Here is a 230,686-nt window from a genome sequence, read left to right as displayed (position 1 = left end):
CCCGAGCTGCTCGCGGCCAACCACGCGGCGTTGCTCCCGTTCGAGAGCGCCGAGTTCCAGCTTCCCGCGTGGGTACCGTCGCCGCGCAACCGCCGGTTCTTCCGTGTCCACCGCCGCACGGTCGAGGCGTTGACCCGGTTGGTCTCCGCCAGACGCGCCGAGCCCGCCCGGCGACGGCATCGGGACCTGCTCGACGTCCTGCTCGGGGTCCCGCACGGCTCTCATCCGGCAACCACCGAGGACCCGACTACCACCGAGAACTCGGCAATGGGCGACAAGTCGGTGGTGACCACCCTGTGGAGCATCCTGGTCGGTGGGCACGGCGTGCCCGCTGCGGCGTTGACCTCCATAGTCCGTGAGCTCGCGATCCGCCCACGTCTGGCCGCCGCCCTCGCGGAGGAGGCAGGCGCGTCGGTGGGGGCCGGATGCCCGTGTGCTCGTCTTCCGCTGGCCGAGGCGGTGGTCAAAGAGACTCTTCGGCTGACTCCCCCTGCCTGGATGATGACCCGGGTCGCGCGCACCGCCGTCACGTTCGGCGAGTGGCGGTTGCGGCCGGGAGATGAGGTGCTGACCACCCCGTACCTGATCCATCGCGACCCTCGCTGGTGGTCTCACCCGGACGAGTTCGATCCGTCTCGATGGGACACCGCCCGCCCGGCGCCCGGGACCTACATACCGTTCGGCGCCGGGCCTCGCTACTGTCTCGGCTCGGCCGCGGCGATGCGTCAGCTCACCCTCGCCACGTCCCGTATCGCCCAGCGTTTTCACGTACACGCGCCGAACGCGGAGGCCGCGGAACCCGAGTTCTGCGGGCGCCTCGCACCGGCGGGCCTGCGCGCCGCGTTCCTCCCGGCCGACCTGCGCGCCGAATTCCGCCCGAACCGGCCTTAAGCCTTCCGACCGGCTTTGAGCTTTCCGACCGGCTTTGTACCTTGACGAGTCAGGTGTCTATGGGGCGCGCGAGGCCGCGTTCTTCGCGGCGGAGCGTTCGAAGGAGGACCCTGGCGGAGCCAGCTCGGGCGTGGCGGAGTCCGTCACGGCCGGTTGCTCTTCGGTCTGCCGCTCCGGCGAACCGGTGGTGTCCACGGCTGTCTGCTGTTCGACCTGCCGCGCCGGCGAGCTGGCGGTGTCCACGGTCGGCTCGCTTCTCGCGGAGCGCTCAAAGAAGCGCAGCAGCTCCACGGGTAGCGGCATGACCAGCGTGGAGGTCTTCTCGGCCGCCACCTCCACCACGGTCTGCAGCAGCCGCAGCTGAAGCGCGCCAGGCGCCTCGGTCATGATGGCCGCGGCGTCGGAGAGTTTCCGCGCGGCCTGGAACTCCCCGTCCGCGGTGATCACCCGGGCCCTGCGTTCCCGCTCGGCCTCGGCCTGGCGGGCGATGGATCGCTTCATGCCCTCGGGCAGATGGACATCCTTGATCTCCACGCGGTCGATGTGGATGCCCCAGCCGAGCGCCGGGCTGTCGATCATCAGCGCCAAGCCCTTGTTCAGCTGCTCGCGGTTGGACAGCAGGTCGTCCAGATCGCTCTTGCCGATGATCGAGCGCAGTGAGGTCTGCGCCACCTGCTCGATCGCGAACAGATAGTCCTGTACCGCGATGGCCGCCCGCAGCGGCTCCACGACGCGGAAATAGGCGACGGCGTCGACCTGAACGGAGACGTTGTCACGGGTGATGCCCTCCTGTGTGGGCACCGGCATCGTGACAATCTGTACGTTCACCTTCTTCATCCGATCCACGGCCGGAATGAGGAACGTGATTCCTGGCGGGCGGACCTCCCGCTGAGCCCTGCCGAGGCGGAAGACCACACCGCGCTCCACCTGGTTGACGACCCTGATGGCGCTGACGGCTACCCAGACCGTCAACAGGACGATCAGCCCGAGCACGATATTGATGATCATGGCGTGCCCCTTCCAGCTCAAGGCTAGATCCGGGGACGCACCTGTCAGGCAAGGAAGGCGTCAAGTCCTGGTCAACGGCACGAACAAAGCTCAGAGCCGGCTCGCCCGCGCGTCGTGGTGGAGCAGGTCGGCCAGGCGGCGGATGTCGGCACGGATCGCCCGCCTCAGCAGCCACCCCAGCACCGGCTCCAGCAGCCTCTCAGAGGCGGCGCGCGGGGCGACGCGTACGTGGAAGGCGAAGCGGCACCGGTCCTTGCCGAGTGACAGGACGCTCCTGCCCCCTTCGGCGTCGATCCCCGAGGTGGTGCGCCAGTCGAACGAGCGCCCTGGCTCGACCCCGGTGACCTCCCCTCCGTTGCGGTAGGTCCGGCCCGCGAACCGCATCACCTCCGCGGTGGTCGTGCCCACCCGGACGATCCCGCCGGGGCGCGGAGCCATCGTCTCGACGCCCTTGCGCCAGCGCGGGTCCTGCCCGTAGTCGGCGACGACCGCCCACACGGCCGCGGCCGGGCGGGAGATCTCGCCGTGCTCTCGCACTTCGATCACCCGGTGATGATACGGCGGCGGCGGAGCCCGAGGAGGGTGACGGCGCGCAGTCGTCGCTCTCCTCGGGCGTCACCTATGGCTCAGTTCGTCCGGCTCAGTTCGGCGGGATCATTCCGTTCTTGGAGACCGGTACGGCCAGCTGCACGGCGCCGGTCAGCATGGCGTTCTCGGCCGGCAGGTTCGCCAGCACCGGATTGAGGTGTTTCAGGGTCAGCGACACCGGCGTGATGGTCGAGGCGGTGATGTCGAACTTCTCCAGGTCGACCCACCGCACGATGTTCATCACGTCCGCCGGAATGTCGTCACCGGACTTCTGCACCGGCACGCAGAGCTGGCGGGCGGCGGTGACCCGGGCGTCCGAAGGCGGGATCTGGTTGGTCAGGACAGGGTTGAGCTGGGTGAGGACAAGGCCGACGTTCATGGCCGGGTTCGGGGTGTGGGCGTAGCACAGCAGGTCGATGTGGGAGATGAGCCGTACGACGTCCGGGGCGGGCACCACGCCGTTCTTGGAGACCGGGACGCACAGATGCTGGGGCACGTTCAGGACGACCCCGATGCCCGGTACGTTCTGCAGCACCGGGTTGAGGTGGCGCAGCGCCAGGTTCAGGTTGAGCGAGGGGCCGGTGACCCGGTAGCACGACAGGTCGACGAACCTGATGAAATCGAGGACGCCCGGCGGCGGGATCACGTTGTTCTTGGCCACCGGGACGCACAGTTGCTCGCGCTGTCCGAGCGTGACCTGGAGGTTCGGCTGATTGGCGAGTACGGGGTTGAGGTGCCGCAGCTTCAGGGTGGTGGCGGGCGGTTGGTACGGGGTGGTTTTGAAGCATTCCAGGTCGAGGTTCGTCACGAATGCATTCGGCGTCGGCAGGGCCAGGGCCTGCGCGGGCGGCGCGACGAGGAAGGCCACGACGAACAGGGCGAGGCCGGCGGCCAAGAGACGTCGTACGAGGTTTTTCGCGCGGCGTTGTGGTGCGACCGTTCCGTCCATAAATAGCGCTCCATTCCGGTAGACGGTGCCTCGACTGTGCGCCCGCGCGACCGGCCCAACAAGGCTCGTGACCGCTTTTTGCCATAATGGTGAAACGACCGGGGAAGATGAAAAGACCGGCCCATTTTCGGCCAGAAATATCCGGCCTATTCTTCGCGTATTCAATAGCACCCGCGAATCAGCTAAGCGGCCGACCGACCTTGCGGAGCACCACGCCGAGCAAGCGGTCCGTCGTCAGATATCCGGAGCGGCGGGAGTCGTACGAACGGTCCGCGTTGTCCCCCAGCACGACCAGGTGCCCGGCTGGCACGTGAGTACCCGGCGCGGTCCGCAGCGCGGGCACCGTGTCCCTCGGTATCGGGTCACCCGGGACGGCCGCGACGCGCTTGACGATCCAGCCCGTGCCCGCCTCGTCCGCTAGCGACCCTCCCACCGCGCCGGCGCGCGGCCCTCTCGCCGCTCCAGCGCGCGACCCTTTCACCACTCCCGCGAGCACAACGACCTGCCCGGTACGCAGTGAACGGGGTGATGTCCGCCGGACGACCAGGCGCTCGCCCGGCCGATACGTCGGCAGCATGCTCTCCCCATGAACGGTCACCACCACATACCGCCTGCGCAGCCACAGGATGATGACGAGCATCACCACGGCGACGCCGGCGAGCGCGCCGATCAACGCCCCACTCCCGTCGGATGAACCTCGTCCCTGGAAACCGGGCTGACCTCGTCCCGGTAACCGGTGGCCTGCCGGGTGAACAGCCGCGCGTACGTCCCCCCGTCCGCCAGCAGGGCCGCGTGCGTGCCCTCCTCGGTGACCACGCCGTCGGCCAGCACCACGATCAGGTCGGCGTCGCGGACCGCGCCGAGGCGATGGGAGATCACCACGCTGGTGCGCCCGGCCCGCAGGCTGGCGAGCTGGCTGTGCACCTCGTACTCGGCCTCGGGATCCAGCCCGGCGCTGGGCTCGTCGAGGATCATCAGATCGCGGTCGCGGCGCAGGAACGCCCGCGCCAGCGCCACCCGCTGCCACTGCCCGCCCGACAGCAGCACACCCGCCCCCTCCTCGCCTTCCTCCTCCGGGGTGAATTGGCGGCTCAGGAGCGTGCCATAGCCGTGCGGCAGCGCCGCGACGGTGTCGTGGACGCCGGCGTCGCATGCCGCGCGTTCGACGCGCGTCCGGTCCTCGGTGGCGGCCGGGTCGCCCAGCGCGATGTTGTCGGTCGCCGTCATCTCGTAGGCCACGAAGTCCTGGAAGACCGCGCCGATCCGGGCGCGCAGCGCCTCCGGCGCCACGTCGCGGAGGTCCACGCCGTCCCACAGGATCGCGCCGCGCATCGGGTCGTAGAAGCGGCACAGCAACTTCACCAGCGTGCTCTTGCCACCGCCGTTGCGGCCGACCAGCGCGACCGTCCGGCCGTGCGGGATGAACAGGTTGACGCCGCGCAGCACCCACGGATGGTCATCGCTGTACCTGAACCAGACGTCCCGCAGTTCGATGCCCCGGCGCAGCGGCGCGAGCGGCCTGGGCTCGCCCGGCGCCGGCAGGTCGGGGCCCGCGGTCACGATCGTGACGTGATGGTGGAACGTCAACAGCTGTTCGTAGGCCATCACGCCGGCCGACACCATGACGTTCAGCGCGGCCTGCACACCGGCGACGGCCGCCACGAACATCGACACGTCGCCCACGCTGAGCTGCCCACGGCCCGCCGCGAGGATCGTCCAGACGAGTCCCACGCCGGCCACGGCCGCCGACGTGCCCGACAGGCTCGCCTGTACGAGGAACTCCCGCCGATCCATCCGCCGGCGAGCCACGTTGGCGGTCCGCAGCTCGGCCAGCATGCGCAGGCGCAGGAACGCGCCGAGGTCGAACAGGCGGATCTCCTTTGCGGCGTCCGCGGTCGACATCAGGTGCGCGTAGAACAGCTCCCGCCGCTCGGCCGGCCCGATCCGCCACATCATCGCGACCCGCTGCCGCGACAGCCGCAGCTCGATCAGCAGCGCTGGTACGGCCGACAGCAGGACCAGGACGGTGAACGCGGGACTGATCAACGCCAGGGAGCCGACGAACCCGACCACGGTCACCGTGCTGCGCGCGGCGGAGCACGCGGTGTCCACCAGCCTGCCCGGGTTGCTCGCGCTCTGCTGGGCCAGGCGCAGCCGGTCGAGGAAGGCGGGGCTCTCGAACGGGGCCAGTCCCGTGAAGCGGGTCACCGCCGCGAACAGCTCGTCCTTGGCGCGCTGTGCCGCCCGGCGGTCCACCTCGGCTCGCAGATAGTGCGCGGCGTGCGTCGCCGCCACGGCGGCCGTCGTCACGACGGCGATCGTCACCGCCAGGCCGAGCAGCACAGTGGTCCGGCGGTCCGCCAGGCCGTCCAGCACGGCCTTCGTCAGCCAGGCCAGGGCGATCGGGGCGACCGCGCCCACGAGCGTGACCGCCAGATATCCGAGGACATGGGCCGGCGCCGAGCGCCACACCATCCCGGCGGCCCGCAGCCCGCATCCCGCCAGGACCCGGGGCGCCGGCGCCGTCCCCGGCCGGCGACTGCTCACGCCGGCTGCTCTTCGGCCTGCCGCTCCGACGAACCGACGGTGTCCACGGCCGAGGAACCGACGGTATCCACGGCCGGCGAAACGGCGGTGGACACGGTCGGCGAAACGGCCGGCAGCCGAGAGATCCGGGGTGCCCTGGCAAGCAGCTTGCCGCCCTCGGCCACCTGGAAGAAGGTCGGGAACGACTGGACCCGGAACGCGTTGGCGACCCCCGAAGGCGCCTCCTCCACGACCACCTGGGCGACGGGCGACAGCTTGGTGACCAAGGACGCGGGATCACCCGAGCGTCCGTCGACCACCGCGAGCACCCGCGACCGGTCCTGCCCCGCCGCCCAGGAGACCACCTCGGGAAGCTGCTCGTGGCAGCCTTGGCAGTCCGGCGACATGAACGCGACGACCGTCCCCTCGGGCAACAGGTTGCGCGTGACGCGGGTGCCGTCCACGGTCGTCGCGTCGAAGTCACCGACGACCTCTCCGACGGACAGACCGTCGCCCGCTCCGGCCAGGACGCCCGTGCCGACGGCTTCGTACAGCGCGTCGATCAGCTTCGTCTGCTCCCGGAGCCGCCGGATGACGCCGAGGGTCAGCAGCAGGTCCAGCAGACACAGGGCGCCGACGAGGACCACGATGGCGATCAGGTAAGGCACTAGACATCTCCGTGTCGAAAGCTCATGAGGGTGTGCCCGGCCGCGGCCGACCACCGCCGGGCACCGGTCATCGCGGCGTACTCGTCACCGTGAAGGCCCGCGCGCTACCTGAGCGGGCTCGGGAACGAGTGGTTACGAGCAGAAGACGACGCTCTTGCAACCGCCGCACGACACGTGACCGTTCGGGTAGTAGCAGCAGTACTTCGCGGTGAATGCGGGGAACTTGCAGCACTCATAGGCGCAGTCGGCAGCCCGGGCCACGGTGTGGGGCGCGACCAGCTCAAGGAGCCGGTCGGCCATTCTGGTCACGACGCGCATCGAACCTCCATATCGGCGGCGGTCCCGGCGGGCCATCGCCCGGCCGGCACGGCGGAGCACGGCCGGCCCACGCCGACCGTCCCGCCGCGCCTCGCAGCCTGCACCCGGGCTCTGAGCGATTTCTCAACGAATTCTTAACGGCCCACCGAGAACGGGCTCACCCCTCCTGGTCGTGGGCCGCGATGCGGGCGCGTACCTTGTCGGCCTGCGCGTCGCCGAGGGCGTCGTAGCATTCCGCCGCCCGCTTCCAGGCGTCGAGCGCGGCGGCGGTGTCGTCGGCCCGCAGGTGCGTCTCGCCCAGCCGGACCAGCGTCTCGGCGGCCGGGTGGAGGTCGTCGCAGCCGCGCAGCAACTCCACCGCCCGCTCGTAGGACGCCACGGCCTGCGCGAAGTCGCCCTTGGCCGCCAGTACGACGGCGATGCTGTCCCAGGTGTGGCCCTCGCCCTGGGCGTACCCGAACTCGGCCAGGATGCGCTGGGCCCGGCGGCAGTCGGCCAGCGCCTGGTCGTACTCGCCGACCTGGGCCCGCAACCAGCCCGCGTTGTTCAACGCCCGCGCCTCGCCGATGGCATCGCCGGCCTGCCGGAACAGCTCCCGCGCGCGCAGCGTGTGGCCCAGTTGTCCGGCGGGTCGCACCCGGTTCAGCGAGACCGTCAGGCCCAGGTGGAGGTGCGCCTCCAGGACCGGCTCGTCGAGGTCGCGATGCAGCTCGATCGCCTGTTGGAAGTGCTCGATGGCCGCCAGGTCGCGGCCGAGCCTGACGTGGGCGCGCGCGACGCAGTTGTGGCACCGGGCCTGGGCCAGCCGGTCGCCGAGCCGCTCGGCCGCGTCCAACGCCACCGCCTGAACGCCCAGCACCTGCTCCCATGGGCCGCGGCGCTGCATGAACTCCGAGAACGCCCACGCCAGCTGCCATACGTGCCGGTCCAGCCCGGCCTCGGTCGCCTCCGTCAGCAACGCGGGCAGTGCCACGGACTCGTCGGCGTACCAGCGCAGGGCCTCCGCCTGATCGGCGAACCGCTCCGTCACGACACCGCGCGCCCGTGGTTCCAGCTGGAGTTTCTCGCGGTGCGGGTAGCAGACCTCGCTGGCCGCGCACGCCGAATGCAGGTAGTGGTCCAGCAGCCGCCTCGTCGTCCCCCGCCGTACCGTCCGGCTGTCGGCGGCCCGCTCCTGCTCCGACGCGTACACGCGCAGCAGGTCGTGCAGGTGCAGGCGGCCGGGCGCGCCGAGGTCGACCAGGTTGGCGCGGTCGAGCCGCGCGGCCAGCTCCCGGGTGCGGTCCACCGGCAGGGCGGCCAGGCTCGCCGCCGCGGCGAGCGACACGTGCGGCCCGGGGTGGCGACCGAGGCGCCGGAACAGCCGGATCGCGGGCTCGGGCAGGTCCCGGTACGAGCGCCCGAACACTCCGCGCAGGTCGATCGCCGGGTCGCTGTGGGCGAACGGCTCCAGGTCGGCGCCGGGCCGCGCGAGGTCCGCGGCGACCTCGGCCAGCGGCAGGTCGGTGTGCCGCGCCAGCTGCGCCGCGACGATCGCCAGGGCCAGCGGCAGCCGGCCGCACCGGCGAATGATCAGCGCGGTGGCCTCGGGCTCCGCCGCCAGCCTGGGCTCGCCCAGCCGCGCCGCCAGCAGGCGGTAGGCGTCGTCGTCCGGCAGGACGTCCAGGCGTACCAGGGAGGCGCCCGAGGTGACCGCCAGGCCGGTCAGCTCGGCCCGGCTGGTGATCAGCGTCAGGCACCCCGGCGCGCCGGCCAGCAGCGGGCGTACCTGCTCGGCGCCGCGGGCGTCGTCGAGCACGACGAGGACCCGCCGGGAGGCCAGCAGGCTGCGGTAAAGCCCGATCCGGGCCTCGACGTCCGACGGGATCTGGGCTTCCGGGATCGCGAGCGCGCCGAGGAAGCGGGGCAGCACCACGGCCGCGTCGGCCGGGTCGACCGTGCTGAGGTCGGCGTACAGCTGCCCGTCCGGGAAGCGGTCGCGATTGAGGTGCGCCCAGCGCAGCGCGAGCGACGACTTGCCCACTCCGGGCGGTCCCGAGATCGCGCAGACCGCCGCGCTCGCCGGCCGGTCGCCGGTCGCTGCCTCGGCCAGCCGGTCCAGCTCCGCCGCCCGCCCGACGAAGCCCCTCAGGTCGACCGGCAGCTGGGCCGGGACCACGTGCGTGGTCTCGGCCACGTCGCCGGAGCGCAGCAGCATCCGGTGGACGCGCCGTAATGCCGTACCCGGCTCGACGCCCAGCTCGTCGGCGAGCGTCCGGCGTACCCGGGCGAAGTGCGCCAGCGCCTCGGCGGTCCGCCCCCACGTGTGCAGCGCCTCGATCAGCGCGGCCGCCAGGAGTTCGTCCAGCGGGTGTTCGTCGGCCAGCGGCGTCAGCGCCGCCACGGCGGCCGCGGCGTCGCGGCCGGTCACCGTACGCGCCCACCGCAGCATGGTCGCCTTGCGCTCGTCGCGCAGCCGGTGACGGGCGCGCTCGGCCCATTCACCGGGCAGCCCGGTCAGCGGGTCGCCGCGCCACAGCGCAAGAGCCTCGCCCAGCAGCGGCGCCGGGTCCGGCTCGGCCATCGCCTGATAGGCGAGGCTCCGGCAGCGCGACACGTCCACCGCGGACTCGTCCACGTCGAGCAGGTAGCCGCCGGTCCGCTGGACGACGGCGCCGTCACCGGCCAGTACGTCGCGGCGGATGCGAGTGATGATGGTGTACAGGGTGCGCCGCGCGCCGGGCGGAACCTGCTCGCCCCAGACCCGGGCGAGGAGCGTCTCGACGGACACGACCCGGCCGACCTCCCACGCGAGCGCGGCCAAGGCGAGCGCGACCTGCGGCGGCCGTACGGGGTTGGTCTGGCCCGAACGCTCCACCTCGACGGGTCCGAGCAACCGAATCAGCACGACGGTCTACTTCCTGCTCGTGGATCTTCGAGCGTAACGAGGCCCCTCTTGCTGGATCCGCTCGCCCGTGGCTACCTTGTGATCATGCAGTACGTCGACGTGGCGAGCAGACTGCTGCTGCTCACGATGTTCACGCTCGCGCTGGTGGGCAAGGTCTCCAGCCGCCGGGCCTGGGACGAGTTCGTCGTGTCGGTCGGCGCGATGGGGCTGGTCGGCGGCGTGAAGGTCCCGGCGGCGGTCGCCACGGTGGTGGCGGAGGGCGGGGTCATCGTGCTGGCCGCGGTTCCCCTTCGCTGGGCCGGATCGGCGTCGTTCGTCCTCGCGGCCGGGCTGCTCGGGTGTCTGGCCGTCGCCGTCGCGCTGGTCGTCCGGAGGGGCAACAAGGTGGCCTGCCGCTGCTTCGGCCCCACCCAGACGCCGTTGGGCGTAGAACACGTGGTGCGCAACGTCGTGCTCGTCGTGATCGCCCTGCTCGGGCTGGCGGGGTCGCTGGTGAGCGGTTCCTTCGACCCGGCGCTCAGCGTGGTGGTCGGCGTCTTCGGCGCTGTTCTGGGGCTGCTGTTCGCCCGATGGGACGATCTCGTCTCGTTGCTGGCGCCGTCGTGATCAGTGCGGGTGATTGATCGCCGGGGTCCGTCGCTACTCTGAGCGAGATGGACATCCAGCAGCTCCGTTACTTCGTGGCCGTGGCCGGGGAGCTCCACTTCGGGCGCGCCGCCGAACGGCTGCACGTGACGTCGTCCCCGCTCAGCCGCCGCATCCGGGAGCTGGAGAAGGAGCTCGGCAAGGATCTGTTCGACCGGGGCTACCACCAGGTCGAGCTGACCGCCTTCGGGCGGGCGTTCCTGGAGCCGGCCCGCGACGTGCTGGCCCGCTTCGACGCGCTGGCGGACCTCGCGGCCGGGCCCGCCGTCGTCGCCCCGGCCGTGCGGGTGGGGGCCACGCCGCTCGCCCCCACCCAGGTCCTGGATCTGGTGCTGGAGACGTTCGCGCGGGTGAGTCCCGGGATCGAGCTGCCGGTGAGCCTGGAGCCGTCGGCGGGGCTGCTCGCCCTGCTGGCGGCGCACCGGCTGGACATCGCTGTCGTCCACCTGCCTGTGGACGCCCCCGGCCTCGACAGCCTGGCCCTCGCCGAATACAGCTTCGCCATCGCCATGCGGGCCGACGACCCGCTGGCCGGCCGGGCCCGGCTCACGCTCCGCGACCTGGCCGACCGGCAGATGCTGCTCACCTCGTTCAAGGTGCACCCGCTGGTGATGAAGGGGTTGCGCGACCATCTGCGCGAGGGCGGGGTCACCCGGATCCGGGAGATGCCGCACAGTGACGTCGTACAGATCGCCGCGCACATCACCCACTCGCGCGCTCTGTCCCTGATAACGCCCAACACGATCGCGGGCCGCGTCCTGACCGAGTCCGGGCTCGTCCTCGTGCCGCTGGACGACCCGGACCTGCACTTCCGGCTCGGCGTGGTCTGGCCCGCGGGCGCGACGGATCGCGGCGGCCCGCTCGCGAGCGTCATCACCGCCCTGCGCGAACGCGCCGCCGACCCGCTCACCATCCTCTGACCGGACCTCGGCCGGGCCGGTGCCCGGTCAGAGCGGCAGCGGGATGCGATCGACGAACCAGTACAGGCTGACCGCCACGATGGGGACCGACAGCGCGACCACCCCCCAGCGGGCGGCGGGCGTGCGGCGCAGCAGCACCAGCAGCGGAAAGAGCACCGCGATGATCGCGAGCTGCGCGGCCTCGATGCCGAGGTTGAAGCTCAGCAGCGACAGGAGCAACTCCCACGATCCGCTCTGGTCGATGTCCAGCGCGCCCGCGAAGCCGAGCCCGTGCACCAGCCCGAAGGCGAACACGATGGGCAGCCGCCATCTGCCCAGCCGGTCCTCGCCCCGGCCCAGGAGGTTGGCGAGGGCCACGACGATGATCGAGCCCGCGATGATCGGCTCGACGATCTGGCCGGGAACGTCCACGACCCCCATCGCCGCCAGCAGGAACGTGATGCTGTGGGCGGCGGTGAAGGCGGAGGCCGTGATGACGACGTCCCGCAGGCGGCGCGCGCCGATGAGCAGCGCGAGCAGGAAGAGGACGTGGTCCAGGCCGAACAGCAGGTGCTCGGCGCCGAGCAGGAAGAACTCGCCGATCTGGTTCGGCGCCGGATGCTCGCCGACCCGCAGCGTCGGGTTCTGCGCGGCCAGGACGGCCGAGCCCTTCTCGCCGTCGACGTCGTAGCGGACGATGGTCTTCGTACTGTGGACGAAGCTCTCGGCGTCGGGGAACAGCGCGCTGGAGATCGCGTGCGCTCCCCCGCCGTCGCCCTGGCAGGCGTAGGCGTAGGTCAGCACGGCGAAGGCCACTTTGTCGCGCAGGCGTATGTCCGCCGCGCCCACCTGCGTGGGCGCGCATGGTTTGTCGTCGTACGCCACGTCGAAGCGGCGCGTGACGTACGTGGTCACGGCGTCGCGGTTGATCGTGAGCTGGCGGAGCTGCTCGGCCCGTTCCTTCGCCTCGTACGCCTCCGCGTAGAGCCAGGCCGACTTCATGAGCAGGTCGTACTCGAGGTCGAGCACGACTTTGACGTTCGTCCCCGTGCCGGTCACCTCGGCCTGGGCGGTCGTCGTGACGTCGTGCGCCGCCGCCGGGGCGGGACGCGCCAGGCCGGCCAGCACGCCACCGAGGACGACGGCGAGGACGAGCGTGGCCAACCGCCGCATATGGGGCATGTCTCGTGTCTCCAAGAGGGGGATGCCGCCCCGGACCAGGTCCGGGGCGGCGGCTGGATCAGCGGTTGAACCAGTGGTACAGGGGCGAGTCAGGTCCCCACTTGCCCGGACGGCCGTCCTTGTCCTTCGTGACGAAGACGCTCGGCTCGGAGGCGGTCACACCGCCGCCTGCCGAACGTGCCGTTACGAACCAGGCGTAGGCCGTGTCGTCCTTGAGCCGGTCCCAGGTGACCGAGGCCACCTCGCCCGACGTCACCGTGCTCTTGCCGATGATCCGACTGGGCTTGTAGAGCGCCAGGGAGTCGGTCTGGAAGCTCGTCGTACGGGAGGTGAGATCGACTGGCAGCACCATGTTGTCCTCCTTGCCGTTGTAGCGGCGCAGCGGATCGAACTCGGTGGCGCCGAAGTCGTTGAGCAGCGGCGAGTAGGTGTCCACGCTCAGCTCCGCCCGCTTGACGTTGAACGACAGCAGCCGGAAGAAGCTCGCGCCGAACTGGAGCTGGTCGTCCGGCTTGTACCCGCCGATCTCGGTGAGCCCGAGACGGTCGGCCGAGACCGTGTAGAACTGGTAGTCCGCCAGCAGCTCGACGACGCCGTTGCCGACCTGGCCCACCTTCGGCTTCACGTTGGTGCCCACGCCGTGCTCGTGACCGGCGAGGATCAGGAAGACGTTCGGGTTCTTCTCGACCACGGTCTTGTACAGCATCGAGCCGTCGGGCGCGGAGAATCCGGCGCCGCGCCCGTCGGGGTTGGTGCTCGGCACGAGGTAGTCGTGGGAGAGCAGGATGCCGTTGCGGCCCGGGAACTTCTTGAAGATGGAGTCGGCCCATTCGGCCTCGTCCCTCGTCACGCCGTACGACAGGCCGACCACGACGAAGTCCAGCCCACCGGCGGAGAACAGGTCGTAGTGGTTCTGGTTGTCGCCCTCCTTCCACGGCCCGCCGTACTTGGCGTGCTGCCAGCCCTGGGAGGCGTCCTGGTACCGGTTGGGGCCGTAGTACTTGTTGTAGATGGCCTCCGGTCCCTCCTCGGTGCCGGACTGGTTGTCGTGGTTGCCGGCGATCACGCCGTTGGGGATGTTCGCCTCGTCCAGCACGCGCTGCTGCTTCGACGACACCTCGAACTCGCCCACGACCTGCTTCTGCGTGGCCTCGTCGGCGGGCTTGCGGATGTTGTTCTCGATGATGTCGCCGGTGTGCGCGACGTACGAGATCTTGCGCTGGTCCTTGTTCGCCTTGATCCAGTCGACGATGCCGGAGTAGGCGCGCTCCCACACCGCGCGCTCCTCGGGCGTCTCCTGTTCGACCGCGCCCTCGGAGATGTACTGGGTGTCGGTGAAGTGGACCATCGAGAAGTCGTAGGTGGCGGGGTCGGCGAAGCCGTTGGGGTCGCCGGGCTCGATGTCGTCGGCGAACGGGTCCTCACCGGTCACCATGACGTGGACCTGCCGCTTGTCGATGTACTTGGTGTCGACCACGGCCGTGAGTGCGGTCTTGCCCGTGGCGGCGCCGCGGGCGCTCGTCAGCAGGTCCCACGCCTTGTCCTTGGTGTTCCACACCCGCAGCGCGACCAGGCGCTCGGGGTCGATGACGCCCTCCCACCGCAGGACCGGCGAGTCCACGTGCCCCTCGACCTGGACGTCGAACCGCTGATACGTGACGTCCTGGCCGGTGGGCGCGTCCAGTGTCTTGCCGTCGGCCGGGTCGAGCCCGTCCGTCCTGACGCGCTTCTCACCCGGAACCTGCAGGGTCGTGGGAAGGGTCTGGGTCGTGCCCTGGTACGCCTGGTCCGGCGCCAGGATCTTGGCCTCCGAGAACGTAGCCGTCAACCGGCCGCCATCGGGCTCGGCGACCTTCGCCGAGAGCTTGACCGGATCCGACACGTCGACACTTCCCAGCGCCGGGGTCAGCTCGGCGGGGACGTCCGGGATGCCCGCGGACTCGAAGACGACCTCGCGGACCGCGGTGTTGCCGAGGCCGTCGGCGCCGGTCACGGCCAGCGTGTGCTTGCCGGCTCGAAGACCGGGCCCCACCTTGGCGCCCAGTTCGATCGGCCGGCCGTCGAGCTTGACGTCCGGCCCGGACACGACGGCCGAGGCGTCCTCGAGCTTGACGTCCAGGATCACCGAGGCGGTGATCTTCTCGTTCGCGGCCGGGACGCTCTTGGCGACCTTCGGCGCCGAGTTGTCCGTGACCAGCAGGCGCGTGGCGGCCTTGCCCGCGGCCGAGGTGGCCTCCAGCGTGTGCTTGCCGTCCTTGATGGCCTTGGTGTCGAGGTCGGCGCGCAGGCCGCGGGCCTGGGCGTCCACGAGGAACTCCAGGTCGATCTCGGTCAGCGGGTTCACGTTGTCGCCGCAGTTGCCGTCGCCCATGCCGTACGAGGTCTTGACCATCTGGCCGGTCGCCGTGCCGCCCACCGGGGTGAGGGCGATGTTCGAGATCGCGAAGTCGTCGCGGTTGCTGCCGCACGAGGTCGGGAAGGTGCCGGCCACGAAGTCGATGGTGTTCCAGCCGGGCACCAGGAACTCGTTCGGGATCGTGAAATCGACGCGGCGGCTGACGAAGTCGCCGTCGAGCACGACCTTCTGACCGTTGACGAGCAGGTAGTTCTGGTAGCGCGCCTCGATCGAGTTGGTGCCCACGTTGAAGCTGAGCGTCGCGTCGCCCGAGCCGAGCGTCTCGATGACGTGCACCGCCGGGGCGTCGATCGTGTAGCACAGCTCGGCCTCGCGCAGGGCGCTCTGGTTGCTGCCGCAGGTGCCGTCACCCATCTCGTACGACGACTTGATGTCCTGGCCCTTCACGGTGGCGCCGTCCAGGGCGAGGTCCAGGTTGGTGATCGTGAAGTCGTCGCGGCCGTTGCCGCAGGTCTCCTTGTAGTCCCCGGTGACGAGCTTGATCGTGTTGTCGCCCGGGACCAGGAACCTGGCCGGGACCGCGACGGTCACCCGCTGGTTCACCCAGGAGCCGCCCAGGTCGACGCGCTTGCCGTTGACGAGCAGGAAGTTGTCGTACTTGTCGTCGATCGAGTCCGCGCCCACGTCGAAACTGAGCTTCGCGGCGCCGTTGCCGAGCGTGGCCTTCGTGACGGGCTCGGCGCCGTCGACGGTGAGCGACTTGACGCCGCCCTCGCCGGTGGCCGGGACGTTCGCGAAGACCGGCTTGGTGCCCGCCACGAGCGTGCCGTCCGTGGGCATCAGCCGCGGCGCGCCGGCCGGGGCGTTGTTCACGGTCACCGTGTTCTTGACGCTCGCCCCGGCCGCGGTCGTGGCGGTGATGGCGTGCTCGCCGTTGGCCAGCGTCGTCGTGTCCACCTCCGCCGCGAGACCGGTGGTGCCCTGCGGGTCGGCCTGGACGAAGAACTTGAGCGTGGCCCGCTTCAGCAGCGAGGTGTTCGTGCCGCAGCTGCCGTCGCCGAAGGACAGGGTGTACGGGTTGTCCTCGCCGTCCGCGACCTCGCCGAGCAGTTCGAGGCCCACGTCGGACAGCACGAAGTCGTCGTAGTTGGTGCCGCAGGAGGACTGGACGGTGCCGACGACGATCTCAACGGTGTTCTCGCCCTTGACGAGCTGCTCGTTGGGGATGTCGATGGTGGCTCGTTCGTTCACGTAGTCGCCGATGTCGCTGCGGTGCGCGCCGTTGACGAGGATGTAGCTGTGGTACTGCGCCTCCGTGGAGTTGGAGCCCACGTCGAAGCGGAGTTTGGAGACGCCCACGGTCTTGGTGGCGTTGACGGCGGCGCCGTCGATGGCGAGTTTCGTGACGCTGTCTCCGGCCGCGACCGGGGTCGCGGCGACCTTCACCTTGCCCTCGAGGTAGGACCCGCTGATGGGAGTGAGCGTCGGAGGGCTCTGGGAAGTGGTCGGCGTCGGGGTGGGCCGTCCTCGGTCCGTTTCCGCCGGGCCCGGGTCGGCGTACGCCGCTGTCACGAGGCTGCTCACGAGTAGCGCCACGGCCGTGCCGACGGCGGCCAGGCGCCCCCGGCTCCGTACGCCGTCGAATAAATGTCTTGCTGCTGGCCGCATCAGGCGCAGTCCCTTCACTTGCATGCACGCACGGGCAACCGGCCAAGCCGGTTGCCCTCGAGCGGACACGTTGGAGGGCACGTGTGAACGTTGTGCATAGAGAGGCTGACGGGAAGAAGAACTGTGCGTGCTCGCTGCCGCCGCCATCGGCCATGACCTGGTCGATCAACCGCTTCTCAAAGGCTCACGCGCCGTGCTCGGACGGCGCGTGAGCCTTGCCTTGTAGAGGCGGGGCGGCTTACCAGTCGCCCTTGTAGAGCTGGCCGCGTACCGCGCCGCCCGGGAACGCGGCGGTGTGCAGGTTCGCGTACCAGTTCTTGGGCTTCTTCCAGATGCGGCGGGCCACCGCTGTAGAGGTGGTCGTGCTGCCGGCGATGCCGTTGACGCTGGCGGGCAGGCCCTTCTCGGCGGCGAAGAAGGGCACGACCACCGGCCCGTTCTTGCCCTTCGGGGCGCGGTGGATGTGCGCACCGACCGGTGGCCCGACCCCCGCCCACGCGGCGGCGAACCACACCCGGTTGCCCTCCGGCTGGACCAGCCAACCGGCGCGCCCGTCGCGGTCGCCGACCTTCATGCCGGGTGCCGGTATCTCCTGGCGCCCGTCGGCCCGTGTGGTGAGCGTGGCGCCGAACCCGTGCGACAGCACCGACTCCAGCTCCACCGGGCGGATCCGGTACAGCTGGGCCCGTACGGCGCCGCCGCCGAACTCGGCGTTGTGCAGGTTGGCGTACCACTTGCCGGGATGGCTGACGATGCGGCTGAGCAGAGCGCCGTCCTGCACCTGGACCGTGCCCTTGACGGCGTGGAACGTGTTGGGCAGCGCCTCGACGAAGAACGGGACCCTGACGTCGCCGTTCTCACCCGCCTCGCCGCGGTGGATGTGGAACCCGCTGGGCGCGTCTACTTTGCTCCACCGGACGGCGTAGTCGACCCGGTTGCCATGGATGCGGAACACGGCGAGCGCGCTTCCGTCCGCGTCACCTACCTTCATGCCCTGGGCGGGCACTTCGTTCGCGCCTTTGAGCGACGCGGCCAGGTAAACGGGGGTGGTCGCTTGTGCGGAAATCGGGTTGAGCGAAGTGGCGATCAGTACGAGGGAGGCAGCAAGGCCGGGGACAATGAGGGTGCGCATGTTCATGATTACCCTTTCCGTTCTCTCTCGGCCTGGTACGGCTGCCTCCCTTGTGGGGTTCAACTGCGGATAAATGCGCATTCTCGGTGATATGCGGAAAAGGTGGCATCGCAGTGGTGCTGACCTGAGGAAACATGGCGCCGAGCCGCGCCCGCCTGGACGACCGGCTCCGCCCCCGCCCGGACGGCCGGCTCAGTCCTGGCCCGCCACGTAGACGTCGCCGTCGGCCACGGTGACCTCGCGGGCGCTCGACGCTCCGGTGGCCAGGATCCTGGCCGGGTCACGGAAGCGGGTGATGAGCTCGATCCGCTGGACCGGCTTGGGAGTGGGGATCACGGTCTCGGGCGTCCACCGCCGGCCGTGCTCCAGCCGATGGGTCGCGATGCCGGACTGCCCGTCTACCGTCGTGTAGACCCGCCACGTGTCCGGCCCGATCTGCTCCATCTCCCTCGTTCGCAGCCCGGTGGCCACCTCGCTGGTCTGCCAGCCGCGTGGCGTCCACACCGAGGCGAAGTCGTGGAATCCGAGGGCGTCGTCCCTGGTGAACCAGACCACGAACGGCCGGCCGTTCCGCAGCCAGCCGACCAGCTGGATGTAGTCGGGCGAGACGACGTCGGCCGGGCGCTCAAGTGGCGTCACCGCCACCTTGCAGGGCCCCTCCATCTCGTCGTTGGTCAGCTGCGGCCCGAGGTCGGTGCCGTCGGCGGCGTGGAAGGTCAGCGCGTTGGGGTCGAACCAGGCGTAGTGGATGTCCTTGTGGTAGTAGTCGTGCCGGTGCTGGTCCGGACCGCCACCGGCCAGCGTCCACACCAGGTGCACGCGCTCGGGCCACCGCTGGTACCTCAGCTGCCCGACGTAGATCTCGTTGAGGTTGTCCGCCCTGTCGGTCGAGCCGAGCACGTACGGCAGGCCAGTGAGCTGCTTGGAGCTCTGCCAGGTGACCCCGTGGTCGGTGGACCTCATGAACAGCATCGGCCGGTTGTCCGTCGGCGCGCTCGGATCCACGGTCCGGGTGGTCTCCCGGAAGAACACGAACAGGTGCCCGTTGGCCGCCTTGAACGGCATCGGATAGCTGGCCGCCGCGCCCTCCGCGACGACCCGGGAGCTCCACTCGCCGTCGATGGTGTGCGGCTGCGGGGACCTGGCGACCACGGTCTCGCCGTTGTGCATCCCGACGACCACCACGAGATGCCCATCGTCGGCCTGCACCATGGTCGGGTAGTTGTGGGAGTCGCCCCGCCCGTCGATGATCTTCAGCGGCGCCGACCAGCGGCCGTGGCGGAACGCCTGGACGTAGCTGTCCTCGTTCGTCCCGCCCCAGGAGACGAACGTCGTCCCCGCCTTCGGATCGTGGACTCCCCCCGCGACGGGCCGCCGGTCGGTCCTCGCCGCCACGCCGGTCGCGGCCGTCATGACCCGGAAAGTCACCGCCCGTGCCGCCGACGCCGGTCCGGGTAAGCCGCCGGCCAGCAGTGCGCTCCCGGCCAGGACGCCCCCGGCCTTCAGCAGGTCTCGCCGATCCATAGGGTGCCCCTCATCGTGAATAGATCGGAGGTGTTAGGCACCAATGACGGTATTTCTGGCGTGGAGTACGGTCAAGGCCCTGTAAAGATCCGAGTTTCTGGCGTCTGCAACCGCTTGCCGGGTTGCTGAAGCCGGGTTCATGGTCGGCCAGGGACGCGAGCTTGGGCGCCCGCGTCCCTGGCCGCTGTTTCCCCAACGGGCACATCGGCCGGGGTGCCCGTGCTGTTCCTCAGCCTCAGCGGGCGCAGGTCGTCAAGCCGGGGCGCCAGCGGCAGGCGATGGCGGCGAACCCGCCCTCCGCCTTGACCTCCACCGGCAGTGTGCCGCCCTGCACCACGTGCGTCTCACGGACGAGCCCGTCGGCACCGTCGCCGGTCACCTCGACCAGCCACCGGCCCCGCAGGAAGCCCGTCGGCACCTGCAGCGTCCGGGCCGCCCCGGAGACTCCGGCGCCGATGAACCAGCGGTCGCCGCTACGCCGGGCCATCACCGTGTGGTCGGCCGGCTTGCCGGACAGCAGCCGCGTCTCGTCCCACACCGTGGGCACCTGGTCGAGGAAGCGCTCCGCCTCGGGCCGCGCCCGGTACGCCTCCAGCGACCCGGCCAGATTCTCCAGCCCCGACTCGAACACCACCGACAGCGCCAGCTCATGCGCGTCGGAAGTGGGCCGGCTGGGGCGCTGGAAGGCCATCGGCGTGTAGTCCATCGAGCCGATCTCGTTCCTCGTGTACGGCAGGGCCGCCAGGTGGCTGGTGGTCAGGTTCGACGACTTCTCCGCGCCATGCACGCCTTCCATGCTCATGACCTGGGGCCACGTGCGGTTGATCCCCTTGGGCACGGTCGAGCCGTGGAAGTTGACCATGAGCTGGTTGTCGGCCAGATCGCGCAGCGTCCCGTCGTACCACTGCAGCCGCTCCTGCGCCTCGGAGTCGATGAAGTCCAGCTTGACACCCTTGACGCCCCATTGACGCAGCAATCCGAAGCGCTGAACGCGCTTGTCGTGGGTGTCGAAGTCGGAGAATCGCAGCCAGGTCATGATGCCGACGCCGCGCGCCTTTCCGTACTCGACGAGCTCGGGTATCCAGGTGAATTCGGCCGTCCGATCCGTCCAGGCCCGCTCGCCGGTGACCGGATCGTCGTACCAGCCGGCGTCCACCAGCACGTACGGCCAGCGGTGTTGCGCGGCGTAGTCGACGAACTCCTTCTGCTGCTCAAGGCTCTGCTGCACGCTCCGGCCACCGGCCAGCCAGCTCCACAGCACCTTGCCCGGCTTGATCCACGAGGTGTCGGCGACCTGGGATCCGGGCGCGAGATCGTCGACGAGGGTGGACTCGGTGACGGTCGCGAGGTCGCCCGTGACCATGACCCGCCAGGGCGTGGTCAGGCCGTGTTCGTAGGGGACCCGCGCGTCCCAGAGGGCGATCTTGTAGGTGCCCTGGTCGCTTACCAGGCGGGGACCCGTGTAGGAGCCGTTCAGCGCCGACTCGGCCAGCAGGAGGTAGTTCTGGCCCACTCCGAACAGGGCGGGCATCTGGTATTCGGCCGGGGGGACGTCGGCGTACTGGATGAACGGGTTCTCGTAGTCGCGGCGGTGACCGGCCAGCCAGGCGGTGGACCCGGCGGGGACGGCGAACGCCGACGCCTCGCTGAGGACGGCGCCCGCGCCGGGCAGTTCGTAGCGGTAGGCGACGCCGTCGCGGGCGGCCCTGACGACCAGGTCGAGCTTGGCATCTCCACGCGTGAAGCGGAAGCGGGTCTCGTTCATCACGGACAGGCGATTGAGGCGCTTGCCGGCCGTGGTGGTGTACTTCTCGACGACCACGCGGCCGGAACGGCCGGTCAGACTCAGGCCGGTGGTGAGGTCGGCCTGTTCCGTGGTGACGCCGAGCGGGCTGGGTTCGAGTACGGTCGCGCCGTCTCGCGACACGGCTACGGACGGGCGGCCCTGCGTGTCGAGGTGGACGGTGGCGACGGGCCCGCCTGTGGGGGCCTTGACGGTCCAGGTGTCGGTGGGGGTGGTGGGAACGGTGAGCAATCCGGCCAGCAGTGTGCCGGTGATGACCCAGTGCAACTGGTGCCTCCCGAGAGGGCTGGGGTGTGCAACCGATTGTACTGGTAATTAACTTCCTCAAGAATTGAATTGTCCAGCGGTGACGTCGCTGCGCCTTTGAGGGCTGTGGGTCAGCACATGGTCCACGAGGTCGACTTGGTGCGCTGTGTCGGCGAGGTGAGCCGGAAGACGACCGTGTGCTTGGTACCGAGCTCGGGGGTGATCTGCTTCTTCGACCCGAAATAGTCGCTTCGGCCGTAGGACGGGATCCGCCTGGAGCCGCTCTCGATCACCTGACCGTCGACGAGCCACTGGTAGGAGAACGGGGCGCCCATCTCGGAGGAGTCAATGCCGATGCCGAAGCCCAACGAGCCCCTGTAGCAGGTGATCCCCTCATCGTTGATCTTCGACGAGCCGGCGACCCGCACGTAGGCGAGGCTGAAGGAGGCGGCCTTGGTCTTCTTGGTCGCGGTCGGCGACGGTCGGGTTGTCGTCGGTTTCTTCGTCGCCCTGTTCGTGGGTGTGTTCGTAGGCCTCGGCGTGTTCTTGGGCGTGTTCTTGGGGGTAGAGCGGACGGGGGTGCGCTCCTGCGACGGCTCGGGGGTGGAGGGCGAGTGCGTGGGCTTGGGGGTGGAGCGCGAGTGCGTGGGCTTGGGAGTGATCGGCGAGGTCTGCGTCTTCTTGGGCGCGGCGGTCTTTTTGTGCTTGGTCGTGGTGGCAGAGGGGGACGGCTCGCTGGAGTTCGCGGCCAGAGCCGATAGAGCGGCGCCCCCGTTCAGCGGGCCTTTCCAGACGACGACGCCGGCCGCCAGACACACGGCTACCACTCCGGAGACGCCCGCGACCAGCGGAAAGCGACGACGCGGCCGCGCGGGACGCTGACCGCCAACTGCCGGAACGTGCCCCGGAGCGGGTGGGGCGTACCCAGGGCCTGGCGGGGCGTACCCCGGACCGGGCGGAATGTGCCCAGGGCCAGGCGGGGCGTGCTGAGGCGCTGGCGGCAGGTGCTGGTTCCCCGCGCTGTTGGCACCGCCGAGCAGGCGTAGCAGGACGTCCTGCATCTGTGGGCGGGCGGCCGGATCCTTGGCCAGGCAGGTGTACACGACCGAACGCAGCGGCTCCGGCAGGTCGCCCAGGAAGGGCTCCTGGCTCAGGATGCGGTTGATGACCGCGGGCAGCGAATCCTCGCCGAACGGCGGCGTGCCCGTCGCCGCGTACACCATGACCGAAGCCCAGGCGAAGACGTCCGCCGCCGGGCCGACGTACGCGCCCGCCAACTGCTCGGGGGCCATGTACGCGGGCGTCCCGACGACGCTGCTGGTGACGGTGACGGCGGAGTCGGCGACGCGGGCGAGGCCGAAGTCGACGACGCGTGGCCCGTCGCGGCCGAGCAGCACGTTGGCGGGCTTGAAGTCGCGGTGCACGATGCCTGCCTGGTGGATGGCGACCAGCGCGGTGGCCGTGCTGACCGCCAGGCGCTGCAGGTCGCCGCCGCTATGGCGGCCCGCCTGTTGCAGGGAGGGACCTTCGACGTACTCGCTGACGATGTACGGACGGCCGCCCATCGACGCGTCGAGCACCTGGGCGATGCAGAACGGCTCCACGCGCCGGGCCGCGGCGATCTCCTTGGCGAAGCGGTCGTCGCCGCCGACCGACTGCCGCAGCACCTTGACGGCCACCGGCCGCCCGTCCGGGGCCTGACCCAGGTAGACGATGCCCTGGCCGCCCTCACCGAGACGCCCGACGATCCGGTAGGCCGCGATCACCTCGGGGTCGCCGGGGCGCAGCGGTTCGGCATTCGGCATGAGTGGAGTGACTCCTGTGACGGCCGGAACGGACCCCATGCACCTTAACGGGATAGATCCCGATTTTCAGGCACGTTACGCGATCTCCACCAGCGGCTCATGAAGGCGGTAGACGCGGGTGGCCGTCGCGGCGAACACGTCCCGGATCTCCTCGGCGGATCGCTCCGAGAGCACGTCCTGCCAGGTAGAGAGCAGGGTGGGCAGGTCGGTCCAGAGCTTCTCGATCGGGAAGTTGCTGCCCCACATGCACCGCCCGGAGCCGAACAGCTCCAGGCACGTGGCCGCCACCCGCTCGATCAGCGACCGGTCCACCCGGTGCACGAAGGTGCCCTGGCCGGTGAGCTTCACCACGACATTGGGCCGCTCGGCCAGCAGCCTCAGACCACGGGTCCACTCCGCGACGGCCGGCGGCTCGGCGCTCACCGGCATACCGGCGTGGACCAGCACGAACGTCACGTCCGGGAAGTCAGACACGAGGGCCGCGGCATCGGCCATCTGGGCGGGGAACACCTGCAGCTCGAACAGCCAGCCCAGGTCGGCGAGCACGCCGATGTTGCGCCGGAAGACGGGATCCTTCATGCGGTCGGGGGCGGCGGCGAAGCGGAACTCCGGCCGTTCGTGCCAGTGCAGTTGCAGCCGAGTGCCGCGCACGAGCGAGGTCACGGCGGCCTGACGGCGCAGCACGTCGGCCGCGCCCTCGTCGAACAGGTCTGCCGAACCCACCACGGCGGTGGGCCAGCCGGTCTCGGCGTGTACGTCACGCAGCCACCGCACCTCGTCCACAGAACGGCCGAGCGCCCAGTTGGCCTGGACGTAGACCGCCGAGGTGATGCCGCAGGCGGTGGCCTCCCCGACGTACTCGGAAGCGGGGTAGTCGCGGCGAATCGGCTCGTACGGGCCGAAGATGCGCGGCACCATCTCCCCCTGGAGCCAGGGCAGGTCGGCGGCCCGCCAGATGTGGTGGTGCGCGTCCACGATTCCGGCCAAAACTAATCCGTCCAAAACTTACGCTCCCATGGGTCGTGGGGTGGACCAGCGCCGCGCCGCAGTGTGGCGGGGGCCGGACAGGACGGCGGGGAGGTGGCGTACCTCCTCCAATGCGGTGGGCAGATCGCGTACGCCGCCGAGGTGGTCCAGACTCGGGAGCTGGGCGGCCATGGCGCGCGTGGCGGGGCGGTAGGTCGGCGAGCAGGCCAGCGGGGACCACCAGACGAGCCGGTGGCCGAGCCGCGACAGACGGGCCGTGGCGCGCACCATGGGGACGCAGTCGCCGCGTTCGAGCCCGTCGGACAGCACGATCACGAGCGCGCCCCGGGCCAGCGCCGCGAAGCGCGGGTTGCCCAGGAAACGCGCCAGCGCCGCGCCGATCGCCGTACCGCCGTCCGCGTCCGTGACCAGCCCCGACACGGCCCGCAGCGCCTGATCGGCGTGCGGGTGCGACAGCGCGGCGGTGATCCGGGTGAGCCGGGTGCCGAAGGTGAACACCTCCGTACGGGCCGGCGCCGCGCGCAGCGCGGTGTGCGCGACGCGGAGCAGGTCCGGGGTGTGCAGCCGCAGTGAGCCGGAGACGTCCACCAGGATCAGCAGGCGGCGCGGACGCGGCGGGCGGGCCAGGCGGCGCAGCTCGATGATCTCCCCGTCGTGGCGATGGGCGCGCCGCCACGCGTGCCGCACGTCCAGCCGGTCCCCCGACCGGGCCGGGCGGCGCCGCCGTGACGGCGTGGCGGGCAGTACGGCGGGCCAGGCGGCTTCGAGCGTGCGCATGAGCGCGTACCGCTGTTCGCCGGTCCGGCCGAACTCGCGCGTGCCGTAGGTGCTCAGGGTGCTGGCCTCGATGCCGTCGCCCGGCCGTACCTCACGTGGCGGGTCGTCCTCGCCGGGTCCACCGGGGGACGGCGCCTCGCCGTCGTCGCCTTCGGGCGGCGGGCCTTGCTCGCCGGGTTCGCCCTGCCGGAACCAGGCGTCGAAGACCCGGTCGAAGGCGGGCAGGTCGCCCACGTCCTGGAGCAGGGTGATCCGGGCGTACCAGTAGAGCGTGGTCAGGTCGGGCGGCGGGGACTCGGCGATCGACCGCAGCAGGTCCGCGCGCTTGGTCGGCGCGGCGGGCACGCCCGCGCCGCGCAACGCGGTGAGAAACCCCCAGAGATGGTCTGCGGCGGGGGTCAGGTCAGGCATCGTCGAACACCTCCTCCGCGTGCGCGAAGAGCAGCCGCGTGTCCTCCTCGTCCTTGATCAGCAGGCCGAGTGCCCGGCGCAGCGCCACGGGCCACGGGCTGCCGCCGTCGGCCAGCGCCAGGGCGCCTCGTGCCCACTCCACCGACTCGGCGATGCCGGGCCGCTTGAGCAGCGGCAGCCGGCGTACGCGCTGCACCGCCCGTACGAGCCCTTCCGCCGCCCGCTCCTCGAGCCCGGGGACGGACGCGCGCAGGATCGCCCGCTCGCGGTCCGGCTCGGGGAAGGCGATCCAGTGGTAGAGGCAGCGCCGCTTGAGCGCGTCGTGCAGCTCGCGCGTGCGGTTGGAGGTCAGCACCACGATCGGCGGCGTGCGCGCCCGTACCGTGCCCAGCTCCGGGATCGTGATCTGGAAGTCGCCCAGGAACTCCAGCAGGAACGCCTCGAACTCGCTGTCGGCCCGGTCGATCTCGTCGATCAGCAGCACCGCGCCCCGCTCGGCCTGTACGGCGCGCAGCAGCGGCCGGCGCAGCAGGAACTCCTCTCTGTACAGGTCGCCGACGTCCTGGCCACGGCTCTCGGCCACCCGGACCTGGAGGAGTTGCTTGGGGTAGTCCCACTCGTACAGCGCCTGGCCGGAGTCCAGCCCCTCGAAGCACTGCAGGCGGATCAGGTCCAGGCCGGTGACGCGAGAGAGCACCGCGGCGACCTCGGTCTTGCCGACGCCCGGCTCGCCCTCCAGCAGGAGCGGCCGGCCCAGCCGCAACGCCAGGTGGATGGCCGTGCACAGCCCCTCGTCGGCGAAGTAGCCCGCCCCCTCCAGCGCGGCGGCCAGCTCGGGCTCGCGCCAGAGCCCGGCGGCGGTCACAACTGGGCGTGCTCGGTGGTCAACAGGTGGACGCGCTGGGAGGTGTGCGCGGCGGCGTCGGCCGCGGCCGCCTTGCCGTTCTCGGAGCCGAACGCGGCGGCGCGGGCGTCCTCGTCGTCGAAGTACAGCTCGTTCACCGAGTCGTACGCCCCGCCGTCTCCGGTGGTGACGCTGACCGTGTACTTGCGCAGGCCGGGCAGCCTCTTGGCGAACTCGACGTGGTCCTCCACCACCCACTTGGCGAACTCCTCATGGGACAGGCCCTCGGCCCGCTTGAGCAGGGAGACTACTTTCAGCATGATTCCTCCACTTTCAGGCGCAGGGCGTCGAGCCCGCGCAGGACGCGTTCGGGGGTGAACGGCATCGACTCCAGGCGCACTCCGGAGGCGTCGAAGATCGCGTTGGCGATGGCCGGGATCGGGGCGTTCGCCGTCATCTCGCCGATCCCCTTCGCGCCGTACGGGCCGTTTCCGGCCGGGCGCTCGAGGAACAGGCTGTGCTGTACGGGAATGTCGGCGGGGCCGGGCATCAGGTACCCGGCGAAGTCGCGCGGCCCGTGGTCGCGCGACGGGTAATAGGGCTCGGTGGTCTCGAACAGGGCGTGTGACACGCCCATCCAGGCCCCGCCCTCCACCTGCTGCGTCGCCATGGCCGGGTTGAGCGCCCGGCCGATCTCGTACGCGTTGTACAGCTCCAGCACCTCGACCACCCCGGTCTCGTCGTCGACCTCGACGACGGCGGCCGTACACGCGTGCGCCTGGCAGGAGTCGGGATCCATCTCCCCCGTCTCGGGCACCGGCGTGCTCGGTTCCTTGAGGTAGATGCCGCGGCCGGAGATCGTCCGCCCGTGCTTGAAGTGCGCGGCCAGCGCCAGGTCGGTGATGTGGATGCGCTTCTCCTCCGCGCCCTTGAGCCGGATGAAGCCGGTGCCGTCGGTCTCCAGGTCGGCGGCGTCGACCTCCAGTTCCTCGGCGGCGACCTCCAGCATCACGCCGCGCGCCTCGGCGGCGGCCATGATGACGGCGTTGCCGACGCGGTGGGTGCCGCGGCTGGCGAAGGTACCCATGCAGTGCGGGCCGGTGTCGGTGTCGGCGGTGTCGACGAGGACGTTCTCGATCGGCAGGCCGAGCGTCTCGGCGGCGCACTGGGCGGCGATCGTCTTGATGCCCTGGCCCAGGTCCACCGAGGACAGCGAGATCACGAACGTGCCCGTGGTCGTGGCATGGATCAGCGCCTGCGAGGGGTCACCGCCCAGGTTCATACCGGTCGGGTAGTTGACCGACGCGTACCCGCGCCCGCGCAGCTTCGCCATCGCTACAGCCCCTCTCGGGTCGTGTCTCGGGTCGTGTCTCGGGTCGTGGAGGACATGCGGCGGTACGCCTCGGGCAGCTCGTGCCCGGCCATCTCCGCCGCCTTCTGGATCACCTCGACCAGGGCCGTACCCTCGGCGACCTTGCGGTGGGCCTTGATGTCCCCGTCGCGGTAGGCGTTGAGCAGGCGCAGCCGCAGCGGGTCCAGGTCCAGCGCGCGGGCGATCCGGTCCATCTGCGACTCCAGCGCGAAGTCGGCGATGGTCACGCCGAACCCGCGCATGGCGCTGGAGGGCGTGCGGTTGGTGAAGACGCAATGGCAGTCGGCCCACACGTTCGGGATCGAGTAGGGGCCGGGCAGGTGGGCGGCAGCCTTGGTGGTGCCGTACGGGGTGTGGCGGGCGTACGCGCCGGCGTCGACGTACAGCGTGACCTTGCGGCCGATGATCCGGCCGTCGGCCATCACCGCGTCCTTGATGTAGATGCGCTCGGCCGCGCGCGGCGAGGAGACCTGCATCTCCTCGGCCCGGTCGTACACGAACTTGACCGGCCGGTCGGCCGCCATCGCGGCCACGCACGCGACCGGCTCGACCACCACGTCCACCTTGCCGCCGAAGCCGCCGCCGACCGTACCGCCGACGATGCGTAACTTGTTGAACGGCGTCTCCAGGATCAGCGCGGTGTTGTCCAGGGTGAAGAAGCACGCCTGGGTGTCGGAGTGGATGCGCAGCCGCCCGTCGGCCTGCGGGACCACGACGCACCCGGTGGTCTCGGTGGGAGCCTGCTCGATCGGCGCGGACTGGTAGCGCCACTCGAAGACGTGATCGGCCCGCGCGAACGCCGCCTCCACGTCACCGAACCGGATCCGCCGGCAGTGGTGGCCCTCGTAAATGAAGTGGTTCTGCCCGTGGTACTCGTTGACCAGCGGCGCGCCCTCCTTCAACGCCTCCTCGACGTCGAAGACCGGCGGCAGGTCCTCGTAGGCGACCCTGATCCTGGCCGCACCCTCCAGCGCGGCCGCCTCGGTCTCGGCGACCACGGCACAGATGGGCTCGCCGAGGTAGCGCACCTTGTCCACGGCCAGGATGGGCTCGTCATCGGGTCCGACGCCGATCAGTTTGAGCGGGGTGTAGAGGTTGTTCGGGATGTCGGCGTGGGTGAGGATCCGCAGGACACCGGGCACGGCCAGGGCCTCGGTCAGGTCCACGTCCAGGATCCTGGCGTGATGCCGGTCGGAGCGGTGCATCTTGAGGTGGGCGAGCCGCGCCGGGGCCACGTCCTCGAAGAACTCGGTACGGCCGGTGACATGGCCGCGCGCGTCGGACCGCTGGACCACCGAGCCGATCACGGTGAAATCGCCGCCACCGTCCACCTCGGTGCGCGCGGCGGCCCGCTCGTCGGCGAACGTGCTGGTGTCAATGGGAGCGAGCCGGTACGCGGGGGCAAGCCGGTCTGTGGGGGCGAGCCGGTCCGTCATCGCGCCGCCGCCTCCTCCGTGCTCGTCTCGGTAGGGGCGGGCCGATAGGTCATCGCGCCACCACCTCCTCCTTTTGCTGGGGCTGGGCGCGCCGACGCCTGGCCGCCTCCAGGATGGCGATCACGATGGGCCGGTATCCGGTGCACCGGCAGACGTTGCCCGAGATCGCCTCCACGACGTCCTCCTCGCTCGGGTCGGGATCCCGTTCGAGCAGCGCCTCGGCGACCATGATCATGCCGGCCGTACAGAAGCCGCACTGAGTGGCGAAGCAGTCGACGAAGGCGCTCTGCACCTCGTCCAGCTCACCACCGGTGGCAACCCCCTCCAGCGTGCGGACCTCGCGGCCGGCGACGGTCTCCACCGCGACCAGGCAGGCCACCTCGGGCTGACCGTCGACCAGGACGGTGCAGGTACCGCAGGCGCCCTGCGAACAGCCGCGCTTGGCCGCGGTGAGGCCCAGCGACTCACGCAGACTCGCGAGCAGCGTGGCCCCTGGCGCGGCGATGAACTCCCGCTGCTCACCGTTGACGACGAGCGAGACGATCTGTGACGGCACGGTCCACCTCTTTCTGTCGTGTCACGAACCACCCGGGAACCATCGCGGTCACCGCACCACGGGAGGGATGAACGCGCGCCGCAGATGCACGGGCAGCACCCGCCTCCGGTACCACGCACTGGCGTAAGCGTCATCGAAGGGGTCGATGTCACCACGGGCGGCCGCCTCACCCGCCTCGGTGAGGACCTCGTGGGTCAGCGGACGCCCCCGCAGCAGCCGCTCGGCCGACACCGCGCGCACCGGACGCGGGGCGACACCGCCAAGCGCGATCGTGGCGGAGGTGACCACGCGATCGGAGGTGACCACAGCGTCGGAGGCGACCAGGCCGTCGGAGGTCACCACGCCATCGCCGGTGACCGCGCCGTCGGCGGTACGGGTCACAGAGGCGACGGTCACGATCGCCGCCGAGTTGAGGCGGCGGCGCATGGCCTTGTGGTAGTACCAGGTGCCCGGTTCGGGCACCGTGGCCCGTACCGCCACGACGACCTCACCCGAGCCGACCCCGGAGCCCAGCACGTCGGCCACCGGCACGTCGCGCCGGCCGTCCGGCCCGGCGATCTCGCAGGTCGCGTCGAGGGCGAGCAGGCACACGGCCAGGTCGCCGTACGGCTGCGCGACGAACAGGTTGCCACCCACGGTGGCCTGGTTGCGGATGGTCGGAGAGGCGATCGTCCGCAGCGCGGGGCGCAGGAAGGCGAGCCCGGGATGCTCGCCGACGGCGGCGAGGGTGGCCGCCGCCCCGATCCTGGCCACCCCGTCGCGTACCTCGACGCCGTCCAGCCCCGCCCGGCGCAGGCTGACCAGCTCGGTCGCGGGCGCGGCCCCGCTGTTGACCAGCGGCATCACGACGGTACCGCCACCCATGATCCAGCCACCCCGTGCCGAGCAGGCGACCACGGCCTCGGCGGACTCCGGCATATGCACCGCCTGGATCACCATGTCGCGGCCCTCCCAGCCCTCGGCGTGTAATTATCGATAATTGATTATCGAGGTATCCTCAGTCAAGACGGCTATCGATAATCGGTAGGATCACTCCATGGCTGATGAGCCCTCCAAGCTGCCGCGTCTCACGCTGGCCCGGCAGATCCGTGACTCGCTGGTCGGCAGGATCGTGTCCGGCCAGTTCAGGCCCGGCGAGCGGCTGGTGGAGACCCGGCTCGCGGCGACCTACGGCACCAGTCAGGCGCCCGTACGCGAGGCGCTGCGCGAGCTTGAGGTGATGCGACTGGTGGAGACCCAGCCGCGCCGCGGCACCTTCGTCCGGCCCTTCGTCCAGGAGACGCTACGCGAGAGCTACGTCGTACGGGCGGCGCTGGAGGAGACGGCCACCCGGCTCGCCCTGCTGGCCGGGACCATGCCGGTGGAGGCGCTGCGTAAGGACGTGGCGGCGATGCGGGCCGCCGCCGAGAGCGGTGACGGCGAGGCGTCGGCGCGGGCCAGCGTGTCCTTCCACCGGCGCATCGTCGAGGCCGCGCACAACGAGCTGCTCAAACTCTCATGGGAAGGCCTGCAGATCGAGGCACGCACCTCGGTCACGATGGTCGCCACCGAGGTCGACCTGCACGACATCGTCCGCGACCACGCCGACCTGCTGGCCACGATCGAGGACGGCGACCTGGAGACCGCGTGCCGGCACGCCCGCGACCACCAGTGGCACTACGCCGACCTCCCGCACGATGCCCACGGCCGCACCCGCGACTCCGCCGCAGGCTGACCACCGACCTCCCGCGCTTACGCCCTGGTCAGCTGCCGCCAAGTTCATGGTCGGTGGCACGCCCGGCGGAAGCCACCTCCTGAGCCGGCAAATGGATAAACCTCCGGCACGACTCTCATTCCCCGACGAAGACTTGGACGACCCGTAGCTGGCAGTCCAAGGCGTGCTCCAGATCGCCGCCCGATGCTGGGGCGCGGGTGCGCAGATATGCGAAGATCGGCGGCACGTTCCGCGCTGATTTCGTGCTCAACCGCAAGCACACCATCGAATAGTGGGCGCAAAACTGGAGGCCCTAAACCCAGCGGTCCGCCCTTCAAAACGGGGCCGGCTCGTCTTCGATCGTGATCGTTCCGGCAGACCCCCTCAGGTCGCCAGGGGTCAGAACATCACGGCGTGCCGGGCGATCACGAGCCACAGCGCGAGCGTCGGGCCGAGCACCGCCATCACCACGTACAGGTTGAAGCGTTCCTCATTGTCGTCGTTGACGGCCTTTTCGCGGTGCCACGCGTACGCGGTGAACCCGGTCGAAGAACTGGTGATCAGGAGCGCCACGACCGTGAACCAGAGGCTGACGGACAGCCGCACGCGCCCCATGGGGGTCGTGTAATCCCCGGCCAGGTCGTCATATGCGAAGATCCAGCCGGCGGCGGAGAAGCCCAAGAAGCCCCCGATCCACAGGGATGCCGGCGCGATGTAGGCCAGCAGGCCAGGGACGATACCGTACACGGCATCCTCGGACGGGGTGTTCGGTGGCGGAGGGGTGGGGCGAGATTCCGCTACCTGCGGATCCAGGCGCGAGTGGGGCTGCGGATCGAGGCTGCGATGGGCCTCTTGATCGTGGCGCTGATGGGTCTCTGCGAGCGACGGCTCGGTGGGGGCGTCGTGGGGTGGCTGTGCGGAGTCGGGGGAAGCCGCCGGCTCTGTGCGCGTGGCAGCCGCAGGCGACGTTGGACGCGGCGCGTTCTCGGCCCGGCGTGTCCGCCGGGGTGCCGCCTGATTCCGGGAAAGGCGCACCTGCTGCCATGCGAGGTAGATCTGTGGAACGCCGATCGCGATCGAGACGACCAGACTGATGATGCCTAAATCCACCGCTCCAGCTTGCCGCCAATGCTCATGGACTCGCAAGCGCGGGCGGTTCGACCACTCAGCCGGCGGAGAAGCGAGTCACCGGCTATGGGATTGGATGGGCAGAGGACTTCGAGTCCAGCGCGGGTCGACGGCGTAGTCCTCGATCGTTGACATAGCCACCAGGAATCGGTTCTTGCGCCGGACCTCGCGCCAATCGGCGAGCCACGGCTTCCCCTCGACGACCCAGTGATAGGGGTCGTCGATGCCGGAGTCGGGATCCATGATGATGGCGCCTGGCTTCAGCGTTTCCAGGTCCCGCTGCGGTGTCGCGGAGGTGGCGAATTCGATCTCCACGGCGCCGCACTCCAAACCCGGCAGGTCGCCGGCGTCATAGGTACGCGCGGGATCTCCCGGGGCCGGTTTCCCGCGCAGCTTTCGCCAGTCGTCCCTGTTCATAGGGGTGTAGTCGCACTTGGGAAACCGGTCGAGGAAGCCGTTCACCTCTCCATCCCAGACATACGCCCGTTGCTGGATGAGGCTGCAGATCGACAGGAAGTCCTCGGTGTTCATCGCGTCGTCGTTACCTCGCCTGCATCGGTCGATGGTCAGACGGCTGATCTCCTTGGTCACGCCGGCGGTGCGTCTGGCCTGGTCGAGCCGGGCCGCGACAGTACGCCGGGCGGCATCCCTGCGCTTGGCCACGTTCCCATCGGACGGATCGATAGTGCGCGACGGTGAGTAGCCGCAGGCCGAGAGTCCCTCGATGGCCAATGCCGCCGTCACGAGCGCTATCACGAGACGCCTGGACCTTCGAGACAGGAGCCGGGCCATCGAGGTTCCCTTCGGCCGGAGGTTTCTCCCGCCACATCGCCAATGACTGGATGCAGTCCGGAGCCAGCCTGTTGACCTCTCCAGCTGCCCCGCCACGGCGCTGATCATTTCAAATGGTGATCAACATGACAAGAAAGGCCGTTAGGCTACTCCGGCCCCTACTCAGAGCGCGGAAAGCCCCCGATGCGCGTATTGAAGTTCTTCTGGTCGGCAGCGGTGGCGCTGTCGCTGTGGAAACTGCTGGTCGTGCCGCTGCTCACTGAAACGGTGATGGTCACCTGCGGCAGTGCCGGGCCGATGGACTGGCCCCAGCCCGTTCCGGCGGCCCAGGTGGCCGGTGTCCTCGGTGACTGGGTCGTCTGGCTCCAGCCCGTACTGCTGGCGCTGACCGCGTGCTGGGCAATCCGGTCGCGGCCACGGCGCGGTCCCGACGCGAGCCGGGGCAGTTCCTTGCTCCCCGTCACGCTGGGACTGGTGGTCGCTCTGCTCCCCGCCGCGCTGGACGAGGCCGAAGACCGGTTGTCTCCCGACCTGCCCTTCGCCTGGCAGGAGTGCCTGCACGCGCAGGTGCCGCCGTCGTCCTTCGTGGCGGCGCGCCTGATCCTGGCCTGGCTGCTCTCCCCCGCCGCCATGGTGCTGCTGGCCGGGATCGCGGGCATTCGGCCGCGTCTGACCGAGTTGCGCGCCGCCGGGCTGGCGGTGGCGGCCGTCGTACTGGCCGCGTTCCTGCCCGCCGTGCTGATCGGGCTGCCGGTCAACGCCGACGGCACTCCGCGGTACGCGCTGGCCGGCGTGGGCCGGCCGTACGTGCTCGATCTGGAGTCCGGTGAGCCGGTGAGCCTGCTGCCCCAGGCGACGCCCACCTACGGTCAGTACGATCTCATCGTCCGCGACACCGAACCCGGCCACTACGTGGCGGCGCTCACCAGCCCGTCCGGCCGCTACTCTCGCCTCTACCGGCTGTCCATGGGCGACGACAGCCGGATCACGGTCGGCGAGCGGCTCACCCCCACTCTCGAAGGCATGGTCAACGGTCTGGCCGTCTCCGCCGAGGGCCGCATCGCCTACGGGCGGATGACCGACAAAGCCAGCTTCGCGGGCACCCTGGAACGCGAATGGCCGGTCAGCGGCTATGGCCTCCAGTGGCTGGACGCCCGGATCCTCGTGCTCCCCGGCCACAGCGTCCCGGCCGGCGCCGTGGCCACGATCGACGTGGGCACGGGCGCGATCGGGGAGGTCGCCGCGCCGGCCGAGCACGAGTACACCCGTCCGCTCCTTCCCCTGCCAGGCGGGCGGCAACTGCGCGCGCTCGGCTGGCCGACTCGCACGCTCGTCCTGCATGAGGGGACGCGGTTGGTCAGGAAGGTCCTGGACTTGGACTGCGGCCACATCCAATCGCTGGCGCTCGACCCGACCGGCCACAACGTGCTGGTCGGCGTCGACCGGGAGGCAGCGGAGATGGACCGGTCGCCGCTGGCCGGACTGCCTCCGTGCGGCGGCGCCCGCTCGCAACTGCTGCGCCTCGACCTCGAAACCGGTCACACCCAGGTGGTGCCCGGCGAGCAGGACCCCTTCGTCCAGGCATGGTGACAAAGATGCCCCAGAACCCGTTGCGGGCGCCGCTCTAGTGGCTGGTGTCGTCGTAGGTGAAGGAGACGAATCCGAGGGAGTCAAGGCGTCCCTGGTGCTCCGTCGAGAGCCCGGCCAGGGCCATGGTCGCGCCCGGAGCGGCGGCGACGTGCTCCTGTGAGGTGACGAGGGCGGTGATGCCGGTGGAATCCCAGAACGTCATGCCGCTCAGGTCCAGGACCAGCCGGAGGGGCTTGGTCGTCGAGATCAGGTCCTCGACGGTGGCGATGACGTCCGGAGCCGTCCGCTGGTCGAGGTCGCCCACCAGGCTCAGTGTGGTGCGGCCGTTCTGGGATTGGCGGGTCAGCTTGAAGGCCGGGCGGAGCGGACTGGGCAGCGCGAAACCCACGGTGACGACGGTGCCGCCGGGGCCATGCCTCACGGTGTGGAAGTCGCTGAGGAAGCGGGCCATCCACAGCCCGTGCCCGAACTGGTACGGCCATCCAGGAGTCCCCTGCTCCGGGTGAGCGGCGCCGCTGTCGACGACCTCACAGCGCAGCATGCCGTCCGCGACCTCCAAGCGTACCCATCCGCTCCCGGAGCCGTGCAGGATGACATTGCTGGCCAGCTCGTGCCCGATGAGGACCACGTCCGAGGTTCGGCCCTCGGGCAGCCCCGCCTGGCTCGCGTGCGCCTCCAATGTCGCCCGCAGCGCATAGAGCGAATCGCGGTCGAAGGGCTGGTCCAGGAGTACGGCCGACTCGACCGGCCCCTCCCCATCTCGCTGACTCTCCAGACGACGCCGGCCCTCCACCTCGCCGGAGGGCGACGCCCGACGGTCAGGTGGCCGGTTACCCGTCATGAGTGGCCACCAAGCTGAGTCCGGGCACCGCGGAAGCGCCGAGCAGGGCGAATCGCGGGTGGATGGCAGGGCTGCAGCGCAGTGTCGCTTTGCGAGGCGTGGGCAGGCTGCGGACGGCGTCAATGATCATACGAGCGCTGGACAGGTCGATGAAGGAGAGCTCGGCCATATTAACCGTGATGTCGTCATCGACCCGGATCGTTTCGCTCAAGGCCAGCCTGAGCGCGTCTTCGGCCGACCGGTCGAGCTGCCCGGCCAGCCGTATGCCCGGCGGGGCGTACTGGCGGCAGATACGCAGCAGCGCGTCGTGATGATAGGTGGCCGCGGCGACCGTATGGGTGTGATAGCCCGAGACCGAGGCGAGGGTGATCGGGTCGAAGCGTTCACGGTCATACTGGCACAGGACCGCCGCGCCGCCGCGCGCCAGCGTCGCCGCGATCTCCTCCTCGAAGGCCGGCAACTGCTCGATGCCGCTCACCGGCGTTAAGGCCCAGCTCATGTCGAGCGCCACACGCAGTCCGGGGTAACCCTCGCGCGCCGTGCGTACCATCTGATCGCGCAGCCACCGCGTGGCGTGCTCCGCGGTGAACGCCTGCCCGTCCAGCAGCCCGTCTTTGCAGGTCATGACCATCATTCGCCCAGCCGTCGTTGCCTCCCGCGCGACCACTCCCCGCCGGCCCAGCTCCGCCAGGCTGCGCTCCGGCTCCTCTGCCAGCCAGACGACGCGCTGCCCCTCGGCCAGTCCGTCCCGTACGAAGGCGGTGGTGAGGTCGAGCAACTCCTCATGCTCCCCGAACGTCAGGCAGGCATGATCGTTGATGGTCAGATCCGTGATCTGCGTTTCAGCACCGACCGTCACCCATGCCACCTTCCCGATCGCGGCCACCTCCCGGAGCACGCACCGTTGCGAAACTTAGAGTAGTGACCAGCAGACCGTAAGGCATTCGGGGTGCCGCCCGTAACTCTTCCCCGCCCCATCTGCCCGATGAGCGCCCTCGTAATCCGTGGATCGCGGATTCAGGTGCCACCCGTACCACTCTGACGTGCTGGTTCTCGGCTCAGGCCGCCGTCCGGCAGCGAGTCTATGACTCCCTGTTGTGGGGGCGGCAGAGCGGCCACCCGCTGTGGGGACGGTCGAGCGGCCGCCCGCTGTGGGGGCAGCCGAGCGGCCGCTCGCAGCGGGTACGGCAGGGTGGCCGCCACTATGGGGCACCGGCCGGCAGCGGCGGGACCGCGTTCCGTGCCCGCTCAAGGGCCTGGTCGGGCCACCACTGGCCGGCGGCCGGGGTGACGATGCCGTACGCCGGATCCGCGGGTCCCGAGGTGCCCCGCGTGCACTGGCCGTTGGAGAATCCCGGGCTGTTCAGCCACAGCGACGCGTCGGCCAGTGGGGTGCCGGTGTCGGCGGTCGGCCGGGCTCCCGCGCCCCTGCCCGGAGGGTTGCACCATTCGTCCGGCACCGGGAACCGGCCGGCCGGCGGTTGCCACTCGCCCCTACCGTTCCGGCTCGTGTCGATGACGAAGTGCGGCAGGCCGGGCCTGTCGTCTGGCACGGCGGCCAGGGCCGCGTCGGCGCACGAGGCCGTCCGCGACGCCGCCCTCAGGTAGACACATCTGGACAGCTGCGCGGCGTACGCGAGCGAGCGGGCGGTCGGGCGGTAACCGACCGCGTTGACGTAGAAGCCGTCGGCGCGGACCGCCCCCGCGTTGACCAGCCGGTCGGCGATCTGCGTGAACGCCGGCCACCCCGCCAGCCCGCCGTCGAGGTAGACGGCGGTGTCGGCCAGGCCGGTGAGGGTCTCCACGGCGTAGGAGAGGTCGGCGTACCGCTGGACGGCGGCGGTCTCCCCGCCCTGCGGGCACTCCGTGCTGCCGGGCAGCCGGGCCAGGGCGCTGGGCTCCAGGGCGACGACGGCGGGCCGGTTTCCGATGCCCTCGGCCACGGCGTCGATCCAGGTGCGGTAGGTGCCGGTGTTCGGGGCGCCGCCGTTCCAGCAGTCACGTCCCGGGATGTTGTTGGTGACGAACACCGGCACCGTCCCCTGCCGGTCCGCCTGGGTGACCGTTTCGCGGACCGTACGGGAGATGTCGGCGGGCGAGCCGCCGCTGAGCCAGATGGCCTGGGGGACCTCCGACAGGGCCCGCATCAGCGCGGCGTCGGCTGTTCTGCCCTGTGCCGACCAGGTCCGCGCCTGTCGGGCCGCGTCGGTGTCCGGCTGCACGTAGAAGCGGACGCCGGCGTCGCGCAGGGGGTTCTGGCCGGGGAGTTTCCGCCACCGCGTGCCCGCGTCCTGCGCCACGGCGGGGTTTCCGGCGGGCCGCGCGGACAGACCGGGAGGCAACGGGTCTCGGGGGGTGATCGCCAGGGAGGTGAAGACGGCTCCCGCCGTCACCAGGGCGAGGGCGGCGGCGCCCCACACCCACCGTCGTCTCGACACCCGCCGTCGCGATGTGGCCCTGCGGCGTCGTCGCTGGTCCTTGCCCGCCCTGGCACCTACGCCGCCGCCTGGCTCAGGGGTGGTCGGGTGGCTCCTAGAATCGCCGTCCGGCGGCTCGGCCTCTGCTCCGGATGGCGTGCTCGGAGGCTCGGGGTCGGGCGCGCCGATCGGGGCCTCACGCACGGGCGCAGGTGGTCGTGCGGCGCCGAGGCGGGGCTCGGTCGCGAGCGTGTCGGCCGGGGTCGGAGCCGGGACGGCGGTGGGCGGGACGGCGGTGGGCGGGAGGCGTCTCGTCGGGCCTTCGGCGAACGCGTCCACGAGCTCCGCCGCCGTGGGCCGCGCCGCCGGGTCCTTGCTCAGCGCCCTCGGCACCAGTTCCCCGAGAACCCCCTCCAGCTTGGGCAGTACGGGATCGTCGTGAACCACCCGGTAGAGCACCTCGTGCCCCGCCCCGTAGCCGAACGGCGGCTGCCCGCAGGCCGCGAAGACCACGACCCCGCCCCAGGCGAAGACGTCGGAGGCCATGGCGAGCGGCAGCCCCCGTACTTGCTCCGGAGACATGTACGCCGGCGTGCCCATCCTGGTGACGGAGAGGGTGGTGGAGTCGGCCGCGAAGGCGAGGCCGAAGTCGATGACCTTCGGGCCCGCAGGGGACAGCAGCACGTTGGACGGTTTGAGGTCCCGGTGAACGACGCCCGCCGCGTGGATCGCCCCCAGCGCGACCGCCATGCTCATGGCGAGCCCTTCGAGCTCCGAGCCCACCATCGGGCCCCACTCCTTCACCGCGCTGTACAGCGTCGGCCCCGGCACGTACTCGGTCACCACATAGGCCAGGTCGCCGTCCAGATCGGCCTCGAGCACGGGAGCCGTGGAGAAGCGGGCGACCCGCTGCGCGGTGGCGACCTCGCGGCGGAAGCGCCGGCGGAACTCCGGGTCGCCGGCGAGGTGCCGGTGAATGACCTTGATCGCCACCAGTGTCCGCGCCCCGCCCTCGGCGAGGTAGACCACGCCCATCCCGCCCGCGCCGAGCCGGCGGATGATGCGATGGCCGCCGACCAGCCGGGGATCACCGCCGATCGTCCCGTCCACCGTGTCGCCGCGCTTGGTGCCGTGTGCCATCGCCTGCCCATCTAGAAGACGCCAGGTCCTGTCCAGAAAGGCGCCAGGTCCTGCTGACGCCTGCAGGCAACAGGGCTTTCCGCTCCAGACAGTCGTCAGAAGGTACGGCTCCCACGGCACCCGGGTTCAGGCACGCCGCGGACCGCCGAAATACGGCAACCCGTGAATCGGGCATTAACCTGCCCCGATGATCCGTTACGTATCGTGAGATCCACTCTGACGACGAGGCGGGGAGTTGTGATGCCCGATACGACGATTGATGTCGCGGCGCTGAAGCGGCGCATGGGCCGAGTAGGGGTCTGGAACAGCACACTGGGCGGCGAATCGGCCTCATTCGAGCGCGACGCGGCTGCCGAGATCGAGAGCCTGGGCTACGGGACCCTGTGGGTGGGTGAGGGGCCGAAGGCCAAGGAGGCGCTGGTCCATTCGGCGATCCTGTTGAGCGGGACGCGGCAGATTATGATCGCCACCGGCATCGCCAACATCTGGGCCCGGGACGCCACCGCCATTGCGACCGGGGCCAACGCCCTCGCGGAGGCGTACGACGGCCGGTTCGTGCTCGGCCTCGGCGTGAGCCACGCGCCCTTGGTGTCGGCGCGAGGCCACGACTACAGCAAGCCGGTGTCCGCGATGCGCGCGTACCTCGATGCCATGGACGCGTCGGAGTACGGCGGCCCCCTGCCGGAGCCGGCGCCGCGGCTGCTGGCCGCGCTACGACCCAAGATGCTGGATCTGGCCGCGAAGCGCGCCCAGGGCGCGCACCCCTATTTCGTCACCCCTGAGCACACCGCGCGCGCCCGCGCGGTCCTCGGCCCCGATCCGGTGCTGGCGCCGGAGCAGACGGTCCTGCTCGACACCGACCCGGAGCGGGCCCGGCGGACCGCCCGCGGTTTCACGAAGCACTACCTCGCGCTGCCCAACTACGCCAACAACCTGCGCGAGCTGGGCTGGGACGACAAGGACTTCGCCGACGGCGGCAGCGACGCCCTGGTCGACGCCATCGTGGCCTGGGGCGACCCGGAGACGATCATCGAGCGGGTACGGGCCCACCTCGACGCCGGCGCGGACCACGTCTGCATCCAGCCGCTCGCCGAGACCAGCGGCGAACTGCTGGAACACCTGCGCATCCTGGCCCAGAGCGACGTGGTCTCAAGCTGATACCTGCCCAAAGCGACGTGGTCTCGAGCTGACGCCTCGCGCCGCGGGCTCGCCGCCGCCCAGGACGCCTCACGCCGCGGGCTCCCCCTCCCCCAGGACGCATCGGACGCGGTGCTCCTCGCCGTAGGTGGGGATCTGGCCGGCGCACGCGTCGGCGGCGTACGGGCAGCGGTTGCGGAACAGGCACCCATCGGCGACGGGCGGGCCGCTCCTGCGCTCCTGCCGGGCGGGCCGCCCGTCCTCGTGCGCCGCCCAGGGGTCGGGGGCGGCCTCGGCCAGCAGCCGGGTGTACGGGTGCCGCGGCGCGAGGATGACGTCGTCGGCCGGGCCGCGCTCGACGATCTGCCCCCGGTACATGACCATGATGTCGCGGGCGAAGTAGCGCGCGGTTGCCAGGTCGTGCGTGACATAGAGGACGGCCAGCTCCTCCTCCCGCTTGAGCCGGTCGATCAGGTTGAGGATCTCCAGCCTGATCGACACGTCCAGCATCGAGACCGGCTCGTCGGCCAGCAGTACCTTGGGGCGCGGTGCCAGCGCGCGGGCGATGGCCACCCGCTGCCGCTGGCCGCCGGACAGCTCGTGCGGATACCTGCGGGCGTAGGCGGCGGGCAGGTTGACCCGCTCCAGCAGTTCCTCGGCCGTACCCGGCGTCTTGTGGATCTCCAGGGGCCGGCGGAGGTGGTAGCCGATCGTGTGGGCCGGGTTGAGCGAGGCGAACGGGTCCTGGAAGACCATCTGTACGTCTTTGCGGTAGTTCGAGGTCTCCAACCGGATCTCGCCCGAGGTGGGCTTGGCGAGCCTGGCCAGCATGCGGGCGATCGTGGACTTACCGCTGCCGCTCTCCCCCACCAGCGCGGTGGTCTCGCCGGAGCGCAGCTCGAAGGAGACGTCGTCGACCGCCCGGAGGTGCTCCTTCCTGGACAGCCTGAAGGTCTTGCTCAGGTGGCTGACCGTCATCGAGGTCATGAGATCACCTCATGGTCGGCGTGGTCGAAGCGGCGTTCCCGCAGGCGCCGGTCGGGGCGGGCGGGGTGCAGCCTGCGGTCGTACTGGAGGCAGGCCACCAGGGAGTCCTGGATCGAGTCCAGCTCGGGCTCGTGGGTGTGGCAGCCCTCGAACGCGTACGGGCAGCGGGGCGCGAACGAGCAGCCCGCCAGCTCCTTCGACAGGTCAGGCGGGCTGCCGGGGATGCCGTGCAGCGCCTGGCGTTCGCCGCGCAGGCTGGGGAAGGAGTTGAGCAGGCCGACCGTGTACGGGTGGCGGGGCTGGATGAGGGTGTCCTTGCTGGTGCCGTACTCGACGATGCGGCCGCCGTACATGATCGCGAGATGATCGCTGATCTCCAGCAGCAGCGACAGATCGTGGGTGATGAAGACGACGGCGAAGCCGAACATCTCCCGCAGCCGGTCGATCTCCTCCAGGATGTCGCGCTGCACCACCACGTCCAGCGCCGTCGTGGGCTCGTCCAGGACGACCACGTCGGGGTTGAGCGCCATCGCCATCGCGATCAGCACCCGCTGGCGCATGCCGCCCGACAGTTCATGCGGGTAGGCGCCGATGCGTCCCGGATCGATGCCGACCAGTTCCAGGAGCTCACGGGAGCGCTCTTCCCGCTCGCGCCTGGACATCGACGGCTCGTGGGTGGTGAACACGTCGTGGAGCTGGCGCCGGACGCTGAGCACGGGATTGAGCGCGTTCATGGCGCTTTGGAAGACCATGGCCACCCGCCGCCACCGGAAGCGCCGCAGCTCCTCGCCCTCCAGGGCCAGCACGTCGATGGGGTCGCCGTCCTTGGGGTGGAAGACGACCTCGCCGGAGGTGGTCCGGCCGGGTGGCTGCAGCAGCCGGTTGATCGCGTACGCCAGGGTCGACTTGCCGCAGCCGCTCTCGCCCGCGATGCCGAGCACCTGGCCGCGGCCCAGCTCGAAGCTCACGCCGCGGACCGCGCGGGTCTGCCCATAAGCCACGCTCAGGTCACGTACGGACAGGACGGTGTCGTTCATGTCGCGGTCGTTCATGTCGCGTACCGACGGGACGGTGTCGTTCATGCGGCCGCCTTTCGCAGTCGCGGGTTCATCAGCTCGTCGATGCTGAAGTTGATCAGCGAGAGCCCGGTGCCGAGCGCGGCGATGAACACCCCCGGCGGGACGAACCACCACCAGGCGCCCATGGAGAGCGCGGAGCCGTTCTGGGCGAAGTAGAGCATCCCGCCCCAGGAGGTGACCGCGCCGCCGCCCAGGCCGAGCGCGGACAGTCCCGACTCGGTGAGGATGGCGCCGATGATCGCCCAGACGAAGCCGGAGGCGATGACGGGGACGAGGTTCGGCAGGATCTGGAAGACCATGATCCGCCAGCCGGGCTCGCCGCTCACCCTGGCCGCGTCCACGTAGTCGCGGTTGCGCAGCGACATGACCTGGGAGCGGATGACCCGCGCGGGGCCCGCCCAGCTGATCATCGAGATGATCAGGGCGTAGGTGAACGGGCCGCTGTCCTCGACGTAGTCGGCGACCAGGATCAGCAGCGGCAGCGTGGGGATGACCAGGGCGACGTTGCTGAGCAGGGAGAACGCCTCGTCCACCCAGCCGCCGAAATAGCCGCCGACGACGCCGATGAGCAGCGAGCCCACCGTGCCCAGCACCCCGGCGATCACGCCGATCAGCATCGACCCGCGCGTGGCGTGCATCAGCTGGGCCAGCACACTCTGCCCGGTGTCGGTCGAGCCGAGCCAGTGCTCCGCCGACGGCGGTTCGAGCCGCCCGGCCACCAGGGCCTCGGGGTCTCCGGCCAGGATGGGACCGGCGATGGCGAGCAGGGCGAAGAAGCCGACGATCACCAGTCCGGCGACGAGCTTGCCCGATCTGGGCAGGCCGAGCACTCGGTCCCGGGGAGCGGCCAGGGTCACAACAGCGGTCACTGCCTCAGCCCGCCTTCCGCACTCGGGGGTCGATCAGCCCGTACAGCAGGTCGACCAGGAGGTTGGCGGCCAGCACGGCCACCGAGATGATCAGGAAGAGGCCCTGCATGAGCGGGTAGTCGGCGCTGCCGACGGCCTGCAGCAGCGCGAACCCCACGCCCGGGTAGGAGAAGACGACCTCGGTGGCGACCTGGCCGCCGACGAAGAAGCCGAGCGTGATCGCGAACCCGGTCACGCTGGGCAGGACGGCGTTGCGGGCCGCGTACGCGACCATCACCCGGCGCGGCCGTAACCCCTTGGCCTGCGCCATGACCACGTAGTCCTCGGCCATGGTCGAGACCATCATGTTGCGCATGCCGAGCAGCCAGCCCGCGATGCCGGAGATCACCAGCGTGAGCGCGGGCAACGCGCCGTGATAGAGCACGCTGCCGATGAAGTCGCCGGTGAAGCCCATGCGTACGTGGGCGTAGTCGTAGGCGCCGTTCAGCGGGAACCAGCCGAGCCCGGCCCCGAGGAAGAACAGCAGCAGCAGGGCCAGCCAGAAGTACGGAATCGCGGCCAGGAACGTCGTGGTCGGGATCAGCCCGTCCAGCCAGCTCCCCCGCCGCCACCCGGCCACCATGCCCAGGCCGACGCCGAGCCCGACCGTGATCAGCAGCGCTATCGACACCAGCCCGAGCGTCCACGGCATCGCCTGGCCGATCACGGTGCCCACCGGGGCGGGGTAGTAGGTGACGGAGGTGCCGAGGTTCCCGGCGGCCAGCTGGCGGAGGTAGGCGAAGTACTGGACCCAGAGCGGGTCGTCGCTCACCCCGAACATGACCTCCAGGGTCTTGCGGAACTCCGGCGGCGGGGGCTGCCTGCTCTGGAAGCGCGACAGGATGATGTCGACCGGGTTGCCCCTGATCAGGCGCGGGATGAGGAAGTTGATCGTGAGCGCGGCCCACAGCGCCACCGCGTAGAAGCCGAGCTTGCGCCAAAGGTATGCCATGTGATTCTCCCCGGGCGACCGGGGCGCGCGGCCCCGGTCGCGTCCTCGTCGTTGCTACTGCACCGGCTGGAGGTTCTTGGCCACGATGCCGTTGTCGGGGTGGGAGAAGGGCAGGCCGAGCGCGTACGGGTTCTGCTCGCTGGGCCACCCGGTGACGTTGGTGGTCCGGAACTCGGCCAGGGCGCTGGACTGCTGCAGCGGGATGTAGGGCAGGTCGGCCACGACGGCGTCCTGGATGGCGTAGATCGCCTGCTTGATCGTGTCCGTCTGCTCCGGCGGGGTGTCGGCGATGACCTTCAGCGCGGCGTCCACGGCCGGGTTCTTGTAGCGGGCCATGTTCTGGTTGGCCGGAGGGATGCTCTTGCTGTTGAGGATGTTGTCGTACATGTAGTACGGGTGCGGGCCGCCATAGGCGTTCCACATCATCAGCTCGAAGTCGCCCTTCTGCTGCATGTCGACGAAGGCGTTGAAGGAGACCTCCTTCGATTTGAACTCGATGCCGACCTCCTTGAGCTGCTGCTTGATGACCTGGGCGGCCGAGACGTAGTCGGTCCAGCCGCTCACCAGATGGCAGGTCACCGACAGGCGCTTGCCGCCCTTGGCGTAGAAGCCGTCGCCGTCCTTGGCGTATCCGGCCGCCTCCAGGGTCTGGCGGGCCTTGTCCTGGTTGAACTCCAGCTTCGCGGTGGCGTACTTGGGCGAGAGGTAGTCCTGGAAGAGCGGCAGCACTATGCCCGCCGGGCTGGCCGGCTTGCCGAGCCCGGCGAACGCCAATTCGATGATCTTGTCGCGGTCGAGCCCGAGGTTGATGGCCTGCCGCACGGCCAGGTCGTTCATGGGGGCCTTGGTCAGGTTCGGCACCAGGTTGGTGACGTACAACTGGGACTCGTTCTTGTAGGCGTTGTGCTCGGGGTCCTTGGCCACGAACTGCTTGTCGGGGTCGGCCATGAACATGCCGCCCCAGTCGAGCTGCCCGGTGACCATCGCCTGGAGGGAGGCGTCGTTGTTGTTGTACGACCAGAACCGCATTCCGGCGATCTTGGGCTTGCCGGTGTCCCAGTGGTTCGGGTTCTTGACCATCGTGTAGCTCTGCGGCGTGAACTCGCCCATCATGAACGGCCCGGTGCCGACCGGCTTGGTGTTCGTCTCTTTGGTGGGCTTGTCGATCTTCTCCCAGATGTGCTTGGGCACCATGTACTGGTGACCGGCCACGTCCCACAATTTGGTGTACATCTTCTCGGTGAAGCTGATCTTCACTGAGGTGGGGCTGAGGACCTGGGCGTCCTTGACGTTGCTGCCGCCCGCGTTCAGGTCCTTCTTGTCGCGGCGGTAGAGGAAGTTGAACGCCACGTCCTCGGCGGTGAACGGCTTGCCGTCGCTCCACTTCACGCCGTCGCGGAGGGTGAAGGTGATCGACTTGCCCTCGTCGCCGAACTCGTACTTGGTGGCCAGCAGGGGCTGGACGTCACCCGACTTCGACTGGTTGAAGAACATGAGCGTCTCGTAGATCAGCCCCCAGGTGCCCATGAGGTTGGGCGCGCCCTGGACCAGGGGGTTGAGGTTCTCGTTGAACTGGCCGGTGCCGGCGATGACGTTCACGATGGTGTCTTTGGCGGCGCCTCCGGAGGCCGAGGCCGGGCCTGAGGAGGGAGCGGCGCTGCCGGCGGTCAGTGGCACCCCGCCGCCCGAGCAGGCGGTGAGGAGGGCAAGCGTGGCCGCTGCCACGATCATCGAGGTTCTTCTCATGCATTTCTCCCAGGGGGGTTGGGTAGGAGGGCGGAGCGGTCGTTCACCCACCTCATGGGCACATCAGCCCCGATTTCCCGATTTATCGTGAAGCGATGGCTTTCGCCGGGCAGGAGGGTGATGAGCTGGTCGTCCACCTCGGCGTCGGGGTGTACCTGGTCAGGGAAGATCGCCAGATCCCGTACCAGCGTGTGCGCGCTGACGATCACGTCACGCCCCTCGACCGTCACCGTGCACCGCCCCTCGGGCAGGTCGAGGTCCTTGTCCGGCAGGAAGAACCACAGCGCCCTGCGCTCCCCCGCGCGCACCGCGATCAGCTCTCTGGCCGGGTCGGCCGGCTCACCCACGCCAAGGGGCACCGTCACCACGCCACGTGGCGGCACTTCGAGGTCGAAGCTCTCGGTCCGCAGTTCCCTGCCGTCCACGCCGAGCCGCGCGGCCACCGCGCCGCTCGCCCACGGCTCGTCGGTGTCATTGACCGCCACGAGCGCCAGGCCGCCGTCGCGCGGCTGCACGGTCAGCAGCCGGTCGGCGTACGCCCGGCGCAGCGCGTGGAACAGCGGCTTCCTGCGCCCGTCACCGTCGATCGCGGACCACGAGGTGACGGGCCAGCAGTCGTTGAGCTGCCACACGATCGCGCCCGCGCAGTGCGGCCACAGGGACCTGAAGTGCTCGACGCCGAGCTGGATCGCCCTGGCCTGGTTGACCTGCGTCAGGTAGTGCCAGTCGGCGAAGCCGGTGGGCGGCGCGAAGTGCGGCTTGAGCCCGGCGGCCAGCTTGAGGTCACCGTCGATCGCCTTCTGGTGGAGGCGCATGCCGGGCGAGTCGGGCGTGAGCGGGTCGTCGCCGATGGCCCGCTTGATGGTCGCGTACGTCGCGGGCCCCTGGAAGCCGAACTCCGAGACGAACCGGGGCCGGTATTCGCGGTAGGCCGTGTAGTCGCGTTCGTTCCAGACGTCCCAGATGTGGATGTTGTGGTGGTCGGGGTCATTGGGATGGACGTCCATCGACCCCGAGTACGGGCTGCCCGGCCAGTACGCCCGGCCCGGATCGAGCTCGGCCACGATGCCGGGCAGCAGGTCGAGGTAGTAGCCCTCGCCCCAGGTACGTCCGGCCAGCCGCTCGCGCCAGTGCCAGTCGAAAAAGCCCCAGATGTTCTCGTTGTTGCCGCACCACAGGGCCAGGCTCGGGTGCGGCATGAGGCGGGTGACGTTCTGGCGGGCCTCGGCCTCGACCTCCGAGCGCAGCGGCTCCTCCTCCGGATAGGCGGCGCAGGCGAACGGGAAGTCCTGCCAGACCAGCAGGCCCAGCTCGTCGCACAGGTCGTAGAAGTCGTCGCTCTCGTACAGCCCGCCGCCCCAGACGCGCATCAGGTTGACGCCTGCCTCACACGCCTGCGCGAGACGCTCGGCGTAACGGGCGCGGTCGATCCTGACCGGGAAGCAGTCGTCGGGGATCCAGTTGACGCCCTTGGCGAAGATCGGGCGGCCATTGACCACGATCGTGAAGGCGCCGTCGGCCGTGTCCAGCTCGACCGTCCGGAAGCCGATCTTCCCCTGCCAGCTGTCGAGGTCGTCGCCGAGTGTCACGGTCAGCTCGTGCAGCGGCTGCTCGCCGTACCCGCGTGGCCACCAGAGCTCGGGCTGGGGAATGTCGACCTCAAGTACCGCCGTGTCCGATGGGAGCGCTCCCACAACAGACCTGCCGCAGACTGTGGCGGTGATCTGCAGTTCCTCCTGTACGGCCCGTTCGACCTCGACATGCACGGCGACCCGGGCGACGCCGTCGGTGACGGTCACCACCGGCCGCACGGCGGCCAGCCGGGCACCGCTCCACTCGTGCAGCCCGATCGACCGCCAGATGCCCGCCGTGACCAGGGCCGGGCCCCAGTCCCAGCCGAAGTTGCAGGCCATCTTCCTGATGAAGTTGTAGGGCTCGGTGTAGGCGCCCGGCCGGTCGCCGAGCTCTTCCTTCAGCCGCTCGGCGTACTCCCCCGCCGGCCGGAAGGTCACCGCCAGCCGGTTGCTCCCGATGCGCAGCGCGGGGCGGACGTCGAACCGGTAGGAGCGATGCATGTTCGCGGTCTCGCCCACGCGCACGCCGTTGAGCTCGATCTCGGCCACGGTGTCGAGCCCTTCGCAGACCAGATCGGTGCGCTCGTGCTCGGTGCCGTCCCACGAGAACTCCGTCTCGTAACGCCACTCCGTACGCCCCACCCAGGCCAGGCGGGTCTCATTGTCGTCGAGGTAGGGATCCGGGATCAGACCGGCGGCGAGCAGGTCGGTGTGCACGCAACCGGGCACGGTGGCCGGAGCACGCACGTCGCCGCTCGCCGAGCGGACGGTCCAGGAATCGGTCAAGGGGCGGAGCGGGGTCATCAACCCTCCGGAGTTGAGCAGCGGAGATTAGCCGTCATGCCATCACTAAACCCGTTTAGTTTCAATGTCTGGTCGCGGACATTTCCACTCGATTACTGAACCGATTCAGGACAGGGGGGCCGTGCTCCCCCTGCTCACCAGGCGCGGCTCGGCCTGCTGCGAGTCGGCCACCTCCCGGCCCTGAACCAAGCTGAGCAGCGACCGGGCGGCTTTGGCGCCGAACGCGGCGATGTCCCTGCTCACCGCTGTCAGATGCGGCCGGGTCAGCAGACACAGAGCGGAGTCGTCCCAGGCCACGACGGACAGATCGGCAGGCACCGAGAAACCCGCCTCGCGAGCGGCGGCGGTGCCGGCCACGGCCATCACGTCGTTGTCGTACACGATGGCGGTCGGCCGGTCGGGGCCGCGCAGCAGGTCGAGGGTGGCCCGCTCGCCACTCTCGCCGCTGTAGTCGGCGTACACGGTGACGGCCGTAACGCCCAGCCTGGCCGCCGCCTCCCGCATCGCGGCGGTTCTCACGCGGGTGTGCCTGAGCTCCTCCTGCCCCGCGACCCTGGCGATCCTGCGGTGCCCCAGCCCGGCCAGGTGCGCCATCACGACGCCGATCGCGCCGGCGTCGTCGCTCCAGACAGCGGGCAGCCGCCCGGTCCCCTCCGGTCCGCCGATGACCACGGCGGGCAGCTTCAGCTCCTCCAGCACGGCGACCCTGGAGTCCTCGGCCCGCAGGTCGACGACGAACACTCCGGCGACCCGATGCTGCGCCCACCATTTCCGATAAATCGCGATCTCGGTTTCGGGGTCCTCGGTCATCTGCAGCAGCAGCCCCACGGACTCCGCCGACAGCGTGGCCTCGATGCCGGAGATCAACTGCATGAAGAACGGCTCCAGCCCGAGCGTGCGCGCCGGCCGGTCCACGACGAGGCCCAGCACGTCGGGCCGCCCGTCGAACAGGGCCCGCGCCAGGCTGTTCGGCTGCCAGCCCAGCTCGGCGGCGATGGCCTGGATACGGCGGCGGGTCTCGCTGGAGACACCGGGACGGCCGTTCAACGCGAACGACACCGCGCCCTTCGAGACGCCGGCCCGGCGGGCGATGTCGTCGATCGTGGGTCGCTTCATTCGGCTGTCCCTGGGTTTACCGGTTCATCCAGGACACCATGCTTGCGCAGCGTCGCGACGTCCTGGGCCGACAGTCCGAGCTCGGCCCGCAGGACCTCGACGGTGTGCTGGCCCACCTGCGGCGCCGCCGCGGGCGGCGACTGCTCCCCGTCCATCACCACGGGCGAGCCGGGCGCCCAATGCCCGCCGACTCCTGGCTGCTCGACCGCTCCCATCAGCGGGTTCTCCCCCAGCAGCGCGGCCAGCTCGGTGAAGCTGCGATATCTCGACCACAGCACCCGGGCGGCACGCAGCGCCGACTCGGCCTCGGCGAGCGTACGGCTCTCGAACCAGCCCGCGAGCAGCTCGCCGAGCACCTTGCGATGCCGGTAGCGGGCCGGCTCGTCGGCGAAGTCCACCCCGAGCGCGGTGGCCAGCGCGCTGACCACGTCGGTCAGGCCGGTCGCGGCCAGCAGCCCGCTCCAGTGCCGGGCGGTCAGCGCCACGACCATCAGCCGCCCGCCGTCGGCCGTGATGAAGTCGCGGCCGAAGGTGCCGTAGACGTAGTTGCCGCCGCGTTCCCTCGGGGTGCCGCTCAGCTGCGCCTCGGCGAGGTAGCCGAGGTTCCCGGCGGTGGCCAGGGCAACGTCCTCCAGCGCGACCCGTACCTGCTGACCCTCCCCCGTCAGCAGGCGGTGCCGCTCCGCGGCCAGCAGCCCGACCGCCAGATAGAGCCCCGCGGTCACGTCCCAGGCGGGCACCAGGCTGTTCACCGGCTCCGCCACGTCCTCCGGGCCGGTCAGCAGGGGGAACCCGGTCGCCGCCTGCACCGTGTAGTCCACCGCGGCCCCGCCGTCCCGGCGGCCGGTGAGCAGCACGTGGATCACGTCGGGGCGGCGCGCGCGCAGCGCCTCGAAGGACAGCTCCGGGTAGCGCTCGGAGTTGCTGATCACGATCCCGCCACGCGGTCCGCCGCTGACGATCAGCTCGCCGACGAGCGCGCGGCCCTCCTCGGCGGACAGGTCCACCTCGATGGCGCGTTTGCCCTTGTTCAGTCCCGACCAGTACAGGCTCGTCCCGCTCTCGGCCAGCGGCCAGCGCGTACGGTCGACCGCGCCGCCGATCGGCTCGACCCGGATCACGTCGGCGCCCAGCTGGGCCAGCGTCATCCCGCTCAGCGGGGTCGCCACATAGCTGGAGATCTCGACGATCCGCAGGCCGCGCAACGGCTGCGAGCGCCGGGTGTCCGTCACCGGGCCGCCCCCTTCAGCACGACGACATCAGCAGTGAGACGATAGCCGCCCTTTCCGCGCTTCAGGGGATCAGGGCAGCCGTGAGACCTGATAGTGGTCGATGAGCCAGTCGTCGCCGGCCCGCCGCGCCAGCACGCACAGGTTGACCGTCACGACCGGCCGGTCGGTGAAGGTGAAGTCGACGTGCAGGTAGCCGAGGACGAGGTCGTCGGCCATCCGCCGGGTCTCCAGGATGTCGTACGCGGCGGTCATGCCGATCGGCTGTGAGTCGTAGTACTCGGCGACGCTCTCGGGACCGATGCCGTACGGGTGCAGACCTTGGAAGATGGCGTCGTCGGTGAAGTACGACGCCACGCGCTTGGGGTCGTGCGCGTCGACGGCGCTCTTCCATCGGTCCAGGACGGTGTGGAGGATCTCGGCCTCGGCGGTACTGGTCATGGCGCTCTCCTGTCAGCGGTCGGATATCAGTGATCGGATATCAGTGATCGGATATCAGCGGTCGGATGGATGGATCGTGATGTGCGTCGGTTGGGCGGTGTCGACCCGTCGGGGCAGTGGGCCGAGGTGATGCGGGAAGCGGTGACGCAGCGCGGCGGTCGCGACCGCGGCCAGCGCGACGAGGGCGGCGCCGACGAGCAGCGCCTGGTTGTAGCCCTGGTGCAGGAGCGGGGTGACGACCAAGGGGCCGAGGATCTGCCCGACGCTGTAGCCGGTGGTGAGGATCGCGACCGCCCGAGGGATCCGCAGGTGGGCGCCGACGGCCAGGGTGAGGGAGGCGATGCCGAGGAACGTGGCGCCGAACAACACCGCCGAGACCAGGGCCACCGCGACCCCGCTGACCAGGACCGGTAGCGCGATGCCGACGGCCTGCACGACGAGCGCGACGAGGAGGAGCGTCGGCCGCGACCACGTACGGCTGAGCCAGGCCCACAGGGCCGACGACGGCAGGGCGCCCAGCCCGACGAGGATCCAGGCGGAGCTGCCGACCCAGCCGGGCGCGGTCTGGTCGATCGCGGCGACCAGGAAGGTGCCGGCGATGATGTACCCAGTCCCTTCGAGGGTGTAGCCGACCAGCAACGCGCCGAACCAGCGCAGCCCGACCGCGTCACCGCGCCGGGGCGGGACCGGCGCCGCGTGGGGCGACGTCGGACTGGCGTGCAGCGGCAAGGCAATGACCGTGAAGACGGCGGTCAGTGCGGCCGTGGTCCACCACGCCTGCTGCCATGTACCAGCGGTGCGGAGGATCAGCACGACGACGCCGGACAGGGCGATCCCGGCGCCGATGCCGCCAAAGGCCCAGCCGGTGAGGTGGTGGGCGTGGCCGCGTAGCCCGGTGAGCATGGCGTTGACCGCGACGACGAAGATCAGCGAGCTCGCGATCCCGGCGACCAGCCGGAGCAGCCACCAGAGCGCGCCGACGTGCGTGAGCGGCATCAGGGCCAGCGTGGCTATCAGGATCACCAGCGACAGGCGCAGCGTCGTCCGGGAGGCGGCCATCGCGGGGGCGATGATCGCGGCGACCGCGCCGAGGAGGTAGCCGATGTAGTTCGCGGTGGCCAGGCTCGCGCCGAGCTGCGGCGAGAGCCCGGCATGCGCGAGCATCAGGGGCAGGATCGCGGTGTAGGCGAAGCGGCCGATGCCCATGCCCGCCGCCAGCGCCGCCGCGCCCTGCCCGACGACCCGCCAGGGCCGCTCCAGCGAGGTCGCCTCGATCGTCTGCTCCGGTACGGCTGTCAACATGCGCCTTTCTCTCGGCTCTTTCGGCAGGTGAGGCTGATGGCGGGTGAGGCTGATGGCAGGTGAGGCGGGCGGCGGCTCTTTCGGCAGGTTGGGGGCGGGCGGCGCCTGGGGTTACCGACCGCCCTCGCCCCGCCCCCGGCCCAGTGACCAGCTCAGTGACCGGCGCTCTGGCCGCCGTCGACGTGCAGAATCTCGCCGGTGACGAACGGAGCGTGCTCGAGATAGATGATCGCGTCGACGATGTCGCTGATGTCGCCCATCCGGCCCACAGGGTGCAGCTCGGCCAGGGCTTCGTGGGTCTCGACCGGGTGCATCGGGGTGCGGATGACGCCGGGCGCGACCGCGTTGACCCGGATGCCCCGGGTGGCGTACTCGGTGGCCAGTGATTTGGTGACCGCGTTGAGGCCGCCCTTGGTCAGCGACGCCAGCGCGGACGGCACCTTGCTGTTGGCGTGATCGACGAGGCTGGTCGTGATGTTGACCACGTGTCCGCCGCCGCCCTGGCTGAGCATCGCCTCGATGGCCCGCTGGGAGATCTCGAAGAACCCGCGCAGATTCACTCCCGTGACCAGGTCGTAGTCCTCGTCGGTGTAGTCCGTGAATGGCTTGGACACGAAGAGACCGGCGTTGTTGACCAACGTGTCGATGCGGCCGAACGCCTTCAGCCCCTGCTCGATGACGTGCGCCCCGACGGCCGGGGCGGCGATGTCGCCGGCGACGGCCCGCACCATGGGGTCGTCGGAATCCGCGATCGACCGGGAGTTGGCGACGACCGCGTAGCCGAGCTTGCGGTAGGCGGTCACCAGCGCCGCGCCTATGCCCTGGGACGCGCCGGTGATCACGGCGACTTTTGGCGTACTCATTGCTTCCCCCTTGTAAGTGACTGTGGACGTGTGGCACCCGCACCGCTCCTGGGCGGTGCCGGCGTGGGGGGAATGGCTCAGACAGCGGGCGGCCGGGTCCCGACCTGCCCTGGGGCCATGCATTCCATCGTGCACCCAGCGGTCGCCGTCGCGCCACGACGGGCTTGCTCTCTGCTGGTAGGCACAGCCTCCTACCGCTCTACGATGGGCGGGTGGAGCTACGCCAGCTGCGCTATTTCGTGGCTGTGGCCGAGGAGCTGAACTTCGGCCGCGCCGCGGCCCGGCTGCGCATCGCCGGCCCGTCGCTCTCCCAGCAGATCAAGGCGCTGGAGCGGGACCTGGGGGTGCGGCTGTTCGACCGGGACCGCCGCTCGGTCGCGCTGACTCAGGCCGGGGAGGCGTTGCTGGCCCCGACCCGGGCGCTGCTCGGACAGGCCGACGAGTTGCGCGCGTCCGCGGCCCGTATGTCCGCCCCTGAACCGGTCCGGCTCGGGTACGTCAACTGGCGACCCCCCGACCTGGCCGCCCGCCTGTCCGGCATAGCGCAGCTGCACGTCGACGCGTGGGTCATGCCGTCACACACCCAGGCCGGCCGGGTGGCCGACGGCAGCATCGATCTGGCCATCTGCTGGGTTCAGACCGATGACCTGGCCGTCTACGATCTCGAGGCTCGGCTGATCGGCGCGGATCGGCTCCACGCGATCTCCGCGGGCTCCGAAACGTCGGCGGTCCGGGCCAGGGACACGCTGGTGTTGCTGGACACCGACACCGTCACCTGGGACTCCTGGAACCGCTATGCCAAAGAGTTCGCCCGCGACACCGGATCCCAGACCGTGCACATCGACGATGGTGGCATCACCGACGCGGCGTTCTTCGACCACGTACGCCGGCTACGCCGCCCCGTCATCAACTCACCGAAGGGTCAGACCACTCCCCTGCCGCCCGATCTCGTCCGGCGACCGGTGATCGATCCGTCGCCGTACTGGACCTGGGCCCTGGTGTGCCGCCACGGCGAGAAGCGCGGCGCCGTACGGGCCGCCGTCGAAGCCCTGACCCGTGACGTCGGCAGGCTCGGTCTGGACGCCGATGCGGCCTGGCTGCCCGTCGGCGACCCGTTCCGCCCGCCTGCACCGGGCGCGGCATTCCCGCACTGGGCGAGGGGCACAGGGCCGACCGACGATTAGGGCCGCGCCACAGAGCTCAGCAGGAGATCGAGCGAACCTCATCATTTCCTTCGTCAAGAATTGAATTCCGCCTGGGCCGCATTTACGCTCCAGAGATCCGATGTCTCCGCATCCCCCGGTGGTGACCATGCCATCCAGACGATCTCTATTGAAGGCCGGCGGCGCTCTAGCCGCCGCCACACTCGTCCCCGGAACCGCGTCGGCGCAGGCCGAGGCCCGATCAGCGGATCCCTGGCACCAAGTGCCGGACATCCTGCGTAGGATCCGGCCCCCTCGCTTCCCCAACCGAAGGTGGGATGTCACCGCGTTCGGCGCCGTGGGTGACGGCACGACCGACTGCACGGCCGCGTTCAAGGCGGCGATCGCCGAGTGCCATCGCAGAGGCGGCGGCCGAGTCGTGGTCCCACCGGGACGCTTCCTCACCGGCGCCGTCCACCTGCTCAGCAACGTCGAGCTGCACGTGTCCGAGGGCGGCGTGATCGCCTTCAGCACCGATCCGAACGCCTACCTGCCGGTCGTCTTCACCCGGTGGGAGGGCACGGAGTGCTACAACTACAGTCCCTTCATCTACGCCCACGGCCAGCGGAACATCGCGGTCACCGGCAAGGGCACACTCGACGGCCAAGCCAGACAGGGCCCCTGGGAGAGCTGGTACGCCAACAGCGGCCCGCAGGGCGCCGACCAGCGGGCGCTGCGCAAGATGGGCGACGACGGCGTGCCGGTCGAGCAGCGCGTGTTCGGCGCGGGTCACTATCTGCGCCCCGCCATGGTCCAGTTCGTGAAATGTCAGAACATCCTGGTCAGCGACCTCACGATCCTCGAGCCGGCCATGTGGACCGTGAACCCGGTCCTGTCCACGAACGTCACCGTGCGCGGCATCACCGTCGTCAGCACGCTGTACAACACCGACGGCTGCGACCCCGAGGCGTCGTCGTACGTGCACATCCACGGCTGCCGCTTCAACACCAACGACGACTGCGTGGCGGTCAAGTCGGGACGCGACGCCGACGGCCGCCGGGTGGGCGTGCCCAGCGAGAACATCGTCGTCCAGGACTGCGCCTTCTCCGGCCGCTGGGGCGGCATCACGGTCGGCAGCGAGATGTCCGGCGGCGTCCGCAATGTCTTCGCCGAGCGGTGCGTGATCAACTCGCCGGACTTCCCCGGCAACTACCCGGTGAAGTACCCCGTCTACATCAAGGCCAGCAAGAAGCGCGGCGCCTACATCGAGGGCGTCTACGTACGCGGCTTCACCGGCCAGAACGTGGACCGCGAGGTGATGTTCGTCAACATGGCCTACAACAGCAACGAAGGAGGCACCGAGCCGGTGTCGGTCCGCGACATCCGGATGGAGCGGACCAGGCTCGACGGCGCCGACGCCGTACTCAACCTCGTCGGCCTGGAAACCGACCACCTGACCGGAGTGCGCCTGGAGAAGTGCGCGTTCACGAACATCACCGGCGCGAACACGATCACGTTCACCGACGACCTGACCCTGCGCAAGGTGTTCGTGAACGGGGTGGAACAGCATTGATGTCCCTCATCGCCCGTCGCCCTGAGGCGGGCCATCCTTCGTCTTACGGTTTCCGTGGATTTAGCGGATACTGCGGGGATGCGGTTGCTGGAGCGGGAGCCGTCGCTGGCGGCGCTGGCTGAGTACGCGGCCGAGGCCAGGCAGGGTGCCGGGCGGCTGGTTCTGGTCTCGGGTGAGGCGGGCGTCGGGAAGTCGGCGCTGGTGGAGCGCTTCCAGGAAGAGCTGCCGGATGCCCGTTGGTCGTGGGGGATGTGCGACGGGCTGTTCACTCCGCGCCCGCTCGGGCCGCTCTTCGACGTGGCGGATCAGCGTCGTGGCGCGCTGCTGGAGCTGTGTCGCGCGGGGGCCGGGCGGGAGGAGTTGTTCCGCGGGCTGCTGCACGAGGTCAGTGAGCCCGGGACGCTGAACGTGGTCGCGGTCGAGGACGTTCACTGGGCCGACGAGGCCACCCTGGACATGCTGCGGTTCCTCAGCCGGCGGCTGTGGAGCGCTCCGGTGCTGGTCATCGCCACCTACCGGGACGAGGGTCTGGCGGCGGACGATCTGTTCCGGGTCGCCCTGGGCGATCTGGCTTCGCAGCGGTCGACGCGGCGGATCGCGCTGGCGCCGCTGTCCGCCGACGCGGTGGGGCTGCTGGCCCGTGGGAGCGGGTGGGAGGCGTCCGCGCTGCACCGGCTGACCGGCGGGAACCCGTTCTACGTGACCGAGGTCGTACAGGCCGGCGTGACAGAGGTGCCCCCATCTGCGCGGGACGCGGTGCTGGCGCGCGCGACGCGCCTGGACGGCGGGTCCCGTCAGGTGCTGGACGTGGCGGCGCTGACCGGGACCAGGGTCGAGTCGCGATTACTGGCGTCGGTGACCGGCTGCCCGCCGTCCGCCCTGGACGAGCTGCTCGGGTGCGGGCTGGTGATCGAGGACGGCCCGTGGCTGAGGTTCCGTCATGAGATCGCGCGGCTGGCGGTGGCGGGGGCGGTCTCGGCGCATCGCGGCCGGGCCATTCACGGCCTCGTACTGACCGCGCTGGCCGACCTGGGGTGCGACGACGAGGCCCGGATGGCCTTCCACGCCGAGGCGGCCGGCGATGCCGAGGCGGTTCTGCGGCACGCGCCCGCCGCCGCCCGCCGTGCGGCGTGGCTGGCCTCGCACCGTGAGGCGGCGGCGCAGTTCCGGCGGGCCCTGCGGTTCGCGGACGGGGCGGACGCCTCGACGATCGCCCGGCTGTACGAGGGGCTGGCCGACGAGGCGGCGCTGCTCGACCAGTGGGAGGACGCGGCCGATGCCTGCGAGCACGCGCTGGCGCAGTGGCGCGAGGCGGGCGATCGGCTGCGGGAGGGCGACACGCTGCGGCGGCTGTCACGCACTCTGTGGAACCTTGTCCGCGCGGATCAGGCGGTCGCCGCCGTCGAAGCCGCCGTGTCGGTTCTGGAACCGCTCGGGCCGAGCGTCGAGCTGGCCTGGGCGTACGCCATCTTCGCCAACCGGCGCATGCTGCAGGCCCAGCACGACGCGGCGATCGACCTGGCACGGCGGGCGCAGACGATCGCCGAGCGTCTGGGCGCCACCGACGTGCTCAGCGATGTGCTCAACACCATGGCGGCGTCGTCCGCGGCCAAGGGCGAGGACTGGGTGGGGGGCATGCGCCGGGCGTTGGATCTCGGTCTGTCCGGGCGCCACCAAGATCAGGCGGGCCGGGCGTTCGCGAACTTCTGCGCCACGTACGTGAGCGAGCGGCAGTTCGCCGAAGCCGAGCCGCTGCTGGTCGAGGGCCTCGCCTATTGCGATGAGCGGGATCTCACCACGTACGCGATGCACCTGCGCAGCGAGCAGGCCGCCATGATGGAGCGGACGGGACGCTGGGACGAGGCGGTGACGCTCTGCGCCGAGATCCTCGCCGTCACGCCGCTCTCCTCGTGCAGCCGGTTGTGCATCGTACGCAAGCTCGGCGCGATCCACGCCCGCCGTGGCGAGCCCGGCGTCTGGGCGTATCTCGACGAGGCGGCCGAGATCGCCGACCGTACCCGCGAGCCGCAGCAGATCGTGCCCGTCCGGCTCACCCGCGCCGAGGCGTACTGGCTGGAGGGGAAGCCGGACCACGCCCGCCGCGAGGCCGAACTGGCCGCGGACACCGCCGAGGGTTGCGACGCCTGGGATCTCGGCGCGGTCGCCGTCTGGCTGCGGCGGACCGGCTCTCGCCGGCGGGCGCATGGCGCGCACGCCGAGCCGTACCGGCTGGAGCTCGGCGGTGATGCGACGAAGGCCGCGCATGCCTGGACTGAGCTGGGGTGCCCGTACGACGCCGCGCTGGCCCTGGCACACGCCCCACGGGAGCCGGAGCTCCGTCAGGCCCTGAAGATCCTCACCGGTCTCGGCGCCTTCCCCGCCACTCGCATCGTCAGGCGCAAGCTCCGCGAACTCGGCGCCCGGTCACTCCCTGCCGGTCCGCGTGCGGCGACCCGAGGGCATCCGTTCGGGCTGACCCGGCGCGAACACGAAGTGCTCGCCCTGCTCTGCGCCCGATGCACCAATGCCGAGATCGCCGCGAAGTTATTCATCTCCACCAAGACCGTCGGTCACCACGTCTCGTCCATCCTCGCCAAACTGGGCGCCCCGAGCCGCAACGCCGCCGCCGACCAGGCCATCAGGCTCGGCCTGGCCGAGCGGGAACCCAGGGCGGAAAGTTAGGCATCGCCCGCCGCAATATAGGGATCGGCCACCGATCCCCACCGCCGCCCTGTCCCCGTACGGTCGAGCCACTCACCACGGCACGGGGACTCATTACGGCGATAAGGGGGACGGCATGGCGCGGTGTACCAGCCCGTCTGTCATGGACATGCGGCCGATTGTCATGGACATGGACATGGACATGCGGCCGATCACCAGCGACGGTCGCGCCGACCTGCTCATGGAGCTGCTGCGGCGCATCATCGACCTGTTCCAGCCCACGGACTCGCGCGCCGAGCAGTGCCTGCTGGAACTGGGCACCCTGCTGGCCCGGCCGATCGAAGATGCCGGCCGATCGGCCGTGTCCTGCCGGCGCTGGGGACGGCAATGGCGGATCGAGCTGGCCGGCCGGACCGTGTACGTCGAGCACAGCGTGGGGATGAACCACCTGGCGCTCCTGCTGGCCAACCCGTACCAGGAGATCTCCGCCCTCGAACTGGCCGCCGGCTCCACCCTCCCCGGCCAGTCGACAGGCCGGGACGGCGAAAGCGCCCAGCCGGTGCTCGACGACCTGGCCAAACGCCGCTACATGCAGCGGCTGTCGCACCTGCAGGCCGAGATCGACGAGCTCGAGTCGATGAACGACGCGGAACGGGTCGCCGGGGTACGCGCCGAGCGCGACTGGCTGCTCGACGAGCTGGCCGCGGCCACCGGCCTCGGCGAGCGGACCCGCCACTTCACCGGCAGCGCCGAGCGCGCCAGGGTCGCGGTGGGCAAGGCCATCAGACGTACGGTGAACCGCATCGCGGAGGCCGATCCGGTTATCGGGGATGAACTGCGCGCCACCGTACAGACGGGCATGCGCTGCTGCTACCAGCCCAGTTGGCCACGGGCCTACCAGGACAGGTGAAGCTAGTGGTCCGGCGGGACGCGGTAGACGGACACATGGGGCTCGGCGAGGCGGTCCACGGTCGGGCCCAAGACCTCGGGCGCGCACATGCCGGTGCCCGGCGTGTCATAGCATCCCAGATCTCCTCCTGTTGCATGCCGCCGACGATGGTCATGGGTGTACGCGTTGTCCAACGATTTTGCGGTCATCCAGGGCGGGCGATCTCAAGACGCCGTGCGGACCATGAACACGTCCACCGGATCCTCGGTCTCCAGCGTGAACCCGTGCCGCTCGTACAGCCGCCGGGCAGGGCTTCCCTGCAGCACGTTCAGCCGGACAGGGACACCGTCACGGTCACACTGATCCAGCAGCTCGCGCAGGACGCCCGAACCGATGCCGGAGCCCTGCAGGTGCGGGGCCAGGAAGAAGTGCTCCAGCCAGCGGGCGTCCTCGGCCTCCCGTAGCGCCACGCAGCCGGCGAACTCGCCGCCGACCTCGATCACCCAGGTGTGCGACGGGTCGTAGGCGTCCCGCATTCGCTGCCGTACCCGGTGCTCGTCGTACCGGCCGAGCCGCTCCAGATCCGCCCGCATCACCACGGCGCGTAGCTCGACCATCGCCTCGATGTCCGCCGCCAAAGCCCGCCGAATACCCCAATCCACCATGATGTGGCACTTTACGGCACACGTGCGACCCCTCGTAGCCGGGGATGCGGTGTCTGGGGAGGCACCGGTTGATGTGGTGCTTATGTGGCGCGCTTGGTCTCTGGGCCGCTCGCCGAGCCCATGGCCTGTCTGGTGATCGATACAGCGAGGGCGTTGAGTGCCGCGTACCGCAGGGAGTCGCCGGTGATCTCCTGGGCGAGCTGCTCGGCGCGGTGGGCGTCGGTTACCGCGAACGCCGCAACCGCGATGTACCGCAGATGATCCCGGCCGGGACCGCGGTACTCCCGCAGGAGCTGCTCGACGACATGTGGGTTCGGTACGGCGGTCTCGATGATCGACAGATACGCGGTCGATCCTGCGGCCAGGGCGACCTCCAGCAGGTGGCGCAGGATGGGACCGGTACGTTCGGGCCTGGAGTCGGCCCATGCTGTCGCCGCCACGGCCATCAGGGTCGTGGCGACGCGCTCCAGATCATTCTTGTCGAGCCGTGCCTTGCCGGGCTGTTGTGCTCGGGTCTCAGCGAGGTCGATGAGGCGCATGGCCAGCTCCGGATCGACGGCGACGACATCTCGGGCGACCACTGTCAGCTGCTGCGCGCTCAGGTCCGTGGCGTCGGCGCGACTCGTGATGTACTGGGCAGCCTGCTGCGCGGTTTCGGCGGCGACGGCGCGCCCGGCCGCTGCGATCCTGCCCATCATGGGGAGAACCCATGTTCCCTCGGCTTCGAGGGCGGTCTGGTACGCGGTGTTGAGCCACCACCGTGCCTGCAGAGGGTTGGTCTCGGCGAGCGCGCCCGCCATGTCGACGAAGGCCTCGATCCGATATTCGACATCACTGATCCGCGAGGCGATGGTTTCGGCCCGCGACGGGTCGCACCATGCCGCGCCGGTGGCGATGTATTTCAGATGCCACGGACCGACGTTCCTCTGGCCGGCGCCGACCTTGGGCTGGGCTCCCCAGCGGGCCCACCAGGAAGCGGGCTTCACCGAGACCGGTTTCTGGGCCGCAGGTGCCGCGACGCTCTGTTCGGCCGCGTCGAGCAGCGGCCGGTGATCCTGCCGGGTAGAGCCCGCTGCCTTGAGGATGTCGCCCCAGGCACATGAGCGAACGACGGACTCTCTGATCTTGCTGATGATCTGTTCCGCCCGGGCGAGGTCGACCCGCGCGACCTCCACAGCGGTCTCCTTGAGTGCGAAGTTCCGCTGGCTGGCTTCGCCCGGGACGTCGAGCGCGGCGGCTTCGGCGAGGTCGATCAGCTGCTCGGCGTGTCGCCGATCGGCGGCATAACCGATCTTGGCGATTTCCGCCAGGGTTTGGGGCTGGAGGAACGTGTAGTCGGAGTGGGGTGGGAGCATGCGGGCCACTTCTACTGCCCGGGCCATCAGCTCGGTGGCGTGGTCAGGGGCGTTGACGGCCATCTTGTCGGCCGTGGCCGCCAGCGCCTTGGCTCGCAGCTCGCAATCGTCGAAGTCCACGACCCGCCGCTCAACGCTGTCGAGCACCGTGAGCGCCCGCTGAGGATCCACCGCGATCAGCTGGTCGACCAGATAAACGAACACCTTGTGTTCCACGGCGTTCGGACCGTCGTCGAGGTGCTGGGCGAAGAGCTGTTCGGCGTGGCCGACCAGCCGCAGGGCGCGGTTCCTGTCGGGCAGTTCGTCGGCGAGGGCCAGTAGAGCCACTGCTCGGCATACCTCCGAGGGGATGCGCCGCAGATACTGCTCCGCGTGGTCGGGATCGGCCTCGACGATCGCGTAAGCGACTCCGTACAGCGCCTCTTCTCGCTCGTCGGGATCGGCGATGGAACCGGCGATCCGTAGGGCGTGGTCGATCGCCGGTCGGTCCGTCGAATCGGCGGCCCGCCCAGGGATAGGGGCGGCCTGCCCAGGGATCGTAGCGCCGCCAGAAGGTTCGGAGAGGTCCTCTTCGAGCTGGGTGATCAGCGCGGTGACCGTGGGCGGGAGCCATGGCGTGGTGCTTTCGGCCGATGCGGCGAGCCGGTCGAGGAGATCGGCGGGGCTGGGCCGGTGCTCAGGAGTCTTGGCCAGGCAGGCGTCCACCAGGTCGACCAGGTCCTTCGGCAGGCCGGTCAGGTCGGGGTCGTCATGGCGGATGCGGTGCATGACCGCGTGGCCCTGACCGGTACCGAACGGGCCGCAGCCGGTGGCGGCGAACACCAGCACCGCCCCCAGCGAGAACACATCGCTGGCCGGGCCCACCTCGCCGCCTCGGCTCTGTTCGGGGGACATGAACGCCGGAGTGCCGATCACGGCCCCCGAGACGCTGTGGGAGGCGGCCTCCAAAGCGCGGGCGATGCCGAAGTCGATGACCCGGGGACCGTCGCCGGCGAGGATCACGTTGCCGGGTTTGAGGTCGCGGTGCGCCAGTATCTCTTCGTGGATGGCGATCAGGCCCTCGGCCAGGCCCGCCCCCAGCACACCGATCGCCGCAGGCGGCAGCGGTCCGTGCGTGGCGACGGCCTGGTGCAGGGTCGGGCCGGGGATGTAAGCGGTGGCCATCCACGGCGAATCGGCGTCAGTGTCCGCGTCCACCACCTGCGCGGTGTAGAACCCGCCGACCCTCCGGGCCATACTCACCTCGATCGCGAACCGGCGTCGGAACTCCGCATCGCCGGCCAGGTCCGAGCGCACCACCTTCACCGCGACCGGCCGGCCGCCCCGGGTACGGCCCAAGTACACCTGCCCCATGCCGCCACCGCCCAGCCGGCCCCTCAGCCGAATTGGCCCCACTTGGCGTGGATCATCGGCCCATAGCGGCTCCATATGCCACCCTTTCCGCTGAACAACCCGGCACGCACGGCAAACACACTCTTTCAAGAAACGGGTTGTCCGGGGCACTTGGTTCCATGCGCACGACTGATCAGCGGCTCGCGATGTCACCGGGGCGGGCCCGAGAAGACATGACGCGGGCCAATTTTCGGCCATCGCCGGGAAGGCAGTCCAGGGCATTTACCGGACAATTCGGGAGGGCATTTTGTCCGGTGATTATTCCGGTTCTCCCGCTTATGCTCGGCTCCCATGGAGAACATGGAGACCACGGAGAAAGAGACGGTTCTCGGCCTTCAGCGGCAGTTCGACGCGGCGGAGCTGGCCGCCGACGCCGGACGCCTGCGCGAGTTACTGGCCGACGACTTCCAGTCGATCGGGCCCAAGGGGTACGTGCTCGACAAGGAGCAGTGGATCGGTCGCCACGCCCAATTCCAGTACCACGCCCTGGACACCAGCCAGATCGACATCCGGATGTACGGCGACGCCGCGATCGTGCGCAATGTGCAGAGCAACCAGGCGACCTCTCACGGCCGGGCGGTGGCGCTGCGGGTGCGGGTGTCCCAGACGTGGGTCAGGCAGGAGGGCTCGTGGCGGCTGGCGGGCATCCAGTTCAGCCCGATGGCCGACGACGCGTAGCCCGTCCTCGTCCCCGTCCTCGGACATGCCGCCCGATGTCCGGTAAATGTCCTGGCCCAATGTCCGGTAAATGTCCGGTTGCTGTCCTGGCCCGATGATCCGCTGGGATAGAGGATGGAGACCACTGCGCGACCCCCAAGGCGGTAAGCACGATGACGACACAGACGATCCCTCCGCTCGGCCGGGTGCTGCGGCACTGGCCGGTTCTGGTCGGGGTCGGGACCGCCGTGCTCATGATCCTGGACATGGCCACGGGCCTCGAGCTGGCGAAGGTGCTGGCCGCCTCGGCGGTGGTGTACCTGGGTGCGGCCGCGTTCGGGAAACCCGCCTCGACCTGGCCCGTGTTCTTCCTGACCTTCGTCGTCATCCTGGCCGCGGACCTCATCGATGACGACTTCGAGGCGACCTGGGCGGTGCTGGGCCTGGGCGTCCTGCTGGGCGGCTACGGTCTGCTGCGCGGCTACGGTCCCCGGCGCGGTATCCGCCCTGAGCCCGGAGGGCTGCCGTTACAGCTGGTCGCCATGCTCGGTTTCGGCGCCGCGGCCACGATCGCGCTGTTCGTCAACCCGACGGTCGGCAGCTACCTGGTGGCGCTGGGCCTGCTCGGCCACGCCGCATGGGACGTCTACCACTACCGGGCGAACCGAGTGGTGACCCGGTCGCTCGCCGAGTTCTGTCTCGTGCTCGACACCGCTCTGGCCGTGGCGATCATCGTCCTGACGGCGACGGCGTGACCCCGGAGGAATGATGAGCCATCTCAAGGACCGGGTCGCCCTGGTCACCGGCAGCTCCCGAGGGATCGGGGCGGCCATCGCGACCGCGTTCGCGCAGGCCGGCGCCCGAGTCGTGCTGCACGGCCGCGACGAGGCCGCGCTCGCCGCGGTCCGGGCGCGCGTCGACGACCTCGGCGGCGAGGCCATCAGCGTGACCGGAGACGTCACCGTCGCCGCCGACCTCGACCGGATCCGCGAGCAGATCCTCGAGCGCTACGGCCGCGTCGACGTGCTGGTCGCCAACGCCGGTAGCTCGGACAGCCGCCCCGTACCCATCGAGGACATCACGGAGGAGAGCTGGCGGGCCGACATCGACCGGAACCTGACCGGCACCTTCCTGACCGTCAAGTGCTTCCTGCCCGGTATGAAGGAGCGCCGGAGCGGCAACATCATCACCCTGTCCTCGGCGGCCGGGCGCAAGCCGAGCGAACGGACGATCGTCGCGTACGCCGCGGCGAAGGCCGGTGTGCAGCTGTTCACCCAGGATCTGGCCGCACAGGTGGGCCCGTTCGGCATCCGGGCCAACTGCCTCGCCCCGGAGACGATCCTCACCGACACGAATCAGCAGTGGATACCGGCCGACGTCCAGCGCTCGCTGGCCGAGTCACACCCGCTGCGGCGGCTCGGCACGTCCGAGGACGTCGCCCGGGCCGCGCTCTTCCTCGCCTCCGACGACTCGAGCTGGATCACCGGCGTCATCGTCGACATCGCCGGTGGCGCGGTATTGGTGTGACTCCTCAGCCCGACCCTGCGGCCGGGCGGAAGATGGGGACCGCTTCGCCGCCCTCGGGGTGCTCGAAGGCGACGCGGACCGGCAGGCCGGCGTACACCTCCTCGGGCGCGGCACCGGTGATCTGGAGCTGCAGCCACGGCTCCTCCTCCAGCTCGACGATCGCGACCACGGTCGGCGGCGCGCCCTTGGTGTGCACCACCGACCAGCTCACCACCGACCCCGCGCCGGAGGCGGCCGTCCAGGACAGCTCGGGTGAGCCGCACCGCGGGCACGTACGCGCCTGCGGAGCGGAGAAGCCGCCGCACTGATCGCAGTGCCGGATCAACAGTTCGCCGCGCGCGGTGCCGTCGAAGAACTCGGCGGTGGCCGCGTCGCGGTGGACGATTCCCACGGGCATCGGCATGCTCCTATCGCGCGTGCGGGCTGAGGATGAGGGTGGAGTGGTGGTCGAGTACGCCGCCGTTGCCGCTGACCAGCACCATGTCGTTGCGCGGGGCCTGCCGGTCGCCGCCCTGGCCGCGGGCCTGGATGACGGCCTCCGACAGCGGGGTCATCCCCCACATGTAATAGGAGGAGAGCTGGCCGCCGCCGGTATTGACGGCCAGCGTCCCCTCCGGTCCCAGTACGCCGCTGGCGACGAAGGGGCCACCCTCGCCCTTGGCGCAGAAGCCGTAGTCCTCCAGGGAGATGAGCGCGGTGTAGGTGTAGCAGTCGTACAGCTCGGCGACGTCGATGTCGTCGATCGACACCCCGGCCATCTTCAGCGCCGTCGGCCCTGACAGAGCGGCGCCGCTGACCAGGCCGAACTCGCTGTCCCTGCCCATGACGTACCCCGGATGCGCCTGTCCCCAGCCGCGGATGTGCACGGCGGGCTGGGGGAGGTCGGCGGCCCGGTCGGCGGAGGTGACGATGACCGCGACGCCGCCGTTGCTGACCAGGCAGCAGTCGAGGAGGTGGAACGGCTCGGCGATCCACCGGGAGCTCTGGTGGTCCTCGATGGTGATCGGAGCCCGCATCTGGGCCAGGGGGTTCCTGGCCGCCCAGGCGCGCTGCGCGACGGCTATGTGCCCCAGTTGCTCGCTGGTCGTGCCGTACTTCTGCATGTGCCTGCGTGCGGCCAGCGCGTACATGGTGTTGGCGCTGTAGATCCCGGAGGCCGCAGTCAGGCCCTGCCAGCCGGCCAGTCTGCGGCCCGCGCCGGCGTAGGCCGCGCCGCCCCCGGACGCCTTGTCCTTGAGCGGTGCGTCGGCGAAGACGCAGGCCACCACGTCGGCCATGCCGGAGGCGACGGCCATGGCGGCGTACTGGACCATGGCGCCGGCCGACGAGCCGTACGCCTGCACCTCCGACAGCAGGCGCAGCTCGCGCAGCCCCAGGTCCCGCTGGAGGCTCAGGCCGACGTCGGCGGTGAGACCGGTGTTGGTCAGCAGGCCGTCCACCTGGCGCAGGTCGAGACCGGCATCGGCGGCGGCGAGCCGTACGGCGTCGGCGGCGAACTCCGGCGCGCTCCGGCCATAGACCTTGCCCATCTCGGTGATGCCGAGACCGGCGATGACCGACGTGTGGTTCATCGTCCCTCCCAAACCGGGGCGCGCTTCTCGGCGAAGGCGCGTGGCCCCTCCTTGGCGTCCGCCGACCGCATGAGCGCGGCGCTCTCGGCGGCGGTCCGCTCCCAGGCGGCCTGCTCGGACGGGATGGTGCCGTCGGAGATGCCGCGCGCGATCCGCTTGCTGGCCTGCACGGACAGCGGGGCGTTCGCGCTGACCGTCTCGGCCAGGGCGAACGCGGCGGTCAGCAGCTCGGCCCGCGGTACGACCCGATTGATCAGGCCGAGCCGCAGGGCCTCGGCGGCGGTGACGGGCTCACCGGTCAGCAGGATCTCCATGGCGACCTTCGTGGGCAGCTGCGCGGCCAGCCGGAACGCGCCGCCCGCGCCCGCGAGGATCCCGCGCTTGACCTCCGGCAGCCCGAACGCGGCGGTCTCGGCGGCCACCACCAGGTCGGCCCACAGGGCGATCTCGGTGCCGCCGCCGAGCGCGAACCCGTTGACGGCGGCGATGACCGGCTTGGCGATGGGATGCGTGACACATCCGGCGAAGCCCCAGTGCGGCTTGAGCCCTTCGGTGGAGAACTCCCCGCGGGCCACCGCCTTCAGGTCGGCACCGGCGCAGAACGCCTTGTCCCCCGCCCCGGTCAGCACCACGGCCCGGACCGACGCGTCCGCGTCGGCCTCGTCGAGAGCCTCACCGACGGCGCGGGTCAGCTCCGCGTTCACGGCGTTGCGGACCTCGGGCCGGTTCAATGTGATCAACACGATGTGGTCGCGGCGCTCGACGAGCGCGGCGGGCTCACCCATGGTCGACTCCTTCATTTACTCTGTACGGTTGCTTCTTCCAGCACGCCCTCGTCGATGAGCGCCTGGATCTCGGACTCGGCCAGGCCGAGCAGCTTGGCGGCCACCAGCCGCGTGTGCTCTCCCGCCAGCGGCGCGGGGCGCAGCTCGGGGTCGGCGACCCCACGGAAGGTGGCCGGGGCGTTCTCGGTACGCAGGGCGTGCTCGATGTACGGATGGCGCATCTCCCGCAGGAACCCACGGGCGGTGAGCTGGGGGTCGTCCAGATACTCGATGACCCGCCGCATCATCCCGGCGGGCACCCCGGCCTCCTGCAGCCGCTCCATGGCCACTCCCGGCGGGGTGGCGGCCGTCCACTCGGTCACGGCCGCGTCCACGAGGTCGCGGTGCGCGCGGCGACCCGCGGCGGTGGCCAGCCGCGCGTCAGTGCTCAGGTCGGCGCGGCCGATCACCTCGCACAGGCGCCGCCACTGCTCGTCGCCGTCCACGCTCACCACGCACCACTCGTCGTCGCCCGCGCACGGGTAGACCCCCTGGGGCGCGTCCCACTCGCCGCTGTTGCCGTGGGCGGTGAACGAGCCGGGTTCCAGTGATTCGCGCAGGAAGCCGGTGGACAGCTGAGTGAGGATCGTCTCGGCCTGGGCGACGCTGACCGTGCCGCCCTTCCCGGTACGCCGCCGCTCGATGAGCGCGGCGAGCACGGCGACGGCGCCGACCCGCGCGGCGATGTGGTCGGGATAGATGGTGATGCCGTCGCAGAACCCGGCCTCGACCTCGGTGTCCCGCCAGAGCCCGGTCAGCCCGGCGGAGGCGCGGACGAGCGGGCCGTAGCCCATGCGCCTGCTCCACGGCCCGGTCGGGCCCAGAGCGCTGCTGTCGGCCATGATGATCTTGGGGTTCAGCTCGCTGATGACGTCGTAGCCGACACCCAGCGACTCCAGCGTGCCCGGCTTGAAGTTGGACAGGATGACGTCGGAGTCGGCGGCGAGCCGCTTGAAGAGGTCCAGGCCCTCGGGCGAGCGGAGGTTGATCCCGGCGCTGAGCTTGTTGCGGTGGCCCCAGGCGAAGCCGACACTGATGACCTCGTCGCCGAGCGACTGGCGGCTGCCGTCGGGGTAGGCGCGGCTCTCGATCTTGATGACCTCGGCGCCCTGGTCGGCGAGCAGCCGGCCCAGCTCCGCACCGACCACGATGACACCCAGGTCCAGCACCCGAAGCCCGTCGAGGGGCCGCCGCGTCACGCCCTCGGCCGAGTCGGTGGTGACCGGCCTATCGAGGGCCGTGCCGGAAGTGACCGGCTTGCCGGGCGTCACCGCGGCGAAGATCTCGTCGTCGTGCTCCCCCGGCTCGGGGGCCCGGTGCCGGAACCCGGCCCGTACCCCGTTCACCTCCACGTACCCGGACGGCACGCGGCCGGTCAGCCCCGGGGCGACCTCGGCGTCGAGCAGACTGCCCCGCGAGCGGAAGTGCGGGCTGTCGAGCACCTCGCCGGGGTCGAGCAGTGCCGCGATCGGCACGCCGCGCTCCTGGCCCTGGGCCACGAGCTCGTCCCTGGTCCGGTCCCTGAACAGCTCTCCCATGAGGACGCGCAGCCGCTCAGCGGCTCCGAATCGGGCGCCCATGCTGTCGTACTTGGGGTCGGCGAACTCCTCAGGCTCCCCCAGCCAGCCGAACATCCCGCGCCACTGCCGTTTGGCCAGCACGCAGATCCGGACGTATCCATCGGCGCACGGGAAGATCGGGTACAGGTCGCCCGCCTGCGGACGGCCGCGCGGCAGCCGGGTGGCCGGGACCCCGCCGGTGGCCGAGCCGCCCATGCCGAAGCCCGGGTCCAGGACCTGGGCGGTCACCTCGTACACCGAGCAGTCGACGTGGTCGCCGCGACCGGTGTCGAGCCGGTTCAGGTACGCCAGCAGGCCCGCCCACGCGGCCTGGACGGCCGCCGACTCGTACGCCAGCGGGCCGGGCGGCATGACCGGCTCGCGGCCCGGGATGCCGGAGCGCGACAGCACCCCGCCGAGCGCCATGTGCGTCCAGTCGGTGCCGACCCAGTCCCGGTACGGGCCGGTCTGCCCGAAGTCGGTGATCGAGACGACGACCAGTGCCGGGTTGCGGGCGAGCAGCGCGTCCGCGCCGAGACCGAGGCCGTCGAGGGTGCCGGGACGTTCGGTCTCGATGAGGAAGTCCGCCCCGGCGGCCAGGTCGAGCAGCCGGTCACGGCCGGCGGAGTCGCGCAGGTTCAGGGTGACGCCGCGCTTGTTGGCGTTGTGCGTGGCGAAGTAGAGGCTCACGCCGTCGTGGACCGGTTCGCGGTGACGGGTCGGCGCGCCGCCGGGCGGCTCGACACGGATGACGTCGGCGCCGAGGTCGGCGAGGAAGCGGCCGCACATCTCGGCCTTGCCATCGGCCAGGTCGATGACCCGAAGACCGGCGAGGGGAAGGCCCCTGGCTGCGGGCATGGTGAATCACCCCACGGTGTGAATGATGCGCGAGTACGGCGGACAGGACCTGTCGCGGCGGAGGGATCCCGGCCCGCGAGCAGCGATTTATGGCCGCTCGCCAGGATTGTTGCGAACAGGTTTCCTACAACCGTGAGGATGCCACCCAGTTTTCGGTCTGAAAACGTCCGAATCGGCAACGTGCTACGCGTCCCGATCGGCAACATGGCCCCTTCCGGTGGCCGACCGCCGGTTCCGCCTGGACGCCCCCCTTGTCCATCACAGCGATTCCAGGCCCTGTATGGCGATGTCCACGGCCCGCCGGGTCGACGCCAGATAGTCCTGCTCCGACTCGCCGTACGTCTCCAGGCTGGCCAGCCCAGCCGCCTGCACCGCGCCCATGAACGCGCCGGTCGCCGACGCGGCGCTGATGGGGTCCAGCCGGTCGGGGAATGCCGCCAGCAACGCGCCGGCGATCCGGCGCTGCGCGTCGAACGTCATGAGCAAGGCCTTGGCCTGCACGGCGGGAACGGTCGCGAGCACCCTCTGGTAAACCTCCGCCAGCTCTGGGTCCTCGATCCCCGGCCCTTGGCGGAGGTAGTTGGCGATGACCTGGTCATAGGTCCTGCGCAGCACCTGCGGCACCGTGTCGTCCGGCGCGCGGTCGGCGATCACCTCCAGCGCCAGCCCGTAGTACTGCTCGACCTCGGCGAACAGCACGTCCTCCTTGCTGGGGAAGTAGTTGAAGAACGTCTTGGTGGACACGTCCGCCGCCGCGGCGATCTGCGCGCCGGTGGTCTCCTCGTAGCCCTGCTCGGCGAACAGCCGGACGGCCGCGCGGATGAGCAGTTGCCTGGTCTGCCGCTTCTTGCGTTCACGCCGTGTCTCCTCCATAAGGTGTGATCTTACATCAGAATATTTTTACACTGTTGTAAATTTGCACCAATTGATGGTATCCAGGAGTCATGACCCAAGGAGCCTTACTACCTCGCCTGGCACCCGCCGTCTGGCTGCTCTTCCTGGCACCGCTGACGGGCGAATACCTGATGGGCAACATGTCGATCACCGACGTGGGCAACCTGCTCGCCCTGATCCCCCTGTACGGCTGCGGCGCCCTCCTCATCCGCGAGTTCGCCCGCCGCACCGGACGCGGCTGGCCCACCATGATGATCTTCGCGCTGGCCTACGGCATGATCGAGGAGGCCTTCGTCACCCAGACACTCTGGAACCCGAACTGGTCCGGCTTCCGCATCCTCGACTACGGCTTCATCCCCGCGCTCGGCCTGGCCGGGCCGTGGACGATGTTCATGGTGGGCGTACACACGGTGTTCAGCATCAGCGTCCCGATCGCGGTCGCGGAGACCCTCGCCGGCTCGCGGCGCACCACACCGTGGCTGGGCAAGATCGGCCTCACGGTCACGAGCGTGCTATACGGGGTCGTCGTCCTGGGCGGCGCCATCGCCGCCATCGCCCTCACCGACTTCGCCTCCCCGCCCCAGCTCATCGGCGCCGGAGTCGCCATCGCCGCGATCATCGTCGTCGGCCTGCGCCTCCCCAGGCACAGCACCGATGCCACTCCCCTGCCCGGCCGCGCCCCCAGCCCGTGGGTCGCCGGCACCTTCGCCCTGATCGCCGGAACCGTCTTCGTCCTGCTGTACGCGGTCGACCCCACCGGCCTGTCGCCCTGGCTGGCAGAGGCGATCCCCCTCCCCGCGTGGCTCAGCATGCTCCTCTATCTGGCGCTGTTCGTGACCGCGGTCACCGTGCTGGTCCGCTGGTCACGCCGCGCGGGCTGGTCGCAGGCCCACCGGCTGGCACTCGCCGGCGGGGCCATGCTGACCTACGCCTGGCACTCCTTCCCGTGGAGAGTCATCCCGCTCCCTGGAAACCCACCGCCCGGCCTTCCGGTGGACCTGGCCAGCAACGCCCTCTTCACCGTAGGCGCGATGGTCCTGCTGGTCGTCGCGGCGCGGCGGCTGAGCCAACCCTCGGCCGACACCACGGCGGCTATTCGGCAGAGCCGGCAGGCCGATAAATCGTGATGATCGTCTGATTACCTCCCGCATTCACGGCATCGAAGGCTCGGGGCACCTCGGGCGAGCCGGCCCACTGCGGGAACTTCATCCAGAGCAGCGGGTTCGCGGTGGCGATGAACGTCACTCAGGACGGGAACGGGCGGCTGTTCGGGACCGCCTCCTGGCCTGGCGGCGTCGGGACGATCGAGGAGGGGGCGGTGGACGGCACGCACATCTTCTTCACCATCGGCTGGTCGAACGGACCCAGAGGCCGATACGAGGGCTCGCTCGGCCCGGACAGGCGCCTGTCCGGCACCACGTTCGACCTGAACAACCCGTCGCATCAGGCCACCTGGGCCACCACCACCACCAGGTTCTAGAACCGCACCTTCCGCAGGTAGCGATATCCGACCTCGGCGGTACGCCGGGGAGTCACATCGGGAGTGTCGTTCTCCACGATGTACTCCAACACGCGGTGCTTGTCGAAGATGCGCCGGAAGTCGATGGTCCCGGTGCCGAGGTCGGCCATGTCGCCGTCGGGCGCTCGATCCTTGACGTGGAACTGCAGCACCCGCTGCGGCGCCCTGCGGATGACGTCGAGCGCGAAGCGCACCGGATCGGGGGCCCCGCGCCCGACGCCGCCGGTGACCGCCCAATAGAGGTCGATCTCCAGATGGACCAGATGCGGATCGAGCTCGGCGGTGAGCACGTCCCAGGGCGTCTTACCGCCGCCGAGGTCGGTGGTGAACTCGTGGGCGTGGTTGTGGTAGCCGTAGCGCAGCCCGGCCGAGCGGGCGGCCCGCGCCTCGACGTTCATGCGCTCGGCCCACGCCTTCCACTCGTCCTCGCTGGTGGAGTTCAGGTAGGGCACGACCATGAAGGACTGGCCGAGGGTCAGCGCGTTGGAGATCTTCGTGTCCAGACCGGCCTGGTCGGTGGTGAGGCCGTCGTGGCTGGAGCTGGCCCGGATGCCGATCCCGTCGAGGAACTGGCGCAGCTGCTGGGCGGTACGACCGAAGTAGCCGAGCGCCAGCTCGACCTTCGGGTAGCCGGTCTCGGCCAGATAGGTGAGCGTGGCATCGTAGTTCTGGGCGAGGTCGTCGCGTACCGTCCAGAGCTGGATGCTGATCTGGTTCGGCGGGATGCGCTCCCCGCCGGAGTGGTGCGGCGGCGTCGCCGCGGCGGCGGGCGAAGCGGCGGCCAGCGCGGCCGCCCCGAGTCCGAGGCCCGCGGCGAGCAGGGAGCGCCTGCTGGGACCGTAGCCGTAGCACATGGGAGAACTCCTAACGTGTGGGCTGGAGGACGACCTGGTCGCTGCCGGTCAGCGGGGGCAGGTCGGTGCCGCCGGGGTCGGTGTAGCCGGCGACGAAGACGCCGGTGAGATGGTCGGTCTCCGGATCGTGTCCGCTCGGCAAGGTGGTCTGGATGGAGCCCGTGCAGCCGCGGGCCGTGGTCTGCGGGTGGCCGTGGTCGTCGTGGCCGAGGATGTAGTCCACGGTCACCTTGGCGCAGTCCACCGGCTGGTCGTCGGTGACCCGCACCTCGAACTCGACGACGTCGCCGAAGTGGAACGCCTGCCCTTCGGCGGGCCGGATCAGCTCCACGACCGGCGCGGCGTTGCCGACCACGATCCGTACCGATGTCGCCGCGGACATGCCGGCGGTGTCGGTGACCTTGAGCGTGGCGTTGTAGAGGCCGTTCTTCTGGTAGGTGTACGACGCCTCGGGGCTGCGGGAGTCGACCTTGCCGTCGGCGTCGAAGTCCCAGGCGTAGCGGAGCCTGTCGCCGTCGGGGTCGGTCGTACCCGCGCTGGTGAAGCGGACGGTCAGGGGCGCGTGGCCGTCGGTCGGCGAGCCGGCGGCGGCCGGGACGGGAGTGTGGTTGCCGGTGTTGCCGATGTAGTCGTAGCGCGCGAGCTGGGCGTCCGGGTTCTCCTGGAAGTAGCCGTCGCCGTACTCCAGCACGTAGAGCGCGCCATCAGGGCCGAACTCCATGTCCATCGGGTTGTCGAAGACGAACGAGGGCAGCACGTCCTCGATCCGCCCGTCACGGTGGAACGCCTTGACGTAGTCGCGGGTCCACTCGTAGAAGAGCGGAACGCCGTCGAAGTACTTCGGCCACCCCACGGCAGTCCGGCCGCGCGTGTTACGCGGGTCGAAGTGGTACGCCGGACCGGCCATCGGCCCGATGCCGCCGGTGCCCAGCTGCGGGAACTCCGCTGAAGCCCCGTAGGAGTACCACACGTTCGGCTGCGTCACCGGTGGCAGCGCGCGCAGGCCGGTGTTGTGCGGCGACTCGTTGACCGGCGCGGCGCAGTTGAACGCCGCGCCTGACGTACCGGTCGCGAAGTCGTAGTCGACGTACGGGAGCCGCGCCGTCGCACAGTACGGCCAGCCGTAGTTACCGGCCTTGCGGATCACCGTCCACTTGCCGGTCCCCGACGGGCCGCGCTGGGGATCGGCCTCCCGCGCGTCGGGCGAGTAGTCGGCGACGTAGAGCTCGCCCGTGGACCGGTTGAGCTCGATGCGGAAGGGATTGCGCAGGCCCATCGCGTAGATCTCCGGCCGGGTGCGCGCCATGCCGGGCGGGAACAGGTTGCCGCGCGGAATCGTGTAGGACCCGTCGGCGCGGACCTTGATGCGAAGGACCTTGCCGCGCAGGTCGTTGGTGTTGCCGGCGCTGCGCTGGGCGTCGAAGGCGGGGTTGTGGTCGGGCCGCTCGTCGATGGGGTTGTAGCCGTCGGAGGAGAACGGGTTCGTGTCGTCGCCGGTGGACAGGTAGAGGTTGCCGTCGGCGTCGAAGACGATGTCCCCGCCGACGTGGCAGCAGATGCCGCGGTTCACCGGCACGTCGAGGATGCGCTGCTCGGTACGGAGGTCGATCGTGGTGCCGGTGAAGCGGAAGCGGGACAGCCTGATCAGCCCGTTGAACGGCGCGAAGTCCGCCGGTGTGCCGGTGACCGGGGCGTCGCCCTCGTTGAAGTCCGGCGTCGCCGGGTCGTCGATGGGAGTGTTGAGCGGCGGGGAGTAGTAGAGGTAGACCCAGTCGTCGGCTTTGGAGCCCTTGCCGAAGCCGGGGCTGAGGGCGATGCTCTGCAGTCCCTCCTCGTCGTGCCGATAGACGTTTAGCCGGGCGGCCTCCGTGTTGAGACCGGTCTTCGGATCGTGCAACCAGACCACACCGGGCCGGGTGGTGTGCAGGACCCTCGAATCTGGTAACACCGCCAGGTCCATGGGCTCACCCGGATTGTCGTTCAGCGTCACCTTCTGGAACTGGCTGTCGGGCGGCGGAGCCGCGATGCCCACGGTCTCAGTGACAGTGACGGTCCCGGTGGCGTTGGCGGCGGCGGCCGGCATGAGGATCGCCGCAGCGGTCAGGGCGGCGAGCGCGGTTCTCGTTCTCATGCCTCTCCCTTCGTTCTGCTCAGGGGGATAAGAGAGGGCAAATTAACGTGAATGTAACCCGGCTTACGCCGATCGAGGAGGGCCTAATTACGCACGATCAAACAGCTTTCGCCTCAGATCGGACTAAGTACCGCACGTCACTGGACCGTTCAGGTGCGGTGAGCCTTGCCTGAACGGTCCAGCGGTTACGAGCGGGGCGTGACCGGAGCCAGCCAGAGACCGACGATCGCGTCGATCAGCCCGGTCGCGGCGTCGTGCCAGCTGGACCGGGGTGTGGAGGTGCCTTCGGCGAGCGCGCGCTCGCGCTCGGCGATCATGTGCACCATCAGCTGACGCGCCATGTCACCGCGTTCGAGGCGTACCTCCAGCGGCAGGTCGGGAAGACACCGGTTGAGCCCGTCGATCGCCTGGCGCAGGGACGGCGAGCTGATCGTCTCCTCGATCATGATCTCGCGCAGCGCGGGATCGGTCATCACCTGGGCGCTGAACCGGGCGAACCAGGTGGGGTTTCCCAAAGCGCCCAGGTGCTCGGTGATCGGGCGCAACAGGCAGCCCACCCAGTCCCGCGCGTCCGTGGAGCCGGCCGTCTCGGCCAGCATCCGCAGGCGCAGCCGCTCCATCGGCTCGGTGTGCTTGCGCACGATGGCGCGTACGAGATCCGCCTTGGTGCCGAAGTGGTAACCGACCGCCGCCGTGTTGCCCTGGCCGGCGGCCTCGCTGACCTGGCGGTTGGACACGGCGAAGACCCCGTGCTCGGCGAACAGCCGCTCCGCCGCCGTCAGGATCTGCTCTCGCGTCGCGCTCACGCGCTCGGCCCGGGCGGTTCTCTCCATCAGGTCACCACCGTACTGGAAGCTCGCTCAGTCCGCCGACGACGAGCCCTTCGACCCGGCGCAGTTCCTCGGCCGTGACGGCGAGCTCCAGGGAGGGCAGCTTGCGCAGCAGCACGTCGAGCACCGCCTGCAGCTCGGTACGGGCCAGCGGCTGGCCGAGGCACGAATGAGCCCCGGCGCCGAAGGCCAGGTGTGGGTTCGGGCTGCGGCTGAGGTCCATCTCGCCGGCCCCGTCGAACGCGCTCTCGTCCCGGTTGGCCGCGGCCATGTCGCACAGCACCGTGGTGCCGCGCGGCAGGAGGGTGCCGCCGACCTCGACCTCCTCGCCGATGTAGCGCGGCATCCCGAACCCGAGGTTGGCGTCGAAGCGCAGGGCCTCCTCCACCGTGGTGCGGACCAGCGACCGATCGGCCAGCAGCCGCTCCCAGCGGCTCCGGTCGGTCAGCAGCATGGCCATCATCTTCGCGATCATGTTCGCGGTGGTCTCGTGCCCGGCGACCAGCAGGCCCATGCCGGTGGCCACCAGCGCCGCGTCGGACATCTTGCCGCCCTCGGCGTCGGTGCCCGTGATGAGCTCGCTGAGCAGGTCGTCGCCCGGCTCCTCGCGCTTGGCGGCGATGTGGCCGGCCATGTACGCCACGAACTCGGCCTGCGCCGCCTCGGTCTCCGCCTGCGTGTAGCGGGTCAGGTTGAGCAGCGAGTCGGACCAGTAGGAGAACCTGTCGCGGTCCGAGTCGGGGACCCCGAGCATGTCGCAGATCACCCAGACCGGCAGCGGGAAGCCCAGGCTCGCCTTGAGATCGGCCGGTTGACCCTGCCGCACCATGTCGTCGATGAGCTGCTCGGCCATCGCCTCGATCCCCGGCCGCAGCGCGTTCATCCGCTTGGCCGTGAACCACTTGGTGATCATCCGCCGCCACAGCAGATGGCCCTCGCCGCTCTGCGGGAGCGCCGTCGCCATCTCGCTGTTGAACACGCCGCCCGACTCGCTGTCGGAGATCCGGGCCGCGTCGTCGGCGCTCAGCTGCCGGGTGAAGCGCGGGTCGGACAGCACCTGCTTGACATCCGCGTAGCGCGTGAGCAGCGACGCCTCGTCCCCGCTGGGCAGCGTCACCCGCGCGACCGGGCACTCCTGCCGCAGCCGCGCCCACTCCGCCGGCGGCTCCAGCGCCCCTTCTCTGGAAAGCGGGTAGCTCAACGCCTGCTGGTCCTGGCTCTGGCTCACCGTACGTCCTCCTCGAATTCGGCCCTCGGTACGCGCCCAGTCAACCGGCCCTGCTAATTTAAGTCAAACAGTTGATTTAAGTTGTGACCGGATCGCTGATATCCGGCCGCTCGGACGGAGACCTTTCCATGCGCCATGCACAAGCTCAGCCCTTCGAGGCCGAGCCGCCCGGCCCGCCGCGGACCAATGCCGTCGTGGTGGTGCTGGCCTTCGCCGGGATCGTGGTCGCGCTGATGCAGACCCTCGTGATCCCGCTGATCCCCCAGCTCCCCCGGCTCCTGAGCGCCTCGCCCTCCGACGCCACCTGGGCGATCACCGCGACGCTGCTCGCCGGCGCCGTCGCCACCCCGGTCATGGGACGACTGGGCGACATGTACGGCAAGCGGCTCATGCTGCTCATCAGCCTGACCCTGCTGGTGGCCGGCTCCACCGTCGCCGCCCTCAGCGACTCCCTGGCGCCGATGGTCGTCGGACGGGTCCTGCAGGGGCTGGCGGCCGGCGTCATCCCCCTGGGCATCAGCATCATGCGCGACGAACTGCCGGCCGAACGCCTCGGCTCGGCCACCGCGCTGATGAGCGCCTCACTCGGCGTGGGCGGCGCGCTCGGCCTGCCCGCGGCCGCCTTCCTGGCCGAGCGCACCGACTGGCACGTGCTGTTCTGGACTGCGGCGGGATTCGGCGCCGTGGCCGCCGTGCTCGTGCTCACGCTCGTACCCGAGTCCAGTGTCCGCAGCGGGGGACGCTTCGACCTGGTGGGCGCGGCCGGACTGTCGGCCGCGCTGGTGTGCCTGCTGCTGGCCATCTCCCAGGGCGCCGGCTGGGGCTGGACCAGCGGCCGGACCATCGGGCTGTTCGCGGTCTCGGTCGTCGTCCTGCTGCTGTGGGGCTGGTGGGAGCTGCGTACCAGGCAGCCGCTGGTGGACCTGCGCGCCACCGCGCGCCGTCAGGTGCTGCTCACGAACCTCGCCTCCGCCGTGTTCGGGTTCGCGATGTTCGCGATGTCCCTGGTACTCCCCCAGCTGCTGCAGCTGCCCGAGGCCACCGGCTACGGGCTGGGCCAGTCGATGCTGGTCGCGGGCCTGGTGATGGGTCCGTCGGGCCTGGTGATGATGGCCACAGCACCGCTGTCCGCGCGCATCTCCAGGGCCAGGGGTCCCAAGACGACGCTGATGGTCGGCGCCGTCGTGGTCGCCGCCGGCTACGGCCTGGGCACTGTGCTGATGTCCGCGATCTGGCAGCTCGTGCTCGTCTCCGCGGTCATCGGGGCCGGCATCGGCCTGGCGTACGGGGCCATGCCCGCGCTCATCATGGCCGCCGTACCCCTGTCCGAGACGGCCGCCGCCAACAGCCTCAACACGCTGATGCGCTCGATCGGCACCTCGATCTCCAGCGCCGTCTCGGGCGCCATCCTGGCCCAGCTGACCATGTCCCTCGGCCCCGTGATCGTCCCCTCCCAGAACGGTTTCCGCGTCGTCCTGGCCCTCGGCGCCGTCATGGCCCTCATCGCTCTGGTGATCATGTCGTTCATCCCCGGCCGACGGCCGGCCGCCGCCACCGGGACGACGCACACCGCCGTCCCCGCGCCCGCGAAGGAGCCTTCCCGCTGATTCCCTCCGGCGGCCCTGCCCTGGCCCTGGCCCTGCGGAAAGGTCGCCCCGCAAGTTGAGTAGAGGCCTACTCATGACCCGGCCGAGCTGCGCGCCTAGCGTCAAAGCCCTGAGCCGGGGAGGTGGCGATGCGCCGGTACGGCCTGATGGCCTACGTACTTGCCGCGAGCGTGATGGTGCTGATGGCCGCGTGCGTGATCGGGCTGAGCCCGGCAACGGCCGGGGCAGCGGGGGCGGCGGAGCCGACGGCCGGGGCAACGGAGGTGGTGGGGCCGACGGCCGAACCGTCCTGCCCGACGCTGTCCGAATGGAACAGCGAGACGCATGACGGCACCCGCCCCGGGCCGGTGCCGAACGTCATGGGGATGACCCGGGACAGCGCGGTCGCCGCGCTGGCCCAGGGTGGCTTCGACACGGAGTCCACACCTTCCGACGCGGCGGCCGACTGGACGGTCACCGACCAGACCCCCACCAGCGAGGAGCTCGCGAACTGCGGCTCCACCGTCACCATCGACCTGCAGGCGCCGACCGTGGCGGTCCCGGACGTCGTGGGCGACCAGCGGGACACGGCGGAGAAGAAGATCCGCGACAAGGGGCTCGTCCCGTCGGTGACCGAGGGAGACGGGACGGGCGTGGTGGACGCCCAGGATCCCGCCGCCGGCACGCAGGTGCCCAGCGGCAGCACCGTGACACTGACCCTGCGTCCCCCCACACCGACGTCCCCAACGCCGGACGACCGCGTCGAGGTCCCCGACCTGAACGGGCTCAGCGCGAACGTGGCGCGGCGGCAGCTTCAGAGCCTGGGGCTCACGCTCGTCGTCGGCAGCGGGGACTCGGGCCGCGTGAGCGAGCAGGATCCGGCCGCCGGCACCATCGTCGACCGCGGCAGCTCCGTCACCGTCACCCTGACAGCGGGGCCCACGCCAACCGACCCCGCGAGCCCGGACGTCACCCCCTCCGGCACCGACGAGTCGCCGCGGGTCAGCGACATCGACTCGCGGGAAACCGACTCATCGAGCACGCCGCTGCCCGGCTTGCTGGTGGGCGCGCTCGTGGCGGTGGGCGTAGTGGTCTGGGCGCTGCGCCGCGCCCGCCGCGGCCGGCGGACCTCCACGACGCCCTCCGTGGTCTGCGTCCCGTACGCCGACCTCTCGCCGAGCTTGCAGATCCGTGAGTTCGCGCCCTCGCTCAACCTCGACTTCGTCTGCCACCACGACCCGGGCCGGCAGGAGATCAGGGAGATCGTACGGTGACCGTTACCTTAATCACCCACCCCAGCACCGCCGACCTGCTGCTCTACGCCGACCCGAGACAGGCGGCCCAGGAGCTCGCGCGGGCCGTGGACGCCCGCCGGGTGCTCGACGAGATCAACCGGCAGGTCCAGACGCCGCCCGGCGAGCTGGCGCGCCGGGCCGCGGAGGCGGGCGCCGACCTGCTCGGCGGCATCGACGTGGGGTCGGTGCTGCTGGGCGGCTGGGCGAAGTACCGCAGCCTGCGCGCCGCTGCCCGCAGCACCTTGGACAACCCGGGCATGGGAAAGGTCGTGCCGCTGGCCGAGCACGAGGTCGTCTCCCACCACGAGCCCTATGTCGAGGTACAGGTCAACGGCCGGCCGGTTGGCCGGCTGACCTTCGGCGTGGACCTCATCCTGCATCTCACGATGGTGCAGGCCAGGGTCCGCGGCGGCCGGCTGATGGGCCTGACCGGGGGCGACTGCACAGCCGCCATCGCCTGCAAGATCCAGGGCGTCGAGGTGGCCAGGAAGGAGTTGGTGGTGGTCACGTTGCCGATCAACCGCGACTTCGGGGCGGGCTTCGCCCTGCTGCCAGAGGCACGTACGGCTAGCTGACCTGCCGGCGCGGATGACGCGCGGACACCCGGCGCGGACGGCGAGCGGATGTGCCCGCGCGCCCTAACGGCCCTGGTAGCCCTCGCGGGCGGTCACGACGTCGGGCATGCGGTCCTCCAGCCAGGTGATGAGGGGGATCAGCCGCTCGGCGGCCTCGCGACCCAGCGAGGTGAGGCTGTATTCGACCCGGGGCGGAATCGTGTGCTCGGCCACCCGCAGCACCATGCCATCGCGTTCCAGGGTCTGGAGGGTCTGGGACAGCATCTTCTCGCTCACCCCGTCGACGCGGCGGCGCAGCGCGTTGAAGCGGTAGGGCCCCTCGTAGAGGGCCACCAGCGCCAGGATCGCCCAGCGGCCGGTGATCGTCTCCAGCACCGAGCGAGAGGTGCACTTGCGCGAGAAGACGTCGGCCACCAGGTTCTCGAACTCCTCCATGCGTGCTAGCTTACAGTGCTTTCTGATAGAAAGTACTAACCGCTAGTTCGTACTGAGAGGGAGTAATCATGATCGTGGTAACCGGAGCCAGCGGACACCTCGGCCGGCTGGTGGTCGAGGAGCTCAAGAAGCGGGTTCCCGCCGGGCAGATCGTCGCGGCGGCGCGTACCCCGGAGAAGGCCGCGGATCTCGGCGTCGAGGTCCGCGAAGCGTCCTATGACCGGCCCGAGACGCTCAAGAGCGCGTTCGAGGGCGCCGGCAAGGTGCTGCTCATCTCCGGCACCGAGGGCAACCGGCTCCAGCAGCACTCGGCGGTCGTCGACGCGGCCAAGGCGGCCGGCGCCACGCTCACCTACACCAGCGCGCCCAAGGCCGACGTCACCGAGGCCGGCCTCGCCGCCGACCACAAGGCGACCGAGGACTACATCAAGGCGTCCGGCGTGACGTACACGATCTTGCGCAACAACTGGTACCACGAGAACTACGAGCAGTCGATCGCGGGCGCTCCCCAGCTCGGCGCGGTTTACGGCGCCGCCGGCGACGGCCGGATCGCCTCCGCCTCGCGCGCGGACTACGCCGCCGCCACGGCCGCCGTGCTGGCCGGAGAGGGCCACGACGGCAAGATCTACGAGCTGGGCGGCGACACCGCCTGGACGCTCGCCGACCTGGCCGCCGAGATCTCCAAGGTCACCGGCAAGGAGGTCGCCTACCAGAACCTGCCGAAGGACGACTTCGCGGGTGTTCTGGCCGGCGCCGGTCTTCCGGCTCCGTTCGCGGCGCTCATGGCCGACGTGGACGTCAACATCTCCCGTGGCTGGCTCGCCGACACTCCCGGCACGCTGAGCGAGCTCATCGGCCGGCCGACCCAGCCGATCGGCGAGTATGTCCGCTCCCTGCTCGGCTAGTCACAGCAGCATGTACCCCGCCCAGGGCCGGGGTGGTCGCCCCGGCCCTGGTCTACCAACAGGAGTCGCACCGATAGAAGCGGTCAGAGCGCGTCCCACAGGTCGCAGTTGTGCTCGGTGGCCATCTCGGTGGCCGGGACCATCACCGAGCGTCCGCCCGCGCGCAGTGACATGACGCGCGAGGTGCGGTTGTAGTCCGGCCACGGTGACGCGTACGGCGCCTGCGGCCGGGCGAGCCGGGTGAACGAGCCCCAGTAGTGCACCATGTCCGCCGCCAGCCGGCGCTCGGCCGCGTCGAAGGTGGGCGCGATCGGTGTGCCGTTGTCGAAGCTCGGCCACAGGTAGGCCAGCTCGGCGGCGTGCCCGGCGCCCCACTCGTACCCGACCGGCTCGGGGGTGAGGCCGGGCCCCGTACGGTGGTCGAACCGGTAGGCGAACACGCGGGTGTAGGCGGACAGGTCCTTGATGAACTTGAGCGTCGGGCAGCCGCCCAGACCGGCGATGAACCCCGAGTCGGTGAAGATCGCCGCCGCCAGGTACGCGCCGGTGAACCGGTCCGGCGTCGCCGGCCAGGGATACCGGCGCAGGATGGCGTCGGCGTTGCCGCCGTACAGGGATCGGACGAAGTTCTCGTACTGCGTTTGGGTCCAGTCCAGGTTGCCCTGCGCGAACGTACGGCCCTCGTCGCGGGTGGAGCCCACGATCAGGGGGACGCGCTGGAAGTGACCCGCACGGACGGCGTCACCGGCAGCCTCAGGAAACACCGGGCCGCCGTGCACGAACGAGCTGAACTGCGGCCCGTCGACGAGCCGCGCCGGGGACAGCGCGCGCAGGCAGGCGACGGCGGTCGCGTCGTCGGCGCAGCCGAGCTGGCCGGCGATGGAGGTGCCGGACTGCTCCCCCTGGCTGACGGGCTGGCTGACGCAGGCGCCGCTCTGGATGATGGCGCGGTTGAAGAGCCCGCTCGATCCGGGGGCGGTGAGGTGGCCGCAGACGGAGAACCCGCCGGCCGACTCGCCGTCGATGGTGACCTGGCGGGGGTCGCCGCCGAAGGCGCCGATGTTGCGCCGCACCCAGCGCAGCGCCGCCTGCTGGTCGAGGAAGCCGTAGTTGCCGGACTGACCGGCCTCCCGGGTGAGCGCCGGGTGGGCCAGGAAGCCGAACACGCCCAGGCGGTAGTTGATGCTCACCACCACGACGTTCTCGAGCCGGGCGATCAGGCTGCCGTCGTGCTGGTTGCCTGAGCCGTTGACCAGGCCGCCGCCGTGGATCCAGAACAGCACGGGCAGCCGCTGCCCGGCCTTGGTGCCGGCGGGCCTGAACACGTTGAGGTACAGGCAGTCCTCGGTCTCGGAGCGCGGTCCGTTGGTGCTGGCCGCGGCGGGACAGCGGTTGCCCCACTCGGCGGCGTCGCGGACGCCTGTCCACGCGCGGGCCGGGCGGGGTGCGCTCCAGCGCAGGTCGCCGACCGGCGGCTGCGCGTACGGTACGGCCAGGAACCGGTCCACGCGATCGGCCACGGCGCCCTTGAGCAGACCGGCCTCCACCCGCACCACCGGGCGGGCCGCGCCGGCGAGAGCGGGGGTCGCGGGGAGTCCTAAGAGAAGGGCGGCGACGGCGGTCAGCAGCGCGACGACGCGACGGCTCGTTCTCCTTTTCGGCGTAGGAACGAGGGTTTCAGGCATGTACGCAACTCCTTCGGGACGGGCCGGAGGGAATCAGGCGCCTGAAACATAGCTCTGGTCCGATCTCTCGGATAGCGCTCTCCCGGTGGATGGAAGGCTTTTACGCCAAACCCCCGAGCCCGTCGGCGATCCGGGCCGCGGCGGCATCCACGCTCGTCACTGTGCGTCAGCCGCAAACCGTCACGATCACGAACCGTGCACTGACAAAGAGTCAACCCGCCATTGTGCACGAATCTTCACATCTGGAGCTTGAAGTACATCTGCCCCATCGGCATAGTGGACGCACCACAGGCGTATCAGTCGTGGCGGGCATCCTGGGGGGCCGCTACCAGTTCACGACTGCCTAGCGGCGCACCACTACGCGCGGAATTGGACACGATGGATGAGCTCGCCTCCGCCGATCCGCACCAAACTGCTGAGGATCCTGCTGCTTCCGCTGGTCTCGATGATCGCCTTATGGGGGTTCATCGCCTACTCCAGTGTGGATGAGATCGCCGCGGTCTCCCAGAGGCAGGACCGGTGGGACGCCATCGGGTCGCCGGTCCTGGAGCTGATCATCGAGCTGCAGCAGGAGCGGCAGCTTTCGGCGGCGGCGCCGCGCAGCACCGGTGCTTACCCGCTGCTGGCCGAGCAGCGGCCGATCACCGACGGCAAGGTCGCGCGGCTGCGCGAGGCCATCGGATCCATCGGCACCGGTGGCGAAGGGTCGGAGGACGACACCCCGGCCGAGGTGCGGGAGCTGGTACGGGCCCTCGACGGCCTCCAGTCGCTGCGCGAGCGCGCGGACGAGGGCGCGCTGTCCCCGCCGCTGAAGATCATCGACGCGTACAGCAACCTGATCAGCATCGCCAACCGGCAATTCACCGACTACGACGCGTTGAGCAGCCTCTCGTCCTACCGCGCGGTGCGCGGCATGGCGGCCTACAGCTCCGCGGCGGAATACCTGGGCCAGGAGCACGCCGTGCTCACCAGCACGATCGTGCGCCGCAAGATGTCCCCCACGGACCGTGCCTCGTTCGTCGCCGCCATGACCAGCCGCCGGCTCGTCTGGGCCAACGCCGAACGTGACGCGGGCCCCGAACTGCGGGAGAACTACGACAAGCTGGTCGCCAGCGCCCCGTACAAGCGGCTGCTGACGGTGGAAGACCGGCTGTTCAACTGGGACACCAACGGATCGCCGCCGGTGGACCCCGACGAGTGGAAGGCCGACGCCGAGACCCTCCTCAGCGCGATCAACCTCGACACGCACGCCGAGCTGGGCCGCACCTCGGTGGAGGCCGAGGATCAGAAGACCGGGGCGTACTGGCGGATCTGGCTGGTCCTGATCCTGGGCCTGGCCGCGGTGGTCGCGTCGGTGGCGCTGTCGTACCGGTTCGGCCAGTCGCTGATCAGCGAGCTCAGACGGCTTCAGGCGTCCGCGGTCGAACTCGCCGAACAACGACTGCCCCGGCTGGTCGAGCGGCTGCGCCGCGGCGACGACGTCGACCCGGCCACAGAGGCCCCCGGCCTCGACCCGGCCCACACCGCCGAGGTCGATCGCGTGGTGAACGCGTTCTCCGCCGTACGCCGCACCGCGGTCGAGGCCGCGGTGGGCCAGGCGACGCTGCGCAAGGGCGTCGCCCAGGTCTTCCTCAACCTGGCCTGGCGCAACCAGGCGCTGCTGCATCGCCAGCTCGCGCTGCTCGACACCATGGAGCGCCGGGTCGACGATCCGGAGGTCCTGGAAGACCTCTTCAAGCTCGACCACCTGACCACCCGCATGCGGCGGCACGCGGAGAACCTCATCATCCTGTCCGACTCCGCCCCCGCCCGCCGCTGGCGCGACCCCGTGCCGCTGTTCGACGTCGTACGGGCGGCGGTGCTGGAGGTCGAGGACTACACCCGCGTCACCGTCGCGCCGATGCCGGACTCCCCGTTGCTGGTCGGCGCCGCGGTCACCGACGTGATCCACCTGATCGCCGAACTGGTGGAGAACGCCGCCGTCTTCTCCCCGCCCGACACGACCGTGCACGTCCGCAGCATGACGGCGGCCAACGGCTTCGCGCTGGAGGTGGAGGACCGGGGCCTGGGGATGAACCAGGACACCCTCGACGAGCTCAACGCCCGGCTGGTCAACCCGCCGGAGTTCGACCTGGCCGACAGCGACCGGCTCGGCCTGTTCGTGGTGTCCAGGCTCGCGGCCCGGCACAACATCAAGATCATGCTGCGCCGCTCGCCGTACGACGGGACCACCGCGATCCTGCTGCTCCCCACGGCGCTGCTCGCCAACGCCGAGGCCCTGGCCGTCGCCGCGGCGCACCCGGTGGGCCACGGCGGTCGCGCGCCCAGGCCCATGCGCGCGATCGGCACCGCGCCCGCCGAGGCCCGGCCCCGCGTGGTCTCCCTGTCCCCGGAGCCGTTCTCTCCGGAGCCCTTCTCCCCGGTCGCCTCGGATGCCTTCTCCGCCTCGGATGCCTTCCCCGCTCGCGGGGCGGAGGCCGTGAACGGCCGAGAGGTCCCCGGCGACCCCGGCGGCCACGGGGTCTCGGCAGACCCGGACGGCTCGCCGGACGCGCCCGTCCCCGCTCCGGAGCCCGAGCGCGCGACCTGGTTCGAGGCCGGCCCCGTGCCGAGGCCGGCACCCGGCCCGGCTAGCGATGGGCTAGGGAACAATGGGCTGGGGAACGGACCGGCGACCTGGCCGGGGAGCGAGGCCGTCGCCGAGCCGAGTACCGGACCGATTTCCAGGCGAGGGGGCGGCTCAGCCGGATCCCCCGGCCCATCCGTAGAGTGGAGCCGCACGGTGCCCGCCCAGGAGGCCGACGAGGACCTCGACGGGTTGCCCATGCGCGTACCTCAAGCCAACATGGCTCCTCAGCTGCGCGCCGCGCGGCGCACGGACCGCAGCGCGGTCTCGGTGCGCTCGCCGGAGGAGCTTGCACAGATCATGTCGTCCATGCAACGTGGCTGGCAGCAGGGTCGCGGCCAGACGGAGCAGGAGCACGACGTGTGGAATCGAAAGGACGACCAACCCGATGCCTGACGCCAGAAGTGAACTGAGCTGGCTCCTCGACGACCTCACCCAGCGGGTCCCCGGCATCCGGCACGCCATCGTGCTGTCCGCCGACGGGCTGGCCATGGGCGGGTCCCGGGAGCTGACGCGGGAGGACTCCGAGCACCTGTCCGCCATCTCCGCCGGCAGCCACAGCCTCGCCATGGGCGCGGGACGGCACTTCGGCCTGGGTGGCGTACGGCAGACCATCATCGAGTTGGAGGGTGGCTTCCTGTTCGTCACCGCGGCGGGCCAGGGCGCCCGGCTGGCCGTGCTCGCCTCGGGTGACGCCGAGCTGGGCATGGTCACCTACGAGATGGCGCTCATGGTCAAGCGGGTCGGGGAGCACCTCTCCTCTCAGCCGAGGGGAGCGGCACCGGCACCCGCCTGGAACGGCGCAAGACCGTGACCGGGGAGGATCCCGGGCCGCTGATCCGGCTCTTCGGGCTGACCGGAGGCAGGGCGCGACCGCGTGGCGAGACGTTCGACCTGGTGGCCATCGTCACCACGGTCGGCGGTTCCCACGAGATCGCGGACCTGATCCCGGAGCATCGCACCGTGCTGTCGGTGTGCCGCAGGCCCACACCGGTGGCGGATGTCGCGGCCCACCTCAAGCTGCCGCTCAACATCACGCGGGTGATCCTGGGCGACCTGCGACGCGAGGGTCTTGTCACCATCGAGCGCCCGCGCCCCGCGGCGCAGACGATCGACGAACGCATCTACAGGGAAGTGCTGCATGGGCTACGCAGCCTCTGAGCCGGGGGCGACCGCGGTCGCCTCGGCCTTGGCCATCAAGATCCTCATCGCGGGCGGCTTCGGCGTCGGCAAGACCACCATGGTCGGTACCATCAGCGAGATCCGGCCGCTGCACACCGAGGAGCTCCTGAGCGAGCGGGGCATCGGGGTGGACGACACCTCCGGCGTGGACTCCAAGGTCACCACCACTGTGGCGCTGGACTTCGGCCGCATCACCATCCGCGACGGCTTGTGGCTGTACCTGTTCGGCACCCCCGGGCAGGACCGGTTCTGGTTCATGTGGGACGAGCTGTCGGTCGGCGCGCTCGGCGCCGTCGTGCTCACCGACACCCGCCGCCTGCAGGACTGCTTCCCGGCGGTGGACTACTTCGAGCAGCGCGGCATCCCGTTCCTGGTCGCCGTGAACTGCTTCGACGGGGCCAAGCGCTACGACCCGGCCAAGGTACGGCGGGCGCTCGGCCTGGCCGAGACCACTCCGGTGGTGCTGTGCGACGTACGCGAACGCGAGTCGGTCAAGGAAGTGCTCACGACGCTGGTCACGTACGCGGTGGAAGGGGCCTGACCCCCATCGGAGGAAGCTCCATAGAATCAGCTGTTGGCTGTCTATAGTTACACCGTGTTCACGCTTCAAGCCCTGGTGGATCGCGCCTCACTCGAACTGCGGGTGCTGGTGCCGGGCCGGCCGGGCGCGCTGGACGAGCCGGTCGCCTGGGTGCACAACACCGAGCTGGCCGACCCTTCGCACTACGTACGCGAAGGCGAGCTCGTACTGACGAACGGCCTGTGGATCGACCAAGTGCCGCCGGAGCAGTTCGTACGCAACGTCATGAAGGCCAAGGCCGGCGGCATCGTGTTCGGCCTGCGGGCCGAGACGCCCGCCACTCCCCCGGAGCTCGTCGACGCCTGCCGCGAAGGGGAGCTGCCGCTGCTGGAGATCTCCATCGCGGTGCCGTTCACGGCGGTTTCACAGGCCGTGGCCGACATGCTGACCGACGAACGCAAGCAGTCGCTGGTCGGCATGGTGCGCCGGGGAGACGCCCTGGCCACGGCGATCTCCCGGGGAGCCGGCGCCTCCGGCGTGCTCGACGTCCTGCGGCGCGACCACGACCTGCCGCTCGCGGTGGTCGACAGGATGGCGCGGTCGCTCGCGATGGCCGGCGCCGATCTCGACACGGACCAGCTGCACGCCGTGGCCACGGGATTGGCCAAGAGACCTCCGGCCCTGGAGGTGGATCTGGGGGACGCGGGACGCGCGGCGCTGTTCCCGGTGGGTGCCGTCGGCGACATCGACGCGGCTCTCATCTGTCTGCGCCCCTTGCGCGAGCTCGCGGCGGACGAGCGGGCGGCACTGGAGCAGACGGCCCGCTTCCTCAGCCTGGAGGTCGCGAAGCAGCAGGCGGTCCAGGCGATCGAGATGCGCTTCGCCAGTGAGCTCCTGGAGATGATCCTGTCAGGGGGGCGGCGCTCCGCCGAGGTCCCTGGCCGGCTGCGCGCCTTCGGCGTCGATCCGGGCGGTCCGCTGGCCGTCTGCGCCGTGGCGTTCGCGCTCGGCGAGACCGCGACGATGCACGGGCTCGCCGAGGTGATCGGGGAGTTCTTCGCGGCCGAGGGGGTGCCGGTCGTCGTGGCCGATGGCACGCAGGACGTCGTCGCCGTACTGCCCTGGCGCCATCCCGAGCGTGAGCTGCCGCTGCTCGCCCAGCGCCTGGTACGCGACGTCGAACGGCGCTTCCCCGGCCGCCGCCCGGTCGCGGGCCTGGGCGGACTCGCCGCCCACTCGGCCGAGCTGCGACCCGGGCTGCTGCAGTCCAGGGAGACCTGCCGCGTGCTGCGGCGGACCCGCACGGGGCCTTCCGTACGGGCCTTCGCCGACTTGGGTACGCACCGGCTGCTCCTCGGCTCGCTCGATGTGGAGACCTTGCACCAGTTCTCCGGCGAGCTCCTCGGGCCGATGAAGGACCATGACGCGCGGCGCGGCGGTGAGCTCGAGCTGACGCTGCGGACGTACCTCGATCACGATGGGCAGTGGGCGGCGACGGCCGGAGCGTTGCACGTCCATGTCAACACCCTCCGCAACCGGCTGGCCAAGATCACCGAGCTCACCGGCAGGGACGTGGGACGCACCGAGGATCGGGTGGATCTGTTCCTGGCGCTGACCATCGACGCGATGGACTGAGCATCGACGTGCTGGACCGAGCTCAGACCGTCTGCCGCCACAGGCGGGCGTTGCTCAGCGTCGCCATCGGCTGGAGCATCTGGTGATCGAAGGCCGCCATGGGCAGCCCCTGGGCCAGGCGCCGCGGGAAGTCAGGGTTGGCCAGCGCGCCCCGGCCGAGGGTCAGCACGTCCGCGTGGCCGTCCTCCAGCAGCATGGCCGCCTGGTCGAGGTCGTGCATGCCGCCGTTGGCCAGCACGGGCAGTCCCGTCACCTTCCGGGCGAGGCCGGTGATCGTCATCCCTCCGTCCAGGGTCGCCGTCTCCACCCAGTCCCGTCCTTCGCTGGCGATGTGCAGGTAGGTCGCGCCCGCCTCGGCGAGCGCGGCGAAGATGGTCTCCGCGTCCCTGGAGCCGCCTGCCCATCGGTGCGTGAAGTCGTTGACCTTGCCCTGGGACAGCCGGATCCCCACGCAGAAGTCCGGCCCGAGCTCCGCACGGATGGCGGAGACGATGTCGGCCGCCAGCCGTACCCGACGGGCGACCGGGCCGCCGTAGCGATCGTCGCGCTCATTGGTGTAGTCCGTCAGGAACTGGTCCACCAGGTAGCCGTTGGCGCCGTGCACCTCGACCCCGTCGAAACCCGCCCGCCGGGCGCGGACGGCCGAGGCCACGAAACCGGCCACCGCGCGGTCGATGTCCTCCTGGCTCATCGCGCGAGGTGTCGGCCATGAGCCGTGCCCGCCGTACTCGGGCATCTTCTCCCCGCGTGGCGGGACGGCCGACGGCGCCACCGTCTCGTCGCGGTAGCGGTTGCCCTGCGACAGCGCGCCCGCGTGCATGAGCTGGAGGATCATCGACGCGCCGGCGTCGTGCACCTGCCCGACGATCTCCCGCCAGGCGGCCTCGTGGCCGTCGGTGACGATGCCCGGCTGGTTGGCGTACCCCTGGCTGTGCCAGGTGTCGGTGTAGGTTCCCTCGGTCACGACGAGGGAGAAGCCGCCCTGGGCGTACGCCCGGTAGTAGTCGGCCATCTCGGCTGTCGGCGTGCCGTCGGCGGCAGCGGACACCCTGGTCATGGGCGAGACCGCCAGCCGGTTGGCGAGGCTGAGCCCGCCGACGCGTTCCGGTCGTAGGGCGGGGTGCTGGACATCGTTCATTGTTCGCTCTCTCCTTGTGTGATCAGGTCGATCGCCAGCGGCGTCGGCCGGTGCCCGTTGATCCCGACCAGGTCCTGCGGGCACGCCGAGAGCACGAACACGCAGTCCATCGCCGCCTCGAACGTGATCGCGTCACCGGGGCGGCTGACCGAGCTCAGCCAGCTCAGCCGGCCGTCGTCCGCCACGGGAATCCGCATGAACACGTTGACAGGCTGCGGAGTGCTCGGGCAGGCCAGGCCGAGCCGGGACAGGCTCTCGCCCAGGTTGTCCGCGCAGGAGGCATGGAACCCGGGCACGCCCAGAGCGCGATAGCGCGCCGGGTCGCAGGCCGCGATGAGCATGTCATGCCGGCCCGGCGAGGTGTCCGCCACCAGTGTGAGGACGGGCCTGCGCCGGTCGGTGACGAACTGCTCGCCGACCACCGGGAACAGGCGGCTGATGGCGGCCCGCGTGTGCGACGCGCTGAGGTGCTCGCTCACGTCGTCAGCGGCGAACGCGAACACGTCACCGACCTGACCTCCGTCAAGATCGGTGACGCGCACGCGCTGACCGGTACTGACCTTTACCGCCCGCCCTTCGCCGGCGGGCACGATGACTCGCATGCCGACAGCCAAGCAGCCGGGAGAGGCGCCTGACCATGGAGATTGCTACCGCATTCAACCCCTAGGGTGGATGAATCTCCATGCTAGGAGCGCTCGTCCACGACCTGGAGGACCTTCCCCGTACGGGGATGCAGCACCAGCTCCGAAGGCCGTACCCATTCGACCGTCAGCGGGTGGACGCCCCCCTCCTCCACCGTCTGGGGGTACAGCGGCCTGGCCGCGTACACGGCGTCGATGAGCCGCTGCGTCAGCTCGGGCGGCGGCTCCTCGGTGCAGGCCAGCCGCAGCGTCAGCCCGTCCTTGCCGTTCCAGCGGCGCTGCACCATCTGCATCCCCGACATGGCCCGGTCCGGGTCCGCCGCGATGAGGACCGCGCGGATGGCCTCCGTCGACATCGACACCGTCTCCACCCTGGCGCCCTCGGCCGACCTGCCGAGCAGCCGGAATGCGCGGCAGTCCGGGTCTGTCCATTCCGCCACGTCGCCGGCCGGATAGCGGATGATCGGCATCAGCGTCCTGAACAGATTGGTGACGATCACCCGGCCGGGTACGCCGGGCACGGTGATCGGCTCGCCGGTCGAGTCGTCGATCAGCTCCACCAGGGTGCGGTTGGCGAAGGCCTCGTGCACGCGCACGTCGTCGCCCGGCACCGGGCCGCCGACCAGCCCGGCGTCCACGGAGGCGTATCCGAGCGAGGCGATCCTGGCCCCGGGAAACGCCTTGGCCAGCTGGGGACGCAGGTCGTCGAAGAGGAAGTCGCCGGCGAACAGCAGCAACTCCACCGTGTCGGCCACCTGCCCACGGGCGGCCACCGCGTCGGCCACGGTGGCGAGCTTCATCGGCGGGCCCGCCAGCACGTCGACGCCGAAGTACGCGATCAGGTCGGCGACGGAGTCGTCGGAGGCGTGGCAGGCGATGGGCAGCCGGACGTTCTCCACCGGGGCGTTGTGCAGCGAGTGCTCGATGTAGAGGAAGCCGCCGTACATCTCGCCGGCCGAGAACAGGTTCGCCACCCGGTGCCCCGGCTTCAGCCCCGCCCGGACCATGCCCGCGCCGAACGCGGTCACCGAGTCGGCGTGCTCCGTGCGGGTCCAGGGGGAGAACTTCGGCGCGCCGGTGGTGCCGCCGGAGGTGTACACGCCGGCGTCGGTCAGCGGGCCGGTCAGCAGCCGGTTGTCCGGGTAGACGTTCGCGGCCCAGAAGGCCGTCTGGTCGATGATCGGCAGCTGGCTGAGGTCGGAGGCGCCTTCGGGCACGTCGCGGTACGCCTCGGCGTAGAAGGGCGAGTGGCGGCGGGCGAAGTCGACCAGGTCACGCAGGGATTTGGCGGGCATGTGCCTCTCCTAGATCCGGCGGGTCAGATCCGGCTGTGGGCCAGGCTGGGGATTCGGGTCAGCAGCACCCGGCGGCGGTAGAACCACCAGTTCGTCGCCAGGAACACGGCGTAACCGGCGACGAACACGTACAGCGCCAGGTCGATGGATCCGGTCTGGCCGATGGAGATGGCGAAACCGCGCGGGATGAGGAACCCGCCGAACGCGCCGATCGACGAGGCGATGCCGATGGCCGCCGCGGCCTCCCGCCTGGCGCGCAGCCGCGCGTCCGGCTCGCCGTGCGCCGCCTGGATGGTAAAGATCGCCGGAATCATCCGGTACGTGGACCCGTTGCCGATCCCCGACGCGGTGAACAGCAGCAGGAACGCGCTCAGGAAGAGCGGGAACCCGTGCTGCCCGAGCCCGGCGAGCGCGCCGACGACCCCCACCGCCATGGCCATGAAGGACCACGCGGTGACCCTGGCCCCGCCGTACCTGTCGGCCAGCCACCCGCCGACCGGCCGCGACAACGAGCCGACCAGAGGGCCAAGGAAGGCGAAGTACGGCGACGCGGACTCGGCGAACGTCGCGTTGACGACCAGCGGGAACGCCGCCGAATAGCCGATGAAGGAGCCGAAGGTGCCGATGTAGAGGAAGGACATCACCCAGGTGTGCTTGCGCAGGAACGCCCGCCCCTGGGTGCCGAAGTCGGTCTTGGCCACGGCCAGGTTGTCCATGAAGAAGTACGCGCACATCGCGGCGGCCACGATCGGCACGACCCACACCAGGCCGGCGTACACCAGGCCCGCGCTCGCCACGAGCGGGATCAGCAACTGCACGACGGCCACCCCCAGGTTGCCGCCGGCGGCGTTCACGCCCAGCGCGAACCCCTTGTGCCGCTCGGGATAGAAGTAGGAGACGTTGGCCATGGAGGAGGCGAAGTTCCCGCCGCCGAACCCGGCCACCGCCGCGGCGATCAGGAACATCCAGTACGGGGTCGCCGCATCCGTGACCATCCAGGCGAGCAGCCCTACCGGAAGCAGGAGCAGCAGCGCGCTGGCCACGTTCCAGTTGCGGCCGCCGAAGGCCGAGACCGCGAAGGTGTAGGGCAGCCGCAGCGTGGCCCCGACCAGGTTCGGCACCGCCACCAGCCAGAAGAGCTGGTCGACGGTGAAGGGAAAGCCCGCCTTGGGGAGGAGGACGACGATCGCGCTCCACAGCAGCCATATCGCGAAGCCGAGATGCTCCACGAAGATGGAGAAGACCAGGTTCCTGGTGGCGACGCGGCGCCCGGTGGCCGCCCAGAACCCCGGGTCCTCCGGTTCCCAGTGATCGATCCAGCGCCCGGTCCGCCGGGGCGCCGTCCGCTGCTCGCTCATGAATGCTTCCCTTCGCTGGTGGACCCATCGGGCCGGCCGGAGACCGTCACGCTCTGGCCGCGGAACTCCGCGACGATCTCGCCGGCCGGGCGGCGTACGGTCACGTCGTAGACGCCGTTCCTGCCGTACCTGACGCGCTCCGTGGCCTCGGCGACCAGCTCGTCACCGGCCGCGACCGGGCGCAGGAACGTCACCTGCGCGCTGTGCGCCAGCGTGACGCGGCCGTAGGAATTGCAGGCGTACGCGAACGCGGCGTCGGCGAGCAGGAACAGGTAGCCACCGTGGGCGATGCCGTGGCCGTTCACCATCTCGCCGGTGATCCGCATCCGCAGCCGTGCCCGGCCGGCGGCCACCTCCTCCAGCGCGATGCCGAGCGAGCGGCAGGCCGGGTCCTCGGTGGTCATACCGTTCATACCGTGGCTCATACCGCGGCCCCGATCCACGTCCTGGCCTGCGTCTGGACGGCCGACCCGTCCGGATCGGCGAGCTTCCGCGCCAGGTACGCCGCCACCCACTCGCTGGTGGGCACCCGGAACGGCGGCTCGTCCTCGCTCAGCGCGCGCACCACCACCTCGGCCACCTCCCACTTGGACTGGCCGGCGCCCTCCCAGCCCGCGCCGCGCACCCAGTCGAGGTAGCCGTCGAACGTCCGCGCGTACGGCCCCGAGGCCGCCCGGATGGTCCCCCGGTTGATGTCCGGAAAAATCCCGAACTCGGTGTCTGGTACGAAGCCGGGCACGACCACGCTGACCCGCACCCCGTGCGCCGCCGCGACCGGAGCCAGGCTCTCCATGAACCCTTCGACCGCGCACTTCGCCGCCGCGTACGCCTCGTTGAACGGCTGGCCCACGACCCCGTGCACGCTGCCGATCGTCAGCAGCCGGCCACGGGCGGCACGCAGCAGCGGCATCGCGACCCGGCTCACGGCGATGACGCCGAAGAAGTTCACCTCCAGGTTGGCCCGCAGGGCCTCCATGGTGGACATCTCCATCGTCGGGTCGAAGTTGGAGACGCCGGCGTTGTTGACCACCGCGTCCAGCCGCCCGTACTCCTCCCGCACGCCCTGCAGGCACGAGTCGATGGACGCGGCGTCGGTGACGTCCAGGCGGCGGATGTCCAGCGTGACCCCGGCCTGGTCGGCCACCTCGCGCAGCGCGCCGTCCTTGCCCGGGTCGCGCATCGTCGCCACCACGGTGAACCCGGCCCTGGCGGCGGTGACCGCGGTGGCCAGGCCGATGCCGGAGGACGTACCGGTGATCAGCACGGTCATGCCGGGCTCTCCTCAAGGTTCTTGGCGCGGTTCATCAGCGGCTGGATCCCCACCGCGGGCAGGAAGGAGAACGCGGCCAGCAGCGTGCCGGCGACCATGACCACCTTGGCCGCGTCGAGCACGCCCAGGCTGCCGGTCAGCAGGGTGACCGCCGTGCCGCCGACGAGGGCGGCCAGCGGGATCACTCCCCAGGTCACGGTGCGGAAGGCCGCGTGCATCACGCCCTGGTTCTCGGCCGTCATCCGTGACTGGCGGATCGGGGCGCTGCAGACGTTGATGCACGACATGAAGAAGCCGTAGCAGCCGAACGTCACGGCGATCACGGGCGCGGCGGGCAGCGCGGGCGCGGCGAGGATGCCCAGGCCGACCAGGCAGTGCAGCAGCAGTCCCCAGGCCATGGTCCGGCCGAGGCCCAGCCGGTCGCTGATCTTGGGCGCGACGAGGGCGCCGATGACCGCGCCGCCCGCCCCGGCCGACATCGCCGCCCCGAACACGCCCACCGAGATGCCCAGGCCCTGGTAGGCCAGTACCGGCAGGACCGTGACGAAGATCGGGCCGCCCGAGTTCAGGGTCACGGCCGCGATGACCACCCGGCGCAGCACCGGATCGGCCCAGTTCAGCCGGAACCCCAGCACCAGCCGCGACCACACGGAACCCTGCTGGACGGCCTTGACCCCCCAGGGCCGCATGGCGCGGAAGCACGCCGCCGAGACCAGGTAGCTGGCCGCGTCGACGAGCAGCGCGGCCACCCCGAGCACGTGGTACAGGCCCGCCGCGATCGACGGCCCGGCCACCTCGGACACCGTGCTGCTGCCCTCAAGGCGCGAGTACGCCCGCACCAGCTTGTCCTCCGGCACCGTGGTGGGCACGGCGACGAGGTAGCCGACGTTGAAGAAGATCGTCGCGCCGCTGATCAGCGCCACGCAGACGAACAGCAACGGCGTCGACAGCACACCGAACCAGTAGGCCACGGGGATCGCCGTCACCGCCACCAGCCGTACGATGTCGCACAGCAGCATGGTCAGGCGCTTGTCCCACCGGTCGACCAGCACCCCGGCGACCGGCCCCAGCACGGGGATGCCGAGGTACTGGGCCATGGCCACGACGCCCACCTCGAATGCGGAGGCGTGCAGCACGAAGATCATCAGGGTCGGGACCACGAACACCGTGACGCGGTCGCCGACGAGGCTCACCGTCTGACCGCCCCAGTACAGGTTGAACTGCCTGCCCAGGGACTCCGGTAACCTCACGGCTCCTCCCGTACGACGAAGCCGGCGGTCTTGCCGGTGCGCTCGTTGCTGATCAGCGCGTCGACGGCCGTGACCCGGAAGGCGTGCGGGTCGTGCTGGAAGGCCGTGCTGATCGTGAACGTCGCGGACATGAGCTCCGCCCGCAGCCGTTCGGGCAGGTCCGGCGGCGCGTCCGCGTCGGTCAGCAGCAGCACGTCCACCGCGGACACCCGGCCGCGCTGCTCGGTGATGAGGATCTGCGCCCGGGAGACGCCCGGCTCGCGCTCCGCCTGGGCGAGGATGTCGTCCACGTGCAGCCCCAGTCCGCGTACCTGGACCACCGAGTCGCGGCGGCCCAGCACCCGCAGCGCCCGGTCCTCCCGGCCGCACTCGCAGGTGACGAAGCGGCCGGCGTCGCCGGTGCGGTAGCGCAGCACCGGGTTGAGCATGTCCGGGTCGAGCGTGGTGAAGTCCAGCAGCTCGTCGGCGTCGGTGTGCACGAGCTGCGCGGGCAGCGGGTGGAAGACGTCGGCCGGGCACTGCGGGGTGTTGGTGCCGATCACCCAGGTTTCCGTGCTGCCGAACATGCCCCAGCGGCGCGCGTCCGGCGCCACCACGGCCATGTCCTCGTCGAGCTGGGGGTGCCACGCCTCCCCCAGCCAGAGCACCTTGCGCAGCGCGGGCAGGCGAACGCCGGTGGCCCGCGCGTGCGCGAACCACAGCCGCAGCACGCTGGGGGTGCCGCCGAACGCGGTCACGCCCTGGGCGGCGAAGAACGACAGCCAGTCGCCGTACTCCTCCTTCGTCACCGAGCCCAGCGCGATGACCCGGCAGCCGGACAGGTCGGCGAAGGCCCCGGCCAGGAAGTGGGCGCCCCACATGCGGCCGGCACCCCAGCCGTTGACGAAGACGTCGTCCGGGTCCAGCGGCCGCCACTGCTCGTACACGCCGGCCATGTAGAACCCGGTGGGGGCGTAGCCGACCTTGGGCGCGCCGGTGCTGCCGCCGCTCTGGAACAGCCAGGTGGCACCCTGCTCGGCCTTGGGCGTCAGGTGCGCCAGCGCCACGTTCAGGTCGTCCTTAGCCAGCGGGGGAAGCGCGGCGACGTCCTCCAGCGTGAGCAGCTTGTCGCAGCCGGCGTAGCGTGGCGCCAGCGCGGGCACGGTCTTGAGCCGCTCCAGGGCTCGGCGCGGGACGCGCAGATGCGGCTCGGCCGCCTCGGGCGACAGCGAGAACGATTCGGTCATTTCTTCACCTGACTTTCGGTCAGCCAGCGGGTGTGGGCGTCGCGGTAGGCCGTCCAGCGAGCCCGGGTGACCTCGCGCTGGAGCGTGCGGTGCGGGTCGCCGTAGTCCGGGGCGATCACACCGTCGGGTTCGAGCTCGGAGAACCAGTACCGTTCGCCGTCGAACAGGAAGTCGACGCAGAAGAAGGGGATGGGCAGCTTGTCGTAGAAGTACGCCGTCGCCTCGGCCAGCTCGGGCGGGACCGGCGGGAACTCCATCGCGCCGCCCCGGCTGGCGTTGGCGACCGGCGAGCCGGGCTCGGGGATCCGCTTCATCACGGCGTACGGCTCGCCGTCGACGACGTAGACCCGGTAGTCGACCGTGCCGTCGCCCAGGTAGGGCTGGATCACGAGCGTGGTGTCGCCGCCCTGCGCGAGGCTGGCCAGGCCGCGGATCTCTTCGGCGTCGCGGGCCAGGTTCACCCCGCCGCCGCCGCACCAGCCGGACGGCTTGACGATGGCCGGGTAGGTCAGGTTCGCCAGCGCCACCTCGTACAGGTGCTTGCTGGTGTCCCGCCCGGTTCCGATGCGGAGGGTGGGCACCGGCGGGATGGGCGAATCGTGCAGGTAGAGGACCGTGGCCAGCTTGTCGTTGGCGATGGGCGACAGGCTGGGCGGGAACGACAGGTAGAAGCCGGCCTGTTCCAGCACGGCGTACAGCGCGTACTGGTTGAAGACGTCCATGGACTGGTAGGGCAGCGAGTACAACGCGGTGATGAAGAGCGTGTCCTCCGGGGTGACGAGTTCGTCGTCCACGTAGACACGCGGTTTGCCGGTCTCCAGGCCGTCGACCGTCACCGCGTCCGGGGCATGCCGGCACCAGCTCAGGCCGAGCTCGGCGGCCACCTCGGCGTAGAGGTCCCAGAAGAAGGGGTGCCACATCGCGGTGCCCCGGGTGGACTCGCGGTCGGGAAAGATCCAGCACATGCGGCGCAGCGTGCTCGGGGTCATGGTCGTCCCTCTCCGTCGGCCCACCAGCGGCGGCCCGGCTCGGGCAAGGTGTCGATCGGGTCGTAGAAGGGGAACATGCGGTCCTCGACCGGCTGGAGCCCGATTCCGTGGTTCTGGCTCCAGTACGAGATGCCGCGTTCCCGGTCGTACTCCACCACCTGATGCACCCAGCGCTTGCCGACGTAGGGCACGTCGCACACGAGCCGCGGCGTCGCGTAGCCGGGGAGGTAGCCCATGATGGCTTCCTGCAGCCGCTGGGCCTGGTGGACCGGGATCCGCCAGTGTTCCGCGTTGGGGATCAGGTCGCAGAGGTAGAAGTAGTAGGGCAGGATTCCGGCCTCGCCGTGGAGCGCGAAACAGAGGTCCAGCAGGTCTTCCGTGGTCGTGTTCACGCCGCGCAGGAGCACGCCCTGGTTGCGCACGTCCCGTACGCCCGCCTCGAACATGACCCGGGCCGCCTCGGCGACCAGCGGCGTCACCGACCGGGCGTGGTTGGCGTGGGTGTGGATGGCCAGGTTCACGCCGCGGGCGCGGGCGATGGCGGCCACCCGGCCCATCCCTTCGACCACGCGGGGCTGGAGCCAGTGCTGGGGCAGGCCGATCAGCGCCTTGCTGGCCAGGCGGACGTCCCGGACGGACTCCAGTTCGAGCAGCCGCAGCAGGAACGCCTCCAGCCGCGGCCACGGCAGGTTGGCCACGTCGCCGCCGGAGACCACCACGTCGCGTACGCCGGGCGTGCGCTTGAGGTAGTCCAGCATCAGCTCCTGCCGATCGACGGGCTTGAGCGCGAGCCGGGCCTTGACGACCTGCGGCGTCGAGGTGCCGACCAAGTCCATCCGGGTGCAGTGCCCGCAGTACTGCGGGCAGGTGGACAGCAGTTCGGCCAGCACCTTCGTCGGGTAGCGGTGGGTCAGCCCCTCCACCACCCACATCTCGGCCTCGTGCAGCGAGTCGCGGCGGGCGCGCGGATGGCTGGGCCAGACCGGATGCCGGTCGGAGCGGACCGGCAGCAGGTAGCGGCGGACCGGGTCCGCCAGGAAGGCCCGGGTGAACGCGGCCGGATCGCTCACGGGCTCCGGCGTCATCACGTTGAGCAACTGCGGCGTGATGAGCATGGACATGGTCGCGAACCGGGCCACGTCGGCCGCCAGGTCGGCGTAGAAGGACCCCTGGAGCAGGTCGCCCACCACCGCGCGCAGCTGCCCGGCGTTCTTCACGCAGTGGGCGCGCTGCCACTGGGCATCGCGCCACTGCGCGTCGGTGACGCCGCGCCAGCCCGGCAGCCGTCGCCAGTCCGGCTCGACGAGCGGACGGCGCACATAGGTGTACGGGCCGCGGGCGGCGTCGGCGTTCATCTGATGGCTCATCCGGTGAACAGCACCGCGTGGCGGGTACGGAGCTCGCGCTTGAGCACCTTGCCCGTGGGGCCGAGCGGATAGTCCTCGTCGGTCCGCGCGATGATCACGGTGGCGAGCGTGGCCAGACCGGCGTCGGCGAGGGCCTTGTTCGCCTTGTCCATGACCTCGTCGGCGGTGGCGTCGGCGGCGCCGGCCTGCAACCGCACCACGGCGATCGGGCGCTGCCCCTCCCCCGCCTTGCCGGGCACGCCCACGACCGAGCAGTCCTGGACGAGGTCGGCGCAGTCGGCGATGAGGATCTCCTCGATGGGCAGGCTGTAGACCGGCCCCGTCGCGGTGTCGATGACATCCACGGTGCGGTCGAGGTGGTAGAAATTGCCCTCGCTGTCCCGGCGCGCCACGTCCCCGGTCAGCCAGTAGCCGTTGAGCTCGAAGCTGCTGGTCAGCCGCGGGTCGTTCCAGTAGCCCGGCGTACGCGAGGGGGTGATCACGGCCAGCAGGCCGACGGTGCCGTCGGGCACCTCCTCGCCGTTCTCGTCCAGCACCGCGGCCTTGATCACCGCGTCCTGCGCCTTGCCCACGCACCGGTCGTCGCGCGGGGTCTCCGGCGCGGTCACCTGGCCGAAGAGCGCCATCCCCATCTCCGAGGAGCCGAGCCCGTCGACGAACTGGGAGCCGGGCAGCGGCTCGCCGGCGTCGCCCTGCGGAAGCAGCCACGACTTGATCAGGCCGGCGGGCCGCTCGCCGAGCTCGACCAGCCGCCTGATGTGCCCGTAATGGGCGCTGTCTCCGGTGTTGAACCAGGAGTGGACCTTCGCCGCCCCCTTGACCGGCAGCTCGCCGGTGGCCAGCTCCACGAACGTCCGGGGGAAGGAGGCCACCATGGTCGGCTGGAACGCCTCCATCACCGGCTCCACGACCGTGCGCCGCCAGTCCGCCATGACCACGGTCGGCAGTCCGAGCAGCACCGCCGTGAGGAAGTAGCTGAGCCCGCCGGCGTGGGTGTGCGGCATGAGCGACATCAGCTTGTCGTACGGCTCGGCGGGGAAGCGCAGCATCCGCGGCTGCTTGCCGTCCCAGAAGCTGCGATGCCCGAGCGTCGTCGACTTCGGGGTGCCGGTGGTGCCGGAGGAGTGGATCAACGCCACGATGTCGTCGGGAGCGTGCTGGTAGGGGTACTCCTCCGGTAAGCGGCCGGAGTCGGCGTCGTAGGCCCGTACCTCGGCGGCCAGGGCGATGAACCTGGGCCTGGTCTGCGGGGCATTGCGGTAGGCCATCTGCAGCCTGGTCGTGTCGTCGGCGACGATGCCGACGACGCCCACGTGGTCGAGGTAGCGGACCATGACGTCGGCCCGCATCGCGTCGTTGATCATCGTCGGGATGGCGCCGAGCGCCGTGAGCGCCAGGAAGTGGAGCAGCGGTTCGAGCCCTTCGGCCACCACGATGCCCACCGGCTCGCCGGGCCGCACCCCGTTGGCCCAGTACCACTTGGCGTACCGGTCGCGCAGCGCCGCGAGGTCGACCAGGCTGTGGCCGCGCAGCACCACCCGGCCTCGGTGGTCGTTGTGGTGGCTGTAGACGAACGGCACCGCCCGGTTCGGGTTGGCCGCCAGGGCGTGGTCGAGGAAGTTGCCCGCGCCCAGGCCGGGCTCGGTCATGAATCCCTGCCGGACGGCCAGGGGAGCGATGGACGTGCTGTCAGTCATGGATGTCCCTCCATCGGTACGTCGCGCTTATCTCCGCGGCCACCCGGTGCCCCGATCGGATGGCTCCTTCCATCAGTCCGAAGAACTCCGTGCTCGTCTCGGTGCCGGCCCAGTGCACCCGCCGGTGGGGGGCCGTCAGCCGCGGGCCGAGCCGCGGCCAGTCGCCCGGCCCGAACAGCGCCGCGTAACAGCCCCGGCTGTAGCGCTCGTGGACCCAGTCGGTGATGTGGCAGCCGATCGGCTCCGGCAGCCCGGGGAACAGCCGCGCCGCCTGGGCGACCGCCTGCTCGCGCTGCTCGGCGGCGGGCAGCGCGGCGTACCTGTGCGCCTCCCCGCCGGTCACGAACCCGGTCAGCACACCCACTCCGCCGTCCACCGGCGAGTCGTCCACGGTGGACAGCAAGGGGCCGCGCGCGTTGACCGACCAGCCGGACAACCCCTGCTCCCGCCAGGCCGGCGTCGGGTACACCAGGTGGACCTTCACCGCGCAGCCGGGCGCCGTACGCTCGCCGGAGCGGGTCTCGGGCAGGCCGGGCCAGTGGTCGATCGCGTCGGCGAGCGACGGCGGCACCGCGACGACCACGGCCTTGGCCCGTACCGATCCGGTCGCGGCGACGACGGTCACGCCGTCGCCGTCCTGGTGGATCGCGCGCACCGGCTCGCCCAGCCGCACCCGGTCGCCCAGTCCGGCGGCCAGCCGCCGGCACACCTGGTGCGCGCCGCCATCGATCCGGTCCTCCTGCGCGCCGCCCGCGAAGGCGTTCAGGTAGCGGATCCCGCCGCCCGAGCGCAGGTAGAAGGCCATGTGCAGGACGGACACGTCCGCCGGGTCGGCGGCCATCATCTCGCCGAGGAACAGCGGGAAGAACATCCGCGCGTCCGGATGACGCAGGTGCTCGCGCGCCCACTCGGCCGCGGTCAGCGCGTCCAGCCGGGCGGCGCCCGCCGACAGCCAGGGGGCGTCCGCGCGCACCCCGCGGTCCAGCTCGTCCAGCGCGTCGAACAGCTCGCCGAGCGCGACCGCCGACAGCGGCGGGAACCGGCCGGCCCGGGTCTGGCCCTGCCCCTCGCCGCCGAGCGCGAACCGGCTCGCGCCGGTCATGGTGGTCGGGGTGGTCTTCAGGTCCAGCTCGGCCAGCAGGGCGGTCAGGGCTGTGTGCCGGTCTCCCAGGTACGCGGCGCCCGCGTCCACCCAGACGCCCGGGGCGACCTCGATGCCGTGCGTACGGCCGCCGACCCGCTCGCGTGCCTCGAGGACGGTGACCTCGACGCCGCTCGCCACCAGGTCCGTGGCGGCGGTGAGCCCGGCCAGGCCGGCTCCCACGACGACGACGCTCATGCCGGGCTCGCGCTCTGCTCGGCGCTCGCGATCTTCTTGGCCAGGGCGCTCGGGGTCGGCGCGTCGAGGAAGTCGTCGAAATCCAGTTCAACGCCGCTGGTACGGGCGATCGCGCTCAGTACACGGGTGGCGAGCAGCGAATCCCCGCCCATGACGAAAAAGTCTGAGTCCGCGCTGACTTCCGGATTCTCCAGGACACGCTGAAATACCGCCGAGACGGCGTTGACATTCACGGAATGGTCTCCTCAAACGGTGGCGGACGCGTATCGCCGATGCGAACCGGCCCGGTCGACTTTTCCGCTCGCCGTGTAGACGAGTTCGGGGACGACGGTGATCCGGCTGGGCACGAGATGACAGGGGACGCGGTCGCGCAGGTAATCCCGGACATCGGCGGCCAGCGTCGTGCCGCCGTCGGCGGGTCGGCCGGGGACGATGTAGGCCGCGAGCGTCGTGTGGTCGGCGACGGTGACGCCCGCCACCGCCACGGCGCGCACTCGCGGATGACCGGAGATCTGCGCCTCTACCTCGCCCGGATCGACCCGGATGCCGCGGATCTTGAGCTCGTGGTCGAGCCGGCCTTCGTGCGTGAGCGTGCCGTCGGCGGCCACGCCGACCCGATCGCCGGTACGGAAGTACCGCTCGGAGCCGAGCTCGACGAACCGCTCCGCCGTCGCCTCCGGCAGGCCCCGGTAGCCCAGCGCTAGTGACGGACCGCCGACCCGCAGCTCGCCATCCTCGCTGACGTGCTGCCCGACGTGCGGCAGCGGCCGCCCGATCGGCACCCGCTCCCCCGCTCCCCCTGCTGCCAGCGGGCCGTGCAGGTCTATGGCGTGGGTGATGAGCGTCGTCTCCGTACACCCGTAGGTGTTGACCAGGCGGATCCCGTCGGTGTCGAGCGCGCGCCAGTCGGCCAGCCGCGCCGCGCTCACGGCCTCCCCGCCGATGACGACCAGCCGGACGCAGGCGGGCAGCGTGGCCCCCTCGTCCACCAGGTGGCGCACCAGCTCGTGCCAGAACGCCGACGGGAGGTCCAGCACGGTGATCCGCTCGGCGGCGATCATGCGCAGCATGCGATGGAACGATCCCGAGTGTGCGTGGTCGTGGAAGACCAGCGTCGCGCCGGTGGTGAGGGTGGGCAGGATCTCCTCTAAGCAGGTGTCCCAGTTCAGGGACGCGAACTGCAGGACGCGGTCTTCGGGGGTGAGGCCGAACAGCTCCCGCAGCGCGCCGGTCACGACGGCGATGGCCCGCCTCGGGGTCACCACGGGCTTGGGCGCGCCGGTGGATCCGGACGTGAACAGGATGTAGGCCGGATCGTCCCCGGCGACGACGACCTCCGTGTCCGGTGTACGGGCGGCCTGGCCCGCTTCGGCGCGGGAGGGGAGATCGGGAAGATCCACCAGGCGCACGCCGGGCTCACTGGGGTCGGCGGGATCATTGGGACTGCTGGTGGGCTTGGTGGGCTTGGTGGAATTGGTGGTGGGGATCAGCGTCGTGCACCCGCTCGCCGACATCAGCGCCCGCCGCCTCGGCAACGGGAATCCCGGATCGATCGGTACGTACGTTCCGCCCGCCACCAGGATGCCGAGCAGGGCGGCCACCGTCTCCGGCGACCGGGACGCCAGCACCCCGACCACCCCGGGACGCGGGCCCAGCCGCCGGCCGGTCGCGCACATCCACGCGTGGAGTTGGGCGTAGGTGAGGGTCTGGCCGTTGTACGCGATGGCCGGGCGGTCGGGATGGCGGCCGGCCGCGCCGGCGAAGTCCTTGATCAGGTCGTACGGATAAAACAAGGTTGCCTCTTTCCGAGCTGACCCCGGGGAGCACCGCGTATTTTCATCCCACGGTCATTCGACGTCGAATGCACCCCGGAGAACGCGTTCAGAGTGCCGCACGGCGCTGCAGGGGGGCTTGATTCCGGAAGGATTTCTACTGGACTGCGTCTCGTGTCTTTCGTATGGCGGCCTGTAACCACGACGTGCCAGACGGGGAGCGATATGCCAGACGGATTAGAACTGCAGGGCCTCGGCCAAGCGCTGAAGATCGGACTGCTGGGAGCGGTGCGAGCGTGGCACGGACATCAGGAGGTCTTACTCGGACCACCCCGGCAGCGGGCGGTGCTGGCCTTGCTGGCGCTGGAGGCGGGCCGGACCGTGTCGGTCGAACGATTGATCGAAGGGCTGTGGGGAGAGCGGGCCCCCACGGGCGCCCGGGGCATGGTGCAGGGGTACGTCTCGCGGCTGCGGCCCGCCCTGGCCAGAGCCAACGTCACGATCGCGTACTACTCGCAGGGTTACCTGCTCAGGCTCGCCGCTGAGCAGGTGGACGTACACGAGTTCAGGAACGCGGTCGCCCGCGCGCGGACGATGGAGTCCGCCGAGGCACGGGCCGCCGGGCTCAGACGCGCGCTGGCGCTGTGGCGGGGCGAGCCCTTGAGCGGCGTCTCCGGCGGAGGGCTGCTGGACCTGCTGCGCGACGCCCTCGTCGAGGAACGGCTCGCGGTCACCGAGGAATGCCTGAACGCCGAGACGCGGGCGGGCCGGCACGCCGGGCTGGTCCCCGAGCTGATCGCGCTCGTCGCGGAGAACCCGTTCCGGGAGGGCCTGGTCGGCTTGCTCATGCTGGCGCTGTACCGGGCGGGCCGGCGGGTGGACGCGCTGGAGCGCTACGAACGCACCCGCCGCCGCCTCATCGAGGAGCTGGGTCTGGACCCCAGTCCCGAGCTGCGGCAACTGCGCCAGCGGATCCTCCGGGGGAAGGTCTCCACCATCAGGTCACCCGACCTTTCGGCTCTCAACGGGGTCGCTCTCAACGAGGGCGAGACGTGGGACGCGTCGGCGATGCCGGCGCAACTGCCGCCGGAGCCGGGGCAGTTCACCGGGCGGGCGGCCGAGCTCCGTCTCCTGGACTCGGCCGCGACCGGCGGCGACACGGCGGCGATCTCCATGGTCACGGGCACGGGCGGGGTGGGGAAGACGGCGCTGGCCGTCCACTGGGGGCACCGGATGCGCTCGCTGTTCCCGGACGGCCAGCTCTACGTCAACCTGCGCGGCCACTCGCCGGAGCGTCCGCTGCGCCCGATCGAGGCGCTCGGGCAGTTCCTGCGCGGGCTCGGCGTGCCCGCCGAACGGGTGCCGCACGCGGAGGAGGAGGCCAGCGCCGCCTATCGCAGCCTGCTCGCCGACAGGAGGGTCCTGGTGATCCTGGACGACGCGGGCAGCGAGGAGCAGGTCCGTCCGCTCCTGCCCGGCGGCCGGCGCTGCGCCACCGTGATCACCAGCCGGGACCGGCTGACCGGCCTCGTCGCCCGGGACGGCGTGATCCCCGTTCCGCTCGGCATGCTGGCCCCGGACGAGGCGGGCACCCTGGTCGGCCGGCTCCTCGGCGACGAGCGCCTGGCGGCCGAGCGGGACGCCGCCCGTGAGCTGGCCAGTGCCTGCGGCTACCTGCCACTGGCGCTGCGCGTCGCGGCGGCCGGCGTCCTCGGCCGACCCGCCGGGGGCATCGCCGGCCAGGTGCGCCGCCTCGCCGGGACCCGGCTGTCCTCGCTGGCGGTCAACGGGGATCCGCACGCGGCGGTGCGTGGGGCGTTCGACCTGTCCTATCGTCGTCTGGACCCGCCGTCACGGCGGCTGTTCCGGCTGCTCGGCCTCATCCCCGGGCCGACGTTCACCGCCGAGACCGCCGCCGCGCTCTCCGGTGCGCCCCCGGACGAGACCGACCTCCTGCTGTGCCGGCTCGCCGCCGCGCACCTCATCGAGGAGAGTGAGCCGGGCCGTTACACCTTCCACGACCTGATGCGGGAGTACGCCCGCGAGCGTGCCCGAGCCGAGGAGAGCGAGCTCGACCGTACCCTCGCCGAAGCCCTGACACGCCTCGCGCGCCCCCGGCGGGAGCCGGAGGCGCGCGATTCACTCCAGGATCAGGGCTTCTTCCAGGGCTCGAAGTAGGCCACCGTCGCGAAGTCGATCTCCAGCGCGTCGGGCGGGCTCCCGCCTGTCGCGCTCGATCCGGTCACGAAGATCCGGACCCCGGCACCGCCGGCCGCGTCCACGGCGAGCGCGTGCGCGTTGTCCGAGGCGCCGGCCGGGCCGTCGTAGTGGCCCGTCCAGGTCTGCCCGCCGGTCGCGGCGTCGTAGGCGATCGTCACGTAGTCGCCGCCCCTGGCCACGTCGTCCGTGCTCTGACCGGTGACGACGACCTTGCCGCCGTCCGGCGTCACGGCGAGGTCCCAGGCGACGTCGTCGCCCTTCGCCTGGCCGTCGTAGCGCTGGACCCAGGACCGCTTACCCGTGGCGGGATCGTAGGCGATCGTGGTGTAGTCCGACCGCGTCCCTTCGCCCTCGGTGTTGCCGGTGACGTACAGCTTGCCGCCGCCGGGCGCCAGGGTGATGTCGTGCGGGTTGTCGCTGCCGTGCGCGGCGCCGTCGTAGCGGTCCGCCCAGATCTCCTTTCCTGAGGTGGTGTCGTAGGCGATCGTGGTCATGTCCGTCTGCGTGCCGGGGGCTTGGCTGGCTCCGGTGATGAAGACCGACTTACCGTCCTGGGCGACCGACATGCCGACGGGGATGTCGATGCTGTTCGACGGGCCGTTGTGCCGGGCCGTCCAGAGTTGCTCGCCGGTGCGGGCGTCGTAGGCGACCGTGCCCCAGTCGGACAGGCCGGTGCCGGGCTCGCCCTGGCTCTGGCCGGTGACGACGAGCTTGGACCCGTCCGGCGTCACCTTGATCGCCCTGGCGTCGTCGGTGGCCGCTCCGGGCCCGTCGTAGTACGCGAGCCATGTACGCTCACCGCTGTCGGCGTTGTAGGCGACCGTGAAGAAGTCGTCCTTGCCGCCCTCGGCCAGCGTGGACATCCCGGTGACGTAGACGCTCTTCCCGTCGGGCCCGATCGTCAGCGCGTTGGCGAAGTCCGACAGACCCGCCGGCCCGGTGTGCCGGGCGATCCAGCGCTCCTGGCCGGTGGCGGTGTCGTACGCGATCGTGACCGCGTCGTTGCCGGTCTCCTTCCCGGCGCTCGTGCCGGTGACGAAGAGCTTGCTCCCGTCGGGGCTCACCTCGAGCGCGTGCGGTTCGTCATAGTTCCCCGCGGGGCCCGTGTAGCCCTTGCTCCACAGCTCGGCGCCGGTCGCCGCGTCGTAGGCGACGGTCTCGATCCGCGGGCTGAGCATGCCGGGCGAGGACCCGAAGCTCGCGCCGGTCACGTAGACCCGCTTGCCCTTGGGGTCCAGGGCGATGAACTCGGCGGAGTCCTGCCCGCCCGTGACTCCGTGGGTGGCCGCCCATGTCTCGGGCACCGGACGCAGGATGACGGGGACGCGTACGGTGTGGCGGCTGTCCTTCCAGATGAGCCGCCCGCCCTGGTAGCTGTTCATCGGGGCGGTAGTGCGGGTGAAGGAGACCGCGAACGACTTCGTCTGCCCCGCCCGCAGCGTGATCCGGCTCGGTGTGACCTTGGCCGTGATCCCGGTCAGGCCGGCGGTGGAGGCGGTGTACGTGGCGGTCGAGCGGCCGACGTTGGTGACCTTGCGGGTCACCGTCTGGGTGCCGGCCATCCGCCCGAGCGAGATCGAGGGCACGTTCAGCTCACGCGCCTGGAGCGAATAGCCCTTCTTGGCCAGCGCGTCGCAGACCTGGTCCGACACGCCCTTGGTCGTGGCGCACAGGAACGCGATCCAGTCCTTGATGCCGCTGTCGTAGACCAGGCCGGGGTCGGCGGCGCTGTTCGGGGTGACGTGGCCGGCACCCTGGCTGAAGATCACCGACGGGTCGGTGCCGGGCCCGTCGAGGATGTCGGAGCCGCTCGTCATCAGCGCCGACTTGATCGCCATCGGCGACCAGTCCGGGTGCAGGTCCTTCAGCAGCGCGGCGAGCCCGGCGACGTGCGGGGCCGCCATCGAGGTGCCGCTGGAGATGTTGAACTCGGCCCCGTTGGCGCCCGGCGGCGCGAACGCCGCGAGGATGTCCTGCCCCGGAGCGATCACATCCGGCTTCAGCAGGTCGCCGCCCGCGGCGTACAGCGGGCCGCGCGAGGAGAACTCCGCGACGTACGGAGCCGGCGTGTTGTTGTTGATCTTGGCCTGGTCGATCGTCGCCGTCGCGCCGTCGGCGGCGGCGTAGTCCTTGACGGCCTGCCTGTCCTTGACTGCGAGGTGCACCGTGGGCAGGGAGTGGAGGTCGGCGTTGAGCGAGTTCTCGTCGGTGTTGGTGAGGATCATGCCGACGCCGCCCGCCTCGGCGACGGCCACGCTCTTGTTGACGCGGGGCGTCTCGCCGCGGTCGCAGACGACGATCTTGCCTTTCACCTTGGCCGGGTCGAGCACCGCCTTGCCGTCGTTGTCCCTGGCGGCGTAGCACTGCGCCAGCCGTGTCGGATCGGCGCCGGGCAGCCCCGCCGCCGTGGCGTCCACGAGCGGCGCGGGCCCGACCTTGGTGGCGGCCAGCGAGGCGCCGCTGTAAGTGGTGCCGTTGCCGAGCGTCGCCGACCCCTGCGTGCCGCGGTTGTGCGTACCGGCCGCGACCGTGGTCACCCAGGGAGACGGGTGCGCCACGGTGGCGGCGGCCGGGCCGCTGTTGCCGCCCGCGGCGGCGACGAAGACGCCCGCCTCCGCGGCGGACAGGAACGCCATCTCCGCCGGGTCGAGGAAGTCCGACTGCGTACCCGAGACCGAGTAGTTGATGACGTCGACACCGTCCGCCACCGCCTGGTCGATGGCGGCGACCAGGTCCGAGTAGTAGCCGTTGGCCGTCGAGGCGTCCTGCGTCGACCAGAGCGCCTTGTAGGCGGCGATCCGGGCCCGCGGCGCGATGCCGCTGATCTTGCCGAACGCCGCGGCCGCCCCGGTCGCCGGCACGCCGTAGTTGCCGCCCGAGGTGGAGGAGGTGTGCGTGCCGTGCCCGTTGTAGTCGCGCGGCGACAGGAACTCCCACGGGAGCTGCTCCTTGATTCCCGCGTCACCGCCCCACCCGGCGTCGAAGTGCTTGGCGGCGATCAGCTTGCCGTTGCACATCCCGCTGTTCCAGGAGTCGTCCGGGCTCCCCGTCGTACACGTGCCGTGGAATCCGCGAACCGGGCCGTACGGCTTCCCGTCCGCGTCGCGGCCGTCGAAGCTCTTGCTGGCCGGCCAGATGCCGCTGTCGATCACGCCGATGACCAGGCCCTCGCCGGCGCCCTTGCCCGGGCGCTTGCCGGTGGGCCCGCCCAGCTGGTCCCAGAGTCCGCCGCGCGCGTCCAGCCCGAGGAAGGACGGCGTCGAGGACGTCTGCACCGAGACCTTCTTGTCCTCGACCACGGTCACGACGTCGGACATCGCGCGCAGCTGCGACGCCTGGGACGCGGTCAGGCGGGCGGCGAAACCGCCGTAGGAGTAGGCGTACTCGTAGACCTTCTCACCGCCGACCTTCTTGAGCGCGGCGTCGTGCCGGCCGCGCAGGTGGTCGACGTACCTGGTCACCTCGGTGGAGCGGGGATCGATCTTCTCGCCCCGCTGCGGCTTGGTCTCGGACAGCCCGGCCACGTCGCCCTCGTACGTCACGACGGGGTCGGCGGCCATCTGCACGATGTAGGTCTTCTGCTGTTCCGGTTCGGCTTCCGCGGTCACCGGACCGGGCCAGGCCGCTCCGGTCAGCGTCAATCCGGCTAATGCCATGGCCGCCACCAGCCGGCGGCGCCTGCTGGTAGTGCGTCCAGGAGATGTGGACAGATCCATCGTCGCCCCTCAGTGCATCGCCGCGGATCACGCGGACGATCGCCGAGGCTATTGAGAGCCGGCCGGAAGGAGCATCCGTACCGTATACGGATTTTTGGCCGCCACTTACCGCGGGTTTAAGATCCGGTAGCCTGCTCATGCTGATACCAGCAGGTAGGGGGTTCGCCACATGCCCTTGGGACCGGCCCGCATCGCCCCCTCGGGCTCCCTGTCCGACGTGCTCGTCGGCCGTCAGGCGGAGCTCGCGATCCTGCGCACGGTCATCACCGCTCCGCCCTCCCTCGCCCTGATCGAAGGCGAGGCGGGCATCGGCAAGAGCCGGCTGGTGAGCGAGCTGCTGGCCACACCCGGCCTGGCCGGGATCCGCCGGCTCGTGGGCCAGTGCGAGCAGCTTCAGGAACCCCTTCCGCTGTCCCCCCTGCTCGACGCCTTCCGCCTGGCCGGGGCCGAGCTCGCCCGGTCCCGCCCGGTCAACCCCGTCATCGGGGCGCTCGCGCCGCTGCTCCCCGAGATCGCCGAGCACCTGCCACCGCCCCTGCCGCCGCTGCCCGACCAGCGGGCGGAGCGGCACCGGGTGTTCCGGGCGGCCGTGGCCCTGCTCGACCATCTGAGCCCGCTGGTGCTGATCCTGGAGGACGTGCACTGGGCCGACAGCGGCACCCACGACTTCCTCGCCTTCCTCGCCGCCCACCAGCCGAGGCACCTGTCGGTGATCCTCACGGTCCGTACGGAGGCGGGGCTGCTCCCGATCCGGGAGGCCTTCGCCCGCGCGCCGTCGGGGCCGGCGCGGTCGGTCAGCCTCACCCCGCTGAGCAGGCCCGAGGTGGCCGAGCTGGCGCGGAGCATCCTGATGGCCGAGCTGCCGCCCACCTTCGCCGCCCTTTTGTACGAGAAGACGGGCGGCATCCCGTTCGTGGTGGAGGAGGTGCTCCGTACACTCCTGGAGCGCCTGCCCGCGAGCGAGATCCCCGGCCGGTCGGACGTCCTGGCCGAGCTCGCCGTTCCGACGGTGTTGCGCGACGTGGTGCTGCGACGGCTGTCCTCGCTCGACGACGCGGCGCAGGAGATCCTCGGCGCCGCCGCGGTCATCGGCATGACGCCCGATGACCGGGTGCTCGCGGAAGTCACGGAGCGCGGCCCGGCGCAGATCGCCCGTGCTCTCGGGCAGGCGCAGGCGGTCGGACTCCTGCACGAGGAGGACGGCCGGTGCCGGTTCCGGCACGCCCTGGCGCGGCAGATCGTGTACGAGTCCGTAGCCGTGTCCGGCCGGCGGTGGCTGCATCTCAGGACCGCGCGGGCCCTGGAGTCGGTGGCCGGTCCCCGACCGGTGGCCAGGCTCGCCCACCATTTCCGGCTCGCGGGCCGGACGACGGAGTTCGTCGGCAACGCCGAGGCCGCCGCCGACACCGCCCTGTCCCACGGCAACGACGCCACGGCGGCGCGGTTCCTGCTCCAGGCGCTGGAGATCGGCGAGCTACCCCGTGAGCTGCGCGTGCGGTTGGCCGTCAAGCTCGGCCGGGTGGCGGTCGACGGGCTGGCGCACACCCAGGCCGTACCGATACTCGAACGCCTGCTGGCCACCGAGCCGCTCCCCGCTCCGCTGCGTGGCGAGCTGCGCTTCGCCCTCGGCCGCCTGCTGCGTCAGCAGGGTGAGGCGCGGGCGGGCTACCTGCAGATCGAGGGCGCGATCGACGACCTCGCGGAGCGGCCCGCGCTCCTCGGCCGCGCGCTCGCCGTGCTCGCCGTACCGGAGACCGTGGTGAACCGGCACGTCAGCGAGCACACCGCGCGCTGCGAGCAGGCCGAGGAGGCCTCGCGTCGCAGCGGCGACCGGGACGTCGACATCGCGGTACGCATCGCGCGGGCGTCGCTTCTTCTGGAACAGGGCGACCCGGGAAGCTGGCGGCTGATCGATGACCTGCTGCGCGACGACGGTCTGCGGTCGGCGCCCAAAGAGCACGCCCGCGCCTGCCTCAACTGGGCGCAGGGCGCCCTGCACATCGGCCGGCTCGAACGCGCGCAGGGCCTGCTGGCCGAGGGCCGTCAGGCCGCCGACCAGGCCGAATATCTCCGGGTGGCGGACGTCGTCGAACTGGTGACGGCCGCCGTCGACCGAGCCGCCGGACGGTGGGAGGGGCTGGAACACCGCCTGCGTCCGCTGGAGGGCGCGTCGGCCACGTTCGCCGCCGGGTCCCTGGACTCGCGGCTGATGCGGGGCGCGCTGCTGGCGGCGAGGGGCCCGGCCGAGGAGGCCGTGACGGGCCTGGGCGAGGTGATCGCGATCGCCGAACGGGTCGGCGCCGTCTGGCCGCTCATCTCCGCCCGCATGACGCTGTCCCGGCTCCTGCTGACCCTCGACGACGCCGTGGGCGCCGTCGAGCAGGCCACCGCCGGGCTCGACCAGGTGCGGGCCAAGGGGAACTGGGTCTGGGGCGCCGAGACCGTACTGTGCCTCGTGGACGCCCTGGACACCCTCGGGAAGGCCGGCGAGGCCGCCGCGCTGGTCGACGAGCTGAGCGCCGCGATCGACGGCGCCGACGCGCCGATCGCGCAGGCCGCCGCGCTGAGCGCCCGGGCCGTCATCGCCCGCTTCCGGGCGGATCAGCTGACGGCCGAGCGGCTGATCGACGCGGCGCGCACCACGCTGCGGGAGGCCGGGCTCCGCTACGAGGAGGCACTGGCCGGCGAGCGCCTGGGCAGGTGGCGCTGCGAACGTGGCGCGGCCGACGGTGGCGACCTGCTCGAAAGCGCGCTGCGACGGTACGGGGCGATGGGCGCGGACCGGGACATCGCCCGCATCTGCCGGATCATGCGGCAGAACGGGGTGCCCATCCCCTATCCGTGGCGCGGCGGGCGGCCCTCTCATGGGCAGACGCTGTCGTCACGGGAGCGGGAGGTGGCGCTGCTGGCGGCGGCGGGGAAGACCAACCAGGAGATCGCAACCGAGCTGTTCCTGTCCAGGCGGACCGTGGAGAGCCACGTCTCCAGCTCGCTGCGCAAGCTCGGCCTGCTGTCGCGCAAGGAGCTCCGGGGCCTCACGGCGTTCCCGGCCGACCCGTCGGACTCGCCTGTCTGAGCCGAGCCCGGCGGCTCTTCCAGGTCCGTCGGACGCGCCTATCTGACCAGGCCGCGCGGGTGGCGGACCCGCAGGTGGCCGTAGGCGAGCTCCCCGGCGATCTGGACATGGAGCCGTCCCGGACGGGGACGACCGGGCGCCTTGCAGATCACCCGCCCCCACTCGGTCCGCGCCTGGTCGACGTTCGCCGTCGCGCCGGCCGGCAGGATGATCACCGCGGAGCCGTACGCGAGCCGGAGCTCGATCCCGATCTCGGGATGGTCGATGACGGCCCCCGACAGATCGAGGTGCACACCGCCGTACTCGGACTCGACCCGCAGCACGCGCGGGACCTGCCAGTCGCCCGACCGTCTGACGCGCCCGCCGGTGGACCTCAGCAGGATCACCTCCTCCTCGGGAGGGTCGGGCAGGTCCGCGACAGCCCGCGCCAGATCGCCCTGGGTCACGGCGGTGAGAGCCCGTTCGACCCGCTCCTCCATCTCGGCGAAGCCGAGGCGGCCGTCGGCGTACGCCTGCTGGACGCGCTGAACGATCCGGTCGCGCTCGAAGTCGTCGTACCGTCCCGCGGGGAGGTTCATTGGGAGACCGCTCTCTTGTACAGGCGCGTGGCCAGCGGGACGAACACCGCCAGGATCAGCACGCACCAGCCCACCGACACCGCCACCGCGTGCTGGAGCGGCCACGCGTCGGGCACCGGCCTGAGGGCGGTGGTGTTGCCGAACAGTTCGCGCGCCGCCTGGACGAACGTGGAGACCGGGTTCCATTCGGCGACGGGCTTGAGCGGGCCGGGCAGCCGGGAGCTGTCGACGAAGACGTTGGACAGGAAGACCAGCGGGAACGACACGAGGGTGGCGATGTTGTTGAACACCTCCGGCGTACGCAGGGCCAGCGCGATCGTCGCCGTCACCCACGAGAAGGCGTAGGCGAAGAACAGCAGCAGCAGGAACCCCGCGAGAGCCTCGAGCGGCGAGGAGTGCACGCGCCAGCCGACCAGAAGTCCCACCAGCGCCATCGTGGCGATGCTCGTGATGTTCATGAGCATGTCGCAGAGCGTCTGCCCGACCAGCACCGCCGACGGCGCCATCGGCAGCGTGCGGAACCGGTCGAAGATGCCCTTCTGCAGGTCCTGGGTGAGCGTGTAGCCGGTGATCTGCGCGCTGGTGACGATCGTCTGGACGAAGATCCCCGGGAGCAGATACTCCGGGTACGAGATGCCGGGCAGGTCGATCATGCTGCCGAACACGTACACGAACAGCAGCACGAACACGACCGGGAGGATGATCACGCCGCCCAGCAGGTCGGGAGCTCGTCTGATCTTGAGCGCGTTGCGCTTGCTGATCGTCATGCCGTCGGCGACCGCCATCTGAAGGGGGCTCATCGGACCGTCTCCTTGGTGTCGTCGATGGCGGCCTGGTGGCCGGTGAGGCTGAGGAAGACCTCGTCCAGGGTCGGCCGCCGCAGCCCGGCGTCGCGTACGGTGACGCGCTCGGCGGCCAGGTGCCCCAGGGCGGTGGTGAGAGAGGCGGCGCCGCCCGCCACGGGGATGGTGATGCTCAGGGAGGTGGGGTCGGTCCGGACGTCGGCGACGGCCAGCGGCGTCAGGACCCGGCGCACGGTCTCCAAATCGGCGGCGTGGCTCACCGTCAGCTCGATCCGGTCGCCGCCGACCTGGTCCTTCAGCTGGTCGGCGGTGCCGAGCGCGATCACCCGCCCGTGGTCGACCACCGCGATCCGGTCGGCGAGCCGGTCGGCCTCCTCCAGGTATTGGGTGGTGAGCAGTACGGTCGTGCCGCCCGCGACCAGCTCGGAGATGACCTCCCACAGGCCCACTCTGGCGCGGGGGTCCAGGCCGGTCGTGGGCTCGTCCAGGAACAGCACCGGCGGATCGGCCACCAGCGCGCCGGCCAGGTCGAGCCGGCGCCGCATGCCGCCGGAGTAGCCCTGCACCGGGCGGTCGCCGGCGTCGGTCAGGTCGAAGCGCTCCAGCAGTTCGCGGGCGCGTTGCTTGCTGCGCTTGGTGCCCAGGTGGTAGAGGCGGCCGACCATCTCCAGGTTCTCGGCGCCGGTGAGGTGCTCGTCGACCGCCGCGTACTGGCCGGACGCCCCGATGCGGGAGCGCAGGCGCTGGGCGTCGGCGACGACGTCGAGACCGGCTACGGTGGCGTGTCCGGCGTCCGGCCGCAGCAGGGTGGTCAGGATCCGCACGGTCGTCGTCTTGCCGGCGCCGTTGGGGCCGAGTAATCCGAAGACCGTGCCTTCTGGAACCGACAGGTCGATGCCGTCCAGGGCGGTGACGGTGCCGTATTTCTTGACCAGACCCTCGGCCACGATCGCGGGGGGCATGAGATCTCCTTCGGTGTTTTGTGGCATGAACTTTTTGTGTCATGAACGACGGATCGCGATGTCGCCGTAGGCGGTGTGGGCGCGTACCTCGACGATCTTGTCGGCCTGTGCCGGGCCGTCGCAGGCGTCCAGGTCGACGTCGACGGTGCCGTACTGGGAGCTCACATCCAGCCAGGCGGCGCTGCCCTCCCGGATGCCGAGTTCGAGCCGGCCGCCGGCGGTCTCCAGGACGACCGCGCCGGACACCACCTCGCCGATCCGGACATTGCCGTAGGCGGTCTTGGCGGCGACGCCGGCCAGGGCGTGGTCGACGATGATGTCGCCGTAGGCGGTGTTCAGGCGCAGCTCGCCGGTCACCGCGCCGAGGACGAGGTCACCGTTGGAGGTCTTGACCACCGCCGTGCCGTCGATCTCGCCGACCCGGATGGTGCCGTTGGCGCTGGAGATGTCGGCGTGCCCGACCGACCGGGTCACCGAGATGTCGCCGGAGCCGGTCTTCAGCTGCAGCCGGCCCGCCCGCTCCAGCCTGATGTCGCCGTAGGAGGCGGTGAACTTCACGTCGCCGAGTCGGCCTCTGCAGCGGAAGTCCGCCGTCCCGTTCGCGTCGACGCGCGAGCCGGCCGGCAGGTCGATCGTCACGTCGACGGAACCGTCCCATCCGAGCAGCGAACGGGCCCAGTTCTTGGGCGACTCGACCAGCATGTCGATCGAGCCGCTCCACCCGGACAGCGACGCGGCCCGGGGCTTACCCACTTTCACCAGGAGCCTGCCGCCGGCGTACTCGATCTGGGCCTGCTCGGCGGCCTGCCGGTCGGCGTCGTTGGACGCGTCCCTCGGGCGCACGTCGACGACGGTGTCGGTGCGATCGCTCGCGTTGATCCGGACGTTGGCGGTCGCCAGATCGATGATGGCCACGATGGGCTCGGGGGTGTCGAACGTTGGCATGGCGTTTCCCTCATGGATTCAGCGGTGTTCCGCTAGCGGAACCCGTGGTCGTGGGCCCGGCTAGCGCACCCAGCCGGTGTGGCTCCGAACGGTCTGGGCGCCCCGGTGCCGGCTCCCGTCGCGTTCGAGCGCGGCGGAGACCGCGCGGACCAGCCAGGTGTTGACCGAGAGGCCGTCTCCGGCGGCCGCCTCCTCGATGCGCGGCTTGAGGTGGTCGGGGACGCGGAGCGAGATCCGCGAGGTCCCGCCCTCGTCCGCTCGGACACCTGGATCGGCCGCCCTGACCGGCCCGGTCTCGCCCGCCTCCCCGAACGACTGGCCGACGGGCGGTGACGTCACGATGAAGCCGGGCTCGCGGCCACGCAGGCGGACCTCCACCGAGCCCGGCGCGAGATCGCGGGTGATCTCGTCCGCGGCGGCGGAGAGCGCCTCCAGCAGGGCGAGCCGAGTGGCCGGCTCAAGCGCCGCGGCGAGACGCTCGGCGGTCGCGCGGGCGTCGTCGTCGCCCGCTTGGGCGGTGGCCGCGAGTTCGCGGCGGAGGTGATCTACGTACGGCGCGAGGTCCATGACGCAACTATGACGTCACAATGGCGTCATTGCAAGTGCCTTGCTTGGCCTGCTGTGATGTCATGGAGGCGTCAAAACGCCGAGCGCCGACCGGACGGGCTCTGCGGCCGTCCGCTCGGCGCTCGGTGACCAGCGGCTTTTTTGGGGGGGTGTCAGGTCGCCTTCATCGTCTGAAGGGGATGTTGAGCCAGGGGCTGTTCGGGTCGGTCGTCAGGATTCGGTGGGCGTTGAGCATTTCCCCGTACCAGTCGCCGAACTCCTCCTCGTCGAAGTGGAGGCAGCGGCCCAGGATGTAGGCGGCGGAGAACTCTTCCCAGGAGCGGTAGTTGATCCGGCTGACCGCGCCCGCGCGCAGGACCGCCGTTTCGGCCTCCGCCAGGTCGCAGTAGCGGGCGCCGAGCCCCCAGCGGGCCATCTTCGACGCCCGCCCGTAGTCCCACGCCTCCACGGTGCGTACGAACCCGCCCTCGGGAAGCAGCCCGTCCGCCCGGAATCGCGCCTCGTAGCGGATGATCCGTCCGATGAGCCGCTGCGCTCCGGCGACCTCGGCCTCCGTCTCGGAGTCAGGGGTGGTCGCGTTCTCCGCGGCGCGGTGCCGGATGACCCGTGACGTCACCTGACGCCAGTGATCCACCTCGACCGCGCCACCGAAGTCACGGGCGAGGGTGCCGCGTATCCCCAGCACGAATCCCCAGACCGAGCTGCTCATCCGGCCCTTGAGCAGCTCCTCCTGGGCATGCTGCCACCCTTCCCGGCTGGTGATCTCCCACCACTCCTCCAGGCGCCTCCGCTCACGGACGTAGCCGGTGCCGTGCCAGCCCATCGCGTTCCAGAGCGAGGCGTTGTTCACGCAGAGCAGCGCCCCGCAGGCCAGGCCGTGAGCGACGTTGCCGTGCAGCGGGCCCCCGACCCACAGTGTGCGCAGTTGATTGCGGCGCGTGCTGGATATCCGGTCGGCATGCCAGCGCCACGTCTGCCGATGGGCGGCCGTCGCGGGGAAGAACGCCTCACACGGGGTGCCCGGATTGATGGCCAGCCACTCGTCGTCCTGGGGCCAGTCCCGGACCAGCTGTCCCAGGTCGACCTCGAAGAAGACCGGGTCGGGCGCGGGCGCCGGAAGCATCCCCTCGGTGACGAACGCGAGACTCAGGGGGCTTCCCGGCTGAGGGCCCCAGTATGCGGCGTTGTAGTGAAGCCAGCCCGGCTTGGCGTCGGCCTGAGCGCGCGACATCGCGTGATAGAGGTCCGTGCCCGCGAGAACGTCGAAGTACGCCGCCCAGTCGCCGCGCGTCTTGGCCGCGTACAGGTCACGTTCGACGTCGGTGGGCGCCAGCCATACGGCCTCGGGGGCGGCGGGATTCATGGCATCACATTGTGAAGCACGGCGTCAGGAGGGCTTGATCCGGCTCCTTCGCGGCCTGCCCGAAATAACCCGCAGTATCGCCGCACAATCGCCCCGTAATGCTGCCATACCCGAATGCGCATGACTTGAGGAAGATGGCGGCTGCCATACGTACCTCCTGACGGCAGATTCCGGTTTCGGGAGGTACGTATGCACCGCAGAGTCGCCCTGCTCTCCGCCGTCGCGCTCACCGTGGCAGGCGCCCTGGTCCCAGCGGGCGCCGCCCAGGCCACGAGCGGGACCGGCCTCGACCCCAGGCCCGTCAGGTGGTCCGCCACGGACTCCTCGGCGGAACGCAGGAACGTCCTGCAGTACTGGACGCAGCAGCGCACACTGGCGGCGCGGCCACTGGATACGCCCACGCCGCGACGTGGTAACCGGTCGAGCGGGCCGACCCAGGGAACCCCGTGGGCGACCCGCGGCGCCTCGGCCACCATCACCCAGCGCCCGTGGACCAGCGGCGGCGCGACGCGCGTCCAGACCGCCTCGGCCTCCACCGCCCAGCAGGGAGCCCGGGTGCCCAACAGCCCCGGCCTCCGGTGGACGGACGGCGGCGCCGTCGTACGTACGACCGGACGCGTCTTCTTCACCACCGCCGAAGGCGGCAACGCCTCCTGCTCCGGTACGGCGGTGACCAGCGCCAACGAGAGCGTCGTGATGACCGCCGGGCACTGCGTGAAGATCGACGGTGCGGCCCACCGCAACTGGGTGTTCATCCCGGGCTTCGACAACGGACGGCGGCCGTTCGGCACGTGGGTGGCCACCAGGATGCTGACCACGCAGCAGTGGAACGCCAACGAGGACATCAACTTCGACATCGCGGCGGTCGTGGTCGCGCCACTGCAGGGACGGACGTTGACCGACGTCGTGGGCGGGCAGGGGGTGGCGTTCAACCAGCCGAGGCAGCGGCAGATGTTCTCCTTCGGCTACCCGGCGGCGCCGCCGTTCGACGGCTCCAGGCTCATCTACTGCAGTGGGCGCGCGTTCAACGACACCGTCATGACCCGGGACCAGGGGCTGCGCTGCAACATGACCGGCGGGGCGAGCGGCGGCCCGTGGTTCCAGGGGTTCAACGAGTCCACCGGGCTCGGCTGGCTGAACTCCGTCAACAGCTTCAAGTACAACTTCGCCCCGGACTTCATGTTCGGCCCCTTCTTCGGGAACGAGGCGATGGCCGTCTACCAGGCCGCGCAGAACACCAACGCGACCTGACGCCCCAGCCCTGCCGTCGTCTGTACATCACCAGACGGCGGGGCGGCGGGGTCGGCATGCGGTCCGGGCCCGTGCGCGGGCCGCGTCGTCGTCAGTCTGTCCGTAGTACCGCCCGCAGCAGGTTGTTGACGGCCCGCTCCCTGGACAGCGGGGCCTGGCACTGCCCGTCCCTCGTCACGGCCAGGTAGGCGTCGGCCGTGGAGAGGATCCGGTCCGTGTACGACTCGGCGTCGTCGAGGTCGCGAGGGCCAGCGTGGGAAGGGGCCGCGGCGGGCAGACCGCAGCCCCTTCCAGAGCGACCGATCGACCGACCGCCCGCTCACTCACTCGCTACAGGTCAGTGGCGATGATCTTCTCGATGTTCCGTTCCGCGAGCGCCGTGATGGTGACGAACGGGTTGACGCTGGTGTTGCCGGGGATCAGCGAGCCGTCGATGACGTACAGGCCCGGATACCCGGCCAGTCGTCCGTAGTTGTCGGTGGCCTTGTTCAGGACCGCGCCCCCGAGCGGGTGGTACGTGAGGTGGTCGCCCCACACCTTGTAGACGCCGAAGAGGTCGGTCCGGTAGATCGTCCCCTCCTTGTTGTTGATCTTGTCGAAGATCGACTTGGCCATGTCGATGGCCGGCTGCTTCCAGGCGGTCTGCCAGTTCAGATCGACCTGGCCGGTCGCGGCGTTCCAGGAGAAGCGGGCGCGGTTCGGGTTCTTGGTGATCGACAGGTAGAACGAGGCGAAGGTCTCGATTCCGGTGGGCAGCGGCGCGACCTCGGCGAACGCGCCACCGGCCGCCCAGTTGTCGATGCCGGCGCAGGGGATGGTCGACTGGGAGGCGCCGGTCGGGTCCCACAGGTGGTTGGCGCGGCCGCACATGACGTTGCCGTTGTCGCCCCAGCCGTTGCCGACCTCGCTGTTGAGGTTGGGCAGCGCGCCAGTGGCCTTCAGCTTGACCAGCAGCTTGCTGGTGCCGACGCTGCCGGCGGCGAAGAACACCCGGTCCGCGGTCACGGTCTTGGTGGCCGTGGTGTCACCGGTGGTGTTGATCTGCTGGATGACGACCGTGTAGCCGCCACCGGCCGCCGGGGCGACCGAGGTGACCTTGTGCAGCGGCGAGATGGTGACCCGGCCGGTGGCCTTGGCCTGGGCGAGATAGGTCTTCTGGAGTGACTTCTTGCCGTAGTTGTTGCCATAGAGGATTTCGCCGGCCAGGGCGGACTTGGTGGCGGTTCCGGCTGCTTCCTGCTCCATGTAGTTCCAGTCGTACACGTCGGGTACGAAGACGAACGGGAAGCCGGACCGCTGGGCGTGCTTACGGCCGACGCGGGCGAACTGGTACCAGTCGGTGGAGTCGAACCAGGCGGAACGGATGGTGCCCACCCCGAGACCGGCGTTGGCCCGCGGGTAGTAGGTGTTGTACATCTCGTCGGCGTTGACCGACGGGAGGATGGCGGCGAAGTTCTCCCGCTTGGGGGTGACCGCCATGCCGCCGTTGACCAGCGAGCCGCCGCCGACGCCGCGACCCTGGTAGACGGTGATGCCGCTGAAGTCCTCGGCGTCCAGGACCCCGGTGTAGCGGGAGATGTCCCGGTCGATCGGGAAGCCGAGGAAGTAGTTGAGTGGCGCCTTGGTCCTGGTACGTAACCAGTAGGAGCGGTTGTCCGGAGCGAGAGTGCTGCAGAAGATCTTGCCGTCGGAGCCGGGGGTGTCCCAGGCCATACCCATCTCGATCATGTGTACGTCGACACCCGCCTGGGCGAGACGCAGTGCCGCCACGGAGCCGCCATACCCGGTGCCGATCACCAGGGCCTGGACATGGGCCCCGTTGCCGATCGGACCGGCCGCCGCCGGAGCCGCGGCCTGGGCCGCGGTGGGGTGGGCCGCGAGGGCCAGGGCGCCCACGCTTCCGGCGATGAATCCACGACGCGAGACACCTCTGGAACCGGCCTCGCCCGGGGTGTTGTCACTCATCCGATGGTCCTTACTCTCGGTGGGATGAGAACAGGTTCTTGCTGCAGCTCGCGCCTGGAGAAAGCCTGGAGAAGATCTAGCGTGTCCGCCGGGAAGCGGGTGAACGGCCGCTGGGCAGCCGGCACACGGTGTCGAGGCCCAGTACGTGGTTGAGCCGCCCGAAGGCCAGCCAGGATCCGATGCTCATGCTCAGCTCGACGATCTCGAGCTGGCTGTAGTGCGCGGTCATCCGGGTCCAGAACTCGTCGTCGAGGCCGTGGTGGTCAAGGGCGTAGCGTTCGGCGTATTCGGCGGCGAGCCGGGTGCGGTCGTCGAAGGCGTCGGTGGTGCGCCACTGGGTCACCGCGTCGGCGAACTCCTCCTCGACCTTCTGCCCGTCCCGCTCGGTACGCCAGTCCAGGCAGAAGGCGCACCCGTTGATCTGCGCGATCCGCAGCCGTGCCGCCTCGAACTCGCGGAGCCCGAGGGTCGTGTGGGCGTACACCGACAGGGAGAAGTGCGAGGCGGCGGTCCCGATGCCGGGCACCATCTCACCCCAGACGTACTCGATCGCGTCCTTTCCCTCGGGGATGTCGAGGTTCATGGCTGTTTCCTCCCGAGTTTGCCGATCGCGGGGCGCAGTGGGACGTCGAGCGCGTCGTAGAGCCCGGGTTCGGCCGCCACGAGCCAGTCGATGGCGCTCACCAGCCGGCCGACCGCGGTGGCGTTCCCGCCCGCTGCCCGGTTGCCGCCCTCGTCGGTGGCCTCGATCGTGACCTCGATGCGCGGGCGGCCCTCGATGATCACCCGGTGCGCCGCGTGGCCGTCGGGCGGCGTCGGCCAGTCCGGCGCGCAGGACGGATGGATGCGGGTGACGTGCTCGATGACGATGCGGGGCTCGCCCTCGACGATGCCCTGCACCTCGAAGCGCACCGCGCCCTGGGTGCCGGCGTCGAACTCGCCCATCGTCTCCGTACGTACCGTGGCGTCGAGCGGGCGCCGGTCGCGGCTCTCGCGGATCTCGTCGAGTTCGACGCCGAGGGCTCTGGCCATCAGCCGTACCTGGCCGCCCCACACCATGGTCGGGACCGTCTGCGCGATCATCGGCGGCTCGTAGTCCATCGGCTGGCCCATGCCGACCAAGTACCGGACCGAGTCGGGCTGGTCGTAGGTGGAGTAGTCGAAGATCTCTTGGCAGCGGATCACGTCCACGGTGCCGCCGAGTCCGCTGATCAACAGGGGCAGCACGTCGTTGCCCCAGCCCGGGTCGATGCCGGAGACGAACAGCGAGCCGCCGCCGTCCGCGATGGCCGCCAGCACCGGCTCCCGCAGCTCCGGCGGGGCGTTGCGCTGGTCATAGAGCGCGTACAACGAGGGGGTGACGACCACGGCACCGGCCCGGATCGCCCTGATGATGTCGGCCAGCGCCTCGTCGGGGCGGATGTCGCCGGACGCCGCGTAGACGACGGCGTGGGGACAGGCGGCCAGCACCGCGTCGACGTCGTCGGTCGCCGCGACCCCCAGATCATGGTCGAGCCGGGCGAGCGCGCCCGCGTCGCGGCCGACCTTGCCGGGATCGTGGACGAGTACGGCCGCGAGTGTCAGTGCCGGATGAGCCTCGACGGCACGGATGGCCGCACGGCCGACATTGCCCGTGCCCCAGACGATCGTGGACAGCATGAGCGGAGCGTAGCAAGCGCTTGGTTAGGTGCATAGAGCCATCGCGACGCCGACCGCGCCCGGCGCCGCCCGGACCCCCTACATAGAAATAAAGCTGTCATCGGCCGGAATTCGCATGGTCCGGACCGGCGAGGGATCCACCGATAACACGTGGGATAGCGCCAGAGCGCTGTTCAGCGACTGCCCTGAAGAGATATCCCGCTGAACGATTTAAAGGGCACATACCCAGGCAGAACGCGTCACCGCGTCAGCTCGAAGGAGAATGCGAATTTGCCGCCGCGTTTCCCATGACGACGTGACGAGGTGGATCGTCATCGCCATTTCTTGCCGCGACTCTCGTGCCGCTCACGCCACCTATGACCCCAACTGCCGCGCTCCTGTACGTGAACGCCGACGACGGCACAGCCTTCGCCATCAAGCCCGAATCGCCGCTCTGACCTGCGACTTCTCCATCCGGGTGAACCATGCCGCCGATGCCCCCGTATCTGATGAAAAGCGGGCTTTCCCGCCCACGTCATCAATCCGGGAGGAGTTCCCGTATGGCGAATGCCTCGGGGAGCAAGCCATTCAGGCCATGGCTGGGAGTCGTTTCCCTAGTCGGAGGTGTCGCCCTCGTTCTGGCGGGTGGCCCGTTATCCGGGCAGTCGCGGAACATGGTGAACCTGTCCGCCAGCGCGGACACGATCACCTGCCCGAACGTCGCCGACAAACTGCCGGACATTCCCGCCCAGGCCCAAGCCGAAGTGGACCGCAACCTCAAACTCCTGCAAACCCAGATCAACGAAGCCAACAACCGACTCATCACCTCAGCAGGGGAAGGCGGCCCCAACTTCGTACAGAACGCCATCCTCGGCCCCCTGGCCGACAAACGAACAGCCACCATCAACCGCATCGCCACAGCCATCGGACGAGTCGCCGACCGCCCCACCGGGCTGGACGGCCTGGCCACCTGCAAACTCGGCAACGGCGGCGGCGCGACCGCCCCCGCCACCCAGGACCCTGACGCCTCAGAGCCCCCCACGTCGCCGCCGTCCGACGACGCGACCACACCGCCGTCCGACAATGCGACCACACCCCCCGCCACCGGCGGGAACAAGATCACCTGCCCGGACGTAGCGGGCAAACTTCCCGAGATTCCCGCCCAGGCCCAAGCCGAAGTGGACCGCAACCTCAAACTCCTGCAAACCCAGATCAACGAAGCCAACAACCGACTCATCACCTCAGCAGGGGAAGGCGGCCCCAACTTCGTACAGAACGCCATCCTCGGCCCCCTGGCCGACAAACGAACAGCCACCATCAACCGCATCGCCACAGCCATCGGACGAGTCGCCGACCGCCCCACCGGGCTGGACGGCCTGGCCAAGTGCACGCTCGGCAACGGCGGCGCAGCGACCTCGAAGCCGAGCGCGAGCGCGAAGGCGGCGTCCGGGCCGACGGCCGACGACTTCGTCGACATCCAGTCGGTCGACCCCGTGCAGCAGCTGCAGAGGACCGCTTCCAGCGGCACCTTCGTCTCCAGGTGTGGCACGCCCCAGGAGGGTCACGCCAACAGCGACAACGTCATCACCGCTCCAGGTGTGGCCAAGGGTGGCCAGCAGCAGAACGACTACGTGGGCAATGTGTCCACGGACGCCTTCTCCACGAACGAGAGCCTGGCCGCTTCGGACACCACCTGCCGCATCCGCGCCGACAGGTCGACGTACTTCTGGCCGGTCCTGCGGGTAGGCGGCGCGGACGGCAACGCCGTGCGGCCGTCGCTGGTGCAGTTGCAGTTCCGTGGCAACGCCATGTCGAAGGTCACGGCCGCGCCTCAGTTCCTCAGGCTGATCACCGGCGACGCGCAGGCGGTGAGCGGCGGCAGGCCCAGTGACACGGCCAGTGACGCGCCCAGCGACACTGCCAGTGACGTGCCCACCGACCTGCCCACCGATGTGCCCACCGACCTGCCCAGCGACACGGCCAGTGACGTGCCGAGCGACCCGCCCACTGACACGGCCAGTGCCAAGGCCAGTGACACCGCCACTGACGCACCCAGTGACGCGCCTAGTGACGCGGCCAATGCCAGGCCCACGTGGAGCTGCACCGGCTTCGCCAACAGGCTGACCGACAAGTATCCGATCTGCCCGTCCGGCAGCAACCTCATGCGTGTCTTCGACATGCCCAGCTGCTGGGACGGCCAGAACCTCGACAGCGCGGACCACCGTACCCACGTCGTCTTCCCCGACGAGAACGGAGCCTGCCCGGCCGACACCCAGGCGGTGCCGCAGTTGCGCGTCACGCTCGTCTACGACGACGTGCCCAACACCCAGCCCGACGGTACGAACGTCCCCTTCATGGTGGACAGCGCCCCCAGCGAAGGGAACAGCCCGAACACCGACCACGCGGGTGCCATCGCGGTGATGTCGAAGCAGCTCATGAACAACGTCGTCCGATGCATCAACAGCGGCAGGAGGTGCTGACAACCGGAAGGAACCGCTGACAGCCGGAAGGAGGAACGCGCGAAAGGGCCACCCGAGAACCCCCTCGGGTGGCCCTTTCGCGATCAGCGGCCGCTGCTGACCGCGTGGTACTGCAGGTCCTGCACCACGGGGGCGGCCACCACGGTCCAGGGGGAGGTGACGGTGGCCGTCGTCGCCCCGGAACGGACCACGGAGACCTTGTTGGTGCCGTTGGCCAGCGGATAGAGCTGGGCCTGCACACCCGCCTTGCCCTGGTAGGTCTTGGCCGTGCCGCCGACGGTGGCGTTCACGGTCGCGGCGCCAGTGAGGAACGACAGGATCTCGACGCTGTCCCTGGGCGTGCTGGTGCCTGAGCGGGGCGCCATCAGCTTCGTCTGGCCGCCCGTGGGCTTGGCGGCGGCGAGCTGGGTGCGGTGTGTCAGGTACACCGTGTCCCTGACGATCGCGGGGGCCGTACCGGTCTTCAGCCAGGTCAGGTAGTACGACGAGATGTCCAGATAGGACGAGTCGTTGTGCGGGGACGGGGTGAACTGGGTGCCTTCGGAGAAGTCGTTCCAGGTGGTGAGCTGGACCCAGTCCGCGCCGTTGCCAATGGAGCCCTCCCACGTGGTCCGGAGGTTCTGGGTGTTCAGAGCCTCGTCGTAGATGCTCTGGTTCGGGCGCTCGTCCTGGACGGAGACCGGCTGCATCCAGATCTTGCCGAGGTCGTGCGCCTTCTTGATGTTGCTCGCGATGCCCGACTGCCCGGCGGGGCTGCGGTTGCCCCAGTTGGAGAAGCCGTAGCTGATGGGGGCGAAGGCCGCGGCATTGGCGGAGAAGTTCAGGAACGTCGGTACGAGGGCGATCTTGATGCCGTACTTGGTGTTCATGATGTCGATGAGATCCGCCCACCAGGCCGCGGTCTTGGCCTCGGCCTTGAACGGCGACACGACGACGCGGCCGTCCGCCAGGCGATAGATCGACTTCGACGCGGCCAGTTCGGCGAGGGAGGCGGCGAGCGTCGCGGCGTCGGCCGACAACGACGTCATGTCGGGCATCGGGACGATCGTGAAGCCGGTGTCGACCGCCTCGGCCGCCTTCACGAGCAGCTTGAGCCGGGTCCAGTTGGCGCTGGACAGCGAGAGCATGTCGACGGTGAAGCCGTCGATGCCCGCCGCGGCGGCTGTCTTGACCTCGCTCTCCATGTCCTGGAGCTGGTAGTCGCCGGAGCGCACGGCGCGCGGCCGCGGGCGGTCGCGCAGCAGCCCGCCGTAGGCCGCGTGCTTGCCGCTCTCGCCGGCCGGGTTGAGGTAGTTCTTGGTGTAGTAGTCGACGCTGCTCTCCTTGTTGTCCAAGGAGACGGGGTACGGCGTGAAGTAGTGCGCGAACACCTTCTTGGCGGAGGCCCGCAGCCTGGCCTTCGCCGGCAGATCGAACGGCAGGGGTCCGGTGGCCGCGGACGTGCCGGTCTCAGTGGCAGCGCCGGTCACGGCCCTGGCTGCGGTCGTCCCGGTCACGGCCCCTGCGGTGGCGGGCGTCATGGCCCTGGCGGCGGTGGCACCCGACATGGCCAGGAGCAGGACGCCGACCGATAAGGCGACTCCTCTTCCCAACCTGACCTGCGAAATCATGCTCGTTACCCTCGACTGTCTCTCGGCTGTTCCACGAAGGATGAACTGCTTGGACCAAGCGGTCGAAGGTCATCCTGGCAGGCGGGAGCACAAAGAAAGCACAAGCTCAGAAGCGGGCCGACGTGGAGGGGGCGACGTGGGGCATGACCGACGCCGCCTGCCTACCCCTCGACGCGCGACTGGTCAGCACATGACCAACCATAAATACATTTAAGAGCGACACATGGCTGCTTTTGATCAACAAAAACGCGCTGACCCGCGTGCGCAAAGCGGGCACAGCGCGATGAAGCACACATCCTTCGCGTTCAACGGAGCACGGTGTCCATCAAAAGATTGCCGGTGTTCTGATCGAAGTTTCCGTCTAGACTAAGCGAGCAGTTGCATAATTTAGGGCTTCCCCTCATGCCGGGAGGCGAGCGTGACGACGCCCGTAACATTGATCGAGGCCCTGGCGGCGAGCACTGCACCGATACGACTGCTCCTGGTCACGCCGTCGCCTATCAACGACCCTGGGCGGCTTCACCCGGAAACCGAGCTTGCGCACGTCACTGCCGCCGTGGAGGAAGCGGGGGCGGAAGTGGACATCCTCCGCCTAATGCCGCCGACCATCGGCCGCCTTAGGCGCGCGCTGGCCAGCGATAAGTTCGACATTGTTCACGTGGCCGCTCATAGTGGCGGCGGAATCGAGTTCGAAGACGATGACGGCACGGCGATCTTGGTGGGCGAAGACGAGTTCGCCGACGCGTTTCCCAACCGTCAGCAGTGTCTGCTCGTCCTGAACGGCTGCTCGACCGAGAGCCTCGCCGACCGGCTCGCGCTGGCCAATCGCAACCTGACCACCATCTCCGTGGCCGGCAGCATCAGCAGGCGTGACGCCCTGCGCGCCATCGAGGAAATCTACGGACTCCTTTTCACCAGGACTCCGCTCAGCCAGGTGGTCAACAGCGCCTCGCAAGCCGTGCTTCGCCGCATTCCGCTGAGAAATACGGCGGATCCCATTCGAGTCCGCGGGCCACGGGAAAGCGCTCCCGCTTTCGACGCCATGCCGACCAGCGGACGTCCCACCTATTTCGCCTGCAATCCGCCGGCGAACGTGCCGACGCAGCACCGCGCGGTCGTCGATCGAGCCGACGAACTGCTCGCCCTCTATCACCGGCTCTTCGACGAAGACAGAGGAAGCCCTTACATCGGCCTTGTCGGAATCACCGGAAACGGAAAGACGACCATAGTACAGACAATGGCCAATCGCTATGGCTGGCGATTTCGTGGCGGCATCGGTTACTTCTCGCTACGGGGCAGCTTCGCGGCATCCGATCTCGCCGAGGTATTGGGCTGGCCGAAAGGGGAAGGCACCATGCGGCCCGAAGAAGTCGCCATGCGACTCTCGCGCGGCCGCTTCCTCCTCATCTTCGATGACATCGATGAGGCGCCCGAATCCGTCCTCGCCGAGGTCATAGCGCTGCTGAGCTCATGGGACACCAGCCTCGGCGGACGTGCCGTGCTCATTTCCTACTCCTATCGCGCCGAGCTGCAGAGCATCATCGGTGCGAATTGGATCACCGTGACCGGATTGCCGCAGGACGCGTCCCGCGAACTCATGGTCGCCTGTCTGGGCGGAACCGAGAGGGCGAGGAGGCTGGTGGGCGCGGATGAGCACGTTGCCGAAGCCTCTCGGCTGTGTTTCGGGCATCCGAAGACCATCGAGTACACAGCGTCTCTCCTGCAGCTCGGACAACGCTGGACGGAGATGCGGGGCGATCTCCTGAGGCTGAGCGGCGGCGGGCCGCTCGCGGTCAACAGCGAGATGCTCGGCAGGGTGATCACTCTTCTGGAGGAGCGCACTCCCGCGGTGCGCGACCTCCTCGACGCTTGGGCCGTCTTCGAGGACGGAGCCGAAGAATCAGCATGGCGGCATGTGGCGATGGGCGGCCGTGAGCTCACCCCCACCACGAGATCCCGGCTCGACGCGGCGCTCAACGAGCTTCATGGCGCCGCGTTGATCGACCGCCACGACCAGCCGGGCGGCGGCACGCGCTGCGTCATGCATTCGCTCCTCGTCGCCCATCTGCGACGCCGGCACGCGGGGCTTTCCCAAGAGAAGATGAGTGACCTCATAAGATCGCAACTCGCCCAACAGCTGGAATTGGCGAACGAGGGCAACTATCCCGCCGACGAGTCGGGCAACATCCGCAGAGCGCTGCGCGTCGCCGAAGATCTGGGGCTCTGGCAAGACATCCTGAGCTACTGCGAAACGGTGGTGGGCCACCGGGACCTCCCGTTGATCCGCAGAGGGCCTTGGCCCTTGGCTCTCGACCTGCTTGACGCCGCCATCCGGTCCGCGTCCCGGTTCGGTGATCACATGCGTCAGGCGGCCTTCCTCATCGTCCGTGGGCTGGTGGAATATCGGCTTGCCGCTTTCACGAACGCGGAAGACGCGTACACGCAGGCCGCGTTGCTGGCGAAGGAGGCGGACGCCCACGGTCTCAGGCTGCAGGCACTTCGCGGGGTAGGCCAAGTGCATTATCGGATGGGCGATTTCGATCAGGCGGAGACCGTCTATCGGGATGCGCGCCGGCTGGCCGACGACGAAGAGGCGATCTCTGACATCGATCACCAAATCGCCAAGATCCTTTATCGCAAAGACCGGCTGGATGAGGCGCGGGAGCTGTTCACCCGCGTATACGAAAACCGACTCCGCGCCGGTCATGACGGAGCCCTGGCCAAAACCATCCATGAGCGGGCGCGAATAGAACACGCCGCGCACCGGACCGACTCCGCCCGGACTCTGTACGAGGAGGCGCTGCACTTGGAGCAGTTGGCCGGAGATCCGGTGATGGAGCAGGCGACGCTGTTCCAAATGGCCAAACTCGCTCTCGAGACCGGCCGGACGGCCGACGCGGAAAGGCTGTTCACCGAGAGCCGGCAGATCTCCGAGACACTCGGTGATCAGGTGTGGCTGGTACACGCTCAGTTCGGCCAAGCGCTCCTCGACTGGGCCAACAGCGCTCGTGAAAGCGCCCGACACAAAGCGCGGGGCGCTCTGACGGAGAGCCGTGTCCTGCGGATCGGACTTACCACGGAGATCCAGAATTGGCTGGAAACCCATGAAGAAACGGAAAACAATGCCTGATATGACAGCGGCGGTCGCCGCCAAGTGGCAGAAGGCGGAGCGTTACGCCCGGGAGCAGGACAGGTTCTGCCTTGACTCGCTACAGGTCACCATGCGATCCGAACACGATGAGCGGCATATCAGCTTCGAGGCCGGCTCCTGGTCGTGCACGTGCGACTTCTTCGCAGTGCACGCCACCTGCAGCCATGTCATGGCCCTGAGTTTGATATTGCGGAAACAGGCCGGTCTACAACTGCCCGACAATCTGGAGTAGCGGCATGCCAAGAGCGATCGTCAGACTCGCTGAGCGCCCGCTGGCGACCAAATTCGGCAGCTGGCGGGAGATTCTCTACTACGACGGGGTCGCGGAGAGCGTCGCCCTGGTCCACGGCGAGGTGAGCGGCCAGGAGGAAGTGCCGTGCCGGGTCCACTCGGCCTGCATTTCCGCCCACGTGTTCAACAGCATCGAATGCGACTGCCGCGAGCAGATGGCCACCTCGCAGGCGACGATCCAGGAGCACGGGAAGGGGGTCGTGATCTGGCTCGATCAGGAGGGACGAGCCAATGGGCATTTCGCGCTGATGCTGGCCACTCAACTGTCCGCCGAGGAGGGCATCCCGCAAACCGAGGCGTACCGGAGGTTGGGCTACGGCGACGATCAGCGGCACTACGAGCAGGCGACCGCCATTCTGTACGACCTGCGGGTGACGTCCATTCGCCTGCTGACCAATAGTCCGGCCAAAGCCGGTGCCATTGCTGGAGACGGGATAAAAGTAGCGAATCTGCTGCCGGTGGCGGTCGACCTGGCACGCCATCCACAGCTACGTGATTACTACCGGGACAAGCTCAATCACGGCCACATCCTCGACATGCCCACGGGAACAGAGCGGTGAACGACCCGCCTCGGGTGCTCGTCATGGGCGACCTGTGTCTGGATACCGTCGTGGAGACCTGGCTGCCGAAAACCTGGTCCCGCGTCGCCGCCTCTGGCGAACTGTTGGCGCGTGGCCCCATAGCCGACCAGGTAGGTGGCACGGCTTACCAATTCGCCAGACGGGCCGTACAGTTCGGGCTCTCACCTACGGTCGTCGGCTCAGTAGGCGAGGATGCCGCCGGCGAGATCATCGGCGATGCGCTGGCCGCGGCGCCGTTCGAGTGCCGGGTCCAGCGCAGTACCACGGCTCCCACGGCTCGTACCCTCGTCGCCTACGACGCGTCCGGTGCGCGCCACATGTTCACGTCCTCGGTAAGTGCCAATGACGCCTTGTCGAGCGACTTCGTGCGCGCCGGCGAATCCGGGCCATGGGATCTCATCTGGATCTCGGGGCTTTGTCTTCGGTCCCGCTCCGTACCACGGTTCGCGGCGGTCGTCGGGGCTGTCGCCGAGGCCAGGCGAAGTGGCGCCCTCGTGGTGCTCGATGTGGTGCCGCACGACTTCTATCGGCTCTTCGACGCGCTGACCGAGGTCGCGGAGATTCTGGGCGGCCTGGACGGAGTGGTCACCGAAGCCAACACCGCGCGACGCATGCTGGGGCTGGGGCATCAGGGCGAGAATCAGTCAGTGACGATGCTGTCCGACACGGCCGACGCGCTGCTGAAAGTGACGTCCTTGGCTGTCGTTCGCCTCCGTGACGGCTCGAAGTATCACCAGCTGGCGGTCTCCCGCTCCAAGCTCCACGCTGCTTACTCATATCCCGTCCCCGATGGGGCTGCGCTCCTGGGCTACGGCGACTTGCTGGCAGCAGAGGCTCTGCGTGACTACCTCGAACACCGCTCGGCAGGGGGTCACGAATGACCCGGCTTCATGCGGTGCTCATCGGCGTGAACAAGTATGCCGATATAACGATCCCCGACCTGTCATACGCACGAGCGGATGCGCTCGCCTTTGCCGAATTGTTCGGGCAGGCGTTATACGCGTCCAGCGTGCAGGTGCATCCACTCGTGGACGGTCAGGCAACCCGATCGGGCATCATCGACCTTATCGGGGTACGACTGGCACAGATCGTCGACCGCCGTGACGCGGTGCTGATCTTCTTCGCCGGGCATGGCTCCCCCGAAATTCATCCCGGGGTCGATAAAGTGTCACGCTTCTTGGTCTGCCATGACACCCAGCGGCATGCGTTGCTTTCGAGCGCCATCGAGGTGCATACAGATCTGGCCCGGTTGGCCAGCCGGCTCAATGCGCGCCTCGTGGTCTTCATCCTCGATGCCTGTTTTTCCGGCTACTCCGATGGGCGTGGGATAACCGGGCCGCTGCTGGCGGAGCAGCGCCGAACTCACAGACCGCGGATCCGGCTGGAAAACCTACCGCTCGGTTCAGGCACGATCTTCCTGTCGGCCTGTGCCGACGACGAAGTCGCGCGGGAAGACGGCACCCTCGGGCACGGCGTGTTCTCCTACTACCTGCTCGAACAGCTACGCAGTCCGGGGGCGACGAACGTCATCGGTCTGGCCAGTCTGTACGACCTGGTTTTCCATCAAGTGCGTGACTATAGCAATGGCCGCCAGAACCCGGTTCTCTGGGGCGACCTCAAGGGCGCCGGTTTGCCGCGGCTACTCATTCCGGGGAGCGATCATGGGTAGGGCACTGCTCTTTACTGGCGTCAAAAAGGTCGGCAAGACGACGGCCCTGAGAAACGTCGTGACCAGACTGGCCCCCAAGAGCGTCGTCGGATTCTTCGCCACCGAGCGGCGAATAGACGGTAAGCGCGTGGGCTTCGAGATCGAGATGCTGGACGGCCGGTCAGGCCGGCTCGCGTCCATTGATTCGGACAGTGATATGCGCGTGGGGCGACTGCTCAGCCATGGACGGCTCAAGTATGGCGTGGACCTCGAATTCCTGGACGGTGTCGCCGTGCCCGCCCTGCGTGCCTCCCTGTCGAACAATCCAGGGGGAATCGTGCTGGTGGACGAGATCGGCCCCATGCAACTGTACTCGGCGGCGTTTCGGCAGGTCGTACTCGATATGCTCGAAAGCCCGTGCCTCATCCTGGGCACGGTGATGTCCCCCGCAGAGCCGTGGGTCGATGTCCTGAAGGAACATGAAGCGGTGGAGACATTCCACCTCACGCCGCAGAACAGAGACACCGTGACAGAGATGATGTGTCTCTATCTGGAGAAGCGGGTCCTGACCATGAGCGCTTCGTACGGCATGCCCCCACCACCGTCGGCGGCCTGACCGCGCGTCGAGCTGCTCTGACCTGCATATTTTCCCCGAATCGTGGCAGGGAACAGATATGACGGCTGGACCAGGCGGCTACCCCGAGGACTCGCGGTACCTGCCGATCGGAGAGCACGGGTTGATCGGCGACCTGCGCACGGTCGCGCTCGTGGGCACCAACGGCACGATCGACTGGTACTGCTGCCCCAGCTTCGACGCCCCGAGCGTGTTCGCCTCGATCCTGGACGCCGACAAGGGTGGGTCGTTCGAGCTGTACGCCGACACTCTGGCGAAGACCAAGCAGTTCTACTTCCCCGACACCAATGTCCTGATCACCCGCTTCTTCGCCGTCGACGGGGTGGGCGAGATCCAGGACTTCATGCCGGTCGAGGATGACTCCGACGATGTGGACCGGCACCGGGTGATCCGCCGGGTGGCCTGCGTCCGTGGAGCCCTCCCGTTCCGCGCCCGGGTGGCCCCCCGGTTCGACTACGCCAGGCAACCCCACACGGTCCACCAGCACGGGTCCCGGACGACGTTCGAGTCGGAGTCCCTGTCCCTCGCGCTGTCCGCCAGCGTGCCCATCGAAACCGACGGACGGGACGCCTGGGCGAGCTTCGAGCTCAAGGAGGGCGAGCACGCGGTGTTCGCCCTCGACCGGATCGGCGACGGGATCACCCCACGACCCTGCCCGATCGCGGAGGCGGAGGAGCAGTTCGCCGCCACGGTGCGGTATTGGCGGAAGTGGCTGTCCGCCTCCCGCTACCGGGGCAGGTGGCGTGAGGTCGTCCACCGTTCGGCCCTCACGCTGAAGCTGCTCACTTACGCGCCGACCGGCGGGATCGTCGCCGCGCCCACGACCAGCCTGCCCGAGCAGGTCAAGGGCGGACGTAACTGGGACTACCGCTACGTATGGGTACGCGACGCCGCGTTCTGCGTGTACGCGCTGCTCAGGCTCGGCTTCACCGAGGAGGCCGAAGCCTTCATGGGCTTCCTGTCCACGCACGTCCCGCTCACCGGTGCCGGCAGTACCGGCCCGCTGCAGATCATGTACGGCATCGACGGACGCAGCGAACTGCCCGAATCCGAGCTGAACCACCTGGAGGGCTACCGGGGATCCGCGCCGGTACGCGTGGGCAACGCCGCCGTCAACCAACTCCAGCTGGACATCTATGGAGCGCTCCTCGACTCCATTTACCTCTACAACAAATGGGGCAACCCCATCTCCAGCGACCGCTGGGAGCAGGTCTGCACGCTAATTGACTGGGTCTGCGAGAACTGGGACCAACCCGACGAAGGCATCTGGGAGACCCGCGGCGGGCGCAAGGACTTCGTCTACTCACGGCTGATGTGCTGGGTGGCCATCGAACGCGCCATGCGCATGGCCGCCCATCGAGGGCTCCCCGCCGACATACCGCGCTGGCGGCGGGCCCGCGACACGATCTACCACCAGATCATGAAGCATGGCTGGTCGACCTCGCTGCAGGCGTTCGTCCAGCACTTCGACGACGACGTCCTGGACGCGTCCATCCTGATGATGCCGCTGGCCAAGTTCGTCTCCCCCACCGATCCCAAGTGGCTGTCCACCCTCGACGCCCTCGGCAGCGGGCTGGTCTCCGACTCGCTGGTGTACCGCTACGACCCCGAAGCCAGCCCGGACGGTCTGGAGGGGCCGGAAGGCACGTTCTCGATCTGCTCGTTCTGGTACGTCGAGGCCCTGGCCCGCGCCGGCCGCGTCGACGAAGCCCGCCTGGCCTTCGAGAAGATGCTCACCTACGCCAACCACCTGGGGCTGTACGCGGAAGAGATCGGCCACACCGGCGAGCAACTCGGCAACTTCCCGCAGGCGATCACCCACCTGGCCCTCATCAGCGCCGCCTTCAACCTCGACCACGCCCTCGGCTAGCTCCATGAGGTCCACGCCGGGTCTTCCGCTCCCCGAAGGGGGTATCCCCCGCTAGGAACCCCGGCCAGCACGGAGGGGGGAGGAAGAAACCGGTCCACCTCCGACCGGCCAGAACGCGTGGTTAACCGTCGATGAACTCTGATGATCATTGACCGAGAGCACCGAGGCCGCCTCCTAGGATCTTGGCTGCGCCACCAGAGGCGCTGACCACACCGCGCTGCTTGGAGACCCCCCAGATGAACGACGAGTCCTCGGACTTCCTTGACCGGTTCGCCGCCCTGCGGGAGACCGGCGTGGCGGCGAACGGCCTCGTCAAGGCGGAGGTCGACGGCACCAGCGACCTGGTCGGGCTCGTGATCGACCCGAGGGCGATGCGGCTGTCATCGTACGAGCTGGCCGCCGCGATCAGGGTGGCGTTCAGCCAGGGGCGAGCCGCCGCCCAGGAACGCGCGGCGGCGGCCATCCCCGACGCCCTGAAGCAGGAGACGCCCGAGCTGAACGCCCTGCTTCAGGACATCAAGGCCGACGCCCACGGCAACATGAACGAGATCCTCAGCGTCGCCAACGAGCTGACCATGAGGCTGGACCGGCTGATGCGGCCGACCTGATGAGCGCACGCGTACGACCGGATCCCTGGCGGAGCGGGTGACACGAGTTACTAGCGGAGCGATGGTGACACGAGTGGAAGACAGGAACGGCGAGCTGCGGGTCGTCTTCGGCAGCCGGCTCGTCTCGGCGAGCCGGTTCGCGGACACCGCCGACCAGTTGGAGCAGTCCATGTGGGGCTCGCTCCACGGCGCCGGGCGAGCGGCGGCCACCGACGGCCCCGACCGGCCCGGCGCCCAGTTCGACGCCGAGTTCTCGGGGCTGGTCGACCTGGTGCGCGGCGCGTTCGGCGGCACCGCCGAGCGCCTGCGTGGCATCGCGTCCAAGCACGCCCTGTCGGAGGCGAACCTCACCCAGGCCGAGCAGGCCAGCACGGCGGCCGCGGGCCGGACGACTCCCCCGATCGAGGCGCTGTGACCTGGGAGTTGCCGCCCGCCCTGCGTGCGGTGCACGGTTTCGTCGCGGCCGACGCTCCCTGGCCGAAATCCGATGACATGTCGCGCCTCCAGGGGGCCGGCTCCTGGCTGGATCTCGCCTCCGCCGCCAAGGACGGCAAGGCGCAGGCGGATCCCGCCGCCGCGCACGTGCGGGCGGCCGGCAACTACAGCGGCGACATCAACGTCTTCGAGAACGAGTACAGCCTCGAGTCGAGGCGGATGGACGACGGTTCGGTGGCCACCGCGCTGGTCGGCGCCGGGACCACCGCCCTCGTGGTGTTCAAGACCGCGTGGAAATACCTGCTCGTCATCACTCTCCTGGTGCTCCTGATCTCGCTCATCCGCGGCTTCCAGCTCGGTCCGGTGCTGGGGGCGCTGTTCGGCAGGCGGCGGATCATGGAGACGCGCAAGGCCCTCGCCCTGGCTCTCGGCCAGGTGGAGCGCAACATCGCCAGGGGCGCGGTCACGTCTCTCCAGCTGGCGAGACACATGCTGGCTCGTCTCATGATCATCCCGGGCGCGCAGACGGCCCTGGCCGGAGTCAACACGCTGACGCTCAAGCCGTGGGACAACAACTCGCAGGCGCAGGAGGACACCGAGCGGGTCCTGAATGAGACCCCCGCAGGGCGGGAGGCGCTGGCCTACGCCAGGGAGCACGGCATCACCACGCTGTACCAGAGCGGCCAGAACATCCAGTGGTCCGACTACAACCGGCAGCTCAACGTCATCCGCATCGGCGGAGCCGAAACGGCCAGCTCCGAGGCGCTCGCCGGGGAGTTCGTGCGCCAGGTTCACATGGCCAAGGACCGGTGGGGCAACAGTCCGGTCGGCACGAACTTCGCCGAGTACAGCGCCGCCAGGGACAAGGAGGAGCAGGCGGCCAACCAGGAGGCGTACCGGATGGGGAGTCAGCTGGGCCACGAGCAGGCGGCCCGCGAGACCTACCTCGACGGCGGATACGGCTCCAGTTACCAGCGCCACCTGCGCGAACACGACGATGGGTGGAAGCAGGCGATCATGGGTGGACCGTTCAAGCTCTTCAACGACGGGCCCCTCGACTTCACCTGAGAGCCCCCTGACGACGGTGGGGCGGGCGGTTCGGCCCGCCCCTCTTCGTCAGCGGGCGTGCAGGCGGAACGGCAGGCGGACAGTGATGAACTCGTCGTTGTCCGGCTGCCCGGCCGTCCGTCCGGACGAGAACGGGAAGTTGTTGTCGTTGAGGATGCCGAGCGTGCGGTCATCGAGGATCACGACATCCTCGATGGTCTGGAACGGGAAGCGGAAGGTCTCGCCGAACCCGCCCAGGCCCTTCGGGTTGGCCAGGTCCAGGAGGTCGGCGGCGAGCGTCTTGTCCAGCGCGCCGTCGTGGTCACGGTCGCGGGTGTCGGCCAGGTAGACGCGCTTGAGCTTGGCCGCGTCGCCCTGCTCGTTGTCCCGCTCGATGATGAGGAAGCGGTGCTCGTCCACCGCGATGGCGTCGCCGATCGCGTTGGTCGGGCTGTCCAGCTTGTACGTCCAGCGCTTGCCGGTGTACGCCCGCTTCCGGACGTCGAACTCGTTCAGCCGCAGCGTGCCCGCCGGGTCTCCGCTGACCGTGCCCTCCAGCAGCGGGTAGAGCCACCGGCCGTCGGCGGAACGGGCCATGCCCTCGAAGCCCTTGCTGCCGGCCAGGTTCGGCGTCGCGCCGTTGAGGGTCGGGTTCTCCGGCGCCTTGACGCCGGGCAGCTCGATCGGCGCCTCCAGCAGCGTGCCGGTGGCCGAGAAGTGCAGCAGGAACGGGCCGAACTCGTCGCCGATCCAGTACGTGCCGTCCGCCGCCCGGACGATCGACTCCACGTCGAAGTCGGCGCCGGTGAGCACCCGGTCCGCCCTGGTCAGCGGCCACGAGACCCGGCCGCGCGGGTCTGACAGGTTGAACCCGCCCAGCACCCGTACGGTGCCCGCTTTGAAGTCCGGCCTGACCCGGTGCACGCGCAGCAGGAAGTCGGCGCTGTTGTTCTTGCCGCCGTACCCGTTGTCGGACAGCACGTCGAAGCTGCCGTCGCCGCGCCGGACGATGCCGCTGAACCCCTGGACCGGCTGGCCGGCGAAGGGCGGCGTGACGCCGTTGATCGGGGTGGTGCCGATCTGGGAGCCGGAGGGCTCGCTGCCGGGTACGAAGGTCTGCGCCGGGAGCGCGGCGAACCCGGTCAGCGTGGCGCGGCCCGTGTTGTCCCGCGCGCCGTCCTGTGCGGCGGCGTAGGACGCGGGACCGGTCGTGGGGGCGAGGCTCACGGCCAGCAGGGCCGCGCCCACCGCGAGGGAGATGTGTTTCATGACCGGCACGCTAGGAGTGTCACATGACGTGGTTCCAAACACAGTGCGTACGAATCATTCACTTTCGGGCGATCAAGATGATCGATCCAGGTGCCGGTTCTTCCTCGAACGTTCACCATAAGGACGGAGTGCGGGGTGCCGCCCGTTCCCGCGACGCAATTGGGTCGGCTCCTGCAGACGTCAACGTTGGAGGCGATGTCCCATGTCCGCACCTGTCTCTCGCCGTTCCTTCCTCGGCCGCAGCGCCGCCGGTGGCCTCGGCATAGTGTTCGCCGGCAGCATCGAGGCGATCGCCGGGCCCGCCGCGTTCGCGGCCACGCGGCCCCCGCTCGGCTACGGCCCGCTGGTCGCCGATCCGGCCGGGGTGCTGGCCCTGCCCGCCGGGTTCTCGTACCGGATCGTCGCGGAGGCGGGGGTGACGCTGCTGGAGAGCGGCGAGCCGACGCCGAGCGACGCGGACGGGACGGCGAGCTTCACCCGTGGCAAGGGCATCGGGGTTGACGGCGACGAAGCGGACGCAGAGCTCGGCCGTGGCAAGGGCGGCGCCACGCTGGTCAACAACCACGAGATCGGCGGCAGCGAGCCGTACCGGGTGCCCGCGTTGCCTGGCCTCACCTATGATCCGGGCGCGGGCGGTGGCACCACCAACATCGACGTGGACGCGCACGGCGTACGGATCCGCGAATACGTCAGCCTGGCCGGCACGCACAACAACTGCGCGGGCGGCAAGACCCCCTGGAACACCTGGCTGACCTGCGAGGAGACCGAGCAGCGGGCCGGTGGCGCCTTCCAGAAGGACCACGGGTACGCGTTCGAGGTCGACCCGTTCGACCGGAAGGCCAACCAGGACCCGGTGCCGCTGAAGTTCCTCGGCCGTTACTCGCACGAGGCCGTCGCCGTCGACCCGAAGACGTCGGCGATCTACCTGACCGAGGACGCGTCCGGCCCGAACGGGCTGTACTACCGCTGGACGCCGCCGAAGCGGTTCCACGGCGGCAAGGGCGCGCTGCGGGAGCTGGCCCTCTCCGACGGCGGCGCGACCGCGGGCAAGCTGGAGGCGCTGAGCTGCTATCGCGACGGCACGCACGTCGCCGACCTGTCGGAGGCCACCTCCCCCGGCACCCGCTACCAGGTCCGGTGGGTGGAGGTGCCCGAACGCGACGCGCTCGTCCAGTCCGTACGCACCCAGCTCCCCAACGACCAGATCACCCGCAGCCGCAAGCTGGAGGGCGCCTGGTGGGCGGATGGCGGCGCCTATTTCGTCGCGAGCTACGCCCGCCACACCGACGGCAGCGTCAACGAGCACGACGGCCAGGTGTGGTTCTACGACCCGCACCACCAGACGGTCACGCTGAAGACCATCTTCGGCGTCAACCCCGACCCCACCCAGGACACGAACTACGACGGCCCGGACAACATCACCGTCTCGCCGTACGGAGGAGTGATCCTCGCCGAGGACGGAGAGGGCATCCAGCACCTGGTGGGCGTCACCGCGCAGGGCAAGGCGTACCCGATGGCGCGCAACGAACTCAACGACAGCGAGTTCACCGGCCCCAACTTCAGCGCGGACGGCCGGATCCTGTTCGCCAACATCCAGAGCCCCGGCCACGTCCTGGCGATCACCGGCCCGTGGCGCCGTCCCTCCAACGCCGACTGACCCAGTCCGACGCCGGCTGGACCGGCTCGGCCGTGGCGCGGAGACCGGAGTTCGTTATCCGGTCTCCGCTGGGAATTCACGGCCGGTTCACCACGTGCGCCTAACGTCCGGGTTACGGCGAGACGATGGGGACAACGACATGGAGCACGTGACGTTCCTGGTCGTCGTGGTGATCATCACGGCGCTGGCCTTCGACTTCACCAACGGTTTCCACGACACGGCCAACGCGATGGCCACCTCCATCGCGACCGGCGCGCTACGGCCCAAGGTGGCGGTGGCGATCTCGGGCGTACTGAACATCGTGGGCGCCTTCCTGTCAGTGGAAGTCGCCAAGACGATCTCTGGCGGGATCGTGGACGACAAGCTGGTGACACCGCCGATGGTGTTCGCCGGGCTGATCGGCGCGATCCTGTGGAACCTGCTCACCTGGCTGTTCGGGCTGCCGTCCAGCTCCTCGCACGCGCTGTTCGGGGGCCTGATCGGCGCGGTCTGGGTCGGGGCCGGGATGCGCGGCGTCCATTTCGACACGGTGCTGCAGAAGATCCTCATCCCGGCGCTGGCCTCGCCGCTGATCGCCGGGTTCGTGGCCATGACCGCCACCTACCTGGCGTACACGATCACCGCCCGCGCCCGGCACGAGTCGGTGACCAGCACCTTCCGCTTCGGTCAGATCGCCTCCGCGTCGCTGGTGTCGCTGGCTCACGGCACCAACGACGCGCAGAAGACCATGGGCGTCATCACCCTGACGCTGATCTCGACCGGCGCGCTCGCCTCCGGCTCCGGCCCGCCCGTCTGGGTGATCGCCGCCGCCGGGCTGACCATCGGCCTGGGCACCTATCTGGGTGGCTGGCGCATCATCCGTACCATGGGCAAGGGCCTCACCGAGATCGAGTCCCCGCAGGGCTTCGCCGCCGAGGCGAGCGCGACCACGGTCATCCTGGCCTCCTCCCACCTGGGCTTCGCGCTGTCCACCACGCAGGTGGTCTCCGGCGCCATCCTCGGCACCGGCCTGGGCCGGCGCCTGGCCCAGGTGCGCTGGGGCCTGGCCGGCCGGATGGCACTGGCCTGGCTGCTCACCCTGCCCGCGGCGGCCGCGGTGGGCGGAGTGGCCGCCGCCGTGGCCACCACCGGCACGCTCGGCGTCACCATCGCCGCGGTGGTCGCGATCGCCGTCTCAGCCGGCCTGTACGCGGCCAGCCGCCGCGAGCCCGTACACGCGGGCAACGTCAACGAACTGCCCGCCCAGCCAGAGCGGGTCGCCGCCTGAACCAGCTGCCCTGCCACAGCGGGTGCCGCCCGAAACCAGCTCCCCGCCCAACCGCAGCGGGTCGCCGCCTGAGGGGATCGTGATGGACATCAAATGGGCCGCTCTCGGCCAAGTCCTCGTCGTCAGTCTGGCCGTCAGCGTCGTCGTCGTGGTCGTCTTCTCCCTCGGTGTGCTGGCGATATCGGCCCGCCAGGTAGCCGAGGAGCGGCAGGCCACGGGCACCGGCCCGCTGACCGCCGCCGTCCTGTGCTTCGCCGCTTGTGCGGCGGTGGTCGGCTACGGCATCTACCTGATCGTCCCGCAGTTCCACTGACCTCGCGTGAATCCGGCGCAGGTCCACGAGGTCCTTCTGTACGGCGTCCCTGAGGACGCGGCGCAGCTCGCCGTGCTCGGCCCAGCCGGCGGCGAGATCCACGATCGTCCGGCCGGGGGTCGTCACCGGGATCCCCTCGACCACGCTCACCTCGTCCGGCTTCAGCGACGCGACATGCATCTTCGTCGCCCGGGGCCCCTCGAACTCCTCCGGCACGGTGAACGTCACCAATGGGCTCGGCTCGGCGCCCAGCCCGTGCAGGCCGCAGGCCGACTCGTGCGACAGGACGGCGTCCTCATGCAGCGACTGCGACCGCTCGCCTATCCGATGGCCGCCTGGCTGGCGATCATGCCGGAGAGTTTCCGCTGGGAGCGTAACGCGGCCCCGTGGCCGACCACGCGAGCTGGTAGACCGCCCAATCCAGCTCGACCAGCAACGCGGACTCGGCGAAATGGAGCAGCGCTGGCTTGTCGATCTCCAGCCGGCCGGCCTGCGCCTCCGTGATCAGCCCGCTCTGGCGCGCGGCGACGGCCGAAAGCGTGGCGAACTGCTCTTCCCACATCATTCCTCCACCAAAGATCCGCGTGACAAGGACAACCTAGCCGCCCAGGCCTCCGCGGCTGGCGCTCACGGGCATACACGCAGGTCAGGAGTTTGAAGCCGGTGGAGCTGGCCATGCTGAGCGTAGGGCCGAAGGGGGACTCATGGCGGTGACGACGCTCACGCAGGAGACGGTGACGAGCCTGTCGGAGCAGGTGGCGGTCCCCTCCTACGACCGGTCGCGGCTCACGACCGGCATCGTGCACTTCGGGGTCGGCGGATTCCATCGCGCGCATCAGGCGATGTACCTCGACCGGCTGATGAACGAGGGCAAGGCGTTCGACTGGGCGATCTGCGGGGTCGGGGTCCTGCCCGGCGACGCCCGGATGCGGGACGCGTTGACCGCGCAGGACGGCCTCTACACGCTCGTGCTGAAGCACCCTGACGGTACTCGCGAAGCCCGCGTCATCGGGTCGATCATCGAGTATCTCTTCGCCCCCGACGATCCGGAGGCGGTCATCGAGAGGCTGGCCGACCCGGCCGTACGCGTCGTGTCCCTCACCGTCACCGAAGGCGGCTACAACATCCATCCCGTCACCGGTGAGTTCGACCCGGAGTCCCCGGCCATCCGCGCGGACCTGGCACCCGGTGCGGTCCCGGCCACGGTGTTCGGCCTGGTCACCGAGGCGCTGCGGCGGCGGCGTGCTCGGGGCGTGACGCCGTTCACGGTCATGTCGTGCGACAACATCCAGGGAAACGGCGACGTGGCCCGCCGTACCTTCACCGCCTTCGCCCGGCTCGCCGACCCCGAGCTCGCCGCCTGGATGGAGCGCGAGGTCGCCTTCCCCAACTCCATGGTCGACCGCATCACCCCGGCCACCACCGACGAGGATCGCGAGGACGTGGCCCGGCGGTTCGGGGTGCGGGACGAGTGGCCGGTCATCTGCGAGCCGTTCACGCAGTGGGTGCTGGAGGAGCGTTTTCCCGGTGGCCGGCCGCCGTTCGAGGAGGTGGGGGTGCAGGTCGTCGCGGATGTCGAGCCGTACGAGCTGATGAAGCTGCGCCTGCTCAACGCCGGGCACCAGGCGCTGGCCTACTTCGGCTTCCTCAGCGGCCACCACTACGTCCACGAGGCGGCGACCGATCCGGCGATCGCGACGTTCCTGCTCGACTACATGGACATCGAGGCCACGCCCACGCTGCGGCCGGTGCCGGGCGTCGATCTGGACGTCTACAAGCGGACCTTGATCGAGCGTTTCTCCAACTCCGAAGTACGGGACACGCTCGCCCGACTGTGCGCCGAGTCGTCGGACCGGATCCCGAAGTGGCTGCTTCCCGTCGTACGCGAGCAGCTGGCCAAGGGCGGTTCGGTGACCCGGGCGGCCGCCGTGGTGGCCAGCTGGGCGCGTTACGCCGAGGGCGTCGACGAATCGGGGGCACCCATCGCGATCGTCGACCGGCTGAAGGATCGGCTGACGGCCATCGCGCGGACGCAGCGCCAGGACCCTACGGCGTTCATCGCGAATCGGGAGCTCTTCGGTGATCTCGTCGATGACGAGCGGTTCGTGCGGCCGTATCTGCTCGCGCTGGAGTCGCTGCGCGCCAAAGGCGCCCACGCCACGGTTCGGGAGCTCGCGGAGCACCGCACCTGACAATTTTACTTAACTCACGAAAGCCAAAATATCCCCTTCTTTCTACGAAAATCTCACATATGAGTTTTCAAACAATGTCGATAAGGGATAAACCTGGTCTCATCGCCCTTTTCTTATGCGGTATCGGGGGGTGAAGAGGCGGTGAACTATCCACCTCAACCGAGCAGGCGCGACATTCTTCGTGGAGCCATGGCCGCCGGCGCAGCGGTGACTCTCGGCGGCGGGCTGAGCGCTTGTGGATCTCGCGGCGATGTGGCGCGAGCCGGCACGACCGACCAGTGGCGCCAGTTCCAGGGCGCCACCCTGAACTTCATCTCGGAGAACACCGCCCCCACCGCCGCCATCGCCGCCAACACCAAGCCGTTCACCGATCTGACCGGGATCAACGTCAACATCGTCACGCTGGAGCTGACCGCCCTGGTCCAGCGGGTCGCCCTGGACCTGGCCTCGGGCCGGGCCCAGTACCAGGTGATCTACGCAGACCCCTACCAGGTGCTCGCCCCGTACCAGCGCGGGCTGGTGGACCTGCGGACGCTGGAGGCGGACCCGAACCTGCCCCGCCTGCCCGGCGGCATCGGTGACTTCATCCCCGTCCAGATGGACGCCGCCGGCCGGTTCGTCGATCCCGCGGCCTACTACGCCCTTCCCTATGACGCGCCGACGATGATCTGGCAGTACCGGCAGGACCTGTTCGCCAAGTACCACGACCGCATGGCCCACGACCTCGGGTTCGACCCCACTCCGGGCGGAGACCGGACCTGGGAGGAGTACTTCCGGATCGCCCAGTGGTTCAACAAGAACGCCACCTCGGACGTCAAGTACGGCACCGGCCACCAGGCCAGGCAGCACGACTCCCTCATGAACGACTTCAGCAACGTCCTGTGGTCCTACGGCGGCGCCTACTTCGACCACGGCAAGGAAGTGGGCCGTCTGGGCTCACGGGACCCGGGACCGTGCAGGCTCGACTCCGAGGCCGCCATCGCGGGCGCGGAGTTCTACAACCGGCTGCTGTCCATCGCCGACCCGGCCTCGAAGACGTGGGACTGGGACGGCGTCGGCGCCGCCTTCCGCGCGGGCCGCCTGGCGATGTGCCCGAACTGGCATGAGTTCGCGGCCAGCAACGAGCAGGTGCTGCCCGGCAAGGTCGGCTACGCGGTGCTGCCCAAGGGGCCGGTCGCCACGGCCAACATGTACGGCGGCACCGGGGTCGGGATCAGCGCGAACACGATGCCCAACGAGCGCGGCGCCGCCTGGCTGTTCCTCGTCTGGGCCACCTCCCCCGAGACGCAGCTGGCCAACCTCAAGAGCAAGGCCGGTGGCGGCACTCCCACGCGTACATCCGTCTATGAGATGCCGGAAGTGCGCGCGGCCGAGAAGCGGCCGTCGTCGATGCCCAACATGCTCACGGCCGCCGCGGTACAGCAGGCCTGGACGCCCGAGCGGATCGGCCTGCGACCCAAGATCCCCATGTGGAACGAGTGCAACACCGCGATCTTCACCCAGCTGTCCACGATGCTCAGCGGGGCGGAGTCACCGGCGAACGCGATGCGTTCGATCAAATCCCGGGTGGACCGGATCGTGGCACGAGGGTGGGTGGCCTAGATGGCGCACGCGGCGGAGACCTCAGCGGCGGTACCTGGCTCGGCCCAGCCGAAGAGCGCAGGCCGCAAGGAGCCGCGGGTCGGCTTCGAAGGCTGGATGATGGCCCCCGGCCTGCTGCTGCTGGCCGCGCTGTCGATCGTGCCGTTCATCGCCCTGATCGCGATGAGCTTCTCCCACGTCCGGCTGCTGGGCGGGGTGAAGCTCGACCTGGTGGGGCTCAACAACTGGGCGCGCTTCTTCACCGACGCGGACATGTGGCTGTCCTGGCTGCGGACGATCATCTTCTTCGTGCTCACCGTGGGGCTGGAGATGGGCCTGGGGATCGGCATCGCCCTGTGCCTGTTCCGCGTGCTGCGCGGCCGTAACATCCTGCTCGGCCTGCTGTTGCTGCCGATGTTCGCCGCGCCGTCGATCGTCGGCCTGCTGGGGCGCTACCTCACCGACTCCACCTTCGGGCTCTACGCGTGGGTGCTGCGCGGGCTCGGGTACACCGGTGACATCCTCGGCGCCCCGGTCAGCGCCTTCGCCGCCGTCGTGCTCATGGACGTGTGGGAGTGGACCCCGCTGATCGCCCTGATCACCCTGGCCGGGCTGTCCAGCGTGCCGCAGTCGGTACGGGAGGCCGCCGCCGTCGACGGCGCCCGGGGCTGGATGACGCTGCGCTACATCCTCTTCCCGGCGATCTCCAATGTGCTGCTCGTCGCGCTGCTGATCCGCTCCATGGACGCCATCCGCTTCTTCGACATCATCTGGGTCACCACCAACGGCGGCCCAGCCGACGCGACCAAGATCGTGCCGGTCCGGCTGTACGAGACCGCGTTCCGCTTCTTCGACCTGGGCTACGCCGCCGCCATCGGCCTGGCGATGCTGGCCTTCTCGATCTTCATCGCGCGTACCTTCGTCCGGCTGCTGGACGTGAGGGGGTTGACCCGATGAGCACCTCGATGACACCGCCGGCGGCGCCCATACCTCCGGAGACCCTTCCCGGCGAGGCCACCCGGCCACCGGTCACCGCCGCCCCGCGCGGCGAGGCCCAGTCGCCGCTGGAGGAGAGCAGCCGGCGTACGCGGTGGCTGGTGACGCTGCTCATCGTGCTGGCGCTGCTCTGGACGCTGGTCCCCCTGATCTGGATGCTGATGTCGTCGTTCAAGAACGCCGAGGCCGTGACGGCGGCCACGCCGCAGTTCTTCTTCTCGCCGACCTTGGACAACTATCGCCACCTGTTCACCGGTGCCAACAACCTCGGGCCGTACATCGTGCACAGCGTGCTGGCCGCCGGGATCTCCGCGCTGCTCGCGGTCGGCCTGGGCGCGCTGGCCGGGTACGGCCTGGCGCGCACCCACATGCGCGGAAAGAAACACCTGGCCTTCTGGATCATCTCCACCCGTATGGCGCCTATCGCGGCGGTCGTGGTGCCGCTGTTCCTCATCTTCCGCGGACTCGGCCTGATCGACTCGATTCCCGGGCTGATCCTGGCCTACCTGACCTTCAACCTGCCCTTCGCCATCTGGCTGATGAGCGCGTTCTTCGCCGAGGTGCCCTCGTCGCTGGAGGAGTCGGCGCTGGTCGCGGGCTGCTCCCGCTGGCAGGCCTTCTGGATGGTCATCCTGCCGCTGACCAAGTCGGGGCTGGTCACCACGTTCATCCTGTGCCTGGTCTTCGCCTGGAACGACTACGCCTTCGCCGTGGTCTTCTCCGGGCCGAACTCCCAGACGCTGCCCATCGCCGCCTCCCAGCTGGTCACGCAGACGGGCATCGACTGGGGGCAGCTCACCGCGATCGGCACGATCGTGGTCGTGCCGATGATGCTCGCCGGGCTCGCCGTGCGCCGCTGGCTGGTCACCGGACTCACCCTCGGCGCCATCACCGGGGAGTAGGTGAGGCTATGCGCGCGGCCGTACTGCACGGCATCGGCAAGATCCTGCTGGAGGAGCGCCCCCGGCCCGAGCCCGGTCCCCGGGAGGTGCTGGTACGGGTCGCGTCGGTCGGCACATGCGGCTCGGACGTGCACTACTACGAGCACGGCCGCATCGGCGACTTCGTGGTGGAATCGCCGCTGGTCCTGGGTCACGAGCCGTCCGGCACCGTGGTCGTCAGCGGGCCGGGCGTCGGCCGCGAGCTGGTGGGGCGGCGCGTCTCGGTGGAGCCGGGCATGCCGGACTTCACCTGCCGGCAATGCCGGGCCGGCCGGTACAACCTCTGCCCGCGGATGCGGTTCTTCGGCACCCCGCCGATCGACGGCGCCTTCTGTGAGTACGTCGTCGTGCGCGAGGAGTTCGCCTACCCCGTCCCCGACAGCCTGTCCGATGACGCCGCCGCGCTGATCGAGCCGCTGTCGGTGGGCGTGTGGGCCTGCCGCAAGGCCCGGGTCCAGCCGGGCGCCCGCGTGCTGGTCACCGGCGCCGGCCCGGTCGGGCTGCTGTGCATGCAGACCGCCCTGGCCTTCGGCGCCACCGACGTCCTGGTCACCGACGTGAACCCCGTACGGCTCAGGGTGGCCCGCGACCTGGGCGCGAGCGAGATCCTCGACGTGCGCGAGAACCCGCTGTCCGACGCCGGGTTCGAGCCCGACGTGCTGCTCGAATGCTCGGGTCAGCCGGCCGCGATAGGGCCGGCCATCCGCGCCGTCGGACGGGCCGGGCGGGTCGTCCTCGTCGGCATGGGCGGGGACGAGATCCCGCTGCCGCTGGCCCACGTACAGACCCGCGAGCTGGAAGTGACGGGCACGTTCCGCTACGCCGGCACCTGGCCGGCGGCCATCGCGTTGGCCGCCGCCGGCCGGGTCCAGCTGGACGCGCTGGTGACCGGCCATTACGGCTTGGCCGAGGTCGAGCAGGCGCTCACGGCCGGCGCCCGTGACCCCGAGCTGGTCAAAGCCGTCGTCCGGCCGCAGGAGTGAGTTTTAGGGGAGATCATGTCCAGAGTTCTTTACGACGAGGCGACCAGGGTCTATCCCGGAACCGAGCGGCCCGCGGTCGACGCGCTCGACCTCGACATCCATGACGGTGAGTTCCTGGTCCTGGTCGGTCCGTCGGGGTGCGGGAAGTCAACGTCGCTGCGCATGCTCGCCGGGCTGGAACGGGTCGACGGCGGGCGCATCTCCATCGGCGACCGGGACGTCACCCACCTGGCGCCGCGTGACCGGGACATCGCCATGGTGTTCCAGAATTACGCGCTTTATCCGCACATGTCGGTGGCCGACAACATGGGCTTCGCTCTGCGGGTGATGAAGGCGCCCAAGGAGGAGATCGACCGCCGGGTCAAGGAGGCCGCAGGCCTGCTGGACCTGACCGAGTTCCTCGACCGCAAGCCCAAGGCGCTCTCCGGCGGGCAGCGGCAACGCGTGGCGATGGGCCGGGCGATCGTCCGCGAGCCGAAGGTGTTCCTCATGGACGAGCCGCTGTCCAACCTGGACGCCAAGCTCCGGGTGCAGACGCGCACCCAGATCGCCGCCCTGCAGCGCAGGCTCGGCGTGACGACCGTCTACGTGACCCACGACCAGGTCGAGGCCATGACGATGGGCGACCGGGTCGCCGTACTCAAGGACGGCGTGCTCCAGCAGGTCGACACGCCGTTGCGGCTGTATCAGCACCCGGCCAACGTCTTCGTGGCCGGCTTCATCGGCTCGCCGTCGATGAACCTCGCCGAGTACCCGGTCGAGGGCGACGAGGCGATCCTGGACGACACGCGGGTGCGGCTGAGCCGCGAGACGATCCAGGCGCTCAAGGAGGAGGGCGGCGACCGCGTCATCCTGGGCTTCCGGCCGGAGGGCGTCGAGGTGGTGGGCGAGGGCACGCCGGGCAGCTTCCCGGTCACCGTCACCGTCGTGGAGGAACTCGGCTCGGACGCCTTCCTCTACGGCCAGTACGCCGACACGACCGACCCGATCCGCCTCGGACAGACCGTCATCGCCCGCGTCGACCCCAACATGCCCCCGGCCAAGGGCGAACGGGTCCGGCTGCGCATCCTGCCGGGCAAGGAACGCCTCTTCTCCCCGGCCACCGGCCGGCGGCTGCCCGCCTGACCGGAGGCTCGCCCGAGGTCGCCGGGCGGTCAGCCGACCGTCGAGCCGGACTTCTGGTCGGTCGCGCCCGGCACCGGGGCGGACGGGTCGGATCCGAGGTCGACGATCCGGTTGCGCCCGTCGACGTGGACGACGGACGGGACGTACGACTTGACCTCGCTCTCGTCCACCTGCCGATAGCTCATGATGATGACGAGGTCATCCGGGGACACGAGGTGGGCGGCCGCGCCGTTGATACCGATCACCCCCGAACCCGCCGGCCCTTCGATGACGTAGGTCGTCAGCCGGGAGCCATTGGTGATGTCGACGACGTGGACCTGCTCGCCCTCGACGAGGTCGGCCGCGTCCATGAGGACTCTGTCGATCGTGATCGAGCCGACGTAGTGCAGGTCGGCCTGGGTCACGGTGGCCCTGTGGATCTTTCCGCCGAGCAGGGTGCGCTGCATGTCCATGCCCTCCGAAGAGTCGGTAAAAGTTAGGTAATGCTATCCTAAGTACACCCATCGACTCCCGCCTGTGCAACCCCCCGGCCAGCGGTGACCGAGGCGCCGGAGGGCACAGAGACAAGGAACTCAGATGACTCCTCCCGGCACCATCCGTCCCTGGCGAGCCGCGGCGATCGCCGTGGCGTGCGTCCTCATGGTGAGTTCGCTGATCTCGTGTTCGAGCCCCGCGCCGGCCCCGAAGGCCATGGCGGCGGCCGATCCGGCCTTCCCTGTGTCCATCGACCACAAGTTCGGGTCCACCACGATCAAGTCGCGGCCCACCCGGGTGGTCACCGTCGGGTGGAACGACCAGGACTACGCCCTCGCCCTCGGCGTCGTGCCGGTGAGCACGCGGGAGTGGTTCGAGGAATACCTCACCTATCCCTGGGTCAAGGCGGCGCTGGGCGGCAAGCCGTTGCCCACGTTCTCGGCGGAGATCAACTTCGAGGCCATCATCAAGCAGCGGCCCGACCTGATCATCGCGATCTACGAGACGATCAACAAGCAGACGTACGACAAGCTCTCGCAGATCGCCCCGACGGTGGTTCAGTCCAGCGCGTATCCGGACGAGCAGACGCCGTGGGACGTCCAGACGCTCACCACGGGCAAGGCACTGGGCAAGTCCGCGCAGGCGCAGGCGCTCGTCGACAAGGTCAACGGCAAGATCGCCGCGGCGAAGCAGGCGCATCCCGAGTTCGCCGGGAAGGTTCTGGTGGTGGACTACGGGCCCGAGAACGGGCAGCACTACCTGATCCCGGGCCGCGACCCGCGGCGGGCGCTGTTCGACGCGCTCGGCTTCGCCGCCCAGAGCCAGAGCGGCGACATCAGCGAGGAGCGGCTGGACCTGCTCGACAAGGACGTGCTGTTCGTCAACGGCTCGACCAAGGCGAAGATGACCTCCTCGCCGGTCTTCTCCCGGCTGAACGTGGTCAAGACCGATCGGACCATTTATACGGACTTCTCCACTCCGCTCGGGGGCGCGTTGTCGTACAGCGGGCCGGACGCGCTGCTCTACGCGCTCGACGTGCTCGTGCCCCAGCTGGCGAACGCGGCCGACATGAAGCCGTCGACCGCGATCACCGACCTGTCCAACGTCACCTGACCGGTCCTCACCCTGCTCCCACCTGAGCTCCCACCCGGCCTCACCGGGAGAGGTGGCGGGCGATCAGCGGGCCCAAGGTCTCCAGAGTGCGGGTGTCCAGCAGTTCGGAATGCCCGCACTCGACGGCGAACGTCCGTAGCTCTCCCCCGACGTACCCGCTCCACTGCTCGGAGGCCGTCCCCGCGAACCCCTGCTCCGGTACGGTCGCGTCGACGAAGACCACGTCTCCGGGGAAGACGCCGTACACGGCCCGCTCCATCAGGCGGTCGCTGGCCAGGTAGTTCTCCACCACCCGAGCGATCTGGGCGTCCTCCAGCGCGGCCACGCCGCCGCCCAGATCCCGGACGAACCCGACCGCGTCGGCGATCGACAGCGTGGCCCGCCGCCCTTCCGGCACCTGGCAGCCCATCTCGGTCAGCAGGTCGGCGATCGCCGACGACCGGTCCCCTGCGCCTTCGGGCCTCTCGGCGAAGTCCTTCCGCGTGTCGAGCATGCCGAGGAACGCGACCTCGCGCCCACCGGCCGCCAAGCGCACCCCCATCTGGTGGGCCACCGCACCGCCGAACGACCAGCCGAGCAGGCTGACGGGCCCCTCGGGTGCGGTCCGGTCGATCAGCCCGGCGTACTCCTTGACCAGCTCGAGCATCGTCGCGGGCAGGTGGGTGGTACGGCTCAGGAGGGGCGACTGCAGCCCATAGAGGGGTACGTCTTCGGGCAGGTAGCGCTTGAGCCCGGCGAACTGCCAGCTCAGGCCGCTGGCGGGCGGCAGGCAGAACAGCGGTGGCCGGGTGCCGCCAGCCCGCAGGACCAGCAGCGGGGCCATCGCGTCGCTGGCGGTCGGGGCGTCGGAGGGGGACGCGTCGGCGATGCGCTGGGCGAGGGTGGCGGCCGTGGGTGTCGTGAACAGCTCCGCTATCGGGAGGTCGGTGCCGAGTTCCCGGCGCAGGGCCGCGGCCAGCCGTACCAGCAGCAGGGAGTGGCCGCCGAGGACGAAGAAGTCGTCGTCCACGCCGACCGAGTCGAGCCCCAGCACCTCCGCGATGACGGCGCAGACGGCCGCCTCGGTACGCGAGCGCGGCGCGGCGGGGGTGGTCAGCCGGGCGAAGTCGACGTCCGGCAGGGCCGCGCGGTCCACCTTGCCGTTCGGGGTGAGCGGCAGCTCGTCGAGCACCGTCACGACCGAGGGGACCATGTACGACGGCAGGCGCCGGGCGAGGTACTCCCGCAACGGTGGCGTCGATGAGGCGTCGCTGATGGCGGGGTACTCCCGCAGCGGCGGTGCCGATGAGCCGTCGCCGGTGGTGACGTACGCGAGGATGCGGGTTTCGCCCTGCGCGTCCTGGCGGACGGCCACCGCGACCTGCCGGACGGCGGGATGATCGGCCGCGACCGACTCGATCTCGCCCGGCTCGATGCGGAAGCCGCGCACCTTGACCTGCTGGTCCGAGCGGCCGAGGAACTCCAGCGAGCCGTCACCGGTCCAGCGGGCGAGGTCGCCGGTGCGGTAGAGGCGGGCGCCGTGCGCGTACGGATCGGCGACGAACCGGGACGCGGTGAGACCGTGGCGGCCCAGGTATCCCCTGGTGATCTGGGCCCCACCGAGATACAGCTCACCGACGGCGCCGGGAGGCACCGGGCACAGGGCCGCGTCCAGGAGGTGGACCGTGGTGCCCGGCAGGGGGCGGCCGATCGTGGGGCGGTCGCACCAGTCGGTATCCACAGCGGCGAATGTCGCCCAGACGGTCGCTTCCGTGGGTCCGTACAGGTTCGTCACGCTCCGGGCTCTGGCCGCCAGCTCCCGGGCCAGCGGGGGCGGGAGCGCCTCGCCGCCGACCAGCGCCCGCACACCGCCGAGGTCGGCGCCCGGCGACTGTGTCAGCGCCGACCACAGGGACGGGGTCGCCTGCATGACCGTGACCTGTTCGGCCTCGGCCAGTGCGGCGAGCAGTCGCGGGTCGCGTACCTGCTCCTCCGTGGCCATCACCACGCACCCGCCGGCGCGTAGGGGCGCCATCAGCTCGAGTACGGAGATGTCGAAGGACAGGGTGGTGACGGCGAGCAGGCGATCGGAGTCGCCGATCGGGACGGCGGCGGCCACGGCGGCGAGGAAGGTCTCCAGGTCGCGATGGGTGACGACCACGCCCTTGGGCCTGCCGGTGGATCCCGAGGTGTAGATGACGTACGCGGCGGCGTCCGGATCGGGCGAGACGGGGTGAACGGGACGCATGGGCGAGATGGGTTGGAAGGGGCTCGCGGACGGGAGGTCGATAAGAGACGTACCGTCAGGCAGGACGGGGAACAGCTCACGCGAACACTCGTCGATGACCACGACGGCGGGCCGGGCGTCATCGATCATGAATCGCAGGCGGTCGGCCGGGAACGCGGGGTCGAGCGGCAGGTACGCGGCCCCCGCCTTGGCGACACCCAGCACGGCCGCCAGCAGGTCGGCCGAGCGCGGCAGGGCCAGCCCGACCAGGCTCTCCGGGCCGACGCCAAGGTCGGCGAGCCTGGCGGCGAACGCGTTCGAGGCCGCGTCGAGCTCGGCGTAGCTCATCGTCCGACCGCCCGACACGCAGGCATCCGCGTCGGGCACCGCCTTCGCGCGTGCGGAGAACCGCGCGTACCAGGACAGATCACCCCGTTCCACCGGCCCGCCTGACCGCCACCTGGCGAGGTCGTCGAGGTCGCTCGCGGCGAGGATCGGGGCCGTGTCGACCGGCTGGTCCGGCCGGGCCGCGAGTCCGTCGAGCAGCACCATGAGGCGGTCGAGCAGGCGCCGGGCGGTGTGGTCGTGGAAGCGTCCGGCGTCGTACTCCAGGGTGAGTTCGACCGGCTGTCGTGGTCCGGCGTCGACGAAGGTGAAGTTCAGCTCGACCTTCGGATCAGCGAAGGAGGAGGGCACCTCGCCGGTGGGCAGGCCCAGGACGGTGTCCTGGCCGCCCGGCCGATGCAGGAAGCCGATCATCACCTGGAACAGCGGGTTGCGACCCTGCTCGCGTACCGGATTGACCACCTCGACGACCTGCTGGAAGGGCACGTTGGCGTGCTCGAACGCGGCCAGGTCCGTCTCGCGCACCCGGCGCAACAGCTCGGTGAAGGACGGCGAGCCGGAAAGGTCGGCGCGCAGTACGACGGTGTTGACGAAGAACCCGACCAGGTCGTTCAGCACCGCGTCGGCGCGGCCCGAGGTCGGGCTGCCGATCGGGACGTCGGTACCGGCGCCGAGGCGGTGCAGCAAGGTAGCGAGTGCGGCGTGCAGCACCATGAACAGGCTCGCCGACTCGGTCCTGCCGAGCTCCCGCAGCGGGTCGATCAGCCCCGGCGAGAGAGGCGCGGACACTCGACCGGCCCGGCGGGCGGCGCGGGCCTGCCGGGGCCGGTCGGCGGGGAGGGGGATCTCGTCCGGTAGGCCGCGCAGGCGTTCCTGCCAGTAGGTCCGCTCGGCGGCGTGCCTGCCGGCCGGGTTCCCGGGGTCGCCGAGCAGTTCGCGCTGCCACAGGGTGTAGTCCGCGTACTGCACCGGCAGCGGCTCCCACTGCGGGGCATGACCGGCCCGCCGTGCGGCATAGGCGGTGTCGAGGTCGCGCAGCAGCGGCCGGTCGGACCACTCGTCCATGGCGATGTGGTGCAGGATCAGGGCCAGCACGCTGTCCCCGGTGTCCTGCTCTTGAATCAGGGTGACCCGCAACGGCGGGTCCGCGGCCAGGTCGAAGGGTCGGGCCACCGCCGCCGACACCACGCTCCCGGTCTCGGCGGCCGGGCGGTCCATGACCGCGACTTCGATCGGGGACGGATCGAGTACGTCCTGGAACGGCTGGTCGTCCATGACCGTGACCAGCGTCCGCAGCACCTCGTGCCGCGTCACGACGTCTCCGAGCGCGGCCCGGAGGGCGTCGTGGTCAACGGATCCGCGGAGGCGGACGAGCAGCGGGTAGTTGTACGCCGTCGAGGTGGGGTCCAGTTGCTGGAGCAGCCAGAGCCGTTCCTGGGCCGCCGACAGCGGTGGGCGCCCCTGCCGCGGGCGGGAGGTGAGCTCGGGGGGTGCGGTCCCGGCTCGGTCGGCGAGACGGGCGGCCAGGCGCGCGGGCGTTCGCGTGTCGAACAGGTCACGCAACGACAGTTCGACGCCCAAAGCCGCACGCACCAGCCCGAACAGCTGGATGGCGAGCAGGGAGTGCCCACCCCGGTCGAAGAAGTCGTCCTCAGCGCCGAACCCGCCGAGATCACCGAGGACCTCGCCGAACAGTTCGCACAGCCGCCGTTCCAGCTCACCCGCCGGCGCCCTCGAACTCGACGGCAGCGACCGCGGTGCGGGCAGCGCGGCGGTGTCCAGCTTGCCGTTGATCGTCAACGGCAGCGCCTCCACGACCGCGAAGGCCGACGGCACCATGTACCCGGGCAGCACCGACTTCAGCTCACGATGGACGGCCACGAGCAGCGAGTCCTCGTCACCGGGCTCCTCGGGAACGACATAGGCCACCAACCGCTTGCCACCCGACGGGCCGGGAACCGCGAGCACCGCGCTCTGGTGCACGCCCGGCCGTGCCGTCACGGCGGCCTCGACCTCCGCCGGTTCCACCCGATAACCGCGGATCTTGACCTGATCGTCAGTACGGCCCAGGAAATCGAGGTTCCCGTCGGCACGGGCACGTACCAGGTCGCCCGTACGGTACATCCGCCCGCCACGCCTATGCGGATCCGCCACGAATCGCGAGGCGGTCAGCCCGGCGCGGTCGAGATATCCACGCGCCAGCCCCGCCCCGCTGATGTACAGCTCGCCGGGCACGTCCACGGGCACCGGCCGTAGAGCGGCGTCCAGCACGTAGCCGCGGGTGTTCCAGATGGGCCGGCCGACCGTGGTGCCCGCGCTGTCCTCGGTGCCCGCGCCGAGGGTGTTGATCGTGTACTCGGTCGGACCGTACAGGTTGTAACCCGCCACCCCCTCGGCCTCGCTCAGCGCGTTCCACAACGTCTGCGGCACCGCCTCGCCACCGAGCAGCACCAGAGCCGGACGGTACGAACCGGGCGGCCCCCCATACCGCGCGCCGTCGAGCAGCCCCTGGTCGAGCAGGTGCTGGGCGTAGGTCGGGGTCACGTTGACGACGTCGACGCGGTGCCGGTCGCAGTACGCGACGAGCGCGCGGGCGTCTCGGCGCAGCTTCTCGTCGCAGATGTGCACGTGATGGCCCTCGACCAGCCACAACAGCTCCTCCCACGACATGTCGAACGAGAACGAGACCGTGTGCGCGATCGTGAGGATCCGGTTCCCGGCGGCGGCGACCGTGGGGGCGAAGATGGCCTCGCGGTGGTTGAGCTGCATGTTCGTCAGCCCCCGGTACGGGGTGACCACGCCCTTGGGCCGTCCGGTGGAGCCGGAGGTGTAGATGACGTACGCCGGGTGGTCGAGCCGTCCCGGACTGCCGGGCGCGAAGTCACCCAGCTCGTGGTCCTCAATCGGGTCCGCCGATCCGGTACGCCCGTCAGCGCCGTCCAGGCACAGCACCGGCACGGGGTGGGCGGCGAGCCGGGGCGCCACCTCTTCGGTGGTGACCAGCAGGACCGGCCCGGCATCGGCCAGCATCGCCAGCAGACGGTCGTCGGGATGGTCCAGTTCGAGGGGAAGGTAGGCGGCCCCGGTGCGGAGGACCGCGAACAACGCCGCCACCATGTCGATGGACCGGGGCACGGCCAGCGCGATGATCCGCTCGGGGCCCGCTCCCCGGTCGAGCAGCAGGCGCGCGAGCTGGTTCACCCGCGCGTCGAGCTCGGCGTAGGTCAGCGTCCGCGCGCCTGAGGTGAGCGCGGCGGCGTCCGGTGTCCGCCGGGCCTGGGCTTCCATCAGCTCCGCGATGGTCTCGGCGCCGATGGGATGGGTGACGGCGTCCCATCCGGCCTCCAGCGCCGCACGCTCGTACGGGAGGATGACGGGCACGTCGGCCACGGTCGTGGCGGGATGCTCGGAGAGGTGGAGCAGTACCTGCTCCAGCCGGGACAGCAGGGCCCGCGCCTGCTCGGGCGCGACCACATCGGCGCGGTACTCCAGCCGCACCGCCAGCCGCGCCCCCGGCGTGGCCACCCAGGTGAGCGGGTAGTGCGTGGCGTCCACACTCCGCACGCCGACGATGCCGTGCTCCTGCTCCAGGTCGGTGAAGGTGTCGTCGTCGAGGAAGTTCTGCAGGACGTACAGGCTGTCGAAGAGCTGGTCACGGCCGGCCGCGCGCTGGATGTCGCCCAGGCCGAGGTACTCGTGCGGCATCATCTCCACGCGGTCGGCCTGCACCCGCCGCATGACCTCCAGCGCGGGCTCGCCCGGAGCCAGCCGGACATGGACCGGAACGGTGTTGAGGAAGACCCCGATCACCGAGTCGATGCCGTCCAGCTCGGTCGGCCGTCCGGCGACGGTCGTCCCGAACACGGCCTCCTGGCGGCCGGAGGCATGACTGAGCACCATGGCCAGCGCCGTACTGAGCAGCGCGTTGAGCGTCACCCCGCCCCGGCGCGCCCGGTCGGTGACGCGCCCGGTCTGCTCCCGGGTCAACCGGAACGACAGGCTGGTGGCCGGCACCGGCGCGGTCCCTGCGGCCGCCGGGAACAGGATGGTCGGCTCCTCGACCCCGGCCAGCGCCCGCGCCCACGCCCGCGCGGACGCGTCCGTGTCCTGCCGCCCCAGCCAGGCAAGGTAGTCGATGAACGTCGCCGTCTGTTCGGTTGGCGGCAGGGCGGGGTGGTCGGTGGACATCGCCGTCTCCCCTCCCTGTCGCGGGGCGGGGTAGTCGATGGACGTCGCCGTCTGCTCGGCGGTCTCCGGGGTCGGGCGGTTGTCGCGGGCGAGGGCGTACTGGCCGAACAGCTCGCGCAGCACCAGCTCCCGCGACCATCCATCCCACAGCAGCAGGTGGTACGTGAGCAGCAGCCGGTCGCGCCCGCCGGGCAGCCGGACCACGGTCAGGCGACACAGCGGCGGCCGGGCCAGGTCGAACGGCCGCCGACGATCCTCCTCCATCAGCGCCCGGAGCCGGCCATCGCCGACCGCTCCCGAGCCGTTGTCGACTGCTCCCAAGTCGTCGTGGGCCGCTCCCGAGTCGCCGTAAACGACGTCCGAGTCGCCGTCGGCCACGTCCGGGTCGCCGTCGGCCACGTCCGACAGGTCAACCACGCCGACCGAGCTGTCCAGCCCGGTCCCGACCAGGGCGACGGGCCGGGTCGTGCCTTCGGCGGTGAAGCCGAGCCGCATGGCCGCGTGCCGGTCGAGCACAGTGGCGTAGGCGCGGCGGAGGGCCGCGACGTCGAGCCGCCCGGCGAAGTCGAACGCGTTCTGCGCCACGTACACGTCGGCGTCACCCGCGTAGCCCGCCTGGAAGTACAGGCCCTCTTGGAGCGGCGACAGGGGCCAGATGTCCTGTACGTCGACCGGGGCTGCGGCGACCACCCGATCGATCTCATCGGGGGTGAGGGTGGGGTGGGTGACCAGGGTGGGCCGGGCGGTCCCACCGGGCTCGGACGACCCAGGGCCGGAGGACGCGGAGCCAGGTGGGGCCGAACCGGGGGAGGCGGAACCGGAGGATGCGGCGGCCAGCTCGCGGGCGGCCGTCACCCAGCCGTCGGCGAGCGTGTCCACGTCGGCCGCGGCGAGCCCGCCGTCCGCGTAGGTGAACACGGCATGCAGCTCTGGCCCTGCCGCCGTGTCGTGGCAGGCGACGTTGATCTCCAGCAGGTACGGGGTGCCCAGGTCGGGGTCCGGGTGTACGCGCAGCGCCGTCGCCTCGGGTGCGGAGTCCCAGTCGCCGGATCCCCCGGTGGGGAATCGGCCGAGGTAGTTGAAGAGCAGTTGGGGTGTTCCCAGCCGGGCGAGCGCGGGCGCGGTGCGCGCGTTGCAGTAACGCAACTGCCCGTACCCCAGGCCCCGGTCCGGAGCGGCTCGCAGCGCGTGGCCCACGTCGCCGAGTACGTCTCGGGGGCCACCGGTAACGGCGGGCAGGCGTACAGGGGCGATGGCGGTGAACCACCCCACGGTCCTGGACAGGTCGTCTTCGTCGGAGATCTGCTCACGCCCGTGCCGCTCCAGGTCGATCACCAGCGGCGCCCCGGGCTCGCCGCCACACGTCACACGCCAGCGCGACACGGCGAGATGCAGCGCGGCAACGAGCACAGCGGTCACATCGGCGACGGGGGCGGCCGACGCGGTGGCCAGCAGTGGTGTGGCCACCTCGGCCTCGGGAGCGGACGACATGGTGGCCAGCAGCGGTGCGGTCACCTCGGGGGGCAGGCGCACGACGTGGTCTCGGGTTTGGCCCGCTGTCAGGCCGATGGCCGGGGTTGACGGGTCGAGTTCGCCCCCCGGTGCCAGGGTCGTCGTCCAGTGCTCGAACTCGGCGAGCCGGGCCGCCTGGGTGGCGTTCTCGGTAATGGACCGCGCGAAGGCTCGCAGGGACGTGCCGACCGGTTCGAGCCGGACGCGGCGCCCGGTGCTCACGGCGTCCCAGCCCTGTCGCAGGTCGTCGGTCAGGATCCGCCACGAGACCCCGTCGACCACCAGGTGGTGCGCGACGAGCAGCAGCCTGCCCTGGTGCTCGGGCCCCCGATCGAACCACACCGCCCGCAGTACGTGACCGCCGTCGGGGTCCAGCCGATCGGCGGCGGCGTCGGACTGGGCGGCGACCAGGGCGCGCAGGGCGTCGTCGTCGAGACCCACCGCGTCGACCGAGGTCACGGCCGGGTCGGAGGCATCGGCAGGTTCCGAGGCACCAGTGAGATCGGAGCCACTGGCCGAACCGGAAACACCAACCGGACCGGAGACACCAGCGAGGCCGGAGACACCAGCGGGACCGGGAATGTCGGCGGCGCCGGGGATGTCGGTGGCCGGGCGGACCTCCAGGGACCACAGCAGTGGAGACGGCCGATGCAGCCGCAGCCGGAGCGCGTCGTGGCGCCTGACGAGCGCGTGGATCAGCGCGACGATCTGCTCGTGGGTCGCGCCCGGTGGGGTGAACAGCAGCTCGGACTGGTTCAGCCGGGAGATCCGCCCGCCCAACTCGGCCAGCCGATGCACGATCGGCATCAGCATGACCTCGCCCACCCCATCGGACACGACCTCGTCCGGCTCCCAGCCAGCGCCGGACGCGAGCCCGTCCGGCGCCCGGCCGGGGCCGGTGTCCGCGCCACCGTGGCCGACCGCCCCAGCAAGCGCGCCCCGCATACCATGGCCGACCGCACCACGCTCACCGTGGCCGATCCCCCCGGCAACCACACCCTGAGCACCATGGCCGATCGCCTCAGCGAGCGCGGCCGGAGTGCGGTGGACGAACACGTCACGGGGGGACAGCCGCAATGACCGGCGCCGAGCCAGGTTGACCAGCTGGATGGCGATGATGCTGTCACCCCCGAGCACGAAGAAGTCGTCGTCGGGGCCCACACCGTCCAGCCGCAGAACCTCCGCGTACAGCGCCCGCAACACCGCCACAGGCGACCCCCCAGCGTCGCCAACGACGGCGGCTTGGGCGGGCGAAGGGGCGGGCAGGGCCGTGCGGTCGAGCTTTCCGTTCACCGTGAGTGGCAGCGCGTCGAGTGGGACGAACGCCGACGGGATCATGTAGCCGGGCAACCTCTCAGCCAGGTGGGCGTGGGCCTCGGCGGCACCGAGACGCGCCCCGTTCCGCACGACCAGGTACGCCACCAGCCGCCGCCGTCCCGGCTCGTCCTCCCGCACGGTGACGGCGGCGTTCACGACTCCGTCCAGCGTGCGCAGCGCGGACTCGATCTCGCCGGGTTCGATGCGGTATCCCCGTACCTTGACCTGCTGGTCGGAGCGGCCCACGTAGACCAGATCGCCGTCGGGAGTCCACCGCGCGAGGTCGCCGCTGCGGTAGAGGCGGGTGCCGCCAGTGTGCGCCACGAAGCGCTCGGCGGTCAGGCCGGGGCGATCGAGGTAGCCGCGAGCGAGCTGATCGCCCGCGACATAGATCTCGCCGGTGACCCCCGGCGGGACCGGCTGGAGACGGTCGTCGAGCAGGTGTACGCCGAGACCGGGCAGCGGCCCGCCGACGACGCTGTCACCGCTCGCGTCTTCAGCGTCGGCCGAGGTCAGCGCACGGAACGACACGTGCACACAGGTCTCGGTGATCCCGTACATGTTCACCAGGCGCGGCGCTCCGTCCGGGTGACCCTGATACCAGGGCGCCAGACGCGCGAGGTCCAGCGCCTCGCCGCCGAACACCACGTACCGCAGCGCGAGCTCGCCCGGCCGCTCCCGTTCGGCCTCCATCAGCGGGTAGAACGCGGACGGCGTCTGGTTCAGTACGGTCACGTGCTCGCGTTCCAGCAGCGCCAGGAAGCGGCGCGGGTCGCGGGCCACGTCGCGGTCGACGACGACCAGGCGACCGCCGTGCAGCAGCGCGCCCCAGAGCTCCCACACCGAGAAGTCGAACGCGTACGAGTGGAACATGGTCCACACGTCAGAGGGACCGAAGTCGAACAGCTCCCCAGCCGCCGCGAACAGCGACAGCACGTTGCGATGGGTCACCGCCACACCCTTGGGCAAGCCCGTCGAACCCGAGGTGTAGATGACGTACGCCGCGTTGTCAGCCGCCGCCGACGGGACCAGGGGCGGCGGGGCGGAGGAGTGGTCCGCGAGGAGGCGCGGATCGTCCAGCAGCATGACCGGCACCGTGACGGGGGGCAGCGAGTCCAGCGTCGCGGTGTCGGTCAGCAGGCATACGGGGGCCGAGTCGGCGAGGATGTGGCTCAGTCGTCCGGCCGGGGCGCTGATGTCCAGCGGTACGTAGCAGCCGCCCGCCTTCACGACCGCGAGCAGGGCGACGACGAGGTCCGCCGAGCGGGGCAGCGCGACGGCGACCCGCGACTCCGGCCGTACGCCCCCGGCGGCCAGCGCGCGGGCCAGCCGGTTGGCGGCCGCGTCCAGCTCGGTGTGCGTGAGCATTGTGTCGCCCGAGGTGACGGCTATGGAGCCCGGCCGGACGGGTGCGGCGGCGTACGCGTCGGCGAGCGTCAAGCCGCCCGCCACCAGCACGTCCAGCCGCGAGACCGGCGTGCTCGGCGCGGTGGCCAGCTGATCGAGGACACGTCCCACCTGGTCGAGCAGCCGACGGGCCGCCCGTTCCCCGACCAGCTCGACGTCGTACTTGATCTCCAGCGTCAGCCGCTCCCCGGGGAAGGCCACCAGCGAGACCGGATAGTGCGGCGCATCAGTGCCGGTGAACCCCAGCACGCTCAGCCCATCCCCCGCACCGGCCCGCACGGCGGGGAAGTTCTCCACCACCACCATCGTGTCGAAGAACTCCCGGACCCCCGCCACGGCGGCGAGCTCCCCGAGCCCCACCTGCTGAACGTCCAGCAGATCCGTCTGCTGCTCCTGCAGCCGGGCGAGCACCTGCCGCAGCGTGTCACCGGGACTCCAGGACATCGGCACCGGAACGGTGTTGATCAGGAGGCCGACGATCGACTCGACGCCGGGCAGCTCTCCGCCCCGCCCCGACACCGTGGAGCCGAACACCACCCGCTCCCGCCCGAGCAGCCTGCCGAGCAGCAGACCCCAGGCGCCATGCACGAACGTACTGAGGGTCACCCCCTGCTCGCGGGCGGCCTCGACGAGGGCGCCCGTGCGCTCGGCGGGCAGCGCGACATGGACGCTGTCGTGCCGCGACACCTTCTGTCCCTGGACGGCCTGCCCCTGGACGGCCTCCCCCTGCGCGGCCTCCCCCTGCGCGGCGCCGACCAGGCGGGTGGCGGAGTCGATGCCGGACAGCGCGCGGGCCCACACCTCGCGGGCCCGTACGCGGTCCAGGGCGGCCATCGCCTCGACATGGTCGCGGAACGTCACCGCCGGGGCGGGCAGGTCGTACCCGCTTCCGGACCGGCCGCGCTCGTAGGACTCCAGCAGGTCGCCGAACACCAGCGGGTACGACCAGCCATCGGCGAGGATGTGGTGCATGGTCTCCACGAGCCGATGTTCGGTGGGACCGAGCGAGACCAGCGCGTAGCGGAGCAGGGGCGCGGCCGACAGGTCGAAGGGCTCGGCCAGCTCGGCGGCCGTGACCTCGGCCAGCCGCTCGCTCGCCGCCGCCGCGTCCAGACCGGTCAGGTCCACCTCGCGCCACGGCACCTCCACGGCACCGGCGATCACCTGGACCACCCGGCCGTCGGCCATCTCCTGGAAGCAGGCGCGCAGGGCGTCGTGCCGCTGGACCACCGCTTCCACGGCGCGGCGCAACGCCGCCCGGTCGACCGGGCCGGACAGCTCGGCCACCTGCTGCACGATGTACGTGTCGGTCTGGTCCTCGGCGAAGGACGCGTGGAAGTACATGCCCTCCTGCAACGGCAGCAGCGGCAGAATGTCCCGCACGCCGTCCGGCGCGAGCCGGTCCACGTCGCCCTGGGTCAGCTCGACCAGCGGGAAGTCGGAGGGAGTACGCCCGGCGAGCTCGGCGCACCGGGTCAGGGCGGTCAGCGCGGCCATCCACAGCTCCGCCAGCTCGCCCACCTCAGCGGCCGTCATGACGCCGGACGGCCAGGACAGCGTGGCCGAGAACACCGTGCCCGCCCATCCGTCCTGAGCCAGCGCGTTGATCTCCAGTCCCATCGCGGGATTGCTCGGGTGGACACCTTCGCGCAGCGCGCCGGCCGCCGCCCAGTCCCCGCCCTCGTCGGCGGCGAACCGTCCCAGGTAGTTGAACAGGATCTGCGGTGGCTCGCCCCGAAGGTCCACCTCGCCGTCCAGATAGCGCAGGATCCCGTAGCCCAGGCCCTGCCGGGGTACGGCGCGGAGCTGCTCCTTGACCCGCTTCGCCGCCGCCGCCAGGGCGGGCCCCGCCTCAGTGACCTCCGCCCAGCTCAGCGGTCCCGGGTCGAGGCGTACGGGGTAGATGGCGGTGAACCAGCCGACCGTACGGGACAGGTCCACGCCGTCGAGGGCGTCGCGGCCGTGGCTCTCCAAGCTGAGGACCACGGCGCTCTCACCACCCCGCCACTCGGCGAGTGCGGCGGCGAAGCCGGTCAGCAGGACGTCGTTGACGCCGCCGTGCATCGCGGCGGGCACGGCCGACAGCAGGGCGGCGCTCACCTCGCCGGGCAGCGAGACCGTCAGCGACTCCACGGTGGCGGCCGTGTCGGTCGCGGGGTCGAGCGGGCGCGTACCCAGCCGGGGGTCCTCGGTGGCGAGGACGGCCCGCCAGTGGTCGAGCTCGTCGCGGAACGTACCCCGCGCGCTCGCCTCCTCGACCAGCTTCGACCAGGTACGGAAGGAGGTCGGCACCTCGTCGGGCACGGGCTCGCGGCCCGCCCGTACCTCCGCCCAGGCCCGCGCGAGGTCGTCGGCGAGCACCCGCCAGGAGACACCGTCGATCACCAGGTGATGGATGACCAGCAGCAGGCGACCCGGCTCCGACTCCGGCTCGGAGGCGAACCAGACTGCCCGCAACATGATCCCGCGATCCGGGTCGAGCAGGTCGGCGGCCTGCCGGGTGGCCTCCTCCACGTCCCCGAGGACGGACAGGGTGAGCGCGTCCGCCGCACTGAATGCCTCCGGTGGCGGCACCGACAGCACCCATTCGGCGTCGCCGTGGCGGTCGAGCCGGGCCCGCAGCAGATCGTGGCGTTCGCCGACGGCTTGGAGCACGCGTTCCAGCTGCGCGCGGGTCATCTCCGACGGGGTGCGGAAGACCATCGACTGGTAGAAGTGCTCCAGCGGCGTCTGCGCCCGCATGGTCTCGACGAGCATCGGGGTGAGCGCGACCGTACCTTCGCCGTTGTCCCGTGGCCCGACGCCCGGAGCGGCCTGGGGCGCAACCGCGGCGAGCGCCCGTACGGTGCGGCGGCGGAAGACGTCGCGCGGAGTGAGGTGCACGCCCGCCTTGCGCGCGCGGCCGGTCACGGCGATCGAGGAGATGCTGTCGCCGCCGAGGGCGAAGAAGTCGTCGTCTATGCCGACCTCCGGCAGGCCGAGCACCTCGGCGTAGATGCCGCACAGGGTTCGCTCGCGGTCGTCGCGTGGCCGGTCGCCGCCGCTGACGGGCGCTATGGGCTCGGGCAGGGCGGCGACGTCGAGCTTGCCGTTGACGGTCAGCGGCAGCTCACCGACGACGCCGTACAGCGCGGGGACCATATAGCCGGGCAGCCGCTCGGCCAACGCGGCCCGCAAGTCCGCGACTAAGGCGGCCCCCTCGGACCCCTCCGCCGGCACCACATACGCGACCAGCTTCTTCAGGCCGGTCACCGCCGAGTCGGTACGGGCGATGACCGCGGCCTGCCGGACCTGGGGCAGCGCGGCCAGCGCCGACTCCACCTCGCCGAGCTCGACCCGGTAACCGCGGATCTTCACCTGGTCGTCGACCCGGCCGAGGAAGTCGAGGTTGCCGTCCGGACGCTGCCGTACGAGATCCCCGGTCCGGTACATGCGCCCGCCCGGCACGAACGGATCCGCCACGAACCGCGCGGCGGTCAGACCCGGCGCGTGCAGGTAGCCGTGCGCGAGCCCGGCGCCCGTCACGTAGAGCTCGCCGAGCACCCCGGGGTGGACCGGGCGCAGCCAGGCGTCCAGCACGTACGCGCGGGTGTTCCAGATGGGCCGGCCCACGGTCGGGGTGGCGCTGTCGCGGGTGCCCGCGCCCAGGGTGTTGATCGTGTACTCGGTCGGGCCGTACAGGTTGTAGCCTTCGGCGCCGTCCGGCTCGCTCAACCTGTCCCAGACGGCCTCGCTGACCGCCTCGCCGCCCAGCAGCACCAGGCGGGGCGGGTGCCCGTCCCGGTCGAGCAGCCCCTCCTCGAACAGGTGGTGGGCGTACGTGGGGGTCACGTTGATCACGTCGATGCGGTTCGCGCGGCAGTAGGCGGTCAGCGCGGCGGCGTCCCGGCGCAGCTCTTCGTCGCAGATGTGCACCTCGTGGCCCTCGACGAGCCACAGCAGTTCCTCCCACGACATGTCGAAGGAGAACGACACCGTGTGCGCGATGCGCAGCCGCTCCCGCCCGGCGCTCCGCGCGCGGGCGACGGCCGGGTCGAAGATCTCGGCCCGGTGGTTGAGCTGCATGTTGGTCAGGCCCCGGTACGGAGTGACCACGCCCTTGGGCCGGCCGGTGGAGCCGGAGGTGTAGATGACGTACGCCGGATGCTCCAGCCTGCCCGGAACCGTACCGGCGAACGCCCCCAGTTCGGCGTCGCTCAGCGGGGGTGCGGGCAGTGTGGCCGGTTCGCCATCGAGCACCAGGCAGTCCCCGCCCAGCCGCCGCTGCCGCTCGGCCAGCGGTGTGCTCGCGTCGGCGCACACCAGCAGCACCGGCCGCGCGTCGTCGAGCATCTCGGCGAGCCGGTTCACCGGGTGATCGAGGTCGAGCGGGAGATAGGCGGCGCCCGTACGCAGGACGGCGAACAGCGCGACCACCATCTCGACGCCGCGCGGCAGCCCCAGCGCCACGATCCGGCCCGGTCCGGCGCCCTTGGCCAGCAGCAGCCGGGCGCAGCGGTTGATCCGGCCGTCCAGCTCGGCGTAGGTCAGCGACAGCTCCCCGAACACCAGGGCGACATCATCCGGGCAACTCGCGGCCCGCTCGGCGAGCAGGTCGGCGATGGTCGCCTCGCCGATCGGATGCTCCGTGGCCGCCCACTGCCCGGCCAGCTCGGCGCGCTCCTCGTCGAGCAGCGGGTCCAGCGCGCCCGCCTGGACCGACAGGCCGTCGGCGAGCGACTCCAGCAGCCGCCTGAAGCGCCGGACCAGCCGCCGCGCGTCCGCCTCCGTCACCGCGTCGGGCCGGTATTCGAGCTTGATCCGCAGGTTGGCGCCGGGGGTCAGCACCCAGGTGTAGGGGTAGTGGGTGGTGTCGACGTACTCCACTCCGACGATGCCCTGCTCGCGTTCCAGGTCGGTGAAGGTGGTGTCGGACAGGAAGTTCTGCAGGACGTACAGGGTGTCGAAGAGCTGTTCCTGACCGGCGGCGCGCTGGATGTCGCCGAGCCCGAGGTATTCGTGCGGCGCCAGCCGGATGCGGTCCTCCTGGGCCCGGCGCGCCAGCTCGATCACCGTCAGGTCGGGCGAGGCCGTCACCCGGGCCGGGACGGTGTTGAGGAACAGGCCGATCACGTTCTCGATCCCGGCCAGCCCCGCGGGGCGTCCCGCGACCGTCGTGCCGAACACGACGTCGGTGCGCCCGGTCTCGTACCCGAGGAGGAGGCCGAGCGCGGCGGTCAGCAGCGAGTTGAGCGTGACGCCACCGCGCCGGGCCTGCTCCCCCAGCCGGGTCGTCACCTCGGCCGGGAGCGCGGCCAGGACGCGTTCGGACGGGATCGGCTCCCGGCCGACCGCCTCCGGGACCAGGATGGTCGGCCCGGAGACGTCGGCGAGCGCGGCGGCCCAGGCGGCGGTGGAGGCGTCGCGGTCACGGGCGGCGATCCAGGCGAGGTGGTCGGTGAACGCCGCCTGGGCGGGCGGCAACGCGCCGCGCTCGCCTCGGGACTCGTACAGCGCGAACAGCTCACGCAGCACCAGCTCGCGCGACCAGCCGTCCCAGAGCAGGAAGTGGGCGGTCAGCAGCAACCGGTCGCGGCCGCCGGGAAGGCGGATGACGGTCAGCCGGACCAGGGGCGGCCGACTGAGGTCGAACGGCTCCTCCCGGTCGGACCGCAGCAGCTCGGCGAGGGCGTCCGCCCGGTCCGTCGTGGAGTCGGTCGACGGGCCCGTCCCGGAACCAGGCGGCATGTCCGTCCCGGAGGCGGCAGACGGATCCGTTCTGGAACCGGTCGCCAGGTCCACGACCGCGACCTCGGCTGGGACCTCGGCGCCGATGTACTGCACGACACCGGGCACGCCGTCGCCGGTGAACCCGGCCCGCAGCGTGGGATGGCGCCGCAGCAGCGCCGCGAACGCCGTGGTCATGGCCTCGATGTCGAGCCGGTGGTCGAAGTCGAACACGTTCTGCGCGATGTAGGTGCCGGCGCCCTCGGAGTAGGCCGCCTGGTAGTAGACGCCCTCCTGAAGGGGCGAGACCGCCCAGATGTCGGCCACCGGAACGGGGCTGTTCGCCACGACGTGGTCGATCTCGGCCCGCGTCAGCGACACGGTCGTCAGCTCGGCCGGGTCCAGTTGAGCCCGGACCGGTTGGGCCGCCGGTTCGCCACCTGTCAGGTGCGCCTCAATGGCGGAGGGGGTGCGCAGGCGGAAGACGTCTTCTGCGGTCAGCTCGATCCCGTCGTTGGCGAGCAGGCTGACGACGCGGATGGCGAGGATGCTGTCTCCCCCGGCGGCGAAGAAGTCGTCGTGGACACCGATGCCGTCGAGGCCGAGCACCGTACCGAAGTGCCGGCAGACCAGCGCCTCCCTGGCGGTGCGCGGCAGTCCGCCTCTGGCGATGGGCTCGGGGTCCGGCAGTGCCCGGCGGTCCCGCTTGCCGTTGGGCAGGGTCGGCAGGCGGTCCAGAACGGTCACGGTCGCGGGGACCAGGTAGGCGGGCAGCTCGGCACGCAGGGTCGCGCGAAGGGCGTTGGGGTCGAGCTCCTCGCCCGGGGCGGCCACCACGTACGCGTGCAGGGAACGCGTGCTTACGCCGGTGGTGCGTACGGCGACCACGGCGTCGGCCACGCCTGGGCGGCGCATCAGGGCGGCCTCGAGTTCACCTGGTTCGACCCGATATCCGGTGATCTTCACCTGGTCGTCGGCCCGGCCGAGGAACTCGACCCGGCCGTCAGCCGTCCACCGGCCGAGGTCGCCGGTGCGGTAGAGCCGGGCGCCGTCGGTGTACGGGTCGGCCACGAAGCGGGTGGCCGTCACGCCGCCCTGACCCAGGTACCCGAGAGCGAGCTGAACCCCGCCGACATAGATCTCCCCCACCGCACCGGGCGGAACGAGGTCGAGAGCGGCATCCAGCAGGTAGACCCGCGCCCCGGGCACGGGCCTGCCCAGCGTCACCGGCCCCGCCGGTTCGACCTCGCCCTGAAGTACGTCACCCGCCACCTCCGAAGACCCATAGGAGTTGACGATCCGGGCGTCGGGGGACGCCTGCCGGAGCGCGTTCACGCAGGCCCGATCGAGGGGTTCCCCGCTGCAGATCCAGCGGCTGAGCGCGCTGAGCCGCACCGGTTCGGTGTCCGCCAGCGCACCGGCCAGGCTGGGCACGGCGAGCAGCTGGGTCGCCCCGGACCGCTCGACGAGCCTGGCCAGCGCGGCGCCGTCGGTGGTCTCGGTGGCGTCAGCGATGACCGTCGTGGCCCCGGCGACCAGGCCGCCCAGCAGTTCCGTGGTGCCGTCGATGAAGCTCAGCGAGCTCTTCGCCACCCGGACGCCGGACCCCCACTCCTGAGCGGCCCAAAGCAGCCGGTTGGCGAGCGCCTCCTGCGTCCCGACGACCGCTTTCGGCCGACCCGTCGAGCCGGAGGTGTACACGACAGAAACGGCATCCCCCGGGCCGGCCGCCACGTCGGCGATGGGGTGCACGTCGGCGCTGGCGTCGGCGGCGGCTCGTACGGTGAGCGTCGGCAGGTCGTGCGGCGGCAGCGACCTGGCACTCGCCTCGTCGGTGAGCACGCACACCGGACGCGCGTCCCCGAGCATGAACTCGATCCGGGCCGCCGGATAGCCGGGATCGACCGGAAGGTAGGCGGCCCCGGCGCACATGACGGCAAGAAGAGCCACGGCCATGTCCGCCGAGCGGCTCGTCGCCACCGCGACGACGTCGCCGCGCCGCACCCCCGCCCGGGTCAGCGTCCGGCCGACTCTCCGGGCGCGATCGTCCAGCTCGGCGTAGGTGAGCACGCGCTCCCCGCAGACGATGGCCGTACGCTCCGGGTGCTCGGCCACCTGCCGCGCGAACAGCCCCACCACCGTGCTGCCCACCCGAGCCGGGGCACCGGAGCCAACGGCCGTCAGCCGCTCACGCTCCTCCTCGGTCACCAGGTCCAGTCGCTCGCAGGCCCGCTCGGGGTCGTCGGCGAGGGCGGTCAGCACCATCTCGTACTGGCGGGCCAGCCGGGCCGCGGCATCCGCCCCGACCACCCGCCGGTCGTGGGTCAGGGTGACGGCGATCCGCGCACCCGGCCTGGCCATCAGGGTCACCGGGTAGTGCGGCGCCTCGACGGTGTGCACCGCCGAGATCTGTACCTCGCCCGCCGGGGTGGGCTCGGCCGGGTAGTTCTCGATGACCACCAGCGTGTCGAACAGCTCCGGCACGCCCAGCCGCCGCTGCAGCCGGGCCAGCGAGACGTGCTCGTGCTCCACCACCTCACGCCGGTCGCGGGCGAAGCGCCGTACCACGGTGGCGAGGGAGTCCCCGGGCACCCACCGTACCCGCGCCGGAACGGTGTTGATCAGCAGCCCGACCATGGAGTCGATGCCCGCGACGTCGGCCGCCCCGCGGCCGGACACGGTCGAGCCGAACGTCACGTCGGACCGACCGGCCAACCGCCCGACGAGGATCCCCCAAGCGGCGGCGATGACGGCGCCGACCGTCAGCCCGTGCTCTCGCGCCCAGTCACGCACCCGGTCGCCGACGTCCGCGGGCAACTCCCACTCGACCCGGCCGAACCCCCCGCCACCCTCGTCGGCGAGTCCGGTTTCTTGGGGAGCGCCCAGCACGTCGATGAGCCCTGCGGCTTGAGGCGTGCTCAGCGCGTCGGCGAGCCCTCCGGCTTGAGGGGTGCTCAGCGCGTCGGCGAGTCTGGTCGGCTCCCGCACGTCAGCCAGAACGTCCGCCCATGCCTCGGTCGCCACGTCAGGGTCCTGCGCGGCCAGCATCCGCAGGAATTCCCGGTACTGCGCGGGCGCGGGCAACGCCTCGGACCGTCCCTCGGCCTCGTAGAGCGCCAGCAGGTCGCGCAGGATCAGCGGCACCGACCAGCCGTCGGCCAGGATGTGGTGCACGGTGTGGATCAGCACGTGCCGCCGTTCGCCGAGCCTGAGCAGCGCGTACCTCATGGACGGAGGCCGGCCCAGATCGAACGGCGTGGACCGCTCCGCCTCCGCGATGGCGGCCACCCGCGCTGCGACGTCCTCGGCACCAAGGCCCGCGAAGCCGTCCGCCCCTAAGGCTGCGACATCCGTGCCGGTGAGATCCTCCACCCGCCACGGCACCCGCGGACGGCCCGCGATCACGGACACGACCCGTCCATCCCCGACAGTGCGGAAGGCCACGCCCAGGTTGGGATACCGGTCGATCAGCCGGTCCGCCGCCAGCCGCAACCGGTCGCCGTCGAGCGGGCCGGTCAGCTCGATGGTCTGCTGGACGACGTACGGGTCGGCGGCGCGGGAGAAGGTGGCGTGGAAGTAGAGGCCGAGCTGCAGCGGAGACAGGGGAAGCACTTCCCGCAGTTCCGGTGCCGCGGCCTCGATGGCGGCCACGTCACCGGGTTCCAGGGTGAGGAGGGGAAAGTCCGAGGGGGTGTGCCCGGCGACCGTCTCACTCGTGGCGATGCCGGTGAGCACTTCGCTCCACAGGTCGGCCAGCGCCCGTACCCGTCCGTCGTCGAGCACACCGCCGGGCCAGCTGAACCGCGTCTCCAGCACCGGCCCGTCGGCCGTGTCCACGGCGACCGAGTTGATCTCCAGTACGCGCGGCAGCGGCATGCGCGGGTCGCGCCGCTCGACCACGATCTCGGTGTCACCGACGGCCGTCCACGCCTCGGTGGACCCGGCCGCGAACCGCCCGAGGTAGTGGAACAGCACCTGCGGCGCCACCGCCAGGTCGGGACGGGGATCGTCGCCGAGATAACGCAGAGCGCCGTAACTCAGCCCGCGCCCAGGGACCGCGCGGAGCTGCTCCTTGACCGCCTTCACCGCGTCGCCGTAAGCGGCGTCGGCCGGGCCCGGATCGAGTACGGCCGGGAAGAGCGTGGTGAACCAGCCGAAGGTACGGGAGAGATCGACGTCCCCCACGGCGTCTTCCTCGCGCCCGTGCCCCTCCAGCTCCAGCAGCACCTCGGAACCGGCGTCCGGGCAGTGTCCGGCCCGCCACCGGCCCAGGGCGATCGCCGCCGCCGCGACCAGCACGTCGTGCACGCCACCGTGAACGGCCGCGGGCACCGCGCCGAGCAGCCGGGCGGCCACGGGTGAGGGGACCGTGACCGTCAGCGACTCCTCGGCGGCCACCACGTCACGGCGCGGGTCCAGGGGCCGCTCCCCCAGCGTCGGGTCCGGCGTGGCCGCGGCCCGCAGCCAGTACGCCTCGTCGGCGGCGAACGCGCCCGCGCGGGTACGTTCGCGCAGCAGGGTCGCCCACTGCCTGAATGAGGTGGGTACGCCGGGCAGCGACACCGCCTGCCCGTCACGTACCGCCGCCCAGGCGTGGCCGAGGTCCTCCAGGAGCACGCGGAGCGACACCCCGTCCACGATCACGTGATGGATCACCACCACGAGCCGGCCCTGCGCGTGCGGCCCGGCATCCAGCCACACCAGATCGACCATCCGGCCGCCGACCGGATCCAACCGCCGCGCCGCCGCCGTGATCTCGCTGTCCAAAACGGCCGCCACCTGCGCCGCGTTGCTGTCGGTCACGTCCACGCGGGTGATCAGTTGTCCCGCCCGGGGTGAGCCCACCGGCTGGACCGCCAGGGTCCAGGGGGAGGCGCCGTCGGTCCGTGCCCGCAGCAGGTCGTGGGCCGCGAGTACGGCGTCGACGACGCGTTCGAGCTGTTCGGCCGTCATGCCGGCGGGTGTGCGGACCGTCATCGACTGGATGAACCCGTCCATCGATGGGCCGGTGGCCTGGAGCCACTCGGTGATCGGGGTCGCGGGCACCTCCCCGACGGCACCGGTAGTGGGCCCTGAGGTCGAGGCGACCTCGGTCACCGTGACCGCCAGCGCGGCGGGAGTGGGATGGGCGAACAGGTCGCGCGCCCGCACCACGAGTCCGGCGCGCCGCGCCTGCCGGACGACGCCGATGGCGACGATGCTGTCACCGCCCAGCGCGAAGAAGTCCTCCTCGGCCCCCACCTCCTCGAGGCCGAGGACCCGCGCGAAGATCTCGCAGAGAACACGTTCCCGCTCAATCCGAGACTCGCCCACGTCGCGGCCCTGTCCGCCGGACTCTGGCAGAGCACGGCGACCCACCTCGGGCTCCGGATCCGGCAGAGCTCGGCGATCCACCTTGCCGTTGGCGGTGACCGGGAAGTGGTCCAGGACGACGAAGGCGCTCGGCACCATGTACTCGGGCAGCCGGTCGGCGCACCAGCGCCGTAGTTCCGCCGCCGGAAGGTCGTCGTGGGAGGTCACGTACCCGATGAGATGCCGTACGCCCGCCGCGTTCGTACCCACGGTGACGGCCGCCTGCCGGACCCCCGGGTAGGTGGCGAGCACGGCCTCCACTTCCTCCGGCTCCAGTCGCATGCCGCGGATCTTCACCTGGTTGTCCGCCCGCCCGACGAACTCCAGCGAGCCGTCGGCGTTCCAGCGCGCCAGGTCCCCGGTGCGGTACATCCGGGAACCGCCGTCGCCGAACGGGTTGGCGACGAACCGGGAGCCGGTCAGCGCGGGGGCGTTGATGTAGCCGCGCCCGAGCAGGAACCCCGCCGCGTACAACTCCCCGACCGCACCCACGGGCAGCGGCTCCAGCCGGTCGTCGAGCACGTAGAGCTGCGTGTGCGGGTTGGGGCGGCCGATCGAGGTCGCGATGCGCTCGGCGGTGTCCCGGTAGATGACGTGCGAGACGCCGATGGTCGCCTCGGCCGGACCGTAGCCGTGGTACAGGGTGGTGGACAGCCGGCTCCGGAACCGGTCGAACAGCTCCGGCGTGAGCACCTCGCCGCCGCACCAGACGTGCTTGAGCCCGGACAGCAGCGAGGTCCCGTCGGCCATCTCCAGCAGGGTGTCGAGCATCGACGACACCAGATAGACGAACGTCACCCGCTCCCCCGCGATCAGATCCAGCAGGTATTGGGGGTCGCGTTCGCCGCCGGGCTCGGCGACGACCACATAACCGCCGGAGACGAGCGGCAGCAGGATCTCGTTGACCGAGATGTCGAACGACAGCGGCGCCTTGAACAGCGACGCGTCCCCTGGCCCGAACCCGAGGATCTCCTCGACCTGCCACAGCAGCCGGGTGCTGATCGCCTCGTGCCGGATCATCGCCCCCTTGGGGGTGCCCGTGGAGCCGGAGGTGAACATCACGTACGCGAGCCGTCCCCCGCTGATGGGCGGCAGCGGCGGCGGCTCGACGGGTTCGCCGCCGTAGCGCCAGGTGCCGAGGTCCACCTCTATGACGGAGTCACCGGTCTCCACGCCGGGGGCGGCGATGACCAGGACCGCCCCGGCCTCGGCGCGTACCTTGGCTCGGCGTTCCGCGGGCCAGGACGGCTCGACCGGTACGAAAGCGCCGCCCGCGACCATGACCGCCAGCACGGCGACGACCAGCTCCGCGGAGCGGGGCGTGGACACCGCCACGACGTCCTCCGCCCCCAGGCCGCGACCGCGCAGGTGGTGCGCGAGCTGGAAGACGTGGGCACCCAGCTCGGCGTACGTCAGGCGGGCGCCGGGCGCCACCACCGCGAGGGCGTGGGGAGTGCGGTGTACCTGTGCGGTGAACAGGTCGGCGACCGTGGTGATCGTCTCTGGAGTGGTCGCGTTGTTCCACCTGCGCAGTGCCTCAAGTCGCTCGCCTATGCCGTCCGGACGCCCTGGGTTCACGGTATTCGCCACGCAACTTAGGTTAGCCTAGCCTTACTTGATGAGGAAGTGGGTGTACGCGTCTCCCAGGCCCGCCACAGTTCGGCGTACCGGCCGCCGGCGGCGACCAGTTCGTGGTGCGGGCCCTCCTCGACGACCTTGCCGTGTTCGAGGACGACCACCCGGTCGGCCGACGCCGCCTGGGTGAGACGGTGGGCGACGATCAGGGTGGTACGTCCCCGGGTCGCCGCGGCGGCGGACGCCTCGATGTCGCGGGCGCCCAGGCTGCCCGCCTCCGCCGTGGCCTCGTCCAGGACGGCGATCGCGGGGGCCGCGAGTACCAGCCGCGCCAGAGCGAGTTGCTGGGCCTGGGCCGCCGTCAGCTCGTGCCCGCCCTCACCGACCACCGTGTCCAGGCCCTCCGGAAGGCTCCGCGCCCAGTCCAGCGCGCCTACGGTGTCCAGTGCCGCGGCGGCCTCGTCCGGCGAAACCCCCGGCCGGGCCAGGCGCAGGTCCTCGATCAGCGGCCCGGCGAAGACATGGGTCTCCTGGGTGACGATCGCCACCCGCTCCCGCAGTTCCGCCGGAGCCAGCTCCGCCAGCGGCACGCCGCCGACACGCGCCTCGCCGTGCCCGGCCCGCAGGATCCCGGCCGCGATGGCCGCGAGGGTGGACTTGCCCGCCCCCGTCGACCCCACCAGCGCCACCCGCGCACCCGCCGCGACCCGCACGCTCACGTCGTGGAGCACATCGACCTGGCCGTCATAGCTGAAGCGCACGCCGGACAACTCAAGCGAGCCGTCCGCGGGTAGGCGTGGCGCCCGATCCGAATGTTGGGGCGCCGGAGAGAGTTCGACCACGCCGACGAGCCGGGCCAGGCTCGCGCCCGCCGCCTGTACCTCGTCGAAGGTGAACAGCAGCATCGCGATCGGGTTGAACAGCCGATGGAAGAGGACCGCCGCGGCGGCACTCTCGCCGACCGTCACCGACCCCCCGCGCACCAGCAGGAACCCCGCCACCAGGATCGCGGCCAACCCGAAGAACTCCGCCCGGTTGACCCGACCGACGAAGCGCGTGAACAGCGTGAAGACCGAGACCGAGATGTCGCGGGCCCGCCCGGAGGCGATCCCGATGTCGTGCAGCCGCGCCTGCTCCAGACGGTAGGCGTGCACCGTGCGTACACCCTGCATGTTCTCGACCAGCAGCTGCGACGAGTCCGCCACCGCCTGCCGCTCCCGGGCGTACTGGGGCGCCGCACGCGGCAGGTACCACCGCAGCGCCACCGCGTACAACGGCACCGCCACCGCGCCGGCCAGCCCGAGCCGCCAGTCGATCCCGGCCATCGCGGCGACGCTCAGGACGCCCAGCAGGAACGCCGAGATCATCGTGGGAATCACGTCGGAGGCCGCCTTGCCGATCGCGGCCGCGTCGCTGCCCACCCGCGAGAGCAGATCGCCCTTCCCGGTCCGTTCGAGCGTCGTGGCCGGCAGAGTCAGCGCCCTGGCCACGGTCGCCTCCCGCAGCACCGCGAGAATCTGCCCGCACAACCGGCCGATCAGGTACGTCGCCAGGCCGGTGGCCAGCCCGCCGACCACGGCCGCGACGGTGATCACGATCGTGATGGGCACGATCGCGGAGGCTGGGGCGTGCTCCCGCACCCGGTCCACGAGAGCGCCCAGCGCGTACGCCGGCACCACGGAGGCGACCGCCCCCAGCAGGCCCACCAGCAGCGCGAAGGTGAGACTCGGCCACCTGGCGCGCAGTTCGCGCCACAGCCACGCCCAGGTGAGGCGCGCGCCGGCGACCGGGAGCAGCTCGCGATCTCGTCCGGCGTCCGTCCCGTCGCCGCCTGATCCAGTCACGTCAGCACCGGCCTCGTCTGCTCGGGTCATCTCAATACCGCCCGGTTGTAGTCGCTGTCGGTCGCGGCCAGCTCGGCGTGGCTCCCCTCGGCGACCACCCGGCCGCCGTCGATGACGACGACCCGGTCCGTCGCGGCCAGCATCGCGGGACTGCTCGTGACCACGACGGTGGTGAACGGCCCTGCCTCGCCGCGCGGGTGCCACGGAGCCTGTACGCCCTGTTCGGGGGCCTGCCCTGGGTCCTGCGCGTGCCGCAGCGCTCGTACGCCCTGGGCGATCGCGTGTTCGGTGACGGCGTCCACGGCCGTCGTCGGGTCGTGCAGCACGAGGATCGGCGGGCGGGCCAGCAGCGCCCGGGCGAGCGCGACCCGCTGCCGCTGCCCACCCGACAGACTGGCACCCCGCTCGGTGACCAGGTGCTCCAGACCGTCGGGATGGGCGGAGAGCACCTGCTCGGCAGCCGAGGCAGCCAGGACCTCAGCCAACAGAGCCGGACCGGCCGAGCCCGCCGCCAGTGCGCCGACGGTGAGGTTGTCGCGGATTGTGCCGGTGAACAGGTCCGTCTGATGGGGTTCCACCAGCATCGTCCGGCGGGCGTGCGCCAGCCGTATCCGGGCCAGTTCCCGACCGCCGACCAGGACCCGGCCGTCGTACTCGTCCGGCGCCACCCGCCCCGAGAGGACCTTGACCAGCGCCTCCCCGTCGGCGGAGCGGTGTGCCGCAACACCCACGAACTCGCCGGGACGCACGAGCAGGTCCACCCCGTCGAGGGTGCCGTATCTGAGAGCGCGCACCTCCAGACCGGGCGCTCCGTCGCCAGGCTCTCCGTCGGAGAGTGCCCCTTCCGTGAGTGCCCCGTTACCGAGCGCCCCGTCGACGGACGCCCCGTTGTCGAGTGGCTCGGTGCCGTCGGGTACCAGTGGGGCCGCGTTCAGGATGACGGCCACGCGCTCGGCCGACGCTCGCGCCTCCGCCACCCAGCTCGGGACGATGGCGAGCAGCCCGATCGGTTCCATCAGGAACTGGGCGAGCCCGATCACGGTGATCAGCTCCCCGGCGCTGATCCGCCCGGTCAGCGCGAACCACCCGGCCAGGATCGCGATGCCGCAGGCCAGCAGCGCGCCGCAGGTCGTCGAGGCGGCCACGTACACGCCCTGCGTGCGGGCCGCCCGCACGACGGCTCGCAGGGAACGCCCGCTGACCTCCCGATAGCGCTGGGCGGCCGCGGCCTCGGCGCCGAGGCCGCGCAGCGGACGCAGTCCGCTGACCAGGTCGGTCGCCAGTGATGTGGCCTCCGCCGCGCGTTCCTGCTGCTCGGTCACCCGCTTGGTGATCAGCGGCGTGCCCGCCTGCAGCGCGAGGAGCACCACGGGCGTCCCGACGAGGACGGCCAGCCCGAGCCGCCAGTCGATCACGAGCAGCGCGACGGCGCTCACCACCGTCGCCGTCACCGCGCCGGCGACGCGTGGCACGTAGTCCAGCAGGTACGAGGTGTTGTCGGTGTCGGTGGTCGAGACGGTGAGCAGGTCGCCGGCGCGCCGGTCGGTACGGATGCCACGCGGATGCATGATCTTCTCCGCCACCTCGACCCGGAGGGTGTGGGCCTCCACCGCGATGGCGAGCATGAGCTGCCGGGCGCCGAACCGGTACACCGTCGTCAGCACGACGAACAGCACCGCCAGGGCCGCCACCCAGAGCACGAGGGCGCCACCGTCGCCGGGGCCGATGGCCCGGTCGACGATGACCCCGATGAAAATCGGTACGAGTGACTCGCACACCTGGTGGAGGCTGATGAGAGCGGTTCCCAGGCCCAGCCGCCGCCGGTTGCGGGTCACCGTACGCAGGAGAACGCGCCACCCCGTCCGGGGCCGCGCCGTGGCTGACGCGTTCAGCTGTCGTTCACCTGGGCCGACGCGCGGGCCATGCTCTCACGCAGGCTCTTGGGACGCAGGTCCGTCCAGTTCGCGTCGACGTAGTCGAGGCACGCCTGCCGCTTGCTCTGGCCGCCTTCGCCGAAGACGATTCGCCAGCCGCCGGGCACCTCCTTGAAGGTGGGCCACAGGGAGTGCTGTTCCTCGTCGTTCACCAGCACGTAGAAGGTGCCGTTCTCGTCGTCGAAGGGGTTGTCGGACACTGTGCCTCCTCGGCATCGGGGTGGATGGATGGGAGCGCGGGATGACCAGCGGCGTGTGCGTCTACGGGTCGCCCCGCGCCACGGCGACGATGGCTCTCCTCATCGGCTGCGCGCCTGCCTGGCCAGCAGCCAGGCGAAGTAGACGCCGCCCAGCGACACCGTGACGATGCCGACCGGCAGCTGGGTGGGGGCGAAGGCCCGCTGGGCGAGCCAGTCGCTCGTGGCCAGCAGCAGCGCGCCCGTGACCGCGGACGGCATCAGCGCGATGCCGGCCGTACGCGTCAACAGGCGGGCCAGCTGCGGGACGGCGAGCGCGACGAACGAGATCGGCCCGGCGGCGGCCGTCGCCACCGCCGTCAGCGCGACCCCGATGACGAGGTACGCCAGGCGCGACCGCTCCGTCCGTACGCCGAGTGCCGCGGCGGCGTCGTCCCCCATGGCCAGCAGGGACAGGCGCGGCCCGAGGGCCACCAGGAGCGCGGTCGGCAGCGCGACCGAGACGGCCACGGGCAGGACCTGGTCCCAGGTCAGGGTGTTCAGGCTGCCCTGTCCCCAGATCGCGGCAGCGACGGCGGTCTGGAGGTTCACCTTGATGACGAACCACTGGTTGGCCGCGCCGAGGATCGCGCTGACCGCGATCCCCACGATGATCAGCCGGAACCCTTGGACGCCCTTCCGGTAGGCCAGCAGGTAGACCACGGCGGCGGCGAGCAGGCCACCGACGAGCGCGCCCGCGGCCGTCTGGTAGTAGTCGCGGCCGACGAACATCATCGTGACCAGCACTCCGGTGTAGGCGCCGGTGTTGAAGCCGATCACGTCGGGGCTGCCCAGGGGATTGCGCATCAACGACTGGAACACGGCACCGCTCAGCCCCAGGGCCATCCCGATGAGCAGGGACAGCAGTACTCGTGGCAGCCGCCATTCCATGATCACCAGCCGGGCGGGACCTGGCTCGCCGCCGAGCAGGACGCGGACCACCTCCCCGACGGGCACCTCGAACTCGCCGGTGCCGAGGGCTAACACGCCCACCGCGAGGGCCGCCAGACCCAGCACGCCGCAGATGACCGCCGTCCGCACCCCGAACCGCAGCGACACCGACGCCCCACGCACGACCACGACCCGCCGGCCGACCGCTGGGCCGGTCACTGGCCGCTCACCGTTCTGCGGCGGATCAGCCAGATCAGCACCGGCGCGCCCACGAACGCCGTCACGATCCCCACCTGCAGCTCCGCCGGCCGGATGACCACCCGGCCGACGACGTCGGCGGCGAGCATGAGAACCGGCGCGCACACCATCGTGTACGCGAAGATCCACCGCTGGTCCGGGCCGACGATCCAGCGGACGGCGTGCGGCACCATCAGGCCCACGAACCCGATCGGGCCCACGGCCGCGGTGGCCGCGCCGGCCAGCAGGGTCACCGCGACCATGGACAGCGCCCGCGCCCGCGCGATGTTCGTGCCCAGGGACCGGGCGAGATCGTCCCCGAGCGCGATGGCGTTGAGGGAACGCGCGACGGCCAGTGCCAGGACCAGCCCCGCCGCGACGAACGGCGCCACGGCCCCCGCGATCGACAGCGGCCTGCCCGCCAGCGTGCCTACGTCCCAGAACCGCAGGTAGTCGAACGCCCGCGGCTTCAGCAGCCGGATCCCGCCCGAGACGCCCTCCATGACCGCGCCCAGCGCCACACCGGCGAGCGTCAGCTGGATCGGCGTCGCGCCCCTGCTGCCCGCCGAGCCCAGCGCGTACACCAGGACCATCGCGACGGCGCTGCCGAGGAAGGCGAACCACACGTACGACCAGATCCCGGTGAGCCCCAGCACCCCGATCGCGAAGACCACGAACAGGCCCGCGCCCGCGTTGACGCCGAGGATCTGGGTGTCGGCCAGCGGGTTGCGGGTCACGGCCTGGAGGAGCGCGCCCGCGATGCCCAGCGCCGCGCCGACGAGCAGGCCCAGCGCGGTTCGGGGGACGCGCAGCTCGCGTACGAGCACCTGGTCGTCGGTGTTGGTGAAGTGGGCGAAGGCGTTCCAGACCGTGTCCGGGGCGATGTTCTTGGTGCCGATGACGATGCTCAGGACGCAGGCGACGGCCAGCAGCACCACGCACATCGCCAGCCAGGCGCCGCGGCCCGCGTTCGTCGCGGCGACGCCGCCGGTCGGCTGCCGCTCCGTCTGCTTTGGCGAAGCCGGCGAGTGTGGGCGCAGGGATACCACTAGCTCGTGGCTCGCGCGCGGTTGGCGAGCAGCGAGTCGCGGATCTCCCCGGCGCGTACGGCCGTGGTGGACAGCAGAGTTGAGGTGATGCCGTGCGTGTGCTCGCTGGCCCCCTGTACGTAGATGCCGGCCGACACGTGCCAGGGCACCTCGACGCGGTAGTCGCGGCCGATCCGAACCTCGTCCTCCTCGTCGCGCAGGCAGAGCTTGGCCGTCTCACCGAGCACGGCGCCGATGTCCTGGGGGCGATAGCCGGTGGCGTGCACGAGGATGTCCGTGGCCAGCACCTCCCGCTCGCCGGTGGGCAGGAACTCCACCGTGACGTCCAGGCGGTCGCCGTTGACGCTGACGTCCCTGATGCGGGAGACCTTGAGGATGCGCAGGCGTTCGTTGCCCTGGACCTTCTCGCGGTACATGGTCGCGTACAGGGACTCGATGAGGTCCATGTCGACCACCGAGTAGTTGGTGCCCCGGTGATAGTCGTGGAGCGCCTGCTTGACCGAGGGCGGAGCCTGGAAGAAGGTGTCGACGGCTTCGGGGTCGAAGATCCGGTTCGCGAAGGGGCTGTCGTCGGCCGGGGTGTAGCCGTACTTCGCGAACACCGCGCACACCTCGGCGCCGGTGAAGGTCCGGTGGAGATAGTCGGCCGTCTCCGCCGCGCTCTGCCCGGCTCCGAGCACCATAATCCGGCGCACCTGGACGCCGGCCTCGGTGAGGGCGGCCACGCGCGGGATCAGCTCGCTGTTGTGCCACACGCGGTCGGACAGGGCGGCGTCCGGCGGCAGGTGGGGTTCCAGGCCGGTGGCGACGCAGATGTTGCGGGTCCGGCGGACGATGACGCGGTCCGGGTCGCCGGGGTCGCGGCTGGTCACGTCGAACAGGGGGACCTCGCCGTCCTCCGTGACGACCGGCTCGATGGACAGGACCTCGGCGGAGTACTCGACCATCTCCCGCATCCGGTCCGCGGCCCACTCGAAGTAGCCGTGGAAGTCGATCCGTAACGGGAACAGCGTCTTGTGGTTGAGGAAGTCCACCAGCCTGCCGCGCTCCTTCAGGTAGCACAGGAAGCTGAAGTCGCTCGCCGGGTCCCGCATGGTGACCAGGTCCTTCAGGAACGACACCTGCATGGTGGCGTCGTCGAGCAGCATGCCCCGATGCCAGCCGAAGGCGGCCTGCTTCTCCAGGAACCCGGCGCGCAGCCGGTCCGCTTCCGGGACCCGCGCGTTGTGCTCGTCGACGGCTATGGCCAGCGCCAGGTTGGATGGCCCGAATCCGACTCCCAGGATGTCGTAGATCGTGTCCGGACCACTCGGCAGGGTCTCCACCGCGGCATCGCCTCCCTTATCGGGGCAATAGTAGATAAGGTAAGGCTAACCTTTCAAGAATCATGGCAGAGAGGATCGATCATGCGAGTGGTCATGTTCGGGTACCAGACGTGGGGCCATCGGACCTTACGCGCCCTGCTCGACTCCGGCCACGACGTGGTCCTCGCCGTCACCCATCCCAAGAGCGAGCACGCCTACGAGAAGATCTGGGACGACTCGGTCGCGGAGCTCGCGGAGCGGCATGACGTGCCGGTGCTGCTGCGCAACCGGCCCGACGACGCCGGCCTCCTCCAGGCGCTCCGGGACGCCGCGCCGGACATCATCGTCGCCAACAACTGGCGGACCTGGCTGCCGCCGGAGATCTTCGACCTGCCGCCGCACGGCACGCTCAACATCCATGATTCGCTGCTTCCGGCGTACGCGGGCTTTTCCCCGCTGATCTGGGCCCTGATCAACGGCGAGCGGGAGGTCGGCGTCACCGCGCACCGCATGAACGCCGAACTGGACGCGGGCGACATCCTGCTGCAACGGGCCGTACCCGTGAAGGACGACGACACCACGACCGACCTCTTCCACCGGACGGTGGACCTGATCGAGCCGCTCGTGCGGGAGTCGCTGGACCTGATCGCCTCCGGCCGGGCGCGCTGGGTCCCCCAGGACCGTACCCAGGCCAGCTTCTTCCACAAGCGGTCGGTCGAGGACGGCCGGATCGACTGGTCCTGGCCGGCGGAGGACCTGGAGCGGCTGGTCCGTGCCCAGTCCGATCCGTACCCGAACGCGTTCACCCACCATCGCGGGGAGCGGATCCAGATCGTCTCGGCCGCGGTGTCGCAGGCCCGCTACGGAGGCACCCCCGGACGGATCTTCATCCGGGAGGGGGACGGCGTGGTCATCGTCGCCGGCGCGGACGCGCGGACGGGGCAGCGGCGCGGGCTGGTGGTCAAACGGCTGCGGACACCGGACGGCGCCGAGCACGCGGCCACCGACTACTTCCGCACCATGGGCGGCTACCTCGGATAAAGCAACAGGCGCGGCCACCTCGGACAGCGCCACGACATGCCTGGCTGCCGGAGGGTGTCCGGTTTTCGCGGGGGCGGCTCCTAGAATGGGGTGATCATCTGACTGGCGGTCGCCAGGTTCTTCCCGGCTGATGGTGTCCGGATCGCACTACACCCACCGCCAGTTAGAGGAGCCCTATGCGTACCGTCATGCGCGGGGGTGTCTACCGCGCCCTCACCGTGGTCGCGGCACTCACCCTCGCCCCCGTCGCCGCCCACGCCGACGCCGCCCCCGGCCCTGCCGAGGGGAGGCTGATCGGCTTCGGGGCCCTCACGGCGGTCAAGGAGCACCTGCGGGCGTTGCAGGCCGTCGCCAACATCTACCACGGCACCCGCGCGGCGGGCACCCGCGGCCACGACGCGTCGCGTGACTACGTGGCCGCCAAGCTCAGGGCCGCCGGTTACCAGGTGACCGTTCAGCCGTTCGACTTCCCCTTCTACCAGGAGAGATCCACCGCGCTGATGGAGCGGGTCGCCCCGGCGCACAAGGTCTACACTCCGACGCCGCCCGACGGCTCCGGCCTCGGCGACTTCGCCACGATGAGCTACTCCGGGCGCGGCGACGTCATCGCGGCCCTGCAGAACGTCGACCTGGTCCTGCCGCCCGGCCCGACGCCGAGCACCTCCACCTCCGGCTGCGAGGCCGCCGACTTTGCCGGGTTCACGCCGGGCAAGATCGCGCTGTTGCAGCGCGGCACCTGCACCTTCCTGGTCAAGGCGCGGAACGCCCAGGCGGCGGGCGCCGTGGCCGCGATCATCTTCAACGAGGGCCAGCCGGGCCGTACCGCGACTCCGCAGGGCAACCTCGGCGAACCGGTCTCCATCCCGGTCGTCGGCGCCTCCTTCGCGGTCGGCCAGGAGCTCGCCACGGGGGCGACGGTCCACCTCAAGACCGACACGATCAGCGAGGTACGCACCACCTCCAACGTGATCGCCGACTCCCCGTGGGGCGACCCGAACAAGGTGGTCATGTCCGGGGCGCATCTGGACTCCGTCCTGGAGGGGCCGGGCATCAACGACAACGGCTCGGGCAGCGCCGCGCTCCTGGCCGTCGCCGAAGCGCTCGGCAAGATCCCCACCCGGAACAGGCTCCGCTTCGCCTGGTGGAGCGCGGAGGAGCTGGGCCTGCTGGGCTCGAAGTTCTACGTGGAGCACCTGACGCCCGCCCGGCGGAGCCGGATCAAGCTCTACCTCAACTACGACATGATCGCCTCGCCGAACTACGCCCTCAAGATCTACGACGGTGACGACTCCGACGCCACGGGCGAGCCCGCCGGTCCGCCCGGCTCAGCCGAGATCGAGAAGCTGTTCGAGAGCTACTACGACCTGCTGCACCAGGGCCACAACGGGACCGACTTCGACGGCCGCTCCGACTACGGGCCGTTCATCGCGGCCGGCATCGCCTCCGGCGGCCTGTTCACCGGAGGTGAGGGCATCAAGACGGCCCAGGAGGCGGCCCTGTTCGGTGGTACGGCCGGCCAGCCGTACGACGCGTGCTACCACAAGGCCTGCGACACCACGACGAACATCAACGACCGGGCTCTGGCGCTGAACACCGGCGCCATCGCCGCCGCCGCCCTGGTCTACGCCTTCAAGCCCGTCCTGCCCGGCCCGGCCGCCGCCGCGGAACCCGCCGCGGAAACCGCGGCGATCACCGCGATCGCCGACACCGGCGCCGAGCTTCGCGGAAGAATAAAGCGATAAATCCGCCCCTGCGGCCATCGAACCGCCGCAGGTACGCGGACGTACCCGTCCATAGGGGGACGCTTACCCAACGGAGGGACGCTCCCTGACAAAGGAGGACGCTGGTGCTGTCATCCGGGCGTCGGGCGCTGTTATACGCCGGTGTAGCCGTCGCGGTCGGCGTCCTGGCGCTGGTGGGCGCGTTATGGGTCGGCGGAGGCGGAACGCCGCCGCCGATCAAGGGACTGCCGACACCCGATCCGCTGACCGTCTGGGGAGTGCCGCTGGCGCGGCTGGCGCTGGAGGTGTGCTCCGTCGGCACGGTGGGGACCCTGGTCGCCGGGGTTGTCCTGGTCCGGCGCGACGCGCCGGAGGCGAGCGCCTGCGTACGCGCGGCGGGCGGCTGGGCGCTGGGCTGGGCGGTCTGCGCGCTGCTGACCTACCTGCTGACGCTCGCGAACATTCTCAGCCTCCCGGCGAGCCAGGTGTTCGGCGACTTCACCCTGCTGAACTTCGGCACCGCCCTCCCCCAGACGCAGGCCATGCTCGTGGTGACGTGCACGGCCACGGTCGTGGTGCTCGGCTCCTCACGGGTACGGGACGGCCGGCGGCCCCGGTGGGCGGTCGCCCTGCTCGTGGCCGCCGCGTTCGGCCTGCTGCCGCCCGCCTACGTCGGTCACGCCGCCTCGGCCGGAGACCACGACGTCGCGGTCTCCGCGCTGATGACACACCTGCTCGCGGCGGCCGTGTGGGTCGGCGGCCTGGTGGCCGTGCTGATCCACTTTCGCCGTTCGGACCGGCTGGCCGGCGTCGTCGCCAGATTCAGCACGCTGGCCCTGTGCTGTTTCGTCGCGGTGACCGTGTCCGGTGTGGCCGGCGCCTGGGTCCGGCTGGACTCGGTACCACAGTTGTGGACGACGAGGTACGGCACGCTCGTCCTGGCCAAGGTGACGGCGCTGGTGGCCTTGGGCGTCATCGGGTGGATGCACCGCCGCCGTACCGTCGCCGGGATCGCCGAACGCTCCAAGCGCGGCACCTTCGTCCGGCTGGCCACCGGCGAGATCGTGGTGATGGCGGCGGCCATGGGCCTGGCCGTCGGCCTGTCGCGCTCCGCGCCGCCGACCACCGGCAGCCATGACGACCTCCTGGGCTACAACCTGGCGCCCTATTCGATCGGCCACCTGATCACCGAGTTCCGGCCGAACCCGCTGGTCCTGCTCGCCCTGGCGCTTCCGGTCATCGGCTATCTGGCCGGGCTGCGCAGGCTCGCCCGCGCCGGCGTGCCGTGGCCGGTGGGCCGGACGATCTCCTGGTTCGCCGGGGTGGCGGTGCTGGCATTGGTGCTCGCCGGCGGCGTGAGCGCCTACGCGCGGGCGATGCCGTCGGCGCACGCGCTGCAGTACACGGTGCTCAACGTCGTCGGCCCGCTGCTGCTGGCCTTCGGGGCGCCGCTGACGCTGACCGCGCGGGCCATCACATCCCGCTCACAGTACGGCGACGTCACCTCCGCCATCCTGAACAGCCCCCTGACCAGGCAACTCACTCATCCGATGACCCTCCTGGCCAGCTACGTCCTGCCGGTCCTCGTCCTCTACGGCACCGAGTGGCTGGCCTGGTCGGTCACCAACCAGGCGGTCCACCTGCTCACCCAGGGCCTGTTCTTCAGTACCGGGCTGCTGTGCTGCTGGGTGCTGGCCGGGGTCGACCCGCTGCCCCAGACGATCGCGCGGCGCGATCGCACGCGGCTGCTCGCGGCCGTCGTCGCGACGCAGGTGGTGGTCGGCCTGCTCCTCCTGTACGGGCCGGTGCTGGCCCAGGACTGGTTCGCGCAGGTGACCCCGCGCGGCGCGCCGGGCGTGGCGGCCGGGCAATGGCTGGCCGGCCTGATCTACCTGGCGCTCCCCGTGGCCGCCCTCGCCCTCCTGGCCGTACGGCTGACCCGCTCGCGGAAGGCCGCGGGGAGGACAGGCTCAGTCCCACGGCTGCCGGTACGACGGCTGGTAAGCGTGCAGCCGCAGCCGCAGGGTCAGCGTGACGGTGGTGCCGGCCGGTAGCTCCACCGTGAGGTGCGGGCCGCCGACCGTGAGCTCGGTGGCCGACGGTACCGGCTGGTGGTGGATGTACTCGGCGTCGCGGCCGGTCCAGCCGGGCTCGGCCCCGGTCGCGACGGCGGTGGCGATCTCGTGCTCGCCGAACGCCCCCGCCTGCACGATGAGCACCCGGTCCTCGGTGGCCGAGAGGTTGACCAGCGTGACCACGGTGGCCTCCGGCTCGATCGCGCTGACCAGCGCGGCGACCTGCTCGGGCACGCCGGGGCGGCGGCGTTCGGCGTCGAAGTAGCGGACCCTGGCCTGCTGCAGGCCGCCGTTGTAGATGACCTGCGGGCCGCCCCACATCGTCTGGGCCAGCGCCTCGGTCACCACCGGGTTGACGTTCTGCCACAGGTGGATCGCCTCCTCCGGCAGGTCCCGGTCGGCGTTGGCGAGCAGCAGCGCTATGCGGCGCCGGGCCTGGGCGTGCGCGGCGGCGAGGATTTGCTGGGGGTAGTCCGGGTTGTCGCCGCACAGGTAGGCGTACCACGGCTCCTCGTGCCCGGCCTCCTCCTTGTCGCGGAACGGCCGTACGGTCGCCCAGTCATAACCGGCCGCGGCGCGCAGCGCGTCCAGGCGGGCCCGGTCCTCGGCCGCGCCGGTGTGGTGCCAGAGCGCGAACGGGACCGAGGTCTGGATCGGGTTGTAGTCGAACCAGCCTTTGTCGCTGTGCCGGTAGGGCACGAGCAGGGTGGCGGTGTCCACGTCCGAGCCGAGATGAGCGCGCCAGCGGCCCTGGTTGGCCGAGTCGCTCTGGCTGAAGGGCAGCTGGACGCCCAGGCCGATGATCGCGTCCAGGAGCGACCGGAGCAGGTCGAGGTAGCCGTCGTCCCGCGTGGCCAGCGCGGCGCTGAGCGCGCCGACGGCCGTCGCCTGGCCGACGCTGTACATGCCGTGCGGCCAGGTCCAGCCGTAGTGACCGCCGTACCAGCGCCCGTCCAATTGGCTGCCGACCACACCGTCCAGGCCGACGTTGTCCGGGACGATCCCGCCGTTGTCCTTGGCCCGGCGCTGCCAGGCGCCGACGTACTCGCGCAGCCAGCCGGTGTATCGCTCGTCGCCGGAGACCAGGAAGGCGTTGCAGACCAGGCCGGCCACGCTCAGGTTGCCGACCGCGTCGCCCCGGCCCATACGCTCGCGCATCTCCGCGCCCAGCCGCGGGTCGTCGGCGAGCGGCGGCACCGGCGCGTCGGCCGGGACCAGCCAGTCCAGCGGGTAGCCGTACTGCGCGGCCTCGGCCTCGGTCCAGGGATAGGCGGGCGTGTCGGACACCCCGTCGCGGGCTCCCCCGCTGCCGTTGTGGGGAGCCTTGATGATGTGGTGGTCCGGGTCGTAATTGGCCGGACCGAGATAGAGGTCGGCGAACCGGGTCGCCCGCTCCGCCCAGGCCGCCGGGTCGGCGGCGGTGAGGAAGTAGGTGAAGAGCAGGCTCTCGCCCTGGTGGAACCAGTCGTAGCCGATCTCGAACTCCTCGGCGAACATGCCGAGCTCGGTCATCTGGGCCACCACACCCTCCCAGTGGTGGGCGCACGCCGGGAGCAGGTCGTCCGCGCCACCCAGCAGGTAGAGCTGGGGCCAGTTGAAGAACGGTTCGAAGAAGTCGTCCGCGCCGTCGCGGCTGGACAACCGGCCGGAGTAACGCAGCGAGCCGTCAGGGCGGGTGTACCGGGAGGAGAACAGCCGCCACCCGCTGTCCAGCAGGTCGAACAGCGCGCGCTGGGACAGCGCCCAGGCCGGGGGCTCGATGACGGGGACGCTCGCCGTGACAACGGGCGGGCGCCGGGCGGAGCTGTCGGTCATAGGGTGTGTACTCCTCATCCCTTGGTCGCGCCGGCGGTCAGCCCGGCGACCAGGAAGCGCTGAGAGAACAGGAACACCAGCAACACCGGCGCGATGGAGATCAGGGTGGCCAGCACCAGTTCGGGCGGCTGCACCTCGGCGTTGGCGCCGACGACGGGGTTGAAGGTGGGGGTCGCGGCCAGCATCTGCGTCAGGCCGACCTGCATGGGGTAGTTGCCGCTGTTCGGCAGCATCACGTACGGCAGGAAGAAGTTGTTCCAGTTGTTGACGAAGCTGAAGAAGGCGACCAGCGCGACGACCGGTTTGGCCAGCGGGAGCGCCACCCGGAAGAAGGTCGCGGTCTCGCCGCAACCGTCGAGCCGGGCCGCGTCCAGCAGGTCGCCGGGGACGCTGGTGGAGAAGTAGATGTAGGTCAGGTACACGCCGAAGGGGAAGAACGACATCGGCAGCACGACCGAGGCCGTCTTGTTGATCAGCCCGAGGTAGCTGAGCTCCAGGAAGATCGGCAGCACCAGGGCGGTGGCCGGCATCAGCATCACCACCAGGGTGACGATCAGCAGCAGGCGACGTCCGCCGAACCGCATGAGCGCCATCGCGTAGCCGGCCGGGATGCCGACCAGCAGGGTCAGCGCCACCGAGAGCGCCGAGTAGACGACGGAGTTCGTCATCCACGTCAGCACCGCCCCGTCCTGGAAGGACATGAGGTGCTGCCAGTTCGTGACGAGCGAGCCGATCGAGCCCGGTGACAGCGGGTTGGCGTGGATCAGGTCGGCCGGGCTCTTGGTCGAGGCGAGCAGCAGCCACACCATCGGCAGGACGAAGAACAGCGCGAAGGCCAGCAGCAGCGCGGCGATCAGCCCCCGGCCGACCAGCCGGATGACGCCGGGCCGTTGATCAGTCCGCATCGAAGAGACCTCCCCGCGCGACGAACAGCCCGGCGCAGCACAACGCCACGATGAGCAGGTCGATCGCGATCGCCGCCGAGCCGTTGAAGTCGTTCTGGTCGAAGGCGTACAGGTAGGCGAGCTGGTTGAGCGAGTAGTCGGTCCCGACCACCCCGAACCCGGCCTGCGAGACGAGCTGCGGCTCGACGAAGAGCTGCGTGCCCGCGGCGAGGGACAGGATGAGCATGTAGACGATCCACTTGCGCAGCATCGGCAGTTGCACCCGCAGCGCCGTCTTCACCGGCCCCGCGCCGTCCACCCGCGCCGCCTCGATCACCGTGTACGGGATGCTGTTCAACGCGCCGTACATGACCGTGATCCAGCCGCCCGCGCCGGTCCAGAAGGCGATGATCGTGAAGATCCACGGCAGGTGGCCCGGCGCGATCACCTGCACGAACGTGTCACCCCACAGCGAGCGGACGAGGCCGTCGACCGGGCTCACGGAGGGGTCCAGCATGAACAGCCACAGCAGCACGCTCGACGCGCCGGCCAGCGCGCCCGGCACGTAGTAGACGAACCGCAGCGCGGCCCGTGACCAGCGCGAGGCGAGCCGGTGCACCACCAGCGCGAGCAGCAGGACGAGCACGGTCAGGGTGACCAGCCACAGCACGAGGTAGGTCGCCACATGCCCGAGAGCGGCCACGAACCGGTAGTCCTGGGCGGTACGCAGGAAGTTGGAGATGCCGGCGAAGCGCCCCTCGCCATCGGTGAACGCCAGATTGAGCGCGTACACCGTGGGCGCGATGCCGAACGCCACCAGGAGCACCACGTACCCGGAGACGAAGACGTGCCCGGCGGCAGGCCGCCAGGAACGACTCCGCACGTGCGTAACGCTCACTTGGTGACCTGGTATCCGGACACCTGGGCCTGCTGCTCGATCGCCGTCTGCCAGTCCGGCAGCAGCGACTCGATGGTCTTACCGGCGGTCTGGCCGGGGATGACGGTCTTGGCCCAGATCGCCTCCTGGCTGAACTCGGGCGAGCCCCAGCCGGACCAGACCTGTCCGGCCGCGGCGGCGATCGGGGCGGCGATGTCGCCCGCGTAGTAGCCGCTGTCCTGCTGCTTCTTGATCCACTTCGTCGCGGCGGCCGAGAAGGCGGGATAGCCCGGCGAGAGGGCGACCTGGTACTCGTCGGCGGTGGCGACCCAGCTGATGAAGTCCTTGGCCGCCTTCAGGTGCGCGGTGTGCCGCGACAGCCACCAGGTGCCGCCGCCGACGTTGCCGGTCACCGGCTGGGTCTGGTCCGCCCAGTGCAGCGCGTCGCCGACCGCGAGCTCGCCCTTCGGGGTCTTGATCGTCCCCTGGAACACCGCCCCGCCGTACCAGGCCGGGCCGGGCAGCATGAGCACCTTGTCGCCCTGGTTCTTGACGAAGTCGGGGCCGAACAACGGCAACATGGACATCGTCTTGTTCGCCACGAGCTTGTCCAGCATCCGCGCGGTCCGTACGCACTTGGCGTCCGTCGCCTTGACGGTGATCGCCTTGGCGCCGGTGACCTGGTTGGCCGGGCACTCGCCGCCCCACATGTAGATCTCCGGCGCCCACGCGTCACCGGCCGTGCCGATGATGTATCCCGGGTGCTCGGCGGCCACCTTCTCGCCCAGCGCGGTGTATTCCTCCCACGTCTTGGGCAACGTGTAGCCGAACTTGTCGAGCAGCTTCTTGTTGTACCAGAGCACCACCTGGGCCAGGTCGTTGCGCAGGCAGTAGACCGTGCCGTCGATGGCGCACACGTCGAGCGCGCCCTTGGCGAAGCCGCTCAGCGTGGCGTCGTCGAGCAGGCCCTTGTTGAGCGGGGCGACGAAGGCGTCATCACCCTGCGAGGCCCAGGAGGCGGTGTTGTTGTCGGTGGTGAACACGACGTCCGGCCAGCCCTCGCCGGCCCGGTTGAACAGCTGCACCTTGGTCTTGAGGGCGTTGGAGCCGTTGGCGTTGCCGTCGTAGGTGACGATGTCCAGCGGCACGCCGGGGTGCGCCGTCTGGTACGCCTTCGCGGCGTCGAGCCGGGTGGAGTCCACCCAGACCACGAGCTTGCCGTCCTTCTGCTCGGCCGTGCTGAACCCGTACTGGGAGGCGGCGCCGGTCGGCTTCGACGAAGCCGTGGGGTTGGGGGGACCGCAGGCCGCGACGGCGAGAAGAACCGCCGCGGCGGCGGTGGCCGCAGGCACCGCACGGCGGTACGCGGCATGACTGCGTCGTCTCATAGGGCCTCCGTTAACGGCATGTTTCGAGATATGACATCATACGAATGACATCTACACAATGGCCTATACTCAAGGCGCTGTCGTGATCAAGGGAGGGCACGTTGACTCAGCACGCGGAGGGTCCGTGGACGGACGACGCGGTGCGGCCCCAACCGCCCGCGAAACGACCCCGCCGCACCCGGGCCCCCAAGCTGGGCACCACGGTGGTCGAGCAACTGGTCGACGACATCATCCGCGGCACGCTGCGCCCGGGTGCGACGCTGCCGCCCGAGGCCGACCTGTGCGAGGAGTTCGGCGTCAGCCGCACGGTGATCCGCGAATCGGTCAAGGTGATCCAGGAGAAGGGCCTGGTCCGGATCGAGCACGGTCGCGGCACCCAGGTCACCGAGCCGAGGCAGTGGAACCTCCTCGACGACGTCGTGCTCACCTCAGTGATCGCGCACGACGAGACCGCGGCCTTCCTCGACGAGCTGGTCACCGTACGCACCGCGCTCGAAGCCGAGATGGCCGCCGCCGCGGCCCTGGCCCGCACCGCCGACGACGATCAGCGCATCGCCGAGGCGCTGGGCGTCATGCGGTCGAACGTCGCCTCTCCCCCCGATTTCGGCGCGGCCGACGTCCGCTTCCACGACGTGATCATGGCGGCCTCCCGCAACCGGCTCGGCCGCGCCATCGTCAACAGCATCCACGACAAGGCCCGCACCAGCATGCGCTACCACGGCCAGTACAACGAGGAGGTCATGCGCCAGACGCTGGACGAGCACCAGGCGATCAGCGACGCGATCTCGGCCGGCGACCCCGAGGCCGCGGCCGCGGCGATGCGCACGCACATCCTCGACTCCTGGAACCGGCGGCGCCCCACTCCGGCCCAGTGATCATCTGACATGGCGAAGGCCCCGACGACGATTCGTCGGGGCCCTGTTGTTTCTGTTTCCGGCTACCCCCGGCGCATCGCGCGTCGAGGCCGGGACGTTCCGGCTATCCGCAGTGCTCGGACGGGCTGTCGTAGGTGGACGCGCCTGCCTTGCCGCCCCACTTGACGCACTTGTCGGCCGCGTTGGCGCGTACCGGACCCGCGTAGTAGGCGAAGTTACCGCTGTCGGTGATCCGCGTCTGGCCCTCCACCTCCAGGTAGGCGCTGGTGGCCGAGGCCGTACCGAGCTGGGTCTTCTTGATCGTGGCCACGCAGTTGTAGCCGGTGGTCGAGTTGTACGTCAGGTAGACGGTGCCCGCCGTGCCCAGCGCCGCCGAGTCGATCACCTTGAACCCGGTGCCGCAGACCGATTCGGCGGTGTGCGGGTTGGTGGGGCCGCTGCCGCCGGTGACGTAGTTCATGTACGTGGTCCAGTTCCAGTTCGGACCCGGGTCGGTGTGGTCGGCCCCGGGCACCTCGCTGTGGCCGAGGATGTGCGCCCGGTCCTTGGGGATGCCGTACCGGTCGGCGATGTTGCGGGTCAGCGCCGCCGAGGAGCGGTACATCGCGTCGGTGAACCAGGAGGCGTTGTCGACGAATCCCTCGTGCTCGATGCCCACCGAGCGCCGGTTGTAGTCACCGGCGTGGAAGGCCCGGTCCTTCTCCCTGACCATCTGGGTGATGGCGCCGTCCGACGAACGGATGACGTAGTGCGCCGACGTGGGGTTCGGCCGCGGCCCTGTCTGGAACCAGTCGATCGTCCCGGCGTAGGAGCCCTGGGTCACGTGGATGACGATGCGGTCGATCGCGTCGCTGGTCGGGCGGTTGGAGACGGCGTAGTTGGAGCTGTGCGCCGCCGCCCACGTCGCCCCCGGGTAGTCGACCGCCGCCGCGAGCGTGTTGGTCTTGCCCAGCTCCTGCGCCTTGGCGTAGGAACCACGCTCGGGCTCGACGACCCGCGGCGCCGCCGTGACGGCCTCGCCCTCCGGAGTGGTGGCGCGGATCCCCTGGGCCATCAGGTCGTAGACGGTGTCGGCGTACAGGCGGGCGACCTCCGGCGAGGAGGCGCCGCCGTACTTGGCCACCGCCTGGTACCACTTGGCGGCGTCCTTGCGGGCCTTGGCGTCCAGCCCCAGCTCGTCGGCGTAGGCGCGCAGCACGGCGGCGCCGCCCGTGATGTTGGCCGCGGCGTCCGCCTTCAGGGCCGAGACGGGCTGCTTCGTCAGCGTGGCCGCCCGCTCAAGGGTGTGCGTGACGGGGTTGCTGACCAGGTGCATCACGCCGTAACCGCCGGACGCGCTGGGCTGGCCGCGGTGACCGTCCAGGTGGGTTTCGGAGTAGGCGAGGGACACCAGCAGGTCGCGGGGCACCTCGTACGTGGTGGCCGCGCGGGCGAAGGCGTCGGTCATGGGATCGGCGGACGCGGCTCCGGCTGGTTGGCCGGTGAGCAGCGAGAGGGGGATGAGCGCACCGGCTAGCAGCGCGGCCGAACGACGGAGTCGGACCTGCACAGGTTTCTCCTCAAGAACAGTTCCGGGGGGCATCGCAAGGAGTGGAGGCCGCACGCGGCACCCGCTGATGATCAGCCTGCAAGCGCGGCGTACAGAATTCGTACAGGTGCCGGTGCGCCCTCGAATCTCAGCTGCCGGGCTGGTGACTGCTCCAGTACTCGTCGGCGGCGCCCTGGATGTCCTCAAGGACCTTCTGGTAGCTGTCCGGCTTGACGAGGAAGGCGCCGAAGCCGTCCAGCGCGGCCGTGAGCACGGGCGGCGGCGTGGCCTCGAAGTAGCGGTTGACCAGGCGATACTGTCCGCTGCCCGCCGCCTTGCTGACCTCCGCGATCGCCTGGTCGGTGATGGTGACCTTGGGGTTGGCCGAGACGTCTCCCCTGGCGGTCGCCCACTTCTCCTGCGCGGCCGGCGTCACCCACCACTTGAGGTACTTCGTGCTGGCCTCGGGGTCGGGCGCCTTGGCCAGCGAGCAGAGCGGGCCGCTCTCGAAGATCATCGAGGTCTTGGGCAGCGCGGGGTTGACGTTCGGGATCGTGAAGTAGCCGTAGTCGGTACCGGCCTTCAGATCGCGCTGCGTCATGCTCGTGTTGAACCACGTACCGAACGACACCATCGCGGTCTTGCCGGTCTTGAGTACGTCACCCGGGTCGGTCTTGTCGCCGGCGTTGTTGAAGTAGCCGGCGTCGATCATCGACTTCCACCGCTTCATGACCTCGACCACGCCGGGATCGGTGTACTTCGCCTGGCCGGTGGAGAGGCGGTCGTACAGGTCGGGATCGGTGCCGGCGAGCAGCTGCTCGAACCAGACGAAGGAGAACAGCACCGAGGTGTGGTAGAACGCGGGCACACCGTTCTTCTTCAGCGTGTCGGCGATCTTGATCAGCTCGTCCCAGGTGGTGGGGGGCTTGAGACCGTACTTGTCGAAGACCTTCTTGTTGTAGAACATCCCCCAGTAGGCGGCGTTCAGCGGCACGCAGTACTGCTTCCCGCCCACGGTGTAGTACTTCGCCAGGTCCGCCGACAGGTCGCCGTTCTTGATGGCCTCCTGCCAGAGGGCGGTCGTCTCGGCCAGCTGCTTCTGGGCGACGACCTCGGCCAGCCCGCCGCCGGTCGTCCAGGTGAACAGGTCGGGCTTGACGTTGGTGCGGAAGGACGCCTTGATGAACGCCTGGTACGTCGGCTCGTCGGTGTAGCCGACCGGCTTCATCGACAGCCCGATCTGCTGCTTGGACAGGGCACCCATCTGGTCGAAGTACTTACTCCAGGCGCCCTTGTCGTTGTAGAGCTTCAGCTCGGTCTTGCCCGCCTCCTTCGCCGTGTCACCGCTGGAGGAACAGCCCGTGAGGGCGAGCGGGGTGACGACGGCGCAGATGGCGGCCATGCACAGTAAACGCGACCGGATCATGCCCGGCCTCCTGTTCGATCTTGGGGGGTGTCTCGTACGTGGGCGTCGAGTGGGAGGGCGTGCTCGTGTCCGCCGGAGGTGGATCGGGCGGCCGCACCATGCGTCCTTCGCCCAAGTGAAGTCATCTAATCACTTGATGTGTGGGGTGTCCAGGGCCGCCGGAACCACCGCCCGCCGGGTGGCCTCCCGATAGTCGCGGGGCGCCAGGCCGTATTTCTGGTGAAAGAGCCTGCCGAAGTACGACTGGCCGGAGAAACCGCAGCGCTGGGCGATCTGGCCGATGCCCTCGGTCGTCGTGGTGAGCAGCAGCGCGGCGTGCTCCAGGCGGCGCGCGGAGACGAACGCGATCGGCGTGCACCCGTAGTGCGTACGCATGGAACGGGCCAGATGCCCCGGACTGACCGCGGCCATCGCGAGCAGCCTGGGCAGCCCGTCGCGCAGGTTCTCCTCGCGGCTCATCGCCACGCAGGCCGCCACCAGCCAGCCCGGCCGCCGGTCCACGGCCGTGCCGTCGGCCCGTTCCAGCAGCGGCACGACCGCCGTCCACAGCCCGACCAGGTCGAGCACGCGCGGCATGCCGGAATAGGCGGCCAGCACGCGGGCGAACTCCGCCGCGACGGGCCCGTCCAGGTCGGTGCGCGCCGCCAGGGGAAGGTCGCGCCGCTCCCATTCCGCCGTGCCCGCCAGCCCGGCGAGGTCGGCGAAGGCACGCCAGCGCCAACTGGGGAAGGCGATGTTGATGAAGCGCATCCCGTCGGCCGCCGTACCCGCGAATTCGTGCCTGTCATGCGGCCGGACCAGCACCACGTCGCCCGCGCGCAGCGGCATCTCCGCCTCGCCGACGCGCTGCGAGCCGGCTCCCGCGGTCACGAAGACGAACTCATGGAAATCGGCATGACTGTGCGGCTCGGGCCGGTCGCGACGGCCGCCGCTCACTGGCACCAGCGCCGCGTGGTAGGGCAGGCCGTACGCGAACTCCACCCAGCGCAGCACAGTCGGCATGTCAGGAAATTAATAGTTATGGGGCGGCGAGTGCTAGTAAGTCGGGGCGCGGAGGCCGAAGAATCCGGATCGATGTCCATCGCTCCCGCGCACAGGAGAACATCGTGACCCAGGAAGCCGACCGCACTCTTCAGGACTCAACCCGCCTTCAGGACTACGACCGCGACGGCTACACGATCTTCCGGAACGTCATCGACGCCGATCTGATCGCCGAGGCCGGCGACCACGTCGCCTGGCTCCAGGCCAAGCACCCCGAACTGCTCGGCGAGGACCTGGGCACCGAACTGGTGGCCGACGACCCGTTCTGGGTACGGCTGATCTCCGACGATCGGCTGCTGGACATCGCCGAGCTCTTTGTCGGCCCGGACCTCGCGCTGTTCGCCTCGCACTACATCAGCAAGCCGCCCTTCTCCGGCAAGGCGGTCCTCTGGCACCAGGACGGTGCCTACTGGCCGCTGGAGCCGATGCGGGTGATCACGCTCTGGCTGGCCGTCGACGAGTCCACGCCGGAGAACGGCTGCATGCGGGTGATCCCCGGCTCGCACAAGCAGGCCCTGCACGAGCTGCGGCAGCGCGACGACGTCGCCAACGTGCTCGGCTCGGAGAGCGCCGTGACGGTGGACGAGTCCCAGGCCGTGGACCTGGTGCTGTCACCCGGCGACGTGGAGGTGCACCACCCGAACATCCTGCACGCCTCCAGCGCCAACACCTCCCCCAAGCGCCGCTGCGGCCTGACCATCCGCTACATCCCGACCTCGACCCGGATCACCAGCGAGGAGCAGCCGTTCGTCTCGGCGCTGCTGCTGCGCGGCCAGCCGGGCGCGAATGTCTACCAGCCGTTCCCGAAGTACGTGGAAGGCGAGCACATGCCCTTCACCGGAGCCACCCAGCCACGCTGACCCGCCCTCTCTTCTCACCCGCCCGCTCGTCCCCCCGCCCCTGACTTCGTCAACCTCGTCCGCCCCGCCCTCTCCTCCCCCCGCCCCCTGACTTCGTCGACATCCAGGTGATCTATGTTGATGGAGGGATGTTGTCCGTGCTCAGGCCGGACCCCATCGGGAGGAGAGAGCAATATGCAGGCGACGGCGCCGATCGTGGTGGTCACCCGGCCGACATTGCCGGGCACGGGTCTCGAACGGCTCGGCCGCGTCGCCCAGCTACGCCAGTGGTCCGAGGTCACGCCGCCGCCGCCCGAGCGGCTGCGCGACCTCCTCACCGGCGCGGACGCGCTGCTGTGCCAGAACTCCGACCATGTCGACGCCGCGGTGCTCGAGGCGGGCGACCGGCTGCGGGTACTGGCCCTGCCGAGCGCGGGCTACGACGGCACCGACGTCGCCACCGCGCGGGAGCGCGGCATCGTGGTCACCAACACCCCGGGTGTCCTGCACGAGACCACCGCCGACACCGCCTTCGCCCTCATCCTGATGGCGCGGCGGCGGCTGGTCACCGCGGCCGACAGTCTCAGGAACGGCGGGTGGACCGGCAGCCGGCTGGACGCCTACCTCGGACTCGACGTGGCGGGGGCGACCCTGGGTCTCATCGGCTACGGCGAGATCGGGCAGGCCGTCGCCCGCCGGGCGATCGGGTTCGGCATGACCGTCCAGCACACCTTGTCCCGTAAACCCGATGACGAGCTCTCCCAGGCGGTTTCCCTGCCCAAGCTCCTGAGCACCAGCGATGTGGTGTCTCTGCACGTACCGCTCACCGATCAGACCCGCCGTCTCATCGGCGCGGACGAGCTCGCGATGATGAAACCCACCGCGACCCTCGTCAACACCGCCCGCGGCGGAGTCGTCGACGAGGCCGCGCTCCTCGCCGCCCTGCAGGCCGGGCGGCTCCATTCGGCGGGGCTGGACGTGTTCGACCGCGAGCCGCGCAACGGCGTCGGCGACCCGCTGATCCAGCACGAACGCGTGGCGGCCCTCCCGCACATCGGCTCGGCCACCGAGGCGACCCGGGCCCGGATGGTGGACCTCGCCGTGGACAACATCATCGCGGTCCTGAACGGCGAGCCACCCCTGACTCCCATCCCCTGACGCCCATCTTCGGACGCCCATCTCCGGACGCCCATCTCCGGACGCCCATCTCCGGATGCCCGTCCTCTGACGTCCGGCCCTTGACGTCCGTCCTCTGGCCCCGCGCGATGACTCTCTGCGCGACCGACCTCGGCGCTCACAGACGCCGACCGGCTGCGGCGATGTGCGGGATGGCCTCAGCGAGCTGGTCATCCCGCGCATCGCCCCGAAACAGGCAGCCGGACAGGATCGTCAGCCGGCCACACGCAGACGCGAGCCGACCGGGACGGGCTCGGGCGCCGGTTCGAGCCCGCAGTGGTGACCGCAGTTGTGGCGGTCGCGGTGGTGATGATCACGGTGGTGATCGGGTGTGCTCGTCCTGGAGGTGGATGTCGCCGTCGGAGTGGACGTCGCGGTCGCCGTCGGAGTCGACGTCACCTTCGGAGTCGCAACCGTCTGAGGCGTCGCAACCGTCTTGGGCGTCGAAACTACCTTCGGCGGCGTAACCGTCTGAGGCGTCGAAACCACCTTCGGCGGCGTAACCGTCTGAGGCGTCGAAACCACCTTCGGCGGCGTAACCGTGTGGGGAGTCGAAACCGTCGGAGGCGTCGACACCGCCTTCGGAGGTGCGTCCACCTGGGGCGTAGAAACCACCTTCGGCGTCGGGGTCGGCTTCACCGGCTGGGCCGGGGTCGGCCGCTCTATCGGAGTCGGCACCGACCGCACCGGCGGAGTCTCCGCACATGGCGGAAGGGCGGGCGGCGTGACCTGATGCGCCAGAGGGCAGTCGTCCGTGACGGCCGTCTCGGTCCCGGGCCTCCCCCGATCCTCATTGACCTCCTCTTCGACCTCCTCGTCCACCGGTACGGTCACGTCGGGCATGGCGCCGGTCGTCACCGTGTTGCCCACCTCCCAGAAGACGTTGCAGTCCTGAGCGCCGCCGACGAGTTCGACGTCGCTGTCCGGGCCGGTGAAGAACGCGGTGCCGATCTGGAAGATGAAGACGGCGTCGGGATCGCCCTGAGCGTCGAGGGTGACCGTGCCGGTCAGCTCGATCGAGGACGCGGCCGTGTAGACGCCGGGTTCGAGGGTCATGCCTTCGAGATCGCCCGAGATGCTGGTGGCCGGGCTATCGCAGACGTCCTCGTTTTGGTGGCAGGACCGCGGCTGGGCCGCCTTTGCGCCGGATGGCCATGTGGTCAGCAGAGCACCGGCGACGACGAGCACGAAGGCCCCCGCCAGCAGAGAGACCCATCGCGACCGGCGGGAAGCGCGACCAGAGATTACTTCCATGTAGTGAATCTTTTCTATAGGGGAGCGCGCTGGATACAACCGGCTTCCACCCGCGCAGCGAGGTGAAACGGCAAGCAACTCGGCATGATATTCGGGGAGATCAACGACCACGCACAATCGACCGGTAAAGGCGCGACAAAGCCTCTGCCACTTATCAACCAAGACCCGAGATCACCCGATAGAACGACTTATCCCAATTCTCGGCCCAAGACGCTCAAGGCTCCTCCGTAAACTGCCCTTGCTCACCCCGGAAATAGTGGAGGCCGCCTTGCGCGATCGCATGGAACTGGACAGGAACAGCAATGCGCGGCCGATCGCGTGGAGCACGGCATTGGCCGCCATGACCCTGGCCGCGGCCTGCGGAACGACCGCCCCGCCACCGGCCGCCGCGCCCCACGCCGCCCCGATCCAGCAGATCGCGCCGCTGCCGGTGTCGGCCGCGCAACGGGCTCGGCTGACGCGCTCCACGACGTACACGAGATTGCGCGGCGCGCCGAAAGACACTGCTCCTTTCGAGCCGGGGAATGGGCACCTGACGCATCCCACGCGACCACAGGTGGTTTATGCCAGCCCCGGCGGCGCACCGGTGGGGATATTGCCGACCACTTCAGTGGGCGGCCCGGTATGGGTGCCCATAGTGGAAGAGCAGCCGGGATGGGTACGCGTTATGCTGCCGAGCCGCCCGAATCTGTCGACGGGCTGGATTTATACCGCTGGCGGCGGATTGCGGAATGCCTACAGCCCTTATTACGTACGCATCGATTTGGCCGCTCATCAACTCACGGTGTTCAAGTCCGATCGCAGTCTGGGCACGTGGAAAGTCGCCACCGGCTCCCCGTCGACCCCCACGCCAACGGGACGGACGTTCCTGCTCGCCTCGCTGACTCCTGAGGACGCGACGTACAGCCCGCGCATGCTCGCGCTGGGCTCGCATTCCGCCGTCCTCCAGACTTTCGACGGCGGCCCCGGCACGATCGGGCTGCACGGCTGGCCGGACGAGAGCGTGTTCGGGCAGGAGGTCAGTCACGGCTGCGTCCGTGTCCCGGCCGCCGCCCTGCGCGTCCTGGCACATGTCCCGCTGGGCAGCGCGGTCGTCATCAACCCATGAATGCTCGAAACTCAACCTGGGTCGTCCTGCCGGTTCCGGACCACGGCGAGCGGGCACGGGGAGTGGTGCAGCATGGCCTGGCTGACCGAGCCCATGACCATGCCGGCGAACGCGCCGTGCCCGTGCGAGCCGACCACGAGCAGGTCGGCGCCCTCAGCGGCCTGACGCAGCACCTCCACGGGGTGACCGTGCACGGCCTCCTCGATCAATTCGACATCGGGATGGTCCTGACGGTGTCCGGCCAGCGCCTCGCGCAGGATGAGCCGCCCGTCCCGCTCATCCTCCTCGCTCGTGGGCTGGAATCCGCTCCAGGCATGTACGGCCCGCAGGGTCACACCCCGCAACTCCGCCTCGGAGAAGGCGAAGTCCAGCACCCGACGGCGGGTCCGCGGCGAGCCGTCCACCCCGGCCACCAGCTCGCCACGAGGAAGGGACGGCAGCTGCCGCACGACGACCACGTCGCAGGGCGCGTGCCCGGCCACCCCGTACGCCACGGACCCCACCAGCAGCCCGCGCACTCCCCCGAGCCCGTGGCTGCCGATGACCAGCAGCTCGGCCTCCTTCGCGGCCCCGATCAGGGCGGCTCGGGGATCGCCGGGCAGGAGCATCGTCCTGATGTTGATCTTCGGGTGTTCGCCGCGCGCCCGGTCCTCGGCCGCGGCCAGCGCCATCTCGCCCCCGTCGCGCATCCACTTGGCCACGGCGGCATAGTGGCCGGACGCCGTCTCGCAGGCCCATCCCGGCATGGCGTGCACCACGGTCAGTGGCACCTCGCGCAGCGCGGCCTCCCTGGCGGCCCACCCGACGGCCTCGAGCCCCGCCCGCGAGCCGTCCACCCCGACAATGATCATGATCTGCCCCCGTCCGACGTCCCCTTCCCCGACACCCCTACCCGGCGAGCCGAAGTTTCCGCAGGTCAATCCGATGGAGCCCATGGGACCACCGCCCATTACGGCGCGATCGAACCGAGACACCCGCTGGGCCGTATCTGCACATGTGAGCGGTGATCGCGCGTGAGCGCCGATCGGAACGAGCCCGCCGGACGTGTCGTGCGCGCGGCGGTGTTCGCGGTCGTCTGCGTGTACGCCGCGCTGGGCATGCACGTGCTGGCCGGTGGCACCGGCGCCGGGCTGGGGATCGTCGCCACCGCCACCGCCGTGACCGGCGCGGGGGCGTACGTCCTCGCGCGCCGGCGGCGGAGCTTGGGAACGCTGCTCGTCGCCTCCTTCGCCGCGCAGTACGGCATGCACCATCTCTTCGGTCCCGGCCCCGGCCTTCCGCTGACGGGACACCACCTCGGCGGACTGTCCGCCGGGGTCGGGATGCTGCTGGCGCACGTGCTGGTCGCCACGGTGTCCGCCTGGTGGCTGGAGCGTGGTGAGACGGCACTGGCCACACTGCTGTTCCTGCTGGCCTGCTCGCTCCGCGACCTGTGGCGCCCGCTGACCAACCTGCTCGTGCCGACCTCGACGCCGCGCCGCGTGGCGCCGGTCGTGGCGGTCACGCCGGGAATGCCCGCCGCCCAGGTGCTGGCCTGGGAGCTGTGCCGCCGGGGGCCGCCTCAGTAGGCGACGCCTGCTGAAGCCGACCGTTTACCGGCACCGTGTGCCGCCGGGACCGACCGCGTGCATCGCCGTCCTCGTACCCGGAAGCCGCACGTCCGGTCCATCATGACCGCACGACGATCATGGCCTTCGCGGCCCGATCGCGCCGTACGCCCCGATCGCGCATCGAAGCCCCGACCGTGCCTTGCGCCCGATCGTGCATCGAAGCCCCGATCGCGCCTGGAAGCCCCAATCGCGCCTTGAAGACCCGATCGGCCGGTCATGACCGCCCCCGCTGTTCGCGCGCCCCGAGACGGGCGCGTCTCCGGAATGGAGAACCCCATGACCTCTGTCGAGGTACGGCCGCCGACCGTCCAGCCCACCCCGGCCCTGTCGTCCCAGCGCTATCGCATCATCTGGCGCTGGCATTTCTACGCCGGGCTGTTCGTCGCCCCCGTTCTGCTCATCCTCGCCATAACCGGGTCGATCTACCTGTTCAAGGAGCCGTTCGAGGAGTGGCACTACGCCGACGTCCGCACGCTCGCCGCGCCGGTAACTACCGCGAAGCCCCTGTCGGAGCAGATCGCCGCCGCCCGGCAGGCGCGGCCCGGCGCGGCCGTCATGTCGGTCATCCCGCCCACCGCCCCGGACCGGACCACCCGGGTCATCCTCCAGGGCGCCGACACCGGCCCCTTCGCTCAGGGCGTCTCGGTCTACGTCGATCCGGCCACAGCCCGCGTGGTGGGGCAGATCGACGACGGCACCACCTTCATGCGTGTCATACGCACCATTCACGGTGAGCTGATGGCGGGCACCATCGGCGACCGGGTCGTCGAGATCGCCGCGTGCTGGGCGCTGATCCTCATCGCCACCGGCACGTACCTGTGGTGGAGCGGGCGACGTACACATAAGCGGGCCAAGCGGTCGGGCCGCGGCCGGCTGCGCCGCCTGCACACCCTCACCGGAGTCGGCGCCGGGGCGGTGGTCGTCTTCCTCGTCCTGTCCGGCCTGCCCTGGTCGGGCGTGTGGGGCGATGGCCTGCAGCGCATCCAGGACAGTACGGGCTCGACCACCCCCAGCGCGGACTCCTTCCCCAAGACCTCGACGCTGTCCGGAGACCTGTCCACCAACCCCGACGCCAAGGTGCCCTGGTCCGCCGAACGACTCCCCGTACCGCAGTCCGGAGGTCACGCCGCGCACGAAACGGCCGGCGGCGTGCTGCAACCGGGTGCGGTGCCCATCGAGCGGGCCCTGGCCGCCGCCCGTCCGGTCCTGCGCGACTGCCAGCCAGCCGAATGCGACGTCAAGGTCCTCCTCCCCAAGGACGCGAAGGGCGTGTACACCGTCGTGACCGACAACCGCCGTGACCCGGCCGCCGCGCAGACGCTCCACGTCGACCAGTACAGCGGCCGGGTGCTCGTCTCCTACGGCTGGGCCGAGTACGGCATCATGGCCAAAGCCGTCGAACAGGGCATCGCCCTGCACGAGGGCCGCCGCTACGGCACCGTCAACCTGCTCGTCATGCTCGCCGCCTGCCTGTCCCTGATCACGCTCGTGGTCACCGGCGCGTGGATGTGGTGGAAGCGCCGCCCGCGCGGGCGAGCCGGTGCGCCCGCCCGCGCCACCAACAGGCGCAGCGCGTACGGAGTGATCGCCGTCATGGCGGTGCTCGGCCTGCTGTTCCCGCTGGCGGGGGTCACTATGGCGGTCGTGCTGCTGCTCGACTGGCTGGTGCTCCGGCGGATACCGGGGGTGGCGCGGGTGATCGGCTGACACTCCGGCACGCCCGGCCGCCGCTGCGGCCGGGCCGGCGAGACGTGCCCGTCACGGCTCCCGATAGTCGGCGGCGACCCCGATCAGCGAGATGAGGCCGGAGGCGAACTCCATCGCCTCCGCGTGCCCCTCGCTGAACGGCGGCTGGAACCCCACTCCCTCCCATCTCTGTGTCGTGGGGTTCCACAGGTCGCTGCCGACCTCGAAGTCCCATCCGAAGACGCCGTGGTCGTACCAGAGCTCGTCCGCGGAGTTGCCCGCCGCCGAATAGAGCACGTCGGTCACCGGCCCGGTCTGCTGGGGCCAGGTGACCGTGCCGCGTTCGGCGGCGATGGCCTGCTCGATGGTGCGGGCCGAACGCAGGAAGTACGCCTCCTGCCGGGGTGTGGGCCGGGTCAGGGTGACGCGGCCGTCGAGTTTGTAGGCGCCCGGCGGCCACATGAAATAGCCGCCGTAGCTGTGGACGTTCATCGCGAACTTGATGTTGCGATACCGCTGCGCCAGCCAGATGAGGTTGCGGCTCTCGGGCTCGGAGTGCTCGGCGGGCCCGGCGTACGTACCGCTCTGGCAGCCGGCCGAGGCGCCGAAGTATCCGTCCGACAGCGAGCCCACGGCGTAGTTGCGGTTGACGTCCACTCCCCAGGTGTTGCGGAGCGCCGGGTCGGACTGCTGGGCGGGGCAGTGGTTGGTCATGTTCTTACGCTGGGAGTTGAAGTCGTAGAAGCTGTAGTTCGCGCCGTCGGGGTTGACCGTGGGCACGATGAAGATGTCGGTGCGCTTCAGCAGCTCCCGCGTCGCCGCGTCGCGCGCGTAGTTGCGCAGCAGCCGCTCGGCCGCCTCGATGGTGACCAGCGGCCCCACCCATTCCCTGGCGTGTTCCTGCGCGTAGGCGAGCACTCCGGTGCGCGAGCCGTCCCTGTGCACGCCGACGCGCAGGGCCAGCACTCGCCACGGCGCGCGGGGGACGTCGGCCGGGGCCTTGAGGAAGTCGCTCAGCTGGGTGAGCGGGGCGGGCGCCATGACGCCGAGTCCCGCGTCGGTGCGGTAGGTCGTGGCCTTGACGGCGATGCCCGGCGTCGCGTTGATCGCCGCGACCACCTGGGCGGCGGTGCTGGTGGACGTGCCGGAGCCGTCGGTGGCCAGACTTACGGTGATCTGCTTGCCGTTCACCGTCACCTGCAACTGCCGGTCGGGGGCGCCGGGGGTGACGAGCTCGATGGCCAGGTCGTTGCCGCCCTCGGAGCCGTAGGCGTTCGAGGTGACCACGACGGCGGCGCCGGGCGGGGTGCCGATCAGGGCCTGGGCGTTGCGCCGGTAGCCGTTGGTCGGGTTCGGCAGCGTGATGATGTCGGTGAGCTTGGGGAAGCGCCGGTGCAGCGCCTTGACCCGCTCGTTGAGCTGGGTCGGCGGCATGTACTGGCTGACGAAGTCCTTCTCGTAGCCGGGACCCTGGCGGTCGGGCCGCTCCCCGTCGGGCCACTCCTGGACCCGCGCGTCCGCCCTGCCACCGGCCGCCGACGTGACTGTGACCCACTGCGGCCGGTTCTCCGCCGGCACGGGGGTGCTGAGCTGGTGGCCCAGGTACGCTCCCGCGTCGACGTACGGCACCATCGGCACCTGACCGCCCGAACCGCCCTTGCCCGTCCAGCTCACGCTGAGCGTGGCCGCCGCCCCCGCGCTGCTGGACGCCTCGACCGACAGGAAGTACCCGTCGCGGCTCTTGAACCACACCGCCCGCTCAATGACCAGCTGATCCGGCGCCGCGGTGCCCTTCGGCGTCGCCCGGGAGCTGGGCGGCGTGCCGGGCGCCAGGGTCGCGCCGAGCGCGGCGAGCGCCGTCAGCCGGCTCGGCGTGACGACCGCGTCGACCTGGACGCTGCCGTCCGCCTGTGGGCGTACCCGCTCGGTGAGGTCCGCCCCCGAGGCCCTCAGCCGCTCCATCGTGGCCTGGTCCGGCACGGAGAGCGTGACCAGCGAGGCCGGCTCCGGGTCGGACGGCCCGGCGACCGCCGGGACGGATTGCCCCGAGGTCAGGAACGTCGTGAGAAGAACGATCGCCAGAACGACTGCGGACGCCCGTAAGCCACGCATCGGCTCCTCCTGGATCACCGGTATGGAGATCAGTGAAAGCCGACATGACAAAACTGGCAAGACCCACTCGAAAGCCGCAATACGCCAGGCGACCTACCGCAGGAGTTGTACGCGGCCCCGGCCCACAAGGCGAAGGTTGACCACTTTCTCCACCCGGCGGTTGACGCGGAAATCGGCACCGCTTTGTACCTTGATGCCCGGTTTCTCACTTGGAGGAGGAAGCGATGCGAAGTTCCCCACGGTGGTTATCGCGCGCATTGACCGGACTGCTGATGATCGCCGGAGCGGTTGTGGTCCCGGCCGGCGTGGCGCGGGCGCAGACCTGCTCGACGACCCTGCCCCACCCCGACGACTACGGCATCACCTGCGTGAGCGTGGACCGGCATCTCCAGGACAACGGGTCCGAGCTGCGGGACATCACCATGACCTCCACGGCGATCTTCCAGGCGTCCGGCGGCACTCCGGCGATCGACCCGCTGGCCCGTCCGATCACCGTACGGATCTACCTGCCCAAGGACTACGACCCGGCCAGGAGCACCCGCTACCGCTCGCTCTACCTGCTCAACGGCGGCGGGGACAACTACGACGAATGGACGACGAAGACCGATCTGGTCTCCCTGGTGGACCAGGCGGGGGCCTATGACGGCATCGTGGTGATGCCGACCGGGGGGATGACCGGCTGGTACAGCGACTGGGTCGGCCGCACTGACGGATATTTCGCGCCCAAGTGGGAGACGTACCACATCTCCCAGCTCATCCCCTGGATCGACGCCAACTTCAACACCATCGCCAACCGATCCGGGCGCGGGCTGGCCGGGATCTCGATGGGCGGCTTCGGCACGCTCAAGTACGCCGCCGCGCACCCCGACGTGTTCTCCGTCATCGGCGCCTTCTCCCCGGGCATCGACCTGCGGGGCATGCCCGCCCAGCGGACGATCTCCGACTCCATGTGGGCGTCCGGCGCGGCGATCATGCCACTGACGGACTGGGGGGCGTTCAGGGTCAACAAATACGAGAACGGCGTCCTGGTGCTCGACCAGGACAAGCAGCGGCGCTACCGGCTGGAGAGCCTGTTCGGGCCGTACACGAGCACCGTCTTCAACGGCAAGACGGTCGACGACTGGCCGTCCGTCAACCCGGCCGAGCTGGTGACACAGGGCAAGTACGCGCCCTACAGCGGCCGGTTCGGCCTGTACGCGGGCGGCTGCAAGGAGTTGCCGGGCGCTCCCGGCAATCCCCAGTACGCCGACGGCAACCATCCAGCGCCGAAGACGTGCGCCTACGACAGCAAGGCCCATGATGACGCCTTGTCGGTCGACGAGACCATCCTCGGCTCGTACGCGAGCGACTTCGACAAGACGCTGACCAGTCTGGGAGTGAACCACCGCTACTGCTACGGCACCGGCGGCCACGACTGGAACTCCTGGCCTGACGACCTGGTCGACTTCCTCCAGTACGCCTACGGCACGGCCCCGGCCTACTGCCCCAACGCATGACCGAGCGGCCTCGCACGGTGCGCCGGTGCCTGAGCGGCGCTCAGCTGCCCGTTGCCTCGGCGAGGCCGCCGTGCGTGCCCCCATCGAGGAGATGTGCCCCGGCATCGTGCAAGGTGATGCCGAAGCGCGCGCTGCCGGCGGGCATCCGGTCGTTGTCCGCTTTGTCGGCGCTGGTCGCTTTGAAGCGGGTCTCGCGGGTCGGGCCATCACCGACGAGGTGGCCGCGCAGGTGGCCGGCGCGGTTGTACACGGCCCAGCGGCCCGCGGCCACCTGCGGCATCGAAGCCGGGTTGTCCTTGAGCCACTGGGCGTTGGCCGCGTGCTCGGCCCGCTCGTCGGCCTCGGTGGTCGGGGCGGACTCCATCGTGGTCAAGTCTTCGGTTGTGCGAGGACTACGCATCTTGCGTCCCGCTCTCAGGATTGTGGCTGACGTCCCCCGATACATCGGGGGAACACTCGGTGCCTGGGCCCATGCTACCGGTGTACAGGACCTGTCGCCGACCTGGGACTTCAGGGGCTCCCGTATTCCACCCCCGATCCGGCAGTTCGGCGACGCGGTCACCTTCTCCAGCGACACGGGCGGAACCACCGTCCGGTTACCGGGCTGACGCCTCGCCGGGTGTCACGGCGTCGGGTCAGCGTCCTCGGCTGAGGGGGCGGGAGGGAAGGGCATGAGGCCGGGGTCGGCGGCACGGGCGACCACCTCACGCGCGAGTTCGGTCAGGTGGCGGCTGTGGTCGCGAGCGTGTCGGCGCAGCACGGCGAAGGACTGCTCCATCGGCAGCGTGTAACGCTCGCTGAGCATACCCTTGGCCTGTTCGATTACCACCCGGCTGTCGAGCGCGTGCTGCAACTGCTCGGACAGGACCTGACCTTCCCGGATGGCGCGCTCCTGGAGCAGCCCGATGGTGGCGATGTCGGCCAGGGCCTGGGCGAGCGCGACGGTGGGGGCCGGCATTTCGCCGGGCTCGTGGCGAAACAGGTTCATCGCGCCGATCACCTGGTTGCGCAGCCGCATGGGCAGCGCGTCGACCGCGCGAAACCCGTTGACGCCGGCCTGCTCGGCGAAGCGGGGCCAGCGCCGCATGGGCTCCGCCGTAGCCAGGTCGGCGCAGTGCACGGACCGACCGGTGGCGAAACAGTCCAGACAGGGACCCTGGTCGGTCTGGAGCTGGAACAGCTCCAGCAGCCGGCTCTGCTCACTGGAGGCGCCCACCAACCGCAACTTCTCACCGGGGGCGGCGAACAGCAGCCCGGCGGCATCGACGCCGAGAAGTCGCACGCACTGCTCGGACAGGCCGTGCATGAAGTCGATGACGTCGAACCCGGTTACCAGCGTGTCGGCCAGGGTGATGAACGCCTGGGCGACCTGCAACGTCGGGCCGTGAGACGGGGGGAGGTCCACGTCCAGCAGCCTACGCCCCCGCCGCCCCGGCGCTCGGGTTGGAACTACCGGCTACGGGATCGGCGGACCGGCCGCTTGGTCGGCGATGTGCCCACCCTCGTTCTCCCAGCCGTCCGAGGCTTCCTGGCCCGCCCGCCGGGCACTGCGGGTGGCGGGCAGGCGGGCGATGGTGAGGAGGTCGACCGGCCACAATCCGCTCGTGTCCTGAGCGCCGAGCTTGAGCGCGGCCTCAGCGGGCCCGCTCGCGGTGTCCGGTGGGATGACCAGCAGAACGATCGGCTCGGCACCCGCGAGGATCAACGTGACCACCTGAGGGTCGGTGTTGTGGAACCAGCCGACCTTGATCTGGCGCCCGGGTGCCGGGATACGACGCGGGATGTGGTCCCACGCCTCCTTGCGCACGCCGACCCGCAACGTGGTCCGGTCGAGCCGCTGATCGACGGCGGCGATGAGCCCTGGCAGCTCTGCGGCCGCGTCACGGGAGTGGGGCCACCACGCCCCGTCCACCACGGATCGCCGGCTCAGAACGGGATTCAGGCTGAGCCGCACTTCGGAGCCGATGGCAGGAGCCGCGGAAGCGACAGCGCTCAGCGGCTTGAGATGAGTAAGAACTGACGCCTTCATGGTCGCCTGACCTGTCCGGCCCAACATGAGGAGGCCGACAATCGCGGATCGCCGTGGGCGACGCCGACCTGAGTGTCAACGCACGAAATGTCCTCGGTACCTGAATTCTACCTCACCGGTAAAGAGCGTCCGAACGACAGAAGGTTGATCCGATCAAGAGGGTTAGAGTAGAGCCCGCTGATGTTAATCGTTTAACATCAGCACACATGAGACCCACAGCACGACAGGTGGCCGAGCTGGCGCAGGTGTCGGTGGCGACCGTGTCCTATGTGCTCAGCGGCCGGGACCGGCCCGTCGCCGCCGAGACGAGACAGCGGGTGCTCGACGCGGCCAGGCAGCTCGGCTACACGCCCGACCAGGCGGCCAGGAGCCTGCGCAAGCGCCGGACCCAGCGGGTCTGCCTGGTTCAGGGCTCGCTCGGCGGGGTGCCCACCGACGAGCGGCTGGCCAGGGACCTCCACGAGATGGCCGACGTACACGGCTACTCCGTGATCACGCTCGCCGTCTACTCCGAGGCTCGCGCGCGGGCCGCGGCCGACGTGCTGCGGAGCGGGATCGCCGACGGCGCGCTGGTCAATCTGGCCGGCGAGCACCTCACCCACGACCTGCTGGCCGAGATCGCCGCCGGCGGTCTGCCGATGGTCGTGGTCCGCAACGAGAGCGTGCCGGACGGCTGCGACGTCGTACGGACACCGGAGACCGAGGTCAGCGCCGAGGCGATCGAGCATCTGCTGGCCGAGGGCCGCACGCGCATCGCCTTCATGGCGCACCGCCACGAGCTCTACCGCGACCACCCGACCGGCAGGCTGCTGGGCTACACGACGGCCCTCGACCGGCATGGCGTCGAGCGGCGGATCATCGTCTCCGGCGCGGACGACCGCGTGGCGGCCTACCACTCAGCCACCAAGCTCCTGCGCTCCCCCGACCGGCCCGACGCGATCTTCGCGGCGTCGGACCGGGCCGCGATCAGCGTGCTCTCCGCCGCCAGGGACATCGGGCTGAGCGTGCCGGGCGACGTCGCGGTGATCGGGGTCGGCAACATCGACGAGGGGCTCATCAGCAACCCGCAGTTGAGCACCGTCGGCCCACTCAGACACGACTACACCGACGTCGTACGCCTGCTCTTCGACCGCCTCCAGGCCGACGGGCCCCTGCCCGCCCGCGAAGTGGTCCGCCCGTGGACATTCCTGCGACGCGGCTCTTCCTGACAGCCCTTCCCAACAGCCTCTCCCAACGGCCCTTCGACAGGAGCTCTTCCTTGCGCCCGAACGTGATCGTCGTCTTCACCGACCAGCAGCGGTGGGACACCGTGGGTCCCTTCACCCCGAACCTCGACCGGATGGCCCGGCACGGCACGCAGGCCACGGTCGCGCTGACCCCGCAACCGGTGTGCGCGCCCGCCCGCGCGGCCCTGCAGACGGGCCGCTACCCGACCACGACCGGGGTCTACCGCAACGGCCGCGCCCTGCCCGCCGAGGAGCGCACCCTGGCGCACCACTTCGGCGCCGCCGGATACGCCACCGGCTACATCGGCAAGTGGCACCTGGCCGCCACCGAGCCGGTGCCCGAGGAACTACGCGGCGGCTACGGGTCGTGGCTGGCGGCCAACGCGCTGGAGCACACCTCCGACGCCTACCGCACGATCGTGTACGACGAGGCGAACGACCCCGTCTTCCTGCCCGGTTACCGCTCCGACGCGCTGGTCGACGCGGCCGTCCGGTTCGTCGCCGACCACCACGACGAGCCCTTCTTCCTCTTCCTGTCCTTCCTGGAGCCGCACCACCAGAACGAGGTGGACAACTACCCGGCCCCCGACGGCTACGAGGAGCGCTACCAGGGCCGCTGGACGCCGCCGGACCTGACCGCGCTGGGCGGCACGGCCGCCCGGCACCTGGGCGGCTACCTGGGCCAGGTCAAGCGCCTGGACGAGGGGCTGGGCCGGCTGCTCGACGCGCTGCGGAGCATGGACCTGCTCGACGACACGATCGTCGCCTACACCTCCGACCACGGCAACCACTTCAAGACCCGCAACGGCGAGTACAAACGGTCCTGCCACGACGCGTCGCTGCGGGTGCCACTGGCCGTGCGCGGGCCGGGGTTCGACGGGGGCGGCGCGATCTCCCGGCCGGTCAGCGTCATCGACCTGCCGCCCACGCTGCTGGACGCGGCCGGGCTGCCCGTGCCGGAGAACATGCAGGGCCGCTCGTTCCTGCCGCTGCTCAGCGACGCCCGCGCCCCCTGGCCGGACGAGGTGTTCTTCCAGGTGAGCGAATCGGAAGTGGGGCGCGGCATCCGTACCTCGCGGTGGAAGTACTACGCCGTCGCCGAGGACGCCGACCCGGTGGCCAGCCCCGCCTCCGCCCACTACCGCGAGCAGGCCCTGTACGACCTGGACAGCGACCCGCACGAGCTGGTCAACCTGGCGGGGCATCGGTCCCATCTGGAGGTGGCGGCCGGGCTGCGCGCGCGGCTGCTGTGGCGGATCGTGGCGGCGGGCGAGGCCGAGCCGGTCATCGAGCCGGCCGTCGAGGTCGAGGCCCGGGACCAGGCGCTGACCGACCCGGCCGTGCGGCTGCGCGGCCCGAAACCGGTCAGGTTCGGCCACCAGCCGGCGGTCTCATAGCCCCACGGTCAGCTTTCCGGCGGCCTCATGGCGCCACGGTCCGGAACCCGGCGTTGGCCATCGAGGAATCGGGCGTGTTCGAGGACCGCGCCGCGTTGCGGTAGCGGTTGCAGTAGGAGTCGTGGCACAGGAAGGAGCCGCCGCGCAGCACCCGCGTCGTGCCACGGAGCGGGCCGCGCGGGTCGGCCGACGGGGAGTAGGCGTAGTAGTCGGGGGCGTACCAGTCCGAACACCACTCCCAGACGTTGCCGACCGTCTGCCAGAGCCCGTACGCGTTGGGCTCGAACGTGCGGACCGGAGCCGTGGTCAGGTAGCCGTCGGCCAGCGTGTTCCGGGTGGGGAAGACGCCCTGCCAGATGTTCACCCGCCACTCGTCCTCGGGCAGGTCGTCGCCCCACGGGTAGCGTGCGCCCTCGAGGCCGCCACGGGAGGCGTACTCCCATTCGGCCTCGGTCGGCAGGCGCCGGCCGGCCCACGAGCAGTAGGCGAGGGCGTCGTTCCAGCTCACATGGACCACGGGGTGGTCGGCCTCCGCCGATGACAGGGCGCCGCCGGGGTGCCGCCAGTCGGCGCCGTGGACGCCGACCCACCAGGGGGTGCCGGGGACGGGGTTCATCACGTCTTCCGGGCGGGCCTGCAGCGCCAGGTGGAAGACGGCGGAGAAGCCGTACTCCTCGGCCTCCGTCCGGTAGCCGGTCGCCTCCGCGAAGGCGGCGAAGTCGGCCGTCGTCACGCAGGTCGCGTCGATCGAGAACGGCGCCAGGACCACCGGGTGGACGGGCGTCTCACCGTCGCCCCGGTTGCCGTCGCCGGTGGCGTCGCCCATCCGGAACTCGCCGCCGGGCAGGTCCACCTGCTCGATCGCGTGCGTGCCCTGTGCCGCGAACCGGGTCGGCTCCAGGGGTGTGGCCGGCGTCGCGGGTGTGCAGCAGCTGCCCGACATGTCACACCCCGCCGGGGTGCGGCTGACCGGGGAGCGACTGGCTCGGGCGCGGCCGGCCGGGGAGCAACTGGCTGGGGACCGGTTGGCTGGGGTGCGGCTCGTCGCCGAGTGCCGCCTGCGCCTGCCACATGCGGGCCTTCATCTCCTCGCGGACCGCGAGATAGTCCGGCTCGAAGTAGACGTTGCGCAGCTCCGCGGGGTCGGCCTCCAGGTCGTACAGCTCCCATTCCCCGCTGTAGGTGAACGCGCCCGTACCGGGCAGTCCCATGCCGTCGTTGTAGAAGTAGATGATCTTGTAGCGGGACGTCCGGTAACCGTAGTGCGCCGGCGCCTTGTGGAAGACGTCGTCGTGCTCCCAGTAGCGGTAGTACATCCCCTCGGCGGGAGCCGGGCCGGGCTCGCCGGTCAGGTCCGCCAGGAAGCTGCGCCCCTGCATACGGGGATGGTGCGCCACCCCGGCCACGTCCAACACGGTCTGCGCGAAATCCACGTTCGTCACGATACCGGGGTGTACCTGACCAGCCGGTACACGCCTCGGGTAGCTCAGGACCAGCGGCATCCGCAGCGACTCCTCGTACATGAAGCGCTTGTCGAACCAGCCGTGATCCCCCAGGAAGAAGCCCTGGTCGGAGCAGTACATCAGGAGCGTGTCCGCGAAGTCGCCACGGGCCCGGAGCCAGTCGACGACCCGGCCCACGTTGTCGTCGACCGAGGCGACGACGGCCAGGTAGTCCTCCATGTAGCGCTGATATTTCCACAGCGCCAGCTCCTCGTAGGACAGCCCCTCGGGCGGATCCTGCTTGAGGTCCTCGGCGTTCAGGTGCTCGGCGATCCGCATCGCCGCCCGCCGCGCCGAGGACGAGCGCGTCGCGTGGTCATCGGTGAACGTCGCCGGCACCGGGATGGGCTCGGCGTACATCCCGGCGTGCTTCTCGTCGGGCTCCCACGGGCGGTGCGGCGCCTTGTGGTAGATCAGCAGGCACCACGGGTCGTCGCCGTCGAGCCCGTCGGCCCACGACAGCGCCAGGTCGGTGATGAGGTCGGTGGCGTAGCCGGGGACGGTCCGCAGGCCCTCCTTCGAGAGGAATCGCGGATCGAAGTACTCCCCCTGCTCGATCAGCACGTCCCAGTAGTCGAACCCCTGCGGATCATGACCGGGGCCGTCCCCCATGTGCCATTTGCCGACGATGGCGGTCCGGTACCCGGCGTCCCGCAGCAGGCTCACGAACGTCGGCTGGGCGGCGTCGATGGGCGTGACGAGCGTCGAGACGCCGTTGACGTGCGAGTACGTGCCGGTCAGGATGCTGGCCCGGCTCGGCGAGCAGAGCGCGTTGGTCGCGAAGCAGTTGTCGAACCGGGCCCCGGACGCCGCGATCTCGTCGATGCGCGGCGTCCGGTTGACTACCGACCCGTACGCGCCGACGGCGTGCGAGGCGTGGTCGTCGGTGAGGATCATGACGATGTTGGGCCGTCTCACCGGTAGGTCGCCTCGTCCAGCCCGCTCATCGTCGGGTCGTAGGAGACGTCGCCGACGTCGTACATCGACGTCATCCAGTGGTAGAAGTTGTCACCCCGATCCCGCACCACCTGGTACAGCCGCCGCATCAGCCGGCCGCGCACCGCCTCCATCTCGGGGTGCGCGTAGACATTGAGCAGTTCGTCCGGGTCGGTGAACAGGTCGTACAGCTCGTTCGTCGAGTCCGGGTTGACGACCAGCTTGTAGCGGTCGGTCCGGATCATCCGCTGCGGATACGGGAAGTGGTGCCCGTGGAACTCGCAGACGATGTCCTGCTCCCACGCCACCTCGTCGGCGGACGCGAGCGGCACGAGGCTGCGCGAGTCGACGGCGGGAGCGGGGTCGATCCCGGCCAGTTCGAGGATGGTCGCCGTGCAGTCCAGCAGGCTGACGAACTCCGACCGGACGACTCCGGGCTCCTGCCCCGGAACGCGGAGCAGGCCGGGCGTGCGGTAGATGTCCTCGTACATCGCCGGGCCCTTGTCATGCAGCCGGTGCGCGCCGGTGAACTCGCCGTGATCGCAGGTGAAGAACACGGCCGTGTCGTCGACCAGCCCGAGGCGCCGCATGGCGTCCATGACCCGGCCGATCTGGGCGTCGATGAGCGCGACGTACCCCCAGTAGACGGCGATGAGCTTGCGCGTCACCTCCAGCGGCATGGTGTCGAACGTCCAGTGCGCGCTGTAGTTGGCCTGCACCGCGGGCTTGCCGGCGAAGGTCTCGGCGATCGACTTGGGCAGCTCGACCAACTCGGGGTCGAACATGTCGAAGTACTCGTCCGGCACGATGTACGGCAGGTGCGGCCCGAAGAAGTTGAGCTGCAGGAAGAAGGGCCGCTCGTCGGCCGCGTACCGCTCCAGCATCTCGATCGTCCGCGTCGCCAGGTAGTGCTCGAACGTCGCCTCCACCGGCTGACGCAGCCGCGCGGCGAGCAGGTTGCCCGGCCCGCCGTTGGGCAGCGTCCCGCGAATGTGGTCGTGGATCTCGTACGGCGGCAGCCCGTTGGCCGCCAGGTAGTCCAGATAGTCGGGGTGGTCCACGGGGTTGTGCCACCCCGGCAGGTCCGGCCCGTCGAAGCCGAAGTCGGCCGCCCGCCGGTGGTGCCCGACGTGCCACTTGCCGATGAGCCCGCAGTTGTACCCGGCCTCGCGCAGCGCCTCGGAGAAGGAGTACTGCCCGTCGGGCAGGTCCTCCATGTAGCCGACGTTGCGCTCGTGGTTGGCCAGCAGCTTGTGCCGGAACGGCGCCTGCCCGGTGAGCAGGCTCGCCCGCGCGGGCGTGCAGATCGCGGTGGGGGTGTACCAGCGGTCGAACCGGGTTCCGGTCCTGGCCAGCTCGTCGAGGACGGGGGTGGCGGCCAGGCGGTTGCCGTACGCGCCGAGGGTGTCGACGCGGTGCTGGTCGGTCATCAGGAACAGGATGTTCACTTGGCGGCGCCCGTGAACAGGTCGGCCGTGTAGTAGGTCTTGGGGGCGACGGCTCCGGTGAGCTTGCCCGCGCCGACGAAGTAGTCGTTCATGCCGGTCAGCCACTTGTCGATGGTGCCGTCCTTGGTGTAGCCGTCCAGTTCGGACAGCGACAGCACCTTGGAGTTGGCCGCGTCGGCCTTCACCTGCTCGGCCGGCTGGTTGAGCATCTTGGCGGTCGCGGCGATGGTCTCGTCGAGGTGCTCGCTGCGGTACTGGATCGCGTCGCGGAGCACGGCGATGACCTTCTGGGTCTTGCCCTGGTCCTTGGCGACGACGTCGTTGCCGGCCACGAACGCGGTCGGGAAGGACACCGTGTCGGCGAAGTCCTCGTTCTTGGCCAGCTCGACCAGGTCCGGAACGGCCTTCTTGATCGTGGCGATGGCCGGATACCAGAAGCCGGCCGCGTCGATCTGCTTGGAGGTGAACGCCGAGACGATCGTCGCCGCGTCCATCGGGACGATCTTGACGTCGGTCTTCGCCAGCCCGGCCTTCTTCAGGGCGAGCGTGAGGATCATGTCGCCGGAGGTGCCCTCGGGCACACCGATCGTCTTGCCCTTCAGGTCGGCCATCGAGCCCGTACCGGCCTGCGCGATGACGCGGTCGGCGTTGCCGAGCGTGTTCATCGCGACGACCTTGGCCTTGCCGGTGGCCGGCAGCCACATGGCGCCCGGCCCGATGTAGCCGAAGTCGAGGTCGCCGGTGCCCAGCGCCTGGATCTGCAGCGGGCCGTTGGTGAAGACGCTGGTCTTCGCGTCGATACCGTGCTTCTTCCACAGGCCCTGCTGGTCGGCGACGGCGAGCAGGCTGGCGCCGTTGAAGTCGCCGATGTAGCCGAAGTTGACCTGGGTGCCGGCGTCGCCCGACGAGCAGGCGGCCGTGCCGAGCGCCAGCATGACGGCGGCAGCGGCGATGGATGTCTTTCTCATTGCGCGGGCTCCTTGACTTGCCGCTGGTGGTACACCGAATGCCAGACGCGGTTGCGCAGGTTCCCGAACTCGGGACTCAGGCGCATGTCCTCGTCGCGCGGATAGGGGAGGTCGACGTCGATGACATCGGCGATGCGGCCGGGCCGCGCGGCCATCACGACCACCCGGTTGGCGAGGAACACCGCCTCGTCCACGTCATGGGTGATGAACATGACCGTCCGCCGCTCCTGGCTCCACGTCTCCAGGAGCTGCTCCTGCAGCCGCACCCGGGTCAGCGCGTCCAGCGCGCCGAAGGGCTCGTCCATGAGCAGGATCGACGGGTTGACCGCGTACGCGCGGGCGATGGCGCAGCGCTGCTTCATGCCGCCGGACAGCGTCTTGGGCAGCGCGTCCGCGAACCGCTCCAAGCCGACCAGGCCGATGAAGTGCTCGGCCCGCCGGCGCCGCTCGTCCTTGGGCACCTTGGCGGTACGCAGGCCGAACTCGACGTTCTCGCGGACGGTCAGCCACGGGAACAGCGCGTACTGCTGGAAGATCACCCCGCGCTCGGGGCCAGGACCCGAGACCGGCTTGCCGTCGACGAGTGCGGTGCCGCCGGTGGGCTGCTCCAGCCCGGCGAGGATGTTGAGCAGCGTGCTCTTGCCGCAGCCGGAGGGCCCGACGACGGTCACGAACTCGTTGTCGGCGATGTCGAGCGAGACACCGCCGAGGGCGACGAAGTCCTCCTTGCCGACGGGGTAGACCTTCTCGATGTCACGTACGGAGATCTTGGGCGTGGTCGTGGGCATGGTCATCGGCTCTCCTGCCAGGCCGTCAGCTTGTTGCCGGCCAGCATGAGCAGCCGGTCCATGATCAGGCCGAGGATCCCGATCGTGATGATGCCGACGAAGATCGTCGGCAGGTCGTAGTAGAGCTGCGCGTTCTGCATCCGGTGCCCGAGCCCCGCCTGCGCGGCCAGCAGCTCGGCGGCCACCAGCGTGCCCCAGGCCGAGCCGAGCCCGACCCGCATCCCGACGAGGATGAACGGCGTCGAAGCCGGCACCACGACCCGCGCGAAGATCGTCCCGTCCCCCGCGCCGAGGACCCGCGCGGCGTTGACGAGGGTCCGGTCCACGTTCACCACGCCCTGGTAGGTCGAGATGACGCAGGCCAGGAACGCCGCCAGGAAGATGACGAAGATCTTCGGGCTCTCGCCGATGCCCATCAGGACCAGCACCAGCGGCAGCATCGCCAGCGGCGGGACGGTCCTGAAGAACTGGATCCACGGCTCGAACAGGCCGCGCGCGATCGTGTACCACCCCATGAGGAAGCCGATCAGGACCGCCGCGACCGAGCCGAGCGCGAACCCGGCCAGCACCCGCCCGAGCGAGGCGCCGACGTCGGTGACGAGCGTGCCGTCCAGGAGCATCCGCCAGGCGGCCGCGACGACCTCGCCCGGGGTGGGGAACTGCAGCCCGGCCAGGGACAGCCCCCACCAGATCGCCAGCCCGGCCACCACCGAGCCGATGTTGAGCATCAGCAGGGTACGGCTCTTGCGGGGGCGGACCTTCGTGGCCGCCGCCGCTTCCGTAGTGATCACGGCCACCTTTGGCCTCCGTCCGTTGTGACGTTCGCTTCGTATCCGGCCAGCAGCGGGGACTCGTGGAACAGGGCCGCGATGGCGCCGAGCGCGCCGCCGTCGTCCGCCAGCAGGGCGGCGCGGATCACCGGCGCCGCGTCGGTCAGCCACGACAGTTCGTACGTGACCGTGGCCGCGACCTGCTGCACCAGCGTGGGCGCGATCATGACGATCTCGCCGGCCAGCACGATCTCGCTGGGGTTGAGCGTCATCGCGGCGGTGCCGAGCACCCGGCCGACCGCCGCGCCGGCCGCGCGCAGCACCTGGTCGACGACCGGGTGCGCGATCTCCACGGCGGCCCGCAGGTCGTCGAGCGTCTCCATCGGCAGGCCGAGCTCGCGGCAGCGCCCGAGGATCGCCGGGACCGACGCGACGGTCTCCACGCAGCCGCGCTTGCCGCACCGGCACTGCGCGCCGCCGGGCACGACGGTCACATGGCCGAGCTCTCCGGCGTAGCCCTTGAAGCCTCGTACGAGCTGGCCGCCCACCACGAGCCCGCCGCCGACGCCGTCGGACAGGCGCAGGTAGATGAGGTCGCGTACGGAGTCCGACTGGGCGTGCAGCGCCTCGGCCAGCCCCGCGAAGCGCACGTTGTTGTCGACGATCACGGCGGTGTGGAAGCGCTCGGCGAACAGCTCCGCCACCCCGTCGGCGCGCGAGCGGTCACCCCAGCCCGGCACGCCGATCCCGATGGCCTGGAGGGCGCCGTAGTGGACACCGGTGTCGGCGCTGATCCGCTCGATCAGCGCCAGCCCGGCCTCGACCCGCTCGGGCCACTGCGCCGACTCCTCGTAGCGCGAGGTGCCGGACGCGATGATGTCGTGCGCCGCGTCGGCCACCAGGACGTTCACCCGCCGGTGGCCGAAGTCGACGCCCATGTACTGCCCCGAACCGGGGTCCAGCGCGAGCCGCTCGGCCGGCCGGCCGCTGCCGACGCGCTCGACGGCGTCGGTGTCGACGACCTGGATCGCGCCGCGCCCGATCAGGTCACTGGTGATCTCGGAGACCGTGGTGCGCGACAGGCCGACCCGCGTCGCGATCTCGCTGCGGCTCTGCGCGCCGTGCTGGCGTAGCAGGCGCAGCACTCTCTCCTCATGGGAGCGACGGACGAGCGCGTGGGCTCCATTGGGCGTTGACACGCTGGAAACCTATGGTTTGCCCATTTTTTACGTCAACCTTCCGGCAGAAAGAATCCGGAAATCTGTCGCAGGGCCGACGAAAACGTCTGACCAGCGCTTACGGGTCGGGCTACTGGCAACGGGGAGCTGTCGGCGCCTCGATGGAGGAACCCCGCGCCCGTCCATGGTTTCTGCGGCGCTCGCCGTAGGACCCCTGCCGGCCGCAGCCCGCGACCCCACGCCTATGTCCCGCTATCTCACGACTATGTATCGCCTCTCCCGTCCACCGGACCCGTCAAGATCGGCCCTCCAGCGTGCGGCGCGGGACGTCGATCAACTTTCCCATCATGACGAGAAACGCGAGGTCCGGGGGGTCCGAGCGCCGGAAGGAAGCGCGTACCCGGATCTGGCTGCGGTTTTCCACAGCTCACCCGCCGTGGTGTCGCGACGTGAATCGTGCGTCACGGGCTGACAGCGAAATTCGGCGCCATAGCCATCCCAAGGTTCGGGCTGATCCCGGTGAACCCCGGCTGTCTTGTATCCCGTGTCAGTGATCAAGGAAAGAAGTCTTGTCATCCACAGAGCACGCCACCCCCGCACCGGGCCGATGTGGGGACTACAAGATCACTATCCGCAACTCCGTCCATAGGTGAGGGACGTATGAACAGACTTGTCTCGGCAATGCTGCGATATGCCAGGGGTTCGACCTTCGCGACCACCGGTGTGGCCGCCCCGGCACAGATCGGCTTTCCTGGCTCTTCCCGGCTGGCGGCCGGTTTCGCGCTCATTCCCGTCGTGACCATGCTCCTTACCGCGCAAGCCAGGGCGTGCACCCCGGACGAGCCGGTGGGGCTCGGCAGCGCCGCGAACTTCGCGGTTCTGGGTGCCAGCACCGTCACCAACACCGGCGAGACCGTCATCACCGGCGACCTCGGGCTGAGCCCGGGCACGTCGGTCACCGGTTTCCCGCCCGGCACCGTGGTCGGCGGTGCCATCCACGTGGCCGACACCGCCGCCGCCCACGCCCAGGTCGACCTGACCGCCGCCTACAACGACGCCGCCTCTCGTACTCCCGCCACCACCATCGGGACAGAGCTCGGCGGGACCACCGTGAAACCAGGGGTCTACAACTCCGCCGCGGGCACCTTCGGGATCACCGGAAACCTGACCCTCGACGCGCAGGGAGACCCGGACGCGGTCTTCATCTTCCAGGCGGCCTCCACCCTTATCACCGCCTCCTCCAGCGCGGTGATCCTCACCGGCGGCGCCAAGGCCGCCAACGTCATCTGGCAGGTCGGCAGCTCGGCCACGCTGGGTACCGGCTCCAGCCTGGCCGGGAACGTCCTCGCGCTGACCTCGATCACCGTGACCACCGGCGTGAACGTGAACGGTCGCGTCCTGGCCCGCAACGGCGCCGTCACCCTGGACACCAACGCCATCAGCCGGTCCACCGGCGCACTGTCCATCAACGTGCCCGGCAGCGCGGACCCGGGTTCCGCAGCAGCCGGCGCCGCCAACGTGTCGGGCCCGCTCGGCGAGATCACCGTGACCGACACCCGCGGTGACCCGAACGCCGCCTGGACCGCGACCGTCGACTCCACGGACTTCACCACTGGCGGCGCCACCGCCCCCGAGACCATCGCGAAGAGATCCGTCAACTACTCCCCGGGCCCGGCCATCAACACGACCGGTAGCGCGACATTCACTCCCGGAACGGCCGGCGGCCTCGGCTCCGCGCGTATCGCCTTCTCCGCCGCCGACGGCGCGGGGAACAACTCCGCCACCTGGAACCCGACGATCACCGTGGCCTTGCCGGCCGATGTCGTCGCCGGGACCTACACCGGCGCCATCACCCACTCGGCCGCCTAGTGCCTTCGTCACAGCTTGATGGGGTGGGCGGCGAGCCGTGCGCCCAGGTGGGCATGCGTGCCGAGTAGCCACGCCGCGCTGACGGACACTTCCGGTGAGGGTGGTCGAGTCCGCCGCCGATGAGGAGCATGCGTAGATGATCGGACCGCCTCGTGCTCGGCGGTGTCGAGGTCATCGACAGTGAGGTCGAGGTGGATCTGCTGTGAGCGATCATTGGACTGCCAGGTCGGTGGCTGGTCGTCCTCGACACGGACTGCACCGAGGTGGAGCGTCCCGACCTTGACCGCGCAGAATCCCGGTGTCTCGACCGTTATCTCGCCGCTGAGCATGTGTGCCCAGAAGCGGGCCAGGGAGATCGGGTCAGGGCATTCGAGGTTGATGACGGCGATGCCGGCGAGGGGCAAAGGCAGTCCAGACGAGACCGAAAGTGAGGCAGGGGTCAACGGGCATGAGGCGGGATCAGCCGTGGCGGGCGGTTGGGCCGGTGTTTCAGATCACCGGGATGAGCGGGTCGTCGAAGAGACTCCGGTCCCCGTCGACGCCGTGGGCTAGCGCGCCGGCCACGTCTTCGTGGGGGGCACCGAACCTGATCGCGCTGACCTCATCCAACAGCTGGTAGTGGTGTGGGTCGAGCTCGACATCCAGCGCGTCGAGGTATCCTGCCAAGTGGGCCGGGGTGCGAGGCCCAACGATGGGGATCATCGAGGTCTGGGCCCGCGCAGCGCGCTGACGCAGCCAGGCCAGTGCGACATGGACTGGGCCGGTACCAATCTCAGCGGCCACGGCAAGGACCGCGTCGAGCACAGCGGTGCGCTGCTCACCGCCCTCGCCGACAGTACCGTCGACCGCGGCCCGTGCGCTGAGTCGCCCCTGCTCGCCGTAGCGGTATTTCCCGGTCAGCAGACCGCCTGCCAGCGGGGAATAGAGAACGACGCCCAGCCCATGTGCTTGGGCCATCGGGATGAGTTCCCGCTCCCAGAGCGCTCAGCCAGGCTGTACTCGGTCTGGATGCCGACCAGCGACCTGTCTCCGTTCAGCTCCGACCTGACAGCGGCGCCGGCGACCCGCCAGGCCGGGAAGTTCGGCAGGCCACCGTAGCGGATCTTGCCCGCTCGAATCAGGTCCTCGAAGCCGCCCAGGATCTCCGAGATCGGGATAACGCCGTCGGGGAAGTGCGGCATGAAGACGTCAACGTAGTCGGTCTTCAACCGTCGCAGGGTCTCCTCCAGGGACCGGATCATGGTCTTGCGGCTGTTGCCTGTGGTGCCGGGGCGGACCTGGACGCTCCTGCTCCCGCTGTATTTGGCGATCACAACGTAGTCGTCGCGCTCGCGACCCAACAGGTCGCCCAGAACGGTCTCTGCCTCACCGTCTTGGTAGATGTTCGAGACGTCGAAGGTGGTCCCGCCGGCCGACACGAACGACTCGAAGATCGCCCTGGCCCCCTCCAGGCCCGCTCCCAAGCCAGGCGGTCGGCCCCCACAATGCGATGGCGCAGCGGTCGGCTCGCGCACATCACCCACTCCATCGCAAGGAGGAAGGTTCAGCCGGTGACCCGGGCCAGGAACTGGCCCTTGGCGTGCTCGTCGGTCTCCCGGGTGCCGTAGCCGGTGGCCCACAGGCCGCCGCCCGGCACAGCGCCGAGCTGCTTGATCCGGTAGTCGTCGAGCAGCGGCGGCTTCGGCGCCTGCTGCCAGGCGGTGCCGTTCCAGCGCAGCAGCACACCGACGCTGCGCGCGGTGGCGTCGTCCTGCCCGCTGCCTCCGGCCCACACCTCGGTGCCGTTCCAGGCCAGCGAGGTGATGGAGGATCCGTACCAGCCGGTGATCGCCGGGGTCGGCGTCACCGTCCACGCGCTACCGTTCCAACGCATGGCGAACGCCTCGCGCTTCTTGACCGAAATGCCGTTGGCCTCGTAGGTGGTCCGCTGACCGGCCGCCCACACCTCGCCGGACCGCGCGGCCACCGCGTCCAGAGCGGTCTCGACCAGCGCTTCCTTCGGCGGATCCGGCAGCCGGGACCAGGTGTGGCCGTCCCAGTGCAGCACCAGGGTGTGCGCATCGGTGCTCGGCCCGTAGCGGTTGGTGGTGCCGACCGCCCAGACGTCGTCCGGTGCCAGAGCATGCACCGCACTCAGGTCGGTGTTGCCCGCGAGCGGCGGGAGGCTCATCTTCTGCCAGGCGGTGCCGCTCCAGCGGATCACACCCGCCGTGGAAACCTCACTGCTTGACTGGTAGGACCTGCCGACCGCGAAGGCGGTGCCGCCCACCGCGGCGACATCATCAAGGTAGAAAGGGTTGTTCTGTTCGGTCGGGTACGGAGTGAGGGTCCAGGCCGTACCGTTCCAGTGGTAGGCGATGGTCGAACCGGTGGCCCACACGTCGTTCGCCGCGGCGGCCGACACCGAGGTCAGCGCGCCCCGGCAGTTGATATCCGGCCGGTCGTCCACCCAGTTCTGACCGTTCCAGCGGAACAGATCGGGGCAGACCGCACCCGCCGGCGGGTTCGGCCAGCCCTCCATCCGCACCTGCCCCACAGCCCAAGCTTGGGTGCCGCTCAGCGCGGCGACATCGTTGAGTTCCTTGAGTTGCTTCTCGGATTCGACGTACCCGTAGGGAAAGGACAGCTGGTCCCAGACCGGCGCGAGTGTCGCGCCCGCCGGGGCCGCGGTCGCCAGGCTCGCGGTCGTCAGGCTCGCGGTGAGCGCGACCGCACCGAGAATTCTGCTGGATGTCAGGGATAATATTTTTCGCTTGGTCACGAACGATTTCGTACCATCGCCGGTCAGCGGCGCCCATGGCCTAGGGAATGCATAGGGGATCCTGGAGAAACCATAGGGGCCCTAGGGGTGCTCCACTGGCGCGTCCATTATCGATAGGCAGCGGAACTTCATGTCCGTCCACAGGTCACCGGGCATTTCATGCCTGATACCTACTCCCTTTGGTGTAGCTCATACAGCGAACGGTGCAAGGTCAAATGACGATCAACGGACGACGCACTCCCGCTGCGGTCCGCCCTACCGTTTCTCGTCGAGATAGCCGGATGAGAACTGGAGGAATCGCCATGAGCAAGAAAGTGATCACTGCGATCGCCGGGCTGAGCTTGACGGCCGGTTTGCTGGGATTGGTCGGCGTGCCGGCTGGTGCCCAGGCTGGCACGGCCAGTCAGGCCACCGCTGCGATGGCCGCGCCGAAGCCGCCGAAGGGCGCCAGGGCGGTGCTTCAGGTCAGCCCCAATCCGACCACCAAGCGAGGCCAGGAGGTGACGATCACCGGCAACTGCGGCGGCGGCAAAGAGCTCAAGGCGGTGCTCGCCGGGATCAACAGAGAGCGCCCGCTGCTGCAGAACATCCGCATCATTGACGACAACCCGCAGGGATTCGTGGTGAAGGCGACCCTCGCCCCCACCATCGGTAATGGCGTCGGTCCCGTTTTCGTCGACTGTGGCGACGAGGCAGGCGTGACCCTCCTGGTCACCCACGTCTGATCCGGCTGGTAAACAGATCAAGAGCTTCCGCGGCCCTTGAGTCCGCCGTCCGCGCGACTCCGGAAGCCGAACATGCCGACGGCGTCACCTAGGCGGTCACCTGGGCGACGCCGTCCTGGTTCGCCCCGGCCCGGCGTTACACCCCTCGCCCCTCGAGAAAGGGCCTTCGCATGGCCGAACCGCCCCCACTACGCGAACCCGCTCCTGTCCGGCACCTCGCCCGGATCACCGACATTGCGCTCGCTACCCTCACGCTGGTCTTCTTCATCGCCGTAGCCCTCGCCGCCGGGGTGCACACCCCCCGGCAGGGCACGTACCCCCTCGCTCTGCTTCTTGGAGCGCTCCTGCTGGTCAGACACCGCTGGCCGATGACCGTGCTGCTGCTGTCGATCGGCGGGATCTTCGCCTATCACCTCACCGGACATTGGTCTCCCGCCGGTTGGATCTGGCCGGCCGCGGTCGCCTACTTCACCGTCGCCACCACGCCACGCGTGCGCTGGGTCGCCGCCATCGGCCTGGCCCAGCTGGTCTACTCTGCGGTCGACTTCCGCTGGGCGCTGGACACGAACCCGACCCGCTACGTCTTACACGTCGCGGGGGAAGGCCTGCTCCTGGCGATCCTCATCGCTGCGGGCCTCGCCTACGCTGCCGCGATGCGCTGGCGCGAGCGGCTGCGCGAAACCGACAGCCGTGCTCGTGCCGCCGAGGAACGGCTGCGCGTCTCGCACGAGGTACACGACATCATCGCGCACACGCTGGCCGTCGTCGGCGTTCAGCTCAATGTCGCCGCCGACACTCTCCAGGAGGATCCGACCGCGGCCGCCGCCGCGCTACGCCTGGCGAAGGACGTCAGGAACCGGGCGATGACCGACCTCCGCTCCCTCGTCGCGGTCCTGCGCGACAACCCCGCTGACACCGCGCCGCAGGCGGATCTGGCCTCCTTGGACACTCTCATCGCCGACGCCCGCGCCGCCGGGCTCGAGGTGACCCTCGACGAGCACGGCGACCGCGCGGCCATCCCTGCCGTTCTCGCCATCGCCCTTTACCGCGTCGTCCAGGAGTCCCTGGCCAACGCGCTCAAGCACGCGGGAGCGAGCAAGGCCGAGGTGACGATCGGCTACCAGCCCCGCTCGATCACCGTCGAGATCACCGACGACGGCCGCAGCGCCCCAGGCGGCGCCGAGGCCACCGAAGGCCATGGCCTGGCCGGTATGCGCGAGCGAGTGAGCGCACTCGGGGGCGCGCTCACCGCAGGACCGATCGCCGGCGGCGGCTTCGCCGTGCGGGCCGACATCCCTGTGGCAGGCTCGACGGCATGACGATCAAGGTGCTCCTCGCCGACGACCAGGCACTCGTACGGGCCGGCTTCCGCAGCCTGCTGGCCCGCTCCCGGGACATCACGGTCGTCGGCGAAGCCCAGGACGGCGACGAAGCCGTACGGCTGGCCGCGAGCACCCGCCCCGACGTGATCCTCATGGACATCCGCATGCCCGGCACCGATGGGATCACCGCCACGCGCCGCATCATCACCGGCTCGACCACTCTGAGCTGTCGCGTCATCATCCTCACGACGTTCGACACCGACGAACACGTCTTCGCCGCCCTGCGCGCCGGCGCCAGCGGCTTCCTCACCAAAGAGGTCGAACCCGCCGAACTGCGCCGGGCGGTCGCCGCCGTCGCCGACGGAGACGCGCTCCTGTCTCCGGGCGTGACCCGCCGCGTCATCGAGCAGTTCGCCCACCGGCAGGACCTCACGCCCAGCGCGGGGCAGCGATTGGCCGCCCTTACCGTCCGGGAACTGGAGACGGTCAAGCTCGTGGCGCTCGGCCTTTCCAACAACGAGATCGCCGAGCGGCTCGTCATCAGTCCACTCACCGCCAAGACCCACATCACCAGGGCCATCGCCAAGCTGAACGTACGCGACAGAGTCCAGCTGGTCATCCTGGCCTACGAGAGCGGCCTGATACGGCCCGGCGCGTGACACCGGGCGATGCCGACGCTGCCGACAAGAGCGCCAGAAAATGCGGCCCACAGACTGTTTGGCTCCGAAACGATTCGGCAGGAGCGCCGCCCTTGAACCCCAGAACCAGGCTCTACATTCAGTCGTGATCTACCGCCACAGACCGGTCAGCTCTATCGCGTGTTCAGGGCTGTCGGCGTAATGGACACCCTCCCTGGAAGGTTTGTTGGTCAGTCAACTGGTGGTAGGTCAATCCCGAGGACTGGCAGGCAGTCGCCGACGGCGACGAGTTCGATGTCGTCGCGCCGCCGCTTGATCCACTGCTCCCGGGTCAGCCGCCACCGCTTGATCTCTGCCGGCTCGCCGCGCCGGGTGTCCCAGTCGACGCCGTTCGGCACGTAACCCAGTGCCTGCGAAACGCGGTTCGAGGCGTGGTTGTCGACGAAGGCATCGCTGCCCGCCTCACTGGCCCCGAGCCCGTCGAAAGCCAGCTGCAGCACCGCCTGCCGCATCTCCTTGCCCAGGCCGCCGCCCCGAACGTCCGGGCTGAGCCAGGAGAATGTGGTGACCGTACCGAACGCGGCGAAGTCGCGGCCGATCAGATCCTGCATGCCCACCGGTTCGCCGTCGACGACTACGACGAAGTACAGACGCCACAAGCTCTCGCTGACCTGGCCCCGGCCCCGCCACACCGCCCGCAGCCAGCCCCACTCGCGCTCCGGGCTGTCCGCATAGAGGGACATCGGATCGTCGAAGGGCCACGGGGGCTTGACGGCCACGCCCTTGCGCACCGTCGGGACCAGGCGTTCTAGGAGCTCATCTGTCGCCCCGAGCAAGGACAGCCGAGGTGTGTGCACCTGCACGTTCAGCGGGGGATACGCGGACAGAGGCGAGCCAGTCGTCGGCATGGGCGCAACCGTACGGGCCGACCGGCACGGCGCGCATCACATATTCGGCCTGGCCCTGAGCACGTCGTTCGCCTCGTGCACTGTTACAGGCCATCGACAGTCGAGACCCCCACGCCGGCCCCCACCCGCCTGGTCTACCAGCGGCAGACTTAGGGCCAGGTCTTGGCCTCGGACTCGAACACCGCGCGGTCGCTCTCCACGGGAAGCACGCACATGAGATGACCGCCGGGGACGCGCAGGGTGCGGCACTCCTGCCACCGCGCCACCTCACTCGCGCCCAGGGCGATCAGTCGCCGGGTCTCCGCCTCGACGTCGTCGGTCTCGATGTCCACATGGAAACGGGGAGCGTCGTCGACCGCCTGCACGGCCACGAGCGGGCCAGGCTCGGGCAAGGCGCCGTGCAGCGAGATGAACTGCTCCTCGGAAGGCAGCGGGCGAGCCGTGGCCCCCAGCGCCGCGGCCCAGAAGGCGGCCGCTGCCTCAGCCTCCGGCGTGGGGGTGTCTATCAGGAGGGCGTAGACACGACTGCGATGCATGGTGATCATGCTAAGACCGACCGGCAAATGGATCACTTCAGGCGTCGGGTGGTGGGGCGGTGGTCCCAGCGATAGCGGGTCGTCGAGCGTCGGATGAGCATGCGGAGCGTGACGAAGGCGGCGGCGAGGTATAGGTAGAAGTCCACG

176 protein-coding genes and 1 pseudogene (1 of these 177 cut by a window edge) are annotated in these 230,686 nt (G+C 70.3%); 64 read left to right on the top strand and 113 right to left on the bottom strand.

All coding sequences use genetic code 11. The annotated features are described in order from the left end of the window. On the top strand, positions 1 to 891 hold the 3' portion of the coding sequence (locus AB0C30_RS34740; RefSeq protein ID WP_357952373.1) for a cytochrome P450. The gene continues 462 nt to the left of window position 1, outside the view; 891 of the gene's 1,353 nt are visible here — the last part of the coding sequence; the start codon falls outside the window, past its left edge; it ends in the stop codon at positions 889 to 891. A 57-nt stretch (positions 892 to 948) separates the two neighbouring features. Here AB0C30_RS34740 and AB0C30_RS34735 read toward each other — a convergent pair whose 3' ends face one another. From AB0C30_RS34735 to AB0C30_RS34700, 8 genes are all read right to left on the bottom strand, one after another. After that, a complete protein-coding gene (locus AB0C30_RS34735; protein ID WP_357952372.1) occupies positions 949 to 1,899 on the bottom strand; it encodes an SPFH domain-containing protein in 951 nt (316 codons plus the stop codon). Between the two features lie 90 nt (positions 1,900 to 1,989). Continuing rightward, positions 1,990 to 2,445 (bottom strand): SRPBCC family protein, encoded by a 456-nt coding sequence (locus tag AB0C30_RS34730; RefSeq protein WP_357952371.1) that lies wholly within the window; start codon positions 2,443 to 2,445, stop codon positions 1,990 to 1,992. 94 nt (positions 2,446 to 2,539) lie between these two features. Further along, complete coding sequence (locus AB0C30_RS34725) at positions 2,540 to 3,436, bottom strand: hypothetical protein (RefSeq protein ID WP_357952370.1); 897 nt, start codon at positions 3,434 to 3,436, stop codon at positions 2,540 to 2,542. Between the two features lie 178 nt (positions 3,437 to 3,614). Continuing rightward, complete coding sequence (locus tag AB0C30_RS34720; RefSeq protein WP_357952369.1) at positions 3,615 to 4,109, bottom strand: S26 family signal peptidase; 495 nt, start codon at positions 4,107 to 4,109, stop codon at positions 3,615 to 3,617. Continuing rightward, positions 4,106 to 5,983 carry an ABC transporter ATP-binding protein gene (locus AB0C30_RS34715; RefSeq protein WP_357952368.1) on the bottom strand — a complete coding sequence of 626 codons (1,878 nt, stop codon included), beginning with the start codon at positions 5,981 to 5,983 and terminating at the stop codon, positions 4,106 to 4,108. The genes AB0C30_RS34720 and AB0C30_RS34715 overlap by 4 nt, the downstream gene beginning before the upstream one ends. Continuing rightward, positions 5,980 to 6,630, bottom strand: coding sequence for a hypothetical protein (locus tag AB0C30_RS34710; RefSeq protein ID WP_357952367.1), 651 nt, complete (start codon positions 6,628 to 6,630; stop codon positions 5,980 to 5,982). The genes AB0C30_RS34715 and AB0C30_RS34710 overlap by 4 nt, the downstream gene beginning before the upstream one ends. Before the next feature lie 132 nt (positions 6,631 to 6,762). Beyond that, positions 6,763 to 6,948, bottom strand: coding sequence for a hypothetical protein (locus AB0C30_RS34705; RefSeq protein ID WP_357952366.1), 186 nt, complete (start codon positions 6,946 to 6,948; stop codon positions 6,763 to 6,765). Between the two features lie 157 nt (positions 6,949 to 7,105). After that, positions 7,106 to 9,835: a BTAD domain-containing putative transcriptional regulator gene (locus AB0C30_RS34700; protein ID WP_357952365.1), complete on the bottom strand. Its 2,730-nt coding sequence runs from the start codon at positions 9,833 to 9,835 to the stop codon at positions 7,106 to 7,108. 84 nt (positions 9,836 to 9,919) lie between these two features. Here AB0C30_RS34700 and AB0C30_RS34695 point away from each other — a divergent pair, with 84 nt between their 5' ends. Continuing rightward, positions 9,920 to 10,441: a MauE/DoxX family redox-associated membrane protein gene (locus AB0C30_RS34695; RefSeq protein WP_357952364.1), complete on the top strand. Its 522-nt coding sequence runs from the start codon at positions 9,920 to 9,922 to the stop codon at positions 10,439 to 10,441. A gap of 47 nt (positions 10,442 to 10,488) precedes the next feature. After that, entirely contained in the window at positions 10,489 to 11,400 is a 912-nt protein-coding gene (locus tag AB0C30_RS34690) for a LysR family transcriptional regulator (protein ID WP_357952363.1), read from the top strand. A 27-nt stretch (positions 11,401 to 11,427) separates the two neighbouring features. Here the strand turns inward: AB0C30_RS34690 and AB0C30_RS34685 are convergent, their stop codons facing one another. The 14 genes from AB0C30_RS34685 to AB0C30_RS34620 all read right to left on the bottom strand — a co-directional run bounded on the left by AB0C30_RS34685 (position 11,428) and on the right by AB0C30_RS34620 (position 30,418). Then, positions 11,428 to 12,561 (bottom strand): HupE/UreJ family protein, encoded by a 1,134-nt coding sequence (locus AB0C30_RS34685; protein ID WP_357952362.1) that lies wholly within the window; start codon positions 12,559 to 12,561, stop codon positions 11,428 to 11,430. Positions 12,562 to 12,619: 58 nt separating this feature from the next. Continuing rightward, on the bottom strand, positions 12,620 to 16,501 hold the full coding sequence (locus AB0C30_RS34680; RefSeq protein ID WP_357952361.1) for a metallophosphoesterase: 3,882 nt from the start codon (positions 16,499 to 16,501) through the stop codon (positions 12,620 to 12,622). A gap of 322 nt (positions 16,502 to 16,823) precedes the next feature. Next, complete coding sequence (locus AB0C30_RS34675; protein ID WP_357952360.1) at positions 16,824 to 17,723, bottom strand: CHRD domain-containing protein; 900 nt, start codon at positions 17,721 to 17,723, stop codon at positions 16,824 to 16,826. Positions 17,724 to 17,909: 186 nt separating this feature from the next. Continuing rightward, entirely contained in the window at positions 17,910 to 19,241 is a 1,332-nt protein-coding gene (locus tag AB0C30_RS34670; protein ID WP_357952359.1) for a BNR-4 repeat-containing protein, read from the bottom strand. A gap of 235 nt (positions 19,242 to 19,476) precedes the next feature. Next, positions 19,477 to 21,312, bottom strand: coding sequence for a glycoside hydrolase family 97 catalytic domain-containing protein (locus tag AB0C30_RS34665; protein WP_357952358.1), 1,836 nt, complete (start codon positions 21,310 to 21,312; stop codon positions 19,477 to 19,479). 110 nt (positions 21,313 to 21,422) lie between these two features. Then, positions 21,423 to 23,096: a protein kinase gene (locus AB0C30_RS34660; protein WP_357952357.1), complete on the bottom strand. Its 1,674-nt coding sequence runs from the start codon at positions 23,094 to 23,096 to the stop codon at positions 21,423 to 21,425. 75 nt (positions 23,097 to 23,171) lie between these two features. Continuing rightward, positions 23,172 to 24,083, bottom strand: coding sequence for an amidohydrolase family protein (locus tag AB0C30_RS34655; protein ID WP_357952356.1), 912 nt, complete (start codon positions 24,081 to 24,083; stop codon positions 23,172 to 23,174). An 18-nt stretch (positions 24,084 to 24,101) separates the two neighbouring features. Next, the gene (locus tag AB0C30_RS34650) at positions 24,102 to 25,271 is read right to left on the bottom strand and encodes a VWA domain-containing protein (RefSeq protein ID WP_357952355.1); all 1,170 of its coding nucleotides are present in this window, start codon (positions 25,269 to 25,271) and stop codon (positions 24,102 to 24,104) included. Beyond that, on the bottom strand, positions 25,264 to 26,136 hold the full coding sequence (locus tag AB0C30_RS34645) for a MoxR family ATPase (RefSeq protein ID WP_357952354.1): 873 nt from the start codon (positions 26,134 to 26,136) through the stop codon (positions 25,264 to 25,266). The genes AB0C30_RS34650 and AB0C30_RS34645 overlap by 8 nt, the downstream gene beginning before the upstream one ends. Beyond that, complete coding sequence (locus AB0C30_RS34640) at positions 26,133 to 26,435, bottom strand: EthD family reductase (protein WP_357952352.1); 303 nt, start codon at positions 26,433 to 26,435, stop codon at positions 26,133 to 26,135. Before AB0C30_RS34640 ends, AB0C30_RS34645 begins: the two co-directional genes overlap by 4 nt. Continuing rightward, positions 26,429 to 27,448 (bottom strand): molybdopterin cofactor-binding domain-containing protein, encoded by a 1,020-nt coding sequence (locus tag AB0C30_RS34635; protein ID WP_357952351.1) that lies wholly within the window; start codon positions 27,446 to 27,448, stop codon positions 26,429 to 26,431. Before AB0C30_RS34635 ends, AB0C30_RS34640 begins: the two co-directional genes overlap by 7 nt. 2 nt (positions 27,449 to 27,450) lie before the next feature. Further along, positions 27,451 to 28,923 carry a molybdopterin cofactor-binding domain-containing protein gene (locus AB0C30_RS34630; RefSeq protein WP_357952349.1) on the bottom strand — a complete coding sequence of 491 codons (1,473 nt, stop codon included), beginning with the start codon at positions 28,921 to 28,923 and terminating at the stop codon, positions 27,451 to 27,453. Between the two features lie 49 nt (positions 28,924 to 28,972). Then, positions 28,973 to 29,479, bottom strand: a complete 507-nt coding sequence (locus AB0C30_RS34625; protein WP_357952348.1) for a (2Fe-2S)-binding protein — start codon at positions 29,477 to 29,479, stop codon at positions 28,973 to 28,975. A gap of 48 nt (positions 29,480 to 29,527) precedes the next feature. Further along, positions 29,528 to 30,418, bottom strand: a complete 891-nt coding sequence (locus AB0C30_RS34620; protein WP_357952347.1) for an FAD binding domain-containing protein — start codon at positions 30,416 to 30,418, stop codon at positions 29,528 to 29,530. Between the two features lie 97 nt (positions 30,419 to 30,515). Between AB0C30_RS34620 and AB0C30_RS34615 the strand changes: the two genes are divergently transcribed. Then, complete coding sequence (locus AB0C30_RS34615; RefSeq protein WP_357952346.1) at positions 30,516 to 31,193, top strand: GntR family transcriptional regulator; 678 nt, start codon at positions 30,516 to 30,518, stop codon at positions 31,191 to 31,193. A gap of 378 nt (positions 31,194 to 31,571) precedes the next feature. Here the strand turns inward: AB0C30_RS34615 and AB0C30_RS34610 are convergent, their stop codons facing one another. Both AB0C30_RS34610 and AB0C30_RS34605 read right to left on the bottom strand, forming a co-directional pair. Then, positions 31,572 to 32,282, bottom strand: a complete 711-nt coding sequence (locus AB0C30_RS34610) for a hypothetical protein (RefSeq protein WP_357952345.1) — start codon at positions 32,280 to 32,282, stop codon at positions 31,572 to 31,574. A 75-nt stretch (positions 32,283 to 32,357) separates the two neighbouring features. Continuing rightward, complete coding sequence (locus tag AB0C30_RS34605) at positions 32,358 to 32,891, bottom strand: hypothetical protein (protein ID WP_357952344.1); 534 nt, start codon at positions 32,889 to 32,891, stop codon at positions 32,358 to 32,360. A gap of 384 nt (positions 32,892 to 33,275) precedes the next feature. Between AB0C30_RS34605 and AB0C30_RS34600 the strand changes: the two genes are divergently transcribed. After that, positions 33,276 to 34,682 carry a hypothetical protein gene (locus tag AB0C30_RS34600; RefSeq protein WP_357952343.1) on the top strand — a complete coding sequence of 469 codons (1,407 nt, stop codon included), beginning with the start codon at positions 33,276 to 33,278 and terminating at the stop codon, positions 34,680 to 34,682. Between the two features lie 34 nt (positions 34,683 to 34,716). On the opposite strand, the gene AB0C30_RS34595 is transcribed toward AB0C30_RS34600, so the two are convergent. From AB0C30_RS34595 to AB0C30_RS34585, 3 genes are all read right to left on the bottom strand, one after another. Continuing rightward, positions 34,717 to 35,523, bottom strand: a complete 807-nt coding sequence (locus AB0C30_RS34595; protein WP_357952342.1) for an ATP-binding protein — start codon at positions 35,521 to 35,523, stop codon at positions 34,717 to 34,719. Beyond that, positions 35,513 to 36,409 (bottom strand): MEDS domain-containing protein, encoded by an 897-nt coding sequence (locus AB0C30_RS34590; RefSeq protein ID WP_357952341.1) that lies wholly within the window; start codon positions 36,407 to 36,409, stop codon positions 35,513 to 35,515. Before AB0C30_RS34590 ends, AB0C30_RS34595 begins: the two co-directional genes overlap by 11 nt. 316 nt (positions 36,410 to 36,725) lie before the next feature. Beyond that, the gene (locus AB0C30_RS34585; protein ID WP_357952340.1) at positions 36,726 to 39,080 is read right to left on the bottom strand and encodes a glycoside hydrolase family 6 protein; all 2,355 of its coding nucleotides are present in this window, start codon (positions 39,078 to 39,080) and stop codon (positions 36,726 to 36,728) included. Positions 39,081 to 39,320: 240 nt separating this feature from the next. Here AB0C30_RS34585 and AB0C30_RS34580 point away from each other — a divergent pair, with 240 nt between their 5' ends. After that, positions 39,321 to 40,238: an LLM class F420-dependent oxidoreductase gene (locus AB0C30_RS34580; protein ID WP_357952339.1), complete on the top strand. Its 918-nt coding sequence runs from the start codon at positions 39,321 to 39,323 to the stop codon at positions 40,236 to 40,238. A gap of 69 nt (positions 40,239 to 40,307) precedes the next feature. On the opposite strand, the gene AB0C30_RS34575 is transcribed toward AB0C30_RS34580, so the two are convergent. The 11 genes from AB0C30_RS34575 to AB0C30_RS34525 form a co-directional block, all read right to left on the bottom strand. Continuing rightward, on the bottom strand, positions 40,308 to 41,204 hold the full coding sequence (locus AB0C30_RS34575) for an oligopeptide/dipeptide ABC transporter ATP-binding protein (RefSeq protein ID WP_357952338.1): 897 nt from the start codon (positions 41,202 to 41,204) through the stop codon (positions 40,308 to 40,310). After that, complete coding sequence (locus AB0C30_RS34570; protein ID WP_357952337.1) at positions 41,201 to 42,286, bottom strand: ABC transporter ATP-binding protein; 1,086 nt, start codon at positions 42,284 to 42,286, stop codon at positions 41,201 to 41,203. The genes AB0C30_RS34575 and AB0C30_RS34570 overlap by 4 nt, the downstream gene beginning before the upstream one ends. Next, positions 42,283 to 43,152: an ABC transporter permease gene (locus tag AB0C30_RS34565; RefSeq protein WP_357952336.1), complete on the bottom strand. Its 870-nt coding sequence runs from the start codon at positions 43,150 to 43,152 to the stop codon at positions 42,283 to 42,285. Before AB0C30_RS34565 ends, AB0C30_RS34570 begins: the two co-directional genes overlap by 4 nt. 4 nt (positions 43,153 to 43,156) lie before the next feature. Further along, complete coding sequence (locus AB0C30_RS34560) at positions 43,157 to 44,143, bottom strand: ABC transporter permease (protein WP_357952335.1); 987 nt, start codon at positions 44,141 to 44,143, stop codon at positions 43,157 to 43,159. Positions 44,144 to 44,197: 54 nt separating this feature from the next. Then, positions 44,198 to 45,889 (bottom strand): ABC transporter substrate-binding protein, encoded by a 1,692-nt coding sequence (locus tag AB0C30_RS34555; protein ID WP_357952333.1) that lies wholly within the window; start codon positions 45,887 to 45,889, stop codon positions 44,198 to 44,200. Further along, complete coding sequence (locus AB0C30_RS34550; protein WP_357952332.1) at positions 45,886 to 48,267, bottom strand: glycoside hydrolase family 2 protein; 2,382 nt, start codon at positions 48,265 to 48,267, stop codon at positions 45,886 to 45,888. The genes AB0C30_RS34555 and AB0C30_RS34550 overlap by 4 nt, the downstream gene beginning before the upstream one ends. Positions 48,268 to 48,372: 105 nt before the next feature. After that, positions 48,373 to 49,383: a LacI family DNA-binding transcriptional regulator gene (locus tag AB0C30_RS34545; protein ID WP_357952330.1), complete on the bottom strand. Its 1,011-nt coding sequence runs from the start codon at positions 49,381 to 49,383 to the stop codon at positions 48,373 to 48,375. Beyond that, positions 49,380 to 50,615, bottom strand: a complete 1,236-nt coding sequence (locus AB0C30_RS34540) for a CoA transferase (protein ID WP_357952329.1) — start codon at positions 50,613 to 50,615, stop codon at positions 49,380 to 49,382. Before AB0C30_RS34540 ends, AB0C30_RS34545 begins: the two co-directional genes overlap by 4 nt. Positions 50,616 to 50,684: 69 nt before the next feature. After that, complete coding sequence (locus tag AB0C30_RS34535; protein ID WP_357952328.1) at positions 50,685 to 51,053, bottom strand: SgcJ/EcaC family oxidoreductase; 369 nt, start codon at positions 51,051 to 51,053, stop codon at positions 50,685 to 50,687. 54 nt (positions 51,054 to 51,107) lie between these two features. After that, positions 51,108 to 52,355: a YbfB/YjiJ family MFS transporter gene (locus tag AB0C30_RS34530; protein WP_357952327.1), complete on the bottom strand. Its 1,248-nt coding sequence runs from the start codon at positions 52,353 to 52,355 to the stop codon at positions 51,108 to 51,110. Positions 52,356 to 52,507: 152 nt separating this feature from the next. Further along, positions 52,508 to 53,218: an SDR family oxidoreductase gene (locus AB0C30_RS34525; protein WP_357952326.1), complete on the bottom strand. Its 711-nt coding sequence runs from the start codon at positions 53,216 to 53,218 to the stop codon at positions 52,508 to 52,510. 212 nt (positions 53,219 to 53,430) lie between these two features. Here AB0C30_RS34525 and AB0C30_RS34520 point away from each other — a divergent pair, with 212 nt between their 5' ends. The 4 genes from AB0C30_RS34520 (at position 53,431) to AB0C30_RS34505 (ending at position 59,504) form a co-directional block, all read left to right on the top strand. After that, positions 53,431 to 54,402: a LysR family transcriptional regulator gene (locus AB0C30_RS34520; protein WP_357952325.1), complete on the top strand. Its 972-nt coding sequence runs from the start codon at positions 53,431 to 53,433 to the stop codon at positions 54,400 to 54,402. A gap of 100 nt (positions 54,403 to 54,502) precedes the next feature. Then, positions 54,503 to 55,933, top strand: a complete 1,431-nt coding sequence (locus AB0C30_RS34515) for a glycoside hydrolase family 28 protein (protein ID WP_357952324.1) — start codon at positions 54,503 to 54,505, stop codon at positions 55,931 to 55,933. Positions 55,934 to 56,011: 78 nt separating this feature from the next. After that, positions 56,012 to 58,615 carry an AAA family ATPase gene (locus tag AB0C30_RS34510; RefSeq protein ID WP_357952323.1) on the top strand — a complete coding sequence of 868 codons (2,604 nt, stop codon included), beginning with the start codon at positions 56,012 to 56,014 and terminating at the stop codon, positions 58,613 to 58,615. Between the two features lie 169 nt (positions 58,616 to 58,784). Beyond that, on the top strand, positions 58,785 to 59,504 hold the full coding sequence (locus tag AB0C30_RS34505; protein WP_357952322.1) for a hypothetical protein: 720 nt from the start codon (positions 58,785 to 58,787) through the stop codon (positions 59,502 to 59,504). A gap of 203 nt (positions 59,505 to 59,707) precedes the next feature. On the opposite strand, the gene AB0C30_RS34500 is transcribed toward AB0C30_RS34505, so the two are convergent. Further along, positions 59,708 to 60,148 (bottom strand): GNAT family N-acetyltransferase, encoded by a 441-nt coding sequence (locus AB0C30_RS34500; protein ID WP_357952321.1) that lies wholly within the window; start codon positions 60,146 to 60,148, stop codon positions 59,708 to 59,710. An 80-nt stretch (positions 60,149 to 60,228) separates the two neighbouring features. Further along, entirely contained in the window at positions 60,229 to 62,931 is a 2,703-nt protein-coding gene (locus AB0C30_RS34495; RefSeq protein ID WP_357952320.1) for a serine/threonine-protein kinase, read from the bottom strand. A gap of 255 nt (positions 62,932 to 63,186) precedes the next feature. On the opposite strand from AB0C30_RS34495, the gene AB0C30_RS34490 reads away from it, so the two are divergent. The 3 genes from AB0C30_RS34490 to AB0C30_RS34480 all read left to right on the top strand — a co-directional run bounded on the left by AB0C30_RS34490 (position 63,187) and on the right by AB0C30_RS34480 (position 65,079). Beyond that, positions 63,187 to 63,573: a nuclear transport factor 2 family protein gene (locus tag AB0C30_RS34490; protein ID WP_357952319.1), complete on the top strand. Its 387-nt coding sequence runs from the start codon at positions 63,187 to 63,189 to the stop codon at positions 63,571 to 63,573. Between the two features lie 152 nt (positions 63,574 to 63,725). After that, positions 63,726 to 64,307: a hypothetical protein gene (locus AB0C30_RS34485; RefSeq protein WP_357952318.1), complete on the top strand. Its 582-nt coding sequence runs from the start codon at positions 63,726 to 63,728 to the stop codon at positions 64,305 to 64,307. Positions 64,308 to 64,317: 10 nt separating this feature from the next. Next, positions 64,318 to 65,079 (top strand): SDR family NAD(P)-dependent oxidoreductase, encoded by a 762-nt coding sequence (locus AB0C30_RS34480; protein ID WP_357952317.1) that lies wholly within the window; start codon positions 64,318 to 64,320, stop codon positions 65,077 to 65,079. A 4-nt stretch (positions 65,080 to 65,083) separates the two neighbouring features. On the opposite strand, the gene AB0C30_RS34475 is transcribed toward AB0C30_RS34480, so the two are convergent. The 5 genes from AB0C30_RS34475 to AB0C30_RS34455 all read right to left on the bottom strand — a co-directional run bounded on the left by AB0C30_RS34475 (position 65,084) and on the right by AB0C30_RS34455 (position 70,764). After that, complete coding sequence (locus AB0C30_RS34475; protein ID WP_357952316.1) at positions 65,084 to 65,476, bottom strand: OB-fold domain-containing protein; 393 nt, start codon at positions 65,474 to 65,476, stop codon at positions 65,084 to 65,086. A 10-nt stretch (positions 65,477 to 65,486) separates the two neighbouring features. Beyond that, positions 65,487 to 66,650: a thiolase family protein gene (locus AB0C30_RS34470; protein ID WP_357952315.1), complete on the bottom strand. Its 1,164-nt coding sequence runs from the start codon at positions 66,648 to 66,650 to the stop codon at positions 65,487 to 65,489. Further along, positions 66,647 to 67,435, bottom strand: a complete 789-nt coding sequence (locus tag AB0C30_RS34465; RefSeq protein WP_357952314.1) for a crotonase/enoyl-CoA hydratase family protein — start codon at positions 67,433 to 67,435, stop codon at positions 66,647 to 66,649. Before AB0C30_RS34465 ends, AB0C30_RS34470 begins: the two co-directional genes overlap by 4 nt. A gap of 11 nt (positions 67,436 to 67,446) precedes the next feature. After that, complete coding sequence (locus AB0C30_RS34460) at positions 67,447 to 69,891, bottom strand: CoA transferase (RefSeq protein ID WP_357952313.1); 2,445 nt, start codon at positions 69,889 to 69,891, stop codon at positions 67,447 to 67,449. A 258-nt stretch (positions 69,892 to 70,149) separates the two neighbouring features. Then, positions 70,150 to 70,764 (bottom strand): TetR family transcriptional regulator, encoded by a 615-nt coding sequence (locus AB0C30_RS34455; protein WP_357952312.1) that lies wholly within the window; start codon positions 70,762 to 70,764, stop codon positions 70,150 to 70,152. Between the two features lie 71 nt (positions 70,765 to 70,835). On the opposite strand from AB0C30_RS34455, the gene AB0C30_RS34450 reads away from it, so the two are divergent. After that, positions 70,836 to 71,912, top strand: a complete 1,077-nt coding sequence (locus AB0C30_RS34450) for a hypothetical protein (protein ID WP_357952311.1) — start codon at positions 70,836 to 70,838, stop codon at positions 71,910 to 71,912. A gap of 107 nt (positions 71,913 to 72,019) precedes the next feature. Then, positions 72,020 to 72,265: a hypothetical protein gene (locus AB0C30_RS34445; RefSeq protein WP_357952310.1), complete on the top strand. Its 246-nt coding sequence runs from the start codon at positions 72,020 to 72,022 to the stop codon at positions 72,263 to 72,265. Here AB0C30_RS34445 and AB0C30_RS34440 read toward each other — a convergent pair. From AB0C30_RS34440 to AB0C30_RS34425, 4 genes are all read right to left on the bottom strand, one after another. After that, positions 72,262 to 73,158: a sugar phosphate isomerase/epimerase gene (locus AB0C30_RS34440; RefSeq protein WP_357952309.1), complete on the bottom strand. Its 897-nt coding sequence runs from the start codon at positions 73,156 to 73,158 to the stop codon at positions 72,262 to 72,264. The genes AB0C30_RS34445 and AB0C30_RS34440 overlap by 4 nt on opposite strands. Positions 73,159 to 73,168: 10 nt before the next feature. Next, positions 73,169 to 75,289 carry a PQQ-dependent sugar dehydrogenase gene (locus AB0C30_RS34435; protein WP_357952308.1) on the bottom strand — a complete coding sequence of 707 codons (2,121 nt, stop codon included), beginning with the start codon at positions 75,287 to 75,289 and terminating at the stop codon, positions 73,169 to 73,171. A gap of 185 nt (positions 75,290 to 75,474) precedes the next feature. After that, complete coding sequence (locus AB0C30_RS34430; RefSeq protein WP_357952307.1) at positions 75,475 to 76,122, bottom strand: TetR/AcrR family transcriptional regulator; 648 nt, start codon at positions 76,120 to 76,122, stop codon at positions 75,475 to 75,477. Positions 76,123 to 76,126: 4 nt separating this feature from the next. Beyond that, entirely contained in the window at positions 76,127 to 77,347 is a 1,221-nt protein-coding gene (locus AB0C30_RS34425; protein WP_357952306.1) for a cytochrome P450, read from the bottom strand. A 128-nt stretch (positions 77,348 to 77,475) separates the two neighbouring features. Between AB0C30_RS34425 and AB0C30_RS34420 the strand changes: the two genes are divergently transcribed. The 3 genes from AB0C30_RS34420 (at position 77,476) to AB0C30_RS34410 (ending at position 80,803) form a co-directional block, all read left to right on the top strand. After that, positions 77,476 to 78,954, top strand: coding sequence for an MFS transporter (locus tag AB0C30_RS34420; protein ID WP_357952305.1), 1,479 nt, complete (start codon positions 77,476 to 77,478; stop codon positions 78,952 to 78,954). A 128-nt stretch (positions 78,955 to 79,082) separates the two neighbouring features. Continuing rightward, positions 79,083 to 80,207, top strand: coding sequence for a PASTA domain-containing protein (locus AB0C30_RS34415; RefSeq protein WP_357952304.1), 1,125 nt, complete (start codon positions 79,083 to 79,085; stop codon positions 80,205 to 80,207). Further along, a complete protein-coding gene (locus tag AB0C30_RS34410; RefSeq protein ID WP_357952303.1) occupies positions 80,204 to 80,803 on the top strand; it encodes a hypothetical protein in 600 nt (199 codons plus the stop codon). Before AB0C30_RS34415 ends, AB0C30_RS34410 begins: the two co-directional genes overlap by 4 nt. A gap of 63 nt (positions 80,804 to 80,866) precedes the next feature. Here the strand turns inward: AB0C30_RS34410 and AB0C30_RS34405 are convergent, their stop codons facing one another. Then, the gene (locus tag AB0C30_RS34405) at positions 80,867 to 81,238 is read right to left on the bottom strand and encodes a helix-turn-helix domain-containing protein (protein ID WP_357952302.1); all 372 of its coding nucleotides are present in this window, start codon (positions 81,236 to 81,238) and stop codon (positions 80,867 to 80,869) included. Positions 81,239 to 81,306: 68 nt separating this feature from the next. Between AB0C30_RS34405 and AB0C30_RS34400 the strand changes: the two genes are divergently transcribed. Continuing rightward, a complete protein-coding gene (locus tag AB0C30_RS34400) occupies positions 81,307 to 82,143 on the top strand; it encodes an SDR family oxidoreductase (protein ID WP_357952301.1) in 837 nt (278 codons plus the stop codon). A gap of 83 nt (positions 82,144 to 82,226) precedes the next feature. Here AB0C30_RS34400 and AB0C30_RS34395 read toward each other — a convergent pair whose 3' ends face one another. Next, positions 82,227 to 83,828, bottom strand: a complete 1,602-nt coding sequence (locus tag AB0C30_RS34395) for a carboxylesterase family protein (RefSeq protein ID WP_357952300.1) — start codon at positions 83,826 to 83,828, stop codon at positions 82,227 to 82,229. Positions 83,829 to 84,210: 382 nt separating this feature from the next. Here AB0C30_RS34395 and AB0C30_RS34390 point away from each other — a divergent pair, with 382 nt between their 5' ends. From AB0C30_RS34390 to AB0C30_RS34370, 5 genes are read left to right on the top strand one after another with little or no spacing between them, the layout of a single operon-like run. Continuing rightward, complete coding sequence (locus AB0C30_RS34390) at positions 84,211 to 86,850, top strand: nitrate- and nitrite sensing domain-containing protein (protein ID WP_357952299.1); 2,640 nt, start codon at positions 84,211 to 84,213, stop codon at positions 86,848 to 86,850. Next, positions 86,843 to 87,268, top strand: a complete 426-nt coding sequence (locus AB0C30_RS34385; RefSeq protein WP_357641159.1) for a roadblock/LC7 domain-containing protein — start codon at positions 86,843 to 86,845, stop codon at positions 87,266 to 87,268. The genes AB0C30_RS34390 and AB0C30_RS34385 overlap by 8 nt, the downstream gene beginning before the upstream one ends. Continuing rightward, positions 87,265 to 87,615 (top strand): DUF742 domain-containing protein, encoded by a 351-nt coding sequence (locus AB0C30_RS34380; RefSeq protein WP_357952298.1) that lies wholly within the window; start codon positions 87,265 to 87,267, stop codon positions 87,613 to 87,615. The genes AB0C30_RS34385 and AB0C30_RS34380 overlap by 4 nt, the downstream gene beginning before the upstream one ends. Further along, positions 87,596 to 88,177, top strand: coding sequence for an ATP/GTP-binding protein (locus AB0C30_RS34375; protein WP_357952297.1), 582 nt, complete (start codon positions 87,596 to 87,598; stop codon positions 88,175 to 88,177). The genes AB0C30_RS34380 and AB0C30_RS34375 overlap by 20 nt, the downstream gene beginning before the upstream one ends. Positions 88,178 to 88,231: 54 nt before the next feature. Next, positions 88,232 to 89,791 carry a helix-turn-helix domain-containing protein gene (locus AB0C30_RS34370; protein WP_357952296.1) on the top strand — a complete coding sequence of 520 codons (1,560 nt, stop codon included), beginning with the start codon at positions 88,232 to 88,234 and terminating at the stop codon, positions 89,789 to 89,791. Positions 89,792 to 89,813: 22 nt separating this feature from the next. Here AB0C30_RS34370 and AB0C30_RS34365 read toward each other — a convergent pair whose 3' ends face one another. From AB0C30_RS34365 to AB0C30_RS34300, 14 genes are all read right to left on the bottom strand, one after another. Further along, positions 89,814 to 90,929: an NADH:flavin oxidoreductase gene (locus tag AB0C30_RS34365; RefSeq protein ID WP_357952295.1), complete on the bottom strand. Its 1,116-nt coding sequence runs from the start codon at positions 90,927 to 90,929 to the stop codon at positions 89,814 to 89,816. After that, positions 90,926 to 91,531 (bottom strand): urea carboxylase-associated family protein, encoded by a 606-nt coding sequence (locus AB0C30_RS34360; protein ID WP_357952294.1) that lies wholly within the window; start codon positions 91,529 to 91,531, stop codon positions 90,926 to 90,928. The genes AB0C30_RS34365 and AB0C30_RS34360 overlap by 4 nt, the downstream gene beginning before the upstream one ends. Before the next feature lie 83 nt (positions 91,532 to 91,614). After that, positions 91,615 to 92,865, bottom strand: coding sequence for a hypothetical protein (locus AB0C30_RS34355; RefSeq protein WP_357952293.1), 1,251 nt, complete (start codon positions 92,863 to 92,865; stop codon positions 91,615 to 91,617). A gap of 23 nt (positions 92,866 to 92,888) precedes the next feature. Further along, positions 92,889 to 94,223, bottom strand: a complete 1,335-nt coding sequence (locus tag AB0C30_RS34350) for an MFS transporter (RefSeq protein WP_357952292.1) — start codon at positions 94,221 to 94,223, stop codon at positions 92,889 to 92,891. Continuing rightward, positions 94,220 to 94,636: a hydroxyphenylacetyl-CoA thioesterase PaaI gene (gene paaI / locus AB0C30_RS34345; RefSeq protein ID WP_357952291.1), complete on the bottom strand. Its 417-nt coding sequence runs from the start codon at positions 94,634 to 94,636 to the stop codon at positions 94,220 to 94,222. Before paaI ends, AB0C30_RS34350 begins: the two co-directional genes overlap by 4 nt. Before the next feature lie 8 nt (positions 94,637 to 94,644). Further along, entirely contained in the window at positions 94,645 to 95,493 is an 849-nt protein-coding gene (locus tag AB0C30_RS34340) for an SDR family NAD(P)-dependent oxidoreductase (RefSeq protein ID WP_357952290.1), read from the bottom strand. Further along, complete coding sequence (locus AB0C30_RS34335) at positions 95,490 to 96,743, bottom strand: MFS transporter (protein WP_357952289.1); 1,254 nt, start codon at positions 96,741 to 96,743, stop codon at positions 95,490 to 95,492. The genes AB0C30_RS34340 and AB0C30_RS34335 overlap by 4 nt, the downstream gene beginning before the upstream one ends. Continuing rightward, positions 96,740 to 97,969 (bottom strand): AMP-binding protein, encoded by a 1,230-nt coding sequence (locus AB0C30_RS34330; protein WP_357952288.1) that lies wholly within the window; start codon positions 97,967 to 97,969, stop codon positions 96,740 to 96,742. Before AB0C30_RS34330 ends, AB0C30_RS34335 begins: the two co-directional genes overlap by 4 nt. After that, positions 97,966 to 98,958 carry a hypothetical protein gene (locus AB0C30_RS34325; protein ID WP_357952287.1) on the bottom strand — a complete coding sequence of 331 codons (993 nt, stop codon included), beginning with the start codon at positions 98,956 to 98,958 and terminating at the stop codon, positions 97,966 to 97,968. Before AB0C30_RS34325 ends, AB0C30_RS34330 begins: the two co-directional genes overlap by 4 nt. Beyond that, a complete protein-coding gene (locus AB0C30_RS34320; protein WP_357952286.1) occupies positions 98,955 to 100,325 on the bottom strand; it encodes a lysine 2,3-aminomutase in 1,371 nt (456 codons plus the stop codon). Before AB0C30_RS34320 ends, AB0C30_RS34325 begins: the two co-directional genes overlap by 4 nt. After that, a complete protein-coding gene (locus AB0C30_RS34315) occupies positions 100,322 to 102,022 on the bottom strand; it encodes a class I adenylate-forming enzyme family protein (RefSeq protein WP_357952285.1) in 1,701 nt (566 codons plus the stop codon). Before AB0C30_RS34315 ends, AB0C30_RS34320 begins: the two co-directional genes overlap by 4 nt. Further along, on the bottom strand, positions 102,015 to 103,361 hold the full coding sequence (locus tag AB0C30_RS34310) for an FAD-dependent oxidoreductase (protein WP_357952284.1): 1,347 nt from the start codon (positions 103,359 to 103,361) through the stop codon (positions 102,015 to 102,017). Before AB0C30_RS34310 ends, AB0C30_RS34315 begins: the two co-directional genes overlap by 8 nt. After that, entirely contained in the window at positions 103,358 to 103,594 is a 237-nt protein-coding gene (locus AB0C30_RS34305) for a phosphopantetheine-binding protein (RefSeq protein ID WP_357952283.1), read from the bottom strand. Before AB0C30_RS34305 ends, AB0C30_RS34310 begins: the two co-directional genes overlap by 4 nt. Positions 103,595 to 103,606: 12 nt before the next feature. After that, entirely contained in the window at positions 103,607 to 105,154 is a 1,548-nt protein-coding gene (locus AB0C30_RS34300; protein WP_357952282.1) for an amino acid adenylation domain-containing protein, read from the bottom strand. Positions 105,155 to 105,358: 204 nt separating this feature from the next. Here AB0C30_RS34300 and AB0C30_RS34295 point away from each other — a divergent pair, with 204 nt between their 5' ends. Next, a complete protein-coding gene (locus AB0C30_RS34295; protein ID WP_357952281.1) occupies positions 105,359 to 107,311 on the top strand; it encodes a BTAD domain-containing putative transcriptional regulator in 1,953 nt (650 codons plus the stop codon). Here AB0C30_RS34295 and AB0C30_RS34290 read toward each other — a convergent pair. After that, positions 107,284 to 111,069 carry a S8 family serine peptidase gene (locus AB0C30_RS34290; RefSeq protein ID WP_357952280.1) on the bottom strand — a complete coding sequence of 1,262 codons (3,786 nt, stop codon included), beginning with the start codon at positions 111,067 to 111,069 and terminating at the stop codon, positions 107,284 to 107,286. The genes AB0C30_RS34295 and AB0C30_RS34290 overlap by 28 nt on opposite strands. Positions 111,070 to 111,238: 169 nt before the next feature. Here AB0C30_RS34290 and AB0C30_RS34285 point away from each other — a divergent pair, with 169 nt between their 5' ends. Next, positions 111,239 to 114,145, top strand: coding sequence for an AAA family ATPase (locus tag AB0C30_RS34285; protein ID WP_357952279.1), 2,907 nt, complete (start codon positions 111,239 to 111,241; stop codon positions 114,143 to 114,145). A 38-nt stretch (positions 114,146 to 114,183) separates the two neighbouring features. On the opposite strand, the gene AB0C30_RS34280 is transcribed toward AB0C30_RS34285, so the two are convergent. From AB0C30_RS34280 to AB0C30_RS34255, 6 genes are all read right to left on the bottom strand, one after another. Then, on the bottom strand, positions 114,184 to 114,723 hold the full coding sequence (locus AB0C30_RS34280) for a DUF1707 domain-containing protein (protein WP_357952278.1): 540 nt from the start codon (positions 114,721 to 114,723) through the stop codon (positions 114,184 to 114,186). Further along, the gene (locus AB0C30_RS34275) at positions 114,720 to 115,523 is read right to left on the bottom strand and encodes an ABC transporter permease (protein WP_357952277.1); all 804 of its coding nucleotides are present in this window, start codon (positions 115,521 to 115,523) and stop codon (positions 114,720 to 114,722) included. Before AB0C30_RS34275 ends, AB0C30_RS34280 begins: the two co-directional genes overlap by 4 nt. Next, positions 115,520 to 116,488, bottom strand: coding sequence for an ATP-binding cassette domain-containing protein (locus tag AB0C30_RS34270; RefSeq protein WP_357952276.1), 969 nt, complete (start codon positions 116,486 to 116,488; stop codon positions 115,520 to 115,522). The genes AB0C30_RS34275 and AB0C30_RS34270 overlap by 4 nt, the downstream gene beginning before the upstream one ends. 39 nt (positions 116,489 to 116,527) lie before the next feature. Beyond that, positions 116,528 to 117,433, bottom strand: coding sequence for a DUF4097 family beta strand repeat-containing protein (locus AB0C30_RS34265; protein ID WP_357952275.1), 906 nt, complete (start codon positions 117,431 to 117,433; stop codon positions 116,528 to 116,530). 60 nt (positions 117,434 to 117,493) lie between these two features. Further along, the gene (locus AB0C30_RS34260) at positions 117,494 to 118,000 is read right to left on the bottom strand and encodes a hypothetical protein (protein WP_357952274.1); all 507 of its coding nucleotides are present in this window, start codon (positions 117,998 to 118,000) and stop codon (positions 117,494 to 117,496) included. 163 nt (positions 118,001 to 118,163) lie between these two features. Continuing rightward, on the bottom strand, positions 118,164 to 119,363 hold the full coding sequence (locus AB0C30_RS34255; RefSeq protein WP_357952273.1) for a DUF1266 domain-containing protein: 1,200 nt from the start codon (positions 119,361 to 119,363) through the stop codon (positions 118,164 to 118,166). Between the two features lie 189 nt (positions 119,364 to 119,552). Here AB0C30_RS34255 and AB0C30_RS34250 point away from each other — a divergent pair, with 189 nt between their 5' ends. Next, the gene (locus tag AB0C30_RS34250) at positions 119,553 to 120,614 is read left to right on the top strand and encodes a peptidase (RefSeq protein ID WP_357952272.1); all 1,062 of its coding nucleotides are present in this window, start codon (positions 119,553 to 119,555) and stop codon (positions 120,612 to 120,614) included. Positions 120,615 to 120,944: 330 nt separating this feature from the next. Here the strand turns inward: AB0C30_RS34250 and AB0C30_RS34245 are convergent, their stop codons facing one another. The 3 genes from AB0C30_RS34245 to AB0C30_RS34235 all read right to left on the bottom strand — a co-directional run bounded on the left by AB0C30_RS34245 (position 120,945) and on the right by AB0C30_RS34235 (position 124,238). After that, a complete protein-coding gene (locus AB0C30_RS34245; RefSeq protein ID WP_357952271.1) occupies positions 120,945 to 122,579 on the bottom strand; it encodes a GMC oxidoreductase in 1,635 nt (544 codons plus the stop codon). A 76-nt stretch (positions 122,580 to 122,655) separates the two neighbouring features. After that, positions 122,656 to 123,162, bottom strand: coding sequence for a carboxymuconolactone decarboxylase family protein (locus AB0C30_RS34240; RefSeq protein ID WP_357952270.1), 507 nt, complete (start codon positions 123,160 to 123,162; stop codon positions 122,656 to 122,658). After that, complete coding sequence (locus AB0C30_RS34235; protein ID WP_357952269.1) at positions 123,159 to 124,238, bottom strand: dihydrodipicolinate reductase; 1,080 nt, start codon at positions 124,236 to 124,238, stop codon at positions 123,159 to 123,161. The genes AB0C30_RS34240 and AB0C30_RS34235 overlap by 4 nt, the downstream gene beginning before the upstream one ends. Positions 124,239 to 124,891: 653 nt before the next feature. Here AB0C30_RS34235 and AB0C30_RS34230 point away from each other — a divergent pair. Continuing rightward, the gene (locus AB0C30_RS34230) at positions 124,892 to 126,697 is read left to right on the top strand and encodes a DUF1996 domain-containing protein (RefSeq protein WP_357952268.1); all 1,806 of its coding nucleotides are present in this window, start codon (positions 124,892 to 124,894) and stop codon (positions 126,695 to 126,697) included. 83 nt (positions 126,698 to 126,780) lie between these two features. Here the strand turns inward: AB0C30_RS34230 and AB0C30_RS34225 are convergent, their stop codons facing one another. After that, positions 126,781 to 128,307: a glycoside hydrolase family 71 protein gene (locus tag AB0C30_RS34225; protein ID WP_357952267.1), complete on the bottom strand. Its 1,527-nt coding sequence runs from the start codon at positions 128,305 to 128,307 to the stop codon at positions 126,781 to 126,783. Positions 128,308 to 128,725: 418 nt separating this feature from the next. Between AB0C30_RS34225 and AB0C30_RS34220 the strand changes: the two genes are divergently transcribed. The 10 genes from AB0C30_RS34220 (at position 128,726) to AB0C30_RS34175 (ending at position 138,593) form a co-directional block, all read left to right on the top strand. Further along, positions 128,726 to 131,437, top strand: a complete 2,712-nt coding sequence (locus AB0C30_RS34220) for a tetratricopeptide repeat protein (RefSeq protein WP_357952266.1) — start codon at positions 128,726 to 128,728, stop codon at positions 131,435 to 131,437. 1 nt (position 131,438) lies between these two features. Then, positions 131,439 to 131,690, top strand: coding sequence for an SWIM zinc finger family protein (locus AB0C30_RS34215; RefSeq protein WP_357952265.1), 252 nt, complete (start codon positions 131,439 to 131,441; stop codon positions 131,688 to 131,690). Between the two features lie 4 nt (positions 131,691 to 131,694). After that, on the top strand, positions 131,695 to 132,309 hold the full coding sequence (locus AB0C30_RS34210; protein WP_357952264.1) for a hypothetical protein: 615 nt from the start codon (positions 131,695 to 131,697) through the stop codon (positions 132,307 to 132,309). Beyond that, entirely contained in the window at positions 132,306 to 133,211 is a 906-nt protein-coding gene (locus tag AB0C30_RS34205) for a hypothetical protein (RefSeq protein ID WP_357952263.1), read from the top strand. Before AB0C30_RS34210 ends, AB0C30_RS34205 begins: the two co-directional genes overlap by 4 nt. Then, a complete protein-coding gene (locus AB0C30_RS34200; protein WP_357952262.1) occupies positions 133,208 to 133,999 on the top strand; it encodes a caspase family protein in 792 nt (263 codons plus the stop codon). The genes AB0C30_RS34205 and AB0C30_RS34200 overlap by 4 nt, the downstream gene beginning before the upstream one ends. Then, positions 133,992 to 134,594 carry a nucleoside-triphosphatase gene (locus AB0C30_RS34195; protein WP_357952261.1) on the top strand — a complete coding sequence of 201 codons (603 nt, stop codon included), beginning with the start codon at positions 133,992 to 133,994 and terminating at the stop codon, positions 134,592 to 134,594. Before AB0C30_RS34200 ends, AB0C30_RS34195 begins: the two co-directional genes overlap by 8 nt. A 58-nt stretch (positions 134,595 to 134,652) precedes the next feature. Next, positions 134,653 to 136,482, top strand: coding sequence for a glycoside hydrolase family 15 protein (locus AB0C30_RS34190; protein WP_357952260.1), 1,830 nt, complete (start codon positions 134,653 to 134,655; stop codon positions 136,480 to 136,482). A 236-nt stretch (positions 136,483 to 136,718) separates the two neighbouring features. Further along, on the top strand, positions 136,719 to 137,090 hold the full coding sequence (locus tag AB0C30_RS34185) for a YbaB/EbfC family nucleoid-associated protein (protein ID WP_357952259.1): 372 nt from the start codon (positions 136,719 to 136,721) through the stop codon (positions 137,088 to 137,090). A 73-nt stretch (positions 137,091 to 137,163) separates the two neighbouring features. Beyond that, positions 137,164 to 137,505, top strand: a complete 342-nt coding sequence (locus tag AB0C30_RS34180; protein WP_357952258.1) for a hypothetical protein — start codon at positions 137,164 to 137,166, stop codon at positions 137,503 to 137,505. After that, positions 137,502 to 138,593, top strand: coding sequence for a hypothetical protein (locus AB0C30_RS34175; protein WP_357952257.1), 1,092 nt, complete (start codon positions 137,502 to 137,504; stop codon positions 138,591 to 138,593). Before AB0C30_RS34180 ends, AB0C30_RS34175 begins: the two co-directional genes overlap by 4 nt. Before the next feature lie 48 nt (positions 138,594 to 138,641). Here AB0C30_RS34175 and AB0C30_RS34170 read toward each other — a convergent pair whose 3' ends face one another. Next, positions 138,642 to 139,841: an esterase-like activity of phytase family protein gene (locus AB0C30_RS34170; RefSeq protein ID WP_357952256.1), complete on the bottom strand. Its 1,200-nt coding sequence runs from the start codon at positions 139,839 to 139,841 to the stop codon at positions 138,642 to 138,644. A gap of 202 nt (positions 139,842 to 140,043) precedes the next feature. Here AB0C30_RS34170 and AB0C30_RS34165 point away from each other — a divergent pair, with 202 nt between their 5' ends. The 3 genes from AB0C30_RS34165 to AB0C30_RS34155 all read left to right on the top strand — a co-directional run bounded on the left by AB0C30_RS34165 (position 140,044) and on the right by AB0C30_RS34155 (position 143,078). Then, complete coding sequence (locus AB0C30_RS34165) at positions 140,044 to 141,498, top strand: alkaline phosphatase PhoX (RefSeq protein ID WP_357952255.1); 1,455 nt, start codon at positions 140,044 to 140,046, stop codon at positions 141,496 to 141,498. Positions 141,499 to 141,637: 139 nt separating this feature from the next. Beyond that, positions 141,638 to 142,765, top strand: a complete 1,128-nt coding sequence (locus AB0C30_RS34160; RefSeq protein ID WP_357952254.1) for an inorganic phosphate transporter — start codon at positions 141,638 to 141,640, stop codon at positions 142,763 to 142,765. 82 nt (positions 142,766 to 142,847) lie between these two features. Then, positions 142,848 to 143,078, top strand: a complete 231-nt coding sequence (locus AB0C30_RS34155; RefSeq protein ID WP_357952253.1) for a hypothetical protein — start codon at positions 142,848 to 142,850, stop codon at positions 143,076 to 143,078. A gap of 346 nt (positions 143,079 to 143,424) precedes the next feature. Here the strand turns inward: AB0C30_RS34155 and AB0C30_RS34150 are convergent, their stop codons facing one another. After that, positions 143,425 to 143,643, bottom strand: coding sequence for a hypothetical protein (locus AB0C30_RS34150; RefSeq protein ID WP_357952252.1), 219 nt, complete (start codon positions 143,641 to 143,643; stop codon positions 143,425 to 143,427). A 139-nt stretch (positions 143,644 to 143,782) separates the two neighbouring features. Here AB0C30_RS34150 and AB0C30_RS34145 point away from each other — a divergent pair, with 139 nt between their 5' ends. The 6 genes from AB0C30_RS34145 to ugpC all read left to right on the top strand — a co-directional run bounded on the left by AB0C30_RS34145 (position 143,783) and on the right by ugpC (position 150,896). Then, on the top strand, positions 143,783 to 145,270 hold the full coding sequence (locus AB0C30_RS34145) for a mannitol dehydrogenase family protein (protein ID WP_357952251.1): 1,488 nt from the start codon (positions 143,783 to 143,785) through the stop codon (positions 145,268 to 145,270). Positions 145,271 to 145,459: 189 nt separating this feature from the next. Further along, positions 145,460 to 146,872 carry an extracellular solute-binding protein gene (locus tag AB0C30_RS34140; protein ID WP_357952250.1) on the top strand — a complete coding sequence of 471 codons (1,413 nt, stop codon included), beginning with the start codon at positions 145,460 to 145,462 and terminating at the stop codon, positions 146,870 to 146,872. Then, positions 146,873 to 147,808 (top strand): sugar ABC transporter permease, encoded by a 936-nt coding sequence (locus tag AB0C30_RS34135; RefSeq protein ID WP_357952249.1) that lies wholly within the window; start codon positions 146,873 to 146,875, stop codon positions 147,806 to 147,808. Further along, positions 147,805 to 148,749 carry a carbohydrate ABC transporter permease gene (locus AB0C30_RS34130; RefSeq protein WP_357952248.1) on the top strand — a complete coding sequence of 315 codons (945 nt, stop codon included), beginning with the start codon at positions 147,805 to 147,807 and terminating at the stop codon, positions 148,747 to 148,749. Before AB0C30_RS34135 ends, AB0C30_RS34130 begins: the two co-directional genes overlap by 4 nt. An 8-nt stretch (positions 148,750 to 148,757) precedes the next feature. Next, complete coding sequence (locus AB0C30_RS34125) at positions 148,758 to 149,771, top strand: NAD(P)-dependent alcohol dehydrogenase (RefSeq protein ID WP_357952247.1); 1,014 nt, start codon at positions 148,758 to 148,760, stop codon at positions 149,769 to 149,771. A 15-nt stretch (positions 149,772 to 149,786) separates the two neighbouring features. Next, the gene (ugpC, locus tag AB0C30_RS34120; protein WP_357952246.1) at positions 149,787 to 150,896 is read left to right on the top strand and encodes a sn-glycerol-3-phosphate ABC transporter ATP-binding protein UgpC; all 1,110 of its coding nucleotides are present in this window, start codon (positions 149,787 to 149,789) and stop codon (positions 150,894 to 150,896) included. 29 nt (positions 150,897 to 150,925) lie between these two features. Here ugpC and panD read toward each other — a convergent pair whose 3' ends face one another. After that, complete coding sequence (panD, locus tag AB0C30_RS34115; RefSeq protein WP_357952245.1) at positions 150,926 to 151,342, bottom strand: aspartate 1-decarboxylase; 417 nt, start codon at positions 151,340 to 151,342, stop codon at positions 150,926 to 150,928. A gap of 130 nt (positions 151,343 to 151,472) precedes the next feature. On the opposite strand from panD, the gene AB0C30_RS34110 reads away from it, so the two are divergent. Next, entirely contained in the window at positions 151,473 to 152,483 is a 1,011-nt protein-coding gene (locus AB0C30_RS34110; RefSeq protein ID WP_357952244.1) for an ABC transporter substrate-binding protein, read from the top strand. Between the two features lie 40 nt (positions 152,484 to 152,523). Here AB0C30_RS34110 and AB0C30_RS34105 read toward each other — a convergent pair whose 3' ends face one another. The 7 genes from AB0C30_RS34105 to AB0C30_RS34075 all read right to left on the bottom strand — a co-directional run bounded on the left by AB0C30_RS34105 (position 152,524) and on the right by AB0C30_RS34075 (position 183,607). Then, positions 152,524 to 176,106, bottom strand: coding sequence for a non-ribosomal peptide synthase/polyketide synthase (locus tag AB0C30_RS34105; protein WP_357952243.1), 23,583 nt, complete (start codon positions 176,104 to 176,106; stop codon positions 152,524 to 152,526). A 5-nt stretch (positions 176,107 to 176,111) separates the two neighbouring features. Further along, positions 176,112 to 177,935 carry an ABC transporter ATP-binding protein gene (locus AB0C30_RS34100; RefSeq protein WP_357952242.1) on the bottom strand — a complete coding sequence of 608 codons (1,824 nt, stop codon included), beginning with the start codon at positions 177,933 to 177,935 and terminating at the stop codon, positions 176,112 to 176,114. 26 nt (positions 177,936 to 177,961) lie between these two features. After that, entirely contained in the window at positions 177,962 to 179,770 is a 1,809-nt protein-coding gene (locus AB0C30_RS34095) for an ABC transporter ATP-binding protein (protein ID WP_357952241.1), read from the bottom strand. Positions 179,771 to 179,823: 53 nt separating this feature from the next. Continuing rightward, positions 179,824 to 180,069, bottom strand: a complete 246-nt coding sequence (locus tag AB0C30_RS34090; RefSeq protein ID WP_357952240.1) for an MbtH family protein — start codon at positions 180,067 to 180,069, stop codon at positions 179,824 to 179,826. 99 nt (positions 180,070 to 180,168) lie between these two features. Further along, a complete protein-coding gene (locus tag AB0C30_RS34085) occupies positions 180,169 to 181,215 on the bottom strand; it encodes an iron chelate uptake ABC transporter family permease subunit (protein WP_357952239.1) in 1,047 nt (348 codons plus the stop codon). Continuing rightward, on the bottom strand, positions 181,212 to 182,282 hold the full coding sequence (locus AB0C30_RS34080) for an iron chelate uptake ABC transporter family permease subunit (protein WP_357952238.1): 1,071 nt from the start codon (positions 182,280 to 182,282) through the stop codon (positions 181,212 to 181,214). The genes AB0C30_RS34085 and AB0C30_RS34080 overlap by 4 nt, the downstream gene beginning before the upstream one ends. Then, a complete protein-coding gene (locus AB0C30_RS34075) occupies positions 182,282 to 183,607 on the bottom strand; it encodes a SidA/IucD/PvdA family monooxygenase (RefSeq protein WP_357952237.1) in 1,326 nt (441 codons plus the stop codon). The genes AB0C30_RS34080 and AB0C30_RS34075 overlap by 1 nt, the downstream gene beginning before the upstream one ends. An 81-nt stretch (positions 183,608 to 183,688) precedes the next feature. Here AB0C30_RS34075 and AB0C30_RS34070 point away from each other — a divergent pair, with 81 nt between their 5' ends. The 3 genes from AB0C30_RS34070 to AB0C30_RS34060 all read left to right on the top strand — a co-directional run bounded on the left by AB0C30_RS34070 (position 183,689) and on the right by AB0C30_RS34060 (position 188,402). After that, on the top strand, positions 183,689 to 184,627 hold the full coding sequence (locus AB0C30_RS34070; RefSeq protein ID WP_357952236.1) for a methionyl-tRNA formyltransferase: 939 nt from the start codon (positions 183,689 to 183,691) through the stop codon (positions 184,625 to 184,627). A 176-nt stretch (positions 184,628 to 184,803) separates the two neighbouring features. Continuing rightward, entirely contained in the window at positions 184,804 to 186,369 is a 1,566-nt protein-coding gene (locus AB0C30_RS34065) for a M28 family peptidase (protein ID WP_357952235.1), read from the top strand. Positions 186,370 to 186,473: 104 nt separating this feature from the next. Beyond that, entirely contained in the window at positions 186,474 to 188,402 is a 1,929-nt protein-coding gene (locus AB0C30_RS34060; RefSeq protein ID WP_357952234.1) for a cytochrome c oxidase assembly protein, read from the top strand. On the opposite strand, the gene AB0C30_RS34055 is transcribed toward AB0C30_RS34060, so the two are convergent. From AB0C30_RS34055 to AB0C30_RS34040, 4 genes are read right to left on the bottom strand one after another with little or no spacing between them, the layout of a single operon-like run. Beyond that, a complete protein-coding gene (locus AB0C30_RS34055; RefSeq protein ID WP_357952233.1) occupies positions 188,319 to 190,238 on the bottom strand; it encodes a hypothetical protein in 1,920 nt (639 codons plus the stop codon). The two genes, AB0C30_RS34060 and AB0C30_RS34055, sit on opposite strands and share 84 nt — an antisense overlap. 14 nt (positions 190,239 to 190,252) lie before the next feature. Next, the gene (locus tag AB0C30_RS34050) at positions 190,253 to 191,143 is read right to left on the bottom strand and encodes a carbohydrate ABC transporter permease (RefSeq protein WP_357952232.1); all 891 of its coding nucleotides are present in this window, start codon (positions 191,141 to 191,143) and stop codon (positions 190,253 to 190,255) included. After that, on the bottom strand, positions 191,133 to 192,005 hold the full coding sequence (locus AB0C30_RS34045; protein WP_357952231.1) for a sugar ABC transporter permease: 873 nt from the start codon (positions 192,003 to 192,005) through the stop codon (positions 191,133 to 191,135). Before AB0C30_RS34045 ends, AB0C30_RS34050 begins: the two co-directional genes overlap by 11 nt. 11 nt (positions 192,006 to 192,016) lie before the next feature. After that, positions 192,017 to 193,387: an extracellular solute-binding protein gene (locus AB0C30_RS34040; protein ID WP_357952230.1), complete on the bottom strand. Its 1,371-nt coding sequence runs from the start codon at positions 193,385 to 193,387 to the stop codon at positions 192,017 to 192,019. Positions 193,388 to 193,488: 101 nt separating this feature from the next. Between AB0C30_RS34040 and AB0C30_RS34035 the strand changes: the two genes are divergently transcribed. Continuing rightward, entirely contained in the window at positions 193,489 to 194,262 is a 774-nt protein-coding gene (locus AB0C30_RS34035; RefSeq protein ID WP_357952229.1) for a FadR/GntR family transcriptional regulator, read from the top strand. A 103-nt stretch (positions 194,263 to 194,365) separates the two neighbouring features. Here AB0C30_RS34035 and AB0C30_RS34030 read toward each other — a convergent pair whose 3' ends face one another. The 3 genes from AB0C30_RS34030 to AB0C30_RS34020 all read right to left on the bottom strand — a co-directional run bounded on the left by AB0C30_RS34030 (position 194,366) and on the right by AB0C30_RS34020 (position 198,218). Next, positions 194,366 to 195,811: a peptidoglycan recognition family protein gene (locus tag AB0C30_RS34030; RefSeq protein ID WP_357952228.1), complete on the bottom strand. Its 1,446-nt coding sequence runs from the start codon at positions 195,809 to 195,811 to the stop codon at positions 194,366 to 194,368. A gap of 127 nt (positions 195,812 to 195,938) precedes the next feature. After that, positions 195,939 to 197,216 (bottom strand): ABC transporter substrate-binding protein, encoded by a 1,278-nt coding sequence (locus tag AB0C30_RS34025; RefSeq protein WP_357952227.1) that lies wholly within the window; start codon positions 197,214 to 197,216, stop codon positions 195,939 to 195,941. Between the two features lie 129 nt (positions 197,217 to 197,345). Beyond that, positions 197,346 to 198,218, bottom strand: a complete 873-nt coding sequence (locus AB0C30_RS34020) for an AraC family transcriptional regulator (RefSeq protein WP_357952226.1) — start codon at positions 198,216 to 198,218, stop codon at positions 197,346 to 197,348. 104 nt (positions 198,219 to 198,322) lie between these two features. Here AB0C30_RS34020 and AB0C30_RS34015 point away from each other — a divergent pair, with 104 nt between their 5' ends. Continuing rightward, entirely contained in the window at positions 198,323 to 199,117 is a 795-nt protein-coding gene (locus tag AB0C30_RS34015) for a phytanoyl-CoA dioxygenase family protein (protein WP_357952225.1), read from the top strand. Positions 199,118 to 199,291: 174 nt separating this feature from the next. Continuing rightward, a complete protein-coding gene (locus AB0C30_RS34010; RefSeq protein ID WP_357952224.1) occupies positions 199,292 to 200,254 on the top strand; it encodes a D-glycerate dehydrogenase in 963 nt (320 codons plus the stop codon). Positions 200,255 to 200,485: 231 nt separating this feature from the next. On the opposite strand, the gene AB0C30_RS34005 is transcribed toward AB0C30_RS34010, so the two are convergent. Further along, positions 200,486 to 201,460 (bottom strand): ice-binding family protein, encoded by a 975-nt coding sequence (locus AB0C30_RS34005; RefSeq protein WP_357952223.1) that lies wholly within the window; start codon positions 201,458 to 201,460, stop codon positions 200,486 to 200,488. 334 nt (positions 201,461 to 201,794) lie between these two features. Between AB0C30_RS34005 and AB0C30_RS34000 the strand changes: the two genes are divergently transcribed. Then, positions 201,795 to 202,634 (top strand): L,D-transpeptidase, encoded by an 840-nt coding sequence (locus AB0C30_RS34000; protein WP_357952222.1) that lies wholly within the window; start codon positions 201,795 to 201,797, stop codon positions 202,632 to 202,634. A gap of 11 nt (positions 202,635 to 202,645) precedes the next feature. Here the strand turns inward: AB0C30_RS34000 and AB0C30_RS33995 are convergent, their stop codons facing one another. After that, positions 202,646 to 203,485 carry a universal stress protein gene (locus AB0C30_RS33995; protein ID WP_357952221.1) on the bottom strand — a complete coding sequence of 280 codons (840 nt, stop codon included), beginning with the start codon at positions 203,483 to 203,485 and terminating at the stop codon, positions 202,646 to 202,648. A 162-nt stretch (positions 203,486 to 203,647) separates the two neighbouring features. Between AB0C30_RS33995 and AB0C30_RS33990 the strand changes: the two genes are divergently transcribed. Continuing rightward, positions 203,648 to 204,202 (top strand): MFS transporter, encoded by a 555-nt coding sequence (locus AB0C30_RS33990; RefSeq protein ID WP_357952220.1) that lies wholly within the window; start codon positions 203,648 to 203,650, stop codon positions 204,200 to 204,202. A 318-nt stretch (positions 204,203 to 204,520) separates the two neighbouring features. Next, complete coding sequence (locus AB0C30_RS33985; protein WP_357952219.1) at positions 204,521 to 205,951, top strand: PepSY domain-containing protein; 1,431 nt, start codon at positions 204,521 to 204,523, stop codon at positions 205,949 to 205,951. Between the two features lie 51 nt (positions 205,952 to 206,002). Here AB0C30_RS33985 and AB0C30_RS33980 read toward each other — a convergent pair whose 3' ends face one another. Beyond that, positions 206,003 to 208,042: a M14 family zinc carboxypeptidase gene (locus AB0C30_RS33980; protein WP_357952218.1), complete on the bottom strand. Its 2,040-nt coding sequence runs from the start codon at positions 208,040 to 208,042 to the stop codon at positions 206,003 to 206,005. 224 nt (positions 208,043 to 208,266) lie between these two features. Between AB0C30_RS33980 and AB0C30_RS33975 the strand changes: the two genes are divergently transcribed. After that, the gene (locus AB0C30_RS33975) at positions 208,267 to 209,538 is read left to right on the top strand and encodes an alpha/beta hydrolase-fold protein (protein WP_357952217.1); all 1,272 of its coding nucleotides are present in this window, start codon (positions 208,267 to 208,269) and stop codon (positions 209,536 to 209,538) included. A 40-nt stretch (positions 209,539 to 209,578) separates the two neighbouring features. Here the strand turns inward: AB0C30_RS33975 and AB0C30_RS33970 are convergent, their stop codons facing one another. From AB0C30_RS33970 to AB0C30_RS33960, 3 genes are all read right to left on the bottom strand, one after another. Continuing rightward, positions 209,579 to 209,911, bottom strand: coding sequence for a hypothetical protein (locus AB0C30_RS33970; protein ID WP_357952216.1), 333 nt, complete (start codon positions 209,909 to 209,911; stop codon positions 209,579 to 209,581). A gap of 249 nt (positions 209,912 to 210,160) precedes the next feature. Then, on the bottom strand, positions 210,161 to 210,943 hold the full coding sequence (locus AB0C30_RS33965; RefSeq protein WP_357952215.1) for a GAF and ANTAR domain-containing protein: 783 nt from the start codon (positions 210,941 to 210,943) through the stop codon (positions 210,161 to 210,163). 51 nt (positions 210,944 to 210,994) lie between these two features. Beyond that, positions 210,995 to 211,492: a DUF5994 family protein gene (locus AB0C30_RS33960; protein WP_357952214.1), complete on the bottom strand. Its 498-nt coding sequence runs from the start codon at positions 211,490 to 211,492 to the stop codon at positions 210,995 to 210,997. Between the two features lie 281 nt (positions 211,493 to 211,773). On the opposite strand from AB0C30_RS33960, the gene AB0C30_RS33955 reads away from it, so the two are divergent. Both AB0C30_RS33955 and AB0C30_RS33950 read left to right on the top strand, forming a co-directional pair. Beyond that, the gene (locus AB0C30_RS33955; RefSeq protein ID WP_357952213.1) at positions 211,774 to 212,775 is read left to right on the top strand and encodes a LacI family DNA-binding transcriptional regulator; all 1,002 of its coding nucleotides are present in this window, start codon (positions 211,774 to 211,776) and stop codon (positions 212,773 to 212,775) included. A gap of 50 nt (positions 212,776 to 212,825) precedes the next feature. Further along, positions 212,826 to 214,190, top strand: a complete 1,365-nt coding sequence (locus AB0C30_RS33950; protein WP_357952212.1) for a sulfatase-like hydrolase/transferase — start codon at positions 212,826 to 212,828, stop codon at positions 214,188 to 214,190. A 25-nt stretch (positions 214,191 to 214,215) separates the two neighbouring features. Here AB0C30_RS33950 and AB0C30_RS33945 read toward each other — a convergent pair whose 3' ends face one another. The 7 genes from AB0C30_RS33945 to AB0C30_RS33915 are packed head-to-tail and all read right to left on the bottom strand — an operon-like array spanning position 214,216 to position 221,801. Then, complete coding sequence (locus tag AB0C30_RS33945; protein WP_357952211.1) at positions 214,216 to 215,133, bottom strand: formylglycine-generating enzyme family protein; 918 nt, start codon at positions 215,131 to 215,133, stop codon at positions 214,216 to 214,218. 1 nt (position 215,134) lies between these two features. Then, complete coding sequence (locus AB0C30_RS33940; protein WP_357952210.1) at positions 215,135 to 216,610, bottom strand: sulfatase; 1,476 nt, start codon at positions 216,608 to 216,610, stop codon at positions 215,135 to 215,137. Next, positions 216,607 to 218,076 carry a sulfatase-like hydrolase/transferase gene (locus AB0C30_RS33935; RefSeq protein WP_357952209.1) on the bottom strand — a complete coding sequence of 490 codons (1,470 nt, stop codon included), beginning with the start codon at positions 218,074 to 218,076 and terminating at the stop codon, positions 216,607 to 216,609. Before AB0C30_RS33935 ends, AB0C30_RS33940 begins: the two co-directional genes overlap by 4 nt. After that, positions 218,073 to 219,044 (bottom strand): aliphatic sulfonate ABC transporter substrate-binding protein, encoded by a 972-nt coding sequence (locus AB0C30_RS33930; RefSeq protein WP_357952208.1) that lies wholly within the window; start codon positions 219,042 to 219,044, stop codon positions 218,073 to 218,075. The genes AB0C30_RS33935 and AB0C30_RS33930 overlap by 4 nt, the downstream gene beginning before the upstream one ends. Continuing rightward, positions 219,041 to 219,838, bottom strand: a complete 798-nt coding sequence (locus AB0C30_RS33925; RefSeq protein WP_357952207.1) for an ABC transporter ATP-binding protein — start codon at positions 219,836 to 219,838, stop codon at positions 219,041 to 219,043. The genes AB0C30_RS33930 and AB0C30_RS33925 overlap by 4 nt, the downstream gene beginning before the upstream one ends. Further along, positions 219,835 to 220,623 (bottom strand): ABC transporter permease, encoded by a 789-nt coding sequence (locus tag AB0C30_RS33920; protein ID WP_357952206.1) that lies wholly within the window; start codon positions 220,621 to 220,623, stop codon positions 219,835 to 219,837. Before AB0C30_RS33920 ends, AB0C30_RS33925 begins: the two co-directional genes overlap by 4 nt. Further along, positions 220,620 to 221,801 carry an ROK family transcriptional regulator gene (locus AB0C30_RS33915; RefSeq protein ID WP_357952205.1) on the bottom strand — a complete coding sequence of 394 codons (1,182 nt, stop codon included), beginning with the start codon at positions 221,799 to 221,801 and terminating at the stop codon, positions 220,620 to 220,622. The genes AB0C30_RS33920 and AB0C30_RS33915 overlap by 4 nt, the downstream gene beginning before the upstream one ends. Before the next feature lie 639 nt (positions 221,802 to 222,440). Between AB0C30_RS33915 and AB0C30_RS33910 the strand changes: the two genes are divergently transcribed. Continuing rightward, on the top strand, positions 222,441 to 223,649 hold the full coding sequence (locus AB0C30_RS33910; protein ID WP_357952204.1) for an ice-binding family protein: 1,209 nt from the start codon (positions 222,441 to 222,443) through the stop codon (positions 223,647 to 223,649). Between the two features lie 8 nt (positions 223,650 to 223,657). Here the strand turns inward: AB0C30_RS33910 and AB0C30_RS33905 are convergent, their stop codons facing one another. The 4 genes from AB0C30_RS33905 to AB0C30_RS33890 form a co-directional block, all read right to left on the bottom strand. Continuing rightward, on the bottom strand, positions 223,658 to 224,053 hold the full coding sequence (locus AB0C30_RS33905; RefSeq protein WP_357952203.1) for a VOC family protein: 396 nt from the start codon (positions 224,051 to 224,053) through the stop codon (positions 223,658 to 223,660). Between the two features lie 85 nt (positions 224,054 to 224,138). After that, complete coding sequence (locus AB0C30_RS33900; RefSeq protein WP_357952202.1) at positions 224,139 to 224,606, bottom strand: aldo/keto reductase; 468 nt, start codon at positions 224,604 to 224,606, stop codon at positions 224,139 to 224,141. After that, a complete protein-coding gene (locus tag AB0C30_RS33895) occupies positions 224,546 to 225,112 on the bottom strand; it encodes an aldo/keto reductase (RefSeq protein WP_357952201.1) in 567 nt (188 codons plus the stop codon). Before AB0C30_RS33895 ends, AB0C30_RS33900 begins: the two co-directional genes overlap by 61 nt. Before the next feature lie 80 nt (positions 225,113 to 225,192). Next, positions 225,193 to 226,410 carry a hypothetical protein gene (locus AB0C30_RS33890; protein WP_357952200.1) on the bottom strand — a complete coding sequence of 406 codons (1,218 nt, stop codon included), beginning with the start codon at positions 226,408 to 226,410 and terminating at the stop codon, positions 225,193 to 225,195. A gap of 302 nt (positions 226,411 to 226,712) precedes the next feature. On the opposite strand from AB0C30_RS33890, the gene AB0C30_RS33885 reads away from it, so the two are divergent. The 3 genes from AB0C30_RS33885 (at position 226,713) to AB0C30_RS33875 (ending at position 229,116) form a co-directional block, all read left to right on the top strand. Then, the gene (locus AB0C30_RS33885) at positions 226,713 to 227,135 is read left to right on the top strand and encodes a hypothetical protein (protein ID WP_357952199.1); all 423 of its coding nucleotides are present in this window, start codon (positions 226,713 to 226,715) and stop codon (positions 227,133 to 227,135) included. A gap of 170 nt (positions 227,136 to 227,305) precedes the next feature. Continuing rightward, positions 227,306 to 228,454 (top strand): histidine kinase, encoded by a 1,149-nt coding sequence (locus AB0C30_RS33880; protein ID WP_357952198.1) that lies wholly within the window; start codon positions 227,306 to 227,308, stop codon positions 228,452 to 228,454. After that, complete coding sequence (locus AB0C30_RS33875; protein WP_357952197.1) at positions 228,451 to 229,116, top strand: response regulator transcription factor; 666 nt, start codon at positions 228,451 to 228,453, stop codon at positions 229,114 to 229,116. The genes AB0C30_RS33880 and AB0C30_RS33875 overlap by 4 nt, the downstream gene beginning before the upstream one ends. A gap of 209 nt (positions 229,117 to 229,325) precedes the next feature. On the opposite strand, the gene AB0C30_RS33870 is transcribed toward AB0C30_RS33875, so the two are convergent. From AB0C30_RS33870 to AB0C30_RS33860, 3 genes and pseudogenes are all read right to left on the bottom strand, one after another. After that, a complete protein-coding gene (locus AB0C30_RS33870) occupies positions 229,326 to 230,003 on the bottom strand; it encodes a GNAT family protein (protein ID WP_357952196.1) in 678 nt (225 codons plus the stop codon). A 149-nt stretch (positions 230,004 to 230,152) separates the two neighbouring features. Next, positions 230,153 to 230,539, bottom strand: coding sequence for a VOC family protein (locus AB0C30_RS33865; protein WP_357952195.1), 387 nt, complete (start codon positions 230,537 to 230,539; stop codon positions 230,153 to 230,155). Positions 230,540 to 230,571: 32 nt separating this feature from the next. After that, a pseudogene (locus AB0C30_RS33860) lies at positions 230,572 to 230,686 on the bottom strand (IS5/IS1182 family transposase); the annotation flags it as partial.

Source organism: Nonomuraea sp. NPDC048901 (genome assembly GCF_040649695.1).
Classification (GTDB): domain Bacteria; phylum Actinomycetota; class Actinomycetes; order Streptosporangiales; family Streptosporangiaceae; genus Nonomuraea.
This window is presented reverse-complemented; position numbering and strand designations above follow the sequence as displayed.

Excerpts from the sequence above, each read along its gene's own strand:
- AB0C30_RS34240 (WP_357952270.1), bottom strand. The coding sequence starts at position 123,162 with ATGAACCTCGACATCCCCGAGGGAAAGGACGCGATCGAGTACGTCTGG.
- AB0C30_RS33865 (WP_357952195.1), bottom strand. The coding sequence starts at position 230,539 with ATGCATCGCAGTCGTGTCTACGCCCTCCTGATAGACACCCCCACGCCG.
- AB0C30_RS34725 (WP_357952370.1), bottom strand. The coding sequence starts at position 3,436 with ATGGACGGAACGGTCGCACCACAACGCCGCGCGAAAAACCTCGTACGA.
- AB0C30_RS34495 (WP_357952320.1), bottom strand. The coding sequence starts at position 62,931 with ATGGAGCCGCTATGGGCCGATGATCCACGCCAAGTGGGGCCAATTCGG.
- AB0C30_RS34165 (WP_357952255.1), top strand. The coding sequence starts at position 140,044 with ATGTCCGCACCTGTCTCTCGCCGTTCCTTCCTCGGCCGCAGCGCCGCC.
- AB0C30_RS34255 (WP_357952273.1), bottom strand. The coding sequence starts at position 119,363 with ATGAATCCCGCCGCCCCCGAGGCCGTATGGCTGGCGCCCACCGACGTC.
- AB0C30_RS34215 (WP_357952265.1), top strand. The coding sequence starts at position 131,439 with ATGACAGCGGCGGTCGCCGCCAAGTGGCAGAAGGCGGAGCGTTACGCC.
- AB0C30_RS34695 (WP_357952364.1), top strand. The coding sequence starts at position 9,920 with ATGCAGTACGTCGACGTGGCGAGCAGACTGCTGCTGCTCACGATGTTC.
- AB0C30_RS34110 (WP_357952244.1), top strand. The coding sequence starts at position 151,473 with ATGACTCCTCCCGGCACCATCCGTCCCTGGCGAGCCGCGGCGATCGCC.
- AB0C30_RS34450 (WP_357952311.1), top strand. The coding sequence starts at position 70,836 with ATGACCCAAGGAGCCTTACTACCTCGCCTGGCACCCGCCGTCTGGCTG.
- paaI (WP_357952291.1), bottom strand. The coding sequence starts at position 94,636 with ATGAACGGTATGACCACCGAGGACCCGGCCTGCCGCTCGCTCGGCATC.
- AB0C30_RS34595 (WP_357952342.1), bottom strand. The coding sequence starts at position 35,523 with ATGACGGGTAACCGGCCACCTGACCGTCGGGCGTCGCCCTCCGGCGAG.
- AB0C30_RS34535 (WP_357952328.1), bottom strand. The coding sequence starts at position 51,053 with ATGACCAGTACCGCCGAGGCCGAGATCCTCCACACCGTCCTGGACCGA.
- AB0C30_RS34670 (WP_357952359.1), bottom strand. The coding sequence starts at position 19,241 with ATGGATCGGCGAGACCTGCTGAAGGCCGGGGGCGTCCTGGCCGGGAGC.
- AB0C30_RS34010 (WP_357952224.1), top strand. The coding sequence starts at position 199,292 with ATGCAGGCGACGGCGCCGATCGTGGTGGTCACCCGGCCGACATTGCCG.
- AB0C30_RS34445 (WP_357952310.1), top strand. The coding sequence starts at position 72,020 with ATGAACGTCACTCAGGACGGGAACGGGCGGCTGTTCGGGACCGCCTCC.
- AB0C30_RS33900 (WP_357952202.1), bottom strand. The coding sequence starts at position 224,606 with ATGGCCCAAGCACATGGGCTGGGCGTCGTTCTCTATTCCCCGCTGGCA.
- AB0C30_RS34160 (WP_357952254.1), top strand. The coding sequence starts at position 141,638 with ATGGAGCACGTGACGTTCCTGGTCGTCGTGGTGATCATCACGGCGCTG.
- AB0C30_RS34265 (WP_357952275.1), bottom strand. The coding sequence starts at position 117,433 with ATGCCAACGTTCGACACCCCCGAGCCCATCGTGGCCATCATCGATCTG.
- AB0C30_RS34285 (WP_357952279.1), top strand. The coding sequence starts at position 111,239 with ATGCCCTTGGGACCGGCCCGCATCGCCCCCTCGGGCTCCCTGTCCGAC.
- AB0C30_RS34070 (WP_357952236.1), top strand. The coding sequence starts at position 183,689 with ATGCGAGTGGTCATGTTCGGGTACCAGACGTGGGGCCATCGGACCTTA.
- AB0C30_RS34385 (WP_357641159.1), top strand. The coding sequence starts at position 86,843 with ATGCCTGACGCCAGAAGTGAACTGAGCTGGCTCCTCGACGACCTCACC.
- AB0C30_RS34630 (WP_357952349.1), bottom strand. The coding sequence starts at position 28,923 with ATGACGGACCGGCTCGCCCCCACAGACCGGCTTGCCCCCGCGTACCGG.
- AB0C30_RS34510 (WP_357952323.1), top strand. The coding sequence starts at position 56,012 with ATGCGGTTGCTGGAGCGGGAGCCGTCGCTGGCGGCGCTGGCTGAGTAC.
- AB0C30_RS33880 (WP_357952198.1), top strand. The coding sequence starts at position 227,306 with ATGGCCGAACCGCCCCCACTACGCGAACCCGCTCCTGTCCGGCACCTC.
- AB0C30_RS34170 (WP_357952256.1), bottom strand. The coding sequence starts at position 139,841 with ATGAAACACATCTCCCTCGCGGTGGGCGCGGCCCTGCTGGCCGTGAGC.
- AB0C30_RS34400 (WP_357952301.1), top strand. The coding sequence starts at position 81,307 with ATGATCGTGGTAACCGGAGCCAGCGGACACCTCGGCCGGCTGGTGGTC.
- AB0C30_RS33975 (WP_357952217.1), top strand. The coding sequence starts at position 208,267 with ATGCGAAGTTCCCCACGGTGGTTATCGCGCGCATTGACCGGACTGCTG.
- AB0C30_RS34505 (WP_357952322.1), top strand. The coding sequence starts at position 58,785 with ATGGACATGGACATGCGGCCGATCACCAGCGACGGTCGCGCCGACCTG.
- AB0C30_RS34395 (WP_357952300.1), bottom strand. The coding sequence starts at position 83,828 with ATGCCTGAAACCCTCGTTCCTACGCCGAAAAGGAGAACGAGCCGTCGC.
- AB0C30_RS34585 (WP_357952340.1), bottom strand. The coding sequence starts at position 39,080 with ATGGCACACGGCACCAAGCGCGGCGACACGGTGGACGGGACGATCGGC.
- AB0C30_RS34250 (WP_357952272.1), top strand. The coding sequence starts at position 119,553 with ATGCACCGCAGAGTCGCCCTGCTCTCCGCCGTCGCGCTCACCGTGGCA.
- AB0C30_RS34635 (WP_357952351.1), bottom strand. The coding sequence starts at position 27,448 with ATGGCGAAGCTGCGCGGGCGCGGGTACGCGTCGGTCAACTACCCGACC.
- AB0C30_RS34050 (WP_357952232.1), bottom strand. The coding sequence starts at position 191,143 with ATGCGGACTGATCAACGGCCCGGCGTCATCCGGCTGGTCGGCCGGGGG.
- AB0C30_RS34650 (WP_357952355.1), bottom strand. The coding sequence starts at position 25,271 with ATGCCTGACCTGACCCCCGCCGCAGACCATCTCTGGGGGTTTCTCACC.
- AB0C30_RS34235 (WP_357952269.1), bottom strand. The coding sequence starts at position 124,238 with ATGCTGTCCACGATCGTCTGGGGCACGGGCAATGTCGGCCGTGCGGCC.
- AB0C30_RS34560 (WP_357952335.1), bottom strand. The coding sequence starts at position 44,143 with ATGGCATACCTTTGGCGCAAGCTCGGCTTCTACGCGGTGGCGCTGTGG.
- AB0C30_RS34465 (WP_357952314.1), bottom strand. The coding sequence starts at position 67,435 with ATGGGTGAGCCCGCCGCGCTCGTCGAGCGCCGCGACCACATCGTGTTG.
- AB0C30_RS33885 (WP_357952199.1), top strand. The coding sequence starts at position 226,713 with ATGAGCAAGAAAGTGATCACTGCGATCGCCGGGCTGAGCTTGACGGCC.
- AB0C30_RS33995 (WP_357952221.1), bottom strand. The coding sequence starts at position 203,485 with ATGATCATTGTCGGGGTGGACGGCTCGCGGGCGGGGCTCGAGGCCGTC.
- AB0C30_RS34475 (WP_357952316.1), bottom strand. The coding sequence starts at position 65,476 with ATGCCCGTGGGAATCGTCCACCGCGACGCGGCCACCGCCGAGTTCTTC.
- AB0C30_RS34480 (WP_357952317.1), top strand. The coding sequence starts at position 64,318 with ATGATGAGCCATCTCAAGGACCGGGTCGCCCTGGTCACCGGCAGCTCC.
- AB0C30_RS34310 (WP_357952284.1), bottom strand. The coding sequence starts at position 103,361 with ATGAGCGTCGTCGTCGTGGGAGCCGGCCTGGCCGGGCTCACCGCCGCC.
- AB0C30_RS34525 (WP_357952326.1), bottom strand. The coding sequence starts at position 53,218 with ATGAGTACGCCAAAAGTCGCCGTGATCACCGGCGCGTCCCAGGGCATA.
- AB0C30_RS34315 (WP_357952285.1), bottom strand. The coding sequence starts at position 102,022 with ATGACTGACAGCACGTCCATCGCTCCCCTGGCCGTCCGGCAGGGATTC.
- panD (WP_357952245.1), bottom strand. The coding sequence starts at position 151,342 with ATGCAGCGCACCCTGCTCGGCGGAAAGATCCACAGGGCCACCGTGACC.
- AB0C30_RS34195 (WP_357952261.1), top strand. The coding sequence starts at position 133,992 with ATGGGTAGGGCACTGCTCTTTACTGGCGTCAAAAAGGTCGGCAAGACG.
- AB0C30_RS34600 (WP_357952343.1), top strand. The coding sequence starts at position 33,276 with ATGCGCGTATTGAAGTTCTTCTGGTCGGCAGCGGTGGCGCTGTCGCTG.
- AB0C30_RS34145 (WP_357952251.1), top strand. The coding sequence starts at position 143,783 with ATGGCGGTGACGACGCTCACGCAGGAGACGGTGACGAGCCTGTCGGAG.
- AB0C30_RS34355 (WP_357952293.1), bottom strand. The coding sequence starts at position 92,865 with ATGCCCGCCAAATCCCTGCGTGACCTGGTCGACTTCGCCCGCCGCCAC.
- AB0C30_RS34485 (WP_357952318.1), top strand. The coding sequence starts at position 63,726 with ATGACGACACAGACGATCCCTCCGCTCGGCCGGGTGCTGCGGCACTGG.
- AB0C30_RS34615 (WP_357952346.1), top strand. The coding sequence starts at position 30,516 with ATGGCTGATGAGCCCTCCAAGCTGCCGCGTCTCACGCTGGCCCGGCAG.
- AB0C30_RS34490 (WP_357952319.1), top strand. The coding sequence starts at position 63,187 with ATGGAGAACATGGAGACCACGGAGAAAGAGACGGTTCTCGGCCTTCAG.
- AB0C30_RS34065 (WP_357952235.1), top strand. The coding sequence starts at position 184,804 with ATGCGTACCGTCATGCGCGGGGGTGTCTACCGCGCCCTCACCGTGGTC.
- AB0C30_RS34320 (WP_357952286.1), bottom strand. The coding sequence starts at position 100,325 with ATGAGCCATCAGATGAACGCCGACGCCGCCCGCGGCCCGTACACCTAT.
- AB0C30_RS33925 (WP_357952207.1), bottom strand. The coding sequence starts at position 219,838 with ATGACCATGCCCACGACCACGCCCAAGATCTCCGTACGTGACATCGAG.
- AB0C30_RS33980 (WP_357952218.1), bottom strand. The coding sequence starts at position 208,042 with ATGCGTGGCTTACGGGCGTCCGCAGTCGTTCTGGCGATCGTTCTTCTC.
- AB0C30_RS34260 (WP_357952274.1), bottom strand. The coding sequence starts at position 118,000 with ATGGACCTCGCGCCGTACGTAGATCACCTCCGCCGCGAACTCGCGGCC.
- AB0C30_RS34135 (WP_357952249.1), top strand. The coding sequence starts at position 146,873 with ATGGCGCACGCGGCGGAGACCTCAGCGGCGGTACCTGGCTCGGCCCAG.
- AB0C30_RS34515 (WP_357952324.1), top strand. The coding sequence starts at position 54,503 with ATGTCTCCGCATCCCCCGGTGGTGACCATGCCATCCAGACGATCTCTA.
- AB0C30_RS34245 (WP_357952271.1), bottom strand. The coding sequence starts at position 122,579 with ATGAGTGACAACACCCCGGGCGAGGCCGGTTCCAGAGGTGTCTCGCGT.
- AB0C30_RS34675 (WP_357952360.1), bottom strand. The coding sequence starts at position 17,723 with ATGAACATGCGCACCCTCATTGTCCCCGGCCTTGCTGCCTCCCTCGTA.
- AB0C30_RS33985 (WP_357952219.1), top strand. The coding sequence starts at position 204,521 with ATGACCTCTGTCGAGGTACGGCCGCCGACCGTCCAGCCCACCCCGGCC.
- AB0C30_RS34375 (WP_357952297.1), top strand. The coding sequence starts at position 87,596 with ATGGGCTACGCAGCCTCTGAGCCGGGGGCGACCGCGGTCGCCTCGGCC.
- AB0C30_RS34435 (WP_357952308.1), bottom strand. The coding sequence starts at position 75,289 with ATGAGAACGAGAACCGCGCTCGCCGCCCTGACCGCTGCGGCGATCCTC.
- AB0C30_RS34125 (WP_357952247.1), top strand. The coding sequence starts at position 148,758 with ATGCGCGCGGCCGTACTGCACGGCATCGGCAAGATCCTGCTGGAGGAG.
- AB0C30_RS34430 (WP_357952307.1), bottom strand. The coding sequence starts at position 76,122 with ATGGAGAGAACCGCCCGGGCCGAGCGCGTGAGCGCGACGCGAGAGCAG.
- AB0C30_RS34390 (WP_357952299.1), top strand. The coding sequence starts at position 84,211 with ATGAGCTCGCCTCCGCCGATCCGCACCAAACTGCTGAGGATCCTGCTG.
- AB0C30_RS33870 (WP_357952196.1), bottom strand. The coding sequence starts at position 230,003 with ATGCCGACGACTGGCTCGCCTCTGTCCGCGTATCCCCCGCTGAACGTG.
- AB0C30_RS34325 (WP_357952287.1), bottom strand. The coding sequence starts at position 98,958 with ATGACCCCGAGCACGCTGCGCCGCATGTGCTGGATCTTTCCCGACCGC.
- AB0C30_RS34330 (WP_357952288.1), bottom strand. The coding sequence starts at position 97,969 with ATGACCGAATCGTTCTCGCTGTCGCCCGAGGCGGCCGAGCCGCATCTG.
- AB0C30_RS34130 (WP_357952248.1), top strand. The coding sequence starts at position 147,805 with ATGAGCACCTCGATGACACCGCCGGCGGCGCCCATACCTCCGGAGACC.
- AB0C30_RS34360 (WP_357952294.1), bottom strand. The coding sequence starts at position 91,531 with ATGCGAGTCATCGTGCCCGCCGGCGAAGGGCGGGCGGTAAAGGTCAGT.
- AB0C30_RS34660 (WP_357952357.1), bottom strand. The coding sequence starts at position 23,096 with ATGCCGAATGCCGAACCGCTGCGCCCCGGCGACCCCGAGGTGATCGCG.
- AB0C30_RS34200 (WP_357952262.1), top strand. The coding sequence starts at position 133,208 with ATGACCCGGCTTCATGCGGTGCTCATCGGCGTGAACAAGTATGCCGAT.
- AB0C30_RS34640 (WP_357952352.1), bottom strand. The coding sequence starts at position 26,435 with ATGCTGAAAGTAGTCTCCCTGCTCAAGCGGGCCGAGGGCCTGTCCCAT.
- AB0C30_RS34455 (WP_357952312.1), bottom strand. The coding sequence starts at position 70,764 with ATGGAGGAGACACGGCGTGAACGCAAGAAGCGGCAGACCAGGCAACTG.
- AB0C30_RS34705 (WP_357952366.1), bottom strand. The coding sequence starts at position 6,948 with ATGCGCGTCGTGACCAGAATGGCCGACCGGCTCCTTGAGCTGGTCGCG.
- AB0C30_RS34530 (WP_357952327.1), bottom strand. The coding sequence starts at position 52,355 with ATGTTGACAGCCGTACCGGAGCAGACGATCGAGGCGACCTCGCTGGAG.
- AB0C30_RS34280 (WP_357952278.1), bottom strand. The coding sequence starts at position 114,723 with ATGAACCTCCCCGCGGGACGGTACGACGACTTCGAGCGCGACCGGATC.
- AB0C30_RS33875 (WP_357952197.1), top strand. The coding sequence starts at position 228,451 with ATGACGATCAAGGTGCTCCTCGCCGACGACCAGGCACTCGTACGGGCC.
- AB0C30_RS34025 (WP_357952227.1), bottom strand. The coding sequence starts at position 197,216 with ATGATCCGGTCGCGTTTACTGTGCATGGCCGCCATCTGCGCCGTCGTC.
- AB0C30_RS34275 (WP_357952277.1), bottom strand. The coding sequence starts at position 115,523 with ATGAGCCCCCTTCAGATGGCGGTCGCCGACGGCATGACGATCAGCAAG.
- AB0C30_RS34470 (WP_357952315.1), bottom strand. The coding sequence starts at position 66,650 with ATGAACCACACGTCGGTCATCGCCGGTCTCGGCATCACCGAGATGGGC.
- AB0C30_RS34340 (WP_357952290.1), bottom strand. The coding sequence starts at position 95,493 with ATGACCGTGCTGATCACCGGTACGTCCTCCGGCATCGGCCTGGCCACC.
- AB0C30_RS33955 (WP_357952213.1), top strand. The coding sequence starts at position 211,774 with ATGAGACCCACAGCACGACAGGTGGCCGAGCTGGCGCAGGTGTCGGTG.
- AB0C30_RS34550 (WP_357952332.1), bottom strand. The coding sequence starts at position 48,267 with ATGACCCCGCTCCGCCCCTTGACCGATTCCTGGACCGTCCGCTCGGCG.
- AB0C30_RS34020 (WP_357952226.1), bottom strand. The coding sequence starts at position 198,218 with ATGCCGACTGTGCTGCGCTGGGTGGAGTTCGCGTACGGCCTGCCCTAC.
- AB0C30_RS34150 (WP_357952252.1), bottom strand. The coding sequence starts at position 143,643 with ATGATGTGGGAAGAGCAGTTCGCCACGCTTTCGGCCGTCGCCGCGCGC.
- AB0C30_RS34460 (WP_357952313.1), bottom strand. The coding sequence starts at position 69,891 with ATGCCCGCAGCCAGGGGCCTTCCCCTCGCCGGTCTTCGGGTCATCGAC.
- AB0C30_RS34155 (WP_357952253.1), top strand. The coding sequence starts at position 142,848 with ATGGACATCAAATGGGCCGCTCTCGGCCAAGTCCTCGTCGTCAGTCTG.
- AB0C30_RS34735 (WP_357952372.1), bottom strand. The coding sequence starts at position 1,899 with ATGATCATCAATATCGTGCTCGGGCTGATCGTCCTGTTGACGGTCTGG.
- AB0C30_RS34580 (WP_357952339.1), top strand. The coding sequence starts at position 39,321 with ATGCCCGATACGACGATTGATGTCGCGGCGCTGAAGCGGCGCATGGGC.
- AB0C30_RS34055 (WP_357952233.1), bottom strand. The coding sequence starts at position 190,238 with ATGACCGACAGCTCCGCCCGGCGCCCGCCCGTTGTCACGGCGAGCGTC.
- AB0C30_RS34210 (WP_357952264.1), top strand. The coding sequence starts at position 131,695 with ATGCCAAGAGCGATCGTCAGACTCGCTGAGCGCCCGCTGGCGACCAAA.
- AB0C30_RS34415 (WP_357952304.1), top strand. The coding sequence starts at position 79,083 with ATGCGCCGGTACGGCCTGATGGCCTACGTACTTGCCGCGAGCGTGATG.
- AB0C30_RS34500 (WP_357952321.1), bottom strand. The coding sequence starts at position 60,148 with ATGGTGGATTGGGGTATTCGGCGGGCTTTGGCGGCGGACATCGAGGCG.
- AB0C30_RS34575 (WP_357952338.1), bottom strand. The coding sequence starts at position 41,204 with ATGACCTCGATGACGGTCAGCCACCTGAGCAAGACCTTCAGGCTGTCC.
- AB0C30_RS34545 (WP_357952330.1), bottom strand. The coding sequence starts at position 49,383 with ATGAAGCGACCCACGATCGACGACATCGCCCGCCGGGCCGGCGTCTCG.
- AB0C30_RS34405 (WP_357952302.1), bottom strand. The coding sequence starts at position 81,238 with ATGGAGGAGTTCGAGAACCTGGTGGCCGACGTCTTCTCGCGCAAGTGC.
- AB0C30_RS34225 (WP_357952267.1), bottom strand. The coding sequence starts at position 128,307 with ATGATTTCGCAGGTCAGGTTGGGAAGAGGAGTCGCCTTATCGGTCGGC.
- AB0C30_RS33930 (WP_357952208.1), bottom strand. The coding sequence starts at position 219,044 with ATGAGAAAGACATCCATCGCCGCTGCCGCCGTCATGCTGGCGCTCGGC.
- AB0C30_RS34350 (WP_357952292.1), bottom strand. The coding sequence starts at position 94,223 with ATGAGCGAGCAGCGGACGGCGCCCCGGCGGACCGGGCGCTGGATCGAT.
- AB0C30_RS33910 (WP_357952204.1), top strand. The coding sequence starts at position 222,441 with ATGAACAGACTTGTCTCGGCAATGCTGCGATATGCCAGGGGTTCGACC.
- AB0C30_RS34270 (WP_357952276.1), bottom strand. The coding sequence starts at position 116,488 with ATGCCCCCCGCGATCGTGGCCGAGGGTCTGGTCAAGAAATACGGCACC.
- AB0C30_RS34685 (WP_357952362.1), bottom strand. The coding sequence starts at position 12,561 with ATGCCCCATATGCGGCGGTTGGCCACGCTCGTCCTCGCCGTCGTCCTC.
- AB0C30_RS34555 (WP_357952333.1), bottom strand. The coding sequence starts at position 45,889 with ATGAGAAGAACCTCGATGATCGTGGCAGCGGCCACGCTTGCCCTCCTC.
- AB0C30_RS34570 (WP_357952337.1), bottom strand. The coding sequence starts at position 42,286 with ATGAACGACACCGTCCCGTCGGTACGCGACATGAACGACCGCGACATG.
- AB0C30_RS34140 (WP_357952250.1), top strand. The coding sequence starts at position 145,460 with ATGGCCGCCGGCGCAGCGGTGACTCTCGGCGGCGGGCTGAGCGCTTGT.
- AB0C30_RS34290 (WP_357952280.1), bottom strand. The coding sequence starts at position 111,069 with ATGGATCTGTCCACATCTCCTGGACGCACTACCAGCAGGCGCCGCCGG.
- AB0C30_RS34420 (WP_357952305.1), top strand. The coding sequence starts at position 77,476 with ATGCGCCATGCACAAGCTCAGCCCTTCGAGGCCGAGCCGCCCGGCCCG.
- ugpC (WP_357952246.1), top strand. The coding sequence starts at position 149,787 with ATGTCCAGAGTTCTTTACGACGAGGCGACCAGGGTCTATCCCGGAACC.
- AB0C30_RS34440 (WP_357952309.1), bottom strand. The coding sequence starts at position 73,158 with ATGTGCTACGGCTACGGTCCCAGCAGGCGCTCCCTGCTCGCCGCGGGC.
- AB0C30_RS34190 (WP_357952260.1), top strand. The coding sequence starts at position 134,653 with ATGACGGCTGGACCAGGCGGCTACCCCGAGGACTCGCGGTACCTGCCG.
- AB0C30_RS33945 (WP_357952211.1), bottom strand. The coding sequence starts at position 215,133 with ATGTCGGGCAGCTGCTGCACACCCGCGACGCCGGCCACACCCCTGGAG.
- AB0C30_RS34185 (WP_357952259.1), top strand. The coding sequence starts at position 136,719 with ATGAACGACGAGTCCTCGGACTTCCTTGACCGGTTCGCCGCCCTGCGG.
- AB0C30_RS34365 (WP_357952295.1), bottom strand. The coding sequence starts at position 90,929 with ATGAACGATGTCCAGCACCCCGCCCTACGACCGGAACGCGTCGGCGGG.
- AB0C30_RS34040 (WP_357952230.1), bottom strand. The coding sequence starts at position 193,387 with ATGAGACGACGCAGTCATGCCGCGTACCGCCGTGCGGTGCCTGCGGCC.
- AB0C30_RS34295 (WP_357952281.1), top strand. The coding sequence starts at position 105,359 with ATGCCAGACGGATTAGAACTGCAGGGCCTCGGCCAAGCGCTGAAGATC.
- AB0C30_RS34230 (WP_357952268.1), top strand. The coding sequence starts at position 124,892 with ATGGTGAACCTGTCCGCCAGCGCGGACACGATCACCTGCCCGAACGTC.
- AB0C30_RS34690 (WP_357952363.1), top strand. The coding sequence starts at position 10,489 with ATGGACATCCAGCAGCTCCGTTACTTCGTGGCCGTGGCCGGGGAGCTC.
- AB0C30_RS34620 (WP_357952347.1), bottom strand. The coding sequence starts at position 30,418 with ATGGTGATCCAGGCGGTGCATATGCCGGAGTCCGCCGAGGCCGTGGTC.